Annotated in this window: 213 protein-coding genes, 4 tRNA genes and 1 pseudogene (2 of these 218 running past the window's edge); 110 read left to right on the forward strand and 108 right to left on the reverse strand. The window is 37.4% G+C overall.

Annotation, left to right across the window (positions count from 1 at the left end):
* Both fad_RS02520 and fad_RS02525 read right to left on the reverse strand, forming a co-directional pair.
* A protein-coding gene (locus tag fad_RS02520) for a hypothetical protein (RefSeq protein WP_009887568.1) crosses the window boundary here: on the reverse strand, positions 1 to 597 show its 5' portion. The gene continues 180 nt to the left of window position 1, outside the view; 597 of the gene's 777 nt are visible here — the first part of the coding sequence; its start codon is at positions 595 to 597; its stop codon lies beyond the left edge, outside the window.
* A 39-nt stretch (positions 598 to 636) separates the two neighbouring features.
* On the reverse strand, positions 637 to 2565 hold the full coding sequence (locus fad_RS02525; RefSeq protein WP_009887569.1) for a 3-hydroxyacyl-CoA dehydrogenase/enoyl-CoA hydratase family protein: 1929 nt from the start codon (positions 2563 to 2565) through the stop codon (positions 637 to 639).
* 210 nt (positions 2566 to 2775) lie between these two features.
* On the opposite strand from fad_RS02525, the gene fad_RS02530 reads away from it, so the two are divergent.
* From fad_RS02530 to fad_RS02545, 4 genes are read left to right on the forward strand one after another with little or no spacing between them, the layout of a single operon-like run.
* Complete coding sequence (locus fad_RS02530) at positions 2776 to 4353, forward strand: long-chain-fatty-acid--CoA ligase (protein WP_081141645.1); 1578 nt, start codon at positions 2776 to 2778, stop codon at positions 4351 to 4353.
* Positions 4354 to 4359: 6 nt separating this feature from the next.
* Positions 4360 to 5535, forward strand: a complete 1176-nt coding sequence (locus fad_RS02535; protein WP_081141647.1) for an acetyl-CoA C-acetyltransferase — start codon at positions 4360 to 4362, stop codon at positions 5533 to 5535.
* Positions 5536 to 6615 carry an acyl-CoA dehydrogenase family protein gene (locus fad_RS02540; protein ID WP_081141648.1) on the forward strand — a complete coding sequence of 360 codons (1080 nt, stop codon included), beginning with the start codon at positions 5536 to 5538 and terminating at the stop codon, positions 6613 to 6615.
* A 2-nt stretch (positions 6616 to 6617) separates the two neighbouring features.
* Positions 6618 to 7604 (forward strand): acyl-CoA dehydrogenase family protein, encoded by a 987-nt coding sequence (locus fad_RS02545; RefSeq protein WP_009887573.1) that lies wholly within the window; start codon positions 6618 to 6620, stop codon positions 7602 to 7604.
* Between the two features lie 478 nt (positions 7605 to 8082).
* Here the strand turns inward: fad_RS02545 and fad_RS02550 are convergent, their stop codons facing one another.
* The 5 genes from fad_RS02550 to fad_RS02565 form a co-directional block, all read right to left on the reverse strand.
* On the reverse strand, positions 8083 to 8559 hold the full coding sequence (locus fad_RS02550) for a potassium-transporting ATPase subunit C (protein ID WP_009887574.1): 477 nt from the start codon (positions 8557 to 8559) through the stop codon (positions 8083 to 8085).
* Positions 8556 to 10616 carry an HAD-IC family P-type ATPase gene (locus fad_RS02555; protein WP_423782660.1) on the reverse strand — a complete coding sequence of 687 codons (2061 nt, stop codon included), beginning with the start codon at positions 10614 to 10616 and terminating at the stop codon, positions 8556 to 8558. The genes fad_RS02550 and fad_RS02555 overlap by 4 nt, the downstream gene beginning before the upstream one ends.
* 91 nt (positions 10617 to 10707) lie before the next feature.
* Positions 10708 to 12369: a potassium-transporting ATPase subunit KdpA gene (gene kdpA, locus fad_RS02560; RefSeq protein ID WP_009887576.1), complete on the reverse strand. Its 1662-nt coding sequence runs from the start codon at positions 12367 to 12369 to the stop codon at positions 10708 to 10710.
* The gene (locus fad_RS09220; protein WP_009887577.1) at positions 12366 to 12527 is read right to left on the reverse strand and encodes a hypothetical protein; all 162 of its coding nucleotides are present in this window, start codon (positions 12525 to 12527) and stop codon (positions 12366 to 12368) included. Before fad_RS09220 ends, kdpA begins: the two co-directional genes overlap by 4 nt.
* A 54-nt stretch (positions 12528 to 12581) precedes the next feature.
* Positions 12582 to 12878, reverse strand: coding sequence for an Lrp/AsnC family transcriptional regulator (locus tag fad_RS02565; protein ID WP_081141650.1), 297 nt, complete (start codon positions 12876 to 12878; stop codon positions 12582 to 12584).
* 583 nt (positions 12879 to 13461) lie between these two features.
* Between fad_RS02565 and amrB the strand changes: the two genes are divergently transcribed.
* Complete coding sequence (amrB, locus tag fad_RS02575; protein WP_081141653.1) at positions 13462 to 14277, forward strand: AmmeMemoRadiSam system protein B; 816 nt, start codon at positions 13462 to 13464, stop codon at positions 14275 to 14277.
* A 55-nt stretch (positions 14278 to 14332) separates the two neighbouring features.
* Here the strand turns inward: amrB and fad_RS02580 are convergent, their stop codons facing one another.
* Positions 14333 to 14518 (reverse strand): hypothetical protein, encoded by a 186-nt coding sequence (locus tag fad_RS02580; RefSeq protein ID WP_148285747.1) that lies wholly within the window; start codon positions 14516 to 14518, stop codon positions 14333 to 14335.
* A gap of 73 nt (positions 14519 to 14591) precedes the next feature.
* Positions 14592 to 15374 carry a carbon-nitrogen hydrolase family protein gene (locus fad_RS02585; RefSeq protein WP_148285748.1) on the reverse strand — a complete coding sequence of 261 codons (783 nt, stop codon included), beginning with the start codon at positions 15372 to 15374 and terminating at the stop codon, positions 14592 to 14594.
* Positions 15375 to 15537: 163 nt separating this feature from the next.
* On the opposite strand from fad_RS02585, the gene fad_RS02590 reads away from it, so the two are divergent.
* Positions 15538 to 16404 (forward strand): menaquinone biosynthesis family protein, encoded by an 867-nt coding sequence (locus fad_RS02590; protein WP_009887583.1) that lies wholly within the window; start codon positions 15538 to 15540, stop codon positions 16402 to 16404.
* A 129-nt stretch (positions 16405 to 16533) separates the two neighbouring features.
* Positions 16534 to 16872, forward strand: coding sequence for a hypothetical protein (locus tag fad_RS02595; protein ID WP_009887584.1), 339 nt, complete (start codon positions 16534 to 16536; stop codon positions 16870 to 16872).
* 1172 nt (positions 16873 to 18044) lie between these two features.
* On the opposite strand, the gene fad_RS02600 is transcribed toward fad_RS02595, so the two are convergent.
* Positions 18045 to 18116 (reverse strand) — tRNA-Val (locus fad_RS02600).
* Positions 18117 to 18311: 195 nt separating this feature from the next.
* Between fad_RS02600 and fad_RS02605 the strand changes: the two genes are divergently transcribed.
* Positions 18312 to 19367, forward strand: coding sequence for an archaeosine biosynthesis radical SAM protein RaSEA (locus fad_RS02605; RefSeq protein ID WP_009887585.1), 1056 nt, complete (start codon positions 18312 to 18314; stop codon positions 19365 to 19367).
* Here fad_RS02605 and fad_RS02610 read toward each other — a convergent pair.
* Positions 19350 to 19988: a Rossmann-fold NAD(P)-binding domain-containing protein gene (locus tag fad_RS02610; protein ID WP_009887586.1), complete on the reverse strand. Its 639-nt coding sequence runs from the start codon at positions 19986 to 19988 to the stop codon at positions 19350 to 19352. The genes fad_RS02605 and fad_RS02610 overlap by 18 nt on opposite strands.
* A gap of 1 nt (position 19989) precedes the next feature.
* Positions 19990 to 20565: a chorismate mutase gene (locus fad_RS02615; protein ID WP_009887587.1), complete on the reverse strand. Its 576-nt coding sequence runs from the start codon at positions 20563 to 20565 to the stop codon at positions 19990 to 19992.
* 132 nt (positions 20566 to 20697) lie between these two features.
* Here fad_RS02615 and fad_RS02620 point away from each other — a divergent pair, with 132 nt between their 5' ends.
* Genes fad_RS02620 through dnaJ form a run of 4 tightly spaced genes read left to right on the forward strand, consistent with a single transcriptional unit; the run spans position 20698 to position 25241 of the window.
* A complete protein-coding gene (locus fad_RS02620) occupies positions 20698 to 21666 on the forward strand; it encodes a thiamine-phosphate kinase (RefSeq protein ID WP_009887588.1) in 969 nt (322 codons plus the stop codon).
* 59 nt (positions 21667 to 21725) lie between these two features.
* Positions 21726 to 22238, forward strand: coding sequence for a nucleotide exchange factor GrpE (locus fad_RS02625; RefSeq protein ID WP_009887589.1), 513 nt, complete (start codon positions 21726 to 21728; stop codon positions 22236 to 22238).
* 6 nt (positions 22239 to 22244) lie between these two features.
* Complete coding sequence (gene dnaK, locus fad_RS02630; protein ID WP_009887590.1) at positions 22245 to 24131, forward strand: molecular chaperone DnaK; 1887 nt, start codon at positions 22245 to 22247, stop codon at positions 24129 to 24131.
* Positions 24132 to 24137: 6 nt separating this feature from the next.
* Positions 24138 to 25241 (forward strand): molecular chaperone DnaJ, encoded by a 1104-nt coding sequence (gene dnaJ, locus fad_RS02635; RefSeq protein WP_009887591.1) that lies wholly within the window; start codon positions 24138 to 24140, stop codon positions 25239 to 25241.
* A 227-nt stretch (positions 25242 to 25468) separates the two neighbouring features.
* Here dnaJ and sor read toward each other — a convergent pair whose 3' ends face one another.
* Positions 25469 to 26392: a sulfur oxygenase/reductase gene (gene sor, locus fad_RS02640; protein WP_081141656.1), complete on the reverse strand. Its 924-nt coding sequence runs from the start codon at positions 26390 to 26392 to the stop codon at positions 25469 to 25471.
* Between the two features lie 465 nt (positions 26393 to 26857).
* Positions 26858 to 27310, reverse strand: a complete 453-nt coding sequence (locus fad_RS02645) for an Lrp/AsnC family transcriptional regulator (RefSeq protein WP_236940597.1) — start codon at positions 27308 to 27310, stop codon at positions 26858 to 26860.
* A gap of 161 nt (positions 27311 to 27471) precedes the next feature.
* Between fad_RS02645 and fad_RS02650 the strand changes: the two genes are divergently transcribed.
* The 3 genes from fad_RS02650 to fad_RS02660 all read left to right on the forward strand — a co-directional run bounded on the left by fad_RS02650 (position 27472) and on the right by fad_RS02660 (position 31655).
* Positions 27472 to 28785 carry an aspartate aminotransferase family protein gene (locus fad_RS02650; RefSeq protein WP_081141658.1) on the forward strand — a complete coding sequence of 438 codons (1314 nt, stop codon included), beginning with the start codon at positions 27472 to 27474 and terminating at the stop codon, positions 28783 to 28785.
* Between the two features lies 1 nt (position 28786).
* Entirely contained in the window at positions 28787 to 30184 is a 1398-nt protein-coding gene (locus tag fad_RS02655) for an APC family permease (protein ID WP_155951095.1), read from the forward strand.
* A 151-nt stretch (positions 30185 to 30335) separates the two neighbouring features.
* A complete protein-coding gene (locus tag fad_RS02660; RefSeq protein ID WP_081141660.1) occupies positions 30336 to 31655 on the forward strand; it encodes an amidase in 1320 nt (439 codons plus the stop codon).
* Positions 31656 to 31675: 20 nt separating this feature from the next.
* On the opposite strand, the gene fad_RS02665 is transcribed toward fad_RS02660, so the two are convergent.
* From fad_RS02665 to tnpA, 6 genes are all read right to left on the reverse strand, one after another.
* A complete protein-coding gene (locus fad_RS02665) occupies positions 31676 to 33166 on the reverse strand; it encodes an aldehyde dehydrogenase family protein (protein ID WP_081143140.1) in 1491 nt (496 codons plus the stop codon).
* 110 nt (positions 33167 to 33276) lie between these two features.
* On the reverse strand, positions 33277 to 33681 hold the full coding sequence (locus fad_RS02670) for an SCP2 sterol-binding domain-containing protein (protein ID WP_009887598.1): 405 nt from the start codon (positions 33679 to 33681) through the stop codon (positions 33277 to 33279).
* Positions 33682 to 33822: 141 nt separating this feature from the next.
* The gene (locus tag fad_RS02675; protein ID WP_081141661.1) at positions 33823 to 35364 is read right to left on the reverse strand and encodes a thiamine pyrophosphate-binding protein; all 1542 of its coding nucleotides are present in this window, start codon (positions 35362 to 35364) and stop codon (positions 33823 to 33825) included.
* The gene (locus tag fad_RS02680) at positions 35361 to 36299 is read right to left on the reverse strand and encodes an NAD(P)-dependent oxidoreductase (protein WP_081141663.1); all 939 of its coding nucleotides are present in this window, start codon (positions 36297 to 36299) and stop codon (positions 35361 to 35363) included. Before fad_RS02680 ends, fad_RS02675 begins: the two co-directional genes overlap by 4 nt.
* Positions 36300 to 36506: 207 nt before the next feature.
* Positions 36507 to 37556 carry an RNA-guided endonuclease InsQ/TnpB family protein gene (locus fad_RS02685; RefSeq protein WP_081141664.1) on the reverse strand — a complete coding sequence of 350 codons (1050 nt, stop codon included), beginning with the start codon at positions 37554 to 37556 and terminating at the stop codon, positions 36507 to 36509.
* Positions 37553 to 37954: an IS200/IS605 family transposase gene (gene tnpA / locus fad_RS02690; protein ID WP_081141671.1), complete on the reverse strand. Its 402-nt coding sequence runs from the start codon at positions 37952 to 37954 to the stop codon at positions 37553 to 37555. Before tnpA ends, fad_RS02685 begins: the two co-directional genes overlap by 4 nt.
* A gap of 436 nt (positions 37955 to 38390) precedes the next feature.
* On the opposite strand from tnpA, the gene fad_RS02695 reads away from it, so the two are divergent.
* The gene (locus fad_RS02695; protein WP_081141679.1) at positions 38391 to 39122 is read left to right on the forward strand and encodes a hypothetical protein; all 732 of its coding nucleotides are present in this window, start codon (positions 38391 to 38393) and stop codon (positions 39120 to 39122) included.
* On the opposite strand, the gene priS is transcribed toward fad_RS02695, so the two are convergent.
* On the reverse strand, positions 39119 to 40261 hold the full coding sequence (priS, locus tag fad_RS02700; RefSeq protein ID WP_236940598.1) for a DNA primase catalytic subunit PriS: 1143 nt from the start codon (positions 40259 to 40261) through the stop codon (positions 39119 to 39121). The two genes, fad_RS02695 and priS, sit on opposite strands and share 4 nt — an antisense overlap.
* Before the next feature lie 95 nt (positions 40262 to 40356).
* On the opposite strand from priS, the gene fad_RS02705 reads away from it, so the two are divergent.
* Together fad_RS02705 and radA are read left to right on the forward strand one after the other, a co-directional pair.
* Positions 40357 to 41370 (forward strand): type II glyceraldehyde-3-phosphate dehydrogenase, encoded by a 1014-nt coding sequence (locus fad_RS02705; protein ID WP_081141680.1) that lies wholly within the window; start codon positions 40357 to 40359, stop codon positions 41368 to 41370.
* A 1-nt stretch (position 41371) separates the two neighbouring features.
* Complete coding sequence (gene radA / locus fad_RS02710) at positions 41372 to 42367, forward strand: DNA repair and recombination protein RadA (RefSeq protein WP_019841717.1); 996 nt, start codon at positions 41372 to 41374, stop codon at positions 42365 to 42367.
* Here radA and fad_RS02715 read toward each other — a convergent pair.
* Both fad_RS02715 and smc read right to left on the reverse strand, forming a co-directional pair.
* Positions 42364 to 43134 (reverse strand): hypothetical protein, encoded by a 771-nt coding sequence (locus fad_RS02715; protein ID WP_081141682.1) that lies wholly within the window; start codon positions 43132 to 43134, stop codon positions 42364 to 42366. The two genes, radA and fad_RS02715, sit on opposite strands and share 4 nt — an antisense overlap.
* On the reverse strand, positions 43121 to 46591 hold the full coding sequence (gene smc / locus fad_RS02720) for a chromosome segregation protein SMC (RefSeq protein WP_009887610.1): 3471 nt from the start codon (positions 46589 to 46591) through the stop codon (positions 43121 to 43123). Before smc ends, fad_RS02715 begins: the two co-directional genes overlap by 14 nt.
* Before the next feature lie 405 nt (positions 46592 to 46996).
* On the opposite strand from smc, the gene fad_RS02725 reads away from it, so the two are divergent.
* The 4 genes from fad_RS02725 to fad_RS02740 are packed head-to-tail and all read left to right on the forward strand — an operon-like array spanning position 46997 to position 50150.
* Positions 46997 to 48619 carry a B12-binding domain-containing radical SAM protein gene (locus fad_RS02725; RefSeq protein ID WP_081141683.1) on the forward strand — a complete coding sequence of 541 codons (1623 nt, stop codon included), beginning with the start codon at positions 46997 to 46999 and terminating at the stop codon, positions 48617 to 48619.
* A 47-nt stretch (positions 48620 to 48666) separates the two neighbouring features.
* Positions 48667 to 48849 (forward strand): hypothetical protein, encoded by a 183-nt coding sequence (locus fad_RS02730; protein WP_009887612.1) that lies wholly within the window; start codon positions 48667 to 48669, stop codon positions 48847 to 48849.
* Positions 48850 to 48881: 32 nt separating this feature from the next.
* Positions 48882 to 49871 (forward strand): tyrosine--tRNA ligase, encoded by a 990-nt coding sequence (locus tag fad_RS02735; RefSeq protein ID WP_081141685.1) that lies wholly within the window; start codon positions 48882 to 48884, stop codon positions 49869 to 49871.
* Entirely contained in the window at positions 49872 to 50150 is a 279-nt protein-coding gene (locus fad_RS02740) for a hypothetical protein (protein ID WP_081141687.1), read from the forward strand.
* Here the strand turns inward: fad_RS02740 and fen are convergent.
* Entirely contained in the window at positions 50147 to 51166 is a 1020-nt protein-coding gene (fen, locus tag fad_RS02745) for a flap endonuclease-1 (RefSeq protein ID WP_009887615.1), read from the reverse strand. The two genes, fad_RS02740 and fen, sit on opposite strands and share 4 nt — an antisense overlap.
* A 2-nt stretch (positions 51167 to 51168) precedes the next feature.
* Positions 51169 to 51879 carry a DNA repair and recombination protein RadB gene (gene radB / locus fad_RS02750; RefSeq protein WP_236940599.1) on the reverse strand — a complete coding sequence of 237 codons (711 nt, stop codon included), beginning with the start codon at positions 51877 to 51879 and terminating at the stop codon, positions 51169 to 51171.
* 748 nt (positions 51880 to 52627) lie between these two features.
* Between radB and fad_RS02755 the strand changes: the two genes are divergently transcribed.
* From fad_RS02755 to fad_RS02765, 3 genes are all read left to right on the forward strand, one after another.
* Positions 52628 to 53074 (forward strand): hypothetical protein, encoded by a 447-nt coding sequence (locus tag fad_RS02755; protein ID WP_009887617.1) that lies wholly within the window; start codon positions 52628 to 52630, stop codon positions 53072 to 53074.
* A gap of 95 nt (positions 53075 to 53169) precedes the next feature.
* On the forward strand, positions 53170 to 54375 hold the full coding sequence (locus fad_RS02760; protein ID WP_009887618.1) for an MFS transporter: 1206 nt from the start codon (positions 53170 to 53172) through the stop codon (positions 54373 to 54375).
* Positions 54376 to 54408: 33 nt separating this feature from the next.
* On the forward strand, positions 54409 to 55326 hold the full coding sequence (locus fad_RS02765; RefSeq protein ID WP_081141690.1) for a bifunctional phosphoglucose/phosphomannose isomerase: 918 nt from the start codon (positions 54409 to 54411) through the stop codon (positions 55324 to 55326).
* On the opposite strand, the gene rqcH is transcribed toward fad_RS02765, so the two are convergent.
* Positions 55318 to 57165, reverse strand: a complete 1848-nt coding sequence (rqcH, locus tag fad_RS02770) for a ribosome rescue protein RqcH (protein ID WP_081141692.1) — start codon at positions 57163 to 57165, stop codon at positions 55318 to 55320. The two genes, fad_RS02765 and rqcH, sit on opposite strands and share 9 nt — an antisense overlap.
* A 103-nt stretch (positions 57166 to 57268) precedes the next feature.
* On the opposite strand from rqcH, the gene fad_RS02775 reads away from it, so the two are divergent.
* Positions 57269 to 57883, forward strand: a complete 615-nt coding sequence (locus fad_RS02775) for an alpha/beta fold hydrolase (protein ID WP_148285793.1) — start codon at positions 57269 to 57271, stop codon at positions 57881 to 57883.
* Positions 57884 to 57916: 33 nt separating this feature from the next.
* On the opposite strand, the gene fad_RS02780 is transcribed toward fad_RS02775, so the two are convergent.
* Positions 57917 to 59485, reverse strand: a complete 1569-nt coding sequence (locus fad_RS02780; protein WP_081141693.1) for a site-2 protease family protein — start codon at positions 59483 to 59485, stop codon at positions 57917 to 57919.
* Positions 59486 to 59532: 47 nt separating this feature from the next.
* Positions 59533 to 59964, reverse strand: coding sequence for a MarR family winged helix-turn-helix transcriptional regulator (locus fad_RS02785; protein WP_009887623.1), 432 nt, complete (start codon positions 59962 to 59964; stop codon positions 59533 to 59535).
* A 222-nt stretch (positions 59965 to 60186) separates the two neighbouring features.
* On the opposite strand from fad_RS02785, the gene fad_RS02790 reads away from it, so the two are divergent.
* The 3 genes from fad_RS02790 to fad_RS09385 all read left to right on the forward strand — a co-directional run bounded on the left by fad_RS02790 (position 60187) and on the right by fad_RS09385 (position 63024).
* Positions 60187 to 61935, forward strand: coding sequence for a 2-oxoacid:acceptor oxidoreductase subunit alpha (locus fad_RS02790; protein WP_009887624.1), 1749 nt, complete (start codon positions 60187 to 60189; stop codon positions 61933 to 61935).
* Positions 61936 to 61937: 2 nt separating this feature from the next.
* Positions 61938 to 62795: a thiamine pyrophosphate-dependent enzyme gene (locus fad_RS02795; RefSeq protein ID WP_081141695.1), complete on the forward strand. Its 858-nt coding sequence runs from the start codon at positions 61938 to 61940 to the stop codon at positions 62793 to 62795.
* 82 nt (positions 62796 to 62877) lie between these two features.
* On the forward strand, positions 62878 to 63024 hold the full coding sequence (locus fad_RS09385; protein ID WP_009887626.1) for a hypothetical protein: 147 nt from the start codon (positions 62878 to 62880) through the stop codon (positions 63022 to 63024).
* Positions 63025 to 63195: 171 nt separating this feature from the next.
* On the opposite strand, the gene fad_RS02800 is transcribed toward fad_RS09385, so the two are convergent.
* The 6 genes from fad_RS02800 to fad_RS02825 form a co-directional block, all read right to left on the reverse strand.
* Positions 63196 to 63438, reverse strand: a complete 243-nt coding sequence (locus fad_RS02800) for a hypothetical protein (protein ID WP_009887627.1) — start codon at positions 63436 to 63438, stop codon at positions 63196 to 63198.
* Positions 63439 to 63458: 20 nt separating this feature from the next.
* On the reverse strand, positions 63459 to 63911 hold the full coding sequence (locus tag fad_RS02805; RefSeq protein WP_009887628.1) for an AAA family ATPase: 453 nt from the start codon (positions 63909 to 63911) through the stop codon (positions 63459 to 63461).
* The gene (locus tag fad_RS02810; RefSeq protein WP_081141696.1) at positions 63912 to 65228 is read right to left on the reverse strand and encodes a tRNA(Ile)(2)-agmatinylcytidine synthase; all 1317 of its coding nucleotides are present in this window, start codon (positions 65226 to 65228) and stop codon (positions 63912 to 63914) included.
* Positions 65228 to 66004 (reverse strand): polyprenyl diphosphate synthase, encoded by a 777-nt coding sequence (gene uppS / locus fad_RS02815; RefSeq protein ID WP_009887630.1) that lies wholly within the window; start codon positions 66002 to 66004, stop codon positions 65228 to 65230. Before uppS ends, fad_RS02810 begins: the two co-directional genes overlap by 1 nt.
* A gap of 174 nt (positions 66005 to 66178) precedes the next feature.
* Complete coding sequence (gene merA / locus fad_RS02820) at positions 66179 to 67561, reverse strand: mercury(II) reductase (RefSeq protein ID WP_009887631.1); 1383 nt, start codon at positions 67559 to 67561, stop codon at positions 66179 to 66181.
* The gene (locus fad_RS02825; RefSeq protein WP_009887632.1) at positions 67554 to 67784 is read right to left on the reverse strand and encodes a heavy-metal-associated domain-containing protein; all 231 of its coding nucleotides are present in this window, start codon (positions 67782 to 67784) and stop codon (positions 67554 to 67556) included. The genes merA and fad_RS02825 overlap by 8 nt, the downstream gene beginning before the upstream one ends.
* An 89-nt stretch (positions 67785 to 67873) precedes the next feature.
* Here fad_RS02825 and fad_RS02830 point away from each other — a divergent pair, with 89 nt between their 5' ends.
* The gene (locus fad_RS02830; protein ID WP_009887633.1) at positions 67874 to 68215 is read left to right on the forward strand and encodes a winged helix-turn-helix transcriptional regulator; all 342 of its coding nucleotides are present in this window, start codon (positions 67874 to 67876) and stop codon (positions 68213 to 68215) included.
* Between the two features lie 100 nt (positions 68216 to 68315).
* Here fad_RS02830 and fad_RS02835 read toward each other — a convergent pair whose 3' ends face one another.
* From fad_RS02835 to fad_RS02870, 8 genes are all read right to left on the reverse strand, one after another.
* Complete coding sequence (locus fad_RS02835) at positions 68316 to 69245, reverse strand: class I SAM-dependent methyltransferase (RefSeq protein ID WP_081141698.1); 930 nt, start codon at positions 69243 to 69245, stop codon at positions 68316 to 68318.
* A 5-nt stretch (positions 69246 to 69250) separates the two neighbouring features.
* A complete protein-coding gene (locus fad_RS02840) occupies positions 69251 to 71296 on the reverse strand; it encodes an ATP-dependent DNA helicase (protein ID WP_009887635.1) in 2046 nt (681 codons plus the stop codon).
* A gap of 97 nt (positions 71297 to 71393) precedes the next feature.
* Positions 71394 to 73139, reverse strand: a complete 1746-nt coding sequence (locus fad_RS02845) for a proton-conducting transporter transmembrane domain-containing protein (RefSeq protein ID WP_081141699.1) — start codon at positions 73137 to 73139, stop codon at positions 71394 to 71396.
* Positions 73136 to 73735: an NADH-quinone oxidoreductase subunit B family protein gene (locus tag fad_RS02850; protein ID WP_009887637.1), complete on the reverse strand. Its 600-nt coding sequence runs from the start codon at positions 73733 to 73735 to the stop codon at positions 73136 to 73138. The genes fad_RS02845 and fad_RS02850 overlap by 4 nt, the downstream gene beginning before the upstream one ends.
* Entirely contained in the window at positions 73732 to 74886 is a 1155-nt protein-coding gene (locus tag fad_RS02855) for an NADH-quinone oxidoreductase subunit D-related protein (protein ID WP_009887638.1), read from the reverse strand. The genes fad_RS02850 and fad_RS02855 overlap by 4 nt, the downstream gene beginning before the upstream one ends.
* The gene (locus tag fad_RS02860; protein WP_081141701.1) at positions 74873 to 76198 is read right to left on the reverse strand and encodes a proton-conducting transporter transmembrane domain-containing protein; all 1326 of its coding nucleotides are present in this window, start codon (positions 76196 to 76198) and stop codon (positions 74873 to 74875) included. Before fad_RS02860 ends, fad_RS02855 begins: the two co-directional genes overlap by 14 nt.
* Positions 76195 to 76836, reverse strand: coding sequence for a hypothetical protein (locus tag fad_RS02865; protein ID WP_081141703.1), 642 nt, complete (start codon positions 76834 to 76836; stop codon positions 76195 to 76197). The genes fad_RS02860 and fad_RS02865 overlap by 4 nt, the downstream gene beginning before the upstream one ends.
* Positions 76833 to 77774, reverse strand: coding sequence for a respiratory chain complex I subunit 1 family protein (locus fad_RS02870; protein ID WP_019841725.1), 942 nt, complete (start codon positions 77772 to 77774; stop codon positions 76833 to 76835). Before fad_RS02870 ends, fad_RS02865 begins: the two co-directional genes overlap by 4 nt.
* 261 nt (positions 77775 to 78035) lie before the next feature.
* Here fad_RS02870 and fad_RS02875 point away from each other — a divergent pair, with 261 nt between their 5' ends.
* Complete coding sequence (locus tag fad_RS02875; RefSeq protein ID WP_081141711.1) at positions 78036 to 81446, forward strand: cobaltochelatase subunit CobN; 3411 nt, start codon at positions 78036 to 78038, stop codon at positions 81444 to 81446.
* Complete coding sequence (locus tag fad_RS02880; RefSeq protein ID WP_081141712.1) at positions 81443 to 83281, forward strand: VWA domain-containing protein; 1839 nt, start codon at positions 81443 to 81445, stop codon at positions 83279 to 83281. The genes fad_RS02875 and fad_RS02880 overlap by 4 nt, the downstream gene beginning before the upstream one ends.
* Here the strand turns inward: fad_RS02880 and fad_RS09445 are convergent.
* From fad_RS09445 to fad_RS02890, 3 genes are all read right to left on the reverse strand, one after another.
* On the reverse strand, positions 83278 to 83610 hold the full coding sequence (locus fad_RS09445; RefSeq protein ID WP_335589200.1) for an MFS transporter: 333 nt from the start codon (positions 83608 to 83610) through the stop codon (positions 83278 to 83280). The two genes, fad_RS02880 and fad_RS09445, sit on opposite strands and share 4 nt — an antisense overlap.
* Positions 83611 to 83619: 9 nt before the next feature.
* Positions 83620 to 84549, reverse strand: a complete 930-nt coding sequence (locus fad_RS02885) for an MFS transporter (protein WP_236940600.1) — start codon at positions 84547 to 84549, stop codon at positions 83620 to 83622.
* 178 nt (positions 84550 to 84727) lie between these two features.
* The gene (locus fad_RS02890) at positions 84728 to 84922 is read right to left on the reverse strand and encodes a hypothetical protein (RefSeq protein WP_148285749.1); all 195 of its coding nucleotides are present in this window, start codon (positions 84920 to 84922) and stop codon (positions 84728 to 84730) included.
* A 119-nt stretch (positions 84923 to 85041) separates the two neighbouring features.
* On the opposite strand from fad_RS02890, the pseudogene rpl7ae reads away from it, so the two are divergent.
* From rpl7ae to infB, 5 genes and pseudogenes are all read left to right on the forward strand, one after another.
* Positions 85042 to 85401 (forward strand): annotated as a pseudogene (rpl7ae, locus tag fad_RS09560) (50S ribosomal protein L7Ae); the annotation flags it as partial.
* A 228-nt stretch (positions 85402 to 85629) separates the two neighbouring features.
* Positions 85630 to 85839 carry a 30S ribosomal protein S28e gene (locus fad_RS02900; protein ID WP_009887647.1) on the forward strand — a complete coding sequence of 70 codons (210 nt, stop codon included), beginning with the start codon at positions 85630 to 85632 and terminating at the stop codon, positions 85837 to 85839.
* Between the two features lie 5 nt (positions 85840 to 85844).
* Positions 85845 to 86042 (forward strand): 50S ribosomal protein L24e, encoded by a 198-nt coding sequence (locus fad_RS02905; protein WP_019841727.1) that lies wholly within the window; start codon positions 85845 to 85847, stop codon positions 86040 to 86042.
* A 4-nt stretch (positions 86043 to 86046) separates the two neighbouring features.
* Complete coding sequence (ndk, locus tag fad_RS02910) at positions 86047 to 86466, forward strand: nucleoside-diphosphate kinase (RefSeq protein ID WP_009887649.1); 420 nt, start codon at positions 86047 to 86049, stop codon at positions 86464 to 86466.
* Positions 86467 to 86468: 2 nt separating this feature from the next.
* Positions 86469 to 88211, forward strand: coding sequence for a translation initiation factor IF-2 (gene infB, locus fad_RS02915; protein ID WP_081141714.1), 1743 nt, complete (start codon positions 86469 to 86471; stop codon positions 88209 to 88211).
* A gap of 34 nt (positions 88212 to 88245) precedes the next feature.
* Here the strand turns inward: infB and fad_RS02920 are convergent, their stop codons facing one another.
* The 6 genes from fad_RS02920 to thiD form a co-directional block, all read right to left on the reverse strand.
* Complete coding sequence (locus fad_RS02920; protein ID WP_155951096.1) at positions 88246 to 89043, reverse strand: hypothetical protein; 798 nt, start codon at positions 89041 to 89043, stop codon at positions 88246 to 88248.
* Between the two features lie 127 nt (positions 89044 to 89170).
* Positions 89171 to 89563, reverse strand: coding sequence for an adenosylmethionine decarboxylase (gene speD / locus fad_RS02925; protein ID WP_009887652.1), 393 nt, complete (start codon positions 89561 to 89563; stop codon positions 89171 to 89173).
* Between the two features lie 309 nt (positions 89564 to 89872).
* Positions 89873 to 90643, reverse strand: a complete 771-nt coding sequence (locus fad_RS02930; RefSeq protein ID WP_009887653.1) for a MarR family transcriptional regulator — start codon at positions 90641 to 90643, stop codon at positions 89873 to 89875.
* Positions 90644 to 90690: 47 nt separating this feature from the next.
* Positions 90691 to 91311, reverse strand: coding sequence for a thiamine phosphate synthase (gene thiE / locus fad_RS02935; protein ID WP_236940601.1), 621 nt, complete (start codon positions 91309 to 91311; stop codon positions 90691 to 90693).
* Positions 91308 to 92339 carry an AIR synthase family protein gene (locus tag fad_RS02940; RefSeq protein ID WP_009887655.1) on the reverse strand — a complete coding sequence of 344 codons (1032 nt, stop codon included), beginning with the start codon at positions 92337 to 92339 and terminating at the stop codon, positions 91308 to 91310. Before fad_RS02940 ends, thiE begins: the two co-directional genes overlap by 4 nt.
* Positions 92336 to 93124: a bifunctional hydroxymethylpyrimidine kinase/phosphomethylpyrimidine kinase gene (thiD, locus tag fad_RS02945; RefSeq protein WP_048074070.1), complete on the reverse strand. Its 789-nt coding sequence runs from the start codon at positions 93122 to 93124 to the stop codon at positions 92336 to 92338. The genes fad_RS02940 and thiD overlap by 4 nt, the downstream gene beginning before the upstream one ends.
* Before the next feature lie 113 nt (positions 93125 to 93237).
* Between thiD and fad_RS02950 the strand changes: the two genes are divergently transcribed.
* A complete protein-coding gene (locus tag fad_RS02950; protein ID WP_009887657.1) occupies positions 93238 to 94455 on the forward strand; it encodes a glycosyltransferase in 1218 nt (405 codons plus the stop codon).
* 23 nt (positions 94456 to 94478) lie between these two features.
* Positions 94479 to 95084: a CDP-alcohol phosphatidyltransferase family protein gene (locus fad_RS02955; protein WP_009887658.1), complete on the forward strand. Its 606-nt coding sequence runs from the start codon at positions 94479 to 94481 to the stop codon at positions 95082 to 95084.
* Here fad_RS02955 and glmM read toward each other — a convergent pair.
* The 4 genes from glmM to fad_RS02975 all read right to left on the reverse strand — a co-directional run bounded on the left by glmM (position 95079) and on the right by fad_RS02975 (position 97970).
* Positions 95079 to 96419: a phosphoglucosamine mutase gene (glmM, locus tag fad_RS02960; RefSeq protein WP_081141718.1), complete on the reverse strand. Its 1341-nt coding sequence runs from the start codon at positions 96417 to 96419 to the stop codon at positions 95079 to 95081. The two genes, fad_RS02955 and glmM, sit on opposite strands and share 6 nt — an antisense overlap.
* A 19-nt stretch (positions 96420 to 96438) precedes the next feature.
* Positions 96439 to 97383: a glycosyltransferase gene (locus tag fad_RS02965; protein ID WP_236940602.1), complete on the reverse strand. Its 945-nt coding sequence runs from the start codon at positions 97381 to 97383 to the stop codon at positions 96439 to 96441.
* Positions 97384 to 97522: 139 nt separating this feature from the next.
* On the reverse strand, positions 97523 to 97777 hold the full coding sequence (locus tag fad_RS02970) for an elongation factor 1-beta (protein ID WP_019841733.1): 255 nt from the start codon (positions 97775 to 97777) through the stop codon (positions 97523 to 97525).
* 16 nt (positions 97778 to 97793) lie between these two features.
* The gene (locus fad_RS02975) at positions 97794 to 97970 is read right to left on the reverse strand and encodes a zinc finger domain-containing protein (protein ID WP_009887662.1); all 177 of its coding nucleotides are present in this window, start codon (positions 97968 to 97970) and stop codon (positions 97794 to 97796) included.
* A gap of 309 nt (positions 97971 to 98279) precedes the next feature.
* Between fad_RS02975 and fad_RS02980 the strand changes: the two genes are divergently transcribed.
* Positions 98280 to 98522 carry a hypothetical protein gene (locus tag fad_RS02980; RefSeq protein ID WP_081141721.1) on the forward strand — a complete coding sequence of 81 codons (243 nt, stop codon included), beginning with the start codon at positions 98280 to 98282 and terminating at the stop codon, positions 98520 to 98522.
* Here fad_RS02980 and fad_RS02985 read toward each other — a convergent pair.
* The 6 genes from fad_RS02985 to fad_RS03010 form a co-directional block, all read right to left on the reverse strand.
* Positions 98519 to 99133, reverse strand: a complete 615-nt coding sequence (locus fad_RS02985) for a site-2 protease family protein (protein ID WP_081141723.1) — start codon at positions 99131 to 99133, stop codon at positions 98519 to 98521. The genes fad_RS02980 and fad_RS02985 overlap by 4 nt on opposite strands.
* Complete coding sequence (locus tag fad_RS02990; RefSeq protein ID WP_155951097.1) at positions 99133 to 102639, reverse strand: hypothetical protein; 3507 nt, start codon at positions 102637 to 102639, stop codon at positions 99133 to 99135. Before fad_RS02990 ends, fad_RS02985 begins: the two co-directional genes overlap by 1 nt.
* A 335-nt stretch (positions 102640 to 102974) precedes the next feature.
* The gene (locus fad_RS02995) at positions 102975 to 103673 is read right to left on the reverse strand and encodes a class I SAM-dependent methyltransferase (RefSeq protein WP_009887666.1); all 699 of its coding nucleotides are present in this window, start codon (positions 103671 to 103673) and stop codon (positions 102975 to 102977) included.
* 52 nt (positions 103674 to 103725) lie between these two features.
* Entirely contained in the window at positions 103726 to 104079 is a 354-nt protein-coding gene (locus fad_RS03000; RefSeq protein ID WP_009887667.1) for a Trm112 family protein, read from the reverse strand.
* Positions 104080 to 104200: 121 nt separating this feature from the next.
* Positions 104201 to 104764: a DUF981 family protein gene (locus tag fad_RS03005; protein ID WP_009887668.1), complete on the reverse strand. Its 564-nt coding sequence runs from the start codon at positions 104762 to 104764 to the stop codon at positions 104201 to 104203.
* Between the two features lie 107 nt (positions 104765 to 104871).
* Positions 104872 to 105210 (reverse strand): hypothetical protein, encoded by a 339-nt coding sequence (locus tag fad_RS03010; protein WP_009887669.1) that lies wholly within the window; start codon positions 105208 to 105210, stop codon positions 104872 to 104874.
* 132 nt (positions 105211 to 105342) lie between these two features.
* Between fad_RS03010 and fad_RS03015 the strand changes: the two genes are divergently transcribed.
* Positions 105343 to 106719 (forward strand): APC family permease, encoded by a 1377-nt coding sequence (locus fad_RS03015; protein WP_081141726.1) that lies wholly within the window; start codon positions 105343 to 105345, stop codon positions 106717 to 106719.
* 2 nt (positions 106720 to 106721) lie between these two features.
* Here fad_RS03015 and fad_RS03020 read toward each other — a convergent pair whose 3' ends face one another.
* Both fad_RS03020 and fad_RS03025 read right to left on the reverse strand, forming a co-directional pair.
* The gene (locus tag fad_RS03020) at positions 106722 to 107357 is read right to left on the reverse strand and encodes an isochorismatase family cysteine hydrolase (RefSeq protein WP_081141727.1); all 636 of its coding nucleotides are present in this window, start codon (positions 107355 to 107357) and stop codon (positions 106722 to 106724) included.
* A gap of 4 nt (positions 107358 to 107361) precedes the next feature.
* Entirely contained in the window at positions 107362 to 107856 is a 495-nt protein-coding gene (locus tag fad_RS03025; RefSeq protein WP_009887672.1) for a precorrin-2 dehydrogenase/sirohydrochlorin ferrochelatase family protein, read from the reverse strand.
* A 344-nt stretch (positions 107857 to 108200) separates the two neighbouring features.
* Between fad_RS03025 and fad_RS03030 the strand changes: the two genes are divergently transcribed.
* The 17 genes from fad_RS03030 (at position 108201) to fad_RS03110 (ending at position 122706) form a co-directional block, all read left to right on the forward strand.
* The gene (locus tag fad_RS03030) at positions 108201 to 109334 is read left to right on the forward strand and encodes an acyl-CoA dehydrogenase family protein (protein WP_009887673.1); all 1134 of its coding nucleotides are present in this window, start codon (positions 108201 to 108203) and stop codon (positions 109332 to 109334) included.
* Positions 109335 to 109365: 31 nt separating this feature from the next.
* A complete protein-coding gene (gene gatD, locus fad_RS03035; RefSeq protein ID WP_081141729.1) occupies positions 109366 to 110574 on the forward strand; it encodes a Glu-tRNA(Gln) amidotransferase subunit GatD in 1209 nt (402 codons plus the stop codon).
* A 5-nt stretch (positions 110575 to 110579) separates the two neighbouring features.
* Positions 110580 to 112433 carry a Glu-tRNA(Gln) amidotransferase subunit GatE gene (gene gatE / locus fad_RS03040; protein WP_081143142.1) on the forward strand — a complete coding sequence of 618 codons (1854 nt, stop codon included), beginning with the start codon at positions 110580 to 110582 and terminating at the stop codon, positions 112431 to 112433.
* Positions 112434 to 112569: 136 nt separating this feature from the next.
* Positions 112570 to 113004 (forward strand): NADH-quinone oxidoreductase subunit A, encoded by a 435-nt coding sequence (gene ndhC / locus fad_RS03045; protein ID WP_009887676.1) that lies wholly within the window; start codon positions 112570 to 112572, stop codon positions 113002 to 113004.
* Positions 113001 to 113465 carry an NADH-quinone oxidoreductase subunit B gene (locus fad_RS03050; protein WP_019841737.1) on the forward strand — a complete coding sequence of 155 codons (465 nt, stop codon included), beginning with the start codon at positions 113001 to 113003 and terminating at the stop codon, positions 113463 to 113465. Before ndhC ends, fad_RS03050 begins: the two co-directional genes overlap by 4 nt.
* A 5-nt stretch (positions 113466 to 113470) precedes the next feature.
* The gene (locus tag fad_RS03055; RefSeq protein ID WP_081141730.1) at positions 113471 to 113926 is read left to right on the forward strand and encodes an NADH-quinone oxidoreductase subunit C; all 456 of its coding nucleotides are present in this window, start codon (positions 113471 to 113473) and stop codon (positions 113924 to 113926) included.
* Positions 113920 to 115029, forward strand: coding sequence for an NADH-quinone oxidoreductase subunit D (locus fad_RS03060; protein WP_236940604.1), 1110 nt, complete (start codon positions 113920 to 113922; stop codon positions 115027 to 115029). The genes fad_RS03055 and fad_RS03060 overlap by 7 nt, the downstream gene beginning before the upstream one ends.
* Positions 115026 to 116081 carry a complex I subunit 1/NuoH family protein gene (locus fad_RS03065; protein ID WP_009887680.1) on the forward strand — a complete coding sequence of 352 codons (1056 nt, stop codon included), beginning with the start codon at positions 115026 to 115028 and terminating at the stop codon, positions 116079 to 116081. The genes fad_RS03060 and fad_RS03065 overlap by 4 nt, the downstream gene beginning before the upstream one ends.
* Positions 116082 to 116086: 5 nt before the next feature.
* The gene (gene nuoI, locus fad_RS03070) at positions 116087 to 116584 is read left to right on the forward strand and encodes an NADH-quinone oxidoreductase subunit NuoI (RefSeq protein ID WP_081143144.1); all 498 of its coding nucleotides are present in this window, start codon (positions 116087 to 116089) and stop codon (positions 116582 to 116584) included.
* Positions 116581 to 116832, forward strand: coding sequence for an NADH-quinone oxidoreductase subunit J (locus tag fad_RS09510; protein ID WP_009887682.1), 252 nt, complete (start codon positions 116581 to 116583; stop codon positions 116830 to 116832). Before nuoI ends, fad_RS09510 begins: the two co-directional genes overlap by 4 nt.
* Positions 116822 to 117043: an NADH-quinone oxidoreductase subunit J gene (locus fad_RS09515; protein ID WP_009887683.1), complete on the forward strand. Its 222-nt coding sequence runs from the start codon at positions 116822 to 116824 to the stop codon at positions 117041 to 117043. The genes fad_RS09510 and fad_RS09515 overlap by 11 nt, the downstream gene beginning before the upstream one ends.
* Positions 117040 to 117339, forward strand: coding sequence for an NADH-quinone oxidoreductase subunit NuoK (gene nuoK, locus fad_RS03085; RefSeq protein WP_009887684.1), 300 nt, complete (start codon positions 117040 to 117042; stop codon positions 117337 to 117339). The genes fad_RS09515 and nuoK overlap by 4 nt, the downstream gene beginning before the upstream one ends.
* Entirely contained in the window at positions 117333 to 119216 is a 1884-nt protein-coding gene (locus fad_RS03090; RefSeq protein ID WP_009887685.1) for an NADH-quinone oxidoreductase subunit 5 family protein, read from the forward strand. Before nuoK ends, fad_RS03090 begins: the two co-directional genes overlap by 7 nt.
* The gene (locus fad_RS03095) at positions 119217 to 120713 is read left to right on the forward strand and encodes an NADH-quinone oxidoreductase subunit M (RefSeq protein ID WP_009887686.1); all 1497 of its coding nucleotides are present in this window, start codon (positions 119217 to 119219) and stop codon (positions 120711 to 120713) included.
* Complete coding sequence (nuoN, locus tag fad_RS03100) at positions 120710 to 122116, forward strand: NADH-quinone oxidoreductase subunit NuoN (protein ID WP_009887687.1); 1407 nt, start codon at positions 120710 to 120712, stop codon at positions 122114 to 122116. Before fad_RS03095 ends, nuoN begins: the two co-directional genes overlap by 4 nt.
* Positions 122117 to 122125: 9 nt before the next feature.
* The gene (locus fad_RS03105; protein ID WP_081141732.1) at positions 122126 to 122464 is read left to right on the forward strand and encodes a hypothetical protein; all 339 of its coding nucleotides are present in this window, start codon (positions 122126 to 122128) and stop codon (positions 122462 to 122464) included.
* Complete coding sequence (locus fad_RS03110; RefSeq protein ID WP_081141733.1) at positions 122461 to 122706, forward strand: hypothetical protein; 246 nt, start codon at positions 122461 to 122463, stop codon at positions 122704 to 122706. The genes fad_RS03105 and fad_RS03110 overlap by 4 nt, the downstream gene beginning before the upstream one ends.
* Here the strand turns inward: fad_RS03110 and fad_RS03115 are convergent.
* The gene (locus fad_RS03115; RefSeq protein WP_081141735.1) at positions 122703 to 123038 is read right to left on the reverse strand and encodes a TA0956 family protein; all 336 of its coding nucleotides are present in this window, start codon (positions 123036 to 123038) and stop codon (positions 122703 to 122705) included. The genes fad_RS03110 and fad_RS03115 overlap by 4 nt on opposite strands.
* Before the next feature lie 135 nt (positions 123039 to 123173).
* Here fad_RS03115 and fad_RS03120 point away from each other — a divergent pair, with 135 nt between their 5' ends.
* Positions 123174 to 124292: an aminotransferase class V-fold PLP-dependent enzyme gene (locus fad_RS03120; protein ID WP_081141736.1), complete on the forward strand. Its 1119-nt coding sequence runs from the start codon at positions 123174 to 123176 to the stop codon at positions 124290 to 124292.
* Positions 124293 to 124422: 130 nt separating this feature from the next.
* Here fad_RS03120 and fad_RS03125 read toward each other — a convergent pair whose 3' ends face one another.
* From fad_RS03125 to fad_RS03145, 5 genes are all read right to left on the reverse strand, one after another.
* The gene (locus fad_RS03125) at positions 124423 to 125355 is read right to left on the reverse strand and encodes a hypothetical protein (RefSeq protein ID WP_081141738.1); all 933 of its coding nucleotides are present in this window, start codon (positions 125353 to 125355) and stop codon (positions 124423 to 124425) included.
* 102 nt (positions 125356 to 125457) lie between these two features.
* Complete coding sequence (locus fad_RS03130; protein WP_009887696.1) at positions 125458 to 127137, reverse strand: acyl-CoA synthetase; 1680 nt, start codon at positions 127135 to 127137, stop codon at positions 125458 to 125460.
* A 62-nt stretch (positions 127138 to 127199) separates the two neighbouring features.
* Positions 127200 to 128936: an APC family permease gene (locus tag fad_RS03135; protein ID WP_009887697.1), complete on the reverse strand. Its 1737-nt coding sequence runs from the start codon at positions 128934 to 128936 to the stop codon at positions 127200 to 127202.
* Between the two features lie 149 nt (positions 128937 to 129085).
* Entirely contained in the window at positions 129086 to 130351 is a 1266-nt protein-coding gene (gene lysA, locus fad_RS03140; RefSeq protein ID WP_009887698.1) for a diaminopimelate decarboxylase, read from the reverse strand.
* A 325-nt stretch (positions 130352 to 130676) separates the two neighbouring features.
* Positions 130677 to 131855, reverse strand: coding sequence for a transposase (locus fad_RS03145; protein ID WP_009886499.1), 1179 nt, complete (start codon positions 131853 to 131855; stop codon positions 130677 to 130679).
* A 93-nt stretch (positions 131856 to 131948) separates the two neighbouring features.
* Here fad_RS03145 and fad_RS09225 point away from each other — a divergent pair, with 93 nt between their 5' ends.
* Positions 131949 to 132122: a hypothetical protein gene (locus tag fad_RS09225; RefSeq protein ID WP_009887699.1), complete on the forward strand. Its 174-nt coding sequence runs from the start codon at positions 131949 to 131951 to the stop codon at positions 132120 to 132122.
* Between the two features lie 100 nt (positions 132123 to 132222).
* Here fad_RS09225 and fad_RS03150 read toward each other — a convergent pair whose 3' ends face one another.
* Positions 132223 to 132423, reverse strand: a complete 201-nt coding sequence (locus tag fad_RS03150; protein ID WP_009887700.1) for a DUF167 domain-containing protein — start codon at positions 132421 to 132423, stop codon at positions 132223 to 132225.
* Positions 132424 to 132530: 107 nt separating this feature from the next.
* Between fad_RS03150 and fad_RS03155 the strand changes: the two genes are divergently transcribed.
* Positions 132531 to 132911, forward strand: coding sequence for a hypothetical protein (locus fad_RS03155; RefSeq protein ID WP_009887701.1), 381 nt, complete (start codon positions 132531 to 132533; stop codon positions 132909 to 132911).
* 3 nt (positions 132912 to 132914) lie between these two features.
* On the opposite strand, the gene fad_RS03160 is transcribed toward fad_RS03155, so the two are convergent.
* On the reverse strand, positions 132915 to 133871 hold the full coding sequence (locus fad_RS03160) for a phospholipase D-like domain-containing protein (protein WP_081141741.1): 957 nt from the start codon (positions 133869 to 133871) through the stop codon (positions 132915 to 132917).
* A gap of 253 nt (positions 133872 to 134124) precedes the next feature.
* Between fad_RS03160 and fad_RS03165 the strand changes: the two genes are divergently transcribed.
* Together fad_RS03165 and fad_RS03170 are read left to right on the forward strand one after the other, a co-directional pair.
* Entirely contained in the window at positions 134125 to 135282 is a 1158-nt protein-coding gene (locus tag fad_RS03165) for a DegT/DnrJ/EryC1/StrS family aminotransferase (RefSeq protein WP_196795613.1), read from the forward strand.
* Positions 135283 to 135286: 4 nt separating this feature from the next.
* Positions 135287 to 136366: a CBS domain-containing protein gene (locus fad_RS03170; RefSeq protein ID WP_009887704.1), complete on the forward strand. Its 1080-nt coding sequence runs from the start codon at positions 135287 to 135289 to the stop codon at positions 136364 to 136366.
* Positions 136367 to 136483: 117 nt separating this feature from the next.
* Here fad_RS03170 and fad_RS03175 read toward each other — a convergent pair whose 3' ends face one another.
* Entirely contained in the window at positions 136484 to 138871 is a 2388-nt protein-coding gene (locus fad_RS03175) for a M1 family metallopeptidase (protein ID WP_081141744.1), read from the reverse strand.
* 213 nt (positions 138872 to 139084) lie between these two features.
* Here fad_RS03175 and fad_RS03180 point away from each other — a divergent pair, with 213 nt between their 5' ends.
* The 10 genes from fad_RS03180 to fad_RS03225 all read left to right on the forward strand — a co-directional run bounded on the left by fad_RS03180 (position 139085) and on the right by fad_RS03225 (position 153977).
* A complete protein-coding gene (locus fad_RS03180) occupies positions 139085 to 140131 on the forward strand; it encodes an L-threonylcarbamoyladenylate synthase (RefSeq protein WP_081141745.1) in 1047 nt (348 codons plus the stop codon).
* Positions 140121 to 141038, forward strand: coding sequence for a GNAT family N-acetyltransferase (locus fad_RS03185; RefSeq protein ID WP_081141747.1), 918 nt, complete (start codon positions 140121 to 140123; stop codon positions 141036 to 141038). The genes fad_RS03180 and fad_RS03185 overlap by 11 nt, the downstream gene beginning before the upstream one ends.
* Positions 141039 to 141107: 69 nt before the next feature.
* Positions 141108 to 142052: a diacylglycerol/polyprenol kinase family protein gene (locus fad_RS03190; protein ID WP_081141748.1), complete on the forward strand. Its 945-nt coding sequence runs from the start codon at positions 141108 to 141110 to the stop codon at positions 142050 to 142052.
* 53 nt (positions 142053 to 142105) lie between these two features.
* A tRNA-Gly gene (locus fad_RS03195) sits at positions 142106 to 142178 on the forward strand.
* A 171-nt stretch (positions 142179 to 142349) separates the two neighbouring features.
* Entirely contained in the window at positions 142350 to 142685 is a 336-nt protein-coding gene (locus fad_RS03200; RefSeq protein WP_009887709.1) for a Rieske (2Fe-2S) protein, read from the forward strand.
* Between the two features lie 225 nt (positions 142686 to 142910).
* Positions 142911 to 143765 carry an FAD binding domain-containing protein gene (locus fad_RS03205; protein ID WP_081141750.1) on the forward strand — a complete coding sequence of 285 codons (855 nt, stop codon included), beginning with the start codon at positions 142911 to 142913 and terminating at the stop codon, positions 143763 to 143765.
* Complete coding sequence (locus fad_RS03210; RefSeq protein WP_081141751.1) at positions 143762 to 144241, forward strand: (2Fe-2S)-binding protein; 480 nt, start codon at positions 143762 to 143764, stop codon at positions 144239 to 144241. Before fad_RS03205 ends, fad_RS03210 begins: the two co-directional genes overlap by 4 nt.
* Positions 144238 to 146244 (forward strand): xanthine dehydrogenase family protein molybdopterin-binding subunit, encoded by a 2007-nt coding sequence (locus fad_RS03215; protein ID WP_081141752.1) that lies wholly within the window; start codon positions 144238 to 144240, stop codon positions 146242 to 146244. Before fad_RS03210 ends, fad_RS03215 begins: the two co-directional genes overlap by 4 nt.
* A 132-nt stretch (positions 146245 to 146376) precedes the next feature.
* Positions 146377 to 151473 carry an ATP-dependent helicase gene (locus fad_RS03220; protein ID WP_081141753.1) on the forward strand — a complete coding sequence of 1699 codons (5097 nt, stop codon included), beginning with the start codon at positions 146377 to 146379 and terminating at the stop codon, positions 151471 to 151473.
* Between the two features lie 473 nt (positions 151474 to 151946).
* Positions 151947 to 153977 (forward strand): ABC transporter substrate-binding protein, encoded by a 2031-nt coding sequence (locus tag fad_RS03225; protein WP_081141755.1) that lies wholly within the window; start codon positions 151947 to 151949, stop codon positions 153975 to 153977.
* A gap of 928 nt (positions 153978 to 154905) precedes the next feature.
* Here fad_RS03225 and fad_RS03230 read toward each other — a convergent pair.
* From fad_RS03230 to fad_RS03250, 5 genes are read right to left on the reverse strand one after another with little or no spacing between them, the layout of a single operon-like run.
* Complete coding sequence (locus fad_RS03230) at positions 154906 to 155304, reverse strand: PH domain-containing protein (protein ID WP_155951098.1); 399 nt, start codon at positions 155302 to 155304, stop codon at positions 154906 to 154908.
* Between the two features lie 5 nt (positions 155305 to 155309).
* Complete coding sequence (locus fad_RS03235) at positions 155310 to 156197, reverse strand: ABC transporter ATP-binding protein (protein ID WP_155951155.1); 888 nt, start codon at positions 156195 to 156197, stop codon at positions 155310 to 155312.
* Between the two features lie 46 nt (positions 156198 to 156243).
* A complete protein-coding gene (locus fad_RS03240) occupies positions 156244 to 157212 on the reverse strand; it encodes an ABC transporter ATP-binding protein (RefSeq protein ID WP_081143146.1) in 969 nt (322 codons plus the stop codon).
* A gap of 10 nt (positions 157213 to 157222) precedes the next feature.
* Entirely contained in the window at positions 157223 to 158152 is a 930-nt protein-coding gene (locus tag fad_RS03245) for an ABC transporter permease (RefSeq protein ID WP_081141758.1), read from the reverse strand.
* A complete protein-coding gene (locus fad_RS03250) occupies positions 158149 to 159180 on the reverse strand; it encodes an ABC transporter permease (protein ID WP_081141760.1) in 1032 nt (343 codons plus the stop codon). The genes fad_RS03245 and fad_RS03250 overlap by 4 nt, the downstream gene beginning before the upstream one ends.
* Positions 159181 to 159882: 702 nt before the next feature.
* Between fad_RS03250 and fad_RS09235 the strand changes: the two genes are divergently transcribed.
* The 3 genes from fad_RS09235 (at position 159883) to fad_RS03265 (ending at position 161951) form a co-directional block, all read left to right on the forward strand.
* On the forward strand, positions 159883 to 160047 hold the full coding sequence (locus fad_RS09235; RefSeq protein WP_155951099.1) for a hypothetical protein: 165 nt from the start codon (positions 159883 to 159885) through the stop codon (positions 160045 to 160047).
* A 229-nt stretch (positions 160048 to 160276) separates the two neighbouring features.
* Complete coding sequence (locus tag fad_RS03260; RefSeq protein WP_081141769.1) at positions 160277 to 161344, forward strand: helix-turn-helix domain-containing protein; 1068 nt, start codon at positions 160277 to 160279, stop codon at positions 161342 to 161344.
* Between the two features lie 4 nt (positions 161345 to 161348).
* A complete protein-coding gene (locus fad_RS03265) occupies positions 161349 to 161951 on the forward strand; it encodes a recombinase family protein (protein ID WP_081141770.1) in 603 nt (200 codons plus the stop codon).
* Positions 161952 to 162954: 1003 nt separating this feature from the next.
* Here the strand turns inward: fad_RS03265 and fad_RS03275 are convergent.
* From fad_RS03275 to fad_RS03285, 3 genes are all read right to left on the reverse strand, one after another.
* Complete coding sequence (locus fad_RS03275) at positions 162955 to 163965, reverse strand: hypothetical protein (protein WP_148285751.1); 1011 nt, start codon at positions 163963 to 163965, stop codon at positions 162955 to 162957.
* A gap of 338 nt (positions 163966 to 164303) precedes the next feature.
* Positions 164304 to 164570, reverse strand: coding sequence for a hypothetical protein (locus fad_RS03280; RefSeq protein ID WP_009887734.1), 267 nt, complete (start codon positions 164568 to 164570; stop codon positions 164304 to 164306).
* Positions 164571 to 164657: 87 nt separating this feature from the next.
* The gene (locus fad_RS03285) at positions 164658 to 165011 is read right to left on the reverse strand and encodes a zinc-ribbon domain-containing protein (RefSeq protein WP_009887735.1); all 354 of its coding nucleotides are present in this window, start codon (positions 165009 to 165011) and stop codon (positions 164658 to 164660) included.
* Positions 165012 to 165133: 122 nt separating this feature from the next.
* Here fad_RS03285 and fad_RS09530 point away from each other — a divergent pair, with 122 nt between their 5' ends.
* From fad_RS09530 to fad_RS09565, 3 genes are read left to right on the forward strand one after another with little or no spacing between them, the layout of a single operon-like run.
* Positions 165134 to 165265: a hypothetical protein gene (locus fad_RS09530; protein ID WP_256378718.1), complete on the forward strand. Its 132-nt coding sequence runs from the start codon at positions 165134 to 165136 to the stop codon at positions 165263 to 165265.
* 7 nt (positions 165266 to 165272) lie between these two features.
* A complete protein-coding gene (locus fad_RS03290) occupies positions 165273 to 165863 on the forward strand; it encodes a tyrosine-type recombinase/integrase (RefSeq protein ID WP_196795614.1) in 591 nt (196 codons plus the stop codon).
* Between the two features lie 13 nt (positions 165864 to 165876).
* Entirely contained in the window at positions 165877 to 166128 is a 252-nt protein-coding gene (locus fad_RS09565) for a tyrosine-type recombinase/integrase (protein WP_369678032.1), read from the forward strand.
* Here the strand turns inward: fad_RS09565 and fad_RS03300 are convergent.
* The 3 genes from fad_RS03300 to fad_RS03310 form a co-directional block, all read right to left on the reverse strand.
* Positions 166110 to 166181: transfer RNA gene (locus fad_RS03300), tRNA-Ala, on the reverse strand. The two genes, fad_RS09565 and fad_RS03300, sit on opposite strands and share 19 nt — an antisense overlap.
* Before the next feature lie 40 nt (positions 166182 to 166221).
* Positions 166222 to 167508: a cation:proton antiporter gene (locus fad_RS03305; RefSeq protein ID WP_081141775.1), complete on the reverse strand. Its 1287-nt coding sequence runs from the start codon at positions 167506 to 167508 to the stop codon at positions 166222 to 166224.
* Position 167509: 1 nt separating this feature from the next.
* Entirely contained in the window at positions 167510 to 168229 is a 720-nt protein-coding gene (locus tag fad_RS03310) for an NAD+ synthase (RefSeq protein WP_081141776.1), read from the reverse strand.
* A 390-nt stretch (positions 168230 to 168619) separates the two neighbouring features.
* Here fad_RS03310 and fad_RS03315 point away from each other — a divergent pair, with 390 nt between their 5' ends.
* Together fad_RS03315 and fad_RS03320 are read left to right on the forward strand one after the other, a co-directional pair.
* Positions 168620 to 168829, forward strand: coding sequence for a DUF3311 domain-containing protein (locus fad_RS03315; RefSeq protein ID WP_081141778.1), 210 nt, complete (start codon positions 168620 to 168622; stop codon positions 168827 to 168829).
* The gene (locus fad_RS03320; protein ID WP_081141779.1) at positions 168829 to 170346 is read left to right on the forward strand and encodes a sodium:solute symporter family protein; all 1518 of its coding nucleotides are present in this window, start codon (positions 168829 to 168831) and stop codon (positions 170344 to 170346) included. Before fad_RS03315 ends, fad_RS03320 begins: the two co-directional genes overlap by 1 nt.
* A 3-nt stretch (positions 170347 to 170349) precedes the next feature.
* Here the strand turns inward: fad_RS03320 and fad_RS03325 are convergent, their stop codons facing one another.
* Positions 170350 to 170694, reverse strand: a complete 345-nt coding sequence (locus fad_RS03325; RefSeq protein WP_081141781.1) for a hypothetical protein — start codon at positions 170692 to 170694, stop codon at positions 170350 to 170352.
* Positions 170695 to 170832: 138 nt separating this feature from the next.
* Here fad_RS03325 and fad_RS03330 point away from each other — a divergent pair, with 138 nt between their 5' ends.
* Positions 170833 to 173079, forward strand: a complete 2247-nt coding sequence (locus tag fad_RS03330; RefSeq protein WP_081141782.1) for a thermopsin family protease — start codon at positions 170833 to 170835, stop codon at positions 173077 to 173079.
* 79 nt (positions 173080 to 173158) lie between these two features.
* On the opposite strand, the gene hemA is transcribed toward fad_RS03330, so the two are convergent.
* Entirely contained in the window at positions 173159 to 174367 is a 1209-nt protein-coding gene (gene hemA / locus fad_RS03335; RefSeq protein ID WP_081141784.1) for a glutamyl-tRNA reductase, read from the reverse strand.
* A 405-nt stretch (positions 174368 to 174772) separates the two neighbouring features.
* On the opposite strand from hemA, the gene fad_RS03345 reads away from it, so the two are divergent.
* Positions 174773 to 174845: transfer RNA gene (locus fad_RS03345), tRNA-Asp, on the forward strand.
* Between the two features lie 405 nt (positions 174846 to 175250).
* Positions 175251 to 176348 (forward strand): TIGR04053 family radical SAM/SPASM domain-containing protein, encoded by a 1098-nt coding sequence (locus tag fad_RS03350; protein WP_081141787.1) that lies wholly within the window; start codon positions 175251 to 175253, stop codon positions 176346 to 176348.
* 267 nt (positions 176349 to 176615) lie between these two features.
* Here the strand turns inward: fad_RS03350 and fad_RS03355 are convergent, their stop codons facing one another.
* Entirely contained in the window at positions 176616 to 177914 is a 1299-nt protein-coding gene (locus fad_RS03355) for an MFS transporter (protein ID WP_081141788.1), read from the reverse strand.
* 244 nt (positions 177915 to 178158) lie between these two features.
* Positions 178159 to 179595 (reverse strand): purine-cytosine permease family protein, encoded by a 1437-nt coding sequence (locus tag fad_RS03360; protein WP_081141790.1) that lies wholly within the window; start codon positions 179593 to 179595, stop codon positions 178159 to 178161.
* A gap of 463 nt (positions 179596 to 180058) precedes the next feature.
* Between fad_RS03360 and fad_RS03365 the strand changes: the two genes are divergently transcribed.
* Genes fad_RS03365 through fad_RS03380 form a run of 4 tightly spaced genes read left to right on the forward strand, consistent with a single transcriptional unit; the run spans position 180059 to position 185649 of the window.
* Positions 180059 to 181048 (forward strand): ABC transporter permease, encoded by a 990-nt coding sequence (locus tag fad_RS03365; RefSeq protein ID WP_236940605.1) that lies wholly within the window; start codon positions 180059 to 180061, stop codon positions 181046 to 181048.
* A complete protein-coding gene (locus fad_RS03370; protein WP_196795615.1) occupies positions 181045 to 183210 on the forward strand; it encodes an ABC transporter permease in 2166 nt (721 codons plus the stop codon). The genes fad_RS03365 and fad_RS03370 overlap by 4 nt, the downstream gene beginning before the upstream one ends.
* On the forward strand, positions 183207 to 185324 hold the full coding sequence (locus fad_RS03375) for an ABC transporter ATP-binding protein (protein ID WP_236940606.1): 2118 nt from the start codon (positions 183207 to 183209) through the stop codon (positions 185322 to 185324). The genes fad_RS03370 and fad_RS03375 overlap by 4 nt, the downstream gene beginning before the upstream one ends.
* A complete protein-coding gene (locus tag fad_RS03380; protein WP_081141794.1) occupies positions 185308 to 185649 on the forward strand; it encodes a hypothetical protein in 342 nt (113 codons plus the stop codon). The genes fad_RS03375 and fad_RS03380 overlap by 17 nt, the downstream gene beginning before the upstream one ends.
* Before the next feature lie 439 nt (positions 185650 to 186088).
* On the opposite strand, the gene fad_RS09455 is transcribed toward fad_RS03380, so the two are convergent.
* The gene (locus fad_RS09455) at positions 186089 to 186379 is read right to left on the reverse strand and encodes a hypothetical protein (protein WP_236940607.1); all 291 of its coding nucleotides are present in this window, start codon (positions 186377 to 186379) and stop codon (positions 186089 to 186091) included.
* Position 186380: 1 nt separating this feature from the next.
* Here fad_RS09455 and fad_RS03385 point away from each other — a divergent pair, with 1 nt between their 5' ends.
* On the forward strand, positions 186381 to 189977 hold the full coding sequence (locus fad_RS03385) for an ABC transporter substrate-binding protein (protein ID WP_257788218.1): 3597 nt from the start codon (positions 186381 to 186383) through the stop codon (positions 189975 to 189977).
* A 352-nt stretch (positions 189978 to 190329) separates the two neighbouring features.
* On the opposite strand, the gene fad_RS03390 is transcribed toward fad_RS03385, so the two are convergent.
* The 6 genes from fad_RS03390 to fad_RS03415 form a co-directional block, all read right to left on the reverse strand.
* Positions 190330 to 193404, reverse strand: a complete 3075-nt coding sequence (locus fad_RS03390) for a S41 family peptidase (RefSeq protein WP_196795616.1) — start codon at positions 193402 to 193404, stop codon at positions 190330 to 190332.
* Between the two features lie 306 nt (positions 193405 to 193710).
* Positions 193711 to 194667, reverse strand: a complete 957-nt coding sequence (coaA, locus tag fad_RS03395; protein WP_236940609.1) for a type I pantothenate kinase — start codon at positions 194665 to 194667, stop codon at positions 193711 to 193713.
* Positions 194668 to 194711: 44 nt separating this feature from the next.
* A complete protein-coding gene (locus fad_RS03400; protein ID WP_081141799.1) occupies positions 194712 to 195164 on the reverse strand; it encodes a nucleoside 2-deoxyribosyltransferase in 453 nt (150 codons plus the stop codon).
* A gap of 138 nt (positions 195165 to 195302) precedes the next feature.
* Positions 195303 to 195527 carry a hypothetical protein gene (locus fad_RS03405; RefSeq protein WP_081141800.1) on the reverse strand — a complete coding sequence of 75 codons (225 nt, stop codon included), beginning with the start codon at positions 195525 to 195527 and terminating at the stop codon, positions 195303 to 195305.
* Between the two features lie 33 nt (positions 195528 to 195560).
* Complete coding sequence (locus tag fad_RS03410) at positions 195561 to 196484, reverse strand: IS5-like element ISFac2 family transposase (protein WP_009887387.1); 924 nt, start codon at positions 196482 to 196484, stop codon at positions 195561 to 195563.
* A gap of 98 nt (positions 196485 to 196582) precedes the next feature.
* Positions 196583 to 197233 carry a nucleoside hydrolase gene (locus fad_RS03415; RefSeq protein WP_081141802.1) on the reverse strand — a complete coding sequence of 217 codons (651 nt, stop codon included), beginning with the start codon at positions 197231 to 197233 and terminating at the stop codon, positions 196583 to 196585.
* A gap of 259 nt (positions 197234 to 197492) precedes the next feature.
* Between fad_RS03415 and fabG the strand changes: the two genes are divergently transcribed.
* From fabG to fad_RS03435, 4 genes are read left to right on the forward strand one after another with little or no spacing between them, the layout of a single operon-like run.
* Entirely contained in the window at positions 197493 to 198212 is a 720-nt protein-coding gene (gene fabG, locus fad_RS03420; RefSeq protein ID WP_009887756.1) for a 3-oxoacyl-ACP reductase FabG, read from the forward strand.
* Between the two features lie 5 nt (positions 198213 to 198217).
* Positions 198218 to 199753, forward strand: a complete 1536-nt coding sequence (locus fad_RS03425; protein ID WP_236940625.1) for a class I adenylate-forming enzyme family protein — start codon at positions 198218 to 198220, stop codon at positions 199751 to 199753.
* A complete protein-coding gene (locus fad_RS03430) occupies positions 199750 to 200901 on the forward strand; it encodes a thiolase family protein (protein WP_081141805.1) in 1152 nt (383 codons plus the stop codon). The genes fad_RS03425 and fad_RS03430 overlap by 4 nt, the downstream gene beginning before the upstream one ends.
* Entirely contained in the window at positions 200902 to 201240 is a 339-nt protein-coding gene (locus tag fad_RS03435; RefSeq protein WP_081141806.1) for a Zn-ribbon domain-containing OB-fold protein, read from the forward strand.
* Positions 201241 to 201243: 3 nt separating this feature from the next.
* On the opposite strand, the gene fad_RS03440 is transcribed toward fad_RS03435, so the two are convergent.
* Positions 201244 to 202116, reverse strand: coding sequence for a dihydrodipicolinate synthase family protein (locus fad_RS03440; protein WP_081141808.1), 873 nt, complete (start codon positions 202114 to 202116; stop codon positions 201244 to 201246).
* A gap of 124 nt (positions 202117 to 202240) precedes the next feature.
* Between fad_RS03440 and acnA the strand changes: the two genes are divergently transcribed.
* Positions 202241 to 204754, forward strand: a complete 2514-nt coding sequence (acnA, locus tag fad_RS03445) for an aconitate hydratase AcnA (RefSeq protein WP_081141809.1) — start codon at positions 202241 to 202243, stop codon at positions 204752 to 204754.
* A 7-nt stretch (positions 204755 to 204761) separates the two neighbouring features.
* Here the strand turns inward: acnA and fad_RS03450 are convergent, their stop codons facing one another.
* Positions 204762 to 205229, reverse strand: coding sequence for a GNAT family N-acetyltransferase (locus tag fad_RS03450; RefSeq protein ID WP_081141811.1), 468 nt, complete (start codon positions 205227 to 205229; stop codon positions 204762 to 204764).
* A gap of 10 nt (positions 205230 to 205239) precedes the next feature.
* A complete protein-coding gene (locus fad_RS03455; RefSeq protein WP_081141812.1) occupies positions 205240 to 206547 on the reverse strand; it encodes an NAD(P)-dependent malic enzyme in 1308 nt (435 codons plus the stop codon).
* A 136-nt stretch (positions 206548 to 206683) separates the two neighbouring features.
* On the opposite strand from fad_RS03455, the gene fad_RS03460 reads away from it, so the two are divergent.
* Together fad_RS03460 and fad_RS03465 are read left to right on the forward strand one after the other, a co-directional pair.
* Positions 206684 to 207574 (forward strand): 2-hydroxyacid dehydrogenase, encoded by an 891-nt coding sequence (locus fad_RS03460; protein WP_081141814.1) that lies wholly within the window; start codon positions 206684 to 206686, stop codon positions 207572 to 207574.
* A gap of 350 nt (positions 207575 to 207924) precedes the next feature.
* Complete coding sequence (locus fad_RS03465) at positions 207925 to 209235, forward strand: DEAD/DEAH box helicase (RefSeq protein ID WP_155951100.1); 1311 nt, start codon at positions 207925 to 207927, stop codon at positions 209233 to 209235.
* 47 nt (positions 209236 to 209282) lie between these two features.
* Here the strand turns inward: fad_RS03465 and fad_RS03470 are convergent, their stop codons facing one another.
* The 3 genes from fad_RS03470 to fad_RS03480 all read right to left on the reverse strand — a co-directional run bounded on the left by fad_RS03470 (position 209283) and on the right by fad_RS03480 (position 212018).
* The gene (locus fad_RS03470) at positions 209283 to 209597 is read right to left on the reverse strand and encodes a hypothetical protein (protein ID WP_081141817.1); all 315 of its coding nucleotides are present in this window, start codon (positions 209595 to 209597) and stop codon (positions 209283 to 209285) included.
* 106 nt (positions 209598 to 209703) lie between these two features.
* Positions 209704 to 211080, reverse strand: coding sequence for a transposase (locus tag fad_RS03475; RefSeq protein WP_081141818.1), 1377 nt, complete (start codon positions 211078 to 211080; stop codon positions 209704 to 209706).
* Positions 211081 to 211205: 125 nt separating this feature from the next.
* Complete coding sequence (locus fad_RS03480; RefSeq protein ID WP_081141820.1) at positions 211206 to 212018, reverse strand: aldo/keto reductase; 813 nt, start codon at positions 212016 to 212018, stop codon at positions 211206 to 211208.
* Between the two features lie 190 nt (positions 212019 to 212208).
* Between fad_RS03480 and sucC the strand changes: the two genes are divergently transcribed.
* From sucC to fad_RS03505, 5 genes are all read left to right on the forward strand, one after another.
* Positions 212209 to 213309 carry an ADP-forming succinate--CoA ligase subunit beta gene (gene sucC, locus fad_RS03485; protein ID WP_081141821.1) on the forward strand — a complete coding sequence of 367 codons (1101 nt, stop codon included), beginning with the start codon at positions 212209 to 212211 and terminating at the stop codon, positions 213307 to 213309.
* Between the two features lies 1 nt (position 213310).
* Positions 213311 to 214165 (forward strand): succinate--CoA ligase subunit alpha, encoded by an 855-nt coding sequence (sucD, locus tag fad_RS03490; RefSeq protein ID WP_081141823.1) that lies wholly within the window; start codon positions 213311 to 213313, stop codon positions 214163 to 214165.
* A 44-nt stretch (positions 214166 to 214209) separates the two neighbouring features.
* Complete coding sequence (locus fad_RS03495; protein WP_081141824.1) at positions 214210 to 214494, forward strand: hypothetical protein; 285 nt, start codon at positions 214210 to 214212, stop codon at positions 214492 to 214494.
* A gap of 123 nt (positions 214495 to 214617) precedes the next feature.
* Entirely contained in the window at positions 214618 to 216516 is a 1899-nt protein-coding gene (locus tag fad_RS03500) for a 2-oxoacid:ferredoxin oxidoreductase subunit alpha (RefSeq protein WP_081141834.1), read from the forward strand.
* A gap of 10 nt (positions 216517 to 216526) precedes the next feature.
* Positions 216527 to 217477, forward strand: a complete 951-nt coding sequence (locus fad_RS03505; RefSeq protein ID WP_081143149.1) for a 2-oxoacid:ferredoxin oxidoreductase subunit beta — start codon at positions 216527 to 216529, stop codon at positions 217475 to 217477.
* A gap of 85 nt (positions 217478 to 217562) precedes the next feature.
* Here the strand turns inward: fad_RS03505 and fad_RS03510 are convergent, their stop codons facing one another.
* From fad_RS03510 to mdh, 5 genes are all read right to left on the reverse strand, one after another.
* A complete protein-coding gene (locus fad_RS03510) occupies positions 217563 to 217925 on the reverse strand; it encodes a hypothetical protein (RefSeq protein ID WP_081141835.1) in 363 nt (120 codons plus the stop codon).
* Positions 217922 to 218797, reverse strand: a complete 876-nt coding sequence (locus fad_RS03515) for a CoB--CoM heterodisulfide reductase iron-sulfur subunit B family protein (RefSeq protein WP_081141837.1) — start codon at positions 218795 to 218797, stop codon at positions 217922 to 217924. Before fad_RS03515 ends, fad_RS03510 begins: the two co-directional genes overlap by 4 nt.
* Positions 218794 to 219735 carry a succinate dehydrogenase/fumarate reductase iron-sulfur subunit gene (locus fad_RS03520; RefSeq protein WP_081141838.1) on the reverse strand — a complete coding sequence of 314 codons (942 nt, stop codon included), beginning with the start codon at positions 219733 to 219735 and terminating at the stop codon, positions 218794 to 218796. The genes fad_RS03515 and fad_RS03520 overlap by 4 nt, the downstream gene beginning before the upstream one ends.
* The gene (locus tag fad_RS03525) at positions 219736 to 221430 is read right to left on the reverse strand and encodes a succinate dehydrogenase flavoprotein subunit (RefSeq protein WP_081141840.1); all 1695 of its coding nucleotides are present in this window, start codon (positions 221428 to 221430) and stop codon (positions 219736 to 219738) included.
* Between the two features lie 77 nt (positions 221431 to 221507).
* Positions 221508 to 222476 (reverse strand): malate dehydrogenase, encoded by a 969-nt coding sequence (gene mdh, locus fad_RS03530; RefSeq protein WP_081141841.1) that lies wholly within the window; start codon positions 222474 to 222476, stop codon positions 221508 to 221510.
* A 108-nt stretch (positions 222477 to 222584) separates the two neighbouring features.
* Here mdh and pdxS point away from each other — a divergent pair, with 108 nt between their 5' ends.
* The 7 genes from pdxS to fad_RS03565 all read left to right on the forward strand — a co-directional run bounded on the left by pdxS (position 222585) and on the right by fad_RS03565 (position 226608).
* Positions 222585 to 223577: a pyridoxal 5'-phosphate synthase lyase subunit PdxS gene (gene pdxS, locus fad_RS03535; RefSeq protein WP_081141843.1), complete on the forward strand. Its 993-nt coding sequence runs from the start codon at positions 222585 to 222587 to the stop codon at positions 223575 to 223577.
* A 17-nt stretch (positions 223578 to 223594) separates the two neighbouring features.
* Positions 223595 to 224167: a pyridoxal 5'-phosphate synthase glutaminase subunit PdxT gene (pdxT, locus tag fad_RS03540; protein WP_081141844.1), complete on the forward strand. Its 573-nt coding sequence runs from the start codon at positions 223595 to 223597 to the stop codon at positions 224165 to 224167.
* Between the two features lie 80 nt (positions 224168 to 224247).
* A complete protein-coding gene (locus tag fad_RS03545) occupies positions 224248 to 224448 on the forward strand; it encodes a hypothetical protein (RefSeq protein ID WP_081141846.1) in 201 nt (66 codons plus the stop codon).
* A 22-nt stretch (positions 224449 to 224470) separates the two neighbouring features.
* A complete protein-coding gene (locus fad_RS03550) occupies positions 224471 to 224887 on the forward strand; it encodes a PPC domain-containing DNA-binding protein (protein WP_081141847.1) in 417 nt (138 codons plus the stop codon).
* Positions 224888 to 224912: 25 nt separating this feature from the next.
* Entirely contained in the window at positions 224913 to 225557 is a 645-nt protein-coding gene (locus fad_RS03555; RefSeq protein WP_196795617.1) for a 7-carboxy-7-deazaguanine synthase QueE, read from the forward strand.
* Positions 225558 to 226133 carry a GTP cyclohydrolase I gene (gene folE, locus fad_RS03560; RefSeq protein WP_081141849.1) on the forward strand — a complete coding sequence of 192 codons (576 nt, stop codon included), beginning with the start codon at positions 225558 to 225560 and terminating at the stop codon, positions 226131 to 226133.
* 1 nt (position 226134) lies between these two features.
* On the forward strand, positions 226135 to 226608 hold the full coding sequence (locus tag fad_RS03565; protein WP_081141850.1) for a 6-pyruvoyl trahydropterin synthase family protein: 474 nt from the start codon (positions 226135 to 226137) through the stop codon (positions 226606 to 226608).
* Between the two features lies 1 nt (position 226609).
* On the opposite strand, the gene fad_RS03570 is transcribed toward fad_RS03565, so the two are convergent.
* Complete coding sequence (locus tag fad_RS03570) at positions 226610 to 227356, reverse strand: XdhC family protein (RefSeq protein ID WP_081141851.1); 747 nt, start codon at positions 227354 to 227356, stop codon at positions 226610 to 226612.
* A gap of 214 nt (positions 227357 to 227570) precedes the next feature.
* Here fad_RS03570 and fad_RS03575 point away from each other — a divergent pair, with 214 nt between their 5' ends.
* Both fad_RS03575 and fad_RS03580 read left to right on the forward strand, forming a co-directional pair.
* On the forward strand, positions 227571 to 228272 hold the full coding sequence (locus fad_RS03575; RefSeq protein ID WP_081141852.1) for a phosphorylase family protein: 702 nt from the start codon (positions 227571 to 227573) through the stop codon (positions 228270 to 228272).
* A 116-nt stretch (positions 228273 to 228388) separates the two neighbouring features.
* On the forward strand, positions 228389 to 229312 hold the full coding sequence (locus fad_RS03580; RefSeq protein ID WP_009887387.1) for an IS5-like element ISFac2 family transposase: 924 nt from the start codon (positions 228389 to 228391) through the stop codon (positions 229310 to 229312).
* Positions 229313 to 229372: 60 nt separating this feature from the next.
* Here fad_RS03580 and fad_RS03585 read toward each other — a convergent pair whose 3' ends face one another.
* Entirely contained in the window at positions 229373 to 230326 is a 954-nt protein-coding gene (locus fad_RS03585) for a Gfo/Idh/MocA family protein (RefSeq protein ID WP_081141853.1), read from the reverse strand.
* A gap of 67 nt (positions 230327 to 230393) precedes the next feature.
* A protein-coding gene (locus fad_RS03590; protein WP_081141854.1) for a hypothetical protein crosses the window boundary here: on the reverse strand, positions 230394 to 230686 show its 3' portion. Its footprint extends 1999 nt past the window's final position; 293 of the gene's 2292 nt are visible here — the last part of the coding sequence; the start codon falls outside the window, past its right edge — the gene reads right to left on this strand; the stop codon is at positions 230394 to 230396.

Below are 230686 nucleotides of genomic sequence, written 5' to 3' on the forward strand. Positions count from 1 at the left end.
ATAGGCATTGTTTTCACCATATAACTCTGAAGATAGTGAAAGCACATGGCGATGCCACTTCGATGAAGGTTCTGCAGAATTAATAATTTCCAGGAAAAACCGTTTGCATGAATCATTATCAATTCCAGATTTTCCTATATACTGTTGTATTTCAATTTCGAATTTTTTATCCGGCGAGAATTCATTGTAATATTCAAAAGCCAAACTTGCAGCCAGTGGAAATGCGTTTACAATGGAAATAAATAAAAAATCAGAAAGAATCCTGTACCTCTTCCTCTCCTTCGAGAATATGCCTGTGAAAATTCTAGCTTCCCTGGCATTTTTATGTTTTTTCCAGTAAATTAATGAAGAATATTTATATACCGCAAGGGCTTGAAGCCAGTTAATGCATGAATCCGTATAGGATATTGGGCTATCTCCAGAAATATTTTTAATTGACCTTGCCATGCCCCTGTAGAAATGTAAAGGCATTATATGGCCTCTGATGCCCGCAATAAAAACAAGAAAATTTGATGAATTATGTTTCATTGTTCCTATAATAGATTTTTTGAAAATCGGTGAATTTTTACTGTTGTTTTTATCTGGAGCAAAAAGCATCAATCTATATCAAAAAATAAATATTTATTATTATGGTTATTAATTCCCTTTGTAATCCGGTTTTCTTTTCTCAAGGAATGCCTTAACGCCCTCTTTCATGTCGTTTCCTGCATATAGCATGCCCATTGAAAGTGCTTCTTCATCAAGATTAATTGTTGCTGTATTATATATAAGGCGCTTGGCTACATAAACGGATGCAGGCGATATCTTCTCTGAAAGGTCTTTAGCAAGTTTCATTGTATTTTCTTCCAGCTCTTCTTTAAATAGTCTTGTAATTATTCCGTATTCATATGCCTTTTCACCGCTAATCCTCTCGCAGGTCAATATCATGTCCATTGCCCTGGAAATTCCTATAAGGTTTGGCAGCCTCTGGCTTCCTCCGTATCCAGGTATAAGTCCAAGGGATGTCTCGGGGAATCCTATTACCGAATCCGGCAAAGACGTTCTTATGTCGCATGCAAGTGACAGTTCAAAGCCACCTCCAAGGACATATCCACGCAGCTGTGCAATGAAAATCTTATTCATCCTGGTAATTCTGTCGAATATGCTTTCCCCTGTATTTGATATTTTCATAAACATATATGGATTGCTTATAAACTGTGACAGGTCTGCTCCTGCAGAGAACGCCCTTTCATTTCCTTTTATTACTACCACATTTACATCATTGGCTTCTTCTATGGCATCAAGTTGTTTGTCCAGTGCCTTCAGGAGCTCAAAGCTCATTAAATTATTTTTCCCATTTTTAATTGTGATCACACCAACCTTGCCATCTTTGCTATAATCAAGAATCCCTGATTTTTCTTCCTTTTTCACTTCAACAGGTTTTTTATTGAAAGACTCCTTCATTTTATGGGACTCTATAGTTTTTGATGGCTTAAAAACCTCTATTTTATACTGTTTGTAAAGGTTATTAAGTGTCTCAAGCACCTCATCGTTGCTCAATCCATTTGCCACGGTGATTGGCCCGAATGGCCTGTTTAGCCCGTATTTTACTCCAATTTCTATATCGTCAGGTACTGCAACCCCGTCTTCTATAAGCTTTGTAGCTTCGTTGATTTCCAGGGCAAACATATCCATAAGGCTAATTTTTTCGCTTTCGTTGGCATCCGGGATAATAGCTTTTCCATTTTCCCATTTGTATATGCCACTGCCTGTTTTAAGCCCGAGATGCTTTGCCTCTATGAAACTATCAAAGGCATGGCATTTTCCATAATCCGGAGACAGCTCTTTTCCATAATACTGGAGAGAATCAACAACTGTATCCAGGCCTACATAGTCGAACAGCTGGTAGGGACCCATGGGCAGCCCCTGGGATTTAAAGTATTTGTCAATTGCCTCAGGGCGGTCTATTTTATTGCCATATGCATTGCAGAGTAATAGCATCTCGGGGGCAGATATTCTGTTGACAACAAATCCTGCTTCATCCTTAAGGACTTTTATGGGCTTTTTCCCTATTTTTCCAGCCAGTTCATATATCTCTTCAACGTATTCCATGGAAGTTTTATCTCCCTTTATTACCTCAACAAGCTTCATGAGTATCGGCGGATTAAAGAAATGCATTCCAACAAGCCTTTCAGGATTTTTTATTTCTTCTCCCATTTCAGTAATTCTAATATTTGATGTGTTGGAGGCAATTATTTTATCCGTATTCTCTGCTATCTCCTTCAGCACCTTGACTTTAATATTATAAATTTCAGGTACAACTTCTATTGACAGATCTACATTTTTTACTGCTTCTCCAATATTATTAAAAAATTTGATATTGTCCAGAGCTGCTTTTTTAGCTGCATCATTAATCTTCCCCGATGCAATGAGTTTGTCCAGGCTGCCATTAATGCCCACTTTTGCCTTCTCTATAACTTCCGGATAAAAATCTTCCAGATTCACCTTATATCCATTTAATGCAAAGACTTCAGCTATGCTATGACCCATTACACCTGCGCCGATTACCGCTACCTGTTTAATCATGCTGATATATATTTTTTAACTTTAAATCCTTTTTCATTCAGAAATTATGTTTTGTAAAACACCATGTATAAACTTAAAAAAATACTTAATAACATAGCGGGAACAGGTTATTAAATAAAATTCAATATTTATAAATATCCGGTTTTTCTACGCAGGACAATGTTAACGTTGTAATGATAAAGCTTATAAAACAATAAATTATCATAACCTATGGCTGATTTTAAGTTAACGATAAATAATCTTCTTGATAGTGCAGTTCGGGCAAATGGAGACCAGAAAATTATCTATAAGGATTTGCAGTTAACATATAATTCATTTTACAAAAACGTCAAAAATTTTGCAGCCAATCTTGTAAAGATAGGCGTTAAACCCGGTGATAGGATAGCAGTAATTGATTACGACACTATAAATTACATGTATTGCTATTACTCTATTCCAATGATTGGCGCAGTGATACATATGGTAAACATCAGATATCCTCCAGAAATACTGTATTATACCATAAAAAATTCAGAGGATACCTATATTGTAGTTAATTCAGATTTTATGCCACTGTTAATGCAATTTAAAAATATGTTTGAATTCATAAAGGGTTTTATTGTTTACTCCGAGCACGGGCATGAAAATTATCAGCTCGACAATGTATATTATGCCGATGACCTTTTAAAAGACACAGATTATAATATCACACCTCCGGATGAGAATGACATGGCTACACTATTTTATACATCAGGAACCACCGGGCTGCCGAAGGGAGTGTATTACAACCACAGGCAGCTTGTGCTTCACAGCATGGCTACTGCAGAAGGCCTATCAGATGATCCAATATTGCTTAATAAAACATCTATTCTTCTTCCCCTTGTTCCAATGTTCCATGTACATGCATGGGGCATGCCATACTTCGCCATAATGAAAGGATTGAAATATGTGCTTCCCGGAAAATACGAATGGGACAGGATAGTGGAAACAATGGAAAAGGAGCATGTTACCAATTCCGCAATGGTTCCATCGATACTGTATCTGCTCCTGCAGGCAAAGAGGGGGCCGGAAGTGCTCGGCAAACTAAAGCTAAAATCAGTTATCGGTGGCGCAGCACTGAATGAAGGCTTAGCCAGATCTGCCGAGTCTATAGGCATGTCCCTTGTAACAGGATATGGGATGTCTGAAACCTGCCCTATCCTCACACTGGCCAGTTATACCAATGATATACTGCCCTTAAGCGAGGAAATAAAGGAAAAATACCGCAGAAAAACCGGTGTACCTGTTCCTATGGTCAACCTGCGTGTTGTTTACCAGGGAAAAGATGTAGCAAAAGACGATACGGAAATAGGAGAAATAATAGTACAGGCACCATGGTTGACAGCAGGTTACCTGAAAGACCCGGAGAAAACTGCAAAGCTATGGATCGACGGATGGCTGCATACAGGCGACCTGGCAACAATGGATAAATACGGATATATAAAAATTGTTGATAGGGAAAGCGATGCTGTAAAATCCGGTGGTGAATTTATCCCGTCAATGGTTCTTGAGGACCTCATAAGCACCGTTCCCGGAGTAGGAGAGGTTGCCGTAACCAAAAAATCCGATGAAAAGTGGGGTGAGAGGCCAGTAGCTTTTATAAAAGGAACAGCAACCGTAGAAGCCATAAAAGAACACATGCAGCAATTTGTGGACACAGGGAGAATAGCCAAGTTCTGGCTTCCGGATGACTATATATTTGTGGATGACTTTGAAAAGACAGGAACAGGAAAAATAAATAAGGTTGTACTTAGAAAAAAATTGGAGTGAGAGATAATGGAAGATGTATACATAGTTGATTATAGAAGAATACCCTTTTCCAGGGCACGTCCCAGGGACCCTGAAAAAGATGTTTATAATGATTTGAGAATGGATAAGATGCTGTCTGAATTGATCAGGCATTCTGTCAGTGAAACTAAGATAAACCCGGCTGAGATCGAGGATGTTATTACCGGATGTGCTTTCCAGGCAGGAGAAAACTGGACATATGGTGGCAGGCACCCTGTACTTCTTGCAGATCTGCCGGTCTCAGTTCCTGCAATGTCCCTTGACAGGGCATGCTCATCCTCATTGAACGCCACGGGCATAGGGGCTCTGGAAATTATGGCAGGCAAAGCAGGCATAATAATTTCGGGCGGAATGGAGCATATGACACATGTGCCACTGGGTGTAGATAACCAGTTTATAAAACCAAATATGGAATTGATGGCCAACCCGAAGTATTCAAAATTTAATATGAATGTATCATACAATATGGGATTGACCGCAGAAAAACTTGCCAAGCTAAGGAATATTTCCAGGGATGAAATGGATGAATACTCATACAATTCACACAAAAGGGCAGCAAAGGCTTATGAAGATGGTTTCATGAAAGGCGAAATAATGCCCGTTACCGTAAATGGAAATACAATAACCTCAGATCTGGGAATTAGAAAGGATACTACACTGGAGCAGATTAAATCACTGAAGCCAGCATATTCCGAAGATGGAATAATAACTGCAGCGAATTCTTCTTCCCTGAACGACGGCGCATCCATGGTTATGTTAATGTCAGGGAAAAAATTAAAGGAATACGGGCTAAAACCCATGGCTAAGATAGTGGACTTTGCAGCAGCTGGTGTTGATCCTACAATAATGGGCGAAGGGCCTGTTCCTGCTACAAAGAAGGTACTGGAAAGAAATAACCTGAAACCGGAAGATATAGATTACTGGGAAATAAATGAGGCATTTGCTGTTGTTGTTTTAAACGCAGTACATGCATTTAACCTGGACCTTAACCGTGTGAATATTCATGGAGGGGGCATATCTATAGGCCATCCATTGGGAGCAACAGGTGCCAGGATAGCCGGTACACTGGCGAGGACACTTGAGGACAAAAAAGGAGACCTCGGAATCGCTACATTATGTGTTGGCGGTGGGCAGGGCTATTCAATGCTATTGGAGCGTGTTTAAATGTTTGAAGAATATGATGAATACAGAAATAAAATCAGGGAATTCGCCCTGAAAGAATTTACAGAGGACGTGGCAGCAGATTATGATAGAAAGGAAGCATATCCTGATGAACTGAGAAAGAAATCACTTTCACTTGGAATAGTTGATATGCAGAACCCGGCAAAGGTAATGATCGGAATTGAGGAGCTCTGCAGGGTTGATGCCGGGCTTGGGATAGCTCTTACTACACCATATTTCGGCAGTGAAGTTATAATGCTATTCGGGAGCGATGCGCAGAAAGCCATACTTGAAGATGTTTACAAAGGAAAGTATATACTTGGTCTTGGTGTCACAGAACCATCGGGCGGAAGTGATGTGGCTGGATTGAAAACCACAGCAAAGAAACAGGGCAATAAGTATATATTGAATGGTTCAAAGATGTTCATTACAAATGGTTCAATAGCTGATTACCTGGTAGTATTGGCAAGAACTTCTGAAGATTCAAACCCCCACCATGGTTTGAGTACATTTCTTGTGAATACAAAATTGAAAGGTTTCAAGGCAAACAAACTTGTTGACAAACTGGGAGTCAGGGCTACAAATACAGCTGAGTTGCAATTTAACAATATTGAACTGAGTGAGGACGACCTTATAGGCGAGGAAGGAAAGGGTTTCTATTATATTATGATGTTTTTCAATATAAGCAGAATTTACGTGGCAGCACAGTCACTGGGAATAGCAAGAGGTGCATTTGATAAAATTAAGTCTTACATAAAGGAGAATAACATAAAGGACGAGGAATCAATGTTCAGGCTTTCCGATGTGGGCACAAGGATAGAAGCCACAAGGCAAATGACATACAATGCCGCTACATACCTGTTTGAATTCAAGCCAAAACCGGAATTGACCAGCATGGCAAAGGCTTATGGAAGTGAAACGGCAGTATATGCTGCAGAATCTGCCATGGAAATACTTGGCGACCACTCTGCATATGAAGATGTCCAGAGAATATTCAGAAATGCCAAAATAATGGAGATCTGGGAAGGGACAAGCGAAATAGAAAAGCTGGTAATTGCAAGGTATATATTAAAAGGTGAATAAAGATGAAAGAGGAAAATAATATTCTAAAGGAAACCGTAGCAGAATTCTGTGAAAAAAATCTCGATGAAAAGAAGATCGAAAACGAAGGAATTAGCAAAGCAACAACAGAACTTCTGGCTTCCCAGGGTTTTCTTGGAGCTACAATTCCAGCAAAGTATTCCGGTTCTGAACTGGATAATACGTCATATGAAATTATACTTGAAGAAATATCTAAATATTCACCTTCAGTAGCAATGAAAATTTTCATTTTAAATTCACTGTATTATCCCTCTGTAAAAGGTACATCTGCTGAATCCACACTAACAGATGCAGCATCCGGAAAGCTGGATGTTGCTGTTGATGTTATAGGTAATGGAAGTGATCTGAAGGAAAATTCAGGGAAACTTTCTGGAACATTAAAAAGTATTCTCGGTACAGATGCTGAGAATATTATATTATTCAATGGAAAAACATCAATGGTTTCAGGCAAGTTTAAATCAGCCGCTCGGGATTTCATGGGATTCCGAGGAATGAAATTCGGGGATGTAACACTGGATAATAGCATAACCATTCTTGATCAGAAAAGCAGGAAGGATAAAATTATAGAGGAATCATATGGCCCATTGTCTGCAATTGCACTTGGAATGATATCCGGGGCACTTCAAAAAGCCATTGATTACACATCTGTGAGAAAAGCCTTCGGCAACTATCTTAAGGATTTTGAACCTATTTCATTCAGGCTGTCGAGATTCAGATCCATAGAATCTGTTTTAAGAAGTGCCCTTTATGGTGGTGTAGACCCATATTATGCATTTAATCTGGCCATGGAATCCATGGTTGAAATTGCAAGATATTCTGTCAACACACATGGTGGGTATGGATATTTCCAGGATTTTGGCGTTGAGAAGTTTTACAGGGATTCAATAGTAATGAAATCTATATTTTATGGAAATCAGGAATTGAAAAAACTTGCCGAACACGTGTATTCTGAAAAAATAAATTTTGTTTAAATATATTATATTTTTTCATACAAGTTATTATTTTTATAGCGAATAATAAGCAATTGCCTGAAATTAAGTTCCTGATCTATTATTGAAATAATTTTTCTTTATTGCCTGCATTGTATTTAAATTAATCAGAAAATTATATGCCTGTAGGAGCAGGGGTAAAATAATCATGCCACTTTTAAAGGTTTCCCCGGGGTCCCCGGTATAAAAAGTCTATAGTATGATAGGAGCGATTGCTGATAATCACATAAGGAAGTTTTGAACTGTCCATTCCGTTTATTCCTGCTGAGATGAATTCCATCTATATGATAATTTCCATAAATCATTATGGGAATAATTATTAGAATAACAACCTTTGGTAGATAATTAAATTAAAAAGTGTTTAAAATTATTGGAACACATTAGAAGCTAAAATTAGAGTATGTTTGTACAGTTCGACTATGAATACTCTATTCAACGAAGCTTCCAATGTTATATTTACTTAACCTGTTGTTTTACAAACATTATTATAGATTTTATTGTATACGGCTATTTTGCTGTGGAACTCATCTATTATCTGGATATCCAGCTTCAATGCATTTACATAGGCTGTCCCGAAGAAGAATAGCGTGTGCCTTGTATTGTTGTGGATTAATCCATCCAGATAGGACAGAGATATATTTGTTGCATTGTGGATTACCTGTGCCTGGATAAGTGCGCTTGCCACAGTAATATCAGGGTCAACTCCAGAGGCTGAATTATTCCTCACATTGAACAGGTACTGTGAGTTATTAGTGGATTGCCCTATTAGATATGAGCCCACAGTTGTATTGTCTAATTTAGCTAATTCACCGTTTGCCTGGTATGGGAAAACACCCTGACCTATCCCGGTGACAACAGCGGGATATAGTAAACCGCAAATCAGGACAAGGATAACTGCCATGCGCAGGCTGCTTGAAATCATTTTTTTTGTTTTCATATTACACCTCCTAGAAATACCAGAACTATCGCAATAAGTTTTATACCTGCAAAGGGCAACAAAACTCCTCCCCCACCATATATGACCAGATTTTTAAGGAATAGCTTCAGTGTACTCTGTGGTTTGAATGTGGTTCCCCTGAGTGCCAGTGGTATCAGTGCCGGGATAACTGCAGCATTGAAAATCAAAGCAGAAAGCACTGCAATATGTGGTGAAAGGCCAAGGATATTCAAAGCTCCAAGAGCCGGGATGCTGGCAAACATTATAGGCACTATTGCGAAGTATTTGGCCACATCATTTGTTATGCTGAATGTTGTAATGGTACCCCTAGTCATCAGGAGCTGTTTTCCAAGCATCACCACATCGATTATCTTCGAAGGGTTTGATTCAAGGTCAACCATATTTGCAGCATCCTTTGCAGCAAGCGTACCTGATGCCATTGCAAGGCCCACATCCGCAGCTGCAAGGGCAGGAGCATCATTTGTACCATCTCCTATCATTGCCACAATCCTGTTCTCAGCCTGTTCATCCTTTACTTTCTGATACTTTGTCTCGGGCTTTGCCTGGGCAACATAATCCTCAATTCCCACCTCGCCGGCAATATTTTTTGCGGTAAGTGGATGGTCTCCAGTGATCATTACCGGCCTGATGCCCATAGTTTTGAGCCCTAGTATTTTTTCTTTGATTCCCCGTTTAATCACATCCTTGAAATATATAATCCCTAGGATATCTCCATCCATTGATACTGAAATGGGGGTACCTCCTTCTGATGTTATCCTGGTTACCACATCATCATATCCATCAGGGCATATTTTTGCGGATTCCTTGATCGATTCTGGAGCACCTTTCTGTATTGTTGTTTCCTGTGTCATGGGTGTCTGTAGCTCGAATTTTCTCCGGAATCTGTGCCTTTGCAGTATATCCCTCCCTCCTTTAAGCAGGGTAAAATCATCCGCATCGGTAAGTGTTATCCCGCTCTTTCTTGTAACTGCGCTGAATTCTTCCTGTACTCCTTCTCTCAGGGCATCATATTCCCTCGGAACGAATTTCTTCTTATATGCGAGTTCCAGGATGCTCTTTCCTTCCGGGGTATCATCGTTCCAGGACGATAGGAATGCGGCTTCAGCTAATTCCCTTTCTGTGTGGGTGCCTAGTGGAATAAATTCATAGGCTAGCCTGTTTCCAACAGTTATGGTACCCGTTTTATCAAGAAGTATCGTGTCTGTGTCTCCTGCAGTTTCTATAGCTTTGCCTGATTTTGCTATAATATTGTTCTTTGACATCCGGGTTATTCCTGAAATTCCTATTGCAGGAAGCAGTGCCCCTATGGTTGTAGGCAGAAGGCAAACATACAGGGCGATAAGCACAGAAAGATCGGCTCCAAGGTTAAGCAAAAGGGAGAATGCAATTAGAGATATAAGAATGATAGTAAATACGCCGGTTAACCCGATAAGCAATATGGAAAGCGCAAGTTCGTTGGGTGTTTTAGGCCTTTCTGAAGATTCCACCATCTTCACAAGCTTGCTGATATATGTTTCATCCGGGTTAACGTTAACAATGGCAACAATGGAATCACTTATTACCGTAGAGCCGCCTATAACTGTATCGCCCTTAGATTTTTTCACTCCAGCAGATTCCCCTGTGAGGAGTGATTCATCAACCATAGCGATCCCCTCTGTAACTTCAGCATCTATCGGAACCTGGTCCCCCTTTTCAATGAGTATTACATCTCCTTTCCTGAGTTCTGATGATTTTACAGATTCAATAGTTCTTCCACTGCCTTCATCTTCCTTTATTCTCTTTGCTATTCCTTCCTTCTCGAGCTTTTTCAGGCTGGCAGTAGTTACCCTGGATCTGGCTTCGGCAAAGGAATCAGATACTGTACTGAACCATACTGTAATAAGAAGAATCGCCGCAACATCTGCATAGAACATTCTGCTGCTCTGATGTGCCAGATGGGGAAATGCCCCGGGAACTATTGCCATAAGGAGAACGACAAAGAATGACAATTCAACCACGAACATAACAGGATTTCCTATAAGCCGGGCAGGGTTCATCCTCAGGATCGAATCCTTTATAATAAATGCCCAGCTGATATGTCCTTCAGGGTTTCCTGATTCCTTTTTACCTTCAAAGTTTTTATTTTTATTAAAGAGCATTTCCTATCCCCTCCAGATGCATAAGAATTGGGCCAATGGCAAGAAATGGAAAGAACGTAAGCACTGCCAGTATAAAAATGCTTACGATCAGTATCGCAGGGAAAACCAGGCCATCGGTTCTAAGCGCAGCCTCAGAGCTTCTCTTTTTTTCATGCATTCTACCGGCAATGGCAAGCATTATAAGTATAGGAATAAATCTTCCAGCCCACATCACTATTCCTGTGGAAACGTTGAAAAATGTTGTGTTCGCCTGTGTACCCAGATAATCTGATCCATTGTTGGCTGCAGATGAAGTAAACTCATAGAGGATCTGTGTGAAACCCACAGGTCCACTTCCCAACCCAATTCCATGTACCGCTCCTGTAGCATATGCCAGGGCAGTTGGAACGAGTATTATTATAGGGTGGGCCAGGAAAGCTATGACGGCAAGTTTAACATCGCCAGCAGTTATCTTGCCACCCAGATACTCTGGGGTTCTGCCTGCCATTAATCCTACAATGAACACAGTTATGATAATATACATAAGCATGTACATAGCTCCGACCCCAATTCCACCTGGCGTTGCCTGAATAATCATTCCCATGAATGCTGCAAGAATTACAAGAGGATGCATTGCAGCCAGTGAAGTGTTTACGGAGCCCGTGGTGAATGCCGTTGTTGTTACTGTCCATAGAACTGGAGAAAATCCGCCAAATCTGGTTTCCATACCTGCTCCCAGCGTTGTAACAGGTATCAGGGCTATTGCCAAATCAATAGCATAAAGTGTGTATGATGCCAGGAGAATGGTTCTCCCCTCATTTCTATTCCGCAACATCCCTCCAAAAAGGAAAGGCATTGAAGTCGGAATTAACATCATCATTCCCAATTCCACATAATTGGAAAGCGGGCCTGGATTCTGCAAAGGATATGCAGAATTGGCACCGAAATATCCACCACCATTGGTACCCAACTGCATGATGGAAACCAGAGAACCAACAGGCCCTACCTTAATTATCTGTGAAATTCCTGAAAGACTTGTTGTCAGATCGTATCCGGATAGAGATTGCGGAACTCCCAGGGCTATAACTATAATTGCTCCTATTATCGATAGTGGAAGGAGAACGCGAGTTATACTTCTTATAAGGTCGACATAAAAGTTTCCGAGCTTTGACTTTTCATCTTTCTTACCTACAAATCCCCTGAAAATCGCAACAGCCACAGCGAGTCCAGTTGCTGCTGAAGTAAATTGGAGGGACTGGATTCCTGCCATCTGCCCGAGATATGAAAGTGATGATCCCCCGGCATAATGTTGAAGGTTAGTATTGGAAGAAATAGAAAGGGCAGTATTTAATGCCAGTGGCCATTTCAATCCAGCAAATTTCATGGGATTCAATGGCAGTACTCCCTGGAATGATAGCACAAGAAATGAAATAATCGCTGTGAATATGCTGAATATAAACAGGGAGAGAAAATATTCCTTCCATCCCATTTCCTGATTTTTGTCTATGCCTAGAATTTTGTAAATAACATTGTCAACTGGATCCATTATTTTATCAAAAATTGTTTTGCCGCTGTCATACACACCCTGCAGGTATTTAGCAAGAATCCATGCAAGAAGGACAACTATTGCCCAGACAAGTGCAATAATAAGAAAATAGTAAGGTCCAATCATGATGGTTTCCCCTCCAGCCTTTCAAAGTACACTAATGCAGTATCTTTACAATATCGATCCTCTGTCAAAGCCTTCTCAATTTCACGGTTAAATGAAATTTTCCTCAATATGCCTTTTAAATTATATCCAGTTTTTGTTTTACTATCTTTGTTATACATAATATCCTCACATTTACATTTTCCTGAAAAAAAACTCACTTCAGGGTGGGTTAATTACTGTTTCCTATCTGACCTAGGTCCTTTATCTGAGGTCAGCACTATAGAACTAACTACGCTCTTGATTCCAGGTATCTTCATAATTTTATTTTTCAGAAAATCCCTGAAGTCTTCTATATTTCTAGAACTAATAACTGTTGCTATATCGAATTCGCCTGTAACTTCGTAGACTTCCTCTACCCGATCAAGTCGGCAGAGTTCATTAACAACGTCTTCTATTTTTGTAGTATCTACAAAAACATCGACTATAGCCGTAACAGGTTTTTCACTCGGTGGCTCGCTTTCTGTACTCATATTTCTCTGCTGATAATATATATGAAATATTTAAATGTTTGGACATATGCTGGAATATCCCAGAATAACCCTAGGGAACACGAGATTTCTACGAAATAGTATAATAACACCTATCGTCGATATTACAATTTTCATTTTATCACAATATGATTTTAAAAGAGGGGCGTGAAGTAGCTAACTTCATCTTTATACTAGAACTTGTAAAAATATTAACTTTTAAATGATCATTAAATAAGATTAAAATCATGAATTGCCGATATATGAAATATCTATCAATTGGTTCATGATAAAGAATTGAATAATAAATATTATTAAAATATTAAGAATAAAATATATCTGTTCCCGGCCTATGGCCCCAGTATAATGCATAAATGAACCTGTCTTTAGCATAAATTATTTTTATGCGCAACCGTGGGTAGAATGGATCTGGGCTATCCTTCCTTTCTATATACACATTGAATTTTTCCAAAGACTCTCTGTCAATTTTTAAGTGAATTGCCAGAGTGCTCCACATTTATATATAATCATAATTGGAGTTTAAACCTTTATATAAACTTTATATAAATAATAGTAATTCTTATATATGGATAACACCAGAGAACCACACGTATCGGGGGGATTCTATCCGGATGACTATGAAGCACTTATGGATAGTATTAAGGGTTCCATGGATATAACAATGCCTGATATTCGGTATAAAAAACTCATAGGGGCCATAGTTCCACATGGCCAGTATATGTATTCCAGCCATACAGCTGCATATGCATACAAAATAATACAGGAGAGCAAAAAAAGGACATTCCTTATAATCGGGCCTAACCATTCAAAATTTCCTGCATATCCTGCCATATATCTGGATGGTTACTGGAGTACTCCTCTAGGCTATGCAAAGGTTAATTCCGAATTATCTGAGAGGCTGCTTTTGAAATCTGATATTATCCATGACGATAAGGAAGCACACATAACAGAGCATTCAATAGAAGTCCAGCTTCCATTTTTACAATACCTTTTTAAAAGTAATTTTACCTTTACACCATTAATACTTGGGAATCAGGGAGCAGCTATTGCCAGAAACATAGCAGAGACCATTGAAAGCCTGGAGGAAAAACCGTTTGTGCTTATAAGCTCAAATTTTAACCATTACCTCCCATATGATAAAAACAATGAGCTGGATCAGATTTTAATAAATGACATACAGGAAATGCGTACACTAAAATTTTACCAGGATATTGAAAAATATGGCATTACTGCATGTGGTTATGGGGCTATTGCCATACTTATGTTAATTACCAAAAATATGAAAGGGAAAATAGCCCTATTAAACCATAGCAATTCCGGCGATTACAGCAAGGATAGAAAAAGGGTAGTTGGTTATTCTGCCATGATAGCATATAAATGACAGGGATAATATTTGCGATAAATAATAGTTCGTTAATTTTAAATATATGATAAGATTAAAGTTCCGATTGCTGGCTTAATAATTTTTTCATTGACAGTGGTATATTTTTCTCAACTATGTGTTTCATGCTCATGTGCCTGTTAGCAATGTATGCATCAATGAATTCATTGCTAATATAATACACAAGAAGAAAATCTATTATAACTTCATTATCATCAAGCCGCTCTATTTTATCAAACATATGATCACATGAAATTTTAGTAACAAGATACTTAGAAATCTCCCGCCTTATTATAATATATATCATAGAGCACTCACAGTTTATATAATTCCGGCCTCCTCTGTTTTAAAACCGGCATTTTTTTCCTTACAGTTGATATCCTGTTTGTATCAATGATCGAATAAATAATATCTTCATCTTCTGCTGCCCTATTTATTATAGCTCCTATGGGGTCGGTAAATGTAGTTATGCCAGTAAAGCCACCGCCAATCATGTTAGAAGTAGCCAGGTATGTTGTATTCTCTAGTGCCCTTGTGGATACAAGTGATAACCATTGCTCCTCTTTTATAGGGCCGGCAAACCATGCTGAAATCAGTATAACCATATCCGCATCATTAAGTGAGTAATTCCTGAAAACCTCAGGAAATCTTATATCATAACATATTAACATCCCAAAATTTATATTTCCTATTTTCGAAATTTTAAATGGTCCATTTCCATATGTATAAATATCGGATTCCCGGTATCCAAAAGCATCGTACAGATGCGATTTTCTGTAATAATTTAATAATTCACCATCGTTTACATATACGGCAGTATCGTAATAATTATGGTCGTAGACCTCATTGATGCCAGTTATTATGCCGATTTTATTGGTTCTGGATATCTCTTTTATCCTTTTTATATAATTGCCATTAAGCACCTCCGCATTTCTTATTATAGCATCCTTATACTGTGAATAAAACATATAATATTCTGGAAATACTATTAAATCAGCGGAATTTGCAGCCGCAGTGCCAGCATAATATTCAATATTTCTTAAGCTTACATCCTTGTCTGCTACAGGCTTTAATTGTGTGAGTGCTATTTTTACCATAGCATATATAACCTGTATTAATATAAAAATCATACGCATATTCCACTTCTATGCAGTTACCTTCTGGAAATTTCTATATCGAGAGTTTAATTATAATCATGTTGAAACAAAGGAAAAATTGAATTTGCTGAAACGTTTTAATATTATCTGCATATAACCAGATATGAAAACCTTAAAAATTGGTGCTTTAGCAGATTCCGGAGATCTATACCCATTTATTCCATTACTGGAAAAGAAGGTAAAAAGCGACGATTTTAACCTGGAGTTTGAGTTCATTCCAACTGTGCAGGAGGTTAATGATAAAATAGTGAAAAAAGATGTTGATATATCAGTTCCATCGGCTGCACTTTACCCTTATATCCAGAATGATTACTTTATCCTTTCAAGTGCTGTTGCTTCGGCTGTTGACGGAATCACAGGAATGCCCATTCTGGCAATGAAAAAAATGGATATTGATGAAATAAAGAATTCTAAAATAATTGTCCACGGATTGAACACCACTGCCTTTAACCTGTATAAGTTGCTAATCGGGAAGTATAAGAAACTTATAGTGGTACACAGGGTCCTCGATGAGGTAAATTCCATGGTGAACGAAGACGGTGTTATGGTTGCAGTCCATGAACTTAAGGCAATGTATGACCTGAGAAAGATGGGAGTTGAACCTGTAAGGCTTGCAAGCATGTGGGAAATGTGGAAACAATTATCGGGCAACAGGCCGATGCCCATGGGAACAGTTGTCATCAACTCTGAAATTGGAGAGGAGTATGCTTTAAAATTCAAGGAATTGTACAATAAAAGCAAAAAATATGCCGAATCACATATGGAGGAAATACTGCCTGTAGATGTAAAAATTATGAGAGAGGTGCAGAATTCAGATATCAGCCTTGAAGTTATAAAGGGTACTATAGGTGCGGATGTAAAGGAATACAATGTTTCCATAGATGATGTAAAATCAGGACTGGAATTCTTCTATGAAATAATGCATAAAAAAAATCTCCTGCCCGGAGTTAAAGAATTGAGATTGATATGAAAACTACTGGAAATAACTGCATATAGAATCTATAAATAATAAGTGTACTTTCAAATTTTAATATTTTAAATAAGTGAAGGTTGTGTAGATGTATTTAAATAGATAATTATAGATAGGTATATGAGTAAAATGGCAAGAAATAAACATAAAGGAATAATAGTCCTTGTAATAATAATTGTACTGGCATTATTAATATACGGCCTTATACCAACTATTCTAAACACCAGCCCTTCTGCAATGAAAGACAATAATTCATATTATTTAGCCGGCAAGATAACGCAAGATGTAACAGTAAACGGGCAATCTGCATTCACACTGAATGACAATGGTAAATCAATTACTGTCTTGTATAACGGAACAGCATCAGTTAATTCCTTTGTACTGGTACACGGAACCTATCAGAATAGTTTGCTAGGGAGCTATATAAACAGCAGTTCAGTAACGCCCTGGCTTTACTCCATAAGTTAATTGATACCAAAATAATACATTTATGCTAATATTTGTGTTAAAGCAAAGGAATTTTTTTCTTATTTGGGCGTTGTAAAATTCTGCGATAGTTTTGAATCTGCTACATCTTCTTTTATCAGGAATTTATATTCCCAAATTGCAGAAATAAAGATGACCTGAGTTATATTACCAATTCAGATATCTCCATTATTGCTTTAATTCTATGTTGCCCTTCATATCAATTTCATAAATTCGATAGTGTAAGTAATTGTCTGTAAATTATAAATGGTCTTGCATAATTTAAATTAGGAGATGAAAAAAATGCAAGACCAATTAGAAGTAATAAAAGAAAAGATAAAAAGTTATGGATTGAACAGAGAGAATATGAGGGATTTAAAGAAGTGGAACCTTAATGATAGATATAAATGAGGGGTATGTAACAGGAAGAAAATATATTAATATGGAGGAAATCAACAGAGAGTAAGGCTATTTACAATTTACAGAAAATAATGTACATTATCTGATTGCACAGTGTTATTCTTATTTCAAAAATTCATTCTCTCTTTTATTGTTTCCTTCAATATTCTATCCATATCTGTATTTTCAATATTTTGTTACCCCCTTGCTCAAAAGGTGTATCATTCCATGTTATTTGATGATTAAATTTGCTAGTAACAGGGGATTTATATTTACACATAATTATGTACACAACCTTCACAGATTTTATTATTTATCCTCAGGCACTTAATATCCATATATGCAATAATAGGTATCGTCGAACCGAGAATTAATGACTATATAGTTGTTTTAAAGTATAACGACTATGGCTTTAGATATTAATCAAAAACTCTGTATTGTATATGAGAACAGATTAAAATGAATAATTATTTTTATATCACCTTACTCTTTGCTTATTACAATACTACGCTTTCGAACTCAGAGCTATTAGCCAAACTACCTAATCTAAAAGTGTCCGGATTAGAGGCAAGTCTAAAGAGAGAACAAAATCATTTTTGAAGGCCACGGAGGTATGAAGTTATTTATAAGGATAACAGAGAAGGCATAATAACATGGATGTGAAAATTGGATTGACTTTTATTTTCAAATATTCAATAATTTCTATATATCTAAAACATTTTAAAGGCATCTATAAAAGGTGTTATATGAGTTCATTTTACTTACAATTAATGGAATGGGCCCGACCGGATTCGGACCGGTGACCTTCTCCGTGTCAGGGAGACATCATACCACTAGACTACGAGCCCTCTAAGGTTGATTTGAAGATAATATATAATTTTTACCTAATAGAGATTTACTATTATATCCTGAATTGCGTTTCTATATAAACACTACCATAGAAAAAAAGAATTAAAGAAAAAAGCTCACAGAAATTAAAAATATTACATATTTTCAAATAAATAGACAACAATACTCATATAGATAGGATTAATACTAAATAAATGGTAGTTAGAGATTATTCGCTTTACATTAAAAGCCTCATGCATGAAAATAACAGAAAAAATGATGTTGATAAACCAGTTTCCATCTGGAAAGAACTGGATCGCCTGAGAGGTAGCCCGGAGAAAACAATGGTATGTATTTTCAGGACAACAGGATGTGCGTGGTATAAATTTACGGCATGTTCCATGTGTGGCTATTTTAATGACACCTCCCCTGAAATAGTGGATGAAAATCTTATGAGGCAGGTAGATACATTATATGATTCGCTTAACGATACAAAAGTATTGAAAATATTTACTTCCGGAAGTTTTCTCGATCCCAACGAAGTACACCCTGCCGTGAGGGATTACTTTATCGATAGGATGAAAGATAAGGTTGATAAATTGCTTGTAGAGTCAAGAACAGAATATATAAAACCTGAAACATTGCAACCATTTAAAAAGGCAAAGATTGACCTGAGAATAGCCATAGGGCTAGAAAGTGCAGATGACTATATTATGAAATATTCAGTTAATAAGGGAAGTACATTGAAAAAATTTATTGATGCTGCAAAAATTCTGCAACAGGAAAAAATAGAATTACGTACGTATTTATTGTTTAAACCTCCATTCATATCAGAAAAAATGGCTATTGCTGATATAGAAAAATCAGTTTCTATTGTAGCCCCATACTCGGCAGATATATCAATAAATCCAATGAATATCCAGAAGAATACACTGGTAGAGAAACTATGGAAAAAGGGACTGTACCGCCCACCCAGGCTATACTCCCTGGCAAAGATTTTGATAGACCTCGGAAGCCAGTACCCTGTCCTGTCATACCCTACAGGCGGGAATAAGGAGAGAGGAGTGCATAACGATAAATACGACGGCAAATTGCTTGACCTTATAATGCAATCTTCCCTTGACCATGATTTTGGTGAATTAAGTGATTATTATAATTCACTGGATCTGGAAGACTATAGATATGATCTGGATCTGGAAGATAAAATGTTCTTCCAGGGTGATTATATGACGCTTCTAAAACGCTTATCAGGTTCATCTATTACCTATTAATTTTTTAAGCTCATCCAGTTTTTTTTCTATATTTATTATTATTTCCATGGCCCTTTCATTGTATTTTATTGTGTCAAGAAAAATTTCGGTATTTTCATTATGTTTTATTTTTTCAATCTCGAGAAATTTGATATAGGAACCTGTTACTATATCTGTATTGCTAGCTTCAGATATGTATGAAAGTATATATGGTTTCACAAGTAGTTCGCTCATAAGATAATCATGCTCTCGGGCATTCATAGATATTATTCTGTATCCATTGAATAGTTCTTTTACCTTATCCAGTGAATCAGGAGTTGAAATATCATTAATGAAGATAATTGTCTTATTAGTTTTATAGGATTCTGGCCCGAATAATGGGTGAATACTTATTATATGCCCGGAAAATTCCTCCATGTTATACTTCATGGATGTTAAATCAACAAACCCTCTATATTCAGGAAAACTGCGGATAATATTCACTGTTTCCTCCAATGGAACTGCTAGAAGTGCAAAATCAGCTTTTGTAAGTTCAGATTGAAGTTGATCTTCATTTTCAAGGTCTATGGATGATGACCCGGGAAAAATTTTCATCAATGTTCTTCCTAAACGCCCCTCTGATCCTACTATTAATAAATGCATATTACTGTATTTCCACGGTATATATATTTGCTTTACTGGCAAGGAAATTTTCAGATATAAGCATGGAACCATCTTTTATTATTATCTCCTGATTTTCTCTTCCATCCATATATATAACAAGATCAGGCTTTTCAATAGCATTTGCTATATGGTGCCCGGCACTGATAAGAATTTTGCTAATTTCATGGTAATCGCATAGCACCACAGTGCCCGGATTAAGGATTCTGGAAAGGAGAAATATGAGATTATCCCTCTCACTTCTGTATTCTATATATTTTACTCCATTAAGAATTCTGGAATACTTTACACTATCAGCAGAGTTTCTATTTAAAACTTCATAATTTATTGAAAACTCGAAAAGCAAATTCAACACAAATTCAGTGAAATGATCGTATGAAAGGGATTTTAATATCTCTATTTCCCTCTCCCGATTTCTTATTTTCAGACCTCCGGCAACCTTACATTCCCCAATTTTACCAGCTATTTCCCTCCTTTCTTCAAGTAGTTTGATAATATCTCTGGAATTATTGTAAAGTTCATTTCTCAGGGTATCCATATTATTAATAAATTCTATCACCTATGATAGAGTATATCTATCACATATAAAAATTTTCCAATTTTAACAACAATGCATTACCATTAAACTGCTAATTCCACACAGAAAATTTAGAGGGCAAACTTTAAATTAAACAAATTTATAAGAGAAATATTGAAATTAAAAGATTTAGGGGAGAGAAAAATAATACAAACCCTTGAAGATGGCTCTAAAAATCTTGACAACAGGGACGATTGTGCAATTATAGGCTTTGGCAATTATTATGCTTTGTTATCAACGGATCTTATAACAAGGGAAACCCATTTGCCAGAAGGCGCAGAACCTTTTCTCGCCGGAAAATTTTTTGCGGCAATTAACCTGAGCGACATTGCAGCTATGGCCGGAATACCATCAGGTTTCCTTATCTCTTTATCTGTATCTCCTGAATATGATATTTCCTATCTGGAGGAATTTTACAGGGGAGTGAGGCACGAGCTGGACAAGTTTAATGTGTCTATCATTGGTGGCGATACAAAAGAAGGTTCTGATTTTACAGCAGCCGGTACTATAATAGGGAAACAGGTGCCGGAACTTATAAGAAGGCGATCAGAAATTAAACCCGGGCAATTTCTGATGGTAACAAATTCTTTAGGGTCATCGGCCGCCGGATATATTTATTACATGTATGGAATAAACCGTGAACTGGGAATCAGAAAGATGCTTGATGTTGAGCCAAGGATTAATGAAGCAATAAAAATTAGTGCCTCCGGGGCAAAATTTATGATGGACTTATCAGACGGGGTTTACGCTTCTATACATCAAATTTCAACTGACTTTGGCGTTGGCTTTAAACTATACGGTGATAAAATACCATTTGACAGGGATGTTGAAAAGGCTGCATCCATCTCCAATTTTTCAGTCAGCGACATAGCATTGTCATTTGGCGGAGATTATGAACTGATGTTTACAGTTGAAAAAAATTCCCTTGAAGAATTTATGGCAGCCATGTCACATGAAAATATAGAAGTCCATTGCATAGGCGAAACATATAACGGCGATAATGTAATCTATGATGGCAGGGCATGGGTTCCAGTAATAAATAAGGGATACGAACATTTCAACAGTATGCCACTTAATAAATAATGCCAAAAGGGTAAAACTTATATAGAAAATATTTATATAGAAGAACAAATATACTTATGATGAACCATAAAGAATATAATAGGCCCCTTGAATTCGATATAGAGCAGGTAAGGAAGAGAAATAAAATGAAAGACAGGGAAGAGATGAAGAAATATAAACAGTTATACACAGATACGATGTCTGATCTCAATGACTACAAGAGCCTCTATGTGCGCCAGCGTTCAGAGATGGAAAACTATTCAAAATACAAAGAAAGGGAAATAGAAAACATCAGAAAAAATGCTAGCAGTGATCTCATTAAGGAACTCCTGCCTGTTCTTGATACACTCGATGCCGGTATAGCCCACGACCCAAAACTGGAGCCGGTAAGGTCCCAGCTGTTAAAAGTACTTCAATCACATGGATTGCAGGTACTTGAGGTTAAAGGGACAAAATACGATCCGAATCTGGAAGAGGCTGTGGGTGTCCTGGACCAGGGGGAGGATGGAACCGTTCTTGAAGAGGTTCAGAAAGGTTATACACTTAATGGCGATGTTCTAAGAACATCAAAAGTAATAGTTTCAAAAAGGTGAAATAAAATGAGTAAAATAATAGGTATAGATCTAGGTACAAGCAATTCGGCAGCGGCTGTTGTTATTTCTGGAAAGCCAGAAACCATTCCAGCAGCAGAGGGCGTATCACTGGGCGGAAAATCTTTTCCAAGCTATGTGGCGTTCACAAAAGACGGACAACTACTGGTAGGCGAGCCTGCAAGGAGACAGGCTCTCCTTAACCCCGAGGGAACAATATACGGTGCCAAAAGGAAAATGGGAACAGATTTCAAATATAAAATATTCGGAAAAGAATATACGCCGCAGCAGATTTCAGCATTTATATTGCAGAAGATAAAAAAAGATGCAGAGGCATTTCTCGGTGAACCGGTAAACGATGCTGTTATCACTGTACCGGCATATTTCAACGATAACCAGAGACAGGCAACAAAGGATGCCGGGGCTATAGCCGGGCTTAATGTAAAAAGGATTATAAATGAGCCTACCGCTGCGTGCATGGCTTATGGAATTGATAAGCTCAACGAAACTTTAAAAATACTTATTTACGATTTTGGCGGAGGCACACTTGATGTTACAGTGATGGATTTCGGCCAGGGAGTTTTTGAAGTTATGTCAACATCCGGTGATACAAAACTGGGTGGCAGTGATATGGATGAAGCTATAGTTAACTTCCTTGCTGATGATTTCAAATCCAAGGAAGGAATAGATCTCAGGAAAGACAAATCTGCATATATCAGGTTAAGGGATGCAGCCGAGAAAGCAAAAATAGAGCTGTCTACAGTTCTGGAATCAGATATAAACCTTCCATATATAACAGCCACTCAGGACGGCCCGAAGCACCTGGAATTTAAACTTACCAGGGCAAAGCTGGAGGAACTTATTGCGCCAATAGTCGGAAAGTCTGCAGCATCTCTGGACAAAGCACTTGAAGGAGCCAAGCTTTCAAAGGGTGATATAAACAAGATTATACTCATTGGCGGACCTACAAGGATGCCATATGTCAAAAAATATGTTGAAGATTACTTTGGCAAAAAATCCGAAGGCGGTGTTGACCCGATGCAGGCAGTTGCAACAGGTGCTGCAATTCAGGGAGGAGTGCTGATGGGAGATATAAAAGATATTGTACTTCTGGATGTAACTCCTTTGACACTTGGCATAGAAACTGTTGGTGGAGTTATGACTCCGTTGATAAATGCCAATGCTACAATACCAACAAAGAAAACCCAGGTCTTCTCTACTGCAGCTGATATGCAAACATCTGTCGAGATTCATATAGTCCAGGGTGAAAGGCCACTTGTTAAAGATGATGTTTCTCTAGGAAATTTCGTACTCACAGGAATAGCACCTGCGCCAAGGGGAGTCCCACAGATTGAAGTTACATTTGATATCGATGCAAATGGCATACTGAACGTTTCCGCAAAAGACAAGGGTACCGGCAAATCCCAGAGTATTTCTATCAGTGCCTCAAACAAGCTTTCCAAGGATGAAATAGAAAAAATGAAAAAGGAAGCTGAGCAATATGCAGAAGAGGACAAGAAAGAAAAGGAGACAATAGAAACACTGAATAACGGTGAATCTCTGGCATATACTGTAGAAAAAACAATAAACGAAGCAGGGGACAAACTTGACAACGAAACAAAGGATAAAATAAAGGGCATTATAAAAGACCTGAAGGATGCTGTTGAGAAGAAAGATGTAGATAAAGTAAAGGAGATTACAGAAAACTTAACAAAGGAAATGACTGAAGTCTACACTAAAATGGCTCAGGCGCAGCAGCCAGATCAGGGCGCCGGGCAACAATCTGAACAACAGTCTGAACAGCAGGGAGAAGAGGGATCCTCGCAGGAACAGAATAATAACGAACAGCAATCAGATGACAGTACTGTTAATACCGACTATAAAGAAAACCAATGAGTTAAAATGTCAGGAGATTATTATCAGATACTGGGAGTAGATAAAACCGCTTCTCAGGAAGAGATACGTTCAAAGTTCAGAGAACTTGCTAAGAAATACCACCCCGATGTAAATTCAGGCAGTAAGGAGGCTGAACAGAAATTCAAGGAAATCGCAGAAGCGTATGAAGTGCTTTCAGATCCCCAGAAAAGGCAACAATATGATGCTACCGGCTCTACAACATTTGGAGATGCAGGAGCTGGCGGTGGCGCAGGCTTTAACTGGGATAATTTCTCACATTTTGACGATATTAATGATATATTTAATACCATATTCGGCGGCGGATTTGGAAGAGGAAATTTCAATGGTTCCTATGGCAGTAGTAGCCCCCAGCCGGACCTCGATATTTATGTAAAACTTAACGTCACTATGGAGGATGCATATTACGGTGCATCAAAACCTATTAAGTTCAAAAGAAATGCCATGTGTGAAGTATGCAATGGTACAGGAGCGGAAGGTGGAGTACTGGTTACATGCCCCACCTGCCATGGTACCGGCCAGGAAAGAATAAGCAGGGGGCAGGGTTTCTTTAACTTTGTCCAGGTAATAGTATGCCGTACCTGTATGGGAAAAGGAAAAATACCGAAAACCCCCTGCAAAGCATGTGCTGGAAAAGGATACATACCAAAAATGGAGAACATTTCTATAACAATACCAAAGGGCGTTGATACCAACACAAGGCTCAGGACACAGAAACTGGGCAACTCTTTTGGTGGTGTGACCGGTGACCTATACGCTGTCGTTTATGTCCAGCCGAACCCGAATATAAAACGTACCGGCGATAATCTCTACGTTAAAGAAGCCATAGATTTCCCTACAGCTGCTCTGGGCGGGTCTGTTGAAATTCCCCTTTTCAAAGAGAAATTTACTTTAAATATTCCTGCTGGAAGCCAGCCAGAGGATGTATTGAGGATTAAAGGTGCTGGAATGCCTAAATTAACCTCACGTGGGAGTGGAGACCTCCTTGTTGTGCTAAAACTTCAGGTTCCGAAGCACCTTACATCCAGGGAAAAGGAACTAATAGAGGAGCTCAAGGGCGAACCTGTTAAGAAATCCTGGTTCCACATATGATATTATTATAAATTACAACAGAAAATTGTTATCTTTTCATTTTTATATTGAATAGCGAATTAACGTTCTTTATTTTTATATAATATAATTCCGGCTTATCCTAAATGCGGGAAAATAGAAAAGATGATCCATAACATAAAAAAACTAAAAGTTTCAGACTAAAAATGAAGTTAAGCAAATGAGAAAGTTTAATTTAAATTCCAGTAAAATATATTTTATAAAAAAATTTATGGAGAGTTAAGGTACTCTCTCCATGTTGTTCCTTCCATCATCGGGTTTAAAAGCCTTATATAGGGCCCTCTTATCAATGTGTCAAGAACCTTGTCGTGGATCTCTCTTGCTGGATGTGCAAACAGAACCCTTCCAATTCCAAACATTGCGTCGTTCGGGGAGGCCCATTCCATATGAACTTTGTACTCAGGTGGTGTAGGCCTTGCCTCTTCTGGTTTGAATGAACCCTCCTGCTGTGTTGGTACTTCACCACCGGATTCCAGTGTTTCATGAATTCCCTTTGACTTCAGCTGGAATGACCCTACTGCTGAGACACCAACTTCTTTTAAAATCATGTATCCCAGAAATCCCGGCGCCTTTTCAAAGTCTTTCATTACTTCAACTATTGTTGATTCGAATTCCTTTTCCTTATCCTTCTTTACAGTGTGCTCGGACAGTGCTATTGTTCTCTGGCCGTATGGCATGGATATAGGCGGAACTCCTGCTGGGTCTCCCGCAGCGAATTTTTTCCCGAACATGGTTGTGAAATCAGCCATTTCCGTGTTTAATGGCATGCTGGCATCTACAATTTCATATAATGGTTCCCATGGTCCATAAACTACCTGTGAAAGGCAGGATGAGCATAATCTGAATATTGAAGAGAAGTTTTCCCTGTGCATATCTTCGTGGTCTTTAATGCTTTTCCACATTGTATACTGATATACATTCATGGTATCCATTTTTGTCATATCCATGGAGCCACCTCCCCATCTTGTCCCCATCGGTATTATCCCGAATTGCACATGATTCTGGAATCCAACAAATCCCGGGTGCCTGGCTGTTACCTGGCATACTTTCGGGCCAACTTGCTGGAACATCTGCATGGTCGTGTCGTTATTCAACATCTCCACTTCGTTTATTGCTACGTAAGGTTTAGGCATTTTTTATCACCATATTATAGATGAATAAGTCATATATAAGGTTTATTAATCATAAATGTGAATTTCATGAAATATTTATGGTATTTATTGATATATATTTGTTTTGTACCTATATTCGTAATAATATGACTTAAAACAGCTTAATCTGTCAAAATAAATTCATAAATTTTATTTTCTTTCAAAAATAATTTTTAAAGAATTTGTTTGTAAGAGTTCAGTAGGCAGGTATCTTTATGCAGCAATAATATCAATGGAAAAAGGGTTGTATAATGATCATATTATAATTATGCCACAATCTGGCACCTGAAAAAGATTCTGATGAGGATGGTAAAGAACTTATCCTGTATAATAAAAATGAAGGTAAATATCGCTATAGAATAGGGCAAGTGAGATGCTTAACAGGACATCGCAAATTTTAATCAGTCGGCTGTACCTGGAGAACATCATAGTTAGAAACAATTTATATTAAAAAATGTTGGCGATATCATGATATTTATATATATTTAAAACCGTATGTGTGTCCGACCTTTCTATTTCTGTAATTTTTTCCAGTTCATTTAATATAATTACGTAATCATCTTTTGTTTTAGTAGCACATAGAATGTAAAAATCAATGTCTCCGAGCAGGAACAGAACATCAATTACCCCTTTGATCTTCATTATCTTTTCAGCAACTATATCATGGTATTCTATTCCATATTTGGCCCTCACAAAGGTAGCGGTTACGAAGTTATACCCTAATTTACCGAAGTCTATTTCTGCTTTGAATCCCTTTATTACATTATTTTCCTGCATTTCTTTTATTCTCCTGCTGATCGCCGATGCAGAGTATATTCCTATAGCCTTCCCTATCTCTTTTAATGGCTTTCTAGAATCTCTGGAAATCTCTTTTAAAATTCTTAAGTCAAAACTATCCATATATAAATATATAATAACTGTATTAATAAAGATTTTCACTAAATTGCCTATTATACACATCTTAATACTATTATATAGATTAATTAAAGAAAAATATTCTTTAAAATCCCTGTATAAAGGCATCATAGAAATAATTATATTATTCGACAAATTGTCTTTTTATGGCATTAAATGACTATAAAAACCTACCAAAAATTATTACAGATGTACCGGGACCGGAGAGCAAATTATTACTACAGAGGCAAAGGGAAATGGAGTCCAGTACAGTAATCTACCCGGATAGTTTCCCCATTGCAATTAAGAGGGCTGAAAACTCATTAATAGAAGACCTGGATGGAAATATTTTCATTGACTGGGTATCTGGAATCAGTGTTCTTAATTTAGGATTTAATGATAAAATACGAGATGCCGTGAAAGCACAGCTCGATGACATATGGCATGCCCTGGAAATACCTACAGAAGTGAGAATAAATTTTCTTGAAGCATTGAGAAACAGCTTCCCCCCGGAGATGAGGAATTATAAAACAATATTTGGAATCAGCGGAGCCGATGCATGTGAAACTGCAATCAATATTGCACATGCAATAAGGAAAAAGAATGCCCCAACAATTGCATTTGAGGGTGCATACCATGGAGTATCCGGTGGAATTATTGCTGCTACTGCCGGGAGAAAATACCGGGAAGCAGTATACAGTGATGGGTTTAAGATAATACGGGTGCCATACCCATATAAATTATGGTATGACTATGATGTTTCTGATATAATTTCCATAATGAAAAAGATAATGGATGATGGAGAAGCAGGATATGATAGGCCTGATTCTGTTATAGTTGAACCTGTACAGGGAGAAGGCGGTTATATTGTGCCTCCCGATGGATTTTTAAAGGCCATAAGGGAATTCTGTACTGAATACGACCTTACAATGATTGTTGATGAGGTTCAGAGTGGGGTAGGCAGGACAGGCAAGATGTGGGCATTTGAATATGAAAATATTACTCCCGATATAGTATGTGTCAGCAAGAGCATAGGCGGGGGGTTGCCAGTATCATTAGTTTATTACAGGGATGACTATGACAAAAAATTGCCGAAGCCATTCCATCTTGGAACATACAGGGCTAATCCCCTTGCAATGGCAGCTGGAATAACTGTTATCAACGAAGTGCCAAAGTATTTTGATAAGGTAAAATCCAGCGGAAAGGAAATGTTAAACAAATTCAACAAGATAGATTCTAACCTTATAGGAGAAGTGCGCGGAAAGGGTTATATGATCGGCATAGAACTGGTAGACAATGGAAAACCAATGAATTCAAAGCACATGATGGAATTAAAGCACGAGCTCCTCCAGAATGGACTGTTAATGCATACATGCGGGCACTATGGCAATGTATTCAGATTCATGGGCGCGCTAAATATGCCTGATGAATTGATAAATACAGGAATTAACATTTTTGGCAAGGTTTTACGGGGTAAGTAAAATGGATCAACTGAAAAAAAATAATGGCGGGTTCTGGCTGGCTCTGTTTCAATCCATGGCATTCGTGGCTCCTGCCGCATCCGTTGCAAGCTTTTTTACAACTGGTGTGGCTGCAATAGGCGGGTCTTTGCCCCTGACGTACATTATTGCAACCTTTGGTGTTCTGTCTGCAATGTATATGGATTATTCTTTTGCAAAGAGAATATCGCATGCTGGCGGATATTACGCATTTGTGCGTTCAGGGCTTGGCAATAAACTTGGTACGTTGAGTGCATGGTTCTACCTTTACGATATGATAGCGGCAATAGCAGGTTTTTCCACCCTTTACTTTGGTGCTATCGTAGCCCCATACATACCCTTTCTGAATACAAGCCCCTACGGATGGCTGCCTTTATCACTCATTCCATTTGCAATAATATTCTTCTTCCTCTGGAATGGGCTAAGGCCATCATTATGGTATACCCTAATAAGTTCTGTTGCTGAGATCTCTTTCCTTGTAATAGGCGCCATAATAATCATTATACTCCTCGGGTCCAAGAATACACTGGCACCATTCACCCTTACCGGACATCCCATAAGTGCTCTCGGGCTAGCAACTGTTTATTCAGTTTTAAGCTTCGTGGGAGCCGGTTCAGTTATAGCCTTATCAGAGGAAATTAAAAATCCAAGGAAAAATATTCCAAAGGCCCTGGTTATAGTCGCATTGCTGGCTGCAGCAGTTTATATACTAGCATCATACGCAGTAGTTGTTGGATGGGGATTATCAAACATATCAAGTTTTGCCACATCTACAAATCCCGGGATAACTGTTTATGCCAGATACCTTGGTCCGGTTGGACTGGTTATTTTCGTAGTACTAGTAGCAAATAGCTTCATTTCAAATGGAATTGCACAAGGTAATGCGGGGAGTAGAACAGCATATTCTATGGCTCGGGACAATATTCTATTTTCTTCAAGGTGGGCAAAGGTAAACGAAAGGACGGGCGCGCCACGGATGGTTATAGGTATAATGATAATAGTAACTTTCATCCTTATGATCGTTTTCGGGTTAATTTTCGGGCCCTTTGAAGGTGGCACTATCCTTATCACCGCCGAGGCAGCTCTCCTTTATATTATACACATACTGGGTGATATATCACTACCCATATACGCAAAGAGAAAACTCAAATACAGGCTGAAAGCCTATCTGCCATTGCTTTTAGGGCCATTGCCAGCAACTATTGTATATGCGGTAGCGGAATATGGTGTTTTCATTCCTATCCCGGCATACCCTAACAGCATCTATGTCTACGGCACTCTTGCACTGATAGGGGTAGGTATAGTACTGGCAATAACAATACGCCACAAGCCTGTACACGTTGATCAGTCAGTATTTGAGCAGGAGGCCGAAACCAAATGAGCCGGTTAAAACGGAGACTTTCTTCAACAGTAGTGGTGATGGATATGTATATTACCATCTGCCACTCAGTTATTAATTGAGTCTGGTGGGAAATAGAGATGAATGAAACGTGTAAAATCAATGATCAATGTCGGTCGGAGAATACAGTTAAATGATACCACCGATACACACATTGCATGATTTAATTATTTCTGGAGAGATATCTCCATATCATTTGTTTAAAAAATCAGCTGAGAACATAAGCCACTTAAACCCGGACATAAATTCTTTTGCGACGTTAAGGCCATTTAATGAACCTACCATACATAAACATTCTAGTAGCCCATTGTATGGAATCCCATATTCTGTGAAGGACATAATAGACACTAAAAATCTCCGGACTGAGTACGGGTCTGAATTCTTCAAAGGCCATGTTCCACAGGAGGACGCAGATGTTATCAGGGCATTGGATGAATACGGGCCTGTATTGCAGGGCAAAACAAATACACACGAGTTTGCCATGGGCATAGTTACTCCCGTGTGCAACAATCCCTGGAACGTATCAAAAATAACCGGGGGTTCAAGTGGTGGGTCAGCGGCTGCAGTATCATCAGGGCTTTCCCTTTTCTCATTGGGAACAGATACCGCCGGTTCTATACGCATTCCATCAAGCATGTGCGGGGTGAGTGGATTAAAACCAACAACCGGTAGCCTTTCAGTAAAGGGGATATTCCCTGAAGCCTGGTCACTGGACACTGTTGGCCCGATAACAAGATATGCCTCTGATATACCTGCCATAGTAACCGCTATGGGCTTTAAATCACCTAGAGCAAAAAGTCAGAGAAGGAAACCTTTGCTGGGGATAATAGGAAATTTAACTGAAAGTTCCGATACTAATGTAAAGTTTGCATTTTACTCATTCATGGATCATATGGTTTCTGAAGATCTTGTAGATATAAAAGAGATACATATAGACAACATGGAGAGCATGGCATCAGCTGCCGATATGATTGATGGTTGTGAGAATGCAACCATACACCGCTCCAGATATGAAAATAACCCCGAGTTATTTTCTGTGGAATCCAGAAATCAAATTAAATATTATTCGTCACTTAAACCAATGGATTATATTGAGGCAAAGAGATTAAGAATGAGACAAGGCATGGAATTCAACAGCCTATTCAACCAGTATGATTTCCTGGTTTCCCCTACATTGCCAACCATAGCGCCGGATAAAAAGGAAATTGAGAATGTGCCATTTGATTACTTTATGAAATATATAAAATTTACAAATCCGTTTAATTTGTTTGGAGTGCCTGCGCTTTCAATTCCCTGTGGCTTTAGCAGAGATATGCCTGTGGGACTTCAGATCGTGGGTGGCAAACTAAGGGATATAGAGGTATGCAACCTTGCTTCCAGATTCCAGGAAATAACTGATTTCCATACACGAATACCCCCTATCGCAAAAAATATAAATTATTTTGATATATAAATAATATTCTGGTGTAAAATTCATTCAGTTTTGATCAATATACCATATGCCACATCGCTCATTCCAGATTCATTATTTCCATAGAATATGTGCCTTGTCTGTGTATATTCCAGAATACCTTCAAGCCCCAGCTCCCTGCCAATGCCGCCTTTCTTAAATCCTCCTCTCGGTGCAGCAGCTGACAATAGATGGTATTCGTTTACCCATACAGTTCCTGCCTCTATCATTGATGCTACCCTCCCGGCTTTCTCAATATCCTTTGTCCATATTCCGGCAGCAAGGCCATATTTTGTGCTATTTGCCAGATCTATGGCTTCTTTTTCAGATTTAAATGGATATACTGTCAATACAGGGCCAAATATTTCTTCATCAGAAATTTGTTGTCCTGGAGTTAATCCGGTTAGAAGTGTTGGAGGAAAATATGTACCATTATCAGGTGTGCCCTGCATATTCTTTGAATAAAATATATTTCCGCCCGATTTGACAGTCTGGCTAATTAATGACTCTATTTTTTCCTTTTGCTCCTTAGTTGTTATGGCGCTGATATCGGTCTCGAAGTCCATTGGATTTCCTGATTTCATGGAATCCAGATATATTTTCACTTTCTGTAGGAATTTGTCCATAATTGATTCTTCAATGATTAACCTGCTTGCAGATTCACACAGTTGCCCTGCGTTAAGGAATATTCCAAATATTACGCCTTTTACAGCGTGGTCCAGATCAGCATCTGCAAAGACTATATTCGGTGATTTGCCACCGAGTTCAAGGGATACTTTCGTTATGTTTTTAGCTGCCTGTTCCATGATTCTGGATCCTGTAGGGGTGGAACCTGTGAAACTTACCATATCAACATGGTCACTGTTCACCAGGAAGTTCCCGGTTGTCCTGCCTGTGCCGTTTACAAGATTCACAAGCCCATCTGGAAAGCCCGCCGCCTTCATATCTTTTACAAGTTCAATAGCAGTCAATGGTGTATAATGTGATGGCTTAATGACAACAGCGTTTCCAGCCAGTACCGGTGGGATTATTTTCCATACAGCCATTAAAAAGGGAACATTCCATGGTGCTATGGAAGCTACAACGCCCATAGGTGCGTTCTGGACTATGCCCTCTGTGCCTGGGTATTCCGGATGCGTAATCTTCCTCTGAAATTTGAATTCATCTGTTTCAGCAAAGTACCTGATATGGGATATTGCTAGAGGTATATCCATAAAAGTACTCTGGCGGATAGTTTTCCCGGTATTTTTTGATTCCAGGTCTGCATATATTGTGGCCTTTTCCTGGACAATATCAGCAAGTTTCCCGATCAATTCCTGCCTGGATTTTATTGTGGACTCAGGGTAAAATTTATTGAAAGCCGCCCTGGATGATTGTATAGCCCGTTCAACTGTATCCTTATCAGTATCTATTATATATCCCATCAATGACCCGTCTACCGGGCTCTTTAGCTCTATCTTCGCCCCACCGGTTTCCTCAATTCCATCAATTATATTGCCAAATATCTTCTCCATTTTTTCCACCTATTATCAAATAATTTGCATGCACTTTTTATAGTCAGATTATAATTTAAATGTATATTATTATAAAAATTATGATTCAGGTTGAATTCCAACTATCCAGATTAAAATTGTGAATCAACCATTTTTGCAGTGTTTACCATTTCCTTGGCTGCGTTGGTATACCTCATAATTTTCATCATGGATCCGTCGAGCTTGAATTTTCCAGTCATAAGCCCCTGTATAGGGTCTATTTCACCTTTTATGAGTTTTACCCAGTTTGAGTACTTTCCCATGTACTTGAAAGTTGCTTTTGGAACATCGCTTTCAGCCTTGCCCACCTTCGAATCTATGCACTTGCCAGCCTTCAGGTTCAAATAAAGGTACCATGAGTCATTATAAGTTTCATCGGGCTGAACAACAAATGTTAGAGAATCATCCCATGTTTTTCCTGCCTCAGCATAAGCTGGATTAGAATTTAGCTTTTCTGTATACTCTTTTGCCCATTCATCACTTGGAAATTTTGCCATATTAAATATAAATGATATTATTATATTAATTTTCTTACCTGGAAATTAACCATTGCGGCATATCCATACATATTTAGCAGTTTCACAGGCTATCAATACTTTAAAATGGATATAAAAAATTGATATAATGTATGAACAGTATCAAAGAAACAGTTTTTCAACTGTTTTTTCTGTATTTACAACAAGCACTTTTGGCACATCTCCATCCCGTAGCCACTCAAGGTCTGAAAGGTTTTCATCGGCCGTACGTGTCTCTACTCCAAAGCCCTTTGCAACAGATTCTATGTCAAGGTTCAGCTGGAAATAATCTTTTTTCTCCATATCCGGATAATAACTTTTTGAAAAGCTTTTGAGTATATTGTATCCACTGTTGTTGAGAACCAGGAATTTAACAGGTATATTATAATGCTTTGCAGTCCACAACCCCTGCACAGTGTACATGAATGCGCCATCACCAATAATTACCAGAGTTTTTTTGTTATTCATCCCTATTCCGAGGGCCGCTGCTGTAGCCCATCCAAGCTGGCCTGATTTTGCCGTATAGTATTTCCTGTATCCGTAGCCAAATGTGGAACGTACGTTCTCTGAAGCCGATATAGCTTCATCAACTATGGTGTAATCGGAAAATAATTTTTTAGCTTTAAACAGTACATAGTCCACGCCCATACTTAGCCTCTGGCGGGCCACTCTATTTGCATACAGATAGTCAGTACTCCTCTTATAGTCGCCTTTCTTCTTAATTAATTTTACAGCTTCACTGAGGAATAGTTTTGGATTCATTGTATATCCATCGCCTGTTTTGTGTGATATGTCTGTACCTATAAATATTACATCTTTTCCAGGGAATGGCAATGATGGCAGATAGGGATAAAATGTTATATCTCCACCGATGAAGACTATCAGGTCGTTATTCACAAATTTCAGGTTCATCAGTGTCGAGGCGGGCAATAGGTCCCCTGCATAGTGTTCGCTGGCTGTGTTGAATGTGCCTCTGGATGCCAGCGGTTCACTGTACACCTCTACCCCGAGTCTGTCAGCAAACGCTTCCGCTTCTGCGTAAGCGTTGTAAACATCTATTTCATATCCAAACACCAATGCAGGATGTTTTGCTTTGTTTATCCTTTCAGCAATCTCCAATACAGCCTCAGGGTCATAGGAAGAAACGTTTGTTCTAACATCATTGAAATATAAATTTTCAGCAGTATAATCCATCATATCCATTGGCACAGATATGAATACAGGGCCCATTGGCGGTGTCATAGCTATGGCTTTAGCTCTCCTGAAGGCTGTTGGAATATCAGATGGATTTTTTATTTCATAGGAATATTTTACCAGGCCCGACACAGTATTTAAGAGGTCTCCTGATAACAGCGGGTCAAAGACAATATGCCTCGTATCCTGCTGCCCTGCGGTTATCACCACCGGGGAACGGTTCCATTTCGCAGTGTTCAGAAAGGACATTGCATTGCCCAGCCCTGGAAGTGTATGGAGATTTACAATGGAAGCGGTATTATTATACTGTGCATATCCATCAGCCATTCCCAGAGCAATGGAATCATGAAGTGTCAGGTAATAGTTTCTGATGCCACGTAACATCGGTATTTCGGTAGTGCCTGGATTTCCAAAAACGGGGTCAAGCTTCAGGGCATCAAGGGTTTTTTCCAGTATTTCATATCCTTTCATAGTTCATCCTCTACCTTATACAGAGGGTCAATGCCCTGTGAATACCTTATGACATTTCCAATTGTTTCTGTGATAAACCTTTCCTGGCTTTCCATAGTTACGCCGGCAATATGTGGTGAAAAAATAACATTGTCAACATGGAATAGTTCAGAGGAAAAATCCGGAGGCTCAACACCGAACACATCTATTGCAGCGTAAATATTCTTTTCCTTTATAGCCTTTACAAGGGCTTTCTCATCAACTATTTCGCCCCTTGAAGAGTTAATAAAAATGGAATTTTCTTTCATCAGGTTAAACCTGCTTTCATTGAACATAGATCTGGTTTCCTTAGAAAGGGGAGTGTGGATAGATATAATATCAGAAGCTTTGACCAGTTCGTCCAGTGGAAGGTACGTCAACCCGTAAAGTTCCTCATCCTCCGGCTTTAACCTTCTTGGGTCGTAATAAACTATTCCCACATTGAATGGTATTAATTTCTGTACCAGTTTTATGCCTATAGCACCCATTCCAATGATTCCAAATGTTTTGCCCTGCAATTCCCTGGAGTTTGTTAATAATGGCCAGTTTCCGGACTTAATTTGCTGGTCGAATGGTATAAAATTCTTCAACAGGGCAAGCGACATGCCTATTACATGTTCTGCAACAGCATCCTTATTGGCTACTGGAACGTTGCACAGAAGTATTTTTCTCCTTCTTACTTCCTTCAGGTCAACGTTGTTATACCCAGTACTTGCAACCTGTATATATTTCAACTCAGGGAATTTATCCATCTCCTTTTTTCCGAATGGGGTAAATGTTGTAATCACCACAACATCCGCATCATTTTTCTCAAATTCTGTATTTGTTGCGATCTCAAGGCCGGGCATTATCTGGTCTATAGATTTTTTAATATTTTCAATATCCAGAAATGCTGGAAGGATAGCTAAAACTTTCATGAAATACCAGCATTTATAAGTATAAAAGCATTATTAATAGTAAATTAGGTAATGGTTTGTAATTAATTATTATCAATCTAAATTTTACGATCCATTAGCAGAAATCCTACTGGCTTTATAGTAGATCGAAATTATATAAGGAAAACTTAATGTATGGCTATTCTCTATTTCTATTCTGGAATACCATTAGCTGACATACTCCCACAGCTAAAGCATGTGGGGTTCTAAGGTCGCCATCGTTCCTAACGTTGCCTCTTCAGGGATACCAGTGTTCCCTTTGTACGCATCTCTGTCTACGTACAATTGATCTATGCCTTCCTCAAATACTGGACGCAATGCTATGTTGAACGAAGCATTGGCATCAGCATGATCAACGTGCCCGCAATTGTTGCACTTAAATGATTTTCCTGAACGGTTGCCTATCTGTCCACATCTGCTATACTCTTTAGATGTATTATATGGATCGACATAGGCAACAGGTATTCCAAGTAGTCTGGCCTTATATTCTATCATATTTTTAAGCTCATAGAATGACCAGCTATTCAGGGAATACCTGAAACTCCTGCCCGATTTTGCATTTCTTATTCCATTTAGATATTCGAGCTTTATTCCCATTCCATTATCCTTAGCTTCCTGCACTATCTTTCTTGCTACCTTATGGTTAATATCTTTGACTATTCTGCTTTCCCTGTTCTTTATTCTCTTAGCTTTCCTGTATTTCCCTTTCTTCTGCAGATTCTTCCTCATATTCTTATATTTCTTATGCACATGCCCTGCTTCCTTTCCAAGCTTTATTATTTTCCCGGTTTCAGGATTGCCAGCAACAGCAATATGCCCTGTTGTATTCCTGTCCACACCTAAGTATCCATTGGGTTCAATTAAATCATTATCAGGGATATTTATAGATACATATGCAAATTTATTGTCAAGTTCAATCTGGCTTATTTTATCAAAATCATTCCTGAAATAATAGTTTAAAGTTAGCTTCAAAGGAGTTATGTTTATTGTTCTATCTATCTGGTTACATTTTATTCCCTGATGTGGCACTGTTAATTTTATTTTATGTACATCCTTTGCTTTTGAATTCCTGGAGTATTTCCTTAATATCTGGTTTGAAATGGCTGATTTTAACCCGAACTGTTTTACATCCCTGGATATAATGGATTTTGTTTTAATGGCAAACTCTGCTATTAGCCTGGCTTTGTTTAATTCTTCAGAAAAATCTTTGCCATGTTTAATTTTATATGTTAATATCATACTTTCTTCTGATCCTCTATATATTTCCTGACTACTGACTCGGATATATGCCCTACAGATTCTATATAATAGCTTCTTGTCCATAGTGTTGGCAGCTTGCGTTTCAATACTGGAAATTCCTGCCTCAGTATCCTGGAAGTATATCCTTTGAATTGCTGAATAATATAATGCGGGCTCAATACTGGATCTGCTTTTATAAATATGTGTATATGGTCCGGCATAACTTCCATTTCTTTAATTTCTATCTTTAATTCCTGTGCCTTATAATTTAATAATTCCTTCAATCTTACATCTATGCCATTTACCAGTACATTTCTTCTGTATTTCGGGCACCAGATAATATGGTATCCCAGATTATATACTGATTTATTGCTTCTTGTCCATCGTTCTGACACCATTACAATACTATATGATTGACAGATGTACATAATTTATGCATTCATCCCACAGTTAAAACTGGTGGGCTTTCTGCTAAGGGATCGTAAAAATAGGGAACGGTATAAGAATACTGGTAGGTTCAGGCCTCATAAGAACCGGTGCCTTCAATGCAAATACTGTTAATCAAAAAAGCCACTCTGGAGTTAATTTTTGTTCTCCTGCTTAGCGCGGGAGCATATCAGTGTAAGGTACATCCAGTTTATGTACCAGTCCTGTCACTGGACACAGAGGCTTACTGTTAATGGATAGGAATATTTCTACAATATGCTTTAATATTAAAAGTTAAATCATAATTTTTCCTTAAATCTGGCCGATAAGAATTTTATTTTCTGGATGAATTAGTCATAGTTGTGAATATCTCGAAAAATATTTATATAGATACACTATGTATAAATCATGGTAAACGAGTTAATTGAAAAGAATAAACCGTACTATATAAAATCACTGTCGCTTGAGGACCAGTTTTCCAGATTGGATGCATGGTATAAGGTTGATTTCCTTATTGATAACAATATACTCACAAAAGAGTATGTTATTGAAAATAAGACAAAATTCCTCGATTTGCTAACTACCACTGATGAAATGGTTAAAGTACATGCATGGGTACTGGCAAGAAGGTTTGCTGATGCAGGATATATAAGTAAGGAAGATATAGATAAAAGGAAATCCTATCTTATTCCATATGTAAAAAGTGGGGACCTTACCGCATGGTGGAATGCTATTGACCTTGTAAATGGTGGATATATAGACAATACCTATCTAACTCCGTATAAAGATATTTTCATAGCAAGCCTGAAAAGTGATAATCCCGGGGTTGTAAGCGATGCATGGCACATGGTTCCATTGCTATTGAAGGCCGGCGTGATTAGCAATGCAGATTACGACGATAATAAAAAATATCTTTTTAATGTTCTTAAATCCTCCAATCAGTATATACGGCTGAATGCCTGGGAAACAATAATTGACCTGGGTGAAAAAGGAATTCTAACAAAAGAAGATATATTCCCATTTAAATCGAAGGCAAAGGAGCTTATAGAAGGAGAAGACCTGATAAAACTTACATCGTTGTTTGACACCAGTAAAGATGATTTCATAGCAAGGTTGAAGAACCTTGATCTGGCAGACTAAATAAAATCTGCAACATCTATGGCGCTGGCGAATATAGCAAGGTATAATGGAACAGAGTTTTCCCCCCTGGCTATATTATAATTTTGCCCATTCATTTCTATGGAAAATTTATCTATCTTTAAATTAATTTTTGCATCCCTTTTCAGAAACATATCTGGAATAGCCTCATCAAGCGGGTTAAAAGTTTTTAATTTATCTATAGCTACCGGTTTAACCATGAGTCCTGTTTTTCCATGGAGGCTATAGGGGAACCTTATAAGGCGGTGGATATCTGTGGTGACAGGTTCATCAATCTCTGCCAGCGCATTACCTTTAAAATCTTCAAGAATTTTGCCAAGCATTATCCTGTCATAATCTATTGAAGCGTTTTCATTGCTTTTATTCTGCTTTATCAACAACTTAAATTTATTTCCTTTTTCATTGCTGAGGAAATCCCTGATTTTTTCCCCATTGTAATATTTTTCCAGATACTCTAAATAATTCCACCAGGATTTCGGGAATACTTTTTTTATGTAATTTTCATCCAGATTTCTGTAAAAATTGGATATGTAAATGTTAAATTTTTTAAGTATTCCATATTCAAAATAACTATCGTCTAGCAACTTCAAATCCTCCACATTCAATCCTTCAATTTTGATATAATCTCCGATTTCCCTTCTGGAATCAGAATCCATGGTGTATATCCTATCACTTTCTACATGGACATGGTACCCCCTGCCTCCGGAGAAATAAAGGCGAATATTTTTCTCTTCGAATCCAAAATCATCCATAAGCATTTCCAGGAGCCTCAGAGTATGCTTCTTTACCTCCGCAAGTATTTCCATATAGGTCATTTTATCTGCTCCCTCAATATGGTCTGCGTCAAGGTCAAATATCAGTTCTGCACCGAGCCATTCCTTTTCGAGCATTTTATGCTGGTCAGGAAACCGGTAATAGGAAGATGAATAATAAAGATGCCTGGGTATAGCTCTACGCACGAAATTTTCTATTTCGTTCTGGCTATCGAATTTTTTATGCCTGATCATTGTACCGTTAAAAGGTATAAAGCCAATCTCCCTCTGGAATAGCATATCAGGTATGCCAAGATGGTTTTTATAATAATATTCCCTGAAATATTGCATTAATCCGGTACTTGCCACATTGTATGATTAATCTAATAAATATAACCATTTCCTTGATTGTTTGGATACAGATAAATGAATAAATTTATAATATGCAACACTATCTTATTCCAATGATAGGAGTAGCTATTAATGGTTATGGCACAATAGGCAGGAGAGTGGCTTATGGGGTGTCCATACAGGATGACATGTACGTTACAGGCATTGTAAAGAATTCCCCTGATTATGTTACAAAACTTGCTTCCAGGGATTTTAATATTTATACTCCAGATATGGACAAGAAACGGGAATTTGAGGCACATGGAATAAGGGTGAAAGGCACACTGGATGATTTGCTTTCAGAATCGGATATTGTTGTTGATGGCACACCTGAAGGAAATGGAGAAAAAAATTTGAAGTTATACCGCCAGTATGGAATCAAGGCAGTCCTGGAAGGAGGCGAAAAAAGCACCGTTGTTGAATCAAGCTTTAATTCATATTCCAATTATTCCTCTTCATTAAACAAAAATTATGTCAGGGTTGTATCGTGCAATACCACAGCACTTGCGAGGTCTGTTTCTCCATTAAAGGAAAAGTTTGGAGTTCAGGAAGTAAACGCAACAATTATGCGCCGTGCTACAGACCCGAATGATAATAAAAAGGGGCCAATAAACGCAATAGAGCCTTCAATGTCATATCCATCACACCATGCTGAAGATTTAAAGACAGTTATGGATGGAATAAATGTAGAGACATCAGCTGTAAAGGTTCCAACAACACTTATGCATGTCCATGTTATAAACCTTGAATTAAAATCAGAACCCGGCATTGATGAAGTAATATCTGAATTGTCAAAGAAGAGGCGTTTAATTCTTATTAATGATAAGGAAGGGGTAAATTCCACAGCACAGGTTATGGATTATGCAAGAGAACTATCGAGAAATAGATCGGACCTCTACGAGATAGCCATCTGGAAAGGAAGTATAAATATTTATAAGAATAAAGTGCATTATATTCAGGCAGTGCATCAGGAAAGTGATGTCATACCGGAAAACATTGATGCTATCAGGGCTATGTTCGGTATGGATCCTGATCTGTCGAGGGATAAGACAGACGCTTCACTTGGCATAAAAGGAGTTGAATATTAAAATGGCAAAAGAAAAAAAAATAGATGATGAATTGGACAGCGAACTTGAAAATAAGAAACTTACGATAGAAGATTTACCCGGTGTTGGGGAGGCAACAGCTGAAAAGCTAAGGGAAAACGGATACGACGATATTATGGCTATTGCAGTTGCGTCGCCTAAGGACCTTGCTGATATCAGTGGCATAGCCGAAGGTGCAGCTGTAAAAATAATTAATGCAGCCAGAAAATATGCTGATGTTGGCAATTTTGAAACAGGGGAAGAAATTCTGAAGAGAAGAAAAGAAGTAAGAAAACTTAGTACTGGTGCACAGGGGCTTGACAATCTTATTGGCGGTGGCCTGGAAACACAATCCATAACAGAGTTTTTCGGTGAATTCGGTTCCGGCAAAACACAGATAATGCTCCAGCTTGCAGTAAATGCAACAATGCCCGAGGAACAGGGAGGGCTTAACTCGGATGTGCTCATTATAGATACAGAAAATACATTCAGGCCTGAAAGGGTAATCCAGATGGCAAAAGCAAAGAATCTTGATCCGGATGAGACACTTAAAAGAATACATGTTGCAAGGGCATATAATGCACATCACCAGATACTCCTGGCTGAGAAGGCATCCGATATAGCAAAGGAGTTTCCAATAAAACTATTGATAGTGGATTCATTGACCTCCCATTTCCGTTCAGAATATGTTGGCAGGGGATCACTTGCAGAGAGGCAACAGTTGTTGAATAAGCATATGCATGATCTGTTGAAATTTGGAACAATATTCAATGCTGTTATAGCTGTTACGAACCAGGTATCTGCAAATCCTGCAGTCTTCTTCGGGGACCCTATGACTCCAATAGGAGGGAATATTGTAGGGCATACCGCAACTTTCAGGCTCTATCTCAGAAAAGCCAAAGCAGGAAAAAGAATAGCAAGGCTGATTGATTCGCCTTACCTGCCTGAGGGAGAAGCTGTAATTACCCTCACTGAGGATGGAATAATAGATGGCACTTAAAATAATTTTATAACTTCTATATTTCCAAATGGTTCTTCCTGGTTTAATGTAACTTTTCCCCCTCTTTCCAGGAAGAGCAAAAATAAAATAAAATTCGCCCTTTCATATTTTGTGTTTCCCCAGTAATCTTCAACAAAAAATGGATTCATATAATGTGATATTTTCTGCAATGTGTCTTTTATGCCTTCGTCAACTGCATCTGTGTTTGACCTGGCTATTATATCCTCATCAATATCTGGAATATCTTCCGGCTCCTCCTCCACTACCTTTTTTTCACTGTTCCTGTATACACTTTTCATTGCACTTAAAAACTCTTTAAGTGTTACTTTAGCTTCTTCCTGATGTATTACCGGAACACGGAGGTCTGGCATAGTTCCTATGGTGGTATCATCGGTATTGAATATATCCATGCCATCTTCAGGCTCTGCGTATTCTTCAGGAGAATCAGGATCCTCATAAATAGCACGCTGAACCATGTATATGCTTTTTTCATAAAGGACATGCCAGGCACTGGAAATAAGTATACCGGCAATTTCGAAATTTTCATTCTTTTCCCGGGCAAAAATATTTTTAAATTCTGAAATGTTAACACTCCACGGGTCCAGTTTCCCCGTGAGGACGAGCCTGAATATTTTAGAAACTGTCTGTGATAATATATCAGGATAATCTATATTGTCCTCTGTGCTGTTAAGGATTTCATTATAGTATGATAGGTCTTCGCCCACATCCTGTGTTATCAGGGCCTTTAATATTTCATCCCTTTCCAATCCCCTCACCTATACGTTTCTGTATTATTTTTGTATTTCCATGCTTATCTGTGGTTACAGCAATCAGGTTATCCGCAAATTTCGTTACCGCACCCTTCAGGGAAACCATCACCACCTGTGAAGTTTTGGAATTCTCCATAAATAATTCGCCCACATGTTCGGCATTATGCCCGTCAAGGAACATATCAACCTCATCAAGATAGTATATGGGCGATGGATTTTTTATCTGGAATGAAAGTATCAATGCCAGTACAGCCACACTTTTTTCACCACCGCTAAGTGCGTCTATTTTTATCATGTGTTTTCCCCTGGGCTTTACCTTTATATAAACTTCAGAATTCAACGGGTCATCCCTGCTGGTGATTTCCAGGTTTGCCTCTCCTCCTTCTGATAACCTTGCATAAATTTTCTGAAACTGGGAATTAATAGTATCAAATAATTCGAGGAATATTCTCTTTTCGTCTTCTATGATCTGATTCTGCAGGTCTATAAGGTCATTTTTCTCTGAAAGCAGGGTTTTGTATTTTTCCTCTGTGCTATTGTACTTATTGAGTTCCATGTCATACTGTTCAATTGCTTTCATATTTACCGCCCCCAACTTTTCGATTTCCCGGCTGTTTTCATCTATTTTTTGCTTCACCTCGGATATGCTCATGTTGAACTCTATGTATTCCATGCCTGTATTTTCTATCTCGTAATTTATTGTTTCAAGCTGGAATGCCAGATTTTCTATTTTTGTTTTAAGGCCTGCTATAATGGCTTTTTTATTGCTTATTAGATCATCATTCTTCCTTATATTTTCAAATAATTTGTCCCTGGCAGTGGAAACCTGGTTTTTTTCGGTATAAAGCTCCCTTGAACGGGAATCTATTTCATTTTCTTTTGCACGGTTTTCCTCAAGCTCTTTTTCCATTGCTTCGACTTTATTTTTGAATTCAGCTACCATGCCGGTAAATTTTGTTATTTCATTTTCAAGCCCGGTTATTTTTTCCTCCAGCTCCTGGCTTTTTTCTGTGAAGTGTTTAAATTCAGTTTCAATCTGTGCAAGTTTACTGGAATAATTTTCCCTGCTTTTCATTTCATTGCCCAGTTCCTCTTCCATCTGTTTTTCTATCTCCACATTTTCTGGGGCCAGTTCCTTTAATTTTTTAAATAGCTCTTTACGTTCCTTATCCAGGGTAAATAGCTGCATCTTTACTTCATTTTTCTTGAACTCAAAATTGCTTTTTCTATCTTCTGCATCCTTTATTTTCAATTTAATTTCTTCAATCCTTGTTTTCGCTGCCTCTATGGAGTTCTCAGATTCCTGCAGCTGGGTTTCGTAATTATTAATATTGCTGGTTGAAATATCCCGCTTCCTTGTAAGGTCAGCCAGTTTGGAGGATATTTCCGAGTTTTCTTTTTCCTTGAAGCTTATCTCACTTTTCAGTATTTCATTCTGTTCCTCCAGTTCAGCTATGGCTTTCGTTATACGGTTTGCCAGAATTTCATCATTTTTAATTGATCCGCCTGTCATTGCTCCGGAAGGGTCCAGAACATCCCCATCCAGCGTTACTATACGTACTCCGGTCATATGCTTCCTTGCATTTTCCAGTGTATCCATAAGTACGGTGTCACCGAATGCGTATTTAATGGCTTTTTCAAATGCAGGGTCGCAGGTTATAAGATTTCTGACAAAATCAATAGCATTGCCTGAATTTATTAATTCTGCTGCCTTTTGCCTGTCCGGTGAAGTGGCAATCTTATTCAGAGGTATGAATGTCAACCGCCCCAATTTCTTTGCTTTTATTGCCTGTATGCACATCTGTGCCACAGAATCATTATCAACAACTATGGAATTCAATCTGCCTCCTGCAGCCACAATCACAGCATTTGCATATTTGTCCTCATATTCTATGAGTTTTCCCAGTGGCCCGTGAATTCCACTTTCCGTTTCCATCATACTGTTTATTTCCCTTAATGCCGGGCTAGCTGTGCCTCTATAGTTAAGGCCACGGAGTTCTTTCTCCTTATTCCTGATTTCCACGTCGTTGTTGCTTTTCATTGTTACGAGTTCATTAAGCTTGTTCCTCACGGTAAGAAATTTTTTATTTACTTCATTGATTTCTTCACTATACTCTTTAATATTTTTTTTCAGGTTATCTATTTTCCATTTTAAATCCTTTACTTTTATGGATTCTTCCTTTATTTTTTCCTCGTTCATGGTATTTTCCCTGGAAAATCCTGACAATTCCTGTTCTATAGTTCTGATGTCGTAATCATTGATAATCTGGTCATTTGCCTGCTGCATTTCTACATCGATTGCTGCGAGCCTGTCGTTAATTTCCCTTGTCAATTTTGAGTTTTCGTAATTTTCCTGCCGGAATTTTTCCAGTTCCCTGTTAATTTTAGCTATGGAATTCTCTGTTCCCTTAAGGTAAGACTCATAGTTTTTCTTCTCTTTGAGTTTATTTTCCAGCTGTTCCCTGTTGAAGTTATAGGCCTCACGGGAAGTTTTTAACCGTGCTTCTGAATTTGTCTTTGATTCACCAGTGCTGCCTATCTTTGTTTTTAACTCTGCAATTCCAATATTCAATTCTTCTATCCTTTTTCTAATGCCTTTAACTTCCTGCCCACCCATTGCATCCAATTTATCTTCTATTTCCTTTATCCTGTTAATGGCTTCATCCCTCTGTATGGACAGGTTTTTATTCTCATTTTCCAGATTATCTATGTCTGATTGGCTTTTCTCTATATTCCCGTTATACATGGCAAGTTCCTGGTTTATCCTGTCCCGGTCCTTTACTTTAAGGAAGAATTTTAATTCGTTAACTTCTTTATTGAGCTTATTGTATTTTAAGGCGTTTTCCCTATCTACTTCCAGGGTATCAAGCATACTTTTTATTTCTAAAAGCACAGCATCCATGCTATTGAGGTTTTCATTCAGCCCATTTATATCATTCTGCGCACTTTCAATTCTTTCCTTATAACTTTCTATCCCTGCAATGGATTCAAAAAGCTTCCTTTTTTCGGTTCCTGTCATTTTTACAAGGTTGTTTATATCGCCCTGGAGAACGAAGCTGTAGGCGTCAAGATATATATGGAAGCTATCTATAAGCTTCAATACATCAGTCCTGCTCGCACGTTTATCATTTATATAATAATTGGATTTGTATTCGCCATGGTTGTATACAAGCTCCCTTTTTATGGAATACCTGTTATTTTCGTTGGATATAACGTTTAATACAACGTAACAATGTTTTTTTGGAGGATCGGTTTTGTGGATAAAATCCTCAAGTTTATCTACCCTGACAGTTTTGTTTGCCCTGATGCCAAGAACAAAGAGCATGCTGTCGCCAATATTGCTTTTGCCGGAACCGTTCGGGCCAATAATTACCGTGAACCCTTTGTTAATTTTAATTGATTGTTTGTCTCCATAAGATTTGAAGTTTTCCATTTCAATAGAGTCTACGATCATCTAGTATGACAATGTGCATACATATATTATTTTTTCCATAAATAAATATGCGGATTTTCATATTTATTTTAATTTTTAATTACCCTGATTTATGCGGGTATTATTATACATCATATATTGACCTGAAAACTAAACCACTAAATTACTGGGGGGACACTCAAACCCAGATTATTAATAACAGAATACGGATATTAACCGGTTACTTATAGAATAAACATATTCAGTTATAAGGATAATTGCCCTGTAATAATTTTATCCTGAAAGATAATTCTATGCAAATATGTGGTATTATAAACCGATTCAGATTGCCACAACAATCGGAACAATTAATTTTATCTATGTATTATTATATAAGTTCCATATATGCAATCGTAACATATAAATACTTCGGTAAAATAATTATTTATGGCTAAAGTGATATTGACTTCTGATAGGGGAACTTTTACCGATTATGGTGGAGTTTCCGTTTTAGGGTATGTTGCGTGTATGCCAAACAATATAGTTCCAAAACTATTAATGGACAAATTTTTCGCACCCCCTGCGAAATATAACAGGGGAGAGCCACTCCATGTGCCATATCCTCTGAGAAAAATAGAAGCCTCTCTAGTTAATGCGGGAATTTCCGACATTAAAATAGTATCGCCTGAAAGGCTCGAAAAGGAGGTAAATGAGGACACGAAAGTAGTTGGCATTAATGTGCATGACCCATATGGATTGAGCCCTGTTACATTTAAGTTGACCATGCTCTTCGGTGGCCAGATGAGCTGGACTGCCAGATATTTCGAAGAGTTGGCTGATGTGGTAAGAAAATTAAAGCAAAAATACAACTTCCGTGTTATCGTAGGGGGGCCGGCAGCATGGCAGATTGGCCTGAATAAACCGGATTTTGTGGACACAATTTTTAATGGTGAAGCTGAAATAGATTTCCCTGTACTTGTAAAAAAATCACTGGATGGGGAATCTTTGCCCGCTGAAATTACCGGAAGGATGCCAGATATCACCCATATACCCAACATTATAAAACCGGGCCGTTTCGGTGAAGTGCAGGTTACCCGTGGATGCCCCCGGGGATGTTCTTTCTGCTCAATTACCCCGGAAACATACCGTACGATTCCAATGGAAAATGTAGAGGCCGAAGCTTCGCTTTATCTGAAAAACGGGTATAAGGATATAGAGTTCATTACAGATGATATAATGCTCTATGGCCAGAAAAAACTTACCGTGAACCATGATGCTATTGTCAACCTGTTTTCAACAGTTAAAAAAATGGGTGCCAGGTACCTTACATTCCCGCATATATCTGCACCCGCTGTCCTGGTTTCGCCTGATACACTTTTTGAAATATCCGAAATAGGCGGATTGAAAGAATATGGTGCAGAGGCTCCTGTTGTGGGGCTTGAAACGGGAAGCACCAAAATTATGCATAAATACATGAATGCAAAGCCTTATCCATGGAAACCTGAGGACTGGAAGGACGTTATCGTAAAGGCAACTTCTATAATGAACCAGGCCAGTGTTTTTCCATGTTATACCATGACAATTGGATATCCGGAGGAAACAGAGGAGGACCTCCAGCAAAGTATCGATATAGTACAGAGTATAATTGACAGCAATTATACAGCATGGATATTCCCCCTGCCTGTAATTCCAATGACATCATCCAGGATAAGCAAGAATCCCTTCCCATACATGGAAAAACTGCCGGCAGGTTACTGGGATCTACTATATGAAGCATGGAAATACGATTTCAGGACAACAAAACAGGTTATTCCGAATATGGTAAAGAGGATGAACCCGGTAACTCGGAGGATAATAGACCTTATGAACGACGCTGTATTTGATAACCTGGACAAAATATTTAAGCAACTTGCAGAAACAAAGGGGAAGAAATCGGCAGATTTTACAGATATTAATATGAATACTGTTACAGGATTCCTGAAAACTGTCTACTGGATAACAAGGTACACTGCTGGAAAAGAGATCAAAAATAAAAAAGTTTCCTCTTTAACAAATGAAGCAAGAATATAATAATTTTCCGTAAATAATTTTATTTATGATTAGCATATCACTTCTGTATGTACAATAAAAATGAAAACATAACAAAAAAGCAATTATCATTTGTGAACGATCTTATAAAAAGGGGAGAGGAAAACCAGAAGATTGTGGATGATTATGTAAAATCCCTGAAAAAAGGTTCAATAGAAGAATTATCCAAAAAGGAAGCCTCATCATTGTTAGATAAACTTCTCAAAAAATAAAAATTAATAAAATACCAGGTTATTAAGACAAAATGGAAAATACGGTTATTTTAAAAAAGAATACTGCCGAGGTAGTTACCCTCGAGGAGTGCAAAGATCTCGTTCCGGATAACAGCGAAGCTTATATCGGGTTCGAGCCCTCCGGCCTTCCACACATAGCAATACTGATTTATGTAAACAAGATAAATGAACTTGTAAAGCTTGGATTTAATGTAAAGGTCTTGCTGGCTGACTGGCATGCAAGGGTTAATGATAAGTTGGGCGGCGATATAGACCTTATCAGGAAAAGTGGTGAAACACTGAGAAAAAGCATGTTATATGCTGGTCTTCTGGATGGAGTCCAGTTTATCTGGGCTACAGACCTGGTAGCCAATCCGGATTACTGGGAATTGCTTCTACAGACAGCGAAGAATTCATCATTATTGAGGATAAGAAGATCACTTCCAATCATGGGAAGAACAGAAGAAGATGCTGATAAGGATTTCAGCAAATATATTTATCCGCTCATGCAGGTAACAGATGTATTTTACCTGAATTCTGATATAGCAATTGGTGGAACAGACCAGAGGCATGCCTATATGCTCGCAAGGGACATTGCAGAAAAAATGGGGAGGAAAAAACCGATACTGGTGGAAATGCCACTGATTTCATCCCTTAAGGGAAAGGGAAGGATGGATGATTTCAAAAAGATGTCAAAAAGTGACCCGGATTCTGCATTATTTCTTACCGATAGTGAAGATGATATCAGAAGGAAAATAAAAAATGCATTCTGCCCTATGGGGATTGTTGATGGCAATCCTGTCATCGATATAATGAAGTATGTTATATTCCCCTACTATGCAACGGAAATAGAGATAAACCGGCCGGAATCACACGGAGGGCCCTATACAATCCACTCCTTTGGAGAATTGGAATCAAAATATCTTAATTCCGAGATCCATCCTATGGATTTGAAAAAGGCACTTACACAGATTTTGATAAATGTTATATTGCCTGTAAGCAATAAACTTAATAGTGATTAAATGCCATGGATACCTATTAGAAGCGTTGATAAACACGTTTACAGCATGTTAGTTAAGATGGATAATAATTACATGCTCACTATAAAGAGCTTTAAAAAGGATAGGATAGTTACAGTGAAAAAGCTGGAAGGCAGGTTCAACATTATCGAAGAGGGATTCAGAAACGAAAATTTCACCGTGGACGAAAAAGACCTGAAAAAAATTATGAAAGAGATAATAGAACTGGAGTATCCAAGGTCACATAAGGTAATGGTATCGGAGCAGGAGTTGCACCTCTAAAAATATTTATCAAGGCTGGACTGGTTTGCTCCGGAGTAATTCTTTTCTATCCTGTCAAGTATACTGTTTATCCTATTCTCTGAAAAGCTATGTTCCGCACAGAGATATTCAATTATTTTCTCCCTGTAAGGCGGTGCAAATTTTAATTCTCCAGTATCCTCAACCGGTGGATTCAGAAAAAATTCCTTAATTTCATCCAGATTATCTATGGTTTTATTCTTCTGTTTCAGCACAGATTCTATATCGCCGTATTTTTTTATCAGGGATAGTCCGGTTTTCGCGCCTATTCCCCTTATGCCCGGATTAAAATCAGTTCCAACAAGAATCCCGATGCCAATCAGCTGATCCTGTGTAATTCCCAGATTGTCAAGATTTTCCTTTAAATCTATGATTTCGGGGGTAATATTTATGAATTTTCCTGTTCCGGAAATTCTCCTCCGGCCATACATGGTAAAATTCCTTAGAACCCTCCTGGCACCTAACAGGAGGCAATCATAGTCCTGTGAAATTACAGAATCAACAGCTCCTACTTTACTCATGTAGGAAGCCTGGGCTTCGCCTTCACTTGGCGCCTGAACCCATGGAACACCCATCATGTCTAAAAGCTTTTTGGATTCTGATACTATGTCTGCCGTAATATAATTAATCCTGGAGGATAGTGTTTTTATTTTTTCCGCATCTTTGTTTTCCATTGCAAGATTAAGTTCAGCTATATTTTTTTCTTTTATGGCTTTTCTTTCCTTTAATGTTTCATCCTTCAGCCGGTATGGCTTCCCATCAAATGAATAAACAGGTTTTATATTGTTCTCCAGCAATGTGGCTGTCCGGTAAAAAATTCCGGAAAGATGTGATGTAATATTTCCGTGTTCATCCTTAAGCGGTTCTCCATCCTCACCCCTTATGCTGCTTAGAAACTGGTAAATTATATTAAAAGCATCTATGGATACTGTTATGCCTCCGTTCTCCCTTATGCTGGTCTGATGTTTGACCAGGATTCCTGATATATCTACCCCCATTTTTAAACCTCACATTCTATGCCACTGTCAACTATTCTGAAACCGGTATAGGAACCTTCGCGGATTGACCTGTGTTTTTCGACGGTTATTCTCCTCATTCCCCCGGATAATTTCTCTATCCTGTATATGGCTTTCATGGCATGGTCTATAAAAAATCCACCGAAAGGCTCCAGTGTACTGTTATTCACATCCTCATATATCTGATTGGTTATGACCACCGGAATTTTATATTTAAGCGCAATCCCGGAAAGTATGTTCAACTGCTTCTCATAGCCCTCCATTCTGGCGGACGCATCTTTGCCTGCCTCCATTCTAAAAAAATTTGTGAAGGAATCAACCACCATAATACCGAAACTATTTTTTGACTCTCTCTTTTCTCCTATCAGTTTATCCGATTTTATGAGTGCTAAATACTGGTCATCAAGTGATTTTACCCTGTAAATATTCATATGGTTAATTAATTCCATATCGCCATTTGCTATGCTTCTGAATCTTTCAACTGAAAAGCCCTCACTGTCAATATAAATTGCAGAATTTCCATTTTTTAATGCAGAGATTGAATAGATCATGGCCAGATTTGATTTCCCGGCTCCACCTTCTCCATAAAATTCAGTTATTATTCCGGGTTCTAGACCTCCCTCCATTAATTTATCAATGCACGGATAACCTGACATAGTTTTATACTCACTTTCATTAAGTTTTATCTTTTCCATTTGCCACCACATTACATATAGCCAACGACCTGCATAAGTAGGCTTATACTGGACCTCCCACTGCATTAATTAACTTCTTTGATACCACTTGATCATATCATACTTTTTTGACGAGACCCTTAATTTTCAGAGCTATACTCCTGAATTATTATACCATTATCAACACTTTATTTTTATTGTTTTTGCTTTATTGAGATTGGCACAGTTTTCATATCTATACAACAACCTGAGAAAGCCTGGAACATCTTTAGGTATGTTTTTCCATTACTTATTTTGATGGTACCCGTTCAATCTACTGATCGTTAATGGTTCTATCATCCACCACATCTGTTGTGTAGTCTGAACGCTAAACATGACGGTACTATATATCAGTATCACACGTCACTATTGGTGTATTTTGTATGGACTATAAAGATTTTCGGTTAAATTTCCAATTTCCTACAAAATATAATTCACCTTCAACTTATTCCGCTGATAGAACAGAAGTATATGTAAGGATTTAAGGTGTCCATCAATGATATCCTGAAAAGGTAACGTTATAACTGGCATCAACCTTAAAACTCTGCAACCTGTCCCAGCAAAACCGTGACGAATGAAGGCAAATAATAAGAAAAAGTAAGGAACCCAAAATGCTTTAGCGAAAATATTTTACCACCGGAAACTATATGTAATATAATTATTCTTACAGTTTAATACAGCTATCAAAAATTCGGGTAAATTATATATAATAAATGTAAATACATACCGGATGGCAAATGTATATCTTGCTATAGGAGTCATATTTTTTATTATGTCTGCACTTTCGTTTACCTTAGGCATATATTATCTGGCTATTCCCCTACTTATAATCTTTCTTATTTTGATGTTTTTATATTATAGAACTTCAGGAAGGCATGTTAATAAAAAGGTTTCCAGTATTACCTATGATGGCATTATGCAAACCGGGCTGTCAAAAATAGAAAAGGGTACATTTTATATAGATAAGGAAAAATTTATTTCAATAATGAGTAAAATTAATGATCTGGTTTCATCGCAGGGAACAATGCCAGAATTCGGGCTTGATGCAATATACGTAGATTTTAACAAACAGGAGAGTGCGGAAAAATTTGTTGGTCTTATACAGCAGAGGGGTGTAAAGGCTGCAACAGTCCAGGAAAGGTCTATATGGAAGGTTAAAATAGAATTTTCTGATTGAAATACTGTCAACTATATATAAAGTGCCCCGCAATTTTTGCCTATGTGCCAGCTACAGTCAGGGAAACTTTAACTTAAATGTTAAAATGCCGTATTATGAAGGATTATTTCCATGCTACGTTTGCTGCCACCGGTTCCTGGATTGGCAATATTTATGATTTAACTCTTGTAACATATATCTATGCCGAACTGGAAAAATCATATCACATAAGCCTCGGTGTGGTTTCACTACTCTTCGCCCTCGGGTTAATAGGGAGATTTTTTGGCGGGCTTTACCTCGGGAACTTATCAGACAAAATCGGGGCGAGGCGTGTAATGGCTTTCAGTACTGCAGGATACGCTATCTTTGCAGGGGTAATGGCCTTCTCACCTGACGTAATCATACTTTTCTCCGCCAGATTCATACAGGGAATTTTCATGGGTGGTGAGTGGACTTCCGGCACCATGCTGGGATATGAATTTTCCCCTGCAAGCATAAGACAAACAATATTCGGGATAATCCAGAGCGGTTATGGAATTGGATACGCATTAACCGGAATAGCGTATATCCTTTTCCTACCAACAATAGCAGTTACCTGGAGATTCTTTCTGATAACCGGCAGTATTCCACTCATCATCGCACCATATACCATAATGAAAATTCCACATGATAACAAAAAAATCCGGCAGGCAGAGAAAAAAATTAATCTCAGGGATTATAAAATTCCACTGGCAAAATCCATGATTATGATGTCTGGATTCTTCTCTGCATATTTTGCAATACTCTCATTTTACCCTACTATTGCCACATCGTTCGGTGTTCCGGCATCACAGATAGGGATAATAATGATAATCTCCAGCCTCACAGTTGCGGCCGGATTTATATTGTTTGGAAAACTGGCGGCAATATTCAGGAAGAAATACCTTATTATGGCAGGTTCTATGATAGCTCTGGCATTTGCATGGCTGGCCGTGCCCTACTTTTCCCCTATCAGGTTTCTTGCAGTGCCGGGCATGGTTGTATTTAGCCTGGGAATCGGTTCTATGCCCATTATACCATTGCTGCTTATGGATCGTATAAATCCAGCTGTCAGGGGTTTAATTTCTGGGGTATCATATAATTTCGGTGCTCTTTTTGGAGGGCTTATATCAGTTTTACTGGGCACAATAGGTGGAATAGTGGGCTATAGCCAGTTACTTTTAATCATAGATGCAACAACACTGGTGTGCCTTCTAGCAGTATTTATTACCGGTGCCACAATTAAAAAAAGAAACGAATCTACTTCCTATCTATCCGGGCTTTCCGGGGACATGGACCAATAGAAAAAATAATATGCTATTTTTATCTAATGATATATGAATTTTCTGGATGAGATAAAAAATTTGAAGGAACAGATAAAATCAAAAGACAAATTTGATATAAACTTCAACTTTGATAATATAGTTATATCCGGTATGGGTGGTTCTGGAATTGTTGGAAATATCTTTCAGGAATACTATACTTCCATACCTGTTATTTCAATAGGTGATTACGGCATACCGGGATTTGTAAATGAAAAGACTCTTTTTATTGCAGTGAGTTATTCAGGCAACACAGAAGAAACTCTCAGCAATGTGGAAGATGCGAAGAAAAAGGGTGCCCATGTAAGGGCTATCACCTCGGGTGGGAAGCTGGCGACAATTGTAGAAAAATCCATTATCATACCATCGGGCATCCAGCCAAGGTCAGCTCTGGGATATATGCTCATGCCTCTTTTTAACACCTTTGCCCCGATAGATGATGCCATAGTCAACCAGACATATGGCATACTGGACGATATGGATAAGAACCACAGCGACATAAAATCTGAAGCATTTAAGATATACGAAAATAGTTCTATTCCTATAATATACGGGTCTAAACCATTCAAATCTGTAGCATACAGATGGAAAACCCAGTTTAATGAAAATGCAAAAACCTTCGCCTTTTATAGCTATTTCCCGGAACTTAACCATAACGATACTATGCCTTTGAAATCTGCATACAGGAGGGATGAATATCTGTTCTATGCATTTGAATCTGACAATGCAAGAATTAACCAGAGAATAGGGATTACAGAGGAAATTACAGGGGAGCAATTCACAGTGGTAAAATCCCCATCACAGGATTATTTCTCCAAACTGTTCTACCTGATTCATTATGCCGATTATCTGACATATGAACTTGCCCTGGTAAGGAATGTAGACCCCACAGATGTATCAACCATAGAGGAACTTAAAAAGAAATTAGCTTAATTCCTTTATTTCTTTTGAATTCTCTACAACTATAGACCCTCCAGGCGGAAGAATAGATTCAATCTCTGATTTTTCTATTCCAAGTATTTTTGCTATCTTTTCCGCAGCCACAGACCTTTTTTCATTTCCCGGTTTAATCAGGACCCATTTTTTTGATTCAGTTCTAGTTTCAGCAGGTGATATCATAGGTATATTATTGCCTTTATAGTCTACAATTGATACCTTTAACTCCAGAGGAATGTTCAGGACATAATTTCTCTTTCCCCTTACTATCCAGGAACCTTTTGATACAAATTCACCGGATTCAGGTGTTTTGCTGACCTGTGATGGATATACCCAGTATGCGGTTCCTGACCCGATGCCTGCGGGCCATGCCCTTGAAAGGGAGATTGAAAATATGCAGGCCTCCTTTATAGTTTCCTCTGTAATTTCTATTCCTTCATGTTTAATTACTGTACTGGGTGCACCATAAAGATCTGCATGCACATAAATATCATCATCGGACATGTGTTTTTTAACAAGCTTCTCATTGGTTTTGGCATCCCTGCCAGCCATGATCATGTTTCCGGAAGAAGAAATAAACCAGTGGTATGACTCAAACCAGTATTTTACGCGTTTCTTTTTTCCTGCTTTCTGTTTTTCTTTTACTATGAGCTTTTTTGTCTCCTCTATTGCTTTTTCAGCCCCCTCAATTTTGCCCTTATAGTCTTTTGCCGTATTAAACACATAATTTATATTATTCCCTGCAGATTCCCTGTAATTTAAAATGATTTTAGTTCCATTATAATTTATGGCAAATGTATTTTTGCCAGGGTTAATGTCACTTATATCCATATCCATGTACTTGAAATCTTCAGGGGTGTTTCTTTTTACATTGTTGTAAACTATATTTATAAGTTTCTGGAGTTGTGGGAAACTCATTTTAAGGTAATTTCCGAATTCATTGTATACCTGCATCAATTTATTAAATTCTTCAATTGACCTTCTCTGTGACTCAATCCTTCTTTCCACGCTGGATTTATTTTTTTCATTTTCAGGATAATGTTTCAGGTAAAAACCAATTCCTTCATTAAAGTCTTCAAATTTCACATCAGGTTCTTTATTTATAGCTGTCAGGAGCACAGGTGATAGTAGTTCTTCTGCCTCATAATAAAATGCATTATTTTTAGAAGATTCTCCGATTATCCCCATTATGCTATCGTAGAGAATCTGATACTGGTCTTTTATTTCAGAGGGCATTTTGTCTTTCTCTATATTTGCCCTGTATAATGCTTCTTCAGCTATCTCCCCACCAAGATTGACCCTTGTTGCGAGAGTTTTAACTATTGATGCACTGCTTTTATCCAGTATTCCGGAGAAAGTTTCCAGGTCTGCAACAGGGTTAATAACTGCGGGAGGAATATATTCTTCACCAATCTGTACTTTACGGGTTTTGTATACATGCTGCTCCATAGCAAAAACAATTTTGCCATTATCTGTAAGTATAAGATTTCCGCCACCGAATAATTCAAGAATAATCTCCTGGCCTGTATGCAGTGTGATCCTTACTACCCTATCAAAATTAATCTGTTCTATGCCCACTATACGTTTCTCCGAAAGCTGTTTTCTGAATAGCATTGATAATTGTGTAGCTTCTTCAGGCTTTTCTGCATCATAAAATCCAATTCCCTTATTTAATGATATGAAAAAATCCCTCTTTTTTACATCAGAACGGTATATCTGTAGCACGAATTCTTTCTGGTTTACCTGGTATACCTTCTTGATAAATGAGTTTAATATTGTATCGCCATAGATGGCAATAAACGCATGGAAATCCAATGACGACTCTTTAAGTTTCATGTTTTCATTTAGCCCTTGCTCTTATTTTAATTTTGTTATGCATTTTACACTATATTTTAGCATGCAGCCGAATAATTTTAGAACAATAGTTCAATCACTTATCATGGAAGTAAAGGAAAATAAAGTAGATATAGGTGGAAAATCAGTTTATTACATTTCATATGAGCGTGGAAATATGCGCAATTTCATCCTGCTCCATGATTCAACAACAACTTCAAATTCATGGGCAGGCATCGATGCATTAAGGAAAATCGGCCAATGGGGGTTCAATGTTTATGCACCGGATTTCCCGGGATTTGGAAATTCTGAAGCAAATGACAGTTATAATTTCGGGTCATCCCCTTCTAAAGGTGCGTTATTTATAAAGGATTTTGCGGAAAGCCTTTTTCTATCATCCATAAATGTTGTTGGTCCATCAGTATCAGCAGGTGTGGCGTTGAAAAGCCTGATAGACTACCCGGAATTAATAAATTCATCAATTATTATAGGCGGGCTCGGTGTTGACCATATACTGAACGAATTAAACAGAATCGATAAGCCGGTTCTTATCCTCTGGGGATCGCGGGACAATGTAGTGCCGGTTAGCCATGGGTTAAGATACCATGACCTGATTCCTTCATCAACCTTTGTCAAAATTAATGGTGCAGGTCATTGCGTTCAGATTGAAAAGCCGGATATATTTTTCAACAATATTAAAAAATTTATAACTAACCTGTGACCTGTAGTATGTTATCCGTATATTATTTACAGGTTAAATTATCCGCGGAGCTATTATAATATACATCAAAAGAAGGAATACAAATATTCCCATTGCGTAATATATTTTTTTGACATTATTTTCATCCCTCAGGAATTTCAGCCTGTCTCTTCTTGATGCAATTGTCAGGGTATCCCTGAAGAACTGACCCCCATCCAGTATGGATAATGGCAGTGCGTTCATAATGCCAAGAAGGAAATCTATCCAGAAGAACCAGTAAAGGGTATTGGTTATTCCAAAGAAGATATATGAGTTAAAGGGCGTAGAAAACATGTGGGATAATGAAGCCGGTATGGGTGAAAGCCCGAGAAGTGGCAGGCCAAGGGTTTCGTAGAAATTTGGGCCCACCAGCTGTCCGCCGAAAACAAGGCTATGCAGGCTATCAATGGATTCATACCCTATACCTGAATAATCTATCTGCACCCCGATAAAACTTTCATTTTTGTATGCTGCCTTATTTGCCGTAGGGTCATTCTTTGCATAATAATGATATGTGGAAACAGTTTTCATTGTATATGTTGTATATGCAGGTACAGTTTTTCCCGTGTGGAATGTTAGTACCGTCATATTTATTGTTGTACCCGGTGTTATGTTATCCAGAACATCGCCCAGAGTATTTATGTTATATATAATGTGGCTGTGCCCTGCATCGCTTATGTTATATATGATTGAATCTGTGGAGACATTTGCCGCCGCCGCAGGACAACCGGAAATTAAATCCACAATGGCCACGCCCGTCGGTACGCTTCCATTTGTTTCGGTTTTTCCATTAAACAATGTAATATTTGCCAATCCCGGTGTAATCATGGAAGTTGTTTCCAGATTGTTAAGCTGTTTCCCGCTTAAATTTCCATATGAGGTAATCTCCATTCCTTTCGGTATTGCATGTCCACTGTAAAGTGTTGTAGAATTATCTACATAAACGCCACTGTGAATAGGGGTCGAGGCAGGCATCATGACAAAAACAAGCAATACGATGCATATTGCAGCTATGATAAGATTTATACCCGGGCCGGCTGCAATGATCCTTCTTCTCACTACAGGGTCAGCCGCCATAATTTCTTTTTCATCCGGTTCTACAAAAGCTCCTATCGGGATTATAAAAAATAATGCGCCAACACTGTTTACCTTTATTCCATGCTTCCTTGCAACGATACCATGAAACATTTCATGTATTACAACCGCAAAAACGAGGCTAGCAGTTCCATATCCCAGCGGTATAAATGGATTAATAAGTGGAAGTGCAAGGTAATCCTGCAAAGGGGGTGCAGCACTGGTGGGGATATGGATAATTGTAAGCAAGACCGCTTCATATAAAAGCATGCCAAAAGCAAGCAATCCTCCAAAAACAACAAGTACAGTGGATATCTTCCCCAGAGATTTTGCTGGCAAATGTTTGGCAACAGCATCAAGGACGCCACCATTTTTTGTTGACCTTATCATTAAAGCTGGCCCCATGGTTGCAAAGTGTTTTGATTTATTAATTGCCGGTGCCAGTGCTATAATTATAATTATCCAGGAAAACACGATAAGAATAATCAGGAATATATCATTATAATTCATGAATAAACTCATAGTTAAACATTAATAATAATCTTTTTCCTGCAATACTATTTTGATTCGACATTTGTCTCTATTTTTTTGAGGAAATTGAGGATATTATATCTCTCTTCATAACTAAAATTCCTCAGTGTGTCATCTATAAATTTCAGATGCCTTGACTCTATTGTTTTAAAGAAGGCTTTCCCTTTTGGCGTGACTGTTATATTGATAACTCTCCTGTCCGAGTCGCTTCTCTCACGCATTACATACGACAATTTTTCCAACTTGTCTATAACACCGGTGATCCAACCCTGCGTTACCATATTTATATTTGCAAGCTCTATCATGGGCAAAGCCCCTCTTTCTGTTAAATTTTTCAATATTCTGTATTCTACTGTAGATACACCCATAGACATAAGATTTTTTTCCGAAGCCTTATACCATGTTTTCCAGGTTCTGAGAAACTCCCTCCAGACGTCGTAGCTGCTGATTTTATCCATTCGTACCGGATTATTAATATGATAAAGGTATTTTATGGTTTCTATATAGTAAATAATCGTCCATTAAATTATTTACTATTAAATATTTCATGTTTGAAATCCCGTAAATTTCATATTTCAAAATTTGTATTATCCGGAAAAATTTACTTATTTCGGCAATTGGCTAAAATTAATTTCCGTATTCATACAAAAATTTATACGGCACTACTAAATACTAAAACCATGGAAGAAATAATTGTCAGAATAGGAGGAGCGGCAGGAGATGGTGTACAATCCGCCGGTTTAACTTTAGAAAAAACTTTTTCAAGAAGTGGTTTATACATAAGCACGTATAATTACTATCAAAGCCTTATCAGGGGCGGCGAAAGCTGGTACCAGGTAAGGGCTTCTGATGAAAAAGTAAGGAACCAGGGAAGCGGCCTGGATGTTCTGGTTGCTTTAAATGCCGATGCACTTGAAAGGCATACAAATAGGAATATAAACGAAGGCGGAGCATCTCCCCTGAACGGGATAGCAATATATGACCCGGGAACCATACACAATTTTAAAAAATACGATGGGATAACCTATTGCCCGGTACCAATGAGAGATATTGCACTGAAATTTGATGCAAATCCATTGTTGAAAAACACAGTTGCACTGGGAGCTGTTATTGCATCTCTTGGTTTGGATTTTAACGTATTTTCAGGTGTAATTGAAAAAGTTTTCAACAAAAAAGGAAAACTTGTAGAATCAAATATAAACGCGGCAAAAGAGGGATATGAATACTATCTCCAGAATTATAAAGTTTACAGAAAACTAAAAACATCTAATAAAAAGTTATACACAATAGGCGGTGGAGATGCAGCCGCACTTGGGGCTATCAATGCAGGAATGCAAATGTATTTTGCATACCCTATGACACCAGCATCATCTTTCCTCCAGTTTGTTGCAACCCATGGCAAAAAATACCATGTGTTTTTGAAACTTACAGAGGATGAAATTAGCGCTATAAATGCAGCAATAGGTGCAAACTATGCTGGAGTAAGGGCCGCAACAGGATCATCAGGAGGCGGGTTCGCACTTATGACTGAAGGTGTTGGGCTTTCAGCAATGACCGAAGTTCCACTGGTTATATATGAAGCACAGAGGCCAGGCCCATCAACCGGGCTTCCAACAAAGACTGAACAGGGAGATCTCAACCAGGTGCTTGGTGCCGGACAGGGAGACATGCCAAGAATAGTGCTCGCACCGGGAACAGTTAAAGAAGCATTTGACCTCACAAAGGAGGCTTTCAACCTTGCTGAGAGATTCCAGCTTCCTGTATTTGTTGTTACCGATTTATATCTGGCTGAACATGACGAAACAGTAGATCTAGACCTTTCATATGAAATGGACAGGGGACTTCTAGCAGATGCCAGTGAAGCTGATTATAAAAGATATGAATATACAGAAAACGGCATTTCCAAGAGGGCATTTCCGGGGCAGCCAGGGTTAATGCATAACGAGGATTCCGATGAGCATAATGAATACGGCGCAGTTGTTAGCGATGCAATAACAGACCCGACACAGAGAAAGCTCTCCATGGAAAAGAGAATGAAAAAGCTGAATTTATATATAAAAGAAATGCCACCGACACCTACATATAAAATGGAAGATGCAGAATATGTGGTTATCCAGTGGGGATCTACAAAGGGTGCAGTTGAAGAGGCTATAGACTGCATGAGGAAAAATGGTACAAAAATAGGTGCCATAGAAATAACACACATATTCCCCATGAATCATGATATAAAGAAACTGCTTGCAGGAAAAAAGAAAATAATAGTTGTTGAAAACAATTATTCCGGGCAGCTAAATGGGCTGATAAGGAAAGAATTCCTTGTAGATACCCAGTTCCTGGGAAAATACGATGGCGAGGCTTTCTTCCCTGCCGATCTGGCATTGTCACTGGAAGAAATGATATTTGGCAAAAAAATAAAAGTGGAGGAATAAATATGATACCTGTAACTGAATACAAAGGAAAAGTAGCACCTGATTGGTGCCCTGGATGCGGGAACTTCTCGCAATTGAGAGCAATTACAATGGCACTGTCGGAGCTTGATATCAAACCCGAAAATACCGTTATTTCATCCGGCATAGGATGTTCTAGCAATATGCCCGAGTTTATAAATACCTATGGTTTCCATGGGTTGCACGGGCGTTCACTTCCAGTAGCTGAAGGTATAAAATGGGCCAATAAAAATCTAACCGTTATCGCATATGGTGGAGACGGCGATGGATTTTTCGAAGGTTCGCAGCACTTTTATCATGCTGCAAAAAGAAACGTAAATATGACATACATGGTATCAGATAACCAGGTATTTGGATTAACAACAGGGCAGGCATCGCCAACAACCCCTATAGGAAGAATTACAAAGAGTACCCCTGATGGGAATATTGAGCCCCCATTCAATCCGCTACATTATGCATTATCAGCAGGTGCAACATTTGTAGCCCGTGGACTTTCCGGCAATATTAAACAGCTGGCGGAATTAACAAAGGCAGCTATACAGCATAAGGGTTTCTCATTTATAGATGTGTTCAGCCCCTGTGTTACATATAATAAGGTGGAAGGGTACGAATTCTTCAGAAAGACAACATACGAACTGAAGGATAACAATAGAAAGGATTTCTACGAAGCGTTCAAGCATGCATCGGAATGGGGCGAAGAAGCCAATTCTATACCTATAGGCATATTATATGACGTAGATGCACCAGTTTACGAAGATGTTGATGAAACCTTAAAGGAATACAATTTGAAGGATACTGCTCCGTATAAGCTTACGGAAGAAGATCTTGAAGAATTCTATTAAAATTTTTATTTTACAGGTTATAATTTTTAAAAATGTACCAGTTTTTAATCAATATTTTTATACAATGTTAATATCATAAATAATGGGACTCGGAAAAAGAGATTTAAATAGAAAAAGAAAAAGCATTGAAATGAAAATTGATGAACTCGAGCAGAAGGCTAGAAAAAATCCTATGGACAAGTCAATTCAGACTGAGATAAATGATTTGAAGAAAAAGCTGGATAAATAAACTATTGTTTTATATAAACGCACCTTATAAAGGGTGTTAAGGTATTAATTTTATTAAATCATGGTCTTTACTGGCACGAAATTTATTGATTATATTATTACAGAATAATATAGCCATGCAATAATAATTTATTTTTGCACATTCCATTCTACACCCTGAAAAACGTTAAATTTAATAGGGTGGCATTGGTTTAAGCACTGTACCTGCCTCGTTCTTAAGGGTTGTATACTTTTTTGGGTTTATTTCCACATATCTTACTTCTTTTGGTTCCTTCTTCATTAAAACACGTTCTATGGAATCGTTAGCCTCATTGGCTTTATTACACGCTTCTTTAATTTCCTCAGCACTTAATTCCCTGTCAGTTTCATCAGCATATCTGACCCTTATTTCTTTAATATCATCGCATTTGTACATATGTGATAAAAGGAAATAGATTAATTAACTTTATCATGAAGCGATAATATGATGCCCATCACATCTTTAAACACTTCATTAATGCTCCTGGAATCTTCATGTACAACAAATATATGGTTTGCGGGCAGCCTGTCAGATGCTTCCCAGTAAATCACCCCGGAACGCTGGGCATCAATATTTTCCTTAATTTTAGATTCCGGATATCCTCTGGATTTCATTCTCCTGATTAACTGTTCCTCATTATCTTCAAGTATTATTACATATTTGCATTCCAGCATATGGGAATAGTGGGATTCAACAACTTCAGAGTTTATATTCTCCCTTCTCAATACATCAACATCCACGGTATTACCATTCAGGGCCCCACACTCAGATGCGATATCATTTAACCCTGTGCACTTGATTCCGTTGGCATTCAACATTTTGCATATTGTTGTTTTGCCGGAGCCCGGGATTCCTGTGATGCATATCATTTATGACACCCCGCTGGTTTGCGGTATATCTGAAAAGTACGGCATCAATTTTAATGGCATGGAAAGGTGACGCCTCGCTATTACGGGCACCTCATAGAATTTTTCCTCCAACTCCCTTGTTATTTCAGTAATTTCTGGATTCTTATAACGTTTTTTGCATACAGGGCATCTGTAATCCATCTGGCCCTTGGACCTGGTTTTAACATGGCACTCCGGGCATACCGGAGGCTCTTTCCTATATAGCCTGGCTTTTTTTATAACGCGAAGTTTCTCAAGTTTTATAGTTCCCTTAGCATATGAACCATAAGCGCTTACAATATCACCGGGTATCACTGACATCAATACTTTCCTGAATTCTTTTGTAGGTTCAAAAGCAGCCAGTTTTATTTCCTCATTCTTATATTTAAAATTTACAAAGCTATGCCCACCTTCTATTGTATAGGGCTCCCCGGATATTACGCCGGTAAGGGAATATGAGCCCATGCTGGAGAGATAATCCGGTTCTGGCATTATGTGGTCATCTGTGCCCTGGTTTGTTTTGTATATAATATAGCCCTGATCATCAATATTATGCCTTTCCTTTATTCTATCATATATTGTTATGAGGTCATTTTTATCGACTCCCCTGACCCCAAATATCACCGGTGTCTTCGGCTTCGGGAAAATTGCAGGGTATCTGTTTTTAATGTCAATATTGTTGAATGTTGAATAAAAACTCTCCGGAATTGAGGAAATATCAATTTTTTCTCCATATGTTATATCCCCATAATTTGGATATCTGTAGTCTAGCAGTTCATATGTATACCTTTTTCCAGGCCATGCAAGGGAAGCAGACGACCCTATTATGCCATGCCCTGTTTTTATTTTCCTGTAAATTGCCCTCCCGGAAAGATAATTTTCTATAAATTCTATACTTATGTCATCCTGAAGGGCTTTTCCGTAAAGTCCAGAATGGAATCTATCATTTGATATTACTATTCCCGGATTAGTTTTATCATCATCTTTTACATAGAAATCTTCTACAATTGATGAGATAAAATCCATCAATTCTTGTTTGTCAGGTTCTCCGGCAACTTTTTCATATGATTTAATAAATTTGCCATTTGCCTTTCCTATAATAGAGGTATTCCCTGAACCTTTTCCGAGATTAATATTAAGTGCTCCATTTCCTCTCGTTTTATACCCTATATTCGGGTTGAGCCTGACGAGTTCCGGGCTTCCTATAATATCGTATTCGCCACGGGAAATTATTTCGTAGATAAGGTAGGTAGTACACATCTTATCCTGGCTGTCTGTGTCATCAATTGCAACATACATTATTTTCCATACCTCCTTTTTCTTGACTGATAGGAATATATTGCCCTTAAAAAATCCAGTTTTTTCAGGTCTGGCCAGTTAACATCGGAAAAGTATAGCTCGGAATAAGCAGACTGCCAGAGGAGGAAGTTAGAAATCCTCTCCTCGCCACTTGTCCTTAAAATAAGGTCAGGGTCTGTTAATGTATTATCATAGAGGTAGTTCCTGAATAGTTTTTCATTGATATCCTCAATTTTTAACTTTTTTGAAACAACATCCGCCGCTATATTCTTTACAGCATCTATAATTTCCTGCCTTCCTCCATAGCCAATAGCAATATTAAACTTAAATTTTTTAAACCCTGCTGTTATTTTTTCAACATCATGGATAGTATTTACAAGGTATTCTGGAAGCCCTTTGAAATCCCCAATAATACGCACCCTTATTTGATTTTTAAATATCCTGTCATCTTTCAGGAGCCCGCGGAGTGAGTCATTGATTAAATCAAATAGAAAATTTACCTCCTCCGGATCGCGCTTAAAATTTTCACTTGAAAAACCATACACTGTAACTATCCTGATTCCCACTTCCATTGCCCAGTCGAGAACTTCTTCCAGTTTATCCTTGCCTCTTACATGGCCTTCATTAGGAGTGAGCCCTGCTTCCCTGGCATATCTCCTGTTTCCATCAGTAATAATCCCTAGATGAAGTGGGACATCGGCTTTCCTTATCTCTTCCATTAAAGCCTGTTCGTAAACGCCTGAGGCGATATCTCCTATCTTATGGGCTATACTCATCTGTTTATAATGATTATAAAGTATATATTTATATTTTTTTAGGGCCGCGTGATAATTCTATATAATTTTATTTTAATTACGATTAAAAATTTACAGCAATATCAAATTTAGTAAAAAATATCATGTGCTATATGTTTCGCCAAAATATTGTATCAATTATTTATATTAATGATACTAGTCCATACAGCAGCTCATCTTTGATATATCCCTTATGAAAGCCTGTCCACCTATTTTTATAGATTCTGCTACAGTAGGGAATACATGCATAGCATTTATGAGGTTGTCGTAGGTTAACCCATTTTGAATAAGGTATACTCCCTCAATTATAAATTCTGCGGCCATAGGTGCCACAACATGAACCCCGAGAATTTTCTTATCCTTTCCAGATATGACCTTAGCAATACCGTCATAACTATTCAGGATGTTGGCTTTTACGACATTTTTTAATTCCACGGTTCTCACATCATATTCTATATTTTTCGACTTCAGTTCTGCCTCTGTATATCCAACCGATGCAACATTTGGTTCAGTGAAAACTACCCATGGCACTTCATGCATATTGATTGTTCTACTCCCACCAAGCATGTTTTCAACTGCGATAACGCCTTCTTTTCCAGCGAGTGTTTCCAGTTTTAATGATTGCCTTATGCAGTCTCCAGCTGCATATATAATTGGATTTGTGGTTTTAAGGCTATCATCAACAACAATACCATTATCGGTTGAAATCCCAGCAGCTTTTAAGTTTAATTTGTCTATTTGTGGCACCCTTCCTGTGGCAACAAGCAAGCTATCAAAGTTGTCAAATGTTCCCGCCTCTGTAACTATGCTTTTTTTGCCATTTTTATTTATAATTTCCTGAAAATTCTGCCCAAGGTGAAAGATTATCCCGTTAGTCTTTAAAGCGTTTATCAGGTGATTATTAATATCTTCATCAAATCCTTTCAATATTCTATTGGACCTGTTAAAAATATGGACTTCAGTGCCAAAGTTTGAGAAGGCATATGCCAGTTCAAGTGCCACTTCACCCGAACCTAATACAGCTATCTTCCCTGGAAGTTCTCTCATATTCCAGATTGTGTCACTTGTGTAATAATCTGTAAGCCCTTTAATTTCCGGAATTAATGTTCTTGATCCGGTTGAAATAATGAAATTAAGTGCTTTTATATCTTTATTGTTTACGGCTACTGTATTGTTATCAATAAATTTTGCCATCCCTTCATACATATCTATATTTTCGAAATTTTTTATTACATCTGCATATTTGGTATTCCTCTCAGTGGAAACAAAATCATTCAACGATTCCATAAATTCTGAAAAGTTAATATTTGCATTTGCTGTTATTCCACGGTATGATGGCTTAGTTGCCTCCTTATAATTCTTAGAAGCTTCTATTAAAAATTTAGATGGGACACATCCAACGTTTACGCATGTCCCCCCTATTGGTCCAGTGCCGATTAAAGCTATTTTCATCTGGTTAGAGGTTAGTTCACTAGCCTTAATGGCGGCGGCAAAACCAGCTGCTCCCCAACCTATAATTGCCAGATCGTATTCACTCATTTTTAACACTTTTTAACTGTGCTTTATACTGGCCTTTGAAAACATCCAGCTTTAATAGGTTCTCCGGATCAACAGTATCCATGGCCTTAACGACTGCCATTCCGTCTTTGAGGGAAACAGAAACATCAGTAACGCCTTCCGCCTGCTTTAGCCCACCGCTTACGTGCCTCACACAATCATCGCATGTCATTCCATATACTTTTAATTCAACTGTCTTTGCCATAATATATTATTACATATTCCTATTAAACCCATTAAGTAACAAAAATTTGACTTTGGTTAAAGATTTATAGGTATTAACATTGTAATATTATGAAAAATTCAAGAGCTGAAGCATGCATGATATATGATAATGAAAAAACTATCTGTATTGATACTTCATTGCCTGTATTCGATTTGCTGGGAAAACGCTATACATTATTTATTCTGGGCGTGATAGGAAACAATAACACAAGGAAGAACTTTAACGATATTTATAATTCAATTCCAGGTTCAAATAGAACAATTATAGCCAGACGGTTGAAAGAGCTTACAGATGCTGGAATTGTAAAAAGGTGTAGAAAAGAAGTTGTAACATATGAACTAACAGAAAAAGGGCAGGATATAAGAAAGGGTGTCATATGTTTTCTGGATTCCATTGACAGAACTATGTAGTTTCAATTATGATTCTGGATTTTATATTTTCGTTGTGGCCTCCGGTTATATGCAGGTTCAGGATTTATTGCGTAGGATCTTTGCTGTCTATCAAAGACCACTATAATTTTCTAAATTCCATAGAATACATATTTTGATATTTAGAAAATCCATGCACTACCCTTTTGTATACAAGTTCAAGGCCCATTTCCCTGAAAGATTCCATCCTCCCCTCAAGTGTTGGCAAATCGCATATCTCATAATAGTTAATTAAACCACCAATTTTCAGGGATTTATAAGCTACGCCAACAAATTCACTGGCATCATGTGGCAGGTTCATTATAATCCGGTCAACATTTTCATACTGTTGTATTAACTCACCTGAATCACCAGCAACAGGCGTTATTTCTCCTCTTAGCCTGTTCAGCTTTAAATTTTCCAGTAAAAGATCAATTGCATTCTGGTTTTTATCCATAGCAACGATGCTGCTTTCCCTGTTTTTTGCAATGAGTATGGAAAATGGCCCAATCCCGGCAAACATATCTACTATATTTTCTCCATCAGATACTTCCTTTGCAATCCTGAGCCTCTCACTTGCCAGCCTCGGAGAAAAATATGCCTTTGACACATCCACCATTAGCCTTATTCCATTTTCCCTGTAAATGGTTTTATAAACAGGTTCTCCATAAATCAGTGTTAATTGCCTTGTCCTGAACTCTCCCGTTATTCCCTTATCCAGGTAAATGGTTTTAATATTTTTTCTGGTTTTAAGAAAATCGGAAAGGTATTTTGCATCCTCTATAGTTTTTCCTTTTATTATCGCAATGCTTCCTATTATATCATAAGAAAATGAAATTTTTTCAGGTTCAATCCTGTTCGAGGGAGCCCCTTCAATGTCAACGGTATAAAAATCTATATTGTTTTTATTTACAGGGATATATACATATGTTCCGTCGTTAAGTATTTTGTATTCCCTGTTGATCAGATCCAGCTCCCTTAATTTATTGATTGTTTCCTGCCCATTTTCCTTATCTACCCTGACATGCAACATTATTTCTACCTGTAGTACCTGTTATTCAATTTCCCTGCATTTTCTATTATATCCTTAGCCAGTTTGGTTGAAAATCCAAATATCCGTGAAATATCTTCTACCCTCGCATTTGCTATATCATCTATTGATTTAAATCCATTGTTATATAGCCTGCGGCCACGGACACGGCCAACCTGCGGGATTTCTATTATCCTTATTATCTCTTCTTTTACCCCTTCCTTTATTCTGATATTCAGATGCAAAAGATTGTTCTCATTCTCCTTGTCAAACATACTGCCAAGGCGGTAAAGCGAATACGATATCCAGTCTGCAGATGATGCCTTTGCCTGAATATCTCCCGGCCCTATGCCAAATGTCTCCGCTATTGTATTTATAGGAACTTCATTAATCCATTCATTCAGAATTATTGCTGTTTTCGCTGCGCCCATTGATTCTTCGCTAAAATCAGATATATTATGCCTGTCCAGAAATTCTTCCAGGTATTCATAATCACTGGCACGGTAATTGAACGTGAGCATATCAGGTGTCTTCGATATATAATACAAATACAGTTCCTCTGAAAATTCCAGGTCAAGGCATTTTTTCAGTATAAGCGAACTTACAGGGTCAATATACAGGTCGGAGGTAAGCCTTCCAAATTTTGTTGCGCTGTATATATCATTTTCTTCTGTAATAAAGTCATTATCCTTTAAAAAATACAGAGCACTTTCGAAAGCCAGTTCATAACCATCAATATCGTTCTGGGCGGCGAGAAGGGTTTTCCCATAAAAGTCCTGGATGCCCTTAAGGTCCGTGGCAATTCCAGAGGATATGAGAGCCAGCACATTAAACCTTATCAGGCTATTTGAATCCATCCTCGATATTACAGGTTCCAATTCTCCTGTTAGATATCCCTCTGCTACACGGAGCATCCCGGGTGAAGCTGCATAAATATATCCATACCCTTTTTTATCGTATTTGGGCCTTCCTGCCCTGCCTATCATCTGTTGAATTTCTATCCCTGATATTGGTTTGCTGTATCCATCAGAAAATCTTGTAATATCCCTTATTATGACTGTCCTGGCCGGGAGGTTTACACCTGCAGCAAGTGTTGGTGTCGCCGTCAATATTTTTATGTATCCCTGCTTGAATAATTTTTCAATCATGGTACGCTGGTCATTTGAAAGGCCTGCATGGTGGAACATTACACCATGGGCAACCATATTTGCCTGGGCTTCATTAAAAAGGTCAGGAGGTATTTCCAGTTTCTCGAAATCGTTCTGGAAATCAAAGAAATTAACCATACTCTGGGCATATTTTTCAGCATTTCTCCTGGAATTCCTGAATACCAGCGCCTGACCGCCCGATTCTATGCTTTCCTTAATAAGTGATACTTCATCATCCCTGCCAAGATGCTTTTTTTCACCATCAGTTATAAGATTGCCCTTGAATATTATCCCTGTTTCAAGGGGAACTGCCCTGAAATTGGAAACAACTGTTTCTGCATTCATCCACTCAGCAATTTCCTGAATATTGGAAACAGTTGCTGAGAGCCCTAGTAACAGGATTTCTGGATTGAGATACAGCAATGATGATATAACTGTTTCCAGCCGTGGCCCCCTTGAAGGGTCAGATATCATATGTATCTCGTCAATTATAACAAGCCCGAAATAGTTGAGGATATCCGGGTCCCTGTGCAACATGGAATCAGCTCTCTCCGATGTAGCTATAATAACATCGTAATTTTTAACGAATGATGGTGGAACATCGTAGTCGCCTATAGACATTGTAACCTTTACCCCAAGGTTTCTCAGTGACAGCAATTCGGAGAACTTTTCCATAGCCAGTGAACGGAGCGGAACAATATACATTGATTTCTTTCCTTTCAGATAAGTATCGTAAATAGAAATATACCCTATCAGGGTTTTTCCGGATGCAGTAGGTACGGAAACTATCACATTTTTATTTTCCCTTAATTTAGCAACGGCTTCTTCCTGGTGTTCATATAGAGTGAAATCATTGTTATCTGTAACTTTCAGGAATTCCGATGGGGTAATTTCACTTAACTTCATAATGGATTATGATAGTATGTTTTAAATAGCTATCTACATAAAAAAATTAAATCTATGTTTTCTGTAGACGGCTGTGTCATGAAACTTTCAACACAGATCATGAGAATGAGGCTATTATAATGACCAGAATAAACGCTATTATCATATAGATAATATAATATGATATTGAACTGTTCATAATTTTATAGGCTACAAGCCGGGCGAATTTTCTATACGATTTTGCTATATTTATCATTACAAGCCAGAAAATATCCACAGTTTCTACGCCATCTTCGCTGGTATATGATGTCCTGAGCACCCTTTTAAGTATGAGCCTTATATTGTTGGAATAGTTAAATGAGTTAAAATACTCATTATGTTCTATTCCTCCATTCCATCTTTTAGCAACCCTCACACGTGGCTTCCCGAACACGAGGTAAACTATCAGGGAAAATAATAGAAGGAATATAAATATGTAAAGCGGTGTTATAAGCCCGAAATCGGCTGGCCCGAAACGCGATTCAATCATTAATCCTTTGAAAACCAGTACAGATGGTATTCCGGATATGTATTCATTTCCGATCAACAGGAATGATACAGCGAAAAGAAAGACAAGGATTAATCCCGTAGCAAGTATTGTGTAATTCTCAAGATTCTTTCCGGATGTTTTTTTGTGGTTATCTGTAAAGTAAAACACTTTCAGCATGGCTGCTGTGGCAAAACCCTCTCCCATAGCTATAAGGGAGCCTGCTATTATGGATGTTATGCCCAATGGGCCATAGAGGTAAGCCCCCATGAAGAAAGATTCCAGTATCATCCAGGTACCCAGCCCACCTAATGAAGGGAACAACCCGGACAGGGAAGAAAGTGCAAAAAACTTTCCGATCTGGTTTATTGTGCTTTTCTCGCCATTAACAGCACTGAAATATTCTACCCCGGTATGGCCGACAGTTATAAACAAACCGGTTTTGGCTATTGAATGTGCCATGGCAAAGATAGCTATGGATATGAGTATAAATTCCCTTAACACACTGTTGTCTACAGCTACAAATAAACCTATTGTTGCCATCAGGGCACCGTTATTTTCTATGGTGCTGAAACCGCCTAAGGACTTCATATTTTCCGATATATAAGCATATAATGCTCCGAATAGGACAGATATGACCCCTATTATTATAAATATAATTCCTATGTCTATTGAAACTACAGAAAGCAATGCAATTTTTACTATGCCATATACACCCATTAACGTCATTGTAGCACTGAATATTGCTGAAGTATTTGCCGGGGCGCTCCCGTGTGCAATGGGCAGCCATTCACTGATCATGAATGGGGTTAAACCCATTTTTGACATTGCACCTATGGCAAATATAAGCAATACTGTGTCGTTGGTAAGTTTTGAAAAGTCTAAAGTGCCGGTATAAACATATGAAATCACAGCAGCTGTAATTATTAAAACTGTGCTGATTTCAGAGAAAAACATGAATATATAAGCTTCCATATCATTCTTTTTGTTTACAGCTACTGTAACATATGCAGGAATAGACATGATTTCCCAGCCTGTTATGAATAAAAGGTAATTTGGGGAATAAAGTATAAGCATCATTCCAGCTATTGTCAATATGAATAATGGTGCCAGCCACCTGCCATACTTCTTTGAATATGATATGGAAAAAACTGAGGCTATTATCCACACGATTGCAGCAATAAGATAAAAGTATGTTATATAGTCATAAATCCTGAACGTGAATAAAAAGAACATTGCCGATGCTATGGCAGTGAGCAAATATCCGGCTGTCCTGTACTTTATGGAAATCAGGACCGATAAAAATACAAGGATTAACGGTAAATAGTACAGTATCATCTTTTACCCCTCGCCTTTATTATCGCGTTTATTATAGAAGCAGGTGTGGGTGGGCATCCTGCAACTTCTATATCATATTTATCCATTGCCCTGCTGCCAATAATTCCTCCGGAGAGTGCACATGCCCCTATTCCTATGACTATTTTAGGGGAAGGCATAGCATCATAAGCCTCCTTTAAAACAGCTTCCATGCCATCTGTGTACACTCCCATAACAACAAGTGCATCAGCATGCCTCGGTGTATTTGACATAAAAATCTTAAATCTGTTTGTATCATACTGCGGGGAAAATAATGTTGTAAACTCAACATTGCAGGCTCCACATGTACCGGAATCTATAGGATATAAATACAGGGATTTTTCAAATATGTGTGGTGTTTCCCTATTAACTGTGAAAGTTGTCTGTTTTCCTGTGGGTTTTAGATCACATTCCCTGCAGAATATACATCTGTTCATGTCCCATTTCCCATTCTCCAGGGCATCTGTAGGGCAATCATAATCGCTCTTCCCATCAAGGAACGATGGCTGTTCAACCCTATAGCCCTCAAGCTCTTCCGTCTTTATTCTATTTTTTACCCCCTTGAGGAACCAGTTCATATAAAATTCACCTCCAGTTCAGAAATCCATATGCCAAAACTTTCCCACACAAAGAAGAAATCTGTGAATATATTGTTATTTTTCAAAGCTTCCCTGAACAGCCTTAAATTAAGGTATGAAGGCGAAACCATCTGGATATCATTTAATTTCCCATTTTCTATATTTACATAATAAAAAATATCGCCTGCAGGGGATTCTATACGGGCAGACCCCTTCCCTGAACCTGTTAATTCATTTTTTGTCCGTGTTTTAATATTCTTAACGCCATATGAATCTATAATATTTATCGCTTCAAATACCTCTTCTGATCTTACAACTAACCGGGAGAACGAGTCTGCTCCAGATTCTGTTACCGGTGTAAAATTTCTATAATCCAGCGATTTTGAATCTTTTCTTGCATCAAATTTAAATCCGGCTGCCCTGGCGGCTGGCCCTGTTGAATTCTCATTTTTAACGATTCCATTTTCCTGGATCCTATCAAGGAATATCTTGGAGGATAACAATCCATCATAAATATCACGGAACTGTTTTTCAATGGCATTTAATTTTATTGTTGAAAAATCTCCTGATACTGTTCCAAAACCATTAACAGAAAAAAAGTATCTATGGCCGAATGCCCTGGATATAATCCGTGCTACCTCTTCCCTGAGATATAGGAGCTGTTTTTCAGGAACAGCAAATCCAGCTGATTCGCACATGCCCTTTATAACGTCTATATTTGACCTTATGCGCTCCAGTTCAAGTTCCACTATTCTCATGTCATTTAATTCAGAATTTTCGATGCCCAGTGCCTCTTCTACTGCCAGAATGTATCCTATGCTATTGGATGCGGCATGGAATCCATTTATCCTCTCAACTTTAAGCAATGCACGTGAAACCGGGTCTCCGAGAATTTTTAAATCGCGCTTTTTGTATTCAGGATGTATTATCACATCCCTTATTGTTTCCCCTGGAGTAAGCAGGCTGAAATTTACTGATTCCCTGAGCCCTCCTGCCGATGGACCATAATTAAAATAGATTTCCCCTGGATTTTTATCCGCAAATTGGTCTGTGTTTTCAACTGCCGGAGCTATTGAAGAGGCATATATGTCGTAGTTTTTGCTCCTTCCTATATAACGCCCTGAACTTTCTCCAAACTTATAATATTGCATGATACACCACCAGAAATACCACTCCAATAAATATTGACAATATGGCGGCTATGAGTGGCAAGGCCGTATTAATTCCAGACTGGCTGTACTCAGATTTTCCCCTGAAAATCATTTTTGAAACATTAAAATTAATTGATACAAATGCCAGGAATAATGATAAAACTATTATGACAAACTGGGCATAGAAGTGGATTGTAAACACGGAATACAGTATGAGGAACTCACCGAAGAACGTTCCGAAGGGAGGAGTTCCGGTTACTGCAAAGGATGATAAAAGCATGGAAGCTGCACTGGATCTGTTCCTTATTAATCCTGATACGCCATCGATTGATTTTGTTCCAGACATTTCATATACATTTCCGGATGAATAGAAAGCCCCCGCTTTGCCAAAACTATGGGCAAGCAGCAGGAGAAGTGAACCTATAAGCCCGGTTATTGTAAAAGTACTGAAACCTATCAACGCTATATTCATATTTTCCATTGTAGAATAGGCAAACATCCTCTTGTAATTTTTCTGGTATCCAAGGAATATAGCTGCAAACAGTACCGATATTGTTCCAGCCCATACAAAGAGTTCCCTCATGGGAAATATTTCATAAATCCTGTATAATACATAAAGAGCAACGGGCAACAGCACACCTGAAAACATTGCACTGACAGGTGCCGGGGCTTCGCTATGGGCATCGGGAAGCCATGTATGTACCGGAAATACGCCTACTTTTGTACCGAACCCAACGAGGGCTATTGCAACTGCAAGCCTTACAGCTATTGTATCCTTTGCCCCATAGGCTAATATGGTTGTAATTGTAAGCGTTCCAAATGAATAATAAATAAGTATTACAGATATAAACGCAAATGTGACGCCTGCGGATACAATAATAATATATCTCCATGTGGCTTCAAGTGAAATATCTGATTTTTCAGTGATAAGAAGCAATGCAGAGGATATTGTTGTTGTCTCTATCCCCACCCACATAAATCCGTAATTATTTACCATGAGTGCAAATTCCATTGCAACATAAAAGAATCCCATAAGCATGTAATAAACGTTTTCTGAAATCCCTTTATTCTTTATGTTATGCACATATTTCACGGAATATATCAGGGACATAAGATATACTGAACTTACCATTAAAATGAATATATATGTGATATGGTCTATAAAGAAGAATCCAGATGGAGCCATATTAAAGTACAATGAAATCAGCAATACCATCTCTATGATTGCACCTATTATGCTTGCCTCCTTTATCTTTTTAAAGTAAGCCATAGATATAAGCGGTATTGCCAGTATAAGAATTTCATAAATCATCCTCTCAACTCCTCCACAGGCTTATGCTCTGTTTTTTCAATGCTAATTATGGAAAATATAACAACAAGTACCAGCACATCAAGAAATACGCTGCTCTCAATTATAATTGGAACCGGCAGTATGAATGTACCGAGAAGTATCAGGGAATTTTCCTCTTCAATGTATCCAAGTATCTGGGCCACCGTCCTTCTCCTTGAAGCTATTACGAAGAGCCCCTGGAAGAAAAGTAGAAGAGGAAACAGGATTATATCACTGTCAGGAAATATGTGCGACCTTATATGTATAAATGATATGGAATAGACAATGAATATTGAAATTACTATAAATGCCAGGTCAATCAGCAAATAATATGTAGTAGGCAGCTTTGATTCGTAGAGATAATTCTTGTTCTTCGGTATCTTTGACACCAGGAAATATGTAACAAGCACAGTCCTGAGCAGAATAACCAGTGCACCCAGTATGAAGAATGTATACTGTCTCAATACAATTCCAAGGAGGAATGCAATTAATGCAATAATAAATGACTGGAATGCCTGGGTTAATACCATGGACCTCAGGTATTTATTGGACTGGATATAAAATCCGGTGACAACAATCAGTGCAGCAAGGAGATAAATAAATGTGTATATTATATTCATGTGATCACCTCTGTGAGTATCAGGAACAGAATGGAAAAGGTGAATGCAACAGCAAGGTAATCAATAACCCTGAATAGCCTGAGTTTTGCCAGTGATGTATCTATTACAAGCACGATTACTATTAATAATAGCCATTTCCCAATCATGGTAAGGGCATTTAAAAAGAATAGGGGAAATGTGTTAAACATCCCCCATGGTATCAGGAATACATTTATCAGCACAGAGCCCAGCAGGTAGGTTTTCATATAGGAAGACCATTTATTTATCGCCAGTGCTTTTCCGCTGTATTCATAATCAATTCCAGAATCGATCATTCCCATTTCCTGGTTTCCTTCGCTCTGTGTTGGCATTTTTCCAAATTCATAGAGGAAAACCATAAAGAATGCAAAGATTGCAAAAATATGTACCAGAGTGAGATTTGAAAGTGGATGTGATATTAAATAATGGTTTGTTGTATAGGGATTGTTTGTCCCGCTTATCAGTGCAACTGCAAAGAATACTGTTATTAATGTGCCCTCCCCGAAGAAATTAAAGGACATGAGCCTCGATGCACCCATGGATGAGAAGTTGCTTCCGGAATCCAAAGTGCCTATAATTTTTACGAAAGCGGCAAGGGAAAATAATATGGCACCGGCGAAAAAATCACCCGATGCAGTGAATATTATTGGCTCTGTCATAAATACGGGTATAATCAGTGCAATCAGGGAATATATACCAAAGGCAATATATGGGGAATATAGAAAGAATCTGGAGGAATTTTCAGTAACTATAGTTTCCTTTTTAAGCAGCTTGAATAAATCATAATAGGGCTGAAATATGCTAGGGCCTTTTCTTGATTCAATATTGGCTTTTAATTTTTCAAATATACCAATTGCAAGTGGCGAAAATAACACAACGAATAGGTACTGCGATAGCGTCTCCATGATCAATATTAACATATGTATCACCAGTAGGCGTCATCAGCGCACTGCAATTTGGAGACGTCATTCCACACCTTAATCGTTTATCTATATTTAAATTTTATTTTGAAAAATTAATTATATGTAACGGATTACGGCATATTGAAAACTAATTATCGTGGTTATATGCATTGTGTTTTGAATATTGTACGGATGTAATAGGATTATTATACACACACTGTTTTTTTCTGTGATCAGGAATATCAAGAACAGTTAAATAATAAAATTGACTTTACTTTTATGAAGTTTGCCGTACTTATAGGATGGAACGGTTCCGTTATCCAGTCATTTTTACACGCAGGTGAGGAAACAGGCAATGAAATAAAAATAAAATATCCAAGGCTTGATCCTGTAGATAAGGAATTTATAGACTTTGTTAGAGATGCCGATGCTGTATTCATCCATCATTTTTCCGGTGAAAATATTTACAGCAATATTCTTGAAGACATAGAAAGCGTCATTAAGGGGAAGAAGAATGTAATAGCCATTGACCCGATACTGAGCAATTATTCAACGGTGAGCAAATTTGTCGAAGAAAAAGTATCAAATTACTATTTCTACGGTGGCTATGAAAATATTAAGAATATGGTATTATTCATTGAAAACACCATAACCCCCCGGCATTATGAAGAGCCGGTTGAGATGCCATTTTCCGGAATCTATGAATATGGAAATACTGAGTTTCCTAAGAAGGTAGGAATATTATTTTACCGGACAGCATGGGTAGACAGGGACACAAAAATAATACAGTACATTATAGATAATTTAAATAATAATAAAATTTCTGCAATACCGGTGTTCACAAACGGCTTTGGTGACCGGTCAAGGGGAATAATGAGTGCTGAAGAATGCATAAATACATATTTCTACAGCGATGGGAAGCCAGTTGTTGATGCAGTTATAAATCTATTATCGTTCTCCCTAATCAAGAAGGAGGATAAAAGTACACTGATGAATCTGGGTGTTCCTGTATTTCAGGGTTTAATATATTATTATAAAGAGGAAAAGGAATGGCTTGATTCTTCCGGGCTGGACGTTGTATCAACTATTATGAGCGCAATGCTTCCTGAAATGGATGGGACTATTGAGCCTGTACTTATCGGCGTTATTAAGAAAATTTATGACAGGGGCACCATATACAGGGAACTCGTCCCCGTCAAGGAACAGGCACAATACATGATTAACAGGATCCGGAAATGGGTCAACCTGCGCTATATGAAAAATTCTGAGAAAAAGATAGCTATTATACTGCATTCAGGTTCATCTTTCAAGGATCTGGAAGCCAATATCGGTACAGCAACAGGGCTTGACACACTTAATTCAGTATCCAGCATAATGTCATTACTGCGTGAGAATGGATATAATATGGATTACCTGCCGGAGAACGGCGAATCTCTTATTAAAACAATAATGGAGAAAAAGGCAATACCTGAAGGAAAGTGGACGCCTGTTGAAGAAATAATAAATAAGGGCGGATCCGTCTATGGAATGCCAGTAAAAGAGTATATGAAATTTTTCCGCGAATTGCCAGAGGATTCGCAGGATATGATAATCAAGCGCTGGGGGGAACTTAACACTGAAAGGGACTACATGCTCCTTAACGGTACCATGCATATTCCCGGGATCATATCAGGGAATATTTTTATAGGCATACAGCCAAAGAGAATTACATTTGCTGACAATGATAATAGCATCAGGTCAATACATGACTCCCTGACGCCGGTTACCCATTACTGGCTTGCATTTTATAAATGGATCCAGGAAATTTTCAGGGCAGATGCAATAATACATGTTGGAACACATGGAACACTGGAATTCACGCCGGGGAAAGGCCTCGGGCTATCACCATCAGATTTTCCGGAGATTTCTATCGGTGAGATTCCAAATCTATACCTTTATTCCACAAATGTTCCCGGAGAAGGGATAATAGCTAAAAGGAGAAGCTATGCAGTCCTTCTTGATTATATTACTCCGCCAACAGCCTACGATGATGTTCCCGATGATATAAAGGAGCTAGAAGACCTCATAGATGATTATGAGGAAACAGAAAAGGCAGAGAATACATCAAGGGAAACCATGATCCTTGAGAAAATCCAGAAGATTTCAGATAAAATTGGCTTATCCATAGATTTTAAGGATGCACATAAAGCTACGCATGAAATTGAACACCGCCTCAATCTCTTCAAGGATTCCATAATCAGCAAGGGATTATATATCTACGGAAAAGATATTGACAAAGATGATTTAAAGGATTACGTTACAACTGCCACACGTTTTGACGAGTCATTATCCAAAAAATATGGCAAGGAAGAAGCTGAAAATCAAATAATGGCCTATTTAAATGAGGGTACACCAATTCCCGAACTCGAAACCGGAATAATAGAAAAACTAAAGTTTTCGCCTGAAAACGAAAAGAACAATCTCCTGATGGCATTGAATGGCAAATTTATAGAACCCGGAGTTTCCGGGTCGCTCACCAGGGGAAGGTATGATGTATTGCCGTCAGGCAGGAATTTTTATGCCGTTGATCCGTTCAAGATACCCAGCCATTCAGCATGGCAGGTTGGTGTAATACTGGCAAACAAACTCATTGAAAATGAATACAAAAAAAATAATAAATTTCCGGAAACCATTGGATTTGTTCTCTGGTCTACCGATGCATACAGGTCAGATGGGGAATTGATATCCCAGATACTCTATACAATTGGTGTAGAACCTGTGTGGCAGGAAGGGACAAAGAAGGTAAAGGATGTTAAGCCAATACCCCTGGATGTCCTTAAAAGGCCCAGAATCGACGTTGTGGTAGAATCCAGTGGCATTGTAAGGGACAATCTTTTCAATATAATAGAATTAATAGATCTGGCAATAAAAAAGGTATCTGAACTGGATGAAGATGATGATGTAAATTTCATTGTCAAGCACCATAAGAAATACGGGCACCTTGATAGAATATTTTCTTCGAAGCCCGGTTCCTACGGTTCCGGAGTTAACAATGCAATAGAATCATCAAAATGGGAAAATGAGAATGACCTTGCGGATGTATTTACGGAATGGATGGGATATTCATATGGCAAAAACAACTTTGGAAGAGAATCAAAGGATGAGCTGCTTTCAATCTCTAAGGATATAGAAACTATAATACATAAAAGGGAAATCGATGAGATAGACATAAACGACGATTCGTGCAATTATTCCTATGCAGGCGGCTTCTATCTTATGGCGAAGAAAAGCGGCTCAAAGCCATCGCTTATGTTTGAAGACACATTTAATCCCAATAAGCCACAGGTACGGACAATGAAAGAGGAAATAGAACGTACTGCTATTGGGAAATTGTTGAATGAAAAATGGATTGAAGCACAGAAAAATTTCGGCTATAGGGGCGCTACAGAAATGCTGAAAAAGATCGAGCATCTATACGGCTGGGGCGCTACTACCGGAATGGTGAACGACAATATTTTCAATAATATAGCTAATAAATTTGTACTTGACAGGGAAATGAAGGAGTGGTTCAAAAAAGAAAATCCATGGGCCCTTTCAGAAATTACCTCAAGAATGATAGAGGCATATAAGCGGGATATATGGCATGCCAGCGATAGCATGAAGGAACAGCTTGAGGAAGAGTACATGGAAATAGAGGGTGAAAACGAATGAGGACATATCCATTTCCTTTTTCTGCCATAGTCGATAACGAAGACATAAAACTCGGGCTTATTGTAAATGCAATAGATAGCAATATTGGCGGTTTACTCATAACAGGCCCAAAGGGTATAGCCAAATCAACAATGGTGCGTGCACTGTCATCCATACTTCCGGAAGTTAAGGCGGTCAAGGGATGCAGGTTCCACTGCGACCCTGATGGCGATCTGTGTGACGAATGCCTGGAAGCCAAGAAAAAAGGAGAACTTAAAACTGAAAATATGAAGATAAGGATAATAAATCTGCCCAATAGCACCACCCTTGACCGTGTTGTCGGGTCACTTGACATATCCCATGCTATAAAAGGCGAATCTGTTCTCCGTGAAGGTTTGATAGGCGAAGCAAACAGGGGAATATTGTATATAGATGAGGTAAACCTCCTTGATGATTCTATCGTGGATTCAATACTTGATTCAGCTGCTTCCGGGATAAATATTGTTGAAAGGGAGGGGGTATCTTACACACACCCTGCCAGATTCATCCTTGTAGGCACAATGAATCCTGAAGAGGGAGAACTCAGGCCACAATTGCTTGACCGTTTTGGCATCTCTGTTGAAGGAAAAATGCCAGAATCTCCGGAAACACTTCTTGATATAGCTGATCGGGTTGAAGAATTTGACAGTGATAGGGAAAGCTTTATAGAAAAGTTCAGGGCTCCGGATCGTGAAATTCAGTTAAAGATAGTTAACGCAAGAAAACTGTTGCCTTATGTGAAGATAAAAAGGGAATACAGGGTTTTTATAGCAGATTTAGTGATCAAAAATTCCCTGAGCAACAGGGCCATGATAAGCACTGTAAAAACTGCAAAGGCAATAGCTGCATATTATGGAAGAACAGAAGTCAATGAAGATGATCTGAAGAAGGCACTGCAATTTGCCCTTAACCACAGGATGAAGGAAAAAGGGAAGAGCAGGCCAGATTATAATTTTAATGACCCGGGCAATAATGGAGATAACACAGATGATAACCAGGAACAGGATTCTGCCAGCAATCAGTCCACTCCCACGGATCAAAAGAATCATGAAGCAGGGAGAAATGGAGAGGAGAAGCAGCAGAAGCAGAAGGAAAACAGGGAAAGCACAGTCCATAATCTTGAAGTAAATCCCGGCAAAAAAATAGAAACAAAAAAATCAGGGCGTAGCGGAAGAGCAAAGCAATTCAGGCATAGAGGCAGGAAATCAGGAACCTACATGGATATAAGGCATTCACTTCTGAATACATGGAGTTCGGGCTTCAGAATGATAAATGAGAAAACCATTGTTATGAAAGATTCCTACTCAAAAGGCTCAATTCCATTTATAATAGCCATAGACTCGAGCAGGTCAATGAATTTCAGTTCAAGAATTGAAATCGCCAGAGAATTTTCAGATATGCTGCTCAAAAAATTGTATATTATGAGAAGCAGAGTTGCACTTATAAAATTTGCAGGCGAGCGATCGGAAGTATTAATGAATTTTTCAAGGAATTTTACGGCGTTGAAAAACATTATCGATAATATTTCCAGTGGCGGAAAGACCCCACTGTACGATGCCCTTGAGAATATATATAAATTATCTTCGTATGAAAAATTAAAAACGGTATCACTTCTGGTAACGGACGGAAGGGGAAATGTGTTTCCAGGAAATGCAAGGGAAAACCTGATGGAAATATCTAAGAAAATTAAGCCATTGTCAAGTATGTACATAATCGATAAAAATGACAATAAATTTCTTCCAACATATAACGGTATAATATCATCATACGCAGGGGCAAAAATAATAAATAATATAGAAAATATAAAAATAAATTAATATTCTATGTACCCGGACGCGGAATCCTCCAGAGACATTTTCTCCGATTCTTTGGATTTGTAGATAACTCCAAGGGCAATAAGAATAAAAATCAGGGTAAATACAGGATAAAGTACATAAGACACACTGCCAAGGAGGTCAGATGCGTATGGAGCAGGCCCTCCTATGAATGAATTGCCATACTGGTAGCTGGCTGAGTTCCCTGAATACCTTACATTCGTGGGAAAAATTTCTGAAATCATTGCACCTAAAGGTGAATAGCTGAGACCATGCGCAATTGCAAACAGGGAAAGGAAAACTACAAAATACCCGAAGCCAACCAGGTAGATGGAAGGGAATCAAACAATCAGTGCAAGTATATTGGCACCGGCTATAATTGCCCTTCTTCCACGTTTATCCGACAACTGCCCGCCTACAAATACAAAAATTACGTCAATGATCCCAAATAATGCAGTACCTATCAGCCCATCAAAAACCGATATCTTATTCAGTGATTCGAAGAGAACAGGAAGAAGTGATATTGCAAAGTAGAAAAAGTTGCCTGAGGAACCTGCAAGTAGTGTACCTGCAATTATCTTCTTCCAGTGTCTGGTAAACAACTCTTTCTCCGGCGATTTTAGAATCCTGTTCTTCTTTTTTTCCGCTTCGAATACCGGCGTCTCTTTGACCTTCAGTCTTATAAATACTCCGATAACAACTATAACAAAACTGGCCACAAATGGAATTCTCCACCCGATTGAATACATAAAAGAATGTGGTGTGTATGCAACAAGTGGCAGGAATATTGCTGTTCCCAGGAGTAAACCTATACCAACTGTTGACTGGACAAAGGAAGAGTAGAATCCTCTTCTCTTCTTGAATGTTTCAAGTGTAAGAAGCATAGCTCCACCCCATTCGCCGCCCAATCCAAATCCTAATACCAATCTTAGAATAACAAGCAATACTATGGCAAATACACCTATGCTCGCCTCAGAAGGAATCAATCCGGTAAGCCCGGTGGATATTCCTGATATCAACAGTGTTAACAAAAGTATCTTTTTTCTTCCAAGCCTGTCTCCGAAATGTCCGAATACATATGCACCCACTGGCCTTGTAACAAATCCAAGTGCAAATGTGAGGAGTGTTAGCAGAACTCCTTCGGCCACAGTCACATGGGGGTAAAATGTATGTGCTATGTATATGGCTCCGGATGAAAAAATAAAAATACCGTACCATTCTATTATTGTGCCAATCATCGATGCTGCGATAACATCAGTTTTCTCACTCATAAAGGTGGAATATCGTTAAGTATATAGAATTTAGCATCAAAATACCATAAAATTTATATTACTACACATATATTTCCGTCATTTCGTTGATCCCGTGATAGAGATACCGGTTGAAATATATCCAGTGGTTAGACATTAAATAAATTGGAATATAATGCTTCCTATTTATTAGTACCACTTACATTTTTATTCCCTGGATATGACCTATTTTAAATTTCCATATAATTTCTATGGTCACTTTATTTATTTCACCAATGGCAACTGTCAATCCTGATTTCAAACTATCTTTGTAACCCTGTGTTGAAGAATTGTGCAGCTGGAGTTTTAACATGAATAAATGGCAATTCCATAGACCCGCGTTAGTGTAGTTCATAAAAGCAATTATTTGTTTTAATATGCATATTTTTTGAAATTCCTTAATGTTCATGTTTTCTAATGCTAAATATTTATATTGCAGTTTATAATACCTTGCAGAAGTGAAGGAGGATTATCATGGAAAACAGTTATGTAAAGTTTGAAGCTCCCGAATCGTTAGTCAAAGATGCATTGGATTTTGTAGAAAATTCCTACAGATCTGGCAAGATTAAGAAAGGGACAAATGAAGTAGTTAAGTCTATTGAGAGAGGAGAAGCAAAGGTAGTTGTAATAGCAGAGGATGTTTCACCCCCTGAAGTTGTTTTTTACATACCGGTCCTTTGTGAGGAAAGGAAAGTCCCGTATACATATGTAAAAAATAAGAGTGACCTTGGACTGAAAGTTGGTATTGCATCTGCAGCATCAATAGCAGTGGTTGATTTCGGCAAAAATGAGGATGCATATAAGGAACTTATATCATCAATAGAAAATGCAAAAGCTGGAAAGGAAGAAAAGAAGAAACCTGCAGCCAAGTCAGAGAAACCAAAAGAGGAAGCAGTTGAAGCTGAGGCTGCAGAAGCACCTGAAGCAGAAAAAGAAGCCAAGAAGGAAGCAAAAAAGGAGCCAAAGAAAGCAAAAACTTCTGAATCAAAGGAAACAAAGAAAGCCCCTAAAAAGACTACAAAGAAGAAAGAAGATTCAGAAGAAGATAAAGAGTGATGCATTATGGCAGACGATGCAACTCCAGCTGAAGTAGTCGAATTGATGGGAAGAACCGGGATGACCGGGGAAGCCACAACAGTAAAAGTAAGGGTACTGGATGGAAAGGACCAGGGCAGGATAATTGCCCGGAACGTTCTCGGTCCCGTTAAAGTAGGAGATATACTGATGCTCAGGGAAACCGCAAGGGAAGCAAGAAGATTATCAATAAGGTGAATGAAATGGAAAATAGAAAATGTATCTTTTGCGGCCATGATATTGAACCCGCATCTGGAATTATTTATATCAGGAAAGATGGAAATATAATGAATTTCTGCTCTAAAAAATGCAGGGTTAATATGATCGACCTCAAGAGAGCTGCTAGAAATGTTAAATGGACAAACGAGTACCACCGTATCAAGGAAATGAGAAAGGCGTAATAATATGGAACGAACTTTAGTACTCATAAAGCCAGATGGTGTAAAAAGGCATCTCATTGGGAATATTATAGAAAGATTCGAAAATAAAGGCTTGAAAATAGTTTCTTTGAAACTGATGAAAGTATCTGATGATAAAGCCCGGCAACATTATAGCGTTCATAGTATGAAACCATTTTTTGAAGGTCTTGTATCTTATTTAACATCAGGTCCTATAGTAGCTTTAATACTTGAAGGTGATAATGCGATAATTTCGTGCAGAAATCTCGCCGGTGCAACTGATGGTTCTGCCGCAGCCGCAGGTACCATAAGGGGCGACTTTTCATTGAACATCGAGGAAAATATAGTTCATGCCTCCGATTCTCCAGAATCTTTTAACCACGAATATAAAATATTCTTTAATGAGAACGAGATAATGGATTATTAGGTATGGAAACCACAAAAAAAAATTTAAGGGAACCAATTGTATGTGTGCTTGGCCACGTAGACCATGGAAAAACTACTCTCCTTGATGATATCAGGGGGACTACAGTAGCTAAAAAAGAAGCCGGTGGCATAACACAGAAGATTGGTGCAACCGAAATTGATAAAAACACACTTGAAACAAACATTAAAAATTATTTTAAAAATATACAGGTAACTATTCCTGGATTATTATTTATTGATACTCCCGGGCACGTAGCTTTTGCAAATATGAGGTCTATGGGCGGGGCACTTGCAGACATAGCTATACTGGTTATCGACGTAAATGAAGGCTTAAAGCCACAGACAATAGAATCCATAGATGTTTTAAAAAAATATAAAACACCCTTTATAATTGCAGCAAATAAAATTGACATGATACCTTATTTTGTTTCATCAAAAGATACATCATTCAAGGAAACCTTAAGTAAACAGAGGAAGGAATACGTTGATTTTCTTGATGAAAAGATTTACAAAATTATCAATGACCTTTATGTCAAAGGCATATCATCGGATAGATATGACAGGATTACTGATTTCACAAAATCATTCGCTATAGTTCCAATTAGCGCAAAGCTGAATATAGGCGTACCTGATATTCTGATGGTTCTGACAGGGCTCGCACAGAGATTTCTGGAGGAGCACATACAATTTGAGAGCAAATCAACCCGCGGTTCTGTTATAGAAATTAAAAAGGAAGGATCACTTGGAACGACATTAGATACAATACTGTACCAGGGTGTGCTCCACAAGGGCGATAAAATTGCCTTAAATACAATAGCAGGGCCAGCAGTCACCAAGGTAAAGGCTATTATTGCCACCGGTAAAAAAGGCATGGTAGAAAAAGAGAGTATAAAATCTGCAGCAGGAATAAGAATACTTATAACGGACAAACTTGATGTGCTTTCCGGTACATCTATCATTGCTATTAAGGGCAGTAAAACAGACGCTGCTTTCAATGAATTGATTAATGAATCAAAACCAGATATAAAACTCTCTGAAAACGGAATCACGATAAAGGCAGAGGCAATCGGTTCACTTGAAGCTATAGCCTATGAAATGGAACAGAACAAAATCAACGTCAGGGAAGCGCAGATAGGGGATATAACTAAAAGAGACATAATCAACGTGTCTACATTAAACAACCCGCTGGACCGTGTAATAGTTGGATTCAACGTGAATACTTCCGGGGATGCAAAAGAAGCCATGGAAACAAATAACGCCAAAGTTATTTCCGGAAATGTTATTTATTCTATGATAGATGACCTTACAAAATGGCTCGAATTCAAGAAGAATGAAATAGAAGAAGAAAAGAAAAATAATAAGCCAGTACCATCAAAGCTTGTAATCATGCCCGATTATATATTCAGGGCCGCAAAACCTGTAATTGTTGGCATTAAAGTTCTATCCGGGCGTGTTAAGGTTGGTGATAAACTCATAAATGGCAAGAATAAATATGCAGGTACTATTAAGAGCCTCAGGGATGGAGATGTCAACCATCAATTTGCTGACAAAGGTTCTGAACTATCATGTGCAATTGATGGAGTCACTTTAAACAGGCAAATTTTTCCAGACGAAGACCTATATGTTGACGTGCCAGAAAATGTAGTAAAGGAAATGAAAGACCAGGATATGGATCCTGATGTCAAAACTACAATGGAAGAATTAATAAAAATTAAGAGAAAAGATGAGCAGTTCTGGGGATTTTAAATTTGTATTTTGATTAAAACTTTTTAAAGGCACATCATGAGAATATAAATGTATAAATTATAAGTACAACAGAAAATATCATCATCAATATCAGAGAGAAAAATGAATCCTGAAATGTCAATGTTCCTATGAAAGCGATTATTGAAAATAGTATCGTTTCTTTATATAATGTACTTCCAGTGATCAATCCTATTGAAACATTCTTTCTCTTGTCCTTCAGTGAAATAGACAGCATTATTATTTCAGGAAGTGAACCAAAAAATCCGAGCAGGAAAAAGGATGATAGGAATGCAGTAATTTTCAAAACTTCAGATATAATAAGAGCAGCATCTATCATATTATAGGATGCCAGAACGATAACTATAATCGCAAGGATTCCAAAATATGAAGGGTATGATTCTTCGGCCACAATAACATTTTTGCTTCCAGGCGATTTTGATTTTTTTATAACATAGAATAAGAATACCGCCAGAGTTATAAATCCTATATAATATGGAACTTTGATAAAATAAAATGATAATATGAGGAGTATTATTGCTGTTGCAGTGACAACGTAGGCGTCCAACCTGAATTTTGAAATACCTGATTTATAGTACAGTGGTATGAGGATAAAGAATGCAAGCAGGGTAATTGCATTTGAACCCTGTATGGTGCCAAAACTAACTGCCCCCTGGTTCTCAACTGCTGCCATCACGGACATTGCAATTTCATCCACGATTGCAGCAAATCCTACTATGAATAATCCCACGTATTTTTCAGAGAACGAAAAAGATTTTCCCACACTGTAAGACACATCAAGAAATATATCACCAGCCATATATATAGATGCCACAGAAATCGCTATGTCGGGAATGATCAGAAAATTAAATGTTGTGGTTATATGGTACAATCCTATTAACAAATCTATAAACCATAATACAAAGGAAAAAGAAATTAAAATTATTTTTTTCTGCAATTTATCACAGCATCATCTGGGGATTTTCAATTTTTACATTTTCCTCGATTTTGCTGCCTCTCTCAAGTTTTTTATACTCTATGGATGTTGGATGCAGAACATTCAAAAGATAATTAAATGCCCTATCTGCATTGCTATGCTCTCCACAGGTATATATATCAAGGGTTACAAGTCCATGTTCCGGCCATGTATGGAATGAAAGATGTGATTCAGCCAGCAAGGCTATGCCACTTGCCCCCATGGGCCGGAACTGGTAATACTGGGAAGATATTTCCGTCAGGTTACCTTCCTTAATTGCACTTTCTATAATTGGTGAAATACCATCAGCGCTAGATATTAACTCTGAATCTACACCGTATAAATCCGCTATGATATGTACCCCTACTGCCACTTTCATCGTCCTCCATAATTTTTTGCACCTCTACAATTCACCTTTATAATAAAGTATTATTTAAATATTTATAAAAATCGGAAAAAATGTTTTTATTTACTTATAAAAATAATACTGAATATACCGTGTTTAAATAACAAATAATACTAATATTATATAATTAATAATATATTATTTAATTCAGCTAATTTCTATGCGGATTTAAAAAACGATATGGGGAAATTTTAACCTTTATGGAAACACAAATTGTATATATTATTCATTCCAGGCTATTGTTGATTTCATTTTGTTATTTATTAAAAGTATGCATTAATTTTATATATGCCTTAAATCAAGTTCTATGCCCGGATTTTTTGACTGCAACTCCCTTATTTCATTTAATGAAAAATGGAAAAATCGTTCTGATACCACTATAGCCGTGGTAAATCCCCTTCTAGCAGCCTCAAATGCAGAGTTAATTGTGGCATACTCAAATTGTGGCCTGATATTTAAGAGATCAGTGATATTTTTTGCCATTTCGCCTATGATGCCGAGAAAATCAAAATCCATGCTTTCCAATGTGTTTTTAACAAGTTGTGAAATGGAAACCATATTATCTACTTTCTCAACATTGTTTACTGCAAGTACCACAATCCTTGATTTTTTAATATTTATTATTTCCCTCACTGCAGTCACACCTGTGCATTTCCCCTTTACTGCCCGTGTTACTGTAACTCCATGGGCTCCTCTGCCTGTATATGCCCCTGCATGCAGGTATCCTGCATTCATATAAAGTGACACATTCTGGTTCGCTTCAAAATTTTCATCGGATATAACTTCCCATACAAGGGAAGAATCTATGCTTATAAGGCTAGAATGAACAAAGTTTTCCATATAGTTTAAACCGTTGTAAAGAAAATCAAAACCCTCTTTTGTTATTCTATTTTCGTCATCAATAAATCCCTTGTTCTTTAGAATTTTCATATGGTAGACAACGCCCTGTATTGTAATATCAAGTTCTCTGGAAATTTCAGATGGGCGTGTTTTTCCATTCTTTATATTAAGTAAAATCATCAATTGTGATATTAATGCCTGTTCTATTTTCATAAATATGGATATAACTAAATATTATATGTTTTCCCATATGGACGACATTAATTTTTTCCGTATTCAATTAATTTGCTTTTAAAATATGATACCTGGTCTTCTATATCATTATGTGAATATATGGCAGAGACAACAGCAATTCCAGAAATCCCATATTTCAATACAAGGTCTATATTTTCCCTTGATATTCCACCTATAACGAATACAGGTATATTGATTGGCCCAATCCCTTTTAGCACATCGATATCACAGATAGTTGCATCATCCTTTGTTTTTGTCGGGAAAAATGATCCGAAAGCAACGTAGTCTGCTCCAAGTTTTTGATATAGCAAAGCATCCTTTATGCTGCCATAAGTTGAAACACCTATTATATGATCGGGATACTTTGATTTTACATAGTCAAATGGCACATCGTCCTTTCCTATATGTATTCCATCAGCTCCAAGCATATCCATTAAAACCGGATCATCGTCAACAATAAATGGCACACTATAATCATGGCAAATAGAGGCTAATTTTTTTCCAATAGCAAGTTTGTCCCTGAAAGTGGATGTTTTATCCCTGTACTGCAATATGTCCACACCACTTTTTATTGCCCTTTCAGTAGCATTTATAATCCAATCCCCAGAATAATCCGGAGTAACAAGATAAAGCCCTTTTAATTTCATTTTAATCCATCTTTTATTCCTTTGGTGATAGCCCCCCATAGCTGGTCGTCCTCCGGTCTAATATCCTCCTGCTTCCCATCCTTGAGGATTTTTATTCCCTTGGAATTATCAAGTATTTCCCCTATTAGGCTGGCTTCTATTCCGGAACTCTGCAAAATAGTTAGAAATTCCATGGCATATTGTTCCTTTACCGTTATCAGCAAAGTACCCTCGCTTATGGACCTTAAAGGGTCTATATTGAATAAATTGCAAAGTTTTTCTATATCACTGTCAATAATTATTTTATTGTAATCAACAGACAACCCATTTCCAGAGGCAATTCCAATTTCATAAATAGCATTTAATAAGCCACCTTCTGTTGCATCATGCATTGAAGTGATCCTTTCAGAAATTCCATATTCAATTGCAAGAGTTTCTTCACCCACGCAGGTCATTGTATAAAATTTGCCAATTATGCTTTTATAATTTTCTTCACCTATATTATTCCTGACATACTCAGGAAATGTATTTGACAGTATAAGTGCAGTTTCCAGGGCACAGCTTTTTGTCATGATTATCCTGTCACCCACACCGGCATTTTCGGTTGTAATGAATTTTTCGCCAGTACCCATCAATGTGATTCCGCCAACCATAGGGAATTCAACTCCATTGTACCGTGCTGTATGCCCTGTTACAACTTCTATATTATATTTAATGCATTCTTCATTTATTACATCCCATATTTCCTTGAATTCATTATCAGTAATGCTGGATGGAAGATTCAGGTCAATACTCATATAAGAGGCAGGTATTCCAGAGGTATATAGATCTGACAATAGTATGTGGAACGCAAACCACGCGGCCTTCTTAAAGCCAAATGATTTATCTATGTATAATGGGTCAGTGGTAACTGCCATATACTTATCCCCTATTTTCACAATTCCCACATCCACACCATTTTTTGGTGGAACTACCACTTCATCACGGAGAGTGCCAATCTTATTTATTATATTTTCCTCAAAAAATTTCCTGGATATTTTTCCTATCATTTTATCGCCCAGAAATGTGAAAGTGCCCCATAACCTTTACCCATAGGAAATGAGTTTTCTATGGCCCCGTCTATATACTTTTTAGCCAGCTCTATGGACTCTGGCAATTTTTTTCCGGATGCAAGATAGGACGCAATAGAAGCAGAAAGTGTATCGCCTGTCCCGTGAGTATTGTTAGTATTAATACGCCTGGATGGGAATTCATAATATTCGGAACCATCGTAAAGAATATCGGTTGAATAACGACTCCCGGCATGCCCGCCTTTTATCAGTACCGATGAACCTGTGTTTTCATAAATTTTTTTTGACGCAATTTTTGTGTCTTCTGAATTTCTAATCTTCATTGATGAGATTTTTTCGGCTTCCGGTATGTTTGGTGTAATTAATTCTGCAATTTTCATCAATTTAGTAATCATAGTCTCAACTGCATCTTCACGCAAAAGCCGGACATTGGTTTTCGAAATCATTACAGGGTCTATAACAATATTTTTTATTCCATATTGTTTAAATTTCTCGGTCACATCTGAGATTACAGGAGCGGAGTAAAGCATTCCTGTCTTCGCAGCATCTGTGCCAATATCCTCCATTATCGCATCAAATTGTTCGTTGATAAATTTTAAAGGGAGTTCATAAATAGATTTTACCGAAACACTGTTCTGTGCTGTTAAGGTAACTATTACTGAAGTTCCAAATACTTTCATAGCCGTAAACGTTTTCAAATCTGCCATTATGCCTGCACCACCCCCTGAATCAGTGGATGCAACGCTCATCACTCTGGCTACCATATTTTAATTATATATTAACAATATTTAAGCTATCCGCATTCTTGCGGGAAATGCATACAAAAACAACTATGATAAAAAAGGTTTTAAATATATCCTAGGGATACTATACCGAAATGGATATTTTGCAGGGAATAGGGCTCGCTTTAATAGCAATAGGATTGGTTTACGTTATTTATCAGTTTCCTATAATTTACTTTGGATATAAGGATTTTACCAAATACGATATTGATTTTTCAAAGTTAAATGAAGCACAATTTTCCGGCTTAAAAATGTATAAGCCAATGGTCAGCATTATAGTTCCTGCAAAAAATGAAGAAACCGTGATCAAGCGGACAATAGAATCCATATTAAATCAAACATACACAAATTTTGAACTCTTTGTGGTTGTTGACAATTCAAGTGACAATACGTATAAAATTGCAAAGGAGTATGAAAGCAGGGATAAGAGAGTAAATGTATTCAACAGGCCAGATGGCAAAAGCAAAGCTTCCGCACTTAATTTTTGTTTTGAAAAGACAAAGGGTGAGGTAATTGCCACATATGATGCCGATACCATGCTTCTGCCCAATACACTTGAAAATGCAGTATATGGAATGAATTATTTCAATGTAGATGTACTGCAGGGATATAATTCATACATAAACAGAGAAGAAAATATATTTACGAGGCTTGCAGTTATAGATGAAATACTTGTTAAGGCCACGCTTATAGGAAGGACACACTTCAACCTTTTCGTTCCTGTGGCTGGATCAAATCAGTACTTTAAAAGGAAGGTCATAGAAAGTATAGGTGGATGGGACGATAATTTTCTTACAGAGGACCTTGAAAGTTCAATAAGAATTTCAAATGCAAGGTATAAATCGGCATATCTTGGCAGTGCAAAGGCACTTCAGGAAACTCCTGCATCATATTCAGAGTATTTCAGGCAAAGGACACGCTGGCTACGTGGATACCATCAGGTATTTTTCCATTCAAAGAAAAGATTCAGCAAATTTACGGATTTTGATGCCCTAATGATTGTCCTCGCCCCTACATTTTCCGGAATACTCTTCTTCGGGTGGCTTTACATATCCCTTCTGAATTTTTACAACCCATTCGTACATTCAATGAGAACCTATTTCATATCATTAATTCTGATATCTTTGATAATATACGTTGTAGCCCTGGTACTTGTATTGATAAAAAAGCGGCAGAATTTTATTTATATTCCATTAATTTATATATACTTGACCCTGAACTCGCTTATAGCAATATACACCCTATTCCTGGAGATAACAGGCGCAAAGCGTGTATGGCACAAGGTAAAGAAAACAGGCAAGACAACACTTTAATAATTACTTTTTAATACCTGCCTATGGTATTAGATTCCTACAGGAAAAAGGCAGACAGGTTTTTAGATCCTATAACGAAAAAATTTTCCGGAATAAATCCAAACACCATTTCCATATTATCTCTGGTTTTTGCAGCGCTGGCCGGAATTTTTTATTATTTAAGCCATTATTTTCTTCTTCTTGCTTTCATTTTTATTATATTTTCTGCTTTGTTTGATGCACTTGATGGCAAAATAGCCCGGCTTAAAAACATTTCATCAAAAAAGGGAGATATGCTGGATCATGTATTTGACAGGTATTCAGATATGTTTATCATCCTGGGCATGACGTTTTCAATCTATGGAAATGTATATTTTGGCTTATTTGCTATTCTGGGAATACTGCTTACCAGCTATATGGGCACACAGTCCCAGGCACTTGGCCTTAAAAGAAATTATTCGGGAATAGCAGGCAGGGCAGACAGGCTGATTTTAATAATAATATTCTCACTGATCCAGTTTTTTGTATCATCCCATTTCTCCATCTATTCTATAGATATCTACGCAACAGGAATACTATTAATATGGTTTGGATTAGCAGGGAATATAACTGCAATCACAAGATTTTTTGATATGTATAAAAATTTATAAATTTGCAAGGAAATCCATATAAGTTTTATTATACTCTTCCGCAAGGCTTTTGGATGGGGATTCAGAAAATATTCTGATAATCTTTTCAGTCCCTGAAGGCCGTATTAATGTCCATCCATCTTCATCAAAAATTTTTACGCCATCGGTAAAATCCATCTTTTTCCCGGAAAAATTTTCCATTAGCAATTTTTTTATTTCTCCCCAGCTTTTTTTACGTGCTACAGATGATTTAGCCATGGTATAGTCAGGTATTTCTTCAAGCAGACTTGATACTGTTTTGTTTTCATGGGTAAGGAGATTTAGCATCAGTGCCATAGTCATTGCCCCATCCCTGCAGAACTGATGCTTTCCATATATGATACCGCCATTTTCCTCGCCGCCTATAGATGCATTATTATCTATCATTGCACGTGCCACAATCGGAGCCCCAACTCTAGTTGATATCAATTTTGCACCCTTTTCCCTGCATATGTTTTCAAGTGCATCAGAACTGCTTACAGGAGTTACGACTATATCGCCCTTTTGAATGGTATGTTTCACTATCAATGCCAGGCTTTTATCACCATCAATATAATTGCCCTTTTCGTCGATGAAAACGCACCGGTCTGCATCACCATCATGTGCAATCCCCAGATCAAATTTGCCGGTTTTCATTACAGATATAAGATCCACCAGATTCTCAGGTTTTGGTTCTGAATTCCTCGATGAGAATTTGCCATCAGGATTTGCGTTCAATGAAACCACATGGCAATTCAATTTTGCCAGTATTGTGGGGCTGGTATAGTATGATGCCCCGTTCCCTGTATCAATTACTACATTCAGGCGCCTTTCCTTTATGGCCTTTTCATCTACCATGCTGACTATGCTGTCCATATAAAGACCTATTGCAGTACTATCATAATTATACGTCCCGATTTTCTCCCAGGATGCCTGTTTGAATAATTTGCCGTTGTATATATCCTCTATTTTTATTTCGCTTTCTTCGTCAATTTCAGTACCATCCTTATCTATTGCCTTTATTCCATTATACTGTGGCGGATTATGCGATGCGGTAATCATAACGCCTGGAATACCCTTTGATTTGCAGTAGTACTGGAGTCCGGGGGTTGGCAACTCGCCCACATATATCACATCAGAACCTGTGGACATAATAGAGGAGGCAACAGCAAGCATGAACATGTCTCCGCTGATTCTTGTATCCTTTGCTATTGCAATTTTACCTCCATTGAAAAATGTTCCTATTGCCTTTCCTATCCCCATTGCTAGATCTGTTGTAAGGTCTTCATTTGGAACTCCTCTGATTCCATTCGTGCCGAATAACTCTGGCTGCTTCATTATGTATTATAACAATTCATTATAATAAGTTTTTATCTTCAATATCGTACGTATTCCCGCGCCAGGTTATCTTTTTCATCCGTTTTGCAACAATTAAATTTGTCATATAAATAAAAGGGAGTATGATAGAACCAAGTATATTGACAGGTTTTATGTGTTTTAGCCTTCTGACCATATTGTAGATATACATCACTGCAGGAATGAGGAAGAGAAAATACAGTGGATTATAAAATACTCCCATTAAAATTGCGGAAAAGAATAGGAATAAGTAGGCTCCATAAAATAATAAACCATAATAATACACTTTAGGAGATGCAGAAATTGAAAGGGCGGTCTGTCTGTTTGCCCACTCAGCGAACACCTTAAATGTATCCGGCGAGTTTATATCTGGCTGTGCAGAATCTACGTAATATATTTTTTTGCCCTTTTGCTTGCATATCTTTGTTAGAGCTGTGTCATCCGAGACATGTTCACTGAAAAATTCTAAAGAATCGCTTATGAGTTCATGCTTGAATGCCAGTGAACCACCCCAGCCGAATCTTGTAAGTTTTGACTCCATAAGCCCCATTCCTACAAAGCCCCATATTTCCTTAATCTGAGCCCAGAACCCATTTTTAGGGTAAAAGTAGGGGAATGTGGTGGAAAGCCCTGCATCTTCCTGATTTAGTGGCATTACCATATTCAAAATCCAGTTTTTTTTGACCTCTATATCTGAATCAGCAAGAAGGTACACCTCATAATTATTATATAGCTGGATAGCGGTACTTATTGCTCTTACCTTTCCACTGCATTTATCGCATTTATATGAACTTGTTATATATTCTATATCAAGTTTCTTAATTACTTTCAGGGCTTCTTCTTCCTCAGAATCAACCACGCATAAAAATTTAAAATTTTCATATTCCTGGTTTTTAACAGATATCAAATTTTTCTCAAGTGAATAGTCAATGCCTCTCACAGGCATTATGACCAGGGTTTCCGGACGGTAGTTATTGACTATATGTTCACTGTGATATTTATGAGACTCAATATAAATAAATCCAGATGATATCAGCAGCAATAATACGGTATAAAAAATTAATAAAATCAAAAGAATTATCATCTTATATTAGCGTAACATCCCTGGTATCAACCTGGCTCACGTTTTTAACCGATGATATGGCATTTTCAACAGAATCTATTTTTCCTTCTTCATCGGGAACGATAACCGAGAACAAAAGGGCACTTAAACCGAATCCTATCTCTTCTTCCTTTACTTCGTTAATAGTGCAAAGTTTTTCTATGCTCGCCGTAATTGCTACCCTTAAATCTTTTAAATTTACATCAACAGATTCGGGAAGAATTCTTAACTGAACCATTACATCTCCCATGATATCACGGTCCTATAAATCCACACTTCTGGCACTCATATTTTGTTGAATGCTCTCTGCATTGCTTGCATCTTCCAATCATCTCTTCCCCACACTGGGGGCATTCGAATATTGAATATCCTACCTCCACCAGTCCAATGCCACAGGAAGTACATGTTTCTTTTGTATTTATTTTAATCACTCTCTTGGACTTTATTAAATAAACCTATTTAACTTTTATATCTCCTTTGATTTTTTTTCTTTCCATTATTCAACGGTATGAGGGAATATCGATAAATTATCAACGGCATCTCGCAATCCATATCTGGATAAAAAAATCCATGAGCGGTTAAAAGAAGTAAAAGATAGGACAGGAAGTCCCGGATGGAAGATGGTGGGCATAAGGGAGCCAAATAAACTGATACAGGATAATGTTATTTATAAATTATAGAAAGCAGGATAAAGCATCCAGTATGGCATAAACTAATCTAATAGTTGTTTATTACCCTGCATGGAAATATTATACAGTAATAAGAAAGCAGAATTTGGTGAAAAGGAATATTTTATAGCTTCACACGAACCTCTTTATTATGGTTTAATAATAAGCCCCTCATCCGATCTATGGAGTTACATGGTTGAATCAGGAAAAGTCGAATGTAAAATTGAAAATGAAATCAGAAAATACTTAATTCCATACAGAATTGATGTTGGGGAAAATAGCATATTTTTTATTACAGCTGATCCGGAAGATTAGATTCCTAATATAGCCGGAAGGAACCCATCTACTATATTTAATATTATAGCCAGCAAGAATACACCTGCAAAGATTTTGCTGTTCCAGTAAAATACTTTGCTCCCATCAAGTGGAGGAAATGGTATCAAATTAAACAGGGCAAACCAGAGATTTAACCATGCCACCCATATTAAGATTGTTGATGCCACGCCGGTAATGCCAGAAAATGTTACTGCCAGGAAAGCAATTACTCCGATTATTATGTTCGTACCCGGTCCCGCCAGTGCTATTTTTCCCTCACTATCCCTGTCATACAGCCCTGCAAACTGGACTGCACCCGGGGCAGCAAAGATAAATCCGAACACCGATGTTATCAGTGCAAGAAGGATCCCTACAGGCCATAACTTGAAAAATGCAACTGCACCGAGCCTTCTGGCAACTTCCCTGTGGGCCATTTCATGCATAAGGAAAGCGGTTACAGTTACGGAGAACCCTATAAGTACTTCGATTTCCAGTGTTTTTATGTCCGGTACCCCACGAAGTCCACCATTGATCATAAGGGTGAAAGCTATAGTTAAAACGATTACTGCTATTATAATATCATTTCCTTCGTTATTCCTGTTGTACATCATTAATTTAACATCCCATTTTTCATTTTTCCTGCAATGTATATTGCATCCATTAGTCCGACATTGTATTTCGTTATTATCTTAATAATATCAGGTTCATTGCCCATATCACCACTATTAATGGAACCCCCATTTTCAGACAATTTCTCTATTTTATAATACCCTTCCATGCATCTCTTTATGAAAATATAGAAATTCTTTGATTTTATTACATTCCCGGTTACCTTATAAATGTGGTATATTTTTATATCCCTTATATCTGAAATACCAATTGTGTTTAGTCTGCCAATAATATTTACGGATTCGTTATTATATTCCTTGGCATCAATATAAGAATACGGTTCCTTGTTAGTAATGAATTCATAGACATCATTTGCAAGGTATGCAGGTACCATGGCACTTAGTTCGGCAGGTTGTGAAACTTTTTGATCCACGTACTCCGTATCAAATACTTTTTTAGTGACTTCCACTATCATTCTTGTTCTATAGGAAGATCTGAGTTTTGAATTTATGCTTTCACTGGTATCTACATTGATAATACCGTGATAATCATGCATTAATGCTCTCGTTGCCGCGTAGTTAAATAATTTAATCTGTGAATATATCCAGTATTTTATGTTCTCTGCATTTACAAATTCCCTGTTGTTATTAAATATGTTTGCCAGCGAACTATAATCCCTCAGGTCATAGAAAATATGCACCATTCTATTAAATGATGAAATATCCTTTTTCTCATGGAAGCGATCATAAGTGGTTTCGAGAGCCTCGTTTAAATTCCCATTCTGAATTAAAGAATTTATAAGGCGTTCAAAAAGTATGTTTTCATCCGGATAATAGCTGATAAGTGTTTTCAGGATGTCTATCTCATCCTCATATAGTTCCAGTTCATCGAATTTGTTTGCAAGCAATTCACCCAGAATTTTGTCATGGCTTTTATTGAAAAGACCAACCATAAAGGTCTTTACCGGCATGTTTTCCCATGCACGTGTTATAAGGAACTCCGGTATTTTGATATTATTGTAATGATATTGCGTGATTTCCCTTACTTTTCCAAATTCTTTCCTGTTGTAATAATAGACCATCAAATGAAACCATTCCCCTGTGGATTCCATTGCATTAATAATGGCACTGGACAATGGGACACCCATAAAAAGTTCCTGAAAAAGTGGGTTTTTCACTGCAATACTATTTCTTACATATGCCAGGTTGAAGTATTCCAGAGATTTTTTTAATATCCTTTTGCTGTAATAGTAACTTGAAAGTATTATGTAACCTTCATAATACTTATTTTTATAATGTTCCAGAAAATATACGGCAGTCAGCTCATTATCCTTTTTCAGGATAGAATAATGATTTACCACATCCTCAGAATTTCCCCCATATAGAAGTGAAAGGGCAGAGTATTTAAGGACAGATTTATAGTCCCTCAAACAATAGCTTTTTAGCCTGTACAAATATACGTTTTTAATATCAATCTTTTCCAGATATTCCCGGAATTCCTCACTAACATCTATATTTCTGCTTACCACAAAATTGTAAATCATGCCAAAAATATCGGTAAAGCCTAAATCTATAGCAGATTTTGTGTAGGTTTCTGCATTTGTATTTTTTGCCAGAGCAATATTAATCCGCAATGCAAGGAAATCGACATTATCTAAAACAGAGATAGCTTCCTCAACATGCTTTATGGCATCCCCAAAATTTGAATCCTGAAATTCGATATACGCCCTGAAATAATAATAAAATGCATCAGGGTCTTTGCTATACAAAGAATCCAGAATTGTTGAAGCTTCATGGTAACGTTTTGTTTTTATAAGTGCTTTAGTAATGGGATATAAAAAATATCTTGAATCGTTCATGTCGCCAATATCCTCTCCATTCTTTATGGATTCGATATTGGAAAGTATTGATGATATTATCTGATACCTGTCAATGTCAAGAAGGTTCCTTATGTAACGCCTGTCAAAAAAATTGTCCTTTCTGGTAGATGTGGCAAGTATATAGATTCCGGCCAGTGACCCGGCATTTTTTACTTTTCCGGCATATTTCATATAATCAAAATTTTTCCGCCCCTGCATATATGAGATTACCATTTCAAGAATTGTGCCCTGCTTATTTATACTATTAAACTTCCTGATATTTTCATTAGTTTTTATTTTTTCAAAGATACCATCAACTACCCTACCGGAATCAAGTAAAGATCGCTCTGTCGTTATAATCTCAATGGCATCTTCAATTCTGTTTAAATATATAAGTGAACTGCAATATTCAGGTTTAAACTCATTAATCAGGTTCTTTTCAGTTACGTATGAAAGAATCTTGCTGTACTCCTGATTTTCATACAGGTAATTGACAATAATTCTATAATTTTCATGATCTGTATTTCCCTTTTCTATCAATTGTATTGCAATTTTATATAACATTTCCTGATTGTCTACCGCTCTGAAATATTTAGCAAATAACTCCAGTACTTCAGTATCATCGCCAAAATTTGACCGGTACCTGTTTAAATCCAATTCAGCTTCACTATATAAATCAAGTACAATTTCACTCTCAATTTTATAAAGCAACAATTTTTTATTTGTTCCCAGATTTTTTTCTATTAAGTTTATATAATTGATAAGGGAATAATAATCTTTAATTGCATAAGTAATATCTATAATTCGCTCAAGAACATTTTTATCTTCGTTATAATAAATATACTTATAAATTTTTAAAGCATTTTCATAATAGCCGAGGTGATAATATGCATCAGCCAATAATGCATTATCCGGTTCATTAACATCGGAAAATTCTACAACTTTTTCGTATTCTCCAAGATATGAATAGTATTTTCTGATATCTATATTATTATAATGAATACGGTTTTTAAGGATATCATGCAGCAACTCTTTGAGTTTATCCTTCTGGTTAAATTCTACATAAATATCTGCCAGGGAAAAATAACAGGTTGAATAAGGTATTTTTGAAATACATATAGAAAGAATTTTCTCAAGGTCATTGATACTGCCGTTTGTTTGAAAAAGTGCAGTTAATCGCCGGATTTCCTGCTCACCCGGCATTGTGGCAAAATATTCTTTGAATATTCCTTCATCAAATACTCCTGCAATAGATAGGTATTCTACAGCCTTTTCCGGCTGTGATTTATTTATCAATTCATCAAAATCTTTTTTAACATTGGCCAGGCTTAAAATATCTATATTAGATGTAACAAAATGAATGAAATCGTCAATCTTTCCATCAGAATATAATTTTAAAGCTTTATATTCCAGTATCAGAGGGCTTTTATCATCTATATATGTAAGGGCACTGTAAAGGTCAGCTGATATTTCAGCATCCCTGAGTGCATTTAACAATATATCAGAAATCTGTGTGTCATATACCTCCCTGATAGCATTTTTTTCTTTAATAATGAAACCGGTAAATATATCAATGTTGTTCTTTTCTATAGATTTCTTCAACATTGTCTTTAATTTCTTTCTTACCATTAGACGCTCTACGGCGATCATCAATAGTGTAGTTTCACGATGGTATATTAGTTTATTGCAATTCTGAGCCTATTAAAATTTTAGAAGGTTTTCATTTACTATTCTATTCCATTTTTAATATGTCGCAGCACGCTATCTTCCTGCATTTAGTTGCCGTTGAATCAGCATCCCGGACTCTCTGGAATTGCTTAACTTCTTTCCCACGTTAAACATTTATTAAGATTACATTTTAGGTACAAAGAAAAATTTCATTATATATTCCCAATACTTATTTACAGGACACACAATCTTTTGAATTAGTTCAATGAAAACTTATGCACGAATTCATATATGCGCAGACAAGAAAAAATTCTAAATTATTTAATGACTTCTGTATCCTTTTTAGTACCAATAAAAATGTATACCGATCCAAAGGCTTTCTCCTCAAATGTTACCACATCCATATATTTTTTAATTATCTCACGAATTGATGAGTTTGGTGTCAGCCTTTTATATATGTAATAAATGAATCTATAATCTTTTGATTTCTCCCCCGTTAATTTTGCAATATAAGGTTGAAAATATTTTAAATAAAATCCGGTGATAAAACTGTAAAATTTATTATCTGATTTTCCCATTGCTATAACTCCCACTGTGCCATTAGAAACACGGACCATTTCCCTGATAACATCTTCTATATTATCCGCAGCATGCAGGGCAAACGTACTCATAACTGAATCAAAAGAATTGTCACGGAAGGGCAAATTGTTAAATGATGCAAGGACTCTTGTGGAGTCAACTATCGACATGTTCAACATATTTTCTGAATAATCGGTCATTACTACATATGTTTCCTTAATCTGTTTTATAATATATGTCAATTCACCCTTTCCGCTTGCAACATCAAGAATTTTTTCCGGCTGTGAAATGTGGAATATTCCATCTACAAGTCTGGTTCTCCACTTTACATCCTGAAAAAATGAGATTAATGCGTTGGCTCTGTCATATGATTTCGGAATTTTATTATAAACATCCCTTAAATCTTTGTCATCAGACATAAACCTATTTTCTTTCATTTAAAATCCACTTCTTTTTAAATATATGTCACAGCATATCATATTCATGATTCTATGTTTTTTCGAGTACCTTAATATTAAATGGTTTTCCATTGTTTATTACAATATCAGGCAGATCACTTTTATATTTTGTAAGAAATTCCATATCTTTCTTTTCATCCCTGTAGGTATCAGGCAGCAATATGTGTATGCTATTGATTATGGGATACCATCTTCCACAGGTATTGCATAGCAATATGCCGTTTTTCATATCATGATTCGCTCCGTCGTTGTTAGAATCTGTATACGTGTGCTCCCCGTGCCCTGGAATTATAACATTATCACCTTCTTCTCTAATTACTGATTTAGAAAATGAATTGCCCCTGCACATAGGGCATGCAATCAGGTCTATTAAATCATATTGCATTTAAACATCTACTATCTTTAACCGGATTCCATATATATGTTTTTTTATATGCTAATTATATAAATTATAAAAATATAAAACATATAAAATCTAAATACCCGGTAAAAAATATATAATATGCCTACGGTGGTGCCTGCAAATGCCCATATATGGCTTCATATCCAATGAACAGTGCAATTAGGGCGGTAAGCGCAAGCAATATGAACGCAACATAATAAAGGTACTTCCTGTCTTTTTCCGGCTTTGCAAATAAAACAACCGAGTAGACCGCAGATATGCCACTCATTATATAGAGCCCCATTGCAGCAAACAAATTATCGCCGCTTTCCAGCTTAAAATTAACCATTGCTGCACTTTCAATAAATAGGTACACTCCTAACATTACTCCGGGAATTGAAAGAGTCCTTAAATTATACCCTTTGTAGATCATTATGGAACCTGCAATAAGCAGCATTCCAAGTATCATAATAGGGTCTCCAAATAGCATATTGTATGAACCGGGCAATGGCCAGAACTCAGACATTTCAAACCCGGACATAAAATCAAAACCACCAAAGATAAAGGCTGGAACTACTAACTCTTTCACATCTCTACCCTTTGCGACTTGATAAAAAAACGCGGAAATCAAGCCTGCACTTACACCCAAACTTAATAGCATCACAGCTAACGGGTCAACAAATCCCATATAAAATCACAACAATTTATTTCATATCTTTATTTATATATTTCCTATTTTATGAATATATTCACATAATTAATATTATGGAATGCCAGTTCCGGGATTTATAAGAATTAAACCAGCATAGTCAGCATTGCGTGTGATATCAATATTAAAGTCGACAACATGTTAAACCCGGTAAACTCAAACAGTGCTATTCCTATACCCGCTCCAAGAAACATTGAGGAAATAAGGTATGCAAGTGTCCTTATGCCAAAAAATAAAATTATGCCTGTAACCAGTGCAATAATTGGAGCATAGACACTTTGCGAAATGGTTATGCCCGCGGTGGAATAATGCAACAGATATGGATATAAAAATGCAACAAATTTTGCACCAAATACAAATCCAATTATTATTCCTATTACAGTTTCAATATCGTTTTTCAACCTGATATATTTTTTAATGTCCATTAAAGCTTATAAATAAATTCGCTGTTTAAATATTTCGATTTTGCTGTTTTAATTTTCTATATATATACATATATATTATACTTTAATGTATAGTTTAGCTTATTTTTATATATAATAAAATGATACGGGCATATGGAAAATCAATTAAAATCAAACGCCATATCACTTCATGGATTAATTTTTCAGGGCATGGGGCAATTATCTCCATTATTTACATTTGACGGAATCATAAGTGTTGCAGCATTTGCTGAGGGGGCAAGCCCATTAGCTTTCCTTATAGGGTTAATTGCATCACTCCTCACCGGAAATACTCTTTACCAGTTTTCTAAAAGAACTGCAAGTGCAAGGGGTTATTATGGATATTCCGGATACTCATTGGGGAACCACGCAGGATTCATTACCAGTTACCTGTACCTTATATACCAGCTGGCAAATCTCATATTCATTCTATCATTTTTTATAATGATATTCAATCCAGCTATCCTATATCTTACCGGTGTAAATGTACCATATTATTATGGAATTATACTGGTAATCGCTATCAGCATACCTTCATTTTATGCAATTTACAAAGGTATTGTCCCATCGTTTAAATCACAGATAATTATAAATGTGGTGGAGATAATATTTGTTGTTTCAATTTCTATTATAATTATAGTGACATCCAGGGACAATACCCTTTCTGTGTTTACACCTATATCAGGATATAAGAACCTGTTCCTCGGGTTCATAACAGGAAGTTTTCTTGCATATACTGGATATGGTTCTATTGTACCACTTGGCGAAGAGGCACAGGCCCCGAGAAAAAATATAGGTATAGCAATAGTAGCTATGCTGTTGATCATCGGTGTGCTTGACCTTCTAATTTCCTATGCACTGGTAGTAGGATTCGGCCTTAGCAACATGTCCAGTTTTTCAGACACCGTTATCCCTGCATTTATTGTCATAAAATCACATATAGGGCTATATACTTCCATGTTCTTCCTGGCTTTCAACTTTTTTATAATTTACACGCTGTTCAATACAATAGGCACGGCTATAACACGGAACATATATTCTATGGCACGTGACGGTTACCTGCCACCTGCATTTTCAAAATTAAATAAGCATAACGCGCCGCAAAATGCACTTTTCCTCCTTCTCGGGATTTTTATCGCTGTAGGTGGAATTTCTACCTATATATTTTACAGTTCATTTAATGTAAATGGATTTTTGAACCAGTTCATATTCTATGCAACCATAAGCACACTTGCTACATTAATCATCCACATGATTGTGAATTCCGGGCTATCAAAGGTTCATAAAAATTTTACCTTTGATATTTTAATCCCATCTGTCTCAACAATTATAATACTTATTGCTCTGTATTACGCCATTTCTACCCTGGCATTTCCATTCACATACGCACTTATTATTATGGCATTGTACATAATTATTGTAGTAGTTATGGACCTATCATTAAAAGGAAAAATGAAAAATATAAACTTTAATTCAGCTGTTGATAAATAAAATTATTTTTTCTTTATTATATTTATTATAGATCCTGTATCCATTACTGTCGTTACAGCAGACATAGATTTAAGTGAAATTTCATGCATTTCCTTGCTATGGGAAGAACATGAATCTGATGCGACTACAGTGTAATAACCATGGTTTATAGCATCTCTGACACTTGATTCCACTCCAATCTCTGTAGCAATTCCTGTGAATACCAGGGTAGTTATTCCTGCACCCTTAAGCATATTCTCAACATTGGTTCCGGTAAATACGCTGGCAGTATGTTTATTCAATACATAATCATCCTTTTCAGGAGCCAGTTCCCTGTATATTTCTGCATCTTCGGACCCGGGGGCCATAAATACAGGAAGTTTTGACGGGTCATCAACACCGAATCTTTTCATATAGCTGTATATGTTGGAAGGGGCCATGTATTTGAATGGAAGCGGCGTTATCTTTGTATACAAAACCGCTACGCCATGTTCTCTGGATGTGGCTGTTAATTTCTTTACATTAGAAACGAATTCATCTTTGTTGAATATATTCTTTACCAGCCCGTTCTGAATATCCCAGTTCACAAGCATGGTATGTGCAGGGTCAAGTATCTCCTCCATATTCTCATAGATCTGTTTATTTCCTATAGTTTTCATGCATCTACATTTTTTTATTATATATTGTTTTTATGTCTTCTTCAAAATTATTGCTATTGTGTATTAAGTCCTCCTCCAGTTCAGTTTTCAACCGCCTGGCGATGGCCGGAGCCATTCCATCTGTGCTTATAGATAATGTTAGATTGCCAATTATGGTACTGGCCACCATCATTATATCTGAATTCCTATGGTTGCTGAGATCATCATGCAAAATTCCTAATTTCCTGCACTCTATTGATATCTTCCTGTTTAATCCCTGATTACTGGTGGCACATATGACAAGAAAATAGTTCTCTGTAATATCATCAATTCTTATTTCCCTTTCAATGATATTTATCTTCCCCCCTTTGCCCAGGGTTCTTATATACTCTGTCACTTCCGGTGCAATTACAGAAATTTCCGGAGATTCTTTTATAAGTTTTTTTATTTTCGCTTCTGCAATTTTTCCACCTCCTGCAAATAATACCTTTTTCCCAGTAATTTTAATATTGAATATCATGAACAGGTATGGATAAGTTGCAATTGAAATTAACTATTGTTATCCACTTATTATAAGGCATGGCGGAAGTACATACTTGCTATACACCCTGTAATCGCAGAAAGTTAATGGTTGAAGATATAACATCCCCTTCCTGAAGTCATAAATACCCGGGTGATGAAGGAAGACAATATGGGCTTTCATATAACTACATATGCTGAGTTAATGTAATCTTTGTCTTTAAAGAATTTGAATTTTATATAGTTATGTGCGCTCAGATTTATTAAATGAGAATGAACCACCTGCCATAGCATTCTTATAGGTTGCAATAAGAAAAGTATTATTATTAAACATTATTCAGTTATATGCTTAATGAAAATGAAACAAATGTTTTGAAATATGTCCGGGAACTTGCAGAAACAAAAATCAAGCCAAGAGCCCGGGAAATAGACGAAAAAATGGAAGTTCCCGAAGATATTATACAGGCCATGAGGGATATGGGACTGTTTGCATCATATATACCTGAAAAATACGGTGGATACGGCCTTAGCTTTCCATTCCTTGTCAATGTTATTGAAACAATATCTGAAGCATGCCCCAGTACTGCCCTTGTCCTTGACGGAGCCCTGACCCTATTTGCAGAACCACTGATAATGTTTGGAAGCGAGGAGCTGAATAAAAAATATTTAACAGAGATAGCAAAGGGTGCAGTTGGCGGCCTTGCAATAACAGAACCCGGGTCTGGAAGCGATGCAGCATCCATATCTACAAGGGCTGAAAAATGTGAAGGCGGGTATAAAATTACCGGAACCAAGACCTTTATTTCCAATGGCAGGATAGCAAAATTCTTTGTGATGGATGCTTCTACAGATAAATCAAAGGGATACAAAGGAATTACCACATTTGTTGTTGACGGCAATGCCCCTGGATTAGAAATTAGCAGGGATATACATAAGATGGGTATCAGGGGTTCCAGTACCGTTGAGTTGAATTTCCATGAAGTTTTTGTTCCTGAATCAAATATTGTAGGCGAATATAATAAGGGTTTTTCAGTAATAATGGACACACTGGATGCGGGAAGGATAGGAATAGCAGCCCAGGCACTGGGAATAGCCAGATCTGCATTCCACGAAGCACTTGAATATATAAACACAAGAAAACAGTTCAACAAAAAAATCATTGATTTCCAGGGCATCCAGTTTATGATAGCAGAAATGGAAAGCAGGATAAAGGCTTCTGATCTGCTTATCAGGGAAGCTGCAGAGAAATGGCAGAACCATGAGGATACCGTGGAGCTCTCATCCATTGCAAAGATGTATGCCTCTGATACCGCAGTATATGTGGCAGAAAGGTCACTGCAGCTATTCGGTGGATATGGTTATACTACAGATTTCAATGCTGAAAGGCATATGCGTGATGCAAAAATTACACAGATATATGAAGGAACCAACGAAATTCAGAAAATAATTATATCCCGGGAAATAATGAAAAATTTATAAAGTTTTTATATGTCAGAAACATTGAAGGATAATGTTAATCGGGCAGAAAATTATATTTTCCTATAAAGGCGAGGAATATGCCGGAACCTATATAAGTTCCGGAAAAAATACAATAACAGTTAAACTGGGAAGTGGCTACAATATTACAGTGGATGCCAGTTCAATTGAAATTAAAAAAGAATACTCCATGGAGAAAGGGGATAAACCTGGAGCTGAAACCAAAAATTCAGGTTGTGGGGAAAATGGAGTATGTATACTTACAACAGGGGGAACAATAGCAAGCTCGGTGGATTACACTACCGGAGCCGTAAAACCTGTAAAGGACATATCATATTTATATAATTTTGTGAATAATATTAGCCAGTTCAAACTTTACCATGAAAGCATAGACAATATACTCAGTGAGAATGTTAACGCAGAAAAATGGGTACAGTTTGCAAGGAAGGCAAGGGACGCAATGAAAAAGAGTAACTCAGTTATAGTATTCCATGGAACAGATACCATGCAGTACTCGGCTTCCGCATTATCATTTATGTTCGAGGAGCAGACCGAGCCCATTATATTTACAGGCAGCCAGAGAAGTTCTGACAGGCCAAGCAGCGATGCATTTCTTAATATAGAGGGTTCAATACACTTTGCATCCACGGATATGGGAGAAGTTGGAATTGCAATGCATACAGATACATCTGATGATTCTATTTCCCTTTACCGTGCAACAAGGGCCAGGAAAATGCACACAAGCAGCCGTGATGCGTTTAAATCAATAAGCGAACCGCCATTGGGGTTATACGCAGATGGAAAAGTCAAAGAAATTAAAAATATAAGGCATAAATCGGACAGCATAATTTTAAAAGACAGGCTTGATAAAAATATAGGGCTCATATATTTCTATCCTGGCATGGCAGAAGAGGATTTTTATAACCTATCATACAACAAAAAGGCAGTTATTATTATGGGAACCGGCCTGGGGCACACATCTACCGGAATTATAGATGTAATAAGAAAATTATCCCGGGAAACCCATTTCTTTATGACCTCACAGTGTATTTACGGAAATGTAAATATGAATGTTTATTCCACTGGCAGGGAACTGATAGATGCAGGAGTAATCCCGCTGCAGAATATGCTTGCAGAAACTGCCATGGTTAAAGCAATGTACCTTTCTGCCAATTATCCTGATAATTTTGTTGAACTGATGCAGAAGAACCTCCGGGGAGAATTTGAAGATACGGTGAAGTGATAGAAATGAAGATAGGTCTAGAAATACATTTTCAGCTGGGTGGCAATAAATTGTTCTGTTCGTGCAGTACCGAAGGCACAGAGTTAAATGAATCATTTACCAGAAAATTAACACCGGTTATGGGGGAGCTTGGAAAACTCGATACTGCTGTAGAATATGAAACCATACGAAACAGGAATTTCTTATACAGGGCAAGCTCAAATTCATGCCTTGTAGAAAAGGATGAAGAACCACCCCATCCTGTAAATCCGGATGCATTAAAAACTACTATTGCAATTTCAAAGGCTTTACACTGTAAAGTTCTGGATTACACATCATTTATGAGGAAAATAGTGGTTGATGGTTCAAACACATCAGGCTTTCAGAGAACCGGCATTGTGGGCATGGACGGCTACGTAAAAACTTCCAGGGGGAATGTTAGGATATCTACAATAACACTTGAGGAGGATGCGTGCAGAAAGCTTTCTGAAAAAGAGGGTGTTGTGGAATATTCCCTTGACAGGCTGGGAATACCGCTTATTGAAATTTCAACAGAACCGGATATAATAGACCCGGACCACGCACTGGAAACTGCAAAGGCCATAGGGCATTATGTCATGTCAATGCAGAATTTCAGGGGAGAAGTAGACTCCATAAGGCAGGATGTCAATTTTTCCATGGGCTTCGGAAGGGTAGAAATAAAGGGAGTTTCGAAACTATCCTTTATAAAAGATACCATAGAATATGAAATTAAAAGGCAGAGTTCGCTCGAAGCCATATCACGGATACTGGCTGAAAAGCCCCATGAAATTGGAAACTTCATTGATATCACAGGAATGTTCACGAATACGGATTCATCAATGATTAAAAAATCAATAGCTTCTGGAAAATCTGTAATGTGCGCCAGAGTATCTGCATGCAATGGATTGATGAAACACGGAAATTATAAACTTGGAAGGGAATTTGCAGATGTTGCTAAGAATATGGGCCTGGGGGGATTAATGCACTCGGATGAGTTTCCGGCATATGGCCTTTCAGACGAAGAGCTCCACAGTATATATTCCACTGCTGGGAAGGGCGATAATGATGCTGTAGTAGTGGTACTGGGAGAAAAATCACGTATTGAAAAGTTAAAGCCATTGCTTGATGAAAGGTTCGATAAAATACTGAAAATGCAGCTGGAGGAAACACGGTCAGCAACACCATCCGGGGAGACCCGGTATCTAAGGCCACTGGCAGGCAAGGAAAGGATGTATCCTGAGACAGACATTCCAGCTGTAAAAATAACAGAAGCAATAATGGAAAGCATAGAAAAACTGGTACCAAAATCACTCGAGGAAACCATGAATGAACTTACAAAGAAATTCAAGCTCTCACAGGTTGAAGCTGAGTCTTTAATAAATAATAATTTGCTTTCTCTATTTAAAGCACTGGCTGGCAATTTCGATAATCCACACATCTTATCCCGTATTCTGTTGCAAACCATTCCAGAATTGGAAAACAAAAAGGGCAAGAAACTTTCACAGGTGCAGATGGTTGATATATTTGGAAATCAGTATTTAGAAGCCAGGCAATTGCCGCAGTATCATAACACTGATAGCATACTGGAATTGTCCAGGAGAGAAAAATGGGATCGCAATACCTTTGAAACGGCTTTATCGCTTTACATAATAGATAATATACCTGTATCAGAACTGGAAAAACGGGAAGAACTAAAAATGTTAAATGATAATGAGATTAAAAAAATCCTGGACGAGCTGGTAAAGGATGGTAATGTCACACAGAAAAATGTAATTCCACTGTTCAGGGGGAAAACAAAACAATCTTTTAACCCATCTGATGTTATCAAAATATTTGTAACCATGCAAAATCAAAAATAAAAATTGTCATTTTTGTAGTGGTAAATGTTACTAATTAAAGAATTAAAAAGTAACTTTAACGATTTCAGAAATGCCTGAAATTACATATTTTCTTACCATTCGATATAATTAAATAGGCTGTAAAAATATAAGAGGGATGATATTAGGATATGCTTCCATTGTAATAACGATAATTATTCTGGTACTGGCTTTATACCTACTATTTAAAGTCCTTCCAACCATCGGTGGGAACAGGTATAAAAAAGGGGGAATAAAATTCAACAGGAAGGAAATAGCTAGAAACATTTCCCTGGAGGATAATCCTCCGGCCGAAGATGATTCCTATCTTCAACCATATGAAAGTGGTGAAGTTGCGGTGGAGTATGCAGAAGGGCATATTACTGTACAGTATTATGTTATAATATTCCTTTTTATCTTATTTGACATTGATATGCTTTTATTATTTCCATGGGCTTTTGATTTCTATGCCCTCGGCATAATACCATTCATTGAAACATTGATATTCATGGCTATGCCCCTGTTTGTTGTATTTTATGCATATAAAAAAGGTTACATGAGGTGGATGAAATGAAAACAGGAGATCTTGGAGTTAAAACTACCACTCTTGAAAAGGCTCTGCAATGGGGGAGGTCAAACTCATTATGGCCTTTGACTATGGGTCTTGCCTGCTGTGCTATAGAGATGATGGCAACACAGGCAGCTGACCTGGATATGGCAAGGTTCGGAAGTGAGATATTCAGGAACTCGCCAAGGCAATCAGACCTTATGATTGTAGCAGGTACAACTACAAAAAGAATGGCACCAAGGGTAAAAAGGATATATGAAGAAATGCCTTATCCAAAATATGTTATAGCAATGGGCGTGTGTGTTATACAGGGTGGCCCATATGTAGACGGTTATTCAGTTGTGCTCGGCGTAGATAAAGTTATTCCGGTAGATGTTTATGTTCCGGGCTGCCCTCCTTCTCCACAGGCACTTACCTACGGTTTGATTACCCTGCAGAAAAAGATTAGAAATGAGACTGATAGGTGAAAAAAATGTATAAAATCTTATCTGAGGAAACTGACAAATCTGGAATGAAGGTATTGAATATTGACAAATCTGACCTAGTTGAACTAATGGAAGATTATAAAGGCAAAGGTTACTATCTTTCATCGATCACTGGCATAGATATGAAAGACCACCTTGAAGTTGTTTACCATATACATAATTTTGACCAGAATGATTATATCTGTGTAAAGGTGGCAACAGATGATGAAAAAGTTCCATCTTTAGTTAAACTATGGAAAGCTGCTGACTGGGATGAAAGGGAACAATACGACCTTATGGGCGTGATTTTTGAAGGCCATGAAAATCTAAGGAGGATACTGTTGCCTGAGGAATGGGTTGGCCATCCGCTCAGGAAGGATTACGACCTCAAAAAAGTTCAGTACGTTAGCATGGATAAGAGTGGAGCAGAGCACGTAAGCTTCGATGAAAAGGAGGGATGGTAGTGTCCCACTGGATAGAATTGAATGTGGGGCCTGTCCATCCATCTACACATGGCATATACAGATTCAGGGTAAAGTTAAATGAAGAAACTGTGGAAGATGTGGATATAACTATCGGGTATCTCCACAGAAATGCAGAAAAAATATGCGAATTAAGTTATTATGCAAATAATACAATATATTTTGACAGGATGGATTACATTGACGCAATGAACATGGAACTTGCCTATCTCAGGGCTGCTGAAACTCTGATGGGCATGGAAGTCCCTGAAAGGGCCCAGTGGATCAGAATGATCATGGCTGAATTGAGCCGTATTGCGGCGAGGATGGTCGGCATAGGCGCACTTGGATTAGATCTTGGAATGCTTACGCCGTTCTTCCACACATTCCATGAAAGGGAAAAAATCCAGAATATTTTTGTAGAAGCTTCAGGGGGCAGGCAGGAAGTAAACTACATGAGCATAGGCGGAGTTTACCAGGATTTTAACGATACAATTATTGAAGAAATCAAAGAATTTATTTCAGGGTTCAAGGGTAAGCTTGAAGAAATAGTAAAAATGTACCTGGACAGTGAAGTATTCTGGCAGAGGAACCAGGGAACAGGCATACTTGAACCTGAAGTCGCACTTGATTATGGTGTTACTGGACCAATGCTAAGGGCATCCGGAATAGCATACGACGTCAGGAAAGATTCACCATATTTATTTTACGATAACGTGAATTTCGATGTTCCCGTAACAAATACCAAGGATAATTTAGGAAGATTTCTCCTTAAGGCTGAGGAATTAAGACAGTCGATTAAAATAATTGAACAATGCCTTGCTAAACTGCCAGACGGCCCATTTTTCAACCCGAAGGCCAAAAAATCAGCAATGCTTCTACTAAAAGGGCAGGGCGATGTTTTTACGCGGGTTGAATCAGAAAGTGGAGAATACGGCGTGTTCATACGTGGAGATGGTGGATTAAAACCATACAGGATTCACGCCAGAAGCCCATCTTTTAAGAATCTGGCAGTTGTCCCTGTAATGGCACGCGGCGGCCTTATTGCAGACCTGATCGCTACTATTGCTTCAACAGATGCTGTAGCCGGTGAGGTGGATAGATGAGCTTACTATTAAGGATACATCAATGGCTTTCGTTTCTGGGCTATGATGCATCATTTGGATTAGCATACCTGATCCAGACTATAGTCGTTATAGTTTTTGTTGGTATTTCCTTTGTTGCCTTAATTTACATATTCAGAAAATACATGGCAAGAATACAGAGGAGGGTAGGCCCAAACAGGGTTGGTAAATTCGGGCTGCTGCAGTTAATCGCAGATTTATTTAAACTGCTTGGCAAGGAATCTATAATGCCTGCAAAGAGGGATGACCTTGCATATAAGCTGGCTCCAGCAATAGTAATTATTGGAACAATACTGGCTTTCATCCTGCTGCCATACGGCGACCTTGCCTATTTCGGGTCTATTGCAGTTACACATTCCAGAGTTACACTTATACTCATGTTCGGGCTGCTATCTATTTTGCCTATCGGTGAGATACTTGCAGGAATAAGCACAAAAAGCAACTATGCACTTTTAGGAACTATGAGGGGCGTGGCTAAAGATATATCATTTGAAATTCCCATGATGATAAGCGTACTGGCAATAGTTATGATAACATCAAGGTCATATGTTACCGGAACAGCCATAACCGGCGGATTAAGCCTCTCCGGAATCGTTTCAAATGAAGTTATACCATATGGTATAATTGAACCTCTGGGATTGCTGATTTTCTACATATCCATGGTAGCAAGGGCATCAATGTCCCCATTCGATATGGGAGAAAGCGACAGCGAACTAATTTCAGGGTATACAACTGAATATTCTGGCATGAGATTCGGATTATTCTATGTTGGATTATTCGGAATGGTTTACCTTACATCATTCATTATATCAATTCTCTATCTCGGCGGTGCCAATGGCCCATATGAATCCTACGTCGGATTTTTCTACCTGTTAATAAAAACAGTTATACTGGTATTGATAGCATTCGTGGTATGGGTTACCCTTCCCAGAATAAGGATAGACAGGTTTGTCAATCTCGGGTGGAAATATCTGCTTCCACTTTCCATGGCCAATCTGGTCTATGCAGGGTTATTTGTGTTATATATTAGGTGATAAATATGGTTGCAACAGTTAAAGAAATAAAAATGCCGAAAAAGCCGATACCGGTAGTTGGTTCCCTTAAATCCATGTTAAGCATGGGTAAATATGTGTTCACGAAGCCAGTTACCACTCAATACCCGGAAGACAAAGGCAAAATTCCAGAAAGATTCCGTTTCCGTATATTCCTTGTACCGGAAGCATGTGTGGGATGTACATTATGTTCAAAAATATGCCCTAACCATAGCATAAAAATGGAGCACTGGGATCTTGACAGAACCGGGTTAGAAGATAACGTTGTCCAGACAGCCAGGGGAGACAGAAAAAATTTGCAGAATAAAAGGAACATATATCCTGATGTAAATTTCGGAACATGCACAGTATGCAGGCAATGTGAGGAAATATGCCCCACAGATGCCATATATCTGACACACCAGTTTGAGGATGCAAGGACAAGGAACAGCTTTACATATTCACCGGAAGAATTAACAATGCAGGAGGAGGATGTTATAAAATGATAGATACCATCATATTCTTCATCCTGGCTGCCATAGCTGTAATAATGGCATTAAGTGCCATAAGCACAAAGAACCTCATACATTCATCAATATTCCTTCTTATACTCCTGTTAATGTTTTCAATAATATTCATCTTTCTGGGTCTGAGTTTTGTCGGGAGTATAGAATTGCTGGTATATGCAGGTGCTGTAGTCATGTTAATTGTTTTCGTTTTAATGCTGACCGGAGGTAAGGACGTTGAAGAATAAGGCACAGAAAATTGCTGCAATCGTGTTTATCATTGTAATTGGAATTAATCTGCTCACCATTAACAAAAGCTTTGCCATAAAGCCACAGGATATAACAGACATAGGCACACTCTTATTTTCTACCTACATAGTGCCATTTGAATTGCTTTCTGTCCTGCTGGTTGCATCAATAATTGGAGTAATGTATATAGTCGAGGATGATGAAAAATGAATATAATTTACATACTATTTCTTTCAATGATACTGTTTACCATAGGAATCTATGGAGTTACCACCTCGAAGGTTGGAATGAAGGTTATCATATCGCTGGAGATTGTCTTAAACGCGGCCCTTCTGGATGTTGTTGGTGTAGCCACCCTATATTATTCAACATCTGTGGTGGTATTTGCACTATTCGTAATCGCAATAGGAGTCATAGAAAGCACAGTTGGCATAGCTATATTTACTTTAATCTCTAAAAAATACGGGAAAATCAATATTTCATTGTTGAGGGATATCAAATGGTAAGCATATACTACTTCATATTCCTTCTTCCATTATTCGGATTTCCACTTGAATATATTATAGGAAAATACAGGCTTAAATATTCTGGAATTTTCAGCAGCGTGATGGTTCTTGGCTCGCTCATACTGGTTATTCTCGCATATTTATACCTGCTGCACCATAATTTTATTTATTCACACTATACGTGGTTTTATAATATAGATGTGGGTATTTATATAAGCCATCTTACGGTAATAATGGCAATGATGGTGGCTTTCATGTCGCTTATGATTACATTATTTGCCATGTTCTACATGAAGGACGATCCCAGGAAAAATATATACTTTTCAGAAACGTCACTTTTTATAGCGGGAATGCTTGGCCTGGTTGTTTCATCAAACCTCGTCCTCTTTTTCCTGTTCTGGGAAATAGTTGGATTATGTTCTTACCTCCTTATTGGCTTCTGGTTTTTCAAGCCCAATGCCGCCGCAGCTGCGAAGAAAGCATTTATTGTCACACGTGTCGGCGATCTTCTATTTATTATTGGCATGGGTGTACTATTTGCAAAACTGGTAAATATAGTGCCAGCAGGAACAAGCCCCCTGAGTATACCATATCTAATTGACAATGCACAATCTATAGCATCAGCCATAGGGCCAGATGTACTTGCACTTGCAACAATATTATTCCTTGCAGGGGCAGTTGCCAAATCAGCGCAATTTCCATTGCATGTCTGGCTGCCAGATTCTATGGAAGGCCCAACCACCGTCTCAGCATTAATACATGCTGCTACAATGGTAACTGCTGGAGTTTATCTGGTTGCAAGGCTATTTCCACTATTCTACTATTCTGCATCCTTTTCATTATATGCAGTTGCTATAATAGGATCATTCACTGCATTCTACGCAGGAATACTGGCAATAGTTGTAAACGACATCAAAAGAGTTATTGCATATTCAACTATCAGCGAGCTTGGCTATATGATGGCTGCTATTGGATTGGGCGGCGTAATTGGATATTCCGGAGTAACATTCGGAATGTACCATCTTGTAGTCCACGCCGTATTCAAGGCATTGCTGTTCATGTCAGCGGGCGTTATACTGGTAATGTTGATGGAATTAAGGAATATAAAAGACATGGGAGGCCTGTTCAGGAAAATGCCGGTTACTGCTATATTGATGCTCATCGGTGTAGTGACACTTGCGGCTATTCCACCCACAGCAGGATACTTCTCAAGGGACCAGATAATCTCCGGTGCATATGAATACTTTGTAAATTCAGGGAACATAATACCATGGCTTTTACTGGTGTTCGGTGAAATTCTTACCGCAATATATGCATTCAGGCTGTACTTCCTGGTGTTCGCCGGGAAACCAAGATCAAAACTGGCGGAAAAGGCGCACGATCCAAAACTAATATATTTAGTTCCATTGATGGTTTTAGCCTTCCTTTCACTGACACTTGGAATCATCCAGAAGCCATTCTATACATTCCTGGATAGTTCGGTTAAGATTTACTCCCCGCCATTTATAATAGCTGCAATACCTGTGATATTTTCTTTTCTTGGAATAGCTATAGCATATGCAATATACCGTTACAATGTAAAAGGATATACAAATATAACTAAAAACCCGCTTTATAAAATAATTAAGAATAAATTCTATTTTGACTGGCTTTACACGGAAATTATTTCCGAGCGGATTATATTGCCAATTTCATACCTGATCGGTGTTGCAGAGAGAAAATTTAATGACAGGATAGATTCAGCAGGGAAGGATATATCTGACATAGGCACAGACTTCAGGAAAATAGAAACAGGTGATATTCCATTCTATGTGGCTTTCCTGATAATCGGCATGATAGTTATTTTCGCCATAATAGAACTCATAGGGGTGATCTAAATGATACTACTTTATTTCTTTATACTATTCTTTATACTAACCGGCTTAAGCTTCTTCGCAGGAAAGCATTCAAAATCAGTTTCACTGGTTTCACTGGGCATACTCACAGTGTTTTTCATTATATATTCAATATTCGATTTCAGGAATTATACCGGAGGAGTAATATCATATTATAATGTGCTATTAACGAGTTTCAGCACCAGCGGAATCACTATCAATATTAATTTCTCCCTTGGATTAACCGGATTCTCTGATCTCCTTGTCATCATTGCACTGTTAATTACTATGTTCTCGATCCTAATGGGAAGCAAATCACACGGAGCTTATTTCTACGGCCTTTTCATGGCAGCAGGGTTCGGACTGGCAGGACTATTCATGGTACGCAATTTCCTGTTCTTCTATATTTTCTGGGAAGTTGTCCTGATACCGGTATTCTTCATTATAGGGAAGTATGGTACAGGAAATAAGGAGAAAAGTTCGTTGAAATTCTTCATATATACGCATATTGGTTCACTGTTTCTGCTGCTCTCTATTTTTACCCTTTCTACTTACTACTTCCTGAAAACCAGCATATTTACATTTCAGATTGGTGACCTTATGAATGTGGCTTTCATAATTGGCATTCCAACATATGCTTTCTATTTTATACTATTCGGGTTTCTTCTGGCTTTCCTGATAAAATTGCCAACGTTCCCGCTGCATGTATGGCTTCCAGATGCATATTACGATGCACCCTATTCCGGAACTATAATGCTTTCTGGAGGGCTTGTGGCAATGGGTGGATATGGCCTGCTGGGCATATTATACCCTATAGCCGGGCTCTTCCCAAAATATCTCGTATATTTTATAATATTTCTGGGGCTTATAAGCATAATATACTTCGCATTTTCTGCCCTGTTCCAGCCAGACCTTAAAAGGATGGCAGCCTATGGAAGCGCTGCGGAGATGTCGTTTATAACTATTGCATTTGGAACTGCTTTGCTGTCAACTGGCTATGTGAGAACGCTTGATCTGGCTGGTGGAATGTACCAGATAATTGCACATACATTCGTTGCGGCACTTATTTTTGCCTCACTTTCACTGGTTTATAAAAGGACAGGAACATCGAGGATCTATGAGCTCGGAGGCCTGAATAGGGAACTGCCAATCCTATCATCTTTCCTGCTGGTCGGTATGCTGGCATCGCTTGGACTACCTTCTCTTGCAGGCTTTATCGGGGAATTTTCAGTTACCATATCCGCATTCCAGAGCATAGGCCTTTATACTCTGTTTATTGTACTTGGGCTTATTGTCATTGCAGCATTTCTCATATGGGCAGCACAGAGAACCATATTTGGATATTTCAACGAGAGGCTTGGGCGGCTCAGGGATGTAAATAAACAGGAGTTTCTCATACTGTTTTTCATTATGGTATGTACCATCTTCCTCGGCGTATATCCAACACTATTCTTTAAGATACTGACGGCATATGCTTCTCATCTGGGGGGATTAATATGAATTATGAATACCTTTACGCACTAATTTTACTGGGGCTTGCGGGCTTTATAACACTGGCAGCTGGCATTAAAACGGATAATAAAAAAATACTCGGCGGGTTTACATTTATAATAATGATAGTTGCATTTTTTATAATACTGTTCCAGGTTAAAAATTACAGCATATCATCGCTGAACATATCATCATTCGATTCATACTGGGCTTTAATATTCCTGGTATCTATAATGGTTATAATTATACCATCAATGAACGATATTAAGAAGAGATTTGATGTTTATTATGCTATATTGCTATTCACAGCACTATCAATGATCATAGCTGCATTCACCTACAATCTTATAATACTGTTCATTTCATTCGAAGGAGTAAGCATTGCAACATACATCTTAACGGCATACAACAAGACAAAAAGGAATCTTGAAGCATCATTAAAATATTTCATGGTTAGCACAGTTGGGACATCTTTCAATATTATGGGTATCGCATTTTTCTATCTTTCTACAAGAACTTTCAACCTCAACGCTATTACCACAATAGATTTTAACAGGTCTCTTTTGCTTGCACTGGTTTTTATAACTATAGGATTTGGATTCAAAATTGCCATATTCCCAATGCAACAGTGGGCAATAGATACATACGATGGGGCACCCAATTCCGTTTCTGCTTTTCTTTCCACAGGAGGCAAGTTAGTTGCATATATGATACTATTAAAATTCCTCTTCCTTGGTTTTATACCTGATTACAATTATGTGTTCTTCTTCTTCGCAATACTTGCAATACTTACAATGACATACGGCAATCTGGCAGCCCTGATGGAAAACAATCTTAAACGTATACTGGCATATTCAAGTATAGCGCAGGCGGGGTATATGATACTGGTATTTGCCCTGATTGGATATTCATATTATCCTGCTGTGCTTGTATCAAAGGAGATATTTGTGAAGTTTGCAATAGCATCGGCAATGTTCTACGCCTTAGCATATATATTCATGAAGGCAGGGCCATTCATAGCAATGAGCCTGTTTAAAAATGATAAGGTGATGATAGGCGATATTGCAGGGCTGGCAAAAAAATCCAGATATACTGCCCTATTCCTGGCAATAATGCTTCTGTCACTGGCTGGTGTACCGCTTACCGGTGGTTTTATTGCGAAATATTTCCTGTTCTTCACACTGATTATCGGAAATCTGTGGTGGCTCGCTGTAATAGCTATAATTAACAGCGCAATTTCCATATTCTATTATTTCAGGATAATCATATATTCATACAGGAAGGAAGGGGACAATGATTTCAATATGGCCCCTGGAATCAAGTATAGTGTAATTATAATGGGGCTGGCTACACTGGGGCTGGGTGTTTCATTTGCACTGTATACATACCTTGTTGGAATAGCTATAATATGAGGTGATAGGATGAACACAGAAGATGTAATAGAAATATTTAAGACATCACTGGTAAACGGTGATGTAAATAATGCTTATAAGATAGTGGAGAGAAACAGGAAGATATACACCAAAAGGGGGTTAAAAACCGCTGAAGAATTCATGCAGTACCTTATCGATGCCTTAAAGGGAGACAAAACTCCAGATGATTTATATAACATTTTTTCCGATGAGAAATACAATATATTTCCGTATATACACGATTATAAGGGATATGTATTCAACCTGGTTGATACTATATTGTATTCTATAAATAGGTACAATATAAAATATCCATCCTTCGATGGGAAGAGGTGCGGTGACATATGAATTATCTGAATTGCTTTAACAATATAAATACTGCAGATGAAGCCGCGGAGGCCATACATTGCATCCAGAAATGCGGGGAAACGGTACTATATAATGATAAGGAAAAACGCCTGGTGTTATGGCGGGAAGCCTATGATAAAAGCCCGGAAGAACATATGATAAAGATCAGCAAATTGCTAAAAATAGATTCAAGGGAAAGCTATGAGGCTGCAGATAAAACATATAATTTAACAATGTATTAACTGTATTCTACCTCAGTTTTATACCCCATGTTTTTGTATTTCTCCAGAATTTCATCCAGCTTTTTTTCATCAAAATATTTCTCGCTAAAGTTAAGGGATGCTACCTTCTTTTCCTTATTTATTATGACAAAGCCTATAGTTTTGTCTTCCGGCATAATTTCGTCTGTCCTTGCATAGCTTTCAATAAATTCTTCAAGGCTTTCATCGGGCAATGGCGAGGTAAGGACCTCTATCAAGTCCTCGAAGGAATCTTCAAATTTCGAAGCAAGAACGCAAATCGTCGAAGGGTGTGTTTCACTCATTTTCAGGTTATACATCACGCAGGTTACCATAATTATCGGTATGTAATTGTATTACTTTATATTTTGATTTTGTTTTCTTAATTCTGACACACGGCATAATAGCACTTGCCTACATATTTATAAAGAAAAAAGATATTTTAAAAATACAGATAAAGGAGGATTTATATGAATAAGGAAAAAATAAGAGAATTATTTTATAATCTGGATAATGTCAACCATCTTGCAGCCTGCTCTAAATCACCTATGCTTAAGACTGTTAAGTCCAGCATGGAAAATTATATGAAAGATGTAATAGAGTTGGGGAACCCGTGGAATTTATGGACTGAAAAAGTGGAGAAAGCCCGCGAACTCTTTGCACAGCTCATCCACGCAGATAAAAAAGACATCGCTGCACTGTATTCCGTATCATCGGCGTTGAATTCAATTATGGGTTCCATGGAATTCTCAAACCGCAATGAAATTGTAACTTCTGACATGGAATTCCCAACAACGAATTTTGCGTTGTATGGATATTCGAAATACGGCGCTGAAATAAAAACCATAAAGAGCAGTGGCAATACAATTGACATAGATAATTATAATGGCGCTATTAATAAAAATACATTGATGACAACGGCCATACACGTATCATCCCTTAACGGGTTCAGGCAGGATGTAGGAAAAATAGCCAGCATTGCACATGAGAATGGCTCATATATCTATGTGGACGATTATCAATCTCTTGGTGGTGTAAATATAGATGTCAAAAAATCAAAGATAGATTTTCTTGCATCCGGGAACCTCAAATGGCTTCTCGGTGTATCCGGTGTTGCATTTCTATATGTCAATCCGGAGATAGTTGAAACGTTGAAACCTGCAAACATTGGATGGTTTTCCCAGAAAAATCCATTTGAGTTTGGTGCTGAATCCTTGAATTATGCTGAAGGAGCGAGGAGATTTGAAAATGGAACATGGGCAATTCCTTCCATATATGCATCAATTGAAGGGATGAAAGCAATACTTGATTATTATGATTACATAGAAAAAGAAGACAGGAAGTTGTTTCAGCATGCAATTGATTCGCTGGAGAGGAATGGAATACCAACTATAACACCGGATGAAGCTGCAAATATAATAGCCATACCGATGAAAAATCCCGGCGATGCAGAAGCAATGTTAAAGAAAAAATACAAAATTATAACATCTGCAAGGGGTGATTCGCTCAGGATCGCACCTCACTTTTATAACACAGAGGAAGAGATAAGTGAAGCCATAGAAAAAATAAAATTCGAGTTTTTTAAATGATTGCATTTTTATATGCAATTAGTTTTTAATATAGTTATACAGACAAGTTGCATGCCAGCCCATGAAAGCGAATTGGATCTTAAAAACAACTAAAATTATGCATAAAAAATTTTAACAGCCAGAATCTGTTTTACAAGAAATTGATTATATGTTCAGACAGGGGAGTGGCTATATCAATGGCAACATCGTTTCTATTTATTTCAGCTATAGACGTGTTAAAAAGTATCTGCATGTATTCAATTGTTCGAATTTTCGGGATAAATTGTGTAATGACAAGATGTTTTTTCTCTATCTGAAAATAAGTGGTATCAATGTATATTCCACGTGACCCGGCCTTTTCCATTACCTTTCCCAGAATAGGATTATTTATTGTAATCCAGTAAAAATTCCCATCCCCGGGAATTTTCTCTATGCCAGGAAGCAATTCTAAGGGTTTCTCAGATATAACTGCCATCCTGAATTGCTTTTTATCAATATAATCTGTTACGAGCCTGCCTATTGATCCTGATGATTCCAGATTATCCATTAATTTTCTATCATCATGCGCATCCCTGTGTATTCTGAATCTAATTACACTTAAAGGGCGTATTTTAGAGAAATTAAGTAAAGTTGCCAGGGCACCGCTGGAAGGGTGAATCGATACATCAGCTACCAGTTTACTTCCAGAAGTTACCGGAATAAAGGCATCGGTAACATTTTTTGAATACCTGTGCATATAGGAAAAAACTATATTCAACATGCCGTCGGATAAGTATGGACGGTGCATCATAACAGTAGGGATTGAATTTAAACTGGAAATGAATTCAAAAATTATGGGGAATTTCAATTTTTCCGTTATTGAGAAATAATTATCTATTTGCTGGAAAGCATCCGGATTAGGAACAAGCATGTGTTCAAAGGATTTATCTACAAATGTTTTTATGTATACATCATCTCCTTCTTTCCTGAAGAACAGTGTATAATCCTTGCCAAGGAGCTTAAGGTTCTGTGCCATAAACGAGTCAATATTTAGCTTAATGTGGCATTCCATATCATTTATACCGGTGGTTTCTGAAATCAACATAATAAAGTATTATATAATTCTATAAAAATATTTCATATGAAATTATATAATACATCACATAATTATATCAATACAATTATGAAATTATTAATTTTAGTAGTTTTAGAAATCATATGTATAATTATCTTTAACTCCGTTATTTGCCCTTTCCAGTTCCAATTGTTTTAATTCCTTCCGCTTTATTTTGCCACTGATAGTTTTAGGCAATTCATCTGTGAATTCTATTACTCTCGGGCACTTGTAGGCTGGAAGAAGAGTTTTTACTGTACTATGTATAGATTTCGCTGTTTCTTCACTTTTTACATATCCATCTTTTAATATTACAAAGGCTTTGATCTTTTCGTATTTCATAGAATCTGGAATACCGATTACAGCAGACTCTAGAACAGCCTCATTTTTTATTATTGCACTTTCCACTTCAAATGGGCCTACCCTGTAATCGGACGTTTTGATCACATCATCTGTCCTGCTAATAAAGTAGAAATATCCATTATCGTCAAAATATGCCTTGTCACCTGTTAAATAATAGCCATTCACGAAAACCGATGCATCCTTTTCCCTGTCCGAATATCCAAGGAAAAGGCCATATGTTCCCGAGTAATCGCCCACAGCTATATTTCCTATGTTTAACGGGTGGGTTATCAAATTCATATCATCATCCACAAGCACTAGGTTGTAAGATTTTAAAGGTTTTCCCATTGAACCCGGTACCGGTTCTTCTCCTGCCAGGTTGGCAACCATAGCTGTTGATTCACTCTGCCCGTAAAAATCCCTTATTACAGTTCCATAGCGTTCTTTCCACTTGTTTATTACTTCGCCATTGAGTGGCTCACCCGCACTCACGGTTTCCTTTAAATGCTTCAGTTCAATATTTAAATTTTTTAATGAGATGAACTGCCTCCATGCAGTAGGCGGTGCACAGAATGTGTTAACCTTATATCTGTCTATCAATTCCAGATACCTGGAAGAATTCAACCTGCCCCTGTAATCTATGGAAAGTACAGTGGCACCTGCACACAGTGGCGCAAAAAAAGAACTCCATGCGAATTTTGCCCATCCGGGAGAACTGAGATTGTTGTGAATATACTCTGGCCTTATTCCTATTGCAGTAACGGTGCTTAACTGGCCTATGGGGTATAAAATCGAGCTATGCCTTACTGCCTTTGGCATGCCTGTAGTACCTGAGGTAAAATACTTAATGAATAAATCATCCTTTCCAAGTTCCGCGGGTTCAGCATTTATCTCCATTTTGTATATTTCATCAAAGCTTATCCAGCCCTCCCTATTTCCTATTACCAGTTTTAAAGCTTCTGTGTTAAGTACATGTTCCAATTTTTCAGCGCTTGCCTCATCTGATATTATTACATCCGGGCTATCCTGGGAAAACCTGTAATTCAGCTCATACTCGGTTAAATTCGCTGCCGTCGGGATAACAATGAAGCCGGCTTTCAGTGCCCCCATCATTACAACCCACTGTTCAGGGATAGAGCCTGCCATAATGTATACACTTGAACCCTTATTTATGCCCTCTGCCCTGAGAAAATTAATAAACTGGTTATAGCTTTCATATAGTTTTCTGTATGATATTCTTCTCTCCTCGCCTGTGCCCTCATTAATATATATTATTGCATCTTTATCATTTCCGGCAAATAATTTTTCAAAAATTTCCGATACCCAGTTAAATGGTTCGTTAATTTTCAGGGATTTTAATTCTCCCAGCATTGTATTCCTCCCTTTTGAATTGGAAAAAATAAATTTCTTATAAAAATCAATAAACTCCATAAATATGTAACATGCAAAAAAATATAAATTTTATTATTGTTGTGAATAATATCAATATTTGCTTATTCGTCTGTCACCCCGCCTGTTGACTGGTATTCTTTTAATTTGTCCGTATGGTACCCTGTATTTATGGCTATAAAATAGATTGTAAGGCTCATTATGGCCATTATTATATAGTCATAGGGGAATGGTATTGCATTGATGCCAAGGGAACCATAATATGACATTATTCCCAGTATAATACTGTAAACTACAATCCAGATTGAAGCCCTTATGTGTATGGATGCGGTTCTTCCAGACATCCTGTAAAGCAGATAGGGAGTCACTAAAATGGTAGCTGAAAAGAGCGCAAAATACTCTTCAAATGGCAATAATGAGAGGGCATAAATAATCCCTATAAATATGAAAATTACCCAGTATATAGCAGAAAATAGGGATGCTGATCTCATGTTAATATGGAAAGTCTCCCTCCCATAACGGCTAAGCAGGAATATTGGCAGCCCGCCATCGACTATTAATAAAAGAAGTGCCACCGTGCTCCATCCTGAAAAATAGACAAGCATTGAGGCTATTACGAATGCCAGAGGTGCCATAACTGTAAGGAAGGGAGTTTTAAATGGCCTTTCCATTTCCGGTGCCGTTTTTCTTAACGAGGTGTTGGTAATTCCGGCAGCCAGATAGGCAAAAACTGTAAATGACGAATTAATTCCCACAAGGGCGTACCAGCTTGGGAAAGGAAGTAAAAACATGGCCCCTATTATGAAAGTTACAACCAGCGAAATCCATGGAGTCCTGAATCTTGGATGGATCTTCCCGAAAAATGCCGGGATATAATTCATTTTTGCCATTCCATATAATGACCTGGCTGAAGATCCAACATATACTCCAAGAGTGGAAGCCGATGATACAACAGCTACTATAATAAGGAATATGGAAAATCCTATAAGAAGGGTCTCATCGGTAGAATGGAAAGCATAGAAGAACGGGTTTGCAGACCATGTTGATGACAATAAGCCGCTCCAATCGCCTACAGGAACGCCTGCTGCTTTCCAGTTTACTGCACCGATAAATACAATCTGCAGCATAATATATGTCGCCATAGCAGCCAGCATGGCACTTATCATGCCAAGTGGAACAGACCTTTTTGGATTTTTGGTCTCCCCTGCATAGTCAAGCCCCTGCCTGAAACCTTCATAGGAGAATATAACTCCGGCTGGAACCATGGCAGCGAATACTGAGGATGGGCCATATGGAAGAAAGCCATGGGACAGTGCAAAAAAGTTCCTTGCATGGAATATGAATGCAAATACAAATATTATTGTCAGAATAATAGCAGCCATTTTAAACCATGTCATTACAGCATTAGATTTCCCAAAGACGTTGACACCAGCATACTGAACTATAATAAATAATCCCAGAAGTGCCAGGGCAACTATTACGCCGAGTGGAGTTAGCAGGGCAACAGATGAGTTATAAATTCCCGGAACATAACTGCTGATAAATCCTGTAAGCGCAGCTGCTTCAACCGGTGGAGTAGCTATGGCACCGATCATATATGCCCAGCCAAGGTAGAAATTGCTCACAGGGCCATGGGAGAATTCGTTGAACCTTACCAGTGAACCGCTGTAAGGGAATAAAGTCCCCAGCTCACTGAATACAAGTGCCAGAATTATAAAGAATACTCCGGCTACAACCCATGTTAGTATTGATGCCGGGCCGGCATATGCAGGGCCAGCAAGAACTCCAAGCAGCCATCCGGATCCGACCATTCCACTGAAACTGATAAGAAATATGTCCACAGAGGATAGGGATTTCTTTAATTTTACTGAACTATTTCCGTTATTCGTTATTTTATCACACCTTTTCGGATATTAAATCATGGATATATAAATATGTTGCTTCCCTTCATGGACATTTTGTACATATTTATCAATGAAACCGGCATTTATCAACTCATTTTATAACCAGCAAGCATGGATTCTAAACCGTCATGCCCCTTTGTCAAAATTTCTCTATCTCCTTCAAGAACCAGTTCTGCAGGGCGTGATAGGAGATTGTAGTTAGATGCCATGGAAGCCACATAGGCTCCTGCATCTGCAATGACCACGATATCTCCAACAGCTGGTTCAGGGATACTTATATCCTTTGCAATATAATCGGTGTTTTCACATACCTGCCCCACTATATCAAATCTGGAAGAGGATGTGTTCTCCCCATGCCCGGATAATAATATGCCATGGCGTGCCCCATAAAGTGGAATCCTGATAAGTGTATTCATGCTTGCGTCTATTCCGATTAATTCCCTATCTGAATGTTTTATGGATGTCACTTTAGAAAGCAATATTGCCGAATCAGCAACTATATACCTCCCCGGTTCAATTATCAAACGCGAATCTTTAAAATACCCCCGGTTATTTGAGGCCCTAAAATTATCTGATATGTAACCTGCCGTTTTACCAATATCCAGTGCATGCTCATCTGATGTATATGGAACCCCGAAACCCCCTCCTATGTCAATGAAATCAAAGTCGATCCCTGTCCTGTCTGAAATTGTTTCCGCGATTTTAAAGAATAATCCACTAGATTCATTGAAAAATTCCGGTTCAAGTACATTGGAGCCTGTCATCATATGAATACCAAAGTGTTTCACTCCTGCCTTTATTGCCGCAGAATAAGCTGATATTGCATCATCTACGGATATACCGAATTTAACGTTTTTGCCACCTGTTGTAATTCCAGGGAATTCACCCTTTCCTATTCCTGGATTAATCCTGAATGATACGGTTTCAGGAAGACTTCCCTTTAACAGACCCATCTGCCCTTCATGGTCAAAATTTATTGCTACTCCTTCCTCCTTTATCGTTCTCAGTTCCGTGCCTGAAAGGTTGTTAGGTGTCGCAATAATATCACGGCTTCCCAGTCCACACATTATTGCCAGCTTCACTTCATTATAATTTGCCGCATCTATGCCAGTGCCTTCTTTGATTATCTGTGAAACTATGTATGGATTATAATTGGATTTTACTGCAAAATGAACTTTTATGTTAATACCATTGAAAGCATCCCTGATCCTGCGTATATTTTCCCTTACCCTTGCCATATTGTAGACAATAACAGGTGTCCCGTAGGCATCAGATATATTCTTTATGCTTTTTCCAGCAAATTCTGATACATCTGGAGACAATCCAGGATATAATTTTTTTATATTAACCATTATTTATGAAATGCATACAGGTTTTTAAGGTTATTTTATCAGGCATATGCACGCCAACTGGAAAGCTGGAACTGCTTATTTCCCGGTTAACTCATAGTGGGCCCATTCAACCGGCCATCAGCATTACTATTATAGCCACGATAAATAACTATTCAGGTAAATTTTTTTCTGATAAGCCATAAATACACTTCCATAATTTCCTGTGCGATTTATACGTTTGAATATGTATTTTTTGTTTCTTAAACGTTTAGTAGAGAATTATATAGGTGTGAATAATCACTCTCTATGGCAGAAAAGATGCTTATAATAACTCGAGTTTTGCGATTTAACTATTAATTGCACCTCCATAAATATTTCTTGTTGACCTGTATGGCTCTTCAATTGACTTCAGTATAGCATCCAGGAATGATCTCCCTTTATTCTCTATTGCTTTGAACAGATCTGTTAAAATGCTTATAGCCACTTGCTTATGCCTGGGTTCAGGTGTTCCTTTCCTGATTTTTAAATGGTTCCCCATGGAATTGATTGCAGAGATTTCGAGAAGCAGCTCACCCAGAAGGCTCATCTTCGCCGTACCAAGCAAAGTGGCATGTTTCCTCTGATAGAGATGCTTTAGCCCGTCCTGCTTTAATTCCTCATGGAATACTTCTATGTCCCATCTTCTCAGGTATTTCCCTATTATTGTTTTAACTTTCCAGTCTGTCCTGTTCGTAACAAAGAACTTTAAAGAGTTTATTCTCCTTGATACTATTACTTTTACAATACCTGCATTTTTCATTCTGGTGGTTATTGCCTTCATGAAATATGTTTTTCCATTTACTGTGTATGATTTCATAGATTTCAGATCAAGTGTATTTGCATAATCCCTCAGCCTGATCCATTTCCCATCAATGCATACTGTCCTGTTTGACTTTGCTTCACTTACGTAATCTTTTCCCATACTTTCAAGGAATTTTACCAGTTTTGATGAAAAGTACCAGGAATCAAATACAACTGTACTAAACCTCAATCCTGCACCCATAGCTTTTTTTATTGTATTTATCTGCAGGTCTATCTTCGAATCATCTGTTTTAAGTTCCATGGATAATGGGAATATCCCTTCATTGCCTGATATTACAGAGGTAGTGTATTGCATACCATATACAGTTTTTCCCTGTGAATGGTCGTAGATCCACTGTGCTCCATCTATATGCTTTCCATTCCTCTGGAGTATTGTGTCATCCAGGGAGAGAACAGGACCAGAACAATTCCTGTTGATTAAGGAACATGATATATTGAATATGCCATCAGCAGGTATATTCCTTAAAAACCTGTTAAGGTTTGACTGGTTTGTATGTTCTACAAATATTCCATTTAAATGTGCTGATGACCTTGTTGAAGATGCTATTCCAGAGACTATGTACCTGCAGAATTGCCTGAACTGCCTCCTGCCAAATAATGGCCTGAATTCTAAAAGGAGTCTATTCAATACATCAGGTGAATCTACAACAGGTATATCGATCATAATATTAAATAGTGAAAATATAGATAAAATTTACCAAAACGCAAAACTCGAGTTATAATAATCATATCTGGCGAGAAAGACAAGACGAAGGCAATGATAGGCCTTAACCTGGCAAATCACCTTAATGATGAGACAAGGGTAATACTATTCGGAGAGAGCGAAAAGCTTGCTGCATCAGGGGATGCTGACGTTACTGGATTGATCAAAAAACTTCAGGAAAAGGGAGTTATACCCATTGCATGCAGTGGTTATGCAGAAAATAATTAAATAGATGGTATCCTGAAAGAAATGAAACTGGAAATTAAACCAATATCCTCAGTAATAGCAGATTACGTTAAAAATGGATATACGCCAATTACTTTTTAAATTAAATATCTATTGAAAAAATTTTTTTTCTTGATTTTTGCCCTGAAATTAGTTTTATTTTATAAAATTCAACATTATAATATGTTGCCAGCTGTTTCATGATATCATAGTTGGCCTTATTATTCTCCCTCGGGGCAGATGTATATATTTTTAATCTGTCGCCTTCAGACTCTATTCTATGTTTTCCGTTTACAACTATCACGTGAATTATCAATCAATAGAAATCATTTAATTATTTATAACATTAACTTTGCCTGAATATATTCAACATAATAGCCAAAGATTAATATAAATACCAATTTCCCCTGTATGTGTAGTGCAATATCTTTAGGTTACAGTGATTTAATTGATAGTTTCCGTGGCGGGAATCTCGATGGCGTTTATCTGGTAGTCGCAACCGTCATGTCATATACCGGCATAATCAGGGCAGTGGACAGCGATTCAATAATAATGGATATCCCGCTCAAGTTTTACGCCGGGGACAACGTAATGTATACTCCCGTAATAATTGGAAGGGACGAAGTTCTTGAAATAAAGGAAGTACCTATCAGCGGATACATAAAAATAAAAACAAAAAATGATGGAGAATTCGCAGGAGAAATTGAAACTGCCTTTTCAAACAGAATGGTGATTGACTCCAATGGGAAAAATATAATAGTGTACTACCAGGATTTTGTAAATATAGAATAAATCTTATTTGGCGGCCTTCTTAACTCCATACCTCTTATTTTTTGATGATGTGGTTGCCCTCGCCAGTTTCAGGCTTTTTCTGGCTTTTCTCCAGTCAGAGGCAAATGTATTTTTCAATCTTGAGGTTTTTAGCAATCCCGATAGAATAATCCCGGTTTCCCTGTTCCTGTTAAGGCTTGACCTTGTAAAATTTTCAGACCCTATGAAAATCTTTTTGCCCGCGATCATTTTCGCATGCATATATAATTTATTTGCAGGCATATATTTAACCTTAACTCCGTGTTTTTTAAGCTGCTTTATATCGTCTATATCTGTGGAAGATATGGAACTGGGAACGATGAGTTTTACTTTCCTCCCCTTATCCATTAAAACTTTTAGAATTTCTTTGTCATCACCCATTTCTTCCGTTTCTATCAATAACTTTCTTTCCCTTGAAATAAAATCGCCCAGGGCTTTCTCTGACCCGGGTGAAACAATCAGGTATTTTCTGGGCATCTCGCCTGCGGCTTTATTCTCGAAATCAGCAAGAAAAATTGTTTTAAGGGATTTTATAATTTTTTTATCAGAGGTAATTGTAAAATATTCCCTGTTGGATGAGAATGCTGCTTCAGTAAAATTAGGTGTTCCCACTTCAGCCTGCCTTTCGGATACCATATATTTTGCATGGTCAAAAACATTAGGCTTTTCAAATCTTTCAGGGGCAACTTTTACTTTAGCACCGGTTTTTCTCAGGTTATCTATCTCTGCGTGTGTGCCATCGCTCCCGTTAATACCATACGGTCTGCCATCAACCATTAAACGTGTATCAACCTTCCTTTTTACAGCATCAGAAATTGCTTTAAGGATTTCAGGCTCATCAAGCAGGTATGAATTAATATAAACGAACCGCCTGGCTTTTTTTATTAAATTTACAAATGGCTTTACACCATCGTCTGGTTCAACATATACCTTGTATGACATATGTCATCATTGAAAATCCTCTTTATTAATATTTGCCTTAAAACAGTGTAAAGCTATGGATAATGCAATGTTTTTTCCATGTTATGTATAGAATATTTTACATGGTTTTTATTTGTGCATATATATTATGAAAGATAGTGTGCAATATAAGCCACTTATTTGTGCCTAAGATATTTATTACAATAACCCGGTTTGCCTCTAATGTTTCTTTTTCCTGCAATAAGTCTATAATAACATAAGTATATGTATGATAATGGAAACAGCTAGAATTATTGACGAGTATGATAAATACCGTAATAGCACATTGAATTTGCAGGCATCTGAAAATGTCCTGAGCCCTGATGCCAGAAAGGCTTTGTCCTCCGACATGGCTTCCAGATATTCACTCAGTATTGGAGACTACAACGCCTATGGTGGAACGGTATACTTCGACCGCATACTTGACCTACTTAAAGATAATACCTGCAGGCTGTTCGGCAGCAAATACTGTGATCCAAGGCCCTTGAGCGGGCACGTGGCAGCAGAAATGTCGTTATTGTCTGTACTTGGAACGAATAAAAATGTTATGGCAATTTCAGAAGAAGATGGTGGATACCCGGGATACTCCGGTGGGCATCTTGACCGTGTTCTTGGCTATAAATTCTATGAAGCTCCATATTCCAACTTTGACCTGGAGTATGACCTTGTGGAAGAAAAAATAAAGGCAAACAATATAGGAACTATAATACTTGGCCAATCCATGTTTATAAAGCCATACGACATGAAAAGAATCAGTGAAATATGTGAAAAACATGGAACAAAAATCCTGTATGATGCATCACACGTTATGGGACTGCTTGCTGGAAAAGCATTCCAGCCAGATGCATTGAAATATTCAAATATAGTTTACGGATCTACACATAAAACATTTTTCGGGCCACAGGGAGGAATAATACTTACAGATGAAGAAGACATCTATAATCAAATCGAAGACAATGCAATATTCAATACAATGGACAATATTAACCTGTCCAGAATCGCATCGTTATCTATAGCAGTGGAAGAAATGCTTAAGTTTGGAAAAGTATACGCCGGAAGTGTTGTAAAAAATACTGCAAATCTCTCCCATAGCCTCATTGAAAATGGATTCGGGCTTTTGCCAGGTTCGGAGAACAGTGAAACACACCAGATTTTAATTGACCCTGAATATTTAAAAGGCAAGGGTTTCGGCTATCACTCGTTTTCAACGCAACTTGAGAAAAACAGGATTATAATTGACCGGTTCGGAAGGATAGGAACCCAGGAAATTACAAGGTGGGGAATATCAGATATGGAATCGCTTTCGGATATAATTACAGGTATATGCAATAAATTAAATAGGGCTGTAGAGATTAATGATATGATAGGCGCAAAAGCGCTTAAATTCTGGTGATATAATGAATGTTGGAGAAATCATGAAAAAGGATCCTATTACTATTGACAGCAATGCAAAAATTTCAGAAGCAATATCTAAAATGAGGGAGAACGATATACAGCAGCTTCCGGTTCTTTCAGAGGAAAAATACATAGGCATGCTTACCTATAAAAATATTTTAAGAAGGGGAAGTGTAAGGACAAACTCAAAAGCTTATAATTTCTCTATAATTGCACCCAGAATCAACGAAAACTCAAATGTAATGGAAGCAGTTAAATTATTAGTGGAAAGTGGGCTAAATTCAATACCTGTATTCCAGAAAGAGAAACTCGTGGGCATAGTTACCAGACTGGACATAATCAGGAATCTCTCAGATATTTATCCAGATGCAGCAAGAACCAAAAATTATGAAATAATGACAGCAGATGTTGTAACTGTAGATGCAAACGATGAAATCGAAGCTTCCTCACAGAAGATCAGGACACTGGACGAATTCGAAATCCCTGTTACCAACAATGGAAAACTTGCAGGCATTTTAAGACTGAAGGATATAATTAACAACATATTAATGGATAAGCAAAAAATAAGCTACGGGCAGTATACTTCTGGCAAATCAAAGGTAGAGATAGTTGCCTCCTCACTTATGGACAATCCTATCAACAGCACAGAGGATAACACTATTGTAGACACGGCCACCCTGATGGTGAAAAATCATCTTCACATAATTCCTATAACCGGAAAAGATTCAAAATTAACCGGTGTAGTAGGTATCACAGATATACTGAACTCGCTGGAAACCGGCACCGAAGAAGGATTTTACATTGAGATTTCCGGACTGGAGGAACAGGACAGGGACCTTTATGATATCACCTACTTTATGGCAGATAAATTTATAACCAATATATCAAGGATTATCGGGAACAATGGAAAGTTGCTTTTCAATATAAGGAAATATAAAACAGAGGGAAAGGGGAAATATTCTATCAGGACAAAACTTATTACCCCTAAATTTAGCATGGAAGACGATGGTTCAGGATATAACTATGGCAAGTGCATAAGAGATGTTCTAAACAATTATGAAACCAGGTTAAAAAATAAATAACCATATAGCCATATTTGGCCGCACCGGAAATATTAATTTTTCCCGGTGTTATGTAATTTACATTAAAATTTATTAAACTAAATATTTATGAAATAAAAATATATCAGAAAATCTCCATTAATTTTTCAATCTTTCAACCAGGTCATGGTTTATGTTAAGGTATTCCATCCCCTTCTTTATGCCCCTGCTTATTTCCTGTATATTTATTTTTGCTAGTTTTCCCTCTATCTCTTCCATGTGGTTTAATCCGATAAATGGAACTACCATTTCTATAACCCTTGAAGAGTAACCGGAACCGGCAAATATTGCCTGGATTTTCTCCATGATATTTTCCAGGTTATTGTAAATATATTCCTTTGCACCGGGATTTGCAGCTGCCAGCATATAATACCTCAACGAGTCCTGTGCCTTTATTTTCCTCTCAGATATAGCCTTCTCCACGGCATCGAAATTATTGTCTCCGGTAAGCATAGCCATTGCCTGTATTGTTTTAACCTTATCTTCATCCTGTTTAAACTTTGAAAGCATATCAAGCATTTTTTCTGCATCGTTGTGTACTATAGCATATGATGTGAGAACCGCAAGGCGCATATCAGGGTCAACCTGATCCAGAGACCCGGCAAATTTTGAGAGCTCTTCCGCATATCCCCTGTTTATTGTAGCAAATCTGTTTGCAACTATGCCTCTTGCAAGGGAAACGTTAATATTTTCTGATTTTTGCTTATCGCCAAGAATTTTGAGTTTATCAGCAAGATATTCCATATTTGCCCCAAGTATTTCTGAATTTTCAGGGTCAACAAGGTATAATGAGAACAGCTCATTGGATACCTCCCTGATTATTAAGGAATCATTCAATTCCATAAACTTACTTATCCTGGAAAGGTATTCTTTCAAAGTCAATTTGCCCGCCATCAGGAATGCATGCGAATCATTTAACAGCCCGAATATGTCTTTATTATCCAGTATGGCTATATTTTTGATTATATTTTCATACAGTGAATCAGAATAAAGGACACGGTAGAACCCAGTTTCACTGTCATTGAGTTTTATGAATCCCTGCAAATCAATTTCCATAGACTCCGAATCGAAAAGTATGCTCTTTACCTCTCCTGCATATTTGGCCGTTAGCGGTATCTTCCACTGGACATTTTGCTTTTTGCCATTTAACAGGAACCTGTATTGTGTAAGCTTTATCTTTCCACCCTCTTCCTTTGCCTCAATGATAGGATATCCCACATTCTGTATGAAAGATTCCATTACCTTCCTGACAGGGCGGTCAGAAACCTTGGCTATAAATTCCCACAGGTCTGACCCTGATGCATTTTTATACTTAAAATTTTCAAGATAAAGATGAAGCCCCTTTTTAAACACATCGTCGGTAACAAAGGCATTTATCATTCTTAATATGCTACCGCCTTTGCCATAGCTGATCTCATCAAAAATCTGTGAAATATCGTCCGGATGTTTTACCTCAACCTCAATAGGATGGGAATTAACCAGTGAATCCCCTTCCAGGGCTCCTGCAGTTTCGCTCACAAGGAAATCAGCAAACATGTCATAATCCACTTCAAGCTTATTCATTGCTTTATATGACATAAAGGTAGCAAAACTTTCATTTAGCCAGAGATCATCCCACCAGTTCATAGTAACAAGGTCGCCGAACCACTGGTGTGCAAGTTCATGTGCTATTACTTCTCCCACAGCTTTTTTGACAGAAGATCCTGTGGATGAAGAAATATTAAGGTATATTTCCCTGAATGTTATGGCACCCCAGTTTTCCATCGCACCTGCGGCAAATTCCGGTACTGATATGAGGTGTTCCTTTGGCAACGGATAATCTATCCCAAAATAATCCTGGTAGAATTCTATAGCTTTCTTTCCAATTTCCAGAGGGTAATTAGATTCTGTTAAATGGCCTTTCTGTGCAGCAAGAATTAATTTTTTGTTTCCGTTAAATTCCAGAGAACGCTCATCAAATTTTCCAATGCCCAGATAAAGAAGATATGTTGACATCACCGGAGTCTGCATAAATTTTATAACAGTCTTTCCATCCACATTTTCCTTTGTCTCCACAGGCATATTTGAAATGGCTTCCAGACCCTCATCTACCCTTACTGTAATATCAAAGGCAGCTTTGTATGATGGGTTGTCTATGCACGGGAAGAAACGCCTTGCGCCTGTTGATTCGAACTGGGTGGTGAACATATCGCCTTCCTCTGTGTGTGCCCTGTAGAATCCCTGGAGCTCCTCAGGTATTTCTCCGGAAAAATCGATTTCGGCAACTGAATCTTTGGTGATTATGCCGTCAACAACTATCTCCTGGTTTTTTATAAATTCTTTAAAATTTTTAATGCTATTATTTACCTTAATCCTTTTAATTTTCAGATTTACAGAGTTCAGAATTAATTTTTCTTCATTTCCATTGAACTTTATGGTTTCATGGCACGTATACGTATAATTTTTGCTGTTTATGTCAAGATCCAAACTATAATTATAAATCTGCATATGGCTATATCAGATTGTTGCTTATAATTTTTGCCAATAAAATTAATCAATACATTGTAAATTAGAATCCCGGGCACTATTTTAAGGATATTAAATGCTCAGGTTTTCCCGGTTATATATATTATTACCATTATCCACATATTTCCTGAAATATGTCATAAAACATGCAACGGGAGTAAAATGGTTATATAATCATTTGGAATTTCCATAAACATGACCAGAATAATACATATAAACAATCAAAACGAAAATTACGCCATTAAGGTATGTGCGGGGATTATTAAAAATGGTGGAACCGTTGTATTTCCAACAGAAACTGTTTATGGCCTCGGGGCAGATGCATTCAATCCCGGGGCATGCTCAAAAATATTTATTGCAAAAAACAGGCCTGCAGACAACCCGCTGATAGTACATATATCAAACATGAAGATGCTTGATCAGGTGGCATACATTGATGATGGGCTAAGGAAAAAAATGGAGAATATATGGCCATCTCCACTTACACTGCTCCTGAAAAAGAAAGAGTCTATACCTGATATTGTCAGTGCTGGCTTAGATACAGTATGTGTCCGCTTTCCAGACAATAAGATAGCGCTGGAGCTTATAGACGCCTCAGGGCCAATAGCTGCACCCAGTGCCAACATTTCAACAAGGCCAAGCATAGTTGATTCTGAAACTGCAGTGGAGGAACTTGATGGAAGGGTTGACGCAATAATAGACGCAGGAAGGGTAAGGTACGGCGTGGAGTCCACAATCCTTGACTGCACAGCAGAGCCATACAGGCTGCTGAGGGCCGGGGCATTTAGCGTTGAAGATATAGAGTCAATTATAGGAAAAATATATGTAGACCCACTGGCAAAGGGCTATAACCAGTCAGATGTTGCACTTACCCCTGGATTAAAATACCGGCATTATGCCCCATCAAAGAAATTATTTCTTATTGAGAACGAAGAAGAATTCAAAAAATTCATATCCTCAGAAGTTTCTAAAGATTTCATGGTCCTGTGCTCTAAAGAAAACGAAAAATACGCTTCCGGCGAATCAATTGTACTGGGTGGCGATATATATGAAATTGCCCATAATTTATTTTATGATTTCAGATATCTGGATAATTCTGGAAAACTATACGGTGTTATACAGGCATTTCCTGAAACAGGCATCGGGCTCGCAGTTATGAACAGGATAAGGAAAGCAAGTTTTATGATTGTAAAGGATAAAGAAAATATAGATAAAATATATAGGGTAATAAATGAAGCTTGACAATTACAGGTTAAACTGGGAGGTTATCCTGAAAAAGGAGATAGATTTCCTATCAAAAAAATACCCTGATTTAGACATAAAGGGCAGCTATTCCAGTGTAATTGAATTATTAAACGAAAATAAAATCAGATACAGAATTATCATGCATAAAAACGAGCTTGTAGGGTATGCCTATATTATGGATTCTACAGATAAATCAGATAGGCTTTATGCCGATATTGGCTTTACATCTCCTAAAAAAATAACCGAAGACCGGTTAAAGGAAATTTTTGAATGGCTTACAGGAATCGCTTCAAAGGAAAAGAAAAAATTAATGTTAAATCCAATTATTAATGGAAATGAGACAAGTGAAAAGTACCTTACAGACTCAGGATTCAAAACTATTGTAAGAAAGAGAATGGTGATGGACCTCAATGACTATAAATATAATAAACTGGATGAAAAATACGACATTTCAGGAATAGACGATATTAACATGGATTTATATTCTGACGCAGAGTATGAGGCATTCAAGTACACATCTGACAAATTTCTTTTCAGCAATAAAAGGGAGGATCGCCTTCAGACTGTAGTTAACCTTTTTAAAGGAGAATATGGGGAGATAATTAAGGAGGTTACAGTTATTATAAAAAACAAGGGCAGAATAAGTGGCGCAGTGGTGTCATCACGGCTTGGATTTGACAGGGCATTTATAGTATCAATTTTTGTCAAGCGTGCGTACAGGAAAACGGGCATGGGAAAATATTTGCTCTTTACTGCATTGAACAGGCTTAAGGCACTCTCGTACCATTACGTCTTTCTCTGGGTCAATGCAGAAAATTTCGCGAAGGATTTCTATTTGCACTACGGCTTCAAATATGATGATTATCCCGATGAGGTTATATATTACCTTCCAAATGGGAAATAATTATTGATTGCCGTGGCTATAATATAAGCCCTAACAAAAATTTAAGTCTAACGGTTAAATTAGAGGTACATGGAGTTATTCAATTTTGCATATTTAGCGGTCTTCATAATCGCTGTTTCATATATACTCATAAAAAATAGGGAAACATTTCTTATAAAAATTCTTGTTTCAATTCCTATAATGGTCGGGCTTGTATACTTTTCAGGTTCATTCTTTGTTCTTCCGGTATACCTTTTTTCTATGATAGTCAGCACGTATCTATACACTGTATTCTTTTACTTCCCATTTGCCGTAGATTTTGTCCTTATTATCCTATCCATATTTGGCAATTTCGTTCCTGTCAGGTTTGTTTTTGCCTCCATATCAATTTCCATACTCCTTTCAATGTTCCTGGATAAGAATATGAGAAAATATGATGTAACAAATAACGAAAATAAGGGCAAGGATATACAACGGGAAACATCCCGTGATTATTTCCAGATTTCTACAGGTGTCATTACAATTGCAATATTTGCTTTGGATGGAATAAAAGGCAGGATTCTCATACTGCTTGCAATACTTTTAATTTATCTTGGTGGCAATATACTTTATTTAAATAACAGGAACAGGCTGGCAGACCTGGTTTACATGATGGAAAGGAAGGACACGAAGTTGGGGCTTGGATCCATGTATCTTGCAGCCGGATTCCTTTTTGTGCTTTCATTTACCCGATCACTTCAGCTCATATACATCTCAGCATTTTTGATAATGATTGGAGATTCCCTGGCAACTATAATTGGAATGAAAATAAGGAGCAGGAAGCTCTTCTATAATAGAAGAAAGTCCATGGCAGGATTCCTGGGCATGCTTATCCCATCATTTCTGTTTGGCTTATTCTTCTTTGTTTACTTTATTTCAGCATTTTACGCAATCGGCGGGACATTTGCAGAATCCATATCAAACAAAATTGCAGATGATAATATCACTATACCTGTATCAATAGTTATTATACACTTTATAATATCAATGGTGTAGGTTATAGTGGACTATGTCAAAATATATATACCGTGTTGCGTTTTGGAAATAATGCGAGTGTGGTGTAGCCTGGCAACACGCGAGCTTGCCAAGCTCGTGCCCCGGGTCCAAATCCCGGCACTCGCATTCTACTGAACTTTTAGAATATTTATTAGATTTTTAAATTCAATTATAATGTTTAGCACATTGCCAGTTTTTAAATGGAAATATAATGCCAGAGTACCGGGCAAAACTTTTTTCTGAATAGCAGGGGTAGAATTGTTTATATACCTGAATTTATATAATTAAGGGATAAATATGGAATCGAAACCTTTATGCAAAACTACAGAGATAGAAGAAGGAAAAAGCAGGGAATTTGAAGTTGGAAACAAAAAGATTCTGGTTTCAAATGTTGGAGGAAAATTTTATGCCATAGATGCTTTGTGCTCACACATGGGAGGCGATCTGGGCAAAGGAAAATCTGAAGGCCACGATGTAATATGCCCTAAACACCATGCAAGGTTCAACGTTCAGACAGGAAAAGTGGATAAAAACATAAATGGTTTTTTTAAGGCTATGACCAGGAAGGAAGCAACGGACCTTAAATCATACGAAGTAAAGGAAAACGATGGAGAACTCTCTGTGGAGCTCTAATTTCTTTATGCCAGCAGATATAAAACTGCATATATGGCGTATTTAGCCAGGATTGTACTGATAATGTCAGAAATAAGCATAATACTTCTATAAATTCACAAGTTTATACATTATTCTATTAAAAAATAATAATGAATGCTGAACAGGCATTCCTGCGTATAGGGAACGACATAAAAAATTTAGAACTATTAGCAACATTTTTATACAATTCTCTATTATATAACTATGTTTCCCGAGAAATTTGAATACTATGCTCCAGAAAGCATAGAGGAAGCCACGAAATTTTTGAATGGACACGAAGATGCCAAGGTACTGGCAGGCGGCCAGAGCCTTATACCGCTGTTGAAACTGAGGTTTACATCGATTCCACAGCTGGTGGATATTGGCAGGCTAAAAGGCATGGATAGCATCTCATTCCAGGGAAACACCCTGAGAATAGGCCCCATGGCTAGAACCCACTCTATTGCAGAGGATCCACAGATAAGGAAGAAATTCCCCATACTCAGTGAAGCTGCCGGGCTTATAGCCGACCCGCTTGTGAGAAACATGGGCACTATCGGGGGCGATATATGCCATGGTGACCCTGCAAACGATTTTCCTGCTGTTATGCTGGCTCTCAACGCCACCTTTGAAGTAACATCCGCTAAGGGAAAAAGGACAATAAAGGCACAGGATTTCTTCACCGATACTTTTACCACTGCACTGAACCCTGGAGAAATACTTACAGGAATAACGATAGAGGACAGAAATTCATCAGGCAGATATATGAAATACAAAAAATATGCAGGAGATTTTTCCATCCTTGGCATAGCTGTCAACCTGTCAATGGATTCAGGCAAAATAAAGGAAGCCGGAATAGGATTGACAAACTGTGGCGCAACAGCATTAAAAGCTACAGAGGCAGAAAAATTCCTGGTGGGGAAGGAGGTTACAGATGACAATATTGCAAAAGCCGGTGATTTGCTCCTGAAAGCTGCAGACTTCATGGATGATGACAATGGAAGTGTAAAATTCAAGGAAAAATTGCTTAAATACCTTTTTACAAAGGCTGTTAAAGGAATAGGAGGTGTACCGAAATGATCGTTAATATAAAAGTAAATGGAGAAGAATACAAAAAGGATGTTGAACCGAGAACCCTGCTTGCCACCTTTATAAGGGATGACCTTAAACTCACAGGCACACACATAGGATGCGATACAACGAATTGTGGAGCATGCACTGTGCTTATGGACGGCAGGGCAGTGAAATCATGTACTGTACTGGCTGCACAGGCAGACGGGCATGAGATAGAGACCATAGAAAATGAAAAAGACGCAGACCTTAAGAAAATTAAGGAAAGCTTTGTTGAGGAAAATGGATTACAGTGCGGATTCTGCACACCGGGGATGATAATGACCTCGCTTTACATGCTGAGGAACAATAAAAAACCCGACGACGACTATATCAAAAGCAACCTGGCTGGAAATCTGTGCAGATGCACTGGCTATGTCTCAATAATAAATTCAATAAAGAAAGCCAGTGAAAAAATAAATACTGAAAAGGTGAGGGTACCATGACCTATCAGGAGAGATTTGTAAACGGAAAAGGGAGATACCTTGATGATATAGACCTTGACGGAATGCTTTACATGTCCCTGGTAAGAAGCCCCTATGCAAGGGCAAAGGTAAAGAAAGTTGAGGGGGGATTGACCTCAAAGGACCTTAAGGCTTATTATGCGCTTGCAGAAGGTGACCATAAGGAGCCTGTTCTGGCCATAGACGAGGTAAACTACCAGGGCCAGGCTGTAGCTGCAGTATTCGGGAAAAACAGGTATGAGAGCGAAGACCTGCTTTCCACAGTAAACGTTGAATACGAACCTATGGATGCAATACACAGCATCGATGATGCCAAAACCAAGCCACCTATGTATAAAGATACAGCAGGCAACGTGCTTTCCCAGGAAGATATTGGTGTCAAATTCAATGAAAAGGATATACAGTACGATGTAAAGGTAACAGATACAATACTCCTTGACAGGGTTTCCGCAAATCCAATGGAAACAAGGGGCATAGTTGCAGATTACCGTGATGGCATACTTAATGTATACCTGCCTTCTCAATCCATTGTAAGGTCAAAGTCCGGAATCGTGAACTCCCTCGGCCTTCCGCCGGAGAAAGTAAGGGTATTCCTTATAGACAATGGGGGAGCATTCGGTGTAAAGGCCCTATTCTATCCTGAATATATCATAGCATGCTATGCTTCAATGAAGTATGGAAAGCCTGTGAAGTGGCAGGAAACCAGAACAGAGCATCTGCAGGCATGCCACGCAGGCAGGGGAGTAGAAGGCACGCTAACACTCTATGCAAAAAAGGACGGCACAATTACCGGCCTTGACGGGGAAGTCCTTCTGGACAACGGCCCCTATTTTGTGGATGCTGCTTCAGTGGATCTAGGAAACGTTATCCACGAGATTACCGGGCCATATTTCATTGAAAAAGCCCATATAGTGGGGAAATACATGCTTACAAACAAGGCTCCCAATGGTTATTACCGTGGAGCAGGCAAACCGGAAGCATCCATATTAATGGAAAGGATGATGGACCTGCTGGCAGATAAACTGAATATGGATATTGCCGATGTAAGGCTTAAAAATGCACTTGAAAAGCCATTTAAATCCCCTCTGGGGCTTGATGTAAATTACCCTACAAAGCCTTTCCTTGAGGACGCATTGAAATATTTCAATTACCGTGAATTATCAAAGAAGGAACATGTGGGCATATCCTTGTTCATACTGGACGAGGATACTGCACCTGGAGAGAGTGCAAGAATCATAGTGAAGGACGGCAAGGTGCATACTTACATGGGAGGCAACGTATCCGGCCAGGGCCATGAAATGTTTGTCAAAAGCATACTCAGTGATGAACTGTCTGTAGAGCAGGATTTAATATCCCTGGATTTGCAGGATACAGAAACCCTTTCAACAGGAGTTGGAACATGGGGTTCAAAATCTGCAATGACACATGGTTCTGTATTAATGCAGGCTGCAGAGGAACTTAAACAGCAGGTAAAAGAAAAATACGGCAAATATTCACCGGAAATACTACTGAAGCATGACTTCGACCAGACGTCATTCTATAAATTCGATTATAACGATAACCAGGTTAATTTCAATCTGGTTACATCAAAGATCAACGAAGCCGGCGATATAGAATCCCTGAAAGTAGGCTGCTATTACGATCTTGGCAAAGTCCTGAACATGACAAATGTTATGGGGCAGACAGAAGGAGGGGCATTGCAGGCTATCGGCGAGGTACTGTCTGAGACACTAAGGTATTCAGAGGAAGGCCAGCTAATGACCACAAGCATAACAGATGCCGGTGTTCTTACTGCTGAACATACGCCTGAATTTGATATAAAAATAGTGGAAAACCCCTCGGTACTGAAAGACGGTGCCAAGGGGCTTGGAGAATCTCCAATGATAGGAATACCTGAAGGCCTTGCACGGTCTCTTGAGACACAGCTACATACAAGAATAAATGTAATGCCTATTACCCGTGAATTTCTATCCAGGAACCTTTAGGCACTTATAAATTTTTTAATTTATCCTGATATTATTTTTTATAACGGCATATATCCGGAATCTTTATGTTTCATATATTTTCTATAGATAAAGGCTATATAGAATTATGAATTACCTTACAGATTATCGCAAATGATATACAATAATCAATTTAAGGTAGAAGAGACATTGCCTTTTCTAGATGACATTGTAGCGCAATGGTTTAATACAAAATATAGCGAATTAAGCGAACCGCAGAAAAAGGCAATACCATTAATCCACCAGAAAAAGAACGTACTGGTATCATCACCCACGGGAACAGGCAAAACGCTCACAGGCTTCCTTTCAATAATAAATGAACTTTTTAAAAAGGCGAGAAATAACGAACTTGAAGATAAAATATACTGTGTTTACATTTCACCATTAAAAGCACTGGCAAATGATATAAATAAAAATCTTAATGAGCCCCTTTCAGAGATATATACCCTGGCCAGGGAAAAAGGGCTTGATATACCGGAAATCAAGGTGGCAGTGAGATCCGGAGATACCGCACAGAGTGATAGAAATAAAATGCTTCGGAAACCGCCACACATAATAATAACAACTCCAGAATCATTCTCGCTTGCAATAACCGCAACAAAGTTCAAGGAAAAATTTTCCAGCGTTGAATATGTAATACTGGATGAGATACATGAGGTTTCATCAACGAAAAGAGGGTCATTGCTATCATTTAACCTTGAAAGGCTTGAAAATCTCTCGCCGGGATTTGTACGCATAGGATTATCTGCAACACAGGCGCCATTAGACCTCATAGGTTCTTATCTTTGTGGCTATAATGGTGAACACAAAAGGGATTTTGAGATAATTGAGGTAAATACAAATAAATATCTTGATCTGAGCATAATTACCCCGGTTAAGGATTTAACAATGGTAAGCTATGAGGTTGCCAATGAAAAAATGTACGATATATTAGTTGACCTGGTTAACAGCCATAAAACAACACTTATATTTACAAATACAAGGAGTTCCACAGAGCATGTGGCGATGCGACTCAAAGCCCGTGGAATAGAGAATATAGAAGCACATCATTCTTCACTGGGCAAACAGACCAGGATTGAGGTTGAGAACAGGTTAAAGAATGGAGAATTGAAATGTGTCATAACTTCAACATCACTTGAACTCGGAATAGATATCGGATACATAGATATGGTTATACAGATAGGAAGTCCTAAATCTGTATCAAGGGCATTGCAGCGTATCGGCAGATCAGGCCATGGAGTGAAAGACCTTTCACTGGGGCGGTTTATAGTATTTGACCTGGATGACCTCATGGAATGTGCTGTGATGACTAAAGCTGCATACGACCACGAAATTGATAAGGTTACGGTACCGGAAAATCCCCTTGATGTGTTATCACAGGGAATAATAAGCATGTCACTGGAAAAGAACTGGGACGTTGATGTGGCATATAATGTTATCCGGAACTCATTTTCATTTCACACACTGGAATATGGCGATTATATATCTACCCTGCAATACCTTTCCGGGAAAATAGAAGGGAATACATTATTTTCCAAAATCTGGTACGATGAGGATGAAAAGGTATTCGGAAAGAAGGCCAGTACCAGGATGATTTACTTCATGAACGTTGGAACTATACCTGAAGAAGCCAATTACAACGTTGTTAATGAAAAGGGCAGGATGATAGGGCAATTAAGCGATAAATTTGTTGAAAGGCTAAAGAACGGGGATATCTTTGTTTTAGGCGCCAAAACATACATGTTTCTGAAAGCATCAAAAAATAATATAACGGTTAAAGTGGCAACAGGAATGAAGCCCACTGTCCCATCATGGACAGGCGAATTGTTGCCAAGGAGCTATGATCTTGGCATACTGATAGGGGAATTCAGGAAAACCCTCTATGAAAGAATAAAGAACGGCGAGGAGACAGAGAAGTGGCTTATGGAAAATTACCGTGTTGATTCATTCGGCGCCCGGAGCCTAATATCATATGTAAAAACCCAGGGGAATTTCACCATTCCTACTGAAGATTTGCTCTATATTGAAGGGTATATAGATAATGACCTCTATAGCATTATATTCCATATACCACTTGGCAGGAGGGTAAACGATGCATTATCAAGGGCTTATGGATTGGCTGTTTCAAATAAATACGGTGCCAATACCAGAATAAGTGTTAATGACAATGGATTTACATTAACACTTAACAGAAAAGTCCCTATAAAGGACGTCGTAGGGCTTTTAACACCATCAAACTTCCGGGATCTTGTTGACAGGTCAATCATCAATACTGAATTATTCAAACAGCGTTTCAGGTACTGCGCCACAAGATCATTGATGGTTTTAAGGAAGTACAAACAAACCGATATATCTGTTGCAAGGCAGCAACTGCGCAGTGACAGATTACTCAGAATACTGGAGTCCATGGATAATTTTCCGGTGATAAAAGAAGCATTCAACGAGGTAAAATATGATGTAATGGATGTTGAGCGTGCAGCATGGTTTGTGAACGATGTAATATCAAAGAAACATTACAAAATAAAGGATTATTCTACAGAAACAAGCCCATTTTCATACAACCTTATACTCTCAGGGGTTTCTGATATAGTGCTCATGGAGGACAGGTCAAAACTATTAAAAGAACTCAGGAGCAAACTTCTGGATAAAATATATGGAACAGAGGGCATAGAATTTCTTATAAAGGACTCAAAGCTGGTTGAGAACTACTTCAAAAATAAGCTCCCGGCAATTCAGGATATTGAGAGTTATAGAGAATTTCTGGAGCATTTCCTTTACGTTGACCCTTTCAGGAAAAAATTCGACTCACCGCTGGAATATGCTACGGTTGATCTGGATGAAATGACTGAACAGCTTATAAATTCTGGAGAACTTATGTACTGTTTTATACGATCGGATCAGTGGGTATCCAGGGAATATTATCCGGTGGTGTACCATCTCTTCAGAAGGGAAATTGAACTGAATAGCAAAGATACAGAAGTTTACAATCATATAGACAATTCAAGTTTTAACGAATTGAAAAAAACAGGAATGCTGGAACAGGATCTGAAGGATAGCCTGATAAAACTTGAATCGGGCTACCGTATCAGAAAAATTATAAAAAACGGAAACCAGTATTACATAAGGAACCAGGAAATGCCTGAAAAACCGGCTAATGCAATGAAACAGGCAGTATCGCTCATTCTTTCATCGTACGGGCCACTTTCTTTCGATGAATTGTTGATCAGGCTCCCTGTTGATAATGGAGAACTGGAAACAACGCTCAGGGAAATGGAGAGAAGTGGATCTTTAATTTTCGATTACATTACCCCGATTTTCATGAAACAGTATATGATGAAGCAGGATTTCGATGCCATTGTCAACAGTACATCATACGACGTGTCAAGAAAGAGGATATCAAATTTCTCCACAGATGTTGCCAGCATTGAGGACTATTTTGAGAAATACGGTTTTGCCTTCGATGTATATGATATAAAGGTAAGGACATCGCATTTCCGCCTGGAATTGCTGGAGAAAGCTATAAAGAATGGAACGGTATTCTATACCAGGGCTATAAAAAATAAACATGTTTACATTGCTAAATGGCTCATGGACATCCTCTATAACTTAAGGGCAGAAAAGAATGGGCCGGAAGAGGCTAAAATACTTGATTATATTGAAAAAGGCGTAGATACAGAAGAAAAACTTTCTGAAATAACAGGATTCGATATAAAGATAGTAAAGGCAGTAATTAAGAATTTGCAGTTTAAAATACAGGTGGTAAATGGGCCTGGTGGAGACATCCAGGTTTACAACCCTGAGACAGGGATAGATGTAAATAACATAATCGAAAAATTCGGCCCTATTACAGCAAGGGAACTTGCAAGATTTTTCTGGATTAATCCTGGAAAAATAGATTATTCCAGGTTTGCTCCCATTTACTTCAGAAATGAAATTTATTACGGGGAGCTTCCTGACGCACCTGAAAATACATCTATAATTGTAAGAAAAAATGACCCACTCAGCCTGTATCTCGGGAAATATGTAAGGAATGACGATTATAACGCACGGTTTATTTACCATGGTTCTGAAGAAACAATGTTTTACATGGAAGAGAAAGAACCCGGGTTATGGATTGAGAACCTTGATTTCGAAAGCGGAAAAAACACCGGATTTCTTGAGACTATTCAAAAAGCCGCAGAACGTACAGGAATGGATTCTATAATAATTGACAGTGCAGATCAGGGCCTTCTGGATACTGCAAGTGGCTATGGTTACAGGGTTTCAGGCAATTATATCTATAAAGGGGATTTCGAAGTTATAAATATGGACATGGAGGGGCTATTATCTATGGCCGTAAATCTTTATGGATCAAGAAAAGGAACAATGAATTATAACGAACTCACCCGAATATTCTTTGGATTCAGGACAGATATGGAAGCATATTATTCCGGCATCAGGAATGTGGAACTGGAAAATTACTATAGTTCCATGCTTATATATACATTTGACGGGCCATTCAACGTGCAGGCATATGGCACAAAAAATGTCATAGCCCTTTATAAAGCTATCAGGAAACGTGAACTTACAGAGGAAGAAGAGACTGTGTATAAATACCTGATATCAAGGAATGCCACGGAAAACGAATTGGTTAAATCACTAAAAATGAACTCTTTTAAGGTTAAAGAAACTATAAAATCACTGTATAGCATGAATGCTATTGCAAAGGACAAGTCAAAGAAATATATAACAATAAATGATGAATACACAAGGATAGAAGCAATAGAAATCCTGTTAAGGGAACTGGTAAAGAGAATTGGGTTCTTTGATATAAAAATATACAGGAACATGGTAGGAATTTACACTGATGTAGAATATAAGCTGGTTGTTTCGAAACTTCTGCATGAACATACAATAAGGGAAGTACTGGTACCGGGAGAAAACCGGCTTATCTACATAGGCATAGATTTGCCAGGAAAGGCCATTAAGCATAAAATCTCAAGGATAATCCCTCCGAAGGACATTATAGCTTTAATATTCCCGGATTTCATCAAGCTAAAGTTCCATACGGTGAATAGCTACCTGTTCTTTATGGAGGATTCAATTAAACTTTCTTTCTCTGTTAAAAAAAGTGGCAGGTACCTTGGCATTAAGAATATTGTAGGGGATACCAGCTATAGGGATATGGCGAGAATCGAATTTAACAATACTGGATATATACTGTCAAATTAATAAAATTAAAATACCAACTCTATAAGCGTTCTACATGAATGAAATTTGGAAAAATAGCAGTTTATAACTACTTAAAGGAAAGATGAATATCATTACAGGTATGTTATATATATTCCCCGGATTAGAGATCGAAATACGATTTAATATTAACGTCTATATATTTATAACGTGGTATATGTGAGCATTAATAATATTAAATTGGGTAGTATATAAACAAGTATATAAATAATGGAAAATAATGTTTAAAAAGAGATAAGAATTAATTATCGCGATAATATAAATAACTTAATCTTAGTTATTACATGCGAACAAAAGCTACACGAACTCTGAATTAAATGCAGAAATTAAATGGGTATTAGCAATAATATATTGCTTTATTAATGATTGATTTATTATTTAGTAGTTAACCTTTTCTAAAAGGTATCCGGTAAATATAGGGCAAAATTTAAATACATTTATAAATTATCTAACTAATGAAAAAAGGATTGAAAATTATAATAGTAGTTGTGGTTGCAATAATCCTGGTCAGTACAGCTTTTTTGGTACTGTATCATCCGACGCATGCATTCACAGACACATCGCAGACAGCCGCCCCAGAACAATTGGACCCTGCTACAGGATTTTTTACCACTAATGGGCCTCTATTCTCGGCAGTGTTTCAAACTCTTGTAGAATATAATGGCAGCTCCACAAATGTGACACCGGTACTGGCTAGCCATGTTACGAATTTAAATGATACACATTACATATTCACAATGAGAAGTGGTGCCAATTTTAGCAATGGCCAGCCTTTAAACGCAACATCTGCATGGTTCTCATTTGCAAGAGGTATAGTAATGGGTCAGGGGCCCTACGCAGCTGATTACTCTGGAACATTGTTCAATGGAACTATGGCTGGAATAACCGGAGTGTACCTTCCTGTTGGCATAATACCTGCACTTATAAATGCAGGTTATCACATATCAAACACAACGTATAAGGTAAATAAAACTGTTACTATGAATACTTACAATTACACAATTGCAGGAAACGACCTTGCAAGCATACTATCTCATTTTAACTACAATGCAACTGAAATGAAAGTAATGAACTATGCTAACCAGTCACTTGTCGTAAACAGTAATGGGACATTCCAGATAAACACTGAACATAAATACGCTTTTCTGCTATCTGCTATAGCGGGATGGTGGGGAGACATAGTAGAGCCAAGTTATGTTGATGCACATGACGGCGTTCAGGTGAATACGCCCAATTCTTATTTAGATGCTAATGGTGTAATAGGTTCCGGCCCATACGAAATATCAAGCGTGGGAAAAGGTTTTTCGACAATAGTGCTTAAAGCTAACCCTAACTACTGGGTAACAAGTGCAATGGTTAATAACGGCAGTATAAGTGCAATAGCCAAGCCAGCAAGCATAAAAACTGTAGTTATAGACTATGGATTATCCCACGCAGACAGGCTTGAAGATTTCGATAGGGGAATATCGCAGATATCGACAGTCTCACCATCATCGTTTAAACAGATGATAAATGGATTCCATAATAAAACAGAAAGAACAGGCGCTCTTGTTAAATCATATAATGAAATAGGTGTATTCTATATTTCAATGAACACTCAGAGGTCCTATACAAACAACACTCATTTCAGGGAAGCATTGTACAACGCTATGAATTACACTGCACAATTAAAAGTATATAACAATAACTATAACGGCACACCTGAAGCTTACACAGAACTAGGACCGTTATCCCCTGTATTTGGGAAAGCATACTATAATCCAAACAACTACCCCTTGCCTAAACAAAACCTTACAGCCGCAATAGCAAACATTACTACAGCTGGTAAAGAGATGGGCTTTTATGTTACATTGCCCAATGGTTCAAAAGTTGGTGATACAAGTGGAACAGATCTATCGCATCATACATTCGCTATAACCGGAATTAGTCCCGCAACAAGTATAGAAACAGCTTCCATGTCAGCCGCAATAAGTTCATTTACCCACATTGGACTAACATTCAAAACTTCACTCGTTACAGAATCAACAGTGAGTGGTTGGACCAATGCTTCAGCAACTCCGCATTTTGTTGACCTTGGCTGGCTTCCCGATTATCTTGATCCTATTGGACAGCAGTTGATAGATGTATACAGTCCAGCGGCAGGAGGAGCATTCGGTGGAAATGATGCATGGGTAGATAACACATCTCTAAACGCCAACTTTACAAATTTGGATTTCAAAAACATATCCGATCAAAAACAGGCTATGTACAATGTACAGAATCTTACATATAACCAGTATGCATATATGTGGACACCAATGCCAGATGCAGTATATTTCGTTGCACCAAATGTTCATGGATTCGTTTACAATAATATAACTTCCTCCTACTTTTACAACATGATGACATTTACAGGAAAGTTGACAAGTAGTGTTGGATTCATGACATTATACACACTAGTAGCTGATATCGAAATGGCATTTACAAATGCCGCCCCAAAATTTTAATTTTTAAATAATTTTATCTATTAATTTTAAATAATTTTTCAAACCATATTTTTTCAATGATTTTTAATTGATTATTCTAAATAATGTACAATCACGCAGGCAACTATCCGAATTATGTTAATATAAAAAATAAAAGGTGTAGACAGTGATCATTTATGAATAAACTGTATGTTTTCTATAAACCTCAATTTTCAATACATGTATGGATAGATATGATTATGATTTACACCTAAAATAATTATTTTTCAGTTGAACTGTGAATATTTCCAAATCTATTTCATAGGTTTTCCCAGGTTGACTTTAATGTACATGGGGGTTATATCAAAGGCACATTGAATTTCTATTTAGATATTTTTCAATGAAATATCTGTATCAACGCGATCGGATCATGCCTTGTAATCATGTTTTTATAGTCTACCCATGTGTTTTTTGCTTGTTTCTCATAGCAATTAATTTACATGAATGAATATCTGGAGATATAGTTAATCAGGTATTTAAATTTAGGCCTATTATAATTGCGAACATATATTAAAATCTTAAACGCCTTAATAGTGTAAATACTATAATAGAGATTGTAAACAGATATATGGAAATATAAATTAGTACTTCTCAGAACCTATTTTACACGATAGATCAGCGAAAATCACTTTGGTATAAAATAAATTGGAATATAGGGGTTTGCCCATGTAGACATGGTGAAATAAAAATTTCAAAAATCTAACTGGATCGTTTGATATGCTCTAATTCAAATGTTGCGCACTATGCACAATATTTTCATACGTATATATGAAAAGAGAGACATATACTAACTTTACTCAATAAAACCACAAAATGGCCACTGGGTTCGCTTATCATTGTCATAATTTAATTATGATTAAATATTGTACAGGTACTCAATATGCATATTAATATTGCAGAATAACCCTGGTTATCCCTGCTTAATCCCGATATTGTTGTTATTTAATTGTATCTGGATATCATCATGAATTTTTTCTGCATCTGGAAGATCCTTTAAAAGATAATTTTTTGTTTTGGTAATTATATATATAGAATGTAAACCAAATTTCCTTTGAAGATAACCCTCTGTAATAAAAAAATCTTTTATATTCTGATACTTTACTATGTGTGATGCAAAAAAATTTTTTATGTATAAATGGTCTTCGTATATCTCTACTTTATAACTCATTTTGTAGAGGATGTAAAGAATACTTACAAGATAAACAACACCAAGAAAGATGAGATAATTTAAAATGGTTTTATTGTTGATTCTAAGAAAAACAGAAAAAATTACAACAAGAATTGTTATTTTAATCAGTGTTTTTTCCATCCCCCTTATCCATACAGCCAGCATAAAACCTTAACACCATCTACATCTCTAAATTCAGGTTCTGTTTTTTTACATATATCCATAACTTTAGGGCAACGATTGCTAAATTTACAACCCGGAGGAACATTAATAAGGCTAGGCACATCTCCTACCGGTGACGCTAATTCTTTCTTTTCAAAATCCGGAACGGACGCAATTAAAAGCTGTGTATACGGGTGCTTTGGGCTCTCAATAATTTTCTTTGTATCTCCGTATTCAAATATCTTCCCTGCATATGTCACGGCCATTTTATCGGTTAAATACTTGGCCACTCCTATATTATGAGTGATAAATAAATATGTAAGGTTATACTGTGCCTGGATATCAAGCAGCAGATCCAGTATCTGTGCCTGTATAGACTCGTCCAGAGCAGAAGTAGGTTCATCTAAAATTAATAGGTCTGGCGCTTTTATCAGGGCCCTTGCAATGGCTATTCTCTGTATCTGGCCACCAGACATTTCTTTAGGTTCCTTGTTTTTAATTTCATCATAATCTAATCCAACCAGAGACAAAACTTCTTTCACCTTTTCAGGATCGAACTTGCCAAGAGGCTCAGAAACCAGGCTTTTAATTTTCATTCTCGGGTTTACCGATGTATAGGGATTCTGAAATACCATTGAAGTATGTTTTCTCACTAGAGATAAATTCTTTTTTGTGATTTTATCTTCTTCAAAAAACATTTCACCTTCTGTAGGCATTTCTATTGTTGAAATGAGTTTTCCCAGAGTTGTTTTCCCGGAACCCGATTCTCCAACAACACCCAGTATCTTACCTTTTTCTATCTCTATCGATACATTGTCCAATGCTTTAACGTATACAGGCTTACGCCTGAATATAACATCCAGCAATTGCATTTCCTGTGTTAGATAGTATTTTTTTATATTGTTTAATGTAATTATATTACTCAAAGAGCCAGCACCTCACTTTATAGTCTCCGCCAATAGATATAAGCGGAGGTTCTTCCACTTCGCACTTTCCAAATACCTTCTCGCATCTTGTGTGAAATCTGCAACCCCGTGGTAAATTAAAAAAAGAAGGAGGCGCGCCTTTCAGATAATACAGTTTAGAATTCGTTTTATAATCGGTAGGCACACTTTTTAATAAAGCTATAGTGTAAGGATGTCTTGGATTTTTAACCAGAAGATCTGAACCATTAAATTCCATAATGGTTCCCGCATACATCACCATAATTTTATTCGATATCACGTATGCCAGGCTAAGGTCGTGTGTGATAAAAATAATTGACATACCATAATCTCTATTCATTTCCTTTAATAGATTTATAACCTGTGCCTGTATTGTTACATCAAGTGCGGTAGTTGGTTCATCTGCTATCAGTAATTTGGGCCTTAAAATCAAAGCCATTGAAATTACAACTCTCTGTACCTGCCCACCTGATAATTCGTGCGGAAATCTTTTGATAATCTGTTCTGGATCCGGTAGCCTGACAGACTTGAGAGCTTGAATGATAACATTATTGAGATGTTCTTCAGTAGCATCACTTTTGTCCCTTTCAGCCTTAATTTTAGCAGCTTCAATTAATTGATAACCAACAGTCTTGACTGGGTTTAAACTGTTTAATGGATTCTGAAAAATCATAAATATTTCAGTACCTCTGATCAACGTCATTTCATCTTCGCTTAATTTTAACAGATCTTTGCCATCAAGAACTATTTCACCAGACTCCTCCCCTGATGGTGGAAGCAAACGTGTAATTGCACCACCAAGGGTACTTTTTCCAGATCCCGATTCACCTACTATGGATATGGAATCACCTTTATCCAGGTTCAAAGCGAAGTTATTTAGTACTGTTGACTTTCCATTCACTGTTTTGTATGATACTTTTAAATCTTTAATTTCAAGAAACAATTTTTGCACCTCAGTAATCTATCCTGTTGTTAATTATATCCTGATACCTATCACCAACGAGTACGAATCCAGCAACTATGATAAGTATGCTAACACTTGGAAATACAGAATACCACCAATCTGCTGGTAGGTATCCGAGACCATTGGAAGCCATTGCACCAAGTTCTGGTATCGGTATTGTTAACCCGATTCCAAGAAAGGCAAGTGTGGCATATGTAAGTATCACATTTCCAAAATCCAGTGCAGCGTATGCTATAACCGGATCAATACTGTTCAAAAATAGATATCTAAAGAAAAGGCTGATCTTCTTTACGCCATTAATTTTAGCAGCCTGCATATAGTCCATATTTTTGATCTTTAATGTTTGCCCTCTGAAAAACCTAGCGTAAGTAGGCCACCATACTATGGATAATGATATAATAACAGCATCAAATCCGGCCTTTAAAGGAATAGAAATAGCAATAACCAGAATCAACGCAGGTATTGATAGAAAAGAATCAGTCAATCTCATTATAATGTTCTCTATCCAGCCCCCTTTCCACCCTGATATTATTCCCAGCAGTGAACCAATTATTATAGCAGAGAATACTACTATTACAGCAACAAGTGCATCTCTTGGCATTGAGTATAGCATCCTTGAAAGTATAGATTCGCCATCGAAATTTGTACCGAAGATTAAAGCTAATGAATGCGTTGAAGGGCCTTCCAGAGAGGCTGCATAATTGATCTTAAAGGGGTTAGACGGTAATAGTAGATATCCAAGTTTTGAATCACTTGTATAAGAAGCTATATCTTCTAATAGTCCCTGTATTAATGACCATACAAAAAACCATCCTACTATTATAATACCTATAATGGCAGACTTATCTTTGATAAACTGACTAAAATAACCTGCCTTTTTAAACGTAGTAGTTTTTTCAAATGTATTCTCATCTATCATCTAACTCTCACCCGTGGATCTATTACTCCATAAAGTATGTCTGCTGCTAAATTAGCTATAATAATTGATATTGCAATTATAACAGTGGTTGATAATATCGCAATATAATCAAGTGTGTATATGGAATGAACTATAAACCAGCCCATACCATGATAGTCAAAAATATCTTCAACAACCACGGCGCCAGCAACTGCATAACCGAACGTCAAAGCCAGCAATGTAATTATAGGTATTGAGGCATTTCTCAAAGCCGCCCCATATACTGCGCTTTTTCTGCTTATTCCTTTCATTAACTCCAATTTAAAATAATCTGATTCCATAGAATCAAGCATAGATGATCTAGTTATCCTGGTAATAACTCCAAAACTCAGAAGTGCTATTGCCAGAACTGGCAAAATCATATGCTGTATCAGGCTGAAAAAGTAGGGCAAGTCACCTGCTATTATTGCATTTAATAGTGGGAATGCTGCCACATCTGGTGGAGCAATAAGAGTTGGGCTAACCATCCCTGTGGATGGCAAAAGTCCGAGATCATATGCGAGGAATAATTGTATAACAATCGCTATAAAAAATGGTGGTGAAGCCCATGTTACAAGGTAAACACCCTTAACTCCCTGATCCTGTATTTTTCTTCTATGGGAAGCACCAAATGCACCAGTGTATAGCCCAAGTAAGGTGGAGATTATTATAGCAGGTATAACCAGTTCAAGTGTCCTTGGAAGGAATGTTCCTATAAGGGTAATTTCAGGTACGTGATAAACTGGATCATAACCTAAATTACCCCTAAACACATTACCTATATACAATAATACCTGTGTATACAACGGAGCGTTAAGATGATATTTTATGATTATGGCATTTATCTCAGCTCTGGTATGGTGCCCTGAACCAGCATATATACCAGCTAGAGCATCTGGCGTAGGCGCAATTAAGTGTATTAAAAAGTATACTATTACGATAATAAAGATTAACGTAACAACTGCATAAATTGCCCTTCTTACAATATACAGAATTAAATTTGTATTCATGCAATTGACAAATTAAGATATAATATTTAACATTTGTGTTGAAGAAAATGTCAAAATTGTTATTTGATAAAATCTCTTAAAGTAAATGTTTATAAATTATATATAATAATTGAGCATTAAAATTCAACACTAATTCTGAATAATGGTCGTTAATCATTTGAAATTGTGCTATGATTATTATGCAATAAAAATAAAGACATACCACAGATCACAAAACTTTAACATACTATAGCAGATAAGATTGGGGAGTTATATTTCTGTAAAATTTATACTCTTTTAGTTGATATATTATTTTCATTTTAACATTTATATATTTAAATATAACTTTATACTTTTATATATAATTCTTGGTATTAAATAGTTCGCGGGTATATTGCCGCTAAAGTTTAAGAACTTTCCAGGGAATACAACGCTTCATTGGAAGACAAATCATAAGGTATATTTATAACGTTTTAAAATTAATTTGCCTGGATTGATGTATTATCGAACTGCTAAAGTCCAGGATTGACATATATTTTGTTGTCAGGCTTTTAGGCCATGAGGATCTTTCTTCCACAGAAATCTATCTCCACCCTACCCAGGATGACGCAATAAATGCACCTAGAAAATTAAAAGAACAAACAGTCCAAAACTCAGTGGGACTGAACGGTGTGGACTCAAGGGGATTGAAATGGAGTTATACACTTTTCCGGGGGTTTACACATGGCATCTTATGTAAATTCGAGATGTTATTACAATTTGAGAAAAAGATTTGGCCATAGCATTGCCGGAACCATTATGAATTACTGGTATTATTACAATGTAGACCCTCCAGAAGACCAGGATATAGCATTAGAATATTTTATTCTTAAAAGGGATGTTAAATGATTTTTAGAATCAATGTAAAAAATGAAAATTCGTTTCTTCAAGTCATATTATATGAGAATGGAAGTAAATACCTTGTTTTTCCGAAGTTAATTTTAATTCATAATTTTTTAGCCCAAAGTGGAAGCAGTACAGAGAAGTTCCTATTTATAAAGGTTTTACATCAATTTATAGACAGTTTCTCATGCAAATATGGAAGCAGTAAAGTGGAAGCACATGTGAGGTTGCATATATGAGGATATTTAATCCTGGACCTGAATATTCCCAGATCATTTCTTATCTATTAACAGGCAAATCAGCAAGGGAAATTGGAAGGATTATGGGATACAAGTCGGGAGGTACAGTATCCAAGAAAATTAAAAGGCTTATCAACCATGGATATTTAATAAACCATACGGGTCCTGACAACCGGTTTTATTCAATAACACTGAAAGGCTATTCTATAATAGGCAATAAAAGGGAAGATAACTCCCCCACACAGTCAGGCAAAGTGGAAGCACTTACAGAAAACTCTGATAAGTTCTACCGGCTCCATGCACTTCAAATTAAGTACTGGCTAAAAACACCACTTCCGGCAGAGAATATACACATAATTTCATTCAAGGACCATCCAACGCATTTAAGGAATCTAAGAAACCATTCCGATTTAATAGTCGAATTTAAGGATTTCAACGTAACTGTTTCCACAAGGGCAATAAAGTTTACAAACCTCGAGGTAAGGATGCCCTATAAAGAGGTTAACGATCCTCAAATCCTGTTAACAAAAGCCATGGCTCTAATTGAACCGGAAGTTGAGCATATAGAGTCACTTCTGTCAAAGCACATTCCAGGATTAAAATTACAAAGGCTGGCAAACAATGTCCTTGATGCTGTAGTAACCAGGGGTGAAATAGCAATTGAAAACGATGAACTGGCCATTAATGTGGGCAAAATCCAGAAAGATACCGGGGAAAAGTTAAGAATTTATGATCCGGATGATGGCAAAATTTCCGAAATAGTTGACTTCAGCAAAGGCCCGGCAGAGTTTGAATCAGTACATCCAAAGAAATTAATTGAAAATCTGGAAATATATAAGCAATTTTTAGATGATTTGAATTCCGGAAAATTCTATGACAGAATCAATAAGATAGTAGAGGTGCAGGAGAAAACGATGCAAATCCAGGAAAAGCAGGAAGAAATCCAGAAGAACGCTTTTAGCCAGTTTGACGAAAGGATAAATGAGCACTTGAATTTAGTGAACAATTTAGCAACCCAATTTTTCCATGCACTGGACGAATTAAAAAATTATATGATGAGGTGAAGATATGATTGTAGGTTTATATGCAAGGGTAAGCACAAAGGATAAGGAGCAGAATCCTGAAAACCAGCTGATCAGGTTAAGGGAATACTGCAATGCAAGGAAATGGAATTATAAAGAATATATCGATTTTGCATCCGGTTCAAAGAAAGACAGGCCAGGATTAAAGCAAATACTGGATGATCTGGACAAGCTTGATGGGATACTGGTTTTAAGATTGGATCGATTCGGAAGGTCCTTGCAAAACCTGCTTGAATGCTTCAATATTATTAGATCTCAAGGAAAGTTCTTTGAAGCCATCGACCAGGGATTGAAAATCTCGGAGAAAAAGGATCCAATGAATGATTTTATGCTTGCCATTTTAGGTGCAGCTGCGGAATTTGAAAGGGAATTAATATCTGAAAGGGTAAAAGATGGCATGGCAAGGGCCATGAAGGAAAACAAAAAGATTGGACGGCCACGCATTTTAGACAAAAAGAATATAAGTGCTTCAAATATTATTAAATTAAGGGAAAGCGGAAAATCAATAAGGGAAATATCCCAAATTGTAGGGATAAAGAGGTCAACGGTATATGACATAATAAAATCGTCCGAAAAACCTATACGTTAAAATCAATGATTTCTTTATATATACCCTGGTACTTTTTTTACTGTCCGGAAAAGAAATCTTTAACGGACACATCTAAGAATGTTTTCTACTCTAATTCATACAACTTTACATTTTCTATATCTATACCAGTTAGTGTCTGTGGTAAAGCCGGCAACATTAGATAGAGGGACCGATATATTATTTCCTTCAGGCTCGCTCAGAGTAACTTCATTTTGGGAAACACGTACAATAGTTACGTACCTATTTTTTTCGCCTTTTAGCTGAAGCTTTATATCCTCCCCTTGTTTTCTATTAATTTTTTTTAAATCCGGATTTCTGCTTCAAGGTTCGTTGGCAATCTTGGCAGCATGAATACTGCATTCGATTCCAGATATCCTTGTATGCATGTGCATCTCATACTCCGAGAAATTAATATATACCCCCAATTCTCCACGAAATCTTAATCCAAGTATGTAATAGACATACAGGGTATGGCAATAGTTTTGATGTCCACCCTATATATCAAGTCTTTTCTGAACGAATGAAACTTAATATCATTCACTGCATATAAGTTCTAACTCTGCCTCTACTATTTACTAATAAATATATAGGTATAGCAAGTGAAACGATAAACGGGATAATAGTAATAATGAAAATCATAGAATACGAGAATATTTTAAAAATGTTTGGTTCAATATTAGGTGGAAAAAACGGTAAAATGAATACATAAAGCGATAACATAACAACTAAAAGTATCCATAATGCAAGATTAGATTTCATATGTTTATGAGTGATTTTACTTTTTAAATAGTCTAAATAGAAAAAAATATCTAACGCTGCAAGTGCTACAAGTATAGCAGGCAGGATGCCGGTATAATAATTATATGAGAAGCTTATAATATTGCCTATAGAGCCAAGATAAAGTAATCTATAACTCACTATACTAATCATAAATACCCAAATTATTGCAAAAATTCTTAGGTAATTGTTTATCTTTTTTATATTTTCTGACCTGTTCATAATATCACCATGGTGGAGATACGCTTGGCCAAACACTGGCATGCGGTGCTAAACTTGTGATTTGCAGACCAGTACCCAGGGGTTCAGTTGTTAAAAATGGAAAATATAGCCATCCTCCTGAATATACCAGTTGACCATTAAAATTATATGCCTGATTTGAGTGCGCGCCAAGTTCTCCATAGGCTCCTGTATCCCAAAAATCCCACCAATATCCCTCAGAGACGGCTATCTCGACATATGGAACAGTAGTATCCTGACTGGTGGTATGTAAATTTACAAAACTTGCCCACGAAAACGCAACAACCGCCCCCAATATTCCTGCAACGGCCGCTATGGCTGCAGAAGCAGCAAAAACAGCTCCTACTGCCAGTCCTGTAACACCCCCTATGAGTGTCATAAGATTGGTAAAGTCACCTGTTCCTATAGGACCCTGAAAAGTATCAGACGCATAGAATACCCATGCATTTCCCCATCCATATGATTGATGGTATGTCTCTGGGTCCACAGAGATTAATTTAGCGTTCTTGCCATTAATTATATAAACCGATTTGTTCCCTATATTCTTATTCACATTTTCACGATAAATTATCGATTTTATATTAAGGCTATTATCTGTTGTTTCGATATATTCTATATAGTTGGCTCCTACTAATGTTGTATTTTGATTTCTAGCACCTCGCGGCATTTTGCTGTTATTTATTGTCAATTGTAAATATATCTGATTATTGATTACAGCATATTTTTCTGTGAAGTTTTTAATTGAGCTTCTATTTAATAATGAGGATTTCGACAAATTAACTGGCTTCCAATTTAAATTCCTGTTTTCAAAATTATTCTGTGCAAACCTGCTATTTATATTATTTATGGTACTGGCGTTCATTTCAAATTGTGGTAATATGTTATTAGTTGCTGTATTGTTTTGAGCTGTATGCATATTGTCCGTTGCAGGGACAAAGGCTATCATTACAAATACTGCTGCCATTAATACACCTGTTATTACCCTCTTTTTATTCACAACGAAATTAACACATGAATATATATACATATTTCTGTAATAATACTAGTGAATAATTTATTATTTAATAATTTATCGGTTAATTTTTGTAATACAAACTATCCGTGCATCAGTATTTACTGGATTCGAATTCATATGAGAATTAAATGTTATAAAAACAGAGCAATTAATTTTGTGGTTTTACACAATATCTAGGTAATTTTTTTTTAATTATATTGTTCTGGTGCATTGCATTCTTTAAATATTGTAAAATGTGGTATTCAGGAAGGACTTCATTTCAAATTGTTAAACTTTTACCATATTTTAGAATATTTTTCTATTATAATTCTATCAAAAATTTACATTTTCTTTTGTCTATACCAGTCAGTTTCGGTGGTAAAACCGGCTACATTTGATAGAGGAACTGAAATAACTTCTCCCCCTGGTTCACTTAGAGTAACTTCATTTTGGGAAACACGTACAATAGTTACGTACCTATTTTTTTCGCCTTTTAACTGAAGCTTTATATCTTTTCCCTGATTCTCTATTAATTTTGTTTTGAATTCAGATGGAGTGATCCAGGCACTTTTCTGAATTTCCCCAAATTTATTTCTATCAATTAACATATACGAATATAGACATTTTCACTATTTAATTATTGGTATATAGAATTTTAAAAGATAACCACAAAGTTACAATAAGTTTTAAAATTTTTATTTATCTAATTTGCTTCCACAATTTTTGCAATACTTTGCATCCTCATCATTTTTAGTACCGCATACAGGGCATATTTTGTATTGTCCACTGGACTTACTGTTTGTTATTTCATTGATATTTTTAAATTGCCCAGCTATGGCATGTCCGTATTCTGTCAGGGAAATATAAATAATCCTTCTACCAATATATTTCTTCTCTGTACGAATGACGCCTTGTTCTTCCAATCTTTTCACAGTGCTTTCCATAGTGCCTGTAGATGGGACTACTTTCAACAAATCAGTTTTCTTGACTTTATCATGATCTAATAAAAATATTAGTATTGATGGTGCGTACTTTCCAAGATTAGACATATCGATAAATATCACCTTTCATATATCTAAAATAGGAAACGGTATTTAAGTTAAACATATATTTCATATTTCAGCTTTCGAAAATAGAAATCATTTATATGCAATTATATACTGTCTTTATCATGAGAATTAAAAAAATGATAACCATAAGCCAGGAGAACTATGATTTTTTGAAACAGCACCCTGAGATTAAACTTAGCGCGTTAGTAGAGAATGGCATAAATGAGTACCGTACTGTTATTAAGAACAGGTGATAAATTCATGGTAAACTATACTGATTTTGAAGATTGGATGTATGAACGCTTTTCAAAAAGCACAATAATAGACACTTTAAGGAAAATACGATACCGGGGAAAGCATTTAGATTTGTCTTCGAGGGAATCAATGCTTGAATTTTTAAGGAAAGAAAGGAGAAATGGGTCACCTAAACAGAAAGTAAATGGATATATAAAATATTTAAATCGCCTGCTCACATTCGAAGGACTTGATAAAATAGATTATATTCCCGAATTAAGAAATAATTCTTTCAGAAAAAGGGCATTTGCCACTGACCAGATCCAAACATTAATTGTGAAAAGTAAGGGGAAAACAATAGAAGACAAACGTAACCATGCAATGATACTGCTTGCCCTTAATACAGGTTTAAGAAGATCCGAAATATGCAATATAAAAGTAGAAGACAGACATAATAATTTTTTAACTGTAAATTATGGAAAAGGTGAAAAGAGCAGGGATGTGTTTTTAGATGACAATACTAGGAAGGTAATAATGGATTACTCATTCATTAGAAATAACAACGATATGCCATACCTATTCACAACCAAGAAAGGAAAGGTAACTCCAGGATATTAAGAAAAAGACAGGTATAAATGAGTTCAGCTGGCATAAATGCAGGCATACATATGCACATAATATGATTAAAAATGACATAGATTTAGAAAGCCTCCGCCAAATGCTGGGCCATGAAGATTTAGCCACTACTGGAATATATTCGAGGATGAACACAGAGGAAGCATTAGAAAGGATTAAAGGTAAATCTATAAAATTTTGCAATGAATTTTCCATGTTCAAATCTTCCAAACCCTGTGACATTGCTAATGGACTCAAGGGGATTTGAACCCCTGCCCTCTTCCATGCCAAGGAAGCGATCTACCGCTGATCTATGAGCCCTGATTGCTGTATTGCCATATCCAGTATAAATTTTATCCTATTAATGTTTTCTTTCTCCCAGAAGCAGCCTGCCGGCATAGGGGACATAAATGGTCTGCAATATTATTGATATAAGGACGACGAATGAAACAGAGGCATAAATTATTGTTCCATATTCTATTAAAAGTGGGATATGGTTTGCCTGCCCAAGTACAAATGGGACTGTTGAAAGAACCACAGGAACAACACCTCTTGGCCCTACCAGCAACATAAACGCCTTTGTCCTGGTATCAAATTTTATTGTATTCTTTCCCATATTTGCCAACCCTATTGAAATGAATACGGCAACAGGCCTTACCACAAATATTACTATGAGTGAAATAATAAATCCGAATATAATATAATTGAATATCTGGGTTCTGGTAAGTATGCTCCCGAGCAGGATAAATATTATAGATTGTGCCATAAATGATAGGTTTTCATTAAAATTTGTTTCCCTGTTCCAGAATATGCTTTTATCAGAAAAATTTCCGACTATTGCCCCCGTGGCAATTATTGCGGGGAACGGTGTTATTCCAACTGCTTCAAGGGATGTGAATTCGAACAATACTATACCAAGCGTGAGGGCTATTAACAATGATTCAAAATTAAAATATTTGTTGAGGTAAATTATGAAAAATCCAAAGGCAATTCCAACAGCTGCGGGGATTGCAATTTCAAGCAACAGGAAAGAGCTAGAACCCAGTACAAGACCAACATGGGATGTAAGCAATGTGAAAAAGGATGAATAAGAAACATTTGGGGCAAGAATGCCTATGCCGATGCTTAAAAGTATGATGCCAAGTGGGTCGTTAAAAAGGCTTTCACCTATCAGTGTCCCGGATATATCGTCCCTTATATTGAGTTTTTTGAATGTTGGAATAAGTGATGCAGGGTCTGTTGGAGATATTATAGCTCCAAATATAAAGCCTATAATCATAGGTGCCCCCGTCAACAATGAGAAAAATATTCCCGCACCCACAGCTGTAACAACCATGCCTATTGTATCCAGGGCTGCAATTTTGTAAAAATATTTTCTCAGGATACGTGGGCTGAAATTATGTGACTCATAATATAGGATAATCACCAACCCCAGCATTCCTACACCTATGGTTGCAAAGGATGATAACATGTATATTGCAAAACTATGCTTTATGAATCCCAGCAAAGGGCCGAAAATTAATCCCATTACTATGAGTATTGGTATATAAACCATTGAAGCTTTTCTAGATATGGGTATAGAAAAAGCCGCAACAATCAATATGAAGCTTATCTCGTAATAATCATATGTGACCGGGGAAATAATCATCTCAGTTCATAGCCTTTGGGAGTTCTCTCTTGTGCATTGATTTCAGGTATAGTTCCATGAGTTTTTCATATTTTCCATTAAGTGTGTGATTATCAAATATATCCGAAAGTATCTTATCTATTTCATGATAATCCATTTTGAGTTCATCCTCATCGTATTGATTTTCCCACAGGCCTGCTGAGGGCTTTTTGTCTATTATGGATTGCGGAACTTTTAGAATCGATGCAATTTTCCAAACATCTGTTTTAAACACATCTTCAATAGGCTCAATATCGCACGCACCATCACCATACTTTGTGTAGTAACCGAGCAGGTATTCTGTCCTGTTTGTTGTTCCTATTACAAGTCCTCCCAGCAAATTAGCGTGGTAATAAAGTATGTTTGCCCTGATTCTAGACCTTATATTTCCTTCGAGTTTTTTATCCGAGGTATTCAGCAATGCCCGGTATGATTCAAATACGTTTTCTATATTTATAGTAATAATATCTAAACCGGTTGAATCTGAAAGTTTTTTAATATCTTCATAATCATCCTGTTTTGTGTATTTATCAGGCATGAATATTGCCTTTATTTTATTCCTGTCAATGGAGGTTGCGAGCAATGTAAGCACAAGAGAACTGTCTATCCCGGAACTTATTCCAAGAACTGCATGCTTTTCTCCTATTTTTTCTTTTAAAAATTCGCGTATTACCTGAATTTTATCGACATATATATCTTTCACATTATGATAATAAAATAGAGTTAAATAAATATTTACTTCCACTTTTTAAATTATATTTCAGCTAACAGGAGCTTTTCCTATTTACATTTATATGTTATATTGCCGTTAATTATATTTGGGAATGTAATCGCCTGAAATGATCTGAATCAATGAATACAGTTTCCATGGTAAATGTTACCACTTATCCAGAAAATTATTAATATTTTGATAATTTTACTATTTAATAATATTTTTTGTAGTTATTTTTTTTATATTATATAAATTTAACAGCAATAAATATAATATTTTAAATAATATAAAAAAAATACATAATTTTTATTATTGAATAAATAAAGCTTTGTCGATGCATTAATCGAAATATTTATATATTATTGAATAGTAAACCCTTCAATGAATCCGATATTGAAATTTATACTATTGGCTTTACCATATATTTTTATGGTAGCCGGGGTAACTATATATACAAGGGTTAAACCGGAGCTTGGTGGGATACCATTCTTTTACTGGTATCAATTAGTATGGATATTTATAGCAGCAGCCCTGACGTCAACTGTTTATTTTATAGAGAACAGTGAAAAGAAAAGGAAGGTGGTGCACTGATGTTTACAGATCTTGACCTTGCCCTGTTCTTTGCTATTATAATAATCGTGCTATTCGCCGGTTACATGGCATATTTCTGGAGGAAACCGGCAGATATGGATGCCAAGGGAGAATGGAGCCTTGGAGGAAGAAGATTTGGAACTGTGGTAATGTGGTTCCTGCTGGGCGGAGACCTCTACACAGCATATACATTAATAGCAGTTCCAGGCGCAGCAGCAACAGCCGGTGTTGGTGGAGGAGCATTTGCAATGTTCGCCATAGCATACGGTGTGATGATATATCCAATTGTATATGGAACAATGCCCAAATTATGGAATGTCTCAAAAAGGCGTGGATATATCACAGCTTCCGATTTTGTGAAGGACAGATTCTCTTCAAGGTCACTGGCAATGCTCATAGCCCTTACAGGAGTTCTTGCAGAATTGCCATATATAGCATTGCAAATTACAGGAATTAAATATGTACTTGCCTCACTGTCACTTCCTATAACGATAAGCCTGATAATTGCTTTCATCCTTGTGGCAGGATTTACATTTGTAAGTGGTTTAAGAGGCCCTGCACTTACATCAATATTAAAGGATGCTATTATATGGGTAGCAGTTATAGTAATTATAATATATATACCTATTAAACTGGGAGGATTTGGTGCAATATTCGGGAAAGCAGCTACAATAAGCCCGCACCTCCTGAATATCTCTCCGGTTATAGATGTGGGATATACCACACTTGCTCTGGGCTCTGCCCTGGCATTATTCCTTTATCCACATGCAATTACCGGAACATTGGGGGCTAAAGACTCTAAAACCATACGAAGAAACGCTTCCTTACTACCACTTTACAATGTACTGCTAATGTTTGTAGCTATAGTAGGAATAATGGCAGTGGTCTATTTCAACAAATATCCAACGGTAAGCAGTGAAGCCCTGCCACGCCTGGTACTCGATCTGTTCCCAGCCTCCTTTACGGCTTTTGCTTTCGCAGCTGTAGTAGTAGGGAGTATTGTTCCAGCATCCATTATGGCCCTGGCGTCTGCCAATCTGCTTACAAGAAATGTTTATCTGGAATACATAAATCCGAAGGCATCGGAAAGGACACAGACAAACCTATCGAGGGTACTGGTTATCGTTGTAATTCTAGCTGCCCTTGCATTCTCGCTTGTACCTGCAGCATCAGGAGAAATAGTATACCTGCAGACAATTGGCGGGGCTTTCATAATGCAAACCCTTCCGGCGGTATACCTGGCGCTCTTCACAAGAAAACTAAATAAGTACCCGGTAGCAGCAGGTTGGGCTGTGGGATTAACGACTACAATAGTTATGCTTGCACAGCTAGACTTCAAAAGTTCCCTGTACAAGGATTTCCATTTTGTCTATATAGGTGTATTTGCACTCCTGCTGAATCTTATAGTTGTTGGCATAGGAATGGCAATTATGAAAGGAATGAATAAAGTGAAGGATGAGGGAATAATAGACAACTCGGAATTTGAGGATATAGAGAATATGGAAGAAGTAGGATAATTTTTATTTTTTGTTTTCAAGCATAATTTTTATTTTATACCTTATACAATCCATGAATCTGTCATGGTGGTCATTTCTTTTTTTTGCGATGTAATCCAGAATCCTTTTATCACTTAGTAGATCATCAGGAGCCATTTTAACAAGAAGTTTCATTTCATTAGCATCAGGTATGTTATTTACTTTTCTTTCCCCTACAAGTTTATTTATGTATGGGTCTGTATCCATTATCCATTCCTTTATTATTTTTTCAATTGCATCTTTTTTTACCCCAAGTGTTTTTGCTATCTGCTTAACCGGTTTATTAACGCACCTCAGTCCGGCAATTGCTTCTTCAAGTTTCGGGTTCATAATATGATATACTTATAATATAGAAATAATTAAGGAAAATGCAATGTTGTTGAGGTTGTATTTCAACTTTTATAATGATGATTATGGTTATAAATAGTTATTAAGTAAAATTTTTATAGTTTGAAACGTTTTATTTTTATGAAGAAATTATTAGCGATTGTGGTAGCTATAATATTTGTTGCTTTAGCTTTCGCTGTTGTTGCATCACAGGGAACAACAGTACCGTCAGCTACGGCTGATGTATCACATCAGAGTGTGCAGCAAAATAGCGATTCGAGATTGCTTGCCATCGAGAAGAAACTTGAGGAAAAAGGGATACCTTTAAAATATGCCAGCATTCCGGCATTTTACAATAATATCACTCGGGATAATGGTGTGGTTGCACCATCATATAGCAGTGCTCCAGCTCCCATGGGAATAGGATTCTACGGTACTAAAAACGTATCCGGGAAACTTGTAGGCTATAATTTAACGACACCTAGTGTGATGGCTTCTATAGGTATAAAAAACATGAGCCAGTTTTATCTGCTCAATGATGGGCCAACAAGTGAAACTTTCCAGCTGAATTCAGTTTTAACTAATGTTACCCTTTTCGGCAATTCAACATATACTTTCTGGACACAGAACGTTGCATTCTATTCAGAGAGAACACAAACAATTCAGTTCCTAACTAATATATGGAACTTCTCATCTCCTGCAGTTGCAATTAGCAGCAATGTGTTCCATTCATACGATGGAATACTCTGCGCACCAACGTTCTACTACGCCATAGGGCCGACGATCCATGTGACAACTCCATTCTCACTTAATTTATACCTGAACTCAACCGTTGTAGACAGGGACAGCGCAGTGTTTTTCAACTATTCGATAATGAGCGATAACCATATCCAGTCCGGGTCATATGATTATGCTATATTTAATTCTACATACGGGCAGCCTTCCACATTTACTGCAAAGGCCCCAGAATACCTTGCAAGCGGTACACAGGTAACACCTACCGGATTTATACCCTATGATTTTGAAATCATGGTTGGTGGGCCAGGTGGAGGAAGCACAACATCTATATATAACGTCAATGCAACAATGAACCTCATGTACAAGGGCAGCAAGGGCTATGTGAATGTACCCTCTGCATACGATGTTGGTTCTGAGACTGGAGAAACCTCAGAAGGTGTAGCAGTTTCATGGGCTAATGACACAGCATATTTAACACCAGGGCCTTCTTTTGTTTATGGCATGTGGAATATATCCGGCAGCAATGCAATGACGCATTATAGTGGCATGGTGGCACCATCAAATGCATTTATGTTTATATCGGAAGGCAATACATTTAACGCATCAAATGCACAGTGGGCACCACTTTCACTATCAGGTAAATATAGCTTTACACTTCCAACCGGGCAGTATACAGCACAGGCATTGCTGAGCAATTACATGAATGCATACTTCATGCCGGGTCAGAATGTTTCCTTGATGCATGATTACAGTATGGGTATATACACTCCACTGTACGCATTTGACAACGCCCAGATTGCAAACATATCATTATACGGAAATGGTACCGCAGGAAATCCATATGTAATGGACAACTACCAGGTGATGCCTATAAGCTCTTTATTCGAGGAATTCAATGATTACGCATTCCCTGTGTTTGCAGGAGTTCTATTGCATAACACCAATGCAAGTGTTGTAATGCAAAATATGCCTTCGCTTTACATACCGTATACAAGCACGAACCCGACATATGAATCCTATGTGTCTTTTTACGACCTTCCCGGCTATAACTACCTGAACTATGAATTATACAATGCTTCTAACGTAACCCTATGGAAATCAAACGACATAAGCGGATACTTTGCTTCAGGAGTATCCGGATTCCCTGTAGCGAATCTTGTCATCTGGAACTCAACAAATGACCTTGTGGGCAGCAACATGTTTAATGTAATGGACAGCGGGATGTTAATATACAAAAGCCCCTATGTAACCGTATGGGGAAACTATGTTATAAACGCACCACAAACATATAAAAGCACATTTGAGCAGGTAACCGATATATGGGGTGCACCACTTGGAATAGCTGAATACAGCTCTGGAGACACAATATACAACAACTTCTTTGATACCGCAATAACTGCATACAGCCCGAATACGTCAATATACTCTGGAAATCCTGCTGTTTACATCAACATGTGGAATATAACAAAACAACCTGCATACATAACACATTATGTCAATGGGTTCGCGCTCAGCGGAAGCATAATAAACACACACTACCAGGGAGGAAACTACTGGAACAACTTTAACGGCACAATACCATATAACAATAACGGGTTGATAGCATATGGCGGGGATTATGTACCTCTTTACCACGGTTTATTTTACTAAGGCATATTTTCCCATGAGGCCTGATCTAAAAATAAATTTTTTATTTTAAAATAATTTAGTTTTTTAAACAATGCATATTCTACTTTTTCCTGATCTCTGCTTTCTTTCCTTTTCTCATCATATTCCCGAGCATAGTATCATACTCTTCAAGAATATACGAATAGTTTTCATTGTTTTTGATAAAATTCTTTATGGAATCTGTATATGGTGCAAGAAGTTTTTTTGTAAATGAATTCATCATTATGTCTATGATTTCCATCTGTGATTCTTTTATGTCTGTTTTCCTTGCCAGCTCTTCAAGCTCATCCTGTTTTATCTGGTTGGCAAATTTGTAAAATGCCGCAATAATATCATCGGACTTCATTTCATTGATTTTGGATGTGTACAGTGTTAATTCATTCTCAACTATTTCTTCTGCCTTCTTAATTTCAAGTTTTCTGTGTTCCCTTGTTTCCTTGGAAATACTATATATCCTGTCCAGGTCATAAAACGCAATGTATTCATTCATTGCCTGTTCTATATTTGGGGGGTTGGAAAGGTCAATCATGATTTTATTTCCATTAATATTGGAATAATCCTCTGCTCTTATTATATAATTCTTTGACGATGTTGCAACTATTATTATCTCGTTAGATTTTATTAGAGAAGGAATATTGCTGATATCAGAATAATTGGCTCCATACTTTATTGCCAGCTCCCTTGCATGCTCCACACTCCTGCCAGCAACAGTTATAATTGTTTTTGAACCTGCAAGGTAATTTAGTAGTGCAGTAGCCATTTTCCCAGTACCTATTATGCATAATTTTTTCCCTGCCAATCCATACTGATTTTGTATAATATCCAGGCTTATGGATGATAAGGATGTTTTTCCATGCGAAATATCAGTAAGTGTCCTGACATCCTTTCCGACTGAAAGGGCTTTACGGAATGTATAGGATAAAAATTTGTCCAGCTTTCCCCTTTTGGAAGCAATGTCAAAGGATGATTTTATCTGCCTCAAAATATCATTTTCGCCAATAGCCATAGATTCAAGGCCTGAAGCCACCATAAACAGGTGTTTTACCGACTCAGGGTATTCAAGATATAGCGATCCTTCAATGCTGCCCATTAAAATTTGTTCAGGCCGGAAATATATTTCAATTCTATTGCATGTAACGAGAATAACATAATTTTTGATGGATCTGGATTCCATCATAGACTCAAAATACCGGTAATCATGTTTGATAATTTCACTGAATGTATCGGGTGTATCTTTATAATTCCATGACAATAATTCGATGTCTCCCATAAGGCAACATACATTAATAGTAATTAATTATTTAAACAAATTGGTAATTAAACTATATTTCACTCAATAGTTTAGTAATAAACAATATTGGCATTATACGTAAAATCGTAATAAACATAAACTGATTATACAGCATGGATTCAATTGATAGTGATATCAGGGAACTGTATAAGCAGAATAAACGAATTCCTCCTGAAAAATTTATGATAATCTTATTAACTGTCATGAGCATTAACTCAGCAATCATTATAGTATCTTTATATCAAAAATCCCTGTTCATTCGGATTGTCCTGGAACTCGTGTCCGGTATTCTCATGGTATCGTATTTTCTCTGGTTTTTCCTCAGAATTTACAAAAAATAAAAAATGTTTATATAAAACTATACAATTACGGGAATACAAGGTTGCCCCGATAGTGTAGCGGCCTATCATACAGGCCTGTCGAGCCTGTGACACGGGTTCAAATCCCGTTCGGGGCGCTTTCTAAAAACATGTAACTTTCTACATGGATTCAAATATTTTTATATCTCCAGTCATTTATGAAAATGAAAAAGCAAATTTGTGAGCTGAAATTCTCCCAAGGCTAAGGCATGCAGGCTTTCTGTTAAAGTAAATAATACAGTGTATATCAGGTTCGATATATATGATTATATTTTTATATATTCTCAACTAAAACCAACCAAAATTAAATGGGAGGCATCATATATCATTGAGTTTCAATTATGGGTTGATATTTCCCGTTGATTACGTGTTGGAGGAAAGTTGAATACTCACATGCTGTTTTTAATTATCAACTCTCCTTTACTTATTTAATCTATCTGCTTTTTGAAAATATATTCACAATTTTTCATTATTTTATTATATCTATTGGCATCTGTTAAATTATGATTAACTATAATGAAAAGCCAATACTCATATTCTGGGAAACTACTAAAGCATGTGGCCTGGCATGCCGTCATTGCAGGGCATCTGCACTGGAGAAACCATTGCCAGATGAAATGAACTTTGAAGAAGCAACTGCGTTTATAAAATCAATCCGTGATTTCGGAAAGCCATATCCTATACTTATCCTCACAGGTGGCGATATGATGCGCCGCAATGATATAAATAAAATTATTGAAACTGCAAATGAATATGAAATTCCCGTATCAATAAGCCCTGCTGCTACTGATCTATTGACACCGGAAAGAATAGATTATTTTAAGGCACACCATGTACTTTCTGCATCCCTATCACTGGACGGGAACCGTGAAATGCATGACTGGTTAAGAGGGGACGGCGTGTACAACAAAACAGTTGATCTGATTAAACTTTTAAATGCAAAAAATATGAAATTACAGATAAATTCAGTGGTAATGAGAAAAAATATACATCAATTACCCTCTCTTCTGAAACTACTGATTGACAACAATGTTAAAACCTGGGAGGTATTTTTCCTTATACAGACAGGCAGGGCTATTGACTCGGAAGATTTAACCCCTGTAGAATTTGAGGATATAAACCACTGGCTGCTATTCGCAACAAAATATGGAATTGTTATAAGGACCGTGGAATCACCTATTTTCAGGCGCGTAATGGATGAAGGAAATGAAAACTATTCGGGAGACCTCTATTATGAACTTATGGACCAGACAGTTGACATCCTTGGATTGCCGGATTCCAGGAATCCTCCCCAGGGTACCTCCAATACCCGGGATGGAAAGGGAATAATTTTCGTTGGGCATAACGGGGATGTGGAGCCAAGTGGATTCCTTACATATAAACTTGGGAATGTGAAGCAGAATTCTATCGTTGATATATACCGGAACAATGAAACACTTAAGATGTTAAGGAATAGCAAAAATTTTGGTGGAAGATGTGGTATCTGCAACTGGGGAGATTCATGTGGCGGGTCCAGGTCAAGGGCATATGCCCGTTACGGCGATATTTTCGCCAGAGACCCTGCATGTCTGTATTCTGAATTGCCGGAATCATTAAATTGACCATTAGCAGCTAAAGAGGTAATGCCTCTCACTATTTATTGGGGGGTATTCCATAAAATTTATCCTGTATTACTCCTTAAACTTCCAGATTTGAAGGTGTATTAACCATGGAAATAACATCCATGTTAATCCCAAAGATAGGGGTTATAACAGAAACTGCTTATTTATTAGAAAAAATCTTTAAAAATATGCAAAAAATCAATTTATTTCTATATTGCTACAGATACCGGTTGCAATTGCAGGTATATTATATTAAAATAAATAATATTAATTCTCTATTGGATCTGAAGTGTTCTCCTGCTTTTTATAGAATATTAATCCAAGAATTAAAATTATTCCTGCAATGTACACCTCAACGATCCAGAGTGTCCGTATATTTATTATATGTGCCGGAGCGGTTAGCAGGACAATGGCTGTCCCACCGAATATTGCACCCCCGTTATATATAAGCCCCACCGCAGTTGATCTGAATTTTTTGCTGAATGATTCTGCTAGGAATACAGGCAGGGCCGAGAATATAAGTGCCTCAAGGAATAACTGGATTGAGAATACAATGGTGAAATCCATAATATTCGTTGTATATCCAAATATCACAAAGAGTGCGGTTGGTACTGTAAATATAATTGAAAATATAAGCATAGGGCGCCGTCTGTCCCTGAAGCTCCTTGCAAGTATTCCTCCGCTCCAGACTCCTATAAGTGAAAAGAAGTTTATAACCAGCAAAGCATAGAGAAGCCCGGAACCTAGATTAAGAAAATCAACACTGCCTACAACCGGATAAAATGAAGCTGTGGCTGTATTCATGAAAAGCAAACCTGCGGTTATCATAAATCCGAACACTATACTGCTGCGATTTTTGAACATCTTCCTCACAGGGGATTTTTCAATGCTGTTTTCCGCTTTCATCCGGTCAAATACCTCTGTTTCCTTTGAAAGCCGCCTGATTACAAGTGTTATAACTCCTGGGATTATGGCTGTGAGCATCAGTATCCTCCATCCATAGGAAGCAAATGCAGCAGACCCCATTGATCTGAGCAATAAAATCTCCACAAACACAATAAGAAAATATCCTGTGCCATAACCTGACTGTACGAATGCACCTGCCTGTTCCCTTTTCTCCGGACTGACACTTTCCATAGACAGCGCTGTACCGCCACCATACTCGGCACCTGCAAAAATCCCATCAAGGAAAAGCAGGGCATAGAGCAAAATTGGAGACGCAATCCCCGCCTGCGAATAGGTTGGCAGCAGGCCTATGGCAGCAGAGAGCACAGAGAATCCAATAATTGAAATACTCAACAGGTTCTTTCTGCCCTTTCGATCTCCAATAAAATTGCCCAGTATTACTGAACCTACAGAACGTGCAGCCGCGCCAAAGGTGACAGGCAACAGGGTCAGTATAAGTGCAAGATATCCCAGATACTTGGGGAATATTAAAACACTTATGTATGAGAACACAAGAAGGTATGCTATTGATGTATAACCATCCAGTATCCATCCCCCCCATGCAGCCGAGACCTGAAGCAGTTCATTCCGTGTAAATCCTATAAATTTATTCTCTGACATAATATATTCCTCCTGGCTCAATTATACAGCATTAAACAGCTGCACTAAAAATGAATTACTGCGATATAGGGTTAGATGAATATACTATATATAAATTTAACTAGAGCTACCTATATTTCTTTACCCCCTGCTAAAGTATTATTTGAGCCTGCTAAAATGATACACAGATATGCGGATAACACCTTTTAATGCCAGGATATATTGATTTAAAAATTTTCATAAAAATATTTATTAAAATTATAGTTTATTCCACCTCAAAATCGGCATATTCAACTTTTTCAGAATAATGTTCCTTTGAATTTATATGGTTCTTTGAATATCCATAGTAGACAGCAACATATATTCCAAGCCCGATAAGTGATCCGAAGAGTGCCTGAGGGAAATAGTTGAATATGACATCGTATGGCCCGATTCCAAACATTGCGATTATCGTGCCTATAAGGGCAGGTATGAGTGCATCCACACGTAAGTTCATGAAGATTGTTCTGGGAATATTGTAATAATCATCTATTTTTGTTGTATGCCTGAGGTGTACAAACCAGTCGAATATTAATATGAATGTAAACGGAAATATAATGGATGCAAGGTCATCTATGAATGTTTCTATATGTGCCAATATTCCTGCAATTGCCAGTATAATTCCCCCGGCACCAAGCAATATTGTTGCTATGGGCTGTGCAAGCTTTTCATTGGGCTTTTTCCTGAATGCAGGCTGAAGTGCTGCCAGCAAATCAGCAGTTGCAGGATATAAATTCATCGCATTCGTATGTATTATTGCCAGTGATACACCGAGAGCCGCTATGAACACCACTATGCCAAAAAGCCCGTGAAGCCCGGGGAATGATAATGTTGCTATATTCCACCCGCCAGTTGCTACGCTGTTGCCTACCAGCCCTATTAGCCCCATCAGGAGTACCGGTATCATTATGCCTACAGGGCTGGATATGAAATATTTCAGTTTTTTGCCACTGCTATCTTCTTTCGAATAAGGATACCCGAACCGGGTCTGTGTTGAAATTTTATATGACCATGCAAGGATGGAGAACCCGAGAAGGAAATTCAGTGCAGCACCCCATGTGAATGCGCCTATCGGATGCATTAGCATGGAAAAATTAATGGTATATGTTGTAAGAAGGAAATATGCAAGTATAATATAGCTTACTATAAGCACAGGTGCACTGTACCTGAAAAAGTATTCCAGCCATTTTGCACCGAATAAAACCAGTACAACCTGAATTACACCCATGACAACATACCATATTATAATGTTTGAATGTGTGAGCCCACTGATAATTGCAGCTCCCACAGTATCGTTGAGGCCGAAAAATCCCAGGTTAAGGAAAGTGAACACCAGAGAATAAGCACCCGAAGTCATAAATCCATATGTTTTCCTGGAAACTACCAGTGAAGGCACTGGAATCTGCCTTCCCATTTCAGCAACAAGGCCAGCAGGTATAATTCCAATTAGTAAGGCAACAATTATAGCTATAGTTGCAAATGGAAGGCCCATATTATATAGTTCCAACCCTACTATAGGTGTTAATGCAGATGCACTTGCCATTGCCCAGAATATCATAATCTTACGGGACGACATTGTTCTCGCATGGTTTGGAATTGGATTTACACCCACTACTTCAAGCCTGTGCTCCACAACATCGTTATCAAAACTCTTAACTACCATATTACGGTAAAAACATTATATATATAAATTAATCTATTTGAATATTCTCTAATGCCTGCTTAATATTTTATTTATGAATACCCGATAAAAAATGGAACGAAATGATCATTATAAAAATATGATAACAATAGTATTTTTCTTCGTCATATAACCCCTTTATATTATAATTTTTAGCTGGTCAAATTATAAATGGAGAACGCGAGTACAAGTATTCTATCTAAAAAAATATTGCCCAAAATATTGGAGAAAAACTATTTAACTTTACTGGCATTAAATCTGGATATGATATACTGTTTATCATAATACAAGATTTTTCCCTATAATTTGAATTTGCCATCCAGTTAATTTGGCTTTTAGCAAATAAATCATCTATTTTAACAAACCGGTGAAATTATATGGTAAAACATGTCCAGAATTTGTGCAATAAAAAAAATATAAATAGGTATATGGTGATACACGGTTAATGAATGTTTACCTCATTACACGAAAAGTAATACAGGCTATAGTTTTATTATTATTTGTGGTGGTTATATTATATATATTACTACGGCTGATGCCCGGTAACCCTGCAGAATTATATATACATAGTTTAAAACATCCGAATCCAACAACGATAAAGCACATTTATAAGGAATATGGCATTAATCCAAATAATAAATATAGTCTCACTGAATTTATAATATATTTTAAGGATATGTTTTCATTCCATTTCGGAGTCAGCTTTGCAAATATGAATGACAGTGTAATTTCTCTCATAGGTTCAGCCTTACCTTATACACTCATAATTTTTGGTGTAGCAGCTGTGGCCTCATTTATAATAGGAATACCATTAGGCATACTGACTTCATTTTTAAGAGGTAAAAAATCAGAATCACCAATATTAGTAACATCCACTATTTTAAATTCAATCCCATTTTTTGCTATGGCTATAATTGTATTTCTTATACTCGCAGTATATTATCCCATTTTTCCTTTGCAGGTCTCATTTTATCGTCTTACTCCACTTTTCTCACATCCTACCGTTTCACGTTTAATTACAATGTTCTATTATTTTGCGATGCCTATATTAACACTTGTCGCAATAGAAGCAATGGGACATCTGTTAACTATGAGAAGTATAATGGTCTCTGTACTCGGTGAAGATTTTATAACAACAGCGAGGGCAAAGGGAGTTAAAAATTCATCTATAATGTTCCATCATGCGGCGCGCAATGCTATGGTACCGGAATCTACGAGAATGGCATTAGAATTTGCCCTTTTGATGAGTGGTGCTGTAGTAACAGAAATTATTTTTGGTGTGCCAGGGATGGGAAGATTGCTTTACACAAATACGCTGGATGAGAATTATCCCGTAATCCAGGCTGCTCTATTTATTCTATCTATAGTAACAATTATTGCGTATTCTCTAGTTGATTTTATACATGCATGGTTAGACCCGAGGGTGAAGGTATGAATAACAATAAAATTTTAATTTTTAAGAATAATATGAAGTTCACGGCAAAAAACCTCCATAAACAGTGGAAAGTATTTTATAGATCACGTTATGGCAAGGTAGGGTTTTATATTTTAATGGTTTTTATAGTAATTTCCTTGTTAGCACCGGTTTTAGTACATGGCAATCCATTTGCAGCTATACCTACAGAGGATTATTTCTCACCTATACAGGAGATGAACCACCCACTGAATTTTACTGCAGTTAATTCCTCTTATGCTATAACTTCAAGTGAATATGGTACCAGTGCAGTTAGTTATTATTTATTTATGCCAGGATTAGCAAATGGAACATATAGTATATATGCGATATCTCCAAAAAACGCTTCATCAACATATTTATTCCATATAGACGGTATCCCGGAAAATTTATATGCTTTTAGCGTTTTTAACTCCACAACAGGCATATCACAGGAAAATTTAATGGTTTCCACCAATAACACTATTTATATGGGGAATGTTGTATGCTCATATAATTCCTTAACTGACAGTTCTAGTGTACATATGAGTAATATGATAAAGACCAGATCCACCAACGGTGAGATATTATCAGACTATACAAGTTCTAAGACATATGCTTTATCTGACCCCTCAATTATATCTAGCCAGTTTCTTACTTCCTCTCCCCTTTCATATGTCTACACACTTTCTGAGAACAATAGTAAATATTATGTTAATACATTTTACACCTCAAATTTAACTCATTATTGGAGCAGGGAAATTTCTGTAAAACCAACAAATCTGTATTTTTATGGTCAGGAATTTGAAAATCCGTCCGAAACAAGAATTATAATCACAGCCGGGGATAATATATATTCATATAACTATAATGGAACACTGGAGTACAACGAAAAATATAATTTTACATTATCAAATCTTATTATTCCATCTGATTACCAGATATATCCTTCTCACAAGAACGATGCTTTCACTTTTGCCGGCAAAGATGTATATAGTATAAACATAGAAACCGGTGAAAATAAAGTAATTTATAGTTCACCTCAAATGATTTCTGCATTAGGCACAAGTGCAGCAACAACGCCAACAGAGCCTCCTTCTATTTTTATGGTATCCACAGCCACCAATGTTTATTCATTAGGGATGAATAATGGAAACTTATCCGTTGCAAATACAATAAAAGTGCCTTTTGGAGTAAATAATATAAAATATTACACATCTGGCACATTTTTATTATCAAACACAACAAGTGGCGATATAATATATTTAATAAACCCGTCAATTCAGTATCCATTTTCCTGGCATGCTTCATTAAATAGGAAAATCACCGCTCCTGTTTTATTTAATAATCCGTATCCAGAAAATAAGAGTTTAGACAATGCACCTGCTATAGCAGTATTAAGTGGAAAAAATCTTATAGTATATAGCTTTGAGGGGCAGGCTGCAGTATTACCACCAACATCAAAGACGTTGTCAGGTATTTCTTTGCCTCTCGGTGCAAATAATGCAGGAAATAATGTATGGACTATATTTATTGATAGCTTCCCAACAGATCTTGAGGTAGGATTTGCCGCTGGAATAATAACTATAATAATATCTGTGGTGGTATCAATGGTTATAGGTTATTACTCCGGAATATTAAGTTCATTCTGGGAGACAGTATCTCTGGCAATTTTCCTTATTCCCGGACTTCCATTATTCATTGTATTGGCAACAATTTTAGGTCCGACATTAATTAACTTAATATTGATATTCTCCCTACTTGGTTGGCCATTTGTTACGTTTTCTTTAATTGGAGTTGTCAGAAGTATTAAAAGCCGTGTATTTGTTGAATCTGCAATAGTATCAAATTTGAGCACAACTAAAATATTACGTAGACATATATTACCTAATATGGGAACATTACTGGTATATTTGACGTCTATTAACATCGGTGGAGCAGTCGCAGCAGTATCAACATATGAAATATTGGGCTTAGCCCCTCTTACCATACCAACGTGGGGAGGCATGCTGAACGGGTTCCTTGGCGATTATTATGGCATTTCCAAATACCCATGGATATATGTTCCAGCATTGTTGGCATTAACATTGTTTATTCTTGCATTCATATTTATCTCCCGCGGTATCGATGAAGTTGCAAATCCAAGGCTTGGTGGTAGAAAATGATGGAAAATATTGAAAATGAATACAATTATACTGGAAATACAATATTAAAAGTTGAGAATTTAAATGTCAACTTTAAAACTTTTAATGGTACGGTTAAAGCTCTAAGAAACATTAATTTAGAGTTAAAAGATGGCGAAATACTTGGTATACTTGGCGAATCAGGTTCAGGTAAAAGTACACTGGCACTCGCTATAATGTCACTTTTGCCTGATAATGCTTTAATAGATGGTTCAATATTGTTTAAAGGTAATAATTATATAAACGAATCAAAAAAATTGACCCGGAAACAACAGAAAGAAATTGATGCAAAGCTCAGAAATATGAGATGGAAGGACATCTCTATGATATTTCAAGGCGCTATGAATTCATTTAATCCGGTTTATACTATCGGGAAGCAGATTGGTGAAGTATTTAGAATCCATACAAATTTATCAAAAGAGGAAATAAATAAAAAAGTAATTGATGTATTAAAAATTGCTGGATTAACTCCCAATGTAATGAAATCCTACCCGCACGAATTGTCCGGAGGCATGAAGCAACGGGCAGTAATAGCAATGGCACTTGCCTTAAATCCCAATATAGTTATTGCTGATGAACCGACCACTGGCCTGGATGTAATAACACAGGCCGAAATAATCTCTCAAATTAAAAAATTACGGGATACTGGATTAATAAAATCCATGATAATAATATCCCATGACATTGGAGTTGTGTCGCAACTTGCAGATCATATAGCTGTTTTCTATGCCGGGCAAATAATGGAATATGGGAAATCTAGAGATATATATCTTGAATCTAAAAATCCGTATACAATAGAACTCTTAAAAAGCTATCCCAGTATTTTACATGCAAAAAATCATGTAGAAGGAATTCCCGGCAGATTGCCAGACCCAACAAATTTGCCTGCTGGTTGTAAATTTGCAGATCGCTGTTATATGGCCCAGGATATATGCAGAAAAATAGAACCGGAAAAAGCATATGTTTCCGGTGAACATTACAGTTATTGTCATTTTGTAAACAATATTCAGGCAAATTCATTAACTAGCAATATTGACACCAATTTTTCCCCCGGCTCATATAATATAATAACGGTACAGGATTTAACTAAATATTTCTATCTAAAAAACAATATGATGTCATCATTATATTCAAAGAATAATGCACATGTGCGGGCTGTTGACCATGTAAGTTTGGATATAAAGAAAGGTGAAATTTTAGGGATAGTTGGTGAATCAGGTTCAGGTAAAAGCACACTTGCTAGGCTGTTAATAGGTATTTTAAAGCCAACATCCGGCGATATTGAGTTTTTCTTTGATGAAACTCAGCATGCGAATGTTAGTAAGCTAAAGAGGAAACATGAAGATTATAAAGAATTTAGAAAAAATACACAAATGATATTTCAAGACCCATTCGATTCATTGAATCCAAAAATGACTGTTTTTAATATCGTTTCTGAACCTATAATAGGGCATAACGCGTTAAAAGATTATTCCGAAATGGAAGCTATGGTTAATGAAGCACTGGCTAAATCTGATCTATATCCGCCTGAAGCTTATCTTGATAGATACCCATATGAATTATCAGGTGGCGAAAGACAAAGAGTTGGAATTGCAAGGGCAATTGTCTTGAAGTCAAATTTTATTATTGCAGATGAACCCACATCCATGCTTGACGTTTCATTAAGAGCCTCATTTATGAATAAGTTAAATGAAATAAGAAAGAAAGATCAATTGACAATAGTATATATATCACACGACATTGCATCAGTTTATTATTTATCTGATAGAATAGCAGTTATGTACCTGGGCGTAGTTGTTGAAATCGGAGATGCAAATGAAATAATAACAAATTCCTTACATCCATATACAAAGGCATTAATAAAATCTGTTCCATCTCCCACACCTGAATGGGATCCCGGTAAAATTGATATAATTGGCGAGATCGGCAATTCAATAAATGTGCCAAAAGGTTGCAGATTTTTTAACCGCTGCGTTTACAGGAAGGATATATGTAAGGATACTCCACCACCGGTAAAAGGCGACAGTAATCATTGGTACAGGTGCCATTTTACAGAAGATGAATTGGTGTCAATAAAAAATGAAAGAAATAAATAAAATAAGACTAAAAATAAGTTTTATACCAATTGCTATACTTATAATTTTAATATTTTTACCTTTGCCTTTTTATTTCGCTGGCCTATTTAGTTATTTTAAAATTATGCCATTGATAATATTAATTAGTGCATTTTTTATATTTTTTGTAGGGGCATGGTGGGATTTTGGGGCTAATGAATATATTAAAAATTTAATTGTTGGGCATGTGGAGCTATCTGAGAACGATTTAAAATATATTAATAGGCAGCAACTAATTATAACATTAATCTACATTCTCATAGGATTGCTATATATCTCGATAGCATTTGTATTGAATTCCATTTAATAGTTTTGGTTTATTTTAATATTTACGGGAACTAGGTATGTGTCTAATGGCTATGTGGAATAATACAAATTTATGAATGCTAATCGTGATGTTTTTATTCTAAACAAATATGTGACAATGTTGCTACGTGAAATTCGATATACTACAACTTTCTTTTGTTGCATTTCTCAACAACCAAACAATATCCATATCCCATCATATGTATCTTTTTATTATTATATTATATGGCTTATTATTCAGTTTTCGCAATATATATAATATCCTTCTATCATCATATCATCGAATTGTTATTGATAGATATTTTAGATTTGCGCAAAATTATGTATGCAATATTTTATTTTTACATTGCATTTGCGATAAGTTTTTAATAATAACGTATTAACTCTCAGAATTTAAGCGAAAGATTTATATTAAATTACTTATTACTACTTTTAATGACTTATAATAAGAAACAAAAACTATTGATAGTGTTTGCTATTTTGGTAGCAGCAATATTTGTAATGGAACCGCTATATGGAAATATAGGCAATAATAACCAAGCCCCCTCAACATCTATTTCTTCTTCAATTCCGCTTATATCAGGAGCATCAGCATCTCCATCGTCATATACATATCCAACAAACACATCCGGAGAACCAGGATATACCGGTGGTACTTTTAAATTGGCCCAAATTGGAAATCCGAATAACTTAAATCCATTTGAAGCTGATACAGTTTGTGATTTATACATTTTGGATTCAATTTATAGTTCCGCCACAGATGAACTACCTAACGGAACAATAATACCCTGTTTAGCAACTTCATATAATGTCACTTTAGCTCCTGCTAATATGACTACTTTTGATCCAATGACAGGTGGTAATTCCTCCGTTGCTGAAATATGGACAGTACATATAAGGCCCGGTGTTCAGTGGGATGACTGGACATCTGCTAATGCTGATTCCACATATGTATATAGCAACTCCACATCTTTCTACAATGAAACTGGTATACCATATACCCATACCTATAAGGAAGTGTATAACGCTAGTACAGGGAAGTTCCAGAAAGAGTCTAATATAGTAATGAAAACAAATTATGTTCAGGCAGCGGATTTTGTACTGTCCTGGAAAATACTATCAGAATCCACTGAGTATGACGGTTCATATATTGGTGTCGTTAATGTAATGCCAGTTAACAATTTAACCGTCGATTTCTACTTATCTAAACCATCAGCGACTTTTGTACCATACACCCTTGAAACACCTATATTACCCTATCATATATGGGTAAGCCATGATTATGCAAGTGCAGGAAGCGGATACTGGAATGAAACAGCAGCTACAGCCGCAACACCCGCTAATGGTTCATATAACGAGTGGGATTTAGGCCACTCTGGACCTTTTGGAGGCACCAATGGAGAATATCCCGGGTTAGTTGGTTCTGGACCCTTCATGATGAACGGTGGATATGGAATGCCAGTAGGAAAAGTATTTACAAGTGATTATTGGCAAGTTTATGAGAACCCTAATTATTTCATGCAATATGTTACTGGTAAATATTTATGGACACATGAGTTTATTCCCAAAATATTTTCTGAAAAGGTGTATATATTCTCTAGTCCCTCATCAGCCGTAGGTGCTTTAAGTACAGGCAAGGTAGATGCAATAGAAAGTGATCTATCTTCAGAGTTTGTATCTACTGCAGACCAGATACCGAACGTACATGTATTTGAAAAACCATCTACTGGGTACGCATACTTTAAATTTAATTCGTATAGTGCGGATGCACCTTTCAATATAACTGCTTTCAGGCAGGCATTGAGATACGCATCGCCTTTAGCTTATATAGATTCATCAATATGCGATGGTTATGATGTGCCTGGATATTCTATATTGCCAACGATAGATAAACCATATTCAATTGCATCTTCCGTGCCGTCTTTCACTTTTAATCTAAAAACAGCAAATGCAACGATTGCGTCTATACCTGGAATGCATTATAAGAATGGCGAGTGGTATTATAATGGAGTACAGGTAACAGCAACAATACAATCTCCATCCTCTTCGCTGATACCACAGATATTCACAGGTTATGAGACAATAGCAAGTGACTGGTCATCCATTGGAATACACACAACGGTAGAGTCAGAAAGCTTTTCAACAATAATATCTAAACTTCTGGCATATTCAAATAGTGCTTCCTCTCCCTCTGCATCTTATAATGTAATCACTTTGGGTGTATCAGGCTTACTAGGAGACCCAATTGGGGATTTAGTAGATGATTTTAACTATACAGCAGCATCAGGCTCTGGTGATTATGAAGGCCCATTTAGTGCAATGAATGTTTCAAATCCCTATTTATCAGATCTGGGAATAAAGGAGGAGTCAGCCTTAGGCGTAGTGGATACAACTACGTATAACCTTACAGGTAGCCAGATTGACTCTTTAATGACAAATTTAACAAACTACGCTAACACTAATACTTCACTTAAAGATACTGACGAGGCAATAGCAGCAATGCAATATATTGAGGACGAAGAGTCAACAATGATGGAAATAGGGTATGGTCCTACAGATAGCATAGCATACAGTAATTCCACGTTTACCGGATTAACAGACGTTCCATCTGATATGAATGGATTCTGGGAACAGAATTTATTTACCGTTCATCTCAGGGCAAAGGCTCTGGTAGTTGCAAAACCAACAGCAAAAATAATAGTTTCAGGAATTGCTAATAAGCTTGTTTACTACAATGGGGAATATGGAAATATAACATTTACAGCAATTAATAATGTAACTCTTAAACCTGTTGCTAACCAAGCAATATCGATAACAGTTGAGCCATCATTAATCAACATTACAAGCTTATCAGGTACCACAAATAGCAAGGGACAATTTACATACGAATTCAAGGTTTATAATGCTAACACATTTATCAACACAGTTGGTTATAATGGATTAGTAAGTGTAACTGCAACCGTAGTTTCAAGCATATCTGGAGTTGCTTCAGGTGTGGGGAGTGTACCAATAAACGATTTGCCCGTGCCTGTAGCTTATAAAGTAAGCGGACCAACGGCGATCTCGGGAACTACTCCTACGTACTATAATATAACGATATATAATCCAGCAACGGGAGCTCCGATAAGCGGTTACTCTTATACCATACAAACGTTAACTGCTGCAATTACAATGTCAAATACTACATCAAACCAGAAAATATCGTATCTTAGCACATATGATGTAGACTGTAATTCAACCAGTATATCTGTACCGGTAAATTCGACTTACAGTAGCGATAACATCACATCCATATCCGGTGTTACTGGATCAAACGGGGTAATATCTGTAATGATTGCTGGGAATTCTACATTTAATTACACATTAAATGGGAATAATTATGAATCCTACATATTCTTTGGAAATTATGCAGATGCAGCACCTGGTGCCGGCGAAGCCCCATATATGGTACTTGGTGAAGTCACATCTTCAATGAACGTTAATGGCTACGGTGCTGGAGAACCGTTTGAAATTCCCATAATGCTGGAGAAGAGCATGGACTATTATAATATATCAGTAGACAAAATAGCTATCAATGGAACAACAACCGAATTAATCTTCCATGTTACCAATAGTACAGGTGCAGCGGTAAGTGGCTATAACTTAAATGTAACTTCACAAAATGTGCTAGGTGCAAACAGAGGTTACTTCATAGATTCTAGTAGCTCAGCAATAAATCCTAATTATAACCTTACCACTTCTTGTGGAGCGGATACAGGTTCCCAGTATAGCCCGATGATAACATTGGTAACAAATAGCAATGGAATGGCATATGCTAATTTCACCTCTTTGTTTTACAGTTATAATGCAACAACAGGGGCTATATCATCGATGGCAACACCATCTGGCGCTATACTACCATATGACGAATTCCAGATTAGTGTAATTGGTGACGGTGCGCCTGCTGTAGCTTACGCTGTTGTATCTTCTAATACCTCTGCTTCTGTGTATAACCTAACATTTACAGAATCGGGATTGAAATCAGGAACGCTCTGGTATGTAACTGTAGGAACACAAACTGAATCCTCCAGTTCAAGCTCAATAGTATTCGAAGAAGTAAATGGAACATATGCATACACTGTTGGAAACGTCACCGGCTATAAAATAACAAAAGATGCTTCCGGTAGCGCTAAACTCAGTGGCAAGAACGCTTCTGTTGATGTAACATTTGCAAAGAAAGTCAATTACACAGATTATTACATAATAGGAGGTATAGTTGCTGCAATAATAATTATCGGCGGTGTAGTATATGCATTAAAGAGGAAATCAAAAACGCCTAAGCAGAATTAAATAACTTTATTTTTTTACAAGAAAAATTTTTTACTACCCAATAATTTATAATCTGATTTTTATTTTCAATAATTTTTCATATTGTACCGGTTATTTTTAATATGTTTTGGTATTGCAATTCATACAGTGATAAATCTTCAGCATAGCTTTGCAGCTAGACTAAAAGACTCTACCCAAATATGCTTTTTACACTGGATAAATGTACTGGACTATTATAGAAAGAAAGGAAATATTAACGACAGATTTAACGGGATTAATTCAAAACCATGTGAGCGTATGATTATGTAGTAATATAAAAAATAAGCATCAATACAGGTGCAATATAAAATGAAATTATTGTTAACATATTCATTTAAGTCAAATCGAGTTTTTTATAATCATTCATTTCCTTTAAAATATACTCTATTGCACTATCCAGTTGTACGTCTCTAGATTTTAGAAAATCCTGTGGCATATTTTCTATGTAAATATCAGGCTCCGTACCATAGTTCTCCATTCCATATTTGACATCTTTAAACCATGTGGCAAATTGAGGCTGGGTTACCGTTGTATTATCAAGTAATTTTATTTTAGGGTTAATACCAACAACACCACCCCATGTTCTTGTACCTATAACTTTGCCAAGACCCATCAGTTTAAAAACATGCGTTCCTATATCACCGTCTGACCCTGCATATTCATTTGTTAATCCAATCATCGGCCCATTGACAGAATCTATCGGGTATGGAGTTATAATGCCTCTACGTGGAACATCGTAACCGATCCTCTTTCTTGATAATTTCTCTAATAATAACTGTGAAACGAAGCCACCGCCGTTAAATCTTAAATCCACTATAAGGCCACTCCTGTTAGCCTCCCGATCATAAATCCTGAAAAATTCATTGAAACCATTCATTCCCATATCGGGTATATGAATATATCCAATCTTATCACCGGTTTTCTCATGAACATATTTTCTATTTCTTTCAACGAATTCTCTGTACCTCAAATATTTTTCGTCAATCATTGTCTTAACGTAGTATTTCTTAGTTTCATTTCTGTTTACTATTTCAATTGTTATTATTTCGTTTGCATGACCTAATAGTAGTTTATCAGGATTATTAGTTGCGTCAAGAGTAACACCGTTTATGGACTTTATAATATCATTTTCCTTTATGCCTGTGTAAAGCAATGGTGATTTTTCATTTTCATTGGATGGGTCTCCGTTATAAATCTTGGTTATTATATAATTATTGTTTTTGAATTCATAGTCGATACCAAGTTTTCCAATACTTATTGACTCTACGTTTGAGAGGTCGCCACCTATTTCGTACGAATGCGATGTGCTGTATTCTCCCTGCATTTCTCTAATTAAATCCGATAACTCAAATCTTGTCCTCACTTTATTTAATAATTTCTTATATTTTAGATAAGGGTCATCGCCCAGTTTTTCAACTTTTTCCTTACTCCAGTAATTCTCTTTGATTAAATTAAAAGTGTCATATAACATGTTTTTCCATTCATTCATAGGCTCTATTGTAATATTCAATCTTGTTAAATCTATATCCTCATCCTTTTTCGGTTCAATTTCCCTCTCTATGAATTTATTGCTGGATTTTCTAATTAGCAGGAATTTTTTATTGCCGGATATAAGGTAATTAACAACTTCACTTTCATATAATTCACTTTTTTTCTTTTTAAAGTCAAATAGCTCAATATTCCCTGTTTTCTCGTCGTTGTTGAAGAGATAATATTTCATTGATCCCTCAACCGGATAATGTAGCAGGAGGACACCATTATTTACAGGAATGATGTTAGCATAATCTTCTGCCGGTACTGGAAAAACTTCGCTTAATTGTATAATATTGTTAAGTTTGTATTTACCAGGAATATTTTCATGCAATTCTTCAGGTATATCCGAAAACAAAGGGAAAATATTTTCCTTTACCGGGATGGCATATGGCTTTGTTATTTTTGGATATCCTAAATTAAACACAAGCTGGTCTGCAACCGGATCAAGAGACCGTTTTGACAGGTAAAATAGATAATTGTCGTCGTTACTGAAAACAGGTTTGAAGTCGATAGCTCCGGAAGTTGTTGCGTCATATTTTTTATTGGCTGTTAAATCAAATATCTTTATGGATGCACTTTCGTTATACCCGTAGTATTCGGATTCAGGATACGAATATGCAAGCAATATGGAATCATTTGACCACGAAAAATCGTCTATTGTTCCGGATTCGCTTTCATCTATCTTATTTATGTTTCCATTTTCAACATTTAAGATAAATAATTCAAATCTGTTATTCCCAATTGCAATGTATTTGCTATCAGGTGAAGCTTTCATTGAAAAAATTATGCCATTTTTGAAGTCAAAGAATTTTTTCAATGTTTTATCAACACTGTATAATAATATTTTATTATTCTCTTCGTTATAATTATATATTATTATATCGTTGTTATTCATAAATTCAATTATCTGATTTTTTAATTTATTTATATTCATAACAGGCCCATTTTTTATGCCTGTAAATAATGCCTGCCCCCTGCTTATCAAGCCGATTAAATTTCCAGTATAATTTATTTTATAATCGGTCAAATAATCTGTTGCCTTTACAATCCTGTTTTCAATATTCACTGATGGTATATTTATATTAATATCAAGTTTTTCTACCCTATCATTCTGGAATATAAACAAAGATCCGGATTTCTGAAAGATTATTTTTTTGCTGTCTGAATTGGCATTTCTCACATAGTAATCCTTAAAATCTGTATGTTTTTTGAGGTTGCCACCATTAAAATCGGCTGAGTATATATTCGCACTTCCCTCATGGTCCGAAATAAAATATAATTCATCGTTGTAAATCATAGGTGAATTTACATTTGATTCGAGGTCTATTATTATTTTAAAATCATCATTCTTGCATGACAATATTTTTCCTCTTGTTCCGCCTTTATATCGCTTCCAGTGGGGCATATCTATTGTATTTCTGCCAATTATGGTATAATCTCCGTAATATATAATATTTAAAGCTGGCCCTAGATTTAAAGGCTCAGTATTTTCATTCACTATTCTGTATAACATAGGAGTTCCGAATGGATAATATGCATCGGTTGAAATTATTAAATTGCCATTCTTATCAAAACCTGCAATGGATGTATACATTCTTCTGCTCGTGCTTTTACCACAAAGATATGTAACCCGGTTCAAATTACCTTTCTCAAGGTCTATTGAATATATATCAGAGGATTCGCCGGATTTTCCAGTCATCAATCTGAAATAGACATATTTTTTGTCAGGGCTAATTTTTGGATTTGTAACTATGCCTAAATTGTTTGTCAATCTTTCAATATGTTTTGTGTTAATATTGTATTTCCACAGATCGTTATCATTCACAAAAACAACTAAATCATCATTTATATCTGGATACATAAAATATCTTTCCATATACAAATTATACATAGTGTTTATTTAAAGGTTTGTTTGTGAAAAATATGAATTTGGGCATTTAATTGTCTAAATAAGTATCAACATCGATTTTTGATATTTACACTGTACTATTTATTTCATAGGCCCTGGATCAGGTATTTGCTCAATCCCGTATTTTCATCTATTTTTTATCAATGCATATTGCTATAGATAAATTTTACAGTCAGAAACATTTGGGAAATATAATAAAAGAACCTAGGCCATGAATGAATTTAACTAAAAAAATAAATGTTATTTGCCAGTATTCTTCTAGAGTAACAGGCTTTATAGTTTTTTCATCATGACTTTTTCTATGTTATGTGTTTTCCCTTTCTCAATTATTAATTCCGCACGGTATCTTGTTTTAACAATATTTTCTGAATAATTTTTGCCATTTATGTTATCCCATATCTTCGATGATAATTCCCTGGCTTCTTCCTTTGTGAGTTCTGAATACTTCTTGAAATAGGAGTCTTTGTCTTTAAATGCAGTTTCCATTAGCAGGAAAAACCGTTCCACAAACCATTCCTTAATATATTCCACCTTTGCATCTATAAATATTGAAAAATCAAGAAAATCGGAGACGTAAATCTCATCCTTCTTTCCCGGATTTTTTACCTGCAATATATTCAGCCCTTCCAGTATCAGTATATCTGGATCAACAAGGTCCTGTTTTTCCGGGAGTATGTCATATTTCAGGTGTGAATATACCGGTATCTGCGTGCGGGCTACACCGGATTTTATATCAACAAGAAAATTTATAAGGTCCTGGGTTTCATAACTTTCAGGGAAGCCCTTTCTTTCCATAATATTCTCTTCCATAAGCCTGGCATTGCTTTTAAGAAAATTATCCGTTGATACTATATAAATCCTCAAATCTGGATTTATTCTCTCTAATAGGGTTTTCAAAAGCCTCGAAGTAGTACTTTTACCCACAGCAACACTTCCTGTCACCCCGATGATAAATGGCATTTTCTGGGGTTTAATTCCCATGAAATCATTCCTCTCCCTGTAAAGATTAATATTATTATTTATTGAGAGCTGCAATAGCCTTGTAATCGGGAAATAAAAGTCCTGTATTTCAGATGCAGTGATTTTATCATTTAATGCAAGTATCCCTTTAATATCACTTTCTGACAGAGTAATATTAAGATTTCCCCTTCTCTTTGCCCATTCATCTCTACTAAAGCTAAGATATAGATTTGAGCTGATAGTTCTCCGGGGCAGGTAGGTCTTATTCATATCCATAAATAGTTAAATAGTATTTAAATTCTTAACCGGGGATATTATCTGTTAATTTTTTCCTTTAATTGCCTTAAAAGTACTTCCAGGTCATTCCAGTCATGCACTATATCATACGACATGCAATAATCCAGCATCAGGTTATTCTGCCCTGATGCAAATCTCCTATTGTCGGTCTGAAACCCGATGCATATTTTTCCAAAGGCATAGGCCATTCCAAGTTCAACGCAGGCACCTTCATCAGGCACCCTGCCATCCATTACCATAATAAGTGCTGATGAGGATTTAAGAGCATCAACGTCCCTGTTAAATACCCTTTTGCTCGTCTCCGGCCATAAATCAGGGTCCTTCAAAAGCATTTCATCCTCACCCCCATCCCTCTGTGGCAGATAGGTTGTAAATCCGCGTTTTTCCAGAAAGGCTGCCAGTTCCCTGTTAAATTTCAATTCCATCTCATTAAACAACGGGGCAGATATATAAAAATCATAAGATTTCATTATGCTTTATATGAATAATAAATAAAGTTTTTTTGAAAAGTATTTAAATTCTATACATCATTATAATTTCAAATAATTATTTAGAAATTTATATACAGGAAAGTAATTATTTAGCTGGTACCGATGCATTGTTCCTGACTATGCCAAATTGCCATATATCCTGTTCACAAGCCCTTTCCGGTAAGCCTGTGGATTTATCCCGGTAGCTATTCTCTTTTTCCCATCACGCTTTTCTATAAATTCTGTACTCCCATCAGGTTTGACTGTAATTTCCCCATTCACAAACTTAAAAGCATCAGGTTCTATGAAGGAAAAAACTGCTATGGGGTCATGCATTTCAAAAGTGCCATGCTCTTCTATCATAAATTTTGTGGTTTTATGTAGTGTGTTGCATAATTAATAGGCATGTGTCATCCCCCTCATAATATTGTAATTAACAACCTTAAGAGCTAATTCCTGTATAATATACTCTATTTTCTTAGCTTTAATAACCTCTGTCATTACTCTTTTTAATCCTGAAAAATATATTTCTACAATCCACCTTTTACCATAGCTATTATTCTCCTTCCACTGTTCCATGGAATTCTTTTTTATAAATCTTACAATCTTGGCCCTTGTGGATGAACCTCTGGATTTAGTAGAGGCATTTTTCCTGGGGGGTATTACTGCATTATATCCGAACATATTGTAGATATATTTTGAATCATATCCCCTATCCCCAAATATTCTTAGAATATTATTTTTCATTTTACTCAATAGTTTTCTAGCAGCTTTAGAATCATGTGTATGCTCATCTGTTATAGTGAATGATAATACATTAACATCCTTCAATGATATTATTACATGTAATTTGAGCCACCCCTTCCTTTTCTTATGCCATTTATGGCCTAAGTAATCTCCCCTTATTGTTATTTTATATCCAGTAGAATCTATAATGCAATCCAGTTTATTGTTAATATTATTCAATTCAGGCTTAATTCTCCTTATCCTCCTGAATATTTCACTGTATGATATTGATTTTATTCCTGTTATAATCGCTAAGGATCTCAATATCCCTTCAAGTGACCTGAACGGTACATTAAATATAGATCTTAATCTCGCTAAATACATTATCAATGCATCGGGTACTTTGTATGGATGGCCTATTTTTCCACTATTCTTTTCCTCTAATAGAGTATCATAATCCTTTATAAATGACAGATCTGTAAGGTATTCCACCCTGTCTACAAGTGATTCATTATACTTTTCCCATCTTCTGTTGGAACCAATCCAGTATCTTTTTATACTTCTATTTATTTTATTATTGATTTGTGGTGTCAAAGCAAATCGCCCCTATATTTCACTATATAGGGGTTTACCTTTTAAGTTTTAAATTTATTATGGAATAATTATTAAATTAGAATGAATTATGCAACACACTAGGTTTTATGGATAAAATCTTCTAATGGGCTGCCAGAACTACTCGGCGGTATACTTTTTATTGCAAGTTCCCTGTTCATTGTAACGTCCAGTGGAACAATAGTTTCGTTGATATCCTCTTCCATGACTATTTTAGCCGCCTCCGGGTCGTAAAATATATTAAATTCAGCATTTCCCATATTTCCCTTTCCATATGGGGTAATGCCAAATGCGCCTCCCATGATTATTATCTGTTCTATGTTCTCTTTTATACTATTATCCAGTCTCATGAGGATTCCCAGGGAAGTTAAAGGAGATGTACAGATTATGGTATGTTTTTCCCGTTTTAATGCTTCATACATTTTAATTATTCCATTATGGTGATCTTTTTCCTGAACCGGATCATTAAATTCGTATGTTCCAAGCCCCTTATCGCCATGAAAATTTTCATAATAATGGGGTTTTATAAGTGGCCTGGCAGATCCATGGTACACAGGGCAATCAAAATCAAGCAACTTTGCCACACCAGCTGTATTCCTGTAAGTATTCTCAAGCAATGAATTTCCTGAAGAAGCAACAATGAATTCTGGAGTAATATTGTACTGTTTCAACAAAATCATTGCAAAAGCGTCATCGATTCCAGTATCCACATTAAGAATAACCCTGTTCATTTCTGATTATAACCTGCTTATAAAAATATTTTGCCATTGTAATTCATTTCAGCCTGTGCAGAAATAATAGCAAATATTGCCATATATAACAATTGAATTCCCAATTTAAATACATGTAAACGCTAAAATTAATATCTGTATATATTATACTTTCATAGATGGCAGGAATTCGAGCCTATTTCCTATTCAATGGGTTCAACCCCATAATATATGTAAATAGCCGGCATTCCTGTTATTCAATCTTGGAGAATGATAATTTATGTCAGGCAAAATTGTAATAACCGGGTCTAACAGGGGAATAGGGCGATCAATAGCAGAAAAAATGGCATCAGAAAAATATGGAATTATTATGGTTGACTATGATAATGCCGTACTTGATTCGGCTAAGTCGCTGAATTCCCGATATGGCAATGTTGAAGGGATAAAATGTGACGTATCAAGTTATGATGCCTGCGTTGAGGCTTTTTCAACAATAGATAAAAAAGAGATATACGGCATAGTAAACAATGCTGGCATAAACAGAGATGCCCTATTCAAAAATATGTCATTTGATCAGTGGGACGCCGTAATAAAAACTGATCTTTACAGCATGTTCAACGTTACAAAGCAATTTGTTGATTCAATGATTGAAAATCTAAGTGGAAGAATAGTAAATATTTCTTCTGCAAGCTGGAACGGAAACGTAGGGCAGGCCAATTACTCATCTGCGAAGGCAGGAGTTATCGGGTTTACTAAAACGCTTTCACGTGAACTGGGCAGGTATAATATAACATCAAATGCCATTGTTCCGGGATTCATAAAAACTCCGATGACAGACCAGATGCCTGAAAAAATAAAGGAAAAGTTTATTGAAAAAATTCCATTAAAACGTATGGGCTCCGGTGATGATGTGGCAAACGCTGTTTCATTCTTGATGAAAGAGGATAGCAATTATGTCAACGGAATTTTACTTGAAGTAGGTGGAGGAATGTCCCTGTGAAAACCATGGTCGAGGTACTTGAAGATTCAAAAAGAAGCGATCCATTTATCACATATTTTAAGAATATTATGACCTATGGAGAATTTGAAGGATATTCAAATGCCGTTGCTGTAGAGTTTTCTATGTATTGCGATCCGGGTGACATTATAGCAATAATAGCAGAAAATATACCTCAGTTCCCCATAGTGCAATACGCGTCATGGAAAAATTCCTGCATTTTTGTGCCATTGAGCCCTCTGGATTCTGAGAATGAAATTACAGGGAAAATTAAGTTCATAGATGCAAGGGTGGTAGTAATCAGCAGTGAATTCAGGGAGAAATTTTCCAGCTTGATGGAGATACAGAGCCTCCATGTCTTATATACAGACCCACAGACTTTCGGGAAACTTCCGGATAATATGGCAGAAAAGTACATCACAGGAATAATGAAAGAAGAATTAAACCTTCGACTCAAGAAAGAATTCAAGGGATATTATCCGGAACCAGGGAGTATAGCAATGCTTGTATTTACCTCCGGTACATCAGGCAGGCAGAAGGCTGCTGAGATAACCCATAGCAATATATATTCAGCTTCGTATATATACCGTGAATGGTATTCGGTACAACCACAGGACAAAAACCTGTGTATCGCTCCTTTCTTCCACATAACAGGGTTAATTTTTGGCATATCGTTGACAGTGCTTGCCCATTCATCCATGGCATTGACGTACCGGTTTAACGCGGAAAATGCACTGGAAACGGTAGAATCAGAAAAGACAACAATTACTATGTTCGTTGCCACAGCCTACCGGGCTATGATCAATTCATGGTCAAATGTTGATAAAATCAAAACCCGGCTCTCATCCATGAGGCTATGGTCGGCAGGCGGAATGCCCATGCCCTATAAAACTGAAATAGAATGGAAAGAAATGTCAGGTAAGTGGATATATATGGCATATGGATTAACTGAGAGCACTTCTCCAGTAGCACTATGGGAATACCCATATACAGACAATATCCCATTATATAATGGCATAGTTACAGCTGGCAAACCGGCAAACTATACACGCATAGTCAGGGCAAGGGGTGGTGAACTGGTAGTTTCAGGGCCACAGGTTATAAGAAGGTACTATAAGAATCCGGAAGACACGGAAAAGGCATCCGGGAAATACGGGCTGAAAACAGGTGACATATGCTATATTGATAGCAATGGATATATCTATATAATTGACCGGAAGAAAGACCTTATAGATGTATCCGGGTATAAGGTAGTTCCTGCTGAGGTTGAAAATGCAATAAGAACCTGTGATCAAGTTGAAGATGTTGTAGTTGTTGGAGAAAATGATGAATATAAAGGTGAAGTCCCTGTTGCGTATGTTAAATTGTCTACAATCCCAGATAACTACGAAGAAATGAAGAAAAATATTTACGGCGTATGTAAAAAAGAACTGGCAAGATATAAGGTGCCTGCACGGATAATCTTTGTAAGGGACATGCCATTGAACGCATCTGGAAAGATTAAACGGTCAGGAATACATTCTGTAGAGGTGGTTTATCAATGATAAGGGGTTTTTCAGAAGCTATATACAAAAATTATGATGGGACAGCATATGAAATAATGAATGAGGCGCTAAATAAATCACTTTCCATGGCTGGATTGGAGAGAAAAGATATTGATGGCTTTATGACAACATTTCTCCCAGGTGTCTTTGATGGAAATGTATACATGCATTTTTTTCCGGACCAGATATGCAATTATCTTGGAATTAAGCCAAAATATATAGATTCCATGGAGTATGGTGGGCCATCAGTGCTTTCCGCATTCTGGAGGGCTGAACACATTATAAAATCAGGGGTGGCTGAAAATATTCTGCTCCTGTTTGGGGGCAAAGGGTCAGCAGTAAGGAAAAAGAAACAGACAGTGGATTCCATTGAAAACCTTTATTCTGACATTACCAACACACCTTATAAGCCCCTGCTGTCAGGATATAATTATACAAATCCAGTTTCGGATTACGCATTGTTAGCTCAACGCCACATGAAAATATACGGGACAACAGATGAACAGAGGGCATCACTCATAGTCAAACAGAGGGAAAATGCTAACAGGTCAGGGTATTCAATGTTTACCGGCTCCATTACTGTTGAGGATGTACTTGGCTCTCCTATTATCTCATCTCCACTGCACCTGCTGGAAATAGTTTATCCTGTAGATGGATTCCACGCATTTATTGTGTCAAAAAATTCAGGTAAGCTAAGGGAAATCAGTATACTAAAATATGGAGAAGCACACCAGTCGGCACTTCCTCCAGAAATAGATGATATAACTATCACTCCTGCAGCTGAAAGTTCATCCAGCTTCCGAGGCGACATTAAAAAATGCGATTTCTATGAACTTTACGATTCATTCAGCATTACGGTAATGATACAGCTTGAGAACACAGGCATTGTGCCTCCTGGTAAATCAGGTGAATTTCTGGAAAAAAATTCCATATCTGTTAATGGAGATTTTCCATTGAACACCGGAGGCGGAAGCCTGAACCGTGGGCAACCTGCATATATGAGCGGGAGTGTATTGCTTTATGAGGCACTATTGCAGATGAACGGAATGGCAGGGAGAAACCAGGTTAAAACTCCTGACAAAGCTTTCATAAATGGAATGGGCGGATGGGCAAGAAACCATTCAGTCTCAATGATACTGGGTGAGTAAATGAAATTGGATGAAATCTATGAGGAATATAATAAACATTTTTCCATAGGAATATTGCCATACACTAAATGCATGAATTGTGGGAAGGTATACTATTATCCAAGGGACAGTTGCCCTGTATGTGGAAAAGGAGACCTGAAAATTATGCAGTCTACAGGACACGGCACAGTATACAGCTACACAAAATTCAATAATGGTTTCTATGGAATAATATCGTTCAGCGAGGGGTTCCGTGCATATATGGATATTTCCGGCAATAATCCCGGGATTGGAATGGAAGTAGAGATAAAATTTAAGAAAATAAAGGATAATTTACTGCCCTATGCGGAATTAAGATAAATTTTAAGGTTTAAAATTATATTTTTTGAATGCTTCATTCATTTCCTTTTCCAGTGAATTCCTTTCCTCTTTGCTTAATTTGAAGAATGGCTCACGGGGGTTTCCAGCATCTATCCCTGTCATAATTTCTACCATATCATAAATAGAAGAAATTGTTCCATATTTCCTTGATAGGTCTGCAAGCTCATTCAATAAGAACTGATACCTGTCGCCATCCTTATTATCATAGTTTTCTATTATTTTATTTATTATTTTATATCCATAATTTGAGGCACCGGATACAAAGCCGTCGAGTCCGAGCCTGTATGCAGAAAGTATATACTGGTCAGGCCCCGTATACACTTTGAAATCCTGGACATACATTTTTGTATTGAGTATATCATTCATATTGAACGTTGTTTCTTTTATTCCTATTACATCTCCCCCGGCTTTCTTTATGTCGTTAACCATGTCATAGGTAATATTATATCCTGTTGTATCCGGATAGTTATATATTATTGTTGGATATTCTGAAGAGAGTTTTGTGTAATATTTTATGAGCCACTCCCTTTTCATTCCTGTGAAATAGTACGGTGGAAGTGCTGCAACTGCATGTATTTTATATTTTTTAGCCTCTCTTGCCAGATATATTGAATCCTCCAGATTCAGGGAGCCAACCTGTAGTATAACATGGTCAGGAATATGGGCAAAGGCATCCAGGAGGTCATGTTTCTCACCTGAAGCCATAGATGGGCCAAGCCCGGTGGTTCCTGCAGGAAATAAATATTTCATGCCGCCCTTGAGAACATCCTCCCCGTGCCTTACAGCTTTATCTTTATCTACCTTATTATCCGTAAATGGAGTTATAATCGGTGTAATAGAATCCAATTTTTGCATAATAATGTAAATCTATTTAGCTATATAACATTTCCACTGGCTACCTTTATCGAAACAAAAAATTAAAAGTAAATGACTTACTCCCGGATAAAAATCTTAAAATATCATCTTGGCTTTACAATTCATGGAAATACAATATAAGAATATGAATATTAACGAGCGGAACCTGAAATATTTTCCGCTTGCACAACTTGCAGGTAAATATGATATTGAAAATCTGCCATATTCACTTAAAATTTTGCTTGAAAACGTTTTGAGGAACTATGACGGTGTTGATATTGATGAACGTTCAATTGAAAACATAGCCAGGATGAAATCAGGGTCAGAGATGGCATTCAAGCCTTCTAGGGTTGTTTTTCAGGATTACACGGGTGTTCCAATACTGGTGGACCTGGCAGCTATGAGGGAATACTACAAAGAAAATAAATTAAATGCCGATGACGTAAACCCTGCAACAAAATCAGACCTCGTAATTGACCATTCCATAATTGTAGATTCTTTCAGGGGAGAGGAGCCTATAATATTAAACATGAAGGATGAATTTGAAAGAAATGTAGAACGCTACGATTTTCTTAAATGGTCCCAGCAATCATTCAAAAATGTGAGGATTGTTCCCCCGGGACATGGAATTGTACACCAGATTAATTTAGAGTATTTATCCTCTGTAGCCGTTATAGAAAAGGATGAAATATTCCCTGAAAGCCTTATCGGTGCAGATTCACATACAACCATGATAGGTGGCATTGGAGTCCTGGGATGGGGAGTAGGAGGGCTTGAAGCTGAAGCTTCCATGCTCAATGAACCCTACTTCATGAATGTGCCAGATGTTATTGGCGTTAACATAAAAGGATCTATGCCGACAGGAGTTACACCCACAGATGTTGTATTGTATATCACAAAAACACTGAGGTCAAAAAACGTTGTCGGGAAATTCGTTGAATTCTATGGAAATATATCTGAACTCACTGCACAGGACAGGGCAACCATATCAAACATGGCTCCTGAATATGGCGCAACAATAGGTTATTTCCCCGTTGATTCCGAAACACTTAAGTATTTAAAAGGGACAAACCGCAGCACTGAATCTGTTGAAAAATACTTTAAGGAGCAGGGATTATTTTATAATGGGCCAAAAAAATACACGGATACTGTTGAAATTGACCTTTCAAAAATCAAAAGTGCAGTTGCCGGGCCGAAAAATCCTGATGAGCTTATCAATATAGAGGATTTAAAGGGAAAAATAGAAGACCTGTTAAAGGAGGGCAATGATGGAAAACTTGTCAAAAACGGTGCTGTTGTGCTATCAGCAATTACCAGCTGTACAAACACATCAGACCCATTCGTGCTTCTTGGAGCCGGGCTGATCGCAAAGAAGGCTATTGAGCATAACCTTACCGTGGCTAACACAATAAAAATCAGCCTTGCACCAGGATCAAAGGTTGTAACAGAATACCTGGAAAAAGCCGGGCTTATGAAATACCTGAACAGGCTTGGATTTGAACTTGTAGGATACGGATGCACAACATGCATAGGAAATGCAGGGCCTTTAATTCCTGAAGTACAGGACGATATGCTGAAAAACAATGTCAAGACATTTGCAGTCCTGAGCGGAAACAGAAACTTCGAGGGAAGAATAAATCCCTATATAGCCGGTGCTTTTCTTGCATCACCCATGCTGGTAGTGGCATTTGCCATAGCAGGGAAAATGAATATTGACCTCATAAATGAACCGATAGGCAATGATAATGGAAAACCGGTATACCTGAAAGATTTATGGCCAACAAACGATGAAATAAAAGAATATTTCCACCTTGCCATGGACCCTGAAGTTTATAAGAAGGAATACGGAGATGTTTTCAAGGGGGACAATAACTGGGAATCCATGAAATCGAGCAAGGGGCTTCTATTCGATTTCAAAGAAGATTCCTCATACATTAAAATGCCACCATGGATGTATATGGAGCCGGTTACTGACATTAAGAATGGAGGGATACTTGCAGTATTCGGCGATAAAATAACAACAGACCACATATCTCCGGCAGGGCCAATAGCAAAGGACTCTGTTGCAGGAAAATACCTTGCATCAATGGGGATAACCGAAATGAATACATTCGGCGCCCGCCGTGGGAACCATGAGGTAATGCTACGTGGCGGTTTTTCCAATACAAAGATAAGAAACCTTATGGTTAGCCATACAGGTGGCAACACCATCTATTATCCGGATGGGCAGGAAATGAGCATATACGATGCAGCAATGAAATACATGAAAAATAAAACTCCCCTGGTTATATTCGCAGGCAAGCAATACGGGTCAGGAAGCTCCAGGGATTGGGCTGCCAAGGTAACTGCGCTTCTTGGAGTCAAGGCAGTGGTTGCGGAAAGCTTTGAAAGAATACACAGGAGCAATCTTGTGGATATGGGCATAGTTCCGGTTCAGGTTGATAAGCTGCCCGATCTGAAAGGAGATGAGGTAGTTAACATAGATGGAATAAATAATATTTCCATAGGAAAGGAATTGAATATTTCCATTAACGGAAAAACACTTAAGGGGAAAGCCCTGATAAACACAAATGCAGAATTGAACTACGTTAAAACCGGAAACATTCTGAAGTACATTGCCTTATCTGCAAAAAAGTAAAAATTTTTTAATTTATTTTTGAGTATATTTTTATTAATTCCTTAAAATCAATGCTTTCATAGAATTTTGACGCCAGGAGGTTGAGTGACGGGAATTCGGCGCTGACCATTTTTATATTTCTCTGTGCAGCAACTTCCTTCAATTTCTCTATCAATTTCATCCCGATGCCCTTTGCCCTGAATTCAGGCATAACATAAAATTCCCTTATTCTGGCTTCGTACTTCGGGTCGTAATAGATTCTGAATATTATATCGGAAGTTATCATCCCGATAACCCTGTTTCCTTCCTCGGCCACGAGATTTATATGGTTATCTTTATCTTCAATAATCCTGATTATTTTTTCAGATATTTCCTTCTCATTCCCCTCAGACACTTTTAGAAGAGGATCGAATTCCTCATTCAGATGTTTTAATCTCAAAAGCTGCTCCATTACCATTTCCACATCCTTTTTCTCCATTAATCTTATATTTACCATATTTAATCACCTATAAATCGAATAATTTGTTATACACCTTTCTATTGTTATTTATAATTTCAGACGCTTCCCTGTAAAAACCTTCTGTGGAGTCTGATTTCCTGGCAAGCCCCGATTCAACGCATTTTCTAGCTACAATGGATGCAACCCTCGGAAACAGGTCAAAATCTTCCATAGATGGCACTATATGGTCTTCAGTGGGATTTTCTATGAAGTCAGCAATTGCATAGGAAGCAGCAACCATAATGCCGAAATTTACTCCTTTAGCCCTTGCATCAAGCACCCCACGGAAAACTCCAGGAAACACCATGCTATTATTTATCTGATTGGGGAAATCACTTCTTCCAGTTGCCACAATCCTTGCGCCTGCTTTCTTTGCATCACCTGGCCATATTTCAGGTAATGGGTTAGCCAGTGCAAATATTACCGGGTCTCTGTTCATGGATTTGATCCATTCATCTTTTATAGTCCCTGGAACAGAAACTGAGGCAGATATAACCACGTCAGCCCCCTTAAATGCATTTGCAGGATCACCCTTCACCCTTTCCTTATTGGTTTCCAGGGCTATTTTATATTTCCACGGGTTTTTAAACATAAGGGCATCAATATCCTGCCTGTCAGGTTCTATAATTCCCTTTGAATCTATGGCTATTATATTTCCCTTGTCGAATCCAGCAGCACCGAATAAATAAATAGCGGCAATGTTGGCTGCTCCAGCTCCATTGAAAACTATTTTTACATCCTCTTTCTTCTTATTCAGTATTCTCAGTGCATTTATAACGCCTGCAAGGATGATTGATGCAGTTCCGAGCTGGTCATCATGCCATACCGGTATATCCATTGATTTCTGCAGGCTTTCCAGAAGGAAAAAGCATCTTGGTGATTGTATATCTTCTAAATTGTACCCTCCAAAATATGGCTGTATTGCCTTTGCCGCTGTAATAAATTCTTCATTGTTATTTACAACCAGTGGTATGGGAATAGCGTTGACGCCGCCTAAATAATTGAAAAGCAGGGCTTTTCCTTCCATAACCGGAATGGATGCCTCAGGGCCGACATTGCCTATTCCAAGGACTCTCGTGCCATCTGTAAGAATAGCTACAGAATTCCATTTTCCTGTTAACTCATATACCAGTTCTTTATCGGCCTGTATTTTCTTGGATACTGCAGCAATACCCGGAGTGTATAAGGATGAAAAATCCCCCATTCCCGTGATTGGCACCTTTGACAGTGTCCTGATTTTACCCCTGTATTTTTTTGAGATTTCTATGGCAGTTTTGTCAAAGTATTCTGTTCTCTCAGAATCTTTCATTATCATAAAAATATATATAAGTTGGTTATTAAAACTTTACGCATAAATCAGAATTCATATTACTGCAATTGCCGATTATATTCTAATACACAGTAACTGCCTATACCGGTAAACTATTAATAATAATGCTATATTGGCTATTATGATAATCAGCCTTCAGGTTAAATTTGCAGCAATGGATATACCGGATGACTTTCTGAAGATGATGGAAGAGAAGACCGGTTGCAAAATAGTTAAGGGATTTTCGGATGATGCCGATATAGTTGTATTTGCCGGGAAACCAGAACCCGGGAAAAAAACTGTATTTATGCAGAGTATTTCTGCCGGGGTAAACCATCTGGATTTTAGAAATATAGATAAAAAAATTGTAATATGCAGCAACGCAGATGCATGGTCAATTCCGGTTGCCGAACATGCTATGGCATTAATACTGGCTAAATATAAAAATATCTGTGAATCAAATACGGCTATAAGAAATGGAACTTATAACAGGAAACTATCAGAGTCAATATATGGACAGACTATTGGAATAATGGGATATGGCGGCATAGGAAGGGAGGTTGCCATTCGCGCTAAGGCATTTGGGATGCATACCATCGGCTTCGGAAGGACAGAAAAGAAAGACCCTGCACTGGATGTTTTTTCCATGGAAAGTGAATATGTTGCTAAAAATTCTGATGTAATACTCATAAGCCTGCCCTTGAATAAACATACAAGGGGAATGATAGATTATAAATTCCTTTCATCGGTTAAGGGAAATATTATAGTCAACGTAGGCAGGTCTGAAATAGTAAACATGGATGATATGATTAAGTTCCTTGAGGAAAATAAAAATAAATGGTTCTTAACAGATGTATGGTGGGGCGAGCCGGAAATCAAAGGAGAAATTCCGGAAAATGTTATAATTACACCACATGTTGCTGGACTTGCCAGAAATTTTATGCAGGTTCCTGTGGAAAAAGCATTTGAAAATGTTGTAGCATACATACATGGGAATCCCGGTAACATAGTTAACAGAAATGACTACATTTGATGCTATATATTAAGGAAAAAATTTTCTATTTAAATAACTGTGATAGCACAACCAGGCCAGACCACAACTGCATATTTCTACGTTGAACATAATATTATAAGCAAAGCCAATAAAGGTTCCGGATATATTATATACATCTGGAAAAGCACCTGTTGCCTGTGAAAAAGATGGCAATATCAAATATACTGTGTAACGGAAATACAGTACTATCTCAATGAGAAAGCTTCCATATGCGGGAGTCAATATGATTATATAGTTAAGTCGAACTATATCCTTACGGGATAAACCATTTTAAAAATTAAATAATTAAGTATATATCGTAATATACTATATCTTATAAAGTGTTAAAATTGTCTAGTTTTGAAAATATGGATATATCAGAAAATTTAAGGAAATCATTAGGCTTAATGAAGTTTACGGAACCAACAGAAATCCAGGAAAAAGCAATTCCTGTAGTATTGACGGGAAAGGATGTTATTATACGTTCTAAAACAGGTTCAGGTAAAACAGCGGCATATCTACTGCCTGTGTTGAACTCGGTAGAAAAGTTAAAGGGTAAAGGTGTAAAAGCAATAATTATATTGCCAACAAGGGAACTGGCGCTTCAGACCCACAGGGTTGCCTCAAGGCTCGGAAAAATTTCAGGAATAAAATCAACAATTGTATATGGTGGAGCATCCATAATAAGGCAGGTTGAGGAACTTCCTGGTTCAGATATCGTGATCGGGACACCCGGAAGAATACTGGATTTATACAACCAGAAATACCTTAAACTTGACCATGTCAAGTATCTGGTACTTGATGAAGCGGACCTTATGCTTGATATGGGATTCATAGATGACATAAAGAAAATTATCTCATTTACCCCGGAAGGCAGGCAAACTATATTGCTATCTGCAACATTGCCTGCAGAGGTTAAAACAATAGCAAACCATTTCATGAATAACCCTGAGTTTGTAGATGCAGGTGGGGATGAAGCTATACCATCATCAATAAAACACCTTTACACTGTATCTGAGAAGTTTGACAAATTCTCAACTCTTATGTCCTACATACACAGTTATAATTCCAGAAAAGCTATAGTATTTGTGAAGACACAGAGATCCGGTGACCTTTTAAATCTAATACTCTCAAGATCAGGATTCAATAATGTGCTGATCCATGGTGGAATGAAGCAGCATGCCCGTGAGAGGTCTATAGCGGATTTCAGGCACATAGATTCAGGGATACTTGTTGCAACAAACGTGGCTGCAAGGGGGCTTGACATTCCAAATATTACAGATATAATCAACTTTGATGCGCCGGAGAGTACTGAAACATACGCACACCGTGTTGGCAGGTCAGGAAGAATGGGCAAGGATGGAAGGGCAATGACAATATTCGATCCCAGCCAGAAAAGCCTTATCCAGAGCATACAGAGAAGAAACAGGATAAAAATGGAGAAAATAAACATAGACCTTGAAACAGAGTACACCGATATCAATTACGGCAAATTAATCGCACAGTTCCGTGATAATGAAGAAAACGCCCCTGAACCGGATTACCATAGCCGTGGCAGAAGGCCATCAGGCGGCAGGGATAGGAGGCCATCTTCCCGCAGGGAAACAGGAAGCAGGCCAGGAAGAAGCAGTGGAAACTACCGCAGAAGAGAACATCAATAATTAATGCAGCCAATGGCATATTCCATTGCCCTGATTTAATATTATTTTCAATAAATTGACTTTTCAGGGTCTTTTTCTATATTTACATTAACATTGCGTATTTCTCTCCATGAAAAATTTTTTCTTACCCTTAAGTTGTTATGCAAATAAACTCCTGAGAAAAACAGGTTTCCTTTATCGTTATATTTTATGGACATTATGGATAGAAATTTATATTCTTCCCGATCTGTGTAAACGTTGACGGTAAAATCATAAAGAAATGCATATGCGAGTGTCTTTTTTATATCTTCCAACTCCATGCTGGACCGGCTGTCAGATTCTTCAAGCTTTCCTTCCCTGAAGGATATGGATGCAATTATCATTTCGGTCAATTTATTGATTGAAACATATTATATATATTTATTTTAACCTGAAATCATAGATTCTTTTCCAGGTATTTTATATCATCTTCATTTAAACCTTAACTCTTCATTTTTTACGTAATATGTCCAGGTCTACCCCTAATTTTGATATGAGTTCCTTTGCCTTCTTCGGTATTTCGCTTACCATCTCAGTTTTCCCTGTACTGTATATTTTTATCCTGGAAAGAATGAGTAGAATATCCCTCACACTGTATTTTCCATCTATCGTGTTAAGTACCTGGAAATGCAGGTAAAGTGAGAGTAAATTCAAAAACATGTAGGATGAAAGCATGTGATCATCTCGGATATATGATCTATCTGCTTCAAGGTCATTCTTGTATACATTGAAAGCGTATTCAACATATTCACGTTCTTTGTACAATCTGTATATCCGTTCCGGTTCATCAATAATATCGGATAAAAGGTAAAGCTTTCCAAAATCACCGGAATGATCGTAGTATGATGATTTTGACCTGATATTGTCATGGATTCTTATGAGGTAGTCCCTCTCCTCCTCTGATTTCAGGACAGGGTCTTCGAATACATATACACCATTCTCAGGCTTCCAGTACTTCACAGGCTTTCCATTGTACATGAAAACATTAAGGAAATCACCGCTTTCCGGTATAATGGAAGAATTCCTCCTCAATGGTATGATGTAGCTAAGATGCCTCCTCTTCAGCTTTTTAATATTGTCTGCGGAGAAGAAGCCCTTATCTGCTACTATAACGCATCTTTCCACGCCTGCTATGTCTATTGTATTTGCCATAGCTGATACATCCCTTATTGAGCCTGGAAGTATCCTTATGAATGTGGGTACAGTCCTTGTTGATGAGAACAGCATCATTACATTGATCTGTGGAAGGTGTATCTCCTTTGAATTATGGCCAGGCTCAAGGAATGATATGTTCTCTGACCTGGAGAATATTGCTGTTGAATCCATTAAAACATACTCGCCCTTTTCTGTGAGCTTTCTCATTACTGCTACCATGCCTTCCTGTGGCAGTGATGACAGCATTCCTGAAATGGACCCGGGAGACATGGATTCATTATACATTCTTGAAAGGTATGTTTTCTCATATAGATACCTTAAGGACTTCATTGGTAGCGGCTGTATATCCCTGAGTATTACATATATTATTATCCTCTCATACATATATGGAAATACCTGCTTCAGTACCGGGAGTATTGTCTTCCCTGCTATTCCATACAACAATGCAATATTTCCATATTCATAGTCCCCACTTATGCCTGAAACATCGCTTTTCTTTATTATTCCAGCAGGTGTTACAACCCCAAGGTATTTCCCTGTCACTTTCTTTGCCCTTTTTAGATCCTTATCATACCTGCTTGATGATTCATATGCATAATACCTGTCACCGAACCTCCTTATCTCTATCCCCTTCCCCTTATGTTTCAATACCCAATCTGGCATATTATTCATATAACGTATATATACGTAATATGTATATAAATATTTCTCTAATCAAATGTGGTAATAAACCCGGTAAAACACTAACTTACTATTACATAGATGGAGAGAGAAAATGTGACATATAACGTAAAAAACTAAGAGTTAAGGTTTAAAAGAATATCTGAATTCTTTGCATTCTGCAAAACGTGGGCCCTGTTCGAAGCCCTTGGAATAGGAAATACATTCTGATTCCTGCTTATGAGGTATGCAAGCGCTATATTGGCATTGGGAACGTCCCCTATAGTTTTTCTTACATGGTCAAAATACTTATTAAATTGTGGTTGCGTTACCTTCCCATGCCCCAGGGGAAAATATGCCATTACAGCTATATGATTTTTATTGCAATAATCTATCATGGCTTTCTGGCTGTTTCTATGGAAGACATTATAATTTATCTGGATCGATGTTATTTCATATTTTGAGAGTATTCCCTGTGCACGCTTTAAAAGGTTTAGTGTGAAATTGCTTACGCCTATATGCCTCATCTTTCCTGTATCTATCATCTTCTCCATGGTACGCATAGTTTTTTTAAGGTCTACTGCAGGATTTGGAAAATGTATCTGGTATAAATCAATATAATCTGTATCAAGATTTTTAAGGCTACGGTTCAGGGCCTTTTCAAGGGATTTCGGTGATAGGTGTGTGGGGAATACCTTTGTAGCTATGAATAATTCATCCCTTTTGTACGATTTTATTGCTGTTCCAACAAGTTTCTCTGTACGGTACAACTCTGCTGTATCAATGAGGTTAATCCCGTTGTCTATTCCTGCCCTGTATGCATCTATTTTCTGATCTTTGCCAGAATATATGCCCAGGTATGTTTTGAATATCCATCGCATATCGTAGTATGTGCCCATGCCGATCGTTGAGGTTTTGAACGACGTGTTGCCGAATTCCCTGTATATCATCGTTCTCCTAATGCTAATTCTTATTTAAATATGTTATCATTTAAAATATTACATACTTTGAAAATAAAGTCGGGTAGCTGTTGAATGGCATAAAAATAAAAAAATTTAGAAAATCCGGCTATAATTGCCATTAAACTTATTCCCTGAAAAATAATATTATATATCCTTTATTAATGTATAATAGATTTCAATGAATCTTTATGAATACATGGGTAAGGAAATATTCAAAAAATACGGAATACCGGTACCCGACGGATATGTAATAGAAAATGTTGGAGAGTTAAGAAAGTTCGAATATCCTGTGGCTATTAAATCACAGATTCTTTCAGGGAAAAGAGGCAAAGCAGGCGGTATTAAATTCGCCAGGAACAGCAATGAATTATCAGAGTTTTCGGACAAGCTGTTGAATTCTACCATAAATAATCTTACGGTAAAGAAATTGCTCATAGAGCGTATGCTTAACATTAAAAAGGAAATATACCTGAGCATTACACTAGATCGTGCAACAAAAGAGCCTGTCATAATTCTATCGGCAGATGGTGGAATGGAAATAGAGAGCGTTCCGGAAGAAAACATCCATAAAATACACATAGACCCGATGGTAGGGTATTCTGATTATATAGCAAGGGAAGCCCTTTCCTATATTCCTGTTGAGAATAAAAAACAGTTCAGCAACCTTCTCTCTTCACTATACAAAGCTTTTGTGGGTGAGGATGCACTGCTTACCGAGATAAATCCGCTGGTAATAGATTCAGAAAATAACATAATAGCAGGAGATTCAAAAGTAATAATAGATGACAATGCCCTGTACAGGCATAAGGATTATATGATAACAGATCCGGACAAAACTGCTCTGGAAAATGAAGCAGCATCAAAGAGCTTTACCTTTATAGAAATGGATGGTGACATAGGCGTTATAGCAAACGGTGCAGGATTAACAATGGCAACCATGGACTCTTTAACGCTGCACAAACTTAAGCCAAGAAACTTCCTTGATCTTGGGGGTACAGACAATATTGAAATTGTTGAAGATGCATTTTCATTTGTAATGCGTGCCAGGCCGAAATTGATATTTGTCAATATATTTGGCGGTGTAACAAAGGCAGATACGGTAGCAAATGGAATAGTTTCATCAAAAAAGAAATTTGATATAAAGCAGCCTATAGTTGTCAGGCTCAGCGGTGTGCATGAAGAGGAAGGGCAGAAAATTCTTCTTGAAAGCGGTATAAAAGCTTTCACCAACATGACAGATGCTGTAAAAGAATTATCCCGTATACAGGGGGTTGAATAAAATGGTTATAATAAGCAAGGAAACAAAGGTAATAGTCCAGGGAATGACAGGACATCAGGGAGCATTCCATTCAGGCGAAATGATAAAGTTCGGCACAAATGTTGTAGCCGGCGTTTCTCCGGGAAAAGCCGGAACAAAAGTCAACGGTGTAGATGTTTACAATAATGTGGCAGACACACTGGATCTGAAGCCAGATGCTTCGATGATATCTGTTCCGGCTCCATTTGTAAAGGATGCTGCCCTGGAAGCAATAGAAAATGGCATAAAATTAATATACATACTTACAGAACATGTGCCGGTACACGATACAATGGAACTTTACCATGAGGCAAGGAGAAAGGGTGTTTTCATGATAGGGCCAAATAGCCCAGGAATAACAGTTGCCGGGCAGGCTAAAATAGGGATCATGCCAAATAATATATTCCGCGTAGGGGATGTAGCTGTAGCTTCAAGAAGCGGGACGCTTACATATGAAATAGTTAAGGCGGTTACAGATGCAGGATTCGGTGAAAGCACAGTAATAGGCCTTGGAGGAGACCCGATAATTGGAACAACTTTCTCAGATATAATTAAAATATTCAACGAAGACCCGCAGACAAAGCAGATTGTCCTTGTTGGTGAAATCGGGGGAAGCGAGGAGGAAAAGGCAGCAGAATATATCAAAAAATATGTAAAGAAACCGGTAACAGGGTATATAACAGGAATCAGCGCCCCACCAGGAAAGAAGATGGGCCATGCAGGTGCAATTATAGAGAAAGGCACAGGAACTGCAGATTCTAAAATCAAAGCATTTAAAGATGCCGGAATAAAAGTTGCCAATTATCCTGATGACATACCATCATTGTTGCAGAAATAATTGGAAATATGTTATATTTATATATTTTGATTTAATTTCATTTTATGAAACCAAATATTAATTTTGAAACACTGAAAAATTATGTAATGGAAAATTCATCATACAGGCTTTACACCGATGGAGATAAATTCGACCTTCATTTTGTACCGAATGCACCTGAAGCTGAAGCGCATTTTCCGGAAGGAGAATCTGTAGAGCACGTAATGTATGGATACATAGAAGATGGTGTAGCTTATTTTACTAAATTCGTAACCATATCTGCATTTGGCAAGACAGAAATGGACATGATAGACGACGATCCCGTCATGGAATGGTTAAAATATATATAAAAAATTCAATTTATCTACAGAAAAATCAGATTTTTGTAATAAAAAAAGTACCTATTTAAAATTTCATACTTATAATCCGATGATAAAGTTTTTAAATTAAATTAGGCTTATCATAGGATAACAATGCAGGAAACTGATATCAATCTTCTTGTGGGAGGTCCACAAGGCGGAGGAATAGATAGTGCTGCAAATATGATTAGTATGGCATTTTCATTGGCCGGCTATAATATTTACGGGATAAGGGAATTCCATTCCAATATTAAAGGAAGGCATAGCTACATACATTTTAGAATAAAGCACGAAAGGCCAAAATCACTGAAATATCCGGTGGATATAATGGTGGCTCTTGATCCGGATACATTATTTGAACACATGTTCGATGTTGCAAAGGGATCAAGAGTGGTATATGATTCAGCTTTTAACGGATTTAATCTGAAAAATGCCAGAATGATCACATCTGATACACTTGGCAGAATTGAGGAAGAACTTTCATCAAGAAATCTTACCTATGATGTACAGGGAGTTCTGGATTATTTTAAAAAGACAGGCATTGATGTAATTGCAATACCATTCGATAAACTCATAAATGAGAATGTCCACGGTGGGCCGGCAAACCGGTATTATAATACTTTGGGAGCCGGGACAACACTTGCATTGCTTGGACTTGACATATACCATGCAAATGATGGTATTAAATTCGCTTTTAAGAAGAAGCCGAAAGTAATTGAGTCCAATATAAATGTAATAAAGGCTGCATATGATTATGTGGAGAATTCATCAATTAAGGTTGAAACACTTCCAACATATCCAGCACCTCCAAGAATGCTGTTAACCGGCAACGATTCAACAGCTCTTGGCAAGTTGATGGGTGGATTAAGATTCCAGACATATTACCCGATTACACCTGCCAGTGATGAAAGCACATTGCTGGAAAGCCATGAAGAGATGAAATTCCTTGAAACCGCTGGAAAAGACCTGAAAAAAGCAGGTTTAGTAGTAGTACAGTGCGAAGATGAACTTTCAGCAATAAACATGGCAAATGGTGCAGCATTAACAGGCACCAGAACTGCAACAGCAACATCCGGGCCAGGTTTCTCATTGATGGCAGAGGGTATAGGCTATGCAGGAATGACAGAAATACCTGTTGTGATTACATTTTACCAGCGTGGCGGGCCATCAACCGGTTTGCCAACCAGGAACGGGCAGGCAGATTTACTGTTCGCGTTGAACACAGGCCATGGTGAATTCCCGAAGATAGTCATGTCATCCGGCGATATGGAAGAATGCATATACGATGGGATGAAGTCTTTAAATTATGCACAGAGGTACCAGATGCCGGTTATACATATGATAGACAAAACCCTTGCAAATACAATGGATCTTGTGCCAGAAATAGATGTTAAAAAGGTAAAGATTGTAAAATACAATGAAAACACAGACCATGAAAACTTTAAAAGGTATTCCTTAAATACTGAGGACGGCATATCTCCATACGGAGTATTCGGAAAGGATATATTCTGGATGACTGGCGATGAGCATGATGAGCTTGGCCATGTTACAGAGGATACAAAAATGAGAGATAGAATGATGGAAAAGAGGATGCAGAAACTCATTACAGCAGACAATGAGATACCTCTTGAAGACAAGGTCGTACTTTACGGTGATAAAAATGCAGATATAACATATATTACATGGGGAAGCCAGAAAAGCTTGCTGCTTGACGCAATAGACGAGCTCAAGAAGCAGGGCGTATCAGCTAACCTCTTATACCTGAGAATGTTCGAGCCTTTCCCTGCAGAATATGTTGAGAAGGTACTGAAAAATTCCCATCTTATAATAGATGTTGAAAGCAATATGACTGCACAGGCTGCAAAGGTAATAAGAATGAATACCGGCATAAAAATAGAAAATTTCATTTTGAAATATAATGGCAGGCATATGACCCTGGACGAAATTTTAAGGTCAACAAAGAATATAATGGAAAAGAAACCAGCCCTGGAAGTACTCCAGGAAGGTTCATAAGGTGGTAAAAATGCAAAAAAGCGTATCAGATAAGGGTAGTGGTTACAACTTCAGGAACAATATAACAATAGATTGGTGCCCTGGATGTGGTGACTTTGGTATAGTAAGTGCGGTAACACAGGCTTTGTCAGCTATGAAAATGGATCCTCAAGATGTTGTAGCAGTATCCGGTATAGGATGCTCTGGAAAAACACCCCACTATCTAAACATAGCCGGAACACATACCCTTCACGGAAGGGCAATTCCATATGCAGTGGGTGTAAAACTCGCCAATCCAAACCTTAACGTACTCGTTATGGGCGGCGATGGAGACCTGCTCAGTATCGGAGCCGGCCATTTTGTAGGTGAAGGAAGGAGAAACTCAGGAGTAAAAGTCTTACTGTACAATAATTCAGTATACGGATTAACAAAAGGACAGGCAGCACCAACACTCCCGCTGGGAGAAAAGGTAAAAAGCCTTCCAAGGCCAAACATATTGGGAAAAATTAATCCTATTACGCTTGCAATGGCATCAGGATACTCATTTGTTGCAAGGGCGTTCTCATCAGAGATAAAGCAGCTTTCAGAATTAATCCAGAGAGCAATAAAACACGAGGGTTCAGCAGTAATAGAAGTGCTTCAGCCATGCCCTACATACAATGATGTTAACACACTTGACTGGTACAGGCAGAGAGTGTACAAACTTGAGGATGACAAATCATGGGACCCTGTTGTTAACAGCAAGGAAGAGGATGAGGCAAAATTCGACAGAGGCTACAGGAAATCTCTGGAATGGGGAGACCACATACCCATTGGAATATTCTATGAGAACAATACAATACCGAGCTATACCAAAAGGCTTGCAGGTGTAATTCCAGATTACCTGAAATACCCGCCCGCATTGCAGGATGTTTCCGATAGGGATGGGTATACAATAGTAGACCCCATAAAGACATTCTCTGAAAACGATATAGAATTATAAAATTAATTTTTTTAATTCCATAAATAAATTTTTTAGAGTGTAAATAAAATTACTGTTTCATAATTAAAAAAATATTATTAATAGCCTATTTCTTAGAGTCTTTGTTTTTAGCATCCTTGTTTTTCATATCTGTAAGATATTGCTCAATGTAAGCAAGATCCTGGGCAAGTGTTTTCTCACTTTCCTTTAGCCATAGGAGTCCTCCGGCGGAGTCAACCATAGTGCCGGAGAATTTCATATCTCCTACAAGCTGTTTCCAGTTAAATGGAATTTTAGAAATTACTGACAGGTACATAGCATTGTTTAATTTTCGTACATGGAGTTTCCCATAGAAAAGGTCATCTTTTTTATAATAAATTTCAGTGGCAAATGGGGCTTCACCCGGTCTGGGTGGAATTTCCGATTTGCCTGTTATTTCAGTACCTTTTAGAAGGTCGTCGTAGTTCATGATATGCCTCTTGAACTAAGATATTCCATTGACATTTTTGACAATCCCAGTTCCTTTGGCGAATAACCGAATGAAAGCCCGATAAGCTGTGTTATGTATAGTGCAGGGAGCCTCCAGTCCTGTTTAAACTCCCTCTGTATCTTAGTCTGTGTAACATCAAGCTGCAGGTGGCAAAGTGAGCATGGGTGGACAAGCATTTCCGAACCATTGTCCCTTGCACTGCTGAGTACGTTGTTCGCCATTTTCAGTGCCACAGTTGGGTTTGATCCCATCAGGGGAAAACCACAGCATGCTGACTTCATCGGGAAAGCTACGGGTGTTGCACCGGTTGCGGCTACAAGGTCCATTACACTGTGTGGATTGAATGCAGATTCGAATCCCATTACATTTGAAGGCCTCAGCAACTGGCATCCGTAATACGTTCCAACCTTGATATTTGTTAAGGGTCTTTTAACATGTTTCCTGATGTTTTCTATTCCAACGTCCCTTATTAATACCCATATAAAGTGTTCAGATTCAACCCCGTTATCGTATTCCTCCATATTGGCGTTTTTTAATCTCTGGTCAACATCTTCTTTTAGAACAGGGTCGTTTTCATATTTGTCAACTGCCATTTTGTGTGAATTAAGGCAGACACTGCACGGAGTTGCCATTTTGTCATACCCCATTTTTTCTACCTTCTCAAGGTTTCTAAGATTCAAGGATGTATGTGATGATTCATTTTTATCATCCATAAATCCTCCACCACAGCAGTTCCAGTCGTCAACCTCCATTAACTCAAGGTCAAGATCCTTTGCTATTAACTGTGTGGCTATATCAACATCTTTCGCTATTCCGTGGGATGCACATCCCGGATAATATGCTACCTTCATTTCTTTTCACCCATTAATTTTTTTATTTCATCCATATTTTTAACTTTGGAATCTTTCTCGAATGCGTATTTGAATTTGCCTGCTTTCAGCATGTCTACCGCATCCCTCATTGCTTCACCAAATCCGAAACTTTTCAAAAATAGTGTTGATTCTTTTATTTTTCCTGTTGACGATATAAGATTTTCTATGGCATCGTCATGCTTTCTTGCCGCAACTGTTATCGCAGTATTTCCTTTGTATTCGTCAAGATAGTTCTTTGTTTTCTTTATTGCAATTACTGGCTGTACATCCTGGGGGCACACCTCATAGCACATATAACATGAAGTACATCTGTATGCACTGTCCATTAAAAGGTCTAACCTTTCCTGCTTCTTTGTGTCCCTTTCATCATCCACGAACCTGAATCCCTTTGCGTGGGCAGCAGGACCCAGGAACTGTTCATCTTCCTTTACAGACGGGCATGCAGAGACGCAAAGGCCACAGTAAATACATTCTTCAAATTTCCATACTTCAGTCTGGTCTTCAGGGGTCATCCTCTGTTCATTTTCCCCTGAAAGTACGGAATTATCGGCTACCAGTCTCGGCATTACCTTGTACATCTTGTCGTAAAACACGTCTATATCTGTTATAAGATCTCTGACTCCTGGATAATAGTCCATGCTCTCCAGATTAATTTCATTCTTATCATCTGTAGCCTGCAAAGCTATTGTCCTGCATGCCAGAGATGGAACACCATTTATTTTCATTGAACAGCTTCCACAAACAGCCATATGGCAGGATGCACGGTAAGCCAGTGAAGGATCCTGTTCGGACTTTATCCTTCTAAGAACCTCCGTCATCTGTGTATATTTATCCACACTAAGTTTGTAGGACTTCCAGAATGCACCGTCTTTCTCATTATATTTTTTAACATTCACGGTTATTTCTTTTTCTTCCATTTAATACACCCTCGCTTCAGGTTTCCACCTTGTATACGTAACAGGCTTGTACGTTATTTTTATTTCATCTCCGGCAAGATATGTTATGGTATGCTTCATCCAGTCCTTATCATTCCTTTCAGGGAAATCGTCCCTGAAGTGTGCACCCCTTGTTTCTGTCCTGTTCAATGCTCCAGTAGCCATAGCATATGCAACATCGATCATATTCCTTGTTTCCAGCGCGTTGAATAGTTCTGTGTTGTAATTTGTTGATTTGTCCGTGACATACATGGACCTTGATCTTGTTCTCAGATCTTTTATTTTCGAAATAGCCTGTGATAACCTGTCCTTGTCCCTGAATATGCCAACGTTGTCCCACATGATATCCCTGAGTTCCTCTGTCAGGACACCGAAATGCTCGCCGCTTTCTCTCTTTATGTAGGCATAGGCATTATCTACCAGCTTTTCCACGTCACTGTTTGACTCTATTTTTTTATGGGATTTAAGGTATTCTACCATGGCATTCCCGGTCTCCCTTCCATATACAAGGGTTTCCAGAAGTGAATTTGAACCCAGCCTGTTAGCACCATGCACAGAAACACATGCGGCTTCTCCGGCTGCAAATACGCCTTTCAGGTCATGGTTAGTTCCTGTTATGTCAACATCTATGCCACCCATGAAGTAATGCTGTGCCGGCCTTACCGGTATCATCTCTTCAGCAGCATCCACGCCTGAGAAGTTCTTTGCTGCATCGTATGCCAGTGTCAATCTTTCCAGAATGTATTTCTTTCCCAGATGCCTGAGGTCAAGGCCTAAATATCCGCCTTCGAATCCTCTGCCCTCACGGATTTCAATTGCCATGGACCTGGAAACAATATCCCTGGGTGCAAGGTCAAACTTATGTGGTGCATAGCGTGCCATGAATCTTTCTCCCTTGTTATTTTTTAATATTGCACCCTCAGCCCTTGCCGCTTCGCTGATCAGTATATCGGATGGATAAAGCCCGGTTGGGTGGAACTGTACAAATTCCGGGTCCTTAAGTGCCACACCGGACCTCAATGCTATGCCATGCCCATCACCAGTGTTGATGTAACTGTTTGTTGAATGTTTGTACATCATGCCTATTCCACCTGATGCTATGAGCAATGCCCTTGATTTCAGGTATATGGGATCAAGTGTTTTCATTTCCATTGCTACAAGCCCATTTACACTATCGCCTTCTCTTGCAATGTCAAGGACGTAATATTCATTGTAAAAATCAATATTCTTAAATCCCGTTGAATGCTCGAAAAGGGTATGCAACAATGCCATTCCGGTTTTATCCGCAATAAATCTTGTCCTTGGATAGGTTTGCCCTCCAAAATACCTTAATGCTATCCTTCCATCGGGTTGCCTGTTAAAAGGGGCTCCCCACGCATCCAGCAAATTAACTATCTCACCAGACTTTTTGGACAGCAATTCAGCAGCGTCCTGATCTACCAGATAATCTCCTCCCTTGACCTCGTCATAGGACATAAAATCAGGATCATCATTCGGGTCAGAATTACCCATAATGTAGGCTGCTATGCCTCCTTCTGCAGCTGAAGAATGCGAACGTGTTGGAAAAACCTTCGAAACTACAGCAACAGTAAAACCAGCTGCCGCAACCATATTGGCAGCCATTAATCCGGCTAGCCCACCTCCTAAAATAACTGCATCATATTCTTTTTTTTCCATGAAATTATCACCAGTATATATTTTTTATGTAATGTTATAATGAAATAAAATATAATATTTTTGTTTTATACGAATTATCAGTGTGATGCGAAGTAATCATCTGCAAGTTTGTTGTTTTTCTTTACAGATTCCACGCTCTTCATCCATTCCTTTGCATCCGCTTCACTGAATTTTAAATCATATATTTCCTCAACACCATTCTTTCCAATTTTTATTGGAACTCCGATAAAGGCGTTGCTGACTTTATAATTTTCTGCATGTTTTCCTGTAAGGTATGCTGCGCATGGAATCACCCTGTGCTGATCGTTAATTACAGATTCAACCATTACAGAAATGGATATTGATGGTGCATAGAACGCTGTTCCTGTTTTGTAAAGGTTAAGTATCTCGCCTCCTCCAAATCTGGTTCTTTTAATGATTTCCTGTATTTTCTCTTCGCTAAGAAGATCGGATATGGGTATTCCTGAAACGCTGGAGTAATGTATAAACGGAACCATATCGTCACCATGGCCACCTATTACGAAGGCATTTACATCTTTTACAGATACATTAAGTGCTTCAGCCAAGAAAGTCCTGAATCTGGAACTGTCCAGTGATCCGCCCAATCCTATTATTCTCTCGGGGCTAATTCCGGATGCCTTCTGCAATGCGTATGCCATTATATCTGCTGGATTTGTTACAGCAACTATTATTGAATCCGGTGAATATTTCTTAATCTGTTCCCCAACATCCTTCATTATTCCTATATTCTTTACCAGAAGATCGTCCCTGCTCATTCCTGGCCTTCTTGCAAGCCCGGCTGTAACTACTATTACATCTGAACCTTTTAAATTTGCATATTCCTTAGGGTCCTGGGTGCAAAATCCATGCAATTTGCAATCAAAGCCAAAATGTGGTGCTCCTTCCTGTATATCCAGTGCTTTTCCCTCTGCAACGCCCTCAACAATATCAAAAATGTTTATATCTGCGATATTCTTGATAGCCAGAACCTGTGCTACACTTGCACCTACTGCTCCTGCGCCAATAATAGAAATCTTCTTGTCCATAGATTGGTATAGCCTTTCAAATTAAATATTTTTGTATTATCCCGAAAGTATTCAAAGATATAGATACATCGGGAAAGTGTAAATATGTAATTATTATATAGTTTTATTATGCTGGACTTACAGAAGTTAAAATATGGGGATGAATTATTAAAACGCGGATTTGCTAAAATGACAAAGGGAGGTGTTGTTATGGATGTTACCAATGCTGAACAGGCAAAAATCGCCGAAAAAGCAGGTGCAGTTTCCGTAATGGCACTGGAAAGGGTTCCTTCAGATATACGTGCCCAGGGTGGAGTTGCAAGGATGTCAGATCCACTTAAGGTTAAAGAAATCCTTGATTCTGTTTCTATACCTGTTATGGCTAAAGTCAGGATAGGGCATTTAAGCGAAGCTTCAATACTGGAATCACTGGGTGTTGATATGCTTGATGAGAGCGAAGTGCTCACTCCTGCAGATCCATTTTACCATATAAATAAAAAAATGTATAAAGTTCCGGTTGTATGCGGTGCAAGGACTTTTCCAGAAGCAGTGAGGAGGATATTTGAAGGCGCAGCAATGATAAGGACAAAGGGAGAAGCGGGAACAGGAAATATAATAGAAGCAGTCAGGCATATTCGCACTGTTAACGATGGTATATACATATTGAATTCCATCACATCAGACGAAATGTACGCGGTTGCCGAAAACATATCGAAAAGCTACACCACTTTGAGAAACCTGACAGCATCAGACCTTTACGGTGCAGATAAGGAAATGCCATATGATAATGTATATTATGGAATGGATTTCAGGGAAATATCCAATCAGATATTTAAGGTATTAAAGGAGATAAAGCATATGAAGAGGCTGCCACTGGTTAACTTTGCTGCCGGTGGAATTGCTACACCTGCCGATGCTGCACTGATGATGAAAATGGGCATGGATGGAGTATTTGTGGGAAGCGGAATATTCAAATCCAAAAATCCACAGAAGATGGCCGAAGCAATAGTTGAAGCAACTGAAAATTATGAGGACTATAAATTGCTTTCAGATGTTTCATCCGGGCTTGAGGGCATGCATGGGCTTGACATATCTGAGATAGAAAAACTTCAAAACAGATAAATTATTTTTGAATATTTATGAAAATCGGAATACTGGATATACAGGGAGATGTGTCTGAGCATTTCCAGATGATAAAACGATTGCCCGGGAAATACCATGCTGTTCCAGTTATGGTTAAAACTGTAAATGACCTTGCTGGCATATCCGGGTTAATTATACCTGGTGGCGAAAGCACAGTTATATACATGCTTCTCAAAAAATCAGGAATGTATGAAAAGATTGTTGAAATGGCACATTCGGGCCTACATATTATGGGTACATGTGCAGGCGCAATACTCGTTTCCAGGGATACAGGCGACAAACAGGTGGAAGGCATGAACCTTATCGATATATCCATAAAAAGAAACGCCTATGGAAGGCAGATCAATTCGTTCATACAGAAAATAAACATATCCGGAATAGGAAACTTTGATGCCGTGTTCATCCGCGCTCCTGAGATTGAATCTACCGGGAATTCAGAAGTGCTTGGTTTAGAAAATGGAAAACCTGTTATTGTGAGAGAAGGAAATATAATGGCTTTGACATTCCATCCGGAACTTACAGGAAATACAGGAGTCCATGAACTATTTGTTTCCGGAATTACTGGATAAATTTTTTTGCTATTTCTATATTATTGAAGTTATACATTTACAATCCTTAAAATTATATTCAATTATTATATACTGAAGGCGTGGAAAATAAGCGGGTTAAAAACCTGATAAAAGTGAATATAATAATAGGCATAATTACCGTAATAGAAGTAAGTTATATTATATCGCACTTCAAGCTTTATCTTGCACATGTGCTCCCTATCGATATATTATCCATAGTTCTGGGAATGTCTTTTGCTGTTACTATGTTCCTCTGGGTTGTTGGCATAACAAAGAATTAATACATTTAAAGTATCTGCATTCATGCAATCTAATGCTGAAAATAATATAATAGTGGCTAAATTTGAAGCTAATGAAGATGTTCTGTCCAATTTAAATATTCTTGTTGAAAAATACTCAATTAAAACAGGATTCATTGATATGGGCATAGGCATGATAAAAAATTTGAAAATCGGGTACTGGAATATAAACAAATATGATGAATTGCTAATAGAGGACAGATCAGAGCTTGTGGCATTCCATGGTTCAATTGCAAATGACAAAAACAGGTTCCACATACATATAGGAGTGGCAAGAAAAGACCATGGCCTTTATGGCGGGCACTTTTTCTCGGGAATTGCTGACCCATTGATGGAAGTTAAAATAACTAAATTTGATAACATAGAGTTCACCAGAAAATACAACCCTGAATCAACACTGAATGAACTGGAAATTCATTAATAGCCCTTATTTAAGGTTTTTAAAAATGTATATAAATGAAATATTTCTCAGCATTCAGGGGGAAGGTCTTTATTCCGGTGAAAAGATGGTTTTCATACGTACGGAATACTGCAACCTCAGGTGTTCATGGTGTGATACAAAGTACTCCTTTTACGAAGGGAAAGAAATGTCAATAGATGAAATAGTTGAATCAGCCAGGAATATTAATAGTGGGCATGGAGCATCCTGGATCTGCCTGACAGGTGGAGAGCCACTGCTTCAGAAGGATATTTCTGTTCTTGTGGACAGGCTTTCAGAGGAATATAATATACTGCTGGAAACCTCAGGCAGCCTGGACATAGGGCGTTTTTTGCCCAACCATGTAAAAGTTAAGAAGGATATAGATTTCAAGCTTCCATCATCAGGGATGTACAGAAAATTCAATGATAAAAATATTTCATACATGGAAGAAGGCGATTATATAAAATTTGTCGTAAACGATTTAAATGACTTCAATGTTGCAATGGAAGAAATTGAAAAGATAGGCAAAAATGTGAAAATAGTAGTACAGCCTGTATACGGCACAGACATAAAGATGCTTGCAGACGCGTTTATTGATAAGGCACCTTCAAACGCACGGTTGATGCTTCAGGAACATAAATACATATACGGGGAAATAAGGGGGGTATAAATGGAAGAAAATAGTAGAGATATATTAAAAGAAAGCATAAAGGCTCTGGTTTATAACCTGCATGAAGAATACGGGTGGTTCAATGATGAGGAACTTAAAAATACTCCACGCCGCATTGAAAATTTCTACAGAGAATGGTACGGAGCAAGGAATTTCACTTTCACAAAGTTTAAAATTACCGGGCACGAGAGCATGGTAATTGTCAAAAATATATCATTTTATTCAATGTGTTCTCATCATCTGCTGCCCTTTTTCGGAAATATAAATATAGCATACCTTCCACGCCCCGGCGGATACATAGCAGGGGTGAGTAAACTGGTACGTTCTGTAAATAAAATAGCAAGCAAACCACAGCTACAGGAAAACATGACATCCGAAATAGTAAATTTGCTTTATGATAATTTAAATCCGCTCTTTGTCATGGTCACGGCCAATGGGCAGCATATGTGCATGATGATGCGGGGGGTTAAGCAGGAAAGTGCAACCATGGTAACTTCATCTGTAAAATATAGCGATGTGGTAAAGACTGAACTGGAATCGCTCAAGAATGAAGCATTGAAGATGATGGGTGAGTAAAATGTACAGGATTGAGGTTGTAGGCGCATTGAAGGGTTTAACATGGAGTTCTGGCCATTACGTTCCTGATAATGAAAAGTGCAAAAATTTCCATGGCCACGATTATTCTATAGATGTTATAATAGACTCCGATGGGGTAAAAAGCAGTGGAATGGCAATTGATTTCACCATAGTAAAGCAGGCAATAAAGCCTGTGATAGAGGACATGGACCATAAATTCATGATACCTGAAGATGATATAAGGCAAAATGAAAACCCCGGCTTTATAGATATTTATGTAAGGGGCAAATACAGGGGCACAATGTCCCGATCAGACATTTTTGCCTTTCCTTATTCTGCTGACACAGCGGAATTCATAGCAAAATACTGTTATGATAAAATATTTGCAAAACTACTGGGCCTGATGGAAAATTTCAGGTTAAAGGTTACTATCCACGAAGGGCCCGGAAATATGGCAACGTACAGTGAAAATTAATTTATTTTATATGGTGTAAATTTTTCTCTTTTATGATTTCAGCAACTATGCTGATGGCAATTTCATTTATGGTAATAGCTTTTATATCTATTCCTGCAGGGCATTTTATCAGGGAGGTATCAAGTCCAGGGTACTGAGTTTTAACCTGTTCTATGTCCTTATTGAATCTGTTTTTGCTTGAAACTATGGAGAGATACACCGGCTTATTTTTAAGAAAATGTGATATGAATTTTATTTCGTTCTCAGTCTTGGTTAGAAGAACCACAAAGTCTTCACTGTAATCCTCCGACATGAGTTTGTCAGTTTCTTCCTTCTTGTTTATATTGATTACAACGGGCTCCATGCCGGTATAATCCATAAGCCCCATCATAGCTTCAAGAAGCTTATCATCATTGGATTCCACAAGCATTACTATGTTACGTCGGTGTACATATGGCTCAATGAATAATTCTATCATTCCACCACATGTAGTATTCATGGAATAATCCGAGGTTTTATTGTCCTTATCCAGTGCAATTTTAAGGTATTTTGTTTCCTGTTTTTCAATGGAAGCATTTAATTCACCTAGAACAACCTTATCAAGTGAGGGGCTTCCCAGTGTACCGTATAAAATGTTTTTGCCGGATGCGAGAATCTTGAAGCCCGGTTTGGCTATTGATGATCCCGCTGTTTTAATTACAGTGGCTATTGCATAATCTTTCTTATTATTCTGCAAGCTTGTTTGAAGTGGAATTATGTCATCGTACATATTTATTTAAACGCAAACTTCCATAAAACTTTTTTCAATATGAACAGGGCAGATGCCAATTTTACCACTTATAAACTTTACTATTTATGCGCAAAAATTTTACATTATAACGGATTATAGTCAATTAATAAGTATATATCTGGATAGTATTTTAAATTTTGCCGTTATGTATGCAACTACATAATATATATGGGTTAAATTGTAATTCATTATCATGGCAATAATAAAAGCTGAAAAAGGTCAGATAAGTGATAAGGTAGTTATACTGGGAAATCTGGACAGGCAGAAAATTATCAATTCATACCTGAAAAATACGGAGAAAGTGTCTGAATTTGCAGGTTATCATACATATACAGGAGAGTACAACGGTAAGAAAATTACAACAGTATTTCATGGAATAGGAATTCCATCCATGGCACTTGTTGTGGATGATTTAATAGGAATGGGTGCAAAACAAATTGTGCGTTTCGGTTCATCCTTCTCTGTGTCTGATAAGGTAAAGCCTGGAACATCAATACTGCCCATAGGATATTCTTATAACTTTGGCGGAGTATTCAAACAGTATCTTGGAGATGAGTATTCAATAGCTTTGACACCGGATTACGGGATGCTCAAGGCTGAAGAGGAAAAACTTTCGGCTGCAGGGCTCGGGCCTGTTGTGGGAAATGTATTTACCAGCGATGCCCTGATGACCCATAATAAGGAATTCGCCCAGAAACTGGCAAAGGATGGGAATATTGCAGTGGAACTGGAAGGTGCGGGGCTTTACTTTATAGCTAAATTAAGGGGAGTTAAAGCTCTTTCAGTGCATCTTGCATACGGAAATCTGGTAACAGGAGAACAATTGCCAGCTGATAAAATAAGTGAAAACGAGAAAAAGATCTCCGAAACTTTACTGGAACTTCTCACACAATAAATTTACCATTTTTAATAGTGTGTTGCATAATTCATTCTAATTTAATAATTATTCCATAATAAATTTAAAACTTAAAAGGTAAACCCCTATATAGTGAAATATAGGGGCGATTTGCTTTGACACCACAAATCAATAATAAAATAAATAGAAGTATAAAAAGATACTGGATTGGTTCCAACAGAAGATGGGAAAAGTATAATGAATCACTTGTAGACAGGGTGGAATACCTTACAGATCTGTCATTTATAAAGGATTATGATACTCTATTAGAGGAAAAGAATAGTGGAAAAATAGGCCATCCATACAAAGTACCCGATGCATTGATAATGTATTTAGCGAGATTAAGATCTATATTTAATGTACCGTTCAGGTCACTTGAAGGGATATTGAGATCCTTAGCGATTATAACAGGAATAAAATCAATATCATACAGTGAAATATTCAGGAGGATAAGGAGAATTAAGCCTGAATTGAATAATATTAACAATAAACTGGATTGCATTATAGATTCTACTGGATATAAAATAACAATAAGGGGAGATTACTTAGGCCATAAATGGCATAAGAAAAGGAAGGGGTGGCTCAAATTACATGTAATAATATCATTGAAGGATGTTAATGTATTATCATTCACTATAACAGATGAGCATACACATGATTCTAAAGCTGCTAGAAAACTATTGAGTAAAATGAAAAATAATATTCTAAGAATATTTGGGGATAGGGGATATGATTCAAAATATATCTACAATATGTTCGGATATAATGCAGTAATACCCCCCAGGAAAAATGCCTCTACTAAATCCAGAGGTTCATCCACAAGGGCCAAGATTGTAAGATTTATAAAAAAGAATTCCATGGAACAGTGGAAGGAGAATAATAGCTATGGTAAAAGGTGGATTGTAGAAATATATTTTTCAGGATTAAAAAGAGTAATGACAGAGGTTATTAAAGCTAAGAAAATAGAGTATATTATACAGGAATTAGCTCTTAAGGTTGTTAATTACAATATTATGAGGGGGATGACACATGCCTATTAATTATGCAACACACTACATTTTTAAAAAAATATAATATTAAATTTTTATATATTCATTCTTTTAAAGCTTATATATGTCCAGTACCGCTTTCAAATCCCGCAGTGCTAATTCTGGAGGGAAAGGAACCTCAGTATTATTTTTGACACTATCCGCAAATTCCATTATTTCAGCGGTATATACATCATACTTTTTCACATTTGCATTCTCGCCATTGACTATCAGGTCGCCATACACAGTCCTTACAGGTGTTCCAACTTCCCAGGAAGTTCTGGATTTAACATCCTCATATATGGAACCTTTTTCGCCTATTATCTCAAATGCTGGCAATTCAGGCGGGTTTCTGTATGACCATGAATAGAAAAATAATCCGTAGGTGCCATTTTCAAATTTGAATAAGGCAGCGGTGTTGTCTTCACCATTAAGAATAGACCCTCCGTGGATGCTTTTTCCATGAATGCTTTCATAGTTCCCTCCAAAATTCAATAATGTATCTAGAAAATGGATTCCCCCATCTATAAGGGCACCTCCACCCATTTGATCCTTATCGGTTCTCCAGCCTCCATGTTCAAAAAATCTCTGGTCACGAACTATTATGGTGTTTATCCTTCCTATCCTATTTTCTCTTATAAATTTAACAGCCGCCCTTACCGATGGGTCGAAGAAATACTGGTCTGTAACCATAAATTTTACCCCGTAATCCTTTGACGCCCGTATCATGGCCTCACCGTCATCCAGTGTAGTGGCAATAGGTTTCTCTACAAGGACATTGCTGCCAGCTTCCATGGCCTTTATAGCCATTTCCTTATGGAGATAATGGGGTACCACCAGGTCAACTATTTCAAAGCGGTCTTTTATTGCATCTTCGAAGCTGCTGTAAACATTCTCTATTTTGAATTTTTCCACGGTTTTTTCTATAACTTCTGGTTTTCTTTCTACTATGCTTATTTCCATGCCCTTTATTCCGGAAAGATGTTTTTGACCGAAATTGTTGGCCCCAACAACAAGTATTTTCATAATATCATAATATTAATATATTTAATTATTTTTGCATTTACCGGAAAATCAGGTAATACAGATAAAATTACTTAAATCCATTATTATTTTCTGAATTTCTATTCCCGTGAACCGGCTCCCTGGTCGATTTTATAAATGATTTATCTGCAAAAATAAATTTATGGTTATCCATATCCCTTTCTATCGATATTTTACCGGATATATTAAGTGCCTTTATTCTGGACCTGATCAATTTCCCGCTAATTCTCTTCCTGCGACCTGATTTCAGTATTTTTTTCAGTGTAGAACCGTTTAATTCTATTATCAGCTCATCAACGTTTTTATTATTGAAATAAAGAGTTTCGAACAGAAATATGGCGA

It is taken from the genome of Ferroplasma acidiphilum, assembly GCF_002078355.1.
Taxonomy (GTDB): Archaea; Thermoplasmatota; Thermoplasmata; order Thermoplasmatales; family Thermoplasmataceae; genus Ferroplasma; species Ferroplasma acidiphilum.

Bases quoted from the DNA above. Each gene is read 5' to 3' on its own strand.
- fad_RS02525 (WP_009887569.1), bottom strand. From the start codon at position 2,565: ATGATTAAACAGGTAGCGGTAATCGGCGCAGGTGTAATGGGTCATAGC.
- fad_RS02530 (WP_081141645.1), top strand. From the start codon at position 2,776: ATGGCTGATTTTAAGTTAACGATAAATAATCTTCTTGATAGTGCAGTT.
- fad_RS02535 (WP_081141647.1), top strand. From the start codon at position 4,360: ATGGAAGATGTATACATAGTTGATTATAGAAGAATACCCTTTTCCAGG.
- fad_RS02540 (WP_081141648.1), top strand. From the start codon at position 5,536: ATGTTTGAAGAATATGATGAATACAGAAATAAAATCAGGGAATTCGCC.
- fad_RS02545 (WP_009887573.1), top strand. From the start codon at position 6,618: ATGAAAGAGGAAAATAATATTCTAAAGGAAACCGTAGCAGAATTCTGT.
- fad_RS02550 (WP_009887574.1), bottom strand. From the start codon at position 8,559: ATGAAAACAAAAAAAATGATTTCAAGCAGCCTGCGCATGGCAGTTATC.
- fad_RS02555 (WP_423782660.1), bottom strand. From the start codon at position 10,616: ATGAACCCTGCCCGGCTTATAGGAAATCCTGTTATGTTCGTGGTTGAA.
- kdpA (WP_009887576.1), bottom strand. From the start codon at position 12,369: ATGATTGGACCTTACTATTTTCTTATTATTGCACTTGTCTGGGCAATA.
- fad_RS09220 (WP_009887577.1), bottom strand. From the start codon at position 12,527: ATGTATAACAAAGATAGTAAAACAAAAACTGGATATAATTTAAAAGGC.
- fad_RS02565 (WP_081141650.1), bottom strand. From the start codon at position 12,878: ATGAGTACAGAAAGCGAGCCACCGAGTGAAAAACCTGTTACGGCTATA.
- amrB (WP_081141653.1), top strand. From the start codon at position 13,462: ATGGATAACACCAGAGAACCACACGTATCGGGGGGATTCTATCCGGAT.
- fad_RS02580 (WP_148285747.1), bottom strand. From the start codon at position 14,518: ATGTTTGATAAAATAGAGCGGCTTGATGATAATGAAGTTATAATAGAT.
- fad_RS02585 (WP_148285748.1), bottom strand. From the start codon at position 15,374: ATGGTAAAAATAGCACTCACACAATTAAAGCCTGTAGCAGACAAGGAT.
- fad_RS02590 (WP_009887583.1), top strand. From the start codon at position 15,538: ATGAAAACCTTAAAAATTGGTGCTTTAGCAGATTCCGGAGATCTATAC.
- fad_RS02595 (WP_009887584.1), top strand. From the start codon at position 16,534: ATGGCAAGAAATAAACATAAAGGAATAATAGTCCTTGTAATAATAATT.
- fad_RS02605 (WP_009887585.1), top strand. From the start codon at position 18,312: ATGGTAGTTAGAGATTATTCGCTTTACATTAAAAGCCTCATGCATGAA.
- fad_RS02610 (WP_009887586.1), bottom strand. From the start codon at position 19,988: ATGCATTTATTAATAGTAGGATCAGAGGGGCGTTTAGGAAGAACATTG.
- fad_RS02625 (WP_009887589.1), top strand. From the start codon at position 21,726: ATGAACCATAAAGAATATAATAGGCCCCTTGAATTCGATATAGAGCAG.
- dnaK (WP_009887590.1), top strand. From the start codon at position 22,245: ATGAGTAAAATAATAGGTATAGATCTAGGTACAAGCAATTCGGCAGCG.
- dnaJ (WP_009887591.1), top strand. From the start codon at position 24,138: ATGTCAGGAGATTATTATCAGATACTGGGAGTAGATAAAACCGCTTCT.
- sor (WP_081141656.1), bottom strand. From the start codon at position 26,392: ATGCCTAAACCTTACGTAGCAATAAACGAAGTGGAGATGTTGAATAAC.
- fad_RS02645 (WP_236940597.1), bottom strand. From the start codon at position 27,310: ATGGATAGTTTTGACTTAAGAATTTTAAAAGAGATTTCCAGAGATTCT.
- fad_RS02650 (WP_081141658.1), top strand. From the start codon at position 27,472: ATGGCATTAAATGACTATAAAAACCTACCAAAAATTATTACAGATGTA.
- fad_RS02655 (WP_155951095.1), top strand. From the start codon at position 28,787: ATGGATCAACTGAAAAAAAATAATGGCGGGTTCTGGCTGGCTCTGTTT.
- fad_RS02660 (WP_081141660.1), top strand. From the start codon at position 30,336: ATGATACCACCGATACACACATTGCATGATTTAATTATTTCTGGAGAG.
- fad_RS02665 (WP_081143140.1), bottom strand. From the start codon at position 33,166: ATGGAGAAGATATTTGGCAATATAATTGATGGAATTGAGGAAACCGGT.
- fad_RS02670 (WP_009887598.1), bottom strand. From the start codon at position 33,681: ATGGCAAAATTTCCAAGTGATGAATGGGCAAAAGAGTATACAGAAAAG.
- fad_RS02675 (WP_081141661.1), bottom strand. From the start codon at position 35,364: ATGAAAGGATATGAAATACTGGAAAAAACCCTTGATGCCCTGAAGCTT.
- fad_RS02680 (WP_081141663.1), bottom strand. From the start codon at position 36,299: ATGAAAGTTTTAGCTATCCTTCCAGCATTTCTGGATATTGAAAATATT.
- fad_RS02685 (WP_081141664.1), bottom strand. From the start codon at position 37,556: ATGATATTAACATATAAAATTAAACATGGCAAAGATTTTTCTGAAGAA.
- tnpA (WP_081141671.1), bottom strand. From the start codon at position 37,954: ATGGTGTCAGAACGATGGACAAGAAGCAATAAATCAGTATATAATCTG.
- fad_RS02695 (WP_081141679.1), top strand. From the start codon at position 38,391: ATGGTAAACGAGTTAATTGAAAAGAATAAACCGTACTATATAAAATCA.
- fad_RS02705 (WP_081141680.1), top strand. From the start codon at position 40,357: ATGATAGGAGTAGCTATTAATGGTTATGGCACAATAGGCAGGAGAGTG.
- radA (WP_019841717.1), top strand. From the start codon at position 41,372: ATGGCAAAAGAAAAAAAAATAGATGATGAATTGGACAGCGAACTTGAA.
- smc (WP_009887610.1), bottom strand. From the start codon at position 46,591: ATGATCGTAGACTCTATTGAAATGGAAAACTTCAAATCTTATGGAGAC.
- fad_RS02725 (WP_081141683.1), top strand. From the start codon at position 46,997: ATGGCTAAAGTGATATTGACTTCTGATAGGGGAACTTTTACCGATTAT.
- fad_RS02730 (WP_009887612.1), top strand. From the start codon at position 48,667: ATGTACAATAAAAATGAAAACATAACAAAAAAGCAATTATCATTTGTG.
- fad_RS02735 (WP_081141685.1), top strand. From the start codon at position 48,882: ATGGAAAATACGGTTATTTTAAAAAAGAATACTGCCGAGGTAGTTACC.
- fad_RS02740 (WP_081141687.1), top strand. From the start codon at position 49,872: ATGCCATGGATACCTATTAGAAGCGTTGATAAACACGTTTACAGCATG.
- fen (WP_009887615.1), bottom strand. From the start codon at position 51,166: ATGGGGGTAGATATATCAGGAATCCTGGTCAAACATCAGACCAGCATA.
- radB (WP_236940599.1), bottom strand. From the start codon at position 51,879: ATGGAAAAGATAAAACTTAATGAAAGTGAGTATAAAACTATGTCAGGT.
- fad_RS02755 (WP_009887617.1), top strand. From the start codon at position 52,628: ATGGCAAATGTATATCTTGCTATAGGAGTCATATTTTTTATTATGTCT.
- fad_RS02760 (WP_009887618.1), top strand. From the start codon at position 53,170: ATGAAGGATTATTTCCATGCTACGTTTGCTGCCACCGGTTCCTGGATT.
- fad_RS02765 (WP_081141690.1), top strand. From the start codon at position 54,409: ATGAATTTTCTGGATGAGATAAAAAATTTGAAGGAACAGATAAAATCA.
- rqcH (WP_081141692.1), bottom strand. From the start codon at position 57,165: ATGAAACTTAAAGAGTCGTCATTGGATTTCCATGCGTTTATTGCCATC.
- fad_RS02775 (WP_148285793.1), top strand. From the start codon at position 57,269: ATGGAAGTAAAGGAAAATAAAGTAGATATAGGTGGAAAATCAGTTTAT.
- fad_RS02780 (WP_081141693.1), bottom strand. From the start codon at position 59,485: ATGAATTATAATGATATATTCCTGATTATTCTTATCGTGTTTTCCTGG.
- fad_RS02785 (WP_009887623.1), bottom strand. From the start codon at position 59,964: ATGGATAAAATCAGCAGCTACGACGTCTGGAGGGAGTTTCTCAGAACC.
- fad_RS02790 (WP_009887624.1), top strand. From the start codon at position 60,187: ATGGAAGAAATAATTGTCAGAATAGGAGGAGCGGCAGGAGATGGTGTA.
- fad_RS02795 (WP_081141695.1), top strand. From the start codon at position 61,938: ATGATACCTGTAACTGAATACAAAGGAAAAGTAGCACCTGATTGGTGC.
- fad_RS09385 (WP_009887626.1), top strand. From the start codon at position 62,878: ATGGGACTCGGAAAAAGAGATTTAAATAGAAAAAGAAAAAGCATTGAA.
- fad_RS02800 (WP_009887627.1), bottom strand. From the start codon at position 63,438: ATGTACAAATGCGATGATATTAAAGAAATAAGGGTCAGATATGCTGAT.
- fad_RS02805 (WP_009887628.1), bottom strand. From the start codon at position 63,911: ATGATATGCATCACAGGAATCCCGGGCTCCGGCAAAACAACAATATGC.
- fad_RS02810 (WP_081141696.1), bottom strand. From the start codon at position 65,228: ATGTATGTTGCAATTGATGACACAGACAGCCAGGATAAGATGTGTACT.
- uppS (WP_009887630.1), bottom strand. From the start codon at position 66,004: ATGAGTATAGCCCATAAGATAGGAGATATCGCCTCAGGCGTTTACGAA.
- merA (WP_009887631.1), bottom strand. From the start codon at position 67,561: ATGAGTGAATACGATCTGGCAATTATAGGTTGGGGAGCAGCTGGTTTT.
- fad_RS02825 (WP_009887632.1), bottom strand. From the start codon at position 67,784: ATGGCAAAGACAGTTGAATTAAAAGTATATGGAATGACATGCGATGAT.
- fad_RS02830 (WP_009887633.1), top strand. From the start codon at position 67,874: ATGAAAAATTCAAGAGCTGAAGCATGCATGATATATGATAATGAAAAA.
- fad_RS02835 (WP_081141698.1), bottom strand. From the start codon at position 69,245: ATGTTGCATGTCAGGGTAGATAAGGAAAATGGGCAGGAAACAATCAAT.
- fad_RS02840 (WP_009887635.1), bottom strand. From the start codon at position 71,296: ATGAAGTTAAGTGAAATTACCCCATCGGAATTCCTGAAAGTTACAGAT.
- fad_RS02845 (WP_081141699.1), bottom strand. From the start codon at position 73,139: ATGATACTGTACTATTTACCGTTAATCCTTGTATTTTTATCGGTCCTG.
- fad_RS02850 (WP_009887637.1), bottom strand. From the start codon at position 73,735: ATGAACTGGTTCCTCAAGGGGGTAAAAAATAGAATAAAGACGGAAGAG.
- fad_RS02855 (WP_009887638.1), bottom strand. From the start codon at position 74,886: ATGCAATATTATAAGTTTGGAGAAAGTTCAGGGCGTTATATAGGAAGG.
- fad_RS02860 (WP_081141701.1), bottom strand. From the start codon at position 76,198: ATGATTTATGAAATTCTTATACTGGCAATACCGCTTATATCTATGGCT.
- fad_RS02865 (WP_081141703.1), bottom strand. From the start codon at position 76,836: ATGAATATAATATACACATTTATTTATCTCCTTGCTGCACTGATTGTT.
- fad_RS02870 (WP_019841725.1), bottom strand. From the start codon at position 77,774: ATGTTAATATTGATCATGGAGACGCTATCGCAGTACCTATTCGTTGTG.
- fad_RS02875 (WP_081141711.1), top strand. From the start codon at position 78,036: ATGAAGTTTGCCGTACTTATAGGATGGAACGGTTCCGTTATCCAGTCA.
- fad_RS02880 (WP_081141712.1), top strand. From the start codon at position 81,443: ATGAGGACATATCCATTTCCTTTTTCTGCCATAGTCGATAACGAAGAC.
- fad_RS02885 (WP_236940600.1), bottom strand. From the start codon at position 84,549: ATGAGTGAGAAAACTGATGTTATCGCAGCATCGATGATTGGCACAATA.
- fad_RS02890 (WP_148285749.1), bottom strand. From the start codon at position 84,922: ATGAACTACACTAACGCGGGTCTATGGAATTGCCATTTATTCATGTTA.
- fad_RS02900 (WP_009887647.1), top strand. From the start codon at position 85,630: ATGGCAGACGATGCAACTCCAGCTGAAGTAGTCGAATTGATGGGAAGA.
- fad_RS02905 (WP_019841727.1), top strand. From the start codon at position 85,845: ATGGAAAATAGAAAATGTATCTTTTGCGGCCATGATATTGAACCCGCA.
- ndk (WP_009887649.1), top strand. From the start codon at position 86,047: ATGGAACGAACTTTAGTACTCATAAAGCCAGATGGTGTAAAAAGGCAT.
- infB (WP_081141714.1), top strand. From the start codon at position 86,469: ATGGAAACCACAAAAAAAAATTTAAGGGAACCAATTGTATGTGTGCTT.
- speD (WP_009887652.1), bottom strand. From the start codon at position 89,563: ATGAAAGTGGCAGTAGGGGTACATATCATAGCGGATTTATACGGTGTA.
- fad_RS02930 (WP_009887653.1), bottom strand. From the start codon at position 90,643: ATGAAAATAGAACAGGCATTAATATCACAATTGATGATTTTACTTAAT.
- thiE (WP_236940601.1), bottom strand. From the start codon at position 91,311: ATGAAATTAAAAGGGCTTTATCTTGTTACTCCGGATTATTCTGGGGAT.
- fad_RS02940 (WP_009887655.1), bottom strand. From the start codon at position 92,339: ATGATAGGAAAAATATCCAGGAAATTTTTTGAGGAAAATATAATAAAT.
- thiD (WP_048074070.1), bottom strand. From the start codon at position 93,124: ATGGTAGCCAGAGTGATGAGCGTTGCATCCACTGATTCAGGGGGTGGT.
- fad_RS02950 (WP_009887657.1), top strand. From the start codon at position 93,238: ATGGATATTTTGCAGGGAATAGGGCTCGCTTTAATAGCAATAGGATTG.
- fad_RS02955 (WP_009887658.1), top strand. From the start codon at position 94,479: ATGGTATTAGATTCCTACAGGAAAAAGGCAGACAGGTTTTTAGATCCT.
- glmM (WP_081141718.1), bottom strand. From the start codon at position 96,419: ATGAAGCAGCCAGAGTTATTCGGCACGAATGGAATCAGAGGAGTTCCA.
- fad_RS02965 (WP_236940602.1), bottom strand. From the start codon at position 97,383: ATGCCTGTGAGAGGCATTGACTATTCACTTGAGAAAAATTTGATATCT.
- fad_RS02970 (WP_019841733.1), bottom strand. From the start codon at position 97,777: ATGGTTCAGTTAAGAATTCTTCCCGAATCTGTTGATGTAAATTTAAAA.
- fad_RS02980 (WP_081141721.1), top strand. From the start codon at position 98,280: ATGGAAATATTATACAGTAATAAGAAAGCAGAATTTGGTGAAAAGGAA.
- fad_RS02985 (WP_081141723.1), bottom strand. From the start codon at position 99,133: ATGATGTACAACAGGAATAACGAAGGAAATGATATTATAATAGCAGTA.
- fad_RS02990 (WP_155951097.1), bottom strand. From the start codon at position 102,639: ATGATCGCCGTAGAGCGTCTAATGGTAAGAAAGAAATTAAAGACAATG.
- fad_RS02995 (WP_009887666.1), bottom strand. From the start codon at position 103,673: ATGAAAGAAAATAGGTTTATGTCTGATGACAAAGATTTAAGGGATGTT.
- fad_RS03000 (WP_009887667.1), bottom strand. From the start codon at position 104,079: ATGCAATATGATTTAATAGACCTGATTGCATGCCCTATGTGCAGGGGC.
- fad_RS03005 (WP_009887668.1), bottom strand. From the start codon at position 104,764: ATGGGATTTGTTGACCCGTTAGCTGTGATGCTATTAAGTTTGGGTGTA.
- fad_RS03010 (WP_009887669.1), bottom strand. From the start codon at position 105,210: ATGGACATTAAAAAATATATCAGGTTGAAAAACGATATTGAAACTGTA.
- fad_RS03015 (WP_081141726.1), top strand. From the start codon at position 105,343: ATGGAAAATCAATTAAAATCAAACGCCATATCACTTCATGGATTAATT.
- fad_RS03020 (WP_081141727.1), bottom strand. From the start codon at position 107,357: ATGAAAACTATAGGAAATAAACAGATCTATGAGAATATGGAGGAGATA.
- fad_RS03025 (WP_009887672.1), bottom strand. From the start codon at position 107,856: ATGATATTCAATATTAAAATTACTGGGAAAAAGGTATTATTTGCAGGA.
- fad_RS03030 (WP_009887673.1), top strand. From the start codon at position 108,201: ATGCTTAATGAAAATGAAACAAATGTTTTGAAATATGTCCGGGAACTT.
- gatD (WP_081141729.1), top strand. From the start codon at position 109,366: ATGTTAATCGGGCAGAAAATTATATTTTCCTATAAAGGCGAGGAATAT.
- gatE (WP_081143142.1), top strand. From the start codon at position 110,580: ATGAAGATAGGTCTAGAAATACATTTTCAGCTGGGTGGCAATAAATTG.
- ndhC (WP_009887676.1), top strand. From the start codon at position 112,570: ATGATATTAGGATATGCTTCCATTGTAATAACGATAATTATTCTGGTA.
- fad_RS03050 (WP_019841737.1), top strand. From the start codon at position 113,001: ATGAAAACAGGAGATCTTGGAGTTAAAACTACCACTCTTGAAAAGGCT.
- fad_RS03055 (WP_081141730.1), top strand. From the start codon at position 113,471: ATGTATAAAATCTTATCTGAGGAAACTGACAAATCTGGAATGAAGGTA.
- fad_RS03060 (WP_236940604.1), top strand. From the start codon at position 113,920: ATGGTAGTGTCCCACTGGATAGAATTGAATGTGGGGCCTGTCCATCCA.
- fad_RS03065 (WP_009887680.1), top strand. From the start codon at position 115,026: ATGAGCTTACTATTAAGGATACATCAATGGCTTTCGTTTCTGGGCTAT.
- nuoI (WP_081143144.1), top strand. From the start codon at position 116,087: ATGGTTGCAACAGTTAAAGAAATAAAAATGCCGAAAAAGCCGATACCG.
- fad_RS09510 (WP_009887682.1), top strand. From the start codon at position 116,581: ATGATAGATACCATCATATTCTTCATCCTGGCTGCCATAGCTGTAATA.
- nuoK (WP_009887684.1), top strand. From the start codon at position 117,040: ATGAATATAATTTACATACTATTTCTTTCAATGATACTGTTTACCATA.
- fad_RS03090 (WP_009887685.1), top strand. From the start codon at position 117,333: ATGGTAAGCATATACTACTTCATATTCCTTCTTCCATTATTCGGATTT.
- fad_RS03095 (WP_009887686.1), top strand. From the start codon at position 119,217: ATGATACTACTTTATTTCTTTATACTATTCTTTATACTAACCGGCTTA.
- nuoN (WP_009887687.1), top strand. From the start codon at position 120,710: ATGAATTATGAATACCTTTACGCACTAATTTTACTGGGGCTTGCGGGC.
- fad_RS03105 (WP_081141732.1), top strand. From the start codon at position 122,126: ATGAACACAGAAGATGTAATAGAAATATTTAAGACATCACTGGTAAAC.
- fad_RS03110 (WP_081141733.1), top strand. From the start codon at position 122,461: ATGAATTATCTGAATTGCTTTAACAATATAAATACTGCAGATGAAGCC.
- fad_RS03115 (WP_081141735.1), bottom strand. From the start codon at position 123,038: ATGGTAACCTGCGTGATGTATAACCTGAAAATGAGTGAAACACACCCT.
- fad_RS03120 (WP_081141736.1), top strand. From the start codon at position 123,174: ATGAATAAGGAAAAAATAAGAGAATTATTTTATAATCTGGATAATGTC.
- fad_RS03125 (WP_081141738.1), bottom strand. From the start codon at position 125,355: ATGTTGATTTCAGAAACCACCGGTATAAATGATATGGAATGCCACATT.
- fad_RS03130 (WP_009887696.1), bottom strand. From the start codon at position 127,137: ATGGAGTTTATTGATTTTTATAAGAAATTTATTTTTTCCAATTCAAAA.
- lysA (WP_009887698.1), bottom strand. From the start codon at position 130,351: ATGGTTAATATAAAAAAATTATATCCTGGATTGTCTCCAGATGTATCA.
- fad_RS03145 (WP_009886499.1), bottom strand. From the start codon at position 131,855: ATGATCGATATACCTGTTGTAGATTCACCTGATGTATTGAATAGACTC.
- fad_RS09225 (WP_009887699.1), top strand. From the start codon at position 131,949: ATGATAGGCCTTAACCTGGCAAATCACCTTAATGATGAGACAAGGGTA.
- fad_RS03155 (WP_009887701.1), top strand. From the start codon at position 132,531: ATGTGTAGTGCAATATCTTTAGGTTACAGTGATTTAATTGATAGTTTC.
- fad_RS03160 (WP_081141741.1), bottom strand. From the start codon at position 133,871: ATGTCATACAAGGTATATGTTGAACCAGACGATGGTGTAAAGCCATTT.
- fad_RS03165 (WP_196795613.1), top strand. From the start codon at position 134,125: ATGGAAACAGCTAGAATTATTGACGAGTATGATAAATACCGTAATAGC.
- fad_RS03170 (WP_009887704.1), top strand. From the start codon at position 135,287: ATGAATGTTGGAGAAATCATGAAAAAGGATCCTATTACTATTGACAGC.
- fad_RS03175 (WP_081141744.1), bottom strand. From the start codon at position 138,871: ATGCAGATTTATAATTATAGTTTGGATCTTGACATAAACAGCAAAAAT.
- fad_RS03180 (WP_081141745.1), top strand. From the start codon at position 139,085: ATGACCAGAATAATACATATAAACAATCAAAACGAAAATTACGCCATT.
- fad_RS03185 (WP_081141747.1), top strand. From the start codon at position 140,121: ATGAAGCTTGACAATTACAGGTTAAACTGGGAGGTTATCCTGAAAAAG.
- fad_RS03190 (WP_081141748.1), top strand. From the start codon at position 141,108: ATGGAGTTATTCAATTTTGCATATTTAGCGGTCTTCATAATCGCTGTT.
- fad_RS03200 (WP_009887709.1), top strand. From the start codon at position 142,350: ATGGAATCGAAACCTTTATGCAAAACTACAGAGATAGAAGAAGGAAAA.
- fad_RS03205 (WP_081141750.1), top strand. From the start codon at position 142,911: ATGTTTCCCGAGAAATTTGAATACTATGCTCCAGAAAGCATAGAGGAA.
- fad_RS03210 (WP_081141751.1), top strand. From the start codon at position 143,762: ATGATCGTTAATATAAAAGTAAATGGAGAAGAATACAAAAAGGATGTT.
- fad_RS03215 (WP_081141752.1), top strand. From the start codon at position 144,238: ATGACCTATCAGGAGAGATTTGTAAACGGAAAAGGGAGATACCTTGAT.
- fad_RS03220 (WP_081141753.1), top strand. From the start codon at position 146,377: ATGATATACAATAATCAATTTAAGGTAGAAGAGACATTGCCTTTTCTA.
- fad_RS03225 (WP_081141755.1), top strand. From the start codon at position 151,947: ATGAAAAAAGGATTGAAAATTATAATAGTAGTTGTGGTTGCAATAATC.
- fad_RS03230 (WP_155951098.1), bottom strand. From the start codon at position 155,304: ATGGAAAAAACACTGATTAAAATAACAATTCTTGTTGTAATTTTTTCT.
- fad_RS03235 (WP_155951155.1), bottom strand. From the start codon at position 156,197: ATGCAATTGCTGGATGTTATATTCAGGCGTAAGCCTGTATACGTTAAA.
- fad_RS03245 (WP_081141758.1), bottom strand. From the start codon at position 158,152: ATGATAGATGAGAATACATTTGAAAAAACTACTACGTTTAAAAAGGCA.
- fad_RS03250 (WP_081141760.1), bottom strand. From the start codon at position 159,180: ATGAATACAAATTTAATTCTGTATATTGTAAGAAGGGCAATTTATGCA.
- fad_RS09235 (WP_155951099.1), top strand. From the start codon at position 159,883: ATGGCATCTTATGTAAATTCGAGATGTTATTACAATTTGAGAAAAAGA.
- fad_RS03260 (WP_081141769.1), top strand. From the start codon at position 160,277: ATGAGGATATTTAATCCTGGACCTGAATATTCCCAGATCATTTCTTAT.
- fad_RS03265 (WP_081141770.1), top strand. From the start codon at position 161,349: ATGATTGTAGGTTTATATGCAAGGGTAAGCACAAAGGATAAGGAGCAG.
- fad_RS03280 (WP_009887734.1), bottom strand. From the start codon at position 164,570: ATGTTAATTGATAGAAATAAATTTGGGGAAATTCAGAAAAGTGCCTGG.
- fad_RS03285 (WP_009887735.1), bottom strand. From the start codon at position 165,011: ATGTCTAATCTTGGAAAGTACGCACCATCAATACTAATATTTTTATTA.
- fad_RS09530 (WP_256378718.1), top strand. From the start codon at position 165,134: ATGAGAATTAAAAAAATGATAACCATAAGCCAGGAGAACTATGATTTT.
- fad_RS03290 (WP_196795614.1), top strand. From the start codon at position 165,273: ATGGTAAACTATACTGATTTTGAAGATTGGATGTATGAACGCTTTTCA.
- fad_RS03305 (WP_081141775.1), bottom strand. From the start codon at position 167,508: ATGATTATTTCCCCGGTCACATATGATTATTACGAGATAAGCTTCATA.
- fad_RS03315 (WP_081141778.1), top strand. From the start codon at position 168,620: ATGAATCCGATATTGAAATTTATACTATTGGCTTTACCATATATTTTT.
- fad_RS03320 (WP_081141779.1), top strand. From the start codon at position 168,829: ATGTTTACAGATCTTGACCTTGCCCTGTTCTTTGCTATTATAATAATC.
- fad_RS03325 (WP_081141781.1), bottom strand. From the start codon at position 170,694: ATGAACCCGAAACTTGAAGAAGCAATTGCCGGACTGAGGTGCGTTAAT.
- fad_RS03330 (WP_081141782.1), top strand. From the start codon at position 170,833: ATGAAGAAATTATTAGCGATTGTGGTAGCTATAATATTTGTTGCTTTA.
- hemA (WP_081141784.1), bottom strand. From the start codon at position 174,367: ATGGGAGACATCGAATTATTGTCATGGAATTATAAAGATACACCCGAT.
- fad_RS03350 (WP_081141787.1), top strand. From the start codon at position 175,251: ATGATTAACTATAATGAAAAGCCAATACTCATATTCTGGGAAACTACT.
- fad_RS03355 (WP_081141788.1), bottom strand. From the start codon at position 177,914: ATGTCAGAGAATAAATTTATAGGATTTACACGGAATGAACTGCTTCAG.
- fad_RS03360 (WP_081141790.1), bottom strand. From the start codon at position 179,595: ATGGTAGTTAAGAGTTTTGATAACGATGTTGTGGAGCACAGGCTTGAA.
- fad_RS03365 (WP_236940605.1), top strand. From the start codon at position 180,059: ATGAATGTTTACCTCATTACACGAAAAGTAATACAGGCTATAGTTTTA.
- fad_RS03370 (WP_196795615.1), top strand. From the start codon at position 181,045: ATGAATAACAATAAAATTTTAATTTTTAAGAATAATATGAAGTTCACG.
- fad_RS03375 (WP_236940606.1), top strand. From the start codon at position 183,207: ATGATGGAAAATATTGAAAATGAATACAATTATACTGGAAATACAATA.
- fad_RS03380 (WP_081141794.1), top strand. From the start codon at position 185,308: ATGAAAGAAATAAATAAAATAAGACTAAAAATAAGTTTTATACCAATT.
- fad_RS09455 (WP_236940607.1), bottom strand. From the start codon at position 186,379: ATGTATAAATCACAAACTGTATCAGCTTCAAATGGATTTAAGTTATTC.
- fad_RS03390 (WP_196795616.1), bottom strand. From the start codon at position 193,404: ATGGAAAGATATTTTATGTATCCAGATATAAATGATGATTTAGTTGTT.
- coaA (WP_236940609.1), bottom strand. From the start codon at position 194,667: ATGAATAAGACCTACCTGCCCCGGAGAACTATCAGCTCAAATCTATAT.
- fad_RS03400 (WP_081141799.1), bottom strand. From the start codon at position 195,164: ATGAAATCTTATGATTTTTATATATCTGCCCCGTTGTTTAATGAGATG.
- fad_RS03405 (WP_081141800.1), bottom strand. From the start codon at position 195,527: ATGATAGAAGAGCATGGCACTTTTGAAATGCATGACCCCATAGCAGTT.
- fad_RS03415 (WP_081141802.1), bottom strand. From the start codon at position 197,233: ATGAACAGGGTTATTCTTAATGTGGATACTGGAATCGATGACGCTTTT.
- fabG (WP_009887756.1), top strand. From the start codon at position 197,493: ATGTCAGGCAAAATTGTAATAACCGGGTCTAACAGGGGAATAGGGCGA.
- fad_RS03425 (WP_236940625.1), top strand. From the start codon at position 198,218: ATGGTCGAGGTACTTGAAGATTCAAAAAGAAGCGATCCATTTATCACA.
- fad_RS03430 (WP_081141805.1), top strand. From the start codon at position 199,750: ATGATAAGGGGTTTTTCAGAAGCTATATACAAAAATTATGATGGGACA.
- fad_RS03435 (WP_081141806.1), top strand. From the start codon at position 200,902: ATGAAATTGGATGAAATCTATGAGGAATATAATAAACATTTTTCCATA.
- fad_RS03440 (WP_081141808.1), bottom strand. From the start codon at position 202,116: ATGCAAAAATTGGATTCTATTACACCGATTATAACTCCATTTACGGAT.
- acnA (WP_081141809.1), top strand. From the start codon at position 202,241: ATGGAAATACAATATAAGAATATGAATATTAACGAGCGGAACCTGAAA.
- fad_RS03450 (WP_081141811.1), bottom strand. From the start codon at position 205,229: ATGGTAAATATAAGATTAATGGAGAAAAAGGATGTGGAAATGGTAATG.
- fad_RS03455 (WP_081141812.1), bottom strand. From the start codon at position 206,547: ATGATAATGAAAGATTCTGAGAGAACAGAATACTTTGACAAAACTGCC.
- fad_RS03460 (WP_081141814.1), top strand. From the start codon at position 206,684: ATGATAATCAGCCTTCAGGTTAAATTTGCAGCAATGGATATACCGGAT.
- fad_RS03470 (WP_081141817.1), bottom strand. From the start codon at position 209,597: ATGATAATTGCATCCATATCCTTCAGGGAAGGAAAGCTTGAAGAATCT.
- fad_RS03475 (WP_081141818.1), bottom strand. From the start codon at position 211,080: ATGAATAATATGCCAGATTGGGTATTGAAACATAAGGGGAAGGGGATA.
- fad_RS03480 (WP_081141820.1), bottom strand. From the start codon at position 212,018: ATGATATACAGGGAATTCGGCAACACGTCGTTCAAAACCTCAACGATC.
- sucC (WP_081141821.1), top strand. From the start codon at position 212,209: ATGAATCTTTATGAATACATGGGTAAGGAAATATTCAAAAAATACGGA.
- sucD (WP_081141823.1), top strand. From the start codon at position 213,311: ATGGTTATAATAAGCAAGGAAACAAAGGTAATAGTCCAGGGAATGACA.
- fad_RS03495 (WP_081141824.1), top strand. From the start codon at position 214,210: ATGAAACCAAATATTAATTTTGAAACACTGAAAAATTATGTAATGGAA.
- fad_RS03500 (WP_081141834.1), top strand. From the start codon at position 214,618: ATGCAGGAAACTGATATCAATCTTCTTGTGGGAGGTCCACAAGGCGGA.
- fad_RS03505 (WP_081143149.1), top strand. From the start codon at position 216,527: ATGCAAAAAAGCGTATCAGATAAGGGTAGTGGTTACAACTTCAGGAAC.
- fad_RS03510 (WP_081141835.1), bottom strand. From the start codon at position 217,925: ATGAACTACGACGACCTTCTAAAAGGTACTGAAATAACAGGCAAATCG.
- fad_RS03515 (WP_081141837.1), bottom strand. From the start codon at position 218,797: ATGAAGGTAGCATATTATCCGGGATGTGCATCCCACGGAATAGCGAAA.
- fad_RS03520 (WP_081141838.1), bottom strand. From the start codon at position 219,735: ATGGAAGAAAAAGAAATAACCGTGAATGTTAAAAAATATAATGAGAAA.
- fad_RS03525 (WP_081141840.1), bottom strand. From the start codon at position 221,430: ATGGAAAAAAAAGAATATGATGCAGTTATTTTAGGAGGTGGGCTAGCC.
- mdh (WP_081141841.1), bottom strand. From the start codon at position 222,476: ATGGACAAGAAGATTTCTATTATTGGCGCAGGAGCAGTAGGTGCAAGT.
- pdxS (WP_081141843.1), top strand. From the start codon at position 222,585: ATGCTGGACTTACAGAAGTTAAAATATGGGGATGAATTATTAAAACGC.
- pdxT (WP_081141844.1), top strand. From the start codon at position 223,595: ATGAAAATCGGAATACTGGATATACAGGGAGATGTGTCTGAGCATTTC.
- fad_RS03550 (WP_081141847.1), top strand. From the start codon at position 224,471: ATGCAATCTAATGCTGAAAATAATATAATAGTGGCTAAATTTGAAGCT.
- fad_RS03555 (WP_196795617.1), top strand. From the start codon at position 224,913: ATGTATATAAATGAAATATTTCTCAGCATTCAGGGGGAAGGTCTTTAT.
- folE (WP_081141849.1), top strand. From the start codon at position 225,558: ATGGAAGAAAATAGTAGAGATATATTAAAAGAAAGCATAAAGGCTCTG.
- fad_RS03565 (WP_081141850.1), top strand. From the start codon at position 226,135: ATGTACAGGATTGAGGTTGTAGGCGCATTGAAGGGTTTAACATGGAGT.
- fad_RS03570 (WP_081141851.1), bottom strand. From the start codon at position 227,356: ATGTACGATGACATAATTCCACTTCAAACAAGCTTGCAGAATAATAAG.
- fad_RS03575 (WP_081141852.1), top strand. From the start codon at position 227,571: ATGGCAATAATAAAAGCTGAAAAAGGTCAGATAAGTGATAAGGTAGTT.
- fad_RS03585 (WP_081141853.1), bottom strand. From the start codon at position 230,326: ATGAAAATACTTGTTGTTGGGGCCAACAATTTCGGTCAAAAACATCTT.